The following is a 230686-nucleotide window of genomic DNA, read 5'->3' as shown; positions in this document are numbered from 1 at the left end:
GTCCGCTTTATTTGCTTCCGCTTTAATTCCATATTCCTTTAGCATAAAAGGATTGCCGAATATGTGATCCAAATGCAAATGAGTATTCAAAAGATGCTTTATTGTGAGTCCATTACTATCAATATATTTTTTCAAAGCCATCTTTTCTTCTTCGTAGAAGCATCCCGGGTCAATCACAACTGCTTCGTTGTTGTCATCACTCAGAACGTAACAGTTCACGGGAAACATATTGAATTCAAATTTCTTTATCTTCATAAAAATATATTCTTAAACTAATGGAACATAAACAACCTTCTTTGTTTCGAAAAATTCTTCCTCAAAGTAGTCGCTGATGCTATTAATAACTGTTTTATTTTTAAATGGCAATGTTTCGTGTTGAAGCTCACCACCTTTTAAACAAATAAGGCCGTTTGGCAACGCATTGATTTGTTTCTTTGAAATATTCTTCTTAATAATATCAATTAAATCGGAAAGAGGCATTACGGCTCGGCTTACTACAAAGTCGAACAGTTGCTTTTCTTCCTGTGCACGGGCATGGCGGAAGGTCACATTCTTCAGTCCTATGGCATTTGCTACCTCTGTTGCCACTCTCACTTTCTTTCCGATACTGTCCACAAGGTGAAACTTTGTATCCGGAAAAAGAATAGCCAGCGGAATACCAGGAAAACCTCCTCCGGTACCGAGATCCATTATTGAAGTTCCGGGCTTGAAATCGAGAACCTTTGCAATAGCAAGAGAGTGGAGCACGTGATGCTCGTACAGGTTTTCTATATCTTTTCTGGAAATAACATTTATTTTGGCATTCCAGTCTATATATAAATCATAAAGAGCTGCAAACTGACGGTGCTGCTCTTCGGTTAGGTTGGGGAAATATTTAAGAATAATCTCCATTGTCTTTAGTTCGTATTTATTATTCGTAATTTATAATGCTAATATAATCCGCTTGCAGGGTTTTCATCCTTCATCAGAGATTCTACGTCCGAAAACGAAATCTCTATTTTTGTAGGCCCCATTACATAAGGAGCAATCTCATAAACATTGTAATAGAAGGTGAATCCATCATCATTCAGATAGAAATTTTCTGTCGGTGAAAGCGGTTCAGTGATGAAATAACCAATCTCTTCCAGTTCGGCTTCCGAGGTTACTTTATTCTGTTTTTCGAGTTTAGTAAGCAGCAATCTGGTTAACTCTTTTTCGTATCCATCTTTGAAAAGATCGGCAAGACGAATTTGTTTGCCGGTTAGCAGGTCAAAGTTGATAAAGGTAGATGCATAGCTTCCGTGAGCACCTCCGGTATAATCGTAAGTATCAATCTTACAAACCAATACCCCATCTTCGTTAAATGTAAACTTGCTCTTCAGGTCTTTGCTGTAATTATACCATCCGGCATTAAGATCTTCCTCAGAATTCTTCTTTTGGTCTTCCAGATAGAACTGTTGCACATCATTCTTATATCCTTTTATATAAGCAATTTTATATGCTGCAACGGCAACCTTTGGATCCTGACCAACGTATTCGTTCCCAAAACAAACAGAAAGAAGCTTGTTATTAATACTATCCTGCAAAGTTTTGTTTGATGCGTTTTTAATATAAGCAAAACTAATATCGAGTGAACAACCGGGTTTTTTAGGATCATCGAATAGATTAGAAGTTTCTTTTAACAAAACACTGTCGGTTGTGAGTTTATCAGATTCTTTTTGCTTCTTTCCTCCACAGGAAGGAAATAATATTCCTGTCAATAAAAGTGCAGAAAGAATTATCTTTAAGTTTATTTTCATCTTACTATTATAGTTTATAGGGTTGTAAAACTATCCTTTTGTCACCGACAAATATAAAACTTATTAAGGAATAGAGCTAATAAATAAGGAAATTTAATTGCCAAAATCTCTATAATATTTATATATTTGCAGCCAGAATGAAAGGATTGAAGTTCATAATAGCTTGTATTCTCTCTCTTACAATTATTTATGTAGGAGCAGGGGCTAGCATGTCATTTTGCAGATGTGGCCATAACATGGCGACAACATCCGAATCTTTGTGCAAATGTAATTGCAATGAACTTAAAGGTAAAGCAGGGCACAGGGGTTGCTGCATGAATAATGAGCATAAGCTGCCTGGTAAATGTACATCTCAGAACAAAGGGAAATGCTGCAAAACTGTAATTTATAAAGTAGATTTGCAGAAAGATGCGCCTTGTTTGGTGTTTCACATGCCTGCTTATGCTATATTGTCCCAGCACTCTTTTTTATGTTACAATGATTTGCCTACAGCAATTCATGAAACAAACTTGAAAGCCGATCCACCTGATGCTTTCTCTTCAAGGTTTTATCTAAACCTTTATTCTACTCTTCTTATTTAGTATTAGGTTTCTTCAGGTTATCTTAGGGATTACGTCCTTAAGAGTTCTAATTATGCAGTACATCTTTCTAGTGTATGGTGTAGAGTAAATTATAAAAAGGCGTACACCTTTTCTTTGAATACTGTACATTGAAATTAGCAGATAACCTGATAAATTTATTAATGTTACGTTATATTTGTAGTTAATCGAATAGGCAAATCAGGTTATTCTCTGTTTCAATATACTGAATAACCAAATAATGCTTATCGAACAAAGTTGAATAATGACAATTTACTTATGAAGAAGATAGAAAATAAAACATATCCTGTACTAAATATGCATTGTGCAGGTTGTGCCAGCAACGTTGAAAAAACTGTAAATGGCCTTCCCGGAGTTGAGAAAGGAGCAGTTAATCTGGCAGCAAACACCCTTTCCATAGAGTTCGACCGCCTAGTCTTATCGCCAGAGTCTTTACAGAAAGCTATACAAGAGGCGGGGTACGACCTGATTATTGAGGAAGATAATGCACTGGAACTGCAGGAAGAGGAGCAAAGAAAAAGGTACAATAAATTAAAGATAAAGACAATTGGGGCATGGATATTTGCAATTCCAATGATGCTAATCTCAATGGTGTTTATGCACATGCTGTATGCGCATGAAATAATGCTGATTCTGGCCCTGCCGGTTCTTCTATTGTTTGGTAACTCCTTTTATATAAATGCCTGGAAACAGCTGAAGATTGGCCGAAGCAATATGGATACGCTGGTAGCACTGAGTACTTCCATTGCTTTTTCATTCAGTGTGTTTAATACTTTTTATCCGGAGTTCTGGACTTCGAGAGGGTTGGATGCTCATGTATATTACGAAGCTGCAACAGTTATCATTGCATTTGTGCTTCTGGGTAAGCTTCTGGAAGAAAGAGCAAAAGGAAATACCTCATCGGCTATCAGGAAACTGATGGGATTACAGCCGAAAACTGCTTCGGTAATAAGGGATGGCAAAGAAGAGACACTGCTTATTTCTCAATTGCAGGTAAACGACTTGGTAAGTGTTCACCCGGGAGAGAAAATTCCAGTTGATGGAACTGTTAGTGAAGGTAGTTCTTTTGTGGACGAAAGCATGATTACCGGAGAACCTGTTGCTGCAGAGAAGAATGTTGGCGATATGGTTCTGGCAGGAACAATTAATCAGAAGGGTGCATTTGTGATGAAAACCTCTAAAGTGGGAAAAGAAACTCTGCTGGCTAATATAATCAGAATGGTACAGGAAGCTCAGGGAAGTAAGGCTCCGGTGCAAAAGATAGTCGATCGCATTACCGGAATATTTGTACCTGTAGTGCTTGGCTTGTCTGTTATAACATTCATTGTGTGGATGCTTTTCGGAGGAATAAATATGTTCTCTTACGCATTGTTATCGGCAGTATCGGTACTTGTAATTGCATGCCCATGCGCGCTTGGACTTGCTACTCCAACTGCACTAATGGTGGGCATAGGTAAGGGAGCCTCCAACCATATTCTTATTAAAGATGCTTTGGCATTAGAACAGATGAGAAAGGTAAACACGGTAGTATTGGATAAAACCGGAACATTAACCGAGGGACATCCTACGGTTTCTCAGTGGTTCTGGGAAAATGGAGAAGAACCTCAGGCTAAGGAAATTCTTTTGGCTGCCGAGTTAAAGTCGGAACATCCATTAGCAGATGCTATTGTGAACGAACTTCAGTCACAAGGCATTACACCAACAGCTTTATCTTCTTTCGAAAGCATTACCGGTAAAGGAATAAAAGTGGTTTACCAGGGCGAAACATACTGGGCAGGGAACCAGAGATTATTAAATGACTTTGGAGCTGTAATATCTGTCTATTTGAAAGGTATGATAGAGAAATCACAGAGCGAAGGGAAAAGTATAGTTTTCTTTGGGCAAAATAAGAGCCTTTTATCAGTCATTTCAATCAGCGATAAAGTAAAACCTTCATCGAAGGAAGCCGTTAAGATGCTGCAAAATATGGGAATAAGAGTCTGCATGCTTACCGGCGATGGAGAAGCAACAGCCTCTTCTGTAGCATCGGAATTAGGTATCGGACATTACAAAGCCGAAGCATTGCCAAGTGATAAAGAAGACTTTGTGAAAGAACTCCAGAACGAGGGTAGTGTAGTAGCAATGGTTGGCGACGGAATCAATGATTCTCAGGCACTGGCACGTGCAGATGTAAGTATTGCCATGGGAAAGGGTACAGATATTGCTATGGATGTAGCAATGATAACGTTAATGACCTCTGACCTGCAGCTATTGTCGAAAGCATTTAAGCTGTCAAGACAAACAGTGAAACTTATTCATCAAAACCTTTTCTGGGCATTTATCTATAACCTGATAGGCATACCTATTGCAGCAGGATTGCTCTTTCCGCTTAATGGTTTGCTTCTAAATCCGATGATTGCAAGCGCAGCCATGGCATTTAGTTCCGTATCGGTTATGCTCTATACTATATTTTATGGTAAATTTGTGATGAGATTCTGATCTACGTAAGTTCAATAGATGCACTTAAATAAATAAAGCCGGTTTTAGATAAAATCGGCTTTTGTTTATTTAGTAACCAATGCAATTCTGCATTATGGAGTAGTTCCTCCGGTTTCCATATTAATGCTAACAGTATTATCAGCAATACCCAGATCTGTCCAAAGAGAATACAGAACATTAGCTAAATCAGGACTTACGGCGCTTACCTCAAGATACTGATTCATGAAGTCTGAAGGCATAATTTCATCGCCTGCAAAGTGAGCTTTTGCTGCATCTCTGAAATAAGGTGAAAAGGCAGAAGCAAAATCATAAGGCGGAGTACCCGGAACTCCTTTAAGGATTAACAGATTACGGAAATATGCCTGTATATAACTTGAAAAGAATGCATTTGCATAATCAGTGAATCCTGGCTCCATATAGTCGGTAATAGTTTGCGGAGCAAAGCTATAATTATTACCCGCAATGGTAAGCATACGGTAAGTAAACGGATAAGAAACAGTTGAACCGGTTTCTACATCAAAGATGAAATTTGTGCCATTGCTCTTCTTTGTAATATCATTGGCATGGTAGTGCCCGGTAAAGATAATCTTCAGTCCGGCATTCATTAGTTCATTAACATCAGTTGTCCAGTTGTCAATTACATAACCAGGATCAATATCTTGCTGACCTTGATAATGTTCTACTAAACCATGATGCATCATTCCAATAACAGACTTTCCTTTGTCTATGGCATCGGTCAGCTGTTCCTTTATCCAGGTCATTGTTGCTGGCTTAATAACACCGCTACCAATGGTTGTGGTAGTGTTTTCGTAATACTTATTTGCATCAATTGCTATTATCCGGAGTCCTTCAATAGGTTCACTAACGTAACTTAATGAGTTCGGATCTCTGGCAATTGCATCTTTATAGCCAAAATGAGCGTAAATAGATTGAATCTTATCAGCCTGAATAGTTGGTACGCTGAATGATCTATCTTTATTATACCGCGCGGCTTCCGGATTGTTCACATCGTGGTTTCCCGGAGTTATTACAACTTTAATTCCATTTAAAGTTAATTGCCTTAGAACTCTGGCTACTTCTTCATGACTTATCCTTTCGCCATCTTTAGTCAAATCACCGCAAATTAATACTAAATCAGGTTTTTGTGAAATAATCTTTTTAATAGCTGCCTGTAGTATTTCTGAACTGAATTCCAAGAGTTTCGGATCTTTAGCCAAGTAAGCTTGAAAAGCTGTTCCATCTTTTATTAGGAGTGACGGATCCATTACATGGGTGTCTGACAGAATAGCAATCTTAACCCCATTATTCAAGCCTTTGGTTGTTACCCCGAGCGAATTATCTGTAGCTGTATTTAAATCTAAATCATCGTTCTGACAGGAATAAACCAAGGCCATGAAAAGCAAGAATATAATAAGACGTAATGATTTCATATAAAATAGTTTTAAGTTTGATGATTTATAACTCAGAAACAATAAAACACAGAGGCTTAAATCATATAAAAAACTAATAATATTTTTTTGGATAGGATGTATGTGCATATTGCTTTTGCAATATTGCAGAAGTAATGGTATAAACAAAACGGATTACATGCCATATTAATGGATGCTACCGTTTAAAAACATCTGGCGGCATCATTTTCAGCAGCTTTTGTTATATGAATGATTGAAAAATATATTCTTTAAATAAAAACAAATATCTAGATTAAATGTTTTTGACCGGTTATTATTATGAATTCTGACAAATGCTTTTTAACTTTGTGAAGTTGCAAACAAAAACACAAATATGAAAAGCACTTATTACCTTATCTCTGGATTATTATTTTTGTCGGCGGCTATTCATGCCCAAAGCTCCTGCTTTCCTGAACAGAATGCGGTAAATGTAAATCCCGATACTCATCTTGTTCTTAAATTTGATAGCGCACCAACTGTCGGAAATAAAGGTCTTATACGTGTTTTCGAGGAAGGGACCAACCGGCAAGTGGATTGTTTGGATTTAAGCATCCCTGCCGGACCAACAACAAGCCAGGGTAATACAGGTGTTTATACTCCGGTGCCTTATGAATATAAAGCGACCAATTACACAAATGCAAATACAGTTCCGGGCACTCCTTCGGGCATAAACAAACGAGATACTTCCAACTATCAGCTGAATATCATCGGACATTTTACGGATGCTTTTCATTTTTATCCGATTATAGTTCATGGAAACACAGCTACTATATATTTGCACAATAATCTCTTGGAATACGGAAAGAAATATTATGTTACCATTGATAAAGGTGTTATCAATGCCCCTAAATTTAATGGTTTCTCAAAGAAGAATGCATGGAGGTTTTCTACCAAAGAATCCGGTCCGAAAGTCGATGTACATAAGTTTGTGGTAAGTGCCGATGGTTCCGGCGACTTCAATACCGTTCAAGGAGCTCTGGATTATATTCCTGACTTTACTCCTGCAATGATAAATCCGTTAGAGCCTGAAGACGGTAGTTGGAAAATCTTCGTTATGAATGGCGATTATGAGGAGATAGTCTATTTCCGCAACAAACGATATGTAACGATTGAAGGTGAAAGCCGTGACGGAGTTCATATTCATTATGCTAACAATGAAGTCTTTAATCCGCATCCTGCAGATATTAAAACCAATGAACTTAAGGGTACATTTCCTTCACGTAGGGCAGCATTTATGTCCGACAATGGTTTTTGTATCAGTCTGGTAAACCTTACAGTTCAGACCGATCTTCAAGGACAAGCCGAAGGTTTGTTAATGATGGGAGAGGGAAACATGCTTAAGAATGTACATATAATCGGTTCCGGAGATGCTTTGCAGATAAATGGAAGTACATACCTTGAGAATTGCACTATTGATGGCGGGGGAGACACAGTTCTTGGTCGCGGACCAGCATTCTTTAAAGACTGTACTCTATCCAGCTATGGAGCTTTTATGTGGATTCGTAATACAAATAAAAATCATGGAAATGTATTTGTAAACTGTACCTTTGTGGGTAAAGGAAAAGATGCTCTCATTGCTCGTTCTCCTATAAATAAAGGCAAAGGTTATCCTTATGCGGAATCTGTTCTCATTAACTGCAAACTGGATACTATTCCGGCTGTAGGCTGGGCTGTGGAAGGAGATACTACAAATGTTCATTTCTGGGAATACAATAGTCAAAATATGAACGGTAAGCCAATTGACAATAGTTTGCGTCATCCGGCCTCCCGACAACTTGATAAAGAGAAAAACACCAAAATAATTGAACTATATAGTAATCCGACCTATGTTCTAGGTTTTGGGTTTTAAGCTTACAAGAGTATGAATAAACTTGAATATACCGATTGGCAATTAATATCGTATGCCGAAGCATGGCAAAGGCAGACGGATCTTTTTAATGAAATAGTCCATGAAAAACTGGAAGGTAAGCAACATACTAATTATTTAATTACCTGCGAACACCCGCATGTCTACACGCTTGGTAGAAGTGGTAAAGACCAAAATATGCTTATAGGAGAAGAACAGCTCAAAAGGATAGGAGCTACTCTCTATCATATTGATCGTGGCGGAGATATTACTTATCATGGTCCGGGACAGATTGTCTGTTACCCGATTCTTAATCTTGAAGACTACAGTCTGGGATTAAAGGAATATGTTCATGTATTGGAACAAGCTGTTATAAATGTTTGCTCTCATTACGGAATAACTGCCGGCAGATTGGCTGGTGCTACCGGAGTGTGGCTGGATATAGATTCACCTCGTACTCGAAAGATATGCGCTATTGGAGTTCGTAGTAGTCATTTTGTAACAATGCACGGACTAGCTTTCAATGTAAACACAGATCTGAATTACTTCCATTATATCAATCCTTGTGGATTTATAGATAAAGGTGTGACTTCTATTGAAAAAGAACTCAATCAAAAGATTGATATAGAGGAAACAAAATCTTTACTTCGTTTTGAATTAGAGCATCTTCTTACAAGAAAGAATAAATAAAAGAACAAGCATAAGGTGAGCTTTTGCCAATCTTATGCTTGTATTATTAATATTACTTGTTCATTCTCAATGGGATAAATTAGATATCTTCCCTCTCTACTTTTTTATAAATTTACTAATTGTAACCCCTTTCTCTGTTTCAATTCGAAGGGTATACATTCCGGAACTTAGCCTTTCTACTGAAATTTCTATCTCTCCACGAATCATCGGCTTAAGCAATAATAGTTGCTTCCCTGATATATCTATAACCTGAATGCTTTCTACAACATTGTCCGACTGAAGAAACAGCGCGTCAGTGGCCGGGTTCGGATACAGATTAATCTTGTCGGTCTTAATCTGCTCAGCTCCAACAATATTGTCAATCAGTGTAAAAGTGAGCCATCCAAAATCACGCGGTGTAATTTCTTTCCATTCATAATTTTCAGAATCCCAAAAATAAGGAACAGTTAAGTATTCTCCGGGATCTAAATCTAGAGATCCTTGGAAGGTAACTTCCTTTTCCTCATTTTTATCGAGAATAATAGATTGAAAACCATAATTGCTCAGAGAAATGCCACCTAATTTAGGGAACACTACAGCAGCAATATAACTATTCAGGAAGCCACCTATATTTTTTATTGAAGCTTTAAGAATAACGTTATCTTTGCTAACCTTTGTTGAATCCTGAAAATTAATTTTAGAGGTAAGTGCAATAACAGGCAATTCTGTAGGTTCGGGTAAAAGACTTACAACCATGCTATTTCCCAAAAGACTGTAATTTTCACTATTCAAACGGTCATTAGAAAGATCATACAATGCAGATAAGTAATATGTGCCAGGATTCAACAATACGTCTCCTACTAATTCTACATTCTTACTTTTCCCCGCCGGAATATTAACCGGTTCGGAACAGACCTTTTGAATAACAGTATCATTAGAGGTCTGTTGCAATCGGATAATTATGTTCGAGTTATATTCTTCTCCATTATTTGTAATGCTCAGATTAAATCGTCCTGTTTTGTTCTGATAAAGATTTCCGGTAACATTAAATGAATTGAGTATTAGTTTCGGCTGTAAATCCGGAATGGTTACGCTGATATTTGAATTTGTTACAGATATATTCAGATAATTAGGCGTACCAACTTTTCCTCTCATTATTTGCCAGTTAGAATCTCCTGCTGGTTCAAATACATAATACATTTTATAATTTCCATTTGAAATAGAAACCGGGATTTGAGTATTAAAAGAAAAACCTGCATATCCGTAATTTGTTTCAAGGAATGATACTGTTTGGCTTTGTAGTAAATAAACTATTCCTTTATCATTGTATAGTGCTATTCCAACAGATCCATTGAATGTATTTATTCCCATGTTATAAAAATCTGTCGTTACAATAAAAGAGCCATTACGACTAACTGAATTAGACAAAGTTGCTATTGGTGAATATAAATGCAGCTGATAAGGGGCAATTGCAGACGAACTGCTCGCTTTTTTGATACCAATAACAATTTTCTGATTATAATTAAATCCGCCGCTGGTTCCTCCACTTAAACCTAATGAATTAGGATTAAGAACTGATAATTCAAAATAACCATTGGAATCACCACTCCATCCCCAATTAAAATGGAATAGCCCATTTTTATCGTATCCGTCACATACAAATTCATGTCCGTAACCATCGGACCTGCCAAAGTATAATACCGGTCGACCTTCATTTAACTCACTTTTTAATAAACCAACCCATTCTGGCTGTGAATAATAATCTCTGCTATACATTTGTATCCTTGAATCGTAGCCAAAATTTTTAATTAAAGCTCTTGCCATGTCTGTTGGATATGCAGAACTTGATAAAATGCCATAATTCATATTAACTGCAACTCCGGCATCGTACATAAGTTTAGCAACTGCATCGATCTGGGCTTTCGTACTAAACTTATTATAAACATCAGCCATATTCTCCCAATCATACGTTGCCTGTGAGAAATCAACAGTAATTGAATCTGTAAACCCAGAGGGAATGTATGTGTTAGACCCCGTTCCTTTTAATGGCCATCTATGATATTTCATCACCTGTGACATTGAAGTAGCCACGCATCCGGTTACAGCCCTTATTGAATCAGTCATAACAGGACAAAACTTATTGTAAGGATAGCCTTGGTCCCATCTATTTTCTCCTAAAAGAGGAGTCACAAAAGCTGCATAAGTTGCTAGCGCATTATCAGATGTATAATAAGATTTCAGGAGTGATGTGTTATTCTGTTCTGGCTGCTTAATGATATATTGTAGCTCATTTTTATAGAATCTCAGCCAGTCTGAGAAATTAGGTGGCAAAGAGTCAATATTGAAACTGCCAACATCTGAATAACCCAAAATATCTTTTGCCCGATCATCACCTGAAATAATAATAAATCCATTATATTTCCGATATTGAATACATAATAATATCCATTATTATCCGATGAGCGGGTTGCAACATCTGAACATGTATAAGCCAGCTGTAAAGTTGAAGTTCCTTGAAGTATACTTTTTGTAGAAACTGGATTCTTTTGATAAAAAGACATGGCAATTCTTAATGCCTCACGGCTATTTCTCGGTGTTGCAATTATATTTGAAACAAATATAAACAAAAGAGGAACTAACTGTATTATCCTTTTTAATTGAATGTTCATAGAAATTAAGTTTTAAACTATTTCGGTACAAACAATTAAAATAAGTACAACCTGACTATCTTTTCCCTACAAACTATTCTGGCTAAAGAATTATTTATGGGCGAAAAGTCCGTTGATAATAAAGAGAATGAATTAGCTCTGAATTAAAGAAGTGTTTTATATGTTCTATTTTTTAGATAATAATAACACGTCATTTAGCTGATAGCTAATACTTTGCGATCTGGCATGCTTACAGATGTTTTTTTAGTTTTACTAATCTATTTATGTATTTATTATTTAAACAATATATATTGAATATAAGTTTCTGACATTCTTTATATTTAGTAGTTCTTAATTTTTAAAAATAAAAAAGGACATAAGTGATGATTTACTTATGTCCTTAGTTGCCTTTATACATTCTATATTATTCCAGATAGATTGAATGCGTTTTTATGATAACCTTTTTACACCCTGGAAAGTTTGCGTCAATAAGTGCATTTAGCTCTTTTATTTCATCTTTATATTGATAACGAAGACCACAATCAATGATTTCTACCATTGGGTTCTTTTCAGCAACTCGCAAAATCATTTCTTGTAATGATGGAGCCTCAGTTAAACGGCTGTATTCTTCATAAGTGTAATTAAGAAAAACAGTATTTTCATTAATTCCACGATTGTCTAATAAATAACCATTCTTTAATGGAGTAGGCTTAGCCAGTTTCCCTTTATAGAATACATCTGTTGGAGCAGGATAGGAGATTATTTTTGTTTTCTCGCTATTCATTGTAACCGGAACAAGATTTGAATAATCTCTGTTTGTTCTATAAACTATAGCCTTAGCTCCACGAGTAACCTGATTGATATTGTCCGTTGAGGGAACAGATTCCGCTGCAGATGTTGTTGTATTCTTGCTACAATGGCATGAAAACAAAATTAGTGAACCAATAAATGTCAAGCAACGACATATTTTCATTATTCTTTCTATTTTATGGTTAAAGACTTATTTCTTAAAGAATTTCTCAGTATAACTTCCTTCTTCTGTCTCTATTTTAATTAAATAAACGCCTTTGCTTAAATCGCTTACTGAAATTGGAATATTACCTGTAGTCATAGGTTTCTTCAATAAAGTCGATTTTCCCGATATGTCAAAAATCATAATAGATTTAACTATAGAAGGCGATTGAATATAAATAATATCATTCTCCGTATTAGAATAAACACTCAATTTATCAATTGATGCTTCTTCAATACCGGTTGCATAGTTTTCAATAAGAACACTTCTTGAATTATTTTCGTTCGGGGTTAGAAGAACCATTGATGGGCTATCCTGATTATTATTAGCATCATAATTAAGAGTAAGAACATAAGTACCCGGAGTAAGAGTTATGTCTTCTGAAATCTCTATTGTTTTAGTAGCTCCTGAAGGAATATTTATCGGATCATAATTAATTTGTTTGCTTGTACTATTTGTTTCTGTTGAAGTCAGATAAAAAGATAGATAAGAATTAAATTCTCCACCAGTGTTTTGAATAGTAGCACTAAATGTTCCTGCTTTTCCGTAATAAAGATTTCCGATAGTACTCAAAGCTCCAGTTAGAGCAAGCTTAGGATAAACATCCGGGGTAGCAAAAGTAACATTGGTTGAGGTCACTGTAACATCTAAAGAATTAGGTGTACCAACTCTACCTCTTAATATAGACCAATTATTTTGATCAGAAGCTTTGTAAATACAATATAACTGATAGGTACCATTAGCTACTGTAGTAGGAATTTCTAATCTTGATACTGTTAGATTATCATTTCCCTCAAATGTGTCTGTAGTAACGCTGTATTGTTTAATTACAGAGACTAAAGTTGAACCCTGATAAAGTCCAAATGCAATGTTCCCACTAAATAGATTACCCCCATAATTGGCATATCCAAAATTAAGACTGAATGCCTGACTCCTTGTTATGCTTTCGGACCCAACCTTTATTTTTTTTATTAAATAGATTTCGTATGATTTGCTTGAAGTAGTAGTTGGCTTTTGAATTCCGGTTACCATATCTTGCCAGACAGTAAATCCGTCCGTAACAGATCCTCCAATTCCGGGAGTCTCGTAATTTAATGAAGATAGTTCAAAATATCCGTTATAGTAACCACCCCATCCCCAGTTAAAGTGAAAAAGATTATTCGTGTCATAACCGTCACAGATGAATTGGTGTCCACCTTCGCTAGTGGAGGAACCACCATATAATATAGGACGACCAGCATTTAATTCAGTCTTTATCATCTGAAGCCACTCAGCTTCAGTATAAAAATCACGCGAAAATATCTGTATATTCGAATCATAACCAAAATATTTGCTTAACGCTGCTGGAATATAATTACTATAAGCAGCTGATGAATAAGCTGTATAGTCCATACTTACTGATACTCCGCAGTGATACATTAGAATTGCAACAGCTGTATCTTGAATAGCAGTACTATTACCACTATATGTATTTTTCATGTTGGACCAATTATAGGCTGTTTTCGAGAAATCCACATAAAGAGAATCGCTCATACTATCTGGCTTGTATTTTTTTGATCCGGCACCTTGTATAGGCCACTGATAATATTTCATGATTTGAGCCATGGCTGTAGCAACACAACCCGTAGGAGCACGTGATGTTCCTACTTTTGGACAAAGAATATTGTATGGAGAAAGCTGATTCCAGGCTATTGTTCCAAGCAACGGACTAATTGAAGTTGAAAAGGAAGTTGCCTTTGTGGTAGCTGATAATACGGACGATGATTGCACTATTGAAGTTGCATCATCTGTTGCAGCTAGTGCCTTGAGTTCTTTCTGGTATAAACTCATCCAGTTCTTGAAATTCTCGGGCATTACTTTTGCAGAGAAACTGCCACAATCTGAATATCCTAAAACTGATTTCGCCCGATCATCACCCGAAATTATAATAAAGCCGTTATTCTCTCCTCTATTAAATATATAATAATACGCATTTTCGTTAGAAGAACGAGTTGCTATACCGTCAGTACAGCTATAAGCCAAAGTTAAACCTACATTTTCCGTGGAGGATTTTGTACTTATACTTTTTGTCGTGATAGAATTTTGATAAAATGAATTTGCAATAGAAAGCGCTTCAGCACTAGATCTTGATTTTGCATAGATACTAATATTTGATATTAGCAGAAGAGAAAAGAAGATGCGTGTTTTCAGTGTTTGTTTGTTCATTTCTTATAAAATTTTAGCTGTACAAATAGAATATAGCAATATGTTTAAACATATACATTGATTCTACCTTTTAATAAATTTGCAAACCTCAATACCTGTTTCAGATTCACATTGAAGAACATAAGTTCCAGAACTTAGTCCGTTTACAGAAACTGAAATCAATCCACTCTTCTCTGGTCTCAAAAATAATATTTGTTTTCCGGAAATATCCATAATCCTGATTATTTTTATAATCTTTTCAGATTGCAGAAATAAGTTATCTACTACAGGATTTGGATAGATAAGCAATTTAGAAGATGAATTTCTTTCAATATCAGTACTACTATCCACAAGAGTAAACGCTAAGACAGAATTATCTCTCGGAGTAATAAGATTCCAATCATTTATTGTTGTATCCCAATATGTTACAGCTGTTAAATATGAACCAAGGTCTAAATCTATATTGCCACTGAATGTTACTTCCTTTTCTTCATCTGTATCTAAAACTAAGGTCTGATATCCGTAATAAGTAAGCGAGTTTCCAGCTGTTGAAGGATATACAAATGCTATTACATGGTTATTAAAGTATCCTCCGATGTTCTTTATTTTGGCCGTAAGTACTGCATTGTTTTTATTAACTTTGTTAGAGTCCGGGAAAGATACTTTAGATGTTAGTGTAAGAATTGGGTTTCCAGGTTCCGGTAAAACCGTAACAGCTATAGAATCGCCAAGAGTTACATAACTCTGTGATGCGCGATTATTATAATAATCATACATCACATATAAATAGTATTTTCCGGGAACTAATTTAATATTTCCAGTAATATCAAAACTCTTAGTACTGCCTGATGCAATATTTATTGGATCATTAGAAACATATTGTTCTGTTGCATTATCCTCTGCCGATTTTAAATAAAGAATTAATGATGAATTATATTCTCCTCCATTATTTGCTATACTTACATTGAATTTGCCTGTTTTGTTTTGATATAAGTTTCCATTAACCGTTAATGAATTTAAGGCTAGTTTAGGTCGAATATCTGGAACTGAAAATAAAATATTAGTTGACGCTACATTTACATTTATATAATTGGGTGTTCCTACTTTTCCTCTCATAATCTGCCAGTCAGAATCATCGGTTGGCTGAAATACACTGTAGAGCATGTAATTACCATTAACAACATCAGAAGGGACAGTAATATTGGTTGCATAAGAAGGATTATAATATCCAGAATAGGTGTCGAGCGATGAAGAACGACTGCTGAGTAACTTTACAAATCCGTTATCATTATATAAAGCTAATCCAACCTTACCATTAAATGTATTTATGCCCAAATTTGTTATTCTAATTGGTAAAGTAAAAGCGCTTGTACGGTCTATTGAAGCCGGAATATTATTAAATGGCGAATATAAGTATAACTGGTAAGGATGTACTGTGGATGATGCATTTGGCTTTTGAACTCCAATAACAATAAGTTGATCATAATTAAATCCTCCACTTGTTCCTCCGCCAATTCCTAAGGAAGATGGATTTAGAACAGACAATTCAAAATAACCATCTGAACTTCCACTCCATCCCCAATTAAAATGGAATAACCCATTATTATCGTATCCGTCACACACAAACTGATGTCCTGTATCTTTTGAATATCCGGCATAAAAAACCGGACGACCAGCATTTAATTCTGCCTTAATCAGACCTTCCCATTCTGGTTTAGAATAATAATCTCTATAATAACTTTGGATATTTGAATCATAATTAAAATATCCGATTAGAGCTTTAGCCATATTTAAAGAGGATGCAGAACTATATTCTCCATACATCATGTTTACTGAAACTCCCGCATGATACATTAGTGTAGCTACAGCATCCTTTTGAATAGCGGTGCTTGAACTATTATATATATCAGTCATATTTGCCCAGTCGTATGTAGCTTTAGAAAAATCAACGCTTAAAGATGTAGTAAACCCATTAGGAGTATAAGTGTTTGACCCAGTTCCACTAACAGGCCAGCTATAATATTTCATAACCTGAGCCATTGCTGTGGCAACACATCCGGTTGCTGCTCTTTCGGATGTTGAATCATTAATTATAGGACAAAGATTATTGTATGGTGATCCTTGATCCCATTTAATTCCACCTAATAATGGAGCTACAGAAGTTGAATAAGTAGACTGGCGAACATCAGTACCGATTGACTCACTTAGCTGAACTGAAGAAGTATTTGTTGATTCTGGCTGCTCTATCAAATACTTCAATTCATCTTTGTAAAAGTTAAGCCAGGCCGAAAAATTAGGTGGTAAAGAGTTTATATCAAACTTTCCGCTATCGGAATATCCTAAAATATCTTTTGCTCTATCATCTCCGGATACAATAATAAAACCATTATTCTCACCTCTGTTAAATACATAATAATATGCTTTATCAGAAGTTGATCTGGTAGATATGCCATCGATACAAGTATAGGCTAATTTCAAAGTCGATAAATCTGCAGACATCATTTTTATTGAAACCTGCTTTTTATGATAGAAAGAGTTTGCTATTATTAATGCTTCACTGCTAGTCCGCGATATTGCCAGAATCTTTGTTGCAAAGAATAATAGGAATCCTATAAGTAGTAGTGCCTTTTTCATTTGTTATTTGTGTTAAATAATCCACAGCAGTTATATAAAAATAGATCTGCTTAAACTTTCTTGAGATTTAGATTTTGAAATTTTGTATTAGAAATAGATTACAATCAACTTCTTTTTGTTATAAAAGTTTATAATCATGTTATAACAGTGGTAAATATAAGAAAAAAGAGCATAGGCAAATAAATACATATACTCTTTTTTATTTAACAAATATTGTAAAAATCATTTTTTTATAAATTTGCACACCTTTTCTTCTGTTTCGGTTATCGATTGAAGAATGTATGCACCTGCTTTGAGGGTATTTATAGGTATAGGAATTTCTCCATTTCTTAAAGGATTAATTTTTAAAACCAACTTTCCGGAAAGATCCGTTATATTGATTGCTTTTACAACATCATCAGATTTTAGATAAAGAATATCTGTTGCTGGGATAGGGTAAAGATGTGGTTTTGCTTCTTCCGTTTTTTCTATATCTGTAGCTTTAGTAGCATTATCGGTTATAGTAAAAACAATTTTACTATAATCATTAGGATCCATAAATGAATAACTATTTCCTAATGTAGTACTATAAGCCAGTGCTGTTAAATACGATCCAGGTTCAAGACCAATATTCCCGCTGAGGGTTATTGTCTTTTCTTCATCTTTATCTAAAATAATTTTCTGAAATCCAAAAAATGAAAGTGCAATATAACTGTTAACAGGATATACGAATGCTACTACATAATCCTCAAAATATCCTCCGTTATTTTTAATGCGAGCAGTTAGAATTGCATCATTTCCATTTACTTGAGATGGATCAGGAAATGAAATCTTAGAAGTCAGTGTTAGAGCCGGCGTCTCTATTGAAGTATTCAAGATCTCTACAATTAAAGAAGAACCTATATTATTAAATGTATCTGCATTTGATCTGTCATTTTGTGGATCATACATTACATATAAATAATATTTTCCTGCTGTTAATGTAACATTTCCCATAAAGTCGAGACTTTTTGTCTCACCAGTACCAATATTTACAGGATCCATACAAACTACTTGAGAGATAGAGTCGTTAACAGCAGACTTTAATAAAATAACTAAGTTTGAATTATATTCACCTCCAGTATTTGTAAGGTTTACGTTAAATCGACCAGTGCTGTTTTGATAAAGATTGCCTATAGTAGATAAGGTGTTCAGAGTTAAGTTTGGAAGTACGTTTGGAACACTGAACGTTATATTTGAAGAAGTAACTGCTACATTTAAGTAATTGGCTGTACCTACTTTTCCTCTCATTATTTGCCATTCTGTTTTTCCGGAAGGTAGAAATACGCTATAAAGCTTATAGTTGCCATTTATTACATCAGTTGGTATGCTTGAAGAATATGCTAAATTAGACCATCCACTATATGTATCAAGAGACGATACAGAATAACTTTTAATCAGTTTTACAAAACCATTTTCATTGAATAATGCCAGCCCAATAGAACCACTGAAATTTGTTATTCCCATATTATAGATATCTGCATTAATTGAAAAAGTATTTGTACGACTTATTGAGTTTGCAGAGATTTTTAGTGGTGAATATAAATGTAATTGATAAGGTGCTGCAATCGATGCTTCATTAGGTTTTTGTACTCCGATAACAAAAAGCTGATCAGAATTAAACCCTCCACTGGTTCCGCCACCAATACCAAGAACAGACGGATTTAGTGCTGATAATTCAAAATAACCATCAGATTCACCACTCCATCCCCAGTTAAAATGAAAGAGATCATTGCTATCATATCCATCACAAACAAATTGATGTCCTATATCAGTAGAATTTCCAGCATAAAGGACAGGGCGTTTAGCATTTAATTCTGTTTTAAGCATATTCATCCACTCTGATCTGTTATAATAATCTCTGTGATAAGTCTGAATATTGGGATCGTAGTTAAAATACTTTATTAAAGCTTTGGCCATATTAGTCGGACTAGCAGAGCTGGAAAAACCATAATCCATATTCACAGCTACTCCACAATGATACATTAACGTGGCTACAGCATTTTTTTTAGTAGCAGTACTTAAGCTACTATATGTTTCTGTCATATTTTTCCAGTCGTATGTTGTTTTTGAAAAGTCAACTGTAAGAGCTTGAAAATATCCATCCGGAGTATATGTATTAGATCCTTTACCTGTAACGGGCCATTGATGATATCTCATTACTTGAGCCATAGCAGTGGCTACGCAGCCAGTAACAGTTCTTTCAGTAGATTTTGTACTTATTGTAGGACAGAGTTCATTGTATGGAGTTCCCTGATCCCATTTTATTCCTCCAAGAAGTGGAGTAACAGATGTTGCATATATTGTTTTATTAGCAGTGGTATTATCAGTTGTACTGAGTAAAACATTTGAGGTACAACTTAATTCTTCAGGTTGATTCAATAATGCTTTTATTTCCTTTTGATAGAAATTTAGCCATGCAGAAAAGTTTGTAGGCAAAGAATCTGAATTGAATTTACCATTATGAGAATATCCAAGAATGTCTTTAGCTCTATCATCTCCAGAAACGATTATAAAACCATTATTATCGCCAATATTAAATACGTAATAGTATGCTTTTTCGGTTGAAGAACGTGTAACAATGCTATCTTTACAAGTGTAAGCTAATGTTAGTGTGGAATTTGGCAAACCAATAGTTTTAGTTAGGACTTGTGATTTCTGAGAAAAGTTACTAGCAATAATTAGAGCTTCATTACTGGTACGTGATTTAGCAAAACCTGGCAAAATTGAACAAGAAAAAATAAATATCAATATCAGTTTTTTTAGTAAAAAAACATTCACGTAAAGTTTAGTCATTTGTGTTTTATATAAAGTGTATGTGCAAAATATTATGTAGACACATGAATTTTAGGCATACTAGTTGTGTCTGATCGTGTAAATAATAAAATTAAGCTATAGATGGAACCCTGATTTTGTTATATATTCATAGCTAACAATGATATGTATAGAAAGATATTTAATAAAATAAGAGGAGTGCAGTGCTCTTCTCATAACAATTTGAAGATTTAATTAAACTTATTATTTAAAACTATACAAAATTAAATAATATATAGACGGAAATGTTTCAATATATAAATCAGGAATGATTATTAGTATGATTTAAGGAAGAGAGAATCACCTAAATATAGACAATTATTAAGGTTAATATTTAAAATTTAATTCTCAAGATGTATTGCTGAAACTTACTAGATATTAGCAAAATATAAATTTAGGGTTATCATAATTATATATTTACTGTAAACAATAATATTCAATATCTCTAATTTGGAATTAGGTTTTATTAGCAAATACAGATAAAAAGAAAGTCGGAGATGCAGTACCAATTTATACTACATCTCCGACCTAAAAAACTTTATTGATATCTTATAAAGTTACACCAGTTTTGAATATTGCAATTTCACGATAGTTTTTCTTTTCGTTATTTACAGGCTCACCACTTGCAACTTTGATTATATAATCAGTAAATCTTTCACAAGTTTTTTCCATTGGTTCATTTTCCAAAATAACCCCTGCATTAAAATCAATCCATCCTGGTTTGTTATTTGCCAGATTTGAATTTGTTGAAATCTTCATGGTTGGTACAAATGTTCCAAATGGAGTTCCGCGTCCGGTTGTGAAAAGAACCATATGACAACCTGATGCCGCAAGAGTTGTTGCTGCAACAAGATCATTACCTGGCGCGCTCAATAAGTTCAAACCTTTAGTTTGAATTCTTTCTCCGTATTTCATAACACCTTTAACTACACTTTTTCCACATTTTTGAGTGCAGCCTAATGACTTTTCTTCCAATGTTGAAATACCACCAGCTTTATTTCCCGGAGATGGGTTTTCATAAATTGGTTGTTCATTACGGATAAAGTAATCCTTAAAATCGTTAATCAAATGAACTGTCTGCTCAAATAATTCTTTGTTCTCACAACGGTTCATCAAGATTGTCTCAGCACCAAACATTTCAGGAACTTCGGTAAGAACCGATGTACCACCTTGAGCAATCAAAAAGTCAGAGAACATACCAAGTAATGGATTAGCTGTAATTCCTGAGAATCCGTCTGATCCACCACATTTTAATCCTACACGTAATTCAGAAAGAGGAACATCAACACGTACATCTTTGCTTGCTTTTGAATAAAGATCGCGAAGAATAGCCATACCTTCTTCAAATTCATCACCGACTTTCTGAGTTTCCATGAATGCTACACGGTCTGCATCATATTCGCCAAGGAATTCGCGGAAAGCAGGAAGCTGATTGTTTTCACAACCCAAACCTACTACAAATACTGCACCGGCATTTGGATGAAGAACCATGTCGCGTAATATTTTACGAGTATTTTCGTGGTCATCGCCTAATTGAGAACAACCATAGTTATGTGGGAATGATACAATAGCATCAACTCCTTTTCCTTCAGTTTCACGACGTAGTTGATCTGCCAATTGATTAACGATACCATTTACACAACCAACTGTTGGGATAATCCATATTTCATTTCTTACACCAACATCACCGTTTTTACGCTTGTAACCTTTGAAAGTCAGGTTTTTATTTGCAATCTCGAGAGTTTCATGAGCTGGATTGTATGTATATTCAAGTAAACCAGACAAGTTTGTCTTGATCTTCTTCTCGTTTACCCAGTCACCTTGTTTGATAGGAGTTATAGCATGACCAATAGCATAACCATATTTGACTATATGATCGTCAACAGCGAAGTCTTTCAAAGCAAATTTGTGACCAGCTGGAACATCTTCATTTAGTTTAATATCCAATCCATTTACGGAAATGGTTTCACCTGCAGACAAATTTAAGATAGCTACAGCTACGTTATCTGCTGGATTAATTTTTAAATACTTAGTTTCCATATATTTTCTATTATGATAAGTTTATTTTTGAAAATCAAGATAAAAGTCTACCGTTTCTACAGTTAATAGATCTATTGGCATATAGTTTATGCAATTTATCTCTTTCTTAAATATCAATTGATCGCATAATGCTTTTATACCATTATATCCCTGAATTTCAGGTTGCTGAGCTATTAACATAGAAACAGAACCATTTTTAAGACAGGTAACGTTTCTTTTCAGTAAATCATAACCTACCAGATTAAACTCCTTGATTCCTCTTTTCTCAAGATATTCGCCTATAATGTGAACTTTTGAATTGAATGTTATTCCACATGTAACCTCTGGATGTTCAGCAAAATAAGCATCTAGTAATTGTTCATCTTCAATAGGATACTTTGGATGAAGGTTAAGCTCAGTAATACGACAAGAAGGGAAATGCTCTTTCATATAAATTCTAAAGCCTTTATCTCTGTTTTCCTGTTGATTTGATCCTATAATACCTTCTTTAATTTGGCGGAAAATAACTATTTCATCAGCTTTATCAGACATTAGCATTAACATCTTTGCTGCAAAATATCCACTTCTTTCTGAGTTTTGTCCATAAAAAGCCAATGGATGCAGGTCAGGAATATTTGAGTCTATAAATATATAAGGTATAGAAAACTCATTTAGATGATCTGTAAAATTGCGAGTAATCTGAGGTATAGTAGGAGAGACTATTACGCCATCAGGATGCTCAGCTATTATAGCATTTCCTGCAGATGTGAATGATGTATAATCATATGCATCATAGTAGCACATCTTTATAGAAATATTAAAATCCGAAAAAGCAGCTACCGCATCAGTTATACCTTTTTCTACTGCAGTCCAATATTCCCCTTCTACATGCTGAGGAAGCAAACTAACAAACAGGTATTTTTTATTTGAGGCCAGAGCACTAGCATACATGTTAGGTTGATAGTTTAATTGCTCTAGAATCTCTTCAACCCGCTTTTTGCTTTTTTCAGATACACCGCTTCTCCCATGGATTACTCTATCAACAGTTCCAACTGACACATCGGCTAAGCGTGCTATGTCTTTTATTCGTATTCTTTCCGGCAGTTCATCCATAGCTTGTTTTGTTCTTAACAATTGATTATTCGTGTTCGAACACAATAATAATTTATTTTTTTTCATCGCAAATATATAACAATTTTTGTAATTACAAAAATATTCGTATCTTTGTGCACGTACACGAGTTGACTGTTTTGGTTGATTATTTATTATTAATATACTCATTTATAGTCAATTGGTTTAACAAACGTAGATTATTATAAATTGAAACATAGAAATACTAATCATTTATTTTAAATAGAAAATAGAATTATGGGAAAGAAAGTTGTTACTTTTGGGGAAATTATGTTGCGTTTGGCAACTCCTGGTTATTTAAGATTTTCACAAGCAAAGGAATTTAATGCTACATTTGGTGGTGGTGAAGCTAATGTTGCAGTCTCTTTGGCAAACTATGGCTTGGAAACTGAATTTGTGACTCGCCTACCTAAAAATGACATCGCAGAATCTTGCATTATGGACTTACGTTCTCACAACGTTGGAACTAAAGAAATTATCTTCGGTGGTGATCGTGTAGGTATTTATTTCCTTGAAACAGGTGCTGTAGCTCGTGCTTCAAAAGTAGTTTATGACCGCGCAAACTCCTCAATATCAACTATTCAGCCAGGCATGATTAACTGGAAAGAAGTATTCAAAGATGCTCAATGGTTCCACTGGACTGGTATTACTCCAGCTTTATCACAAGGTGCTGCTGATGCTTGTCTTGAAGCTATCAAAGTTGCTAATGAAATGGGTGTAACTGTTTCTACCGACCTTAACTACCGTAAAAACCTTTGGAAGTATGGTAAAACTGCTGCAGAAGTTATGCCTGCATTAGTTGAAGGTTGTGATGTAATTCTTGGTAATGAAGAAGATTGCGAAAAAGTATTTGGTGTTAAACCTGAAGGATTTGATGTTGCTGCGACTCACGGTGAAGTTAATGCTGCTGAATTTGAATCAGTATGTACTCAGATGATGGCTAAATTCCCACGTGCTAAGAAAGTAATTATCACTCTTCGTGGTTCTATCAACGCTAACCACAATACTTGGGGTGGTGTTCTTTACTCTGATGGATCATTGAAACAATCTAAAAGATATGACATTACTCACATTGTTGACCGTGTAGGTGGTGGTGACTCATTCATGGGTGGTCTTGTCTACGGTTTGATTTCTTATCCAAACGATGATCAGAAAGCTTTGGAATTTGCAGTTGCTGCATCTTGTCTTAAACATACAATTTATGGTGACTTTAACCTTGTAACTGTTTCTGAAGTAGAAAACTTAATGAAAGGTGACGGTTCAGGTCGTGTTTCTCGTTAATAACATTATAATATAAAAGTAAGATGGCAAGATTTTCAAAAATACAAGTGCTTAATGCAATGGCAAGCACAGGGATGGTTCCCGTTTTCTATAATAAGGATGTTGAATTAGCAAAGAATGTTGTAAAAGCATGCTATGAAGGTGGTGTTCGTGCGTTCGAATTCACTAACCGTGGCGATTTTGCACAGGAAGTATTTGCAGAATTAGTAAAATGGGCTGCAAAAGAATGTCCTGATATGATTCTGGGAATTGGTTCTATCGTTGATCCTGCTACTGCAGCAATGTATATTCAATTAGGTGCTAACTTTATTGTTGGTCCATTGTTCAACCCAGAAATTGCTAAAGTTTGTAACCGTCGTTTAATTCCATACACTCCAGGTTGTGGCTCTGTATCAGAAATCGGTTTCGCCCAAGAAGTAGGATGCGATCTTTGCAAAGTATTCCCTGCAGGTAACGTTGGTGGTCCTTCATTCGTTAAGAATGTAAAAGCTCCAATGCCTTGGTCTATGTTAATGGTTACTGGTGGTGTTGAACCAACAAAAGACAACCTTACTGCATGGATTAAAGCTGGCGTAACATGTGTAGGTATGGGTTCGAACCTTTTCCCAAAAGATGTAGTTGCAGCTAATGATTGGGCATGGGTAACAGCTAAGTGTAAAGAAGCTTTCGGATATATTGAAGAAGCTCGCAAATAAAAAAACAGATTGTAAATCAATCTGTTTGATTTATAAAAGAATGCCCTTATAAAGGTTGGTTAGAAGGGCATCTTTATTTTGTTTAAATTGTTTAAAGGGGGGCTTGGCCATCGGGAATATTCATTTAATGAATCCCGATGGCTTGCTTTTTTTATCTATCTTTCTTAACTAACTTCAAAATACGTGTTACAGCAAATGATTGTTTGTGGAAGATAAACATAGGTACTGCAACACCAACCACCAAAGCAAACATAACAAAAGTAGCAGTTAAACCATTTCTGAATATTGCTACTATTATATCCACTGATGCCGAATCATCTTTGCATTGAATAAATTTCACTAAGGCAAGAATTGTTTTATATGCAAACATTCCTGGGATCATAGGTAATAAAGAAGGGAAAGAGAATACTTCTGCCGGACAATGAATTTTCTTTGCAAAGAAAATGCTTAGCATACCAATAGAAAATGCTGCAAGAAATGATGCCGAAGCAATATCCAAGGAAGTACTATGCAACAAACAATAACGAAGTCCGTGCCCAACAGCTGCTAAAAATGCAGAAACAAGAATAGCTTTGCGTGGAGGATTAGAGATTACTGCAAATCCAATAGATGCAATTGCTGCAAAAAAACCATCAAATATAATGGCTTCAATAAAATCATAATTTATCATAATGCATTTACTCCTAACAATAATAAAGTTAATGACAAACCTATAGAAAGGCAAATAATAAGTAATGCTGCGTTAATTAATCGTGAAACGCCAGCTAAAACATGGCCTTCAATAACATCAATAACACCATTAATGAGAGGTACACCTGGAACGAGATAAAGAACACTTGTTCCAAGAGCAATATCAGGAGTATTTCCTATATTGTATAGCACGGCTGTACAACCTATCATGGAAGCGGTAAACGCAGAAACAATGAATACAAATAAATGGTTGAGATGCATTTCTGTTAATTTCTGACGAATAAAGAAACCTGCCAGTGTTGCAACGAAAACTATACCCATCGCTTGTATATCACCTGTAAAGAGACGGCAAAAAGATGCATTTGCACATGCAACCAGGAAAAGAACCATCCATTTACTCATTCGAGGGTTACTGATAATTTCCTTATATCTTGCTTTCAATTCATCCATAGACAAATGCTCATCATAAGCTTCCCAGCTTAATGTGCTGAGTCGGGCATTTAATTCAAAGTTCAAGGCCATTGGCTTGATTTTATTCACAGTGCTGTAAGAATGTGAATTGTCTTTGTCTCTCAAAGTCATAATAATGGTTTTCTGAAAGATCGTCATGTCAACGAAATAGCCAAAAGACTCAGCTATTCGAGAGGTGTTACGTACAATACGCGATGTGTGTACGCCTACAGCCATTAGACTGGTAGAGTAGTCGGATAAAAACTTCGATAACTCTTTAAGTTCTGCATGAATGTCCATGAGGTAAAATTATTGTTTATTTAGTAAATTAGCGCCTCATATTAAGCACTTTAATTTATATGTAATCAACTATAAAAGACGAATAAATGTTCAATCTATCAAATGCGCGGCATTTCGCACAATTCATGTATCAAGGTAATCGTGAAAGATAACCCGATAATGCAGCATAGCAGTATCAATAGTAAATTTAGAATTTTAGCTTTTGGCTTTCTTGATATATGCAGATTTGAATTGATGTATTCTTTATAGAAAAGATATAAAGCCGGAACAGCTGAGCTGGCCAAAAGAAAATCTTCAGGTATCTGAAAGAAATAGACCTTTGTAAAACCAATTAAAGCCCAGTGAGTTAAAAACATAACTAAAAAGATATTTATTTTTTTAGAATGAGCAAGTAATAATCCAATTGTGAAAATAGCAACCGAACAAGGCATAACAGGCGAAGTCATCATTGGAAATCGAAGGCCGCGTACCAAAGAAATTATCGGATAAATAAACGGCAATATACAAAGTATTATAGCTAACTTATCATATTTGTATGATCGTTCAAAAGATGTATGGCCAAAAAACAAATCATACAGCCAGAACAACGCCATTATTGTCCAATATACAACAAACATGTTATTATAACTTCTTGGCTCACAATAAATAGAATAGTAGACAATTGCAATCCAGGCATTTAGAAACGCCAGGAATAGTTTCATTGCCGATTTTACAATTTGAGTAGGATGTTTAAATAAGAAGTAAGTTAGTATAATTGCAATAACTGATATAAATATCTGATATATCCAGGTTCCTGCATTATACTGAGCAATTGTATTCCAAAAAATATCCATTTCCTTAATTTGTTTTATAATTTCGTGACAATAAAATTTAAGGTGCTTTTTTAGTAATAGATATGAATCGTGAAATTTCATATCTTTCCAGGGAATGAATGCTCACGAAATATTAGTTTTAGAGCATAATCAGGATAAAATAGACTCTAAATGCGGGGTTACCAAATCGGCCGCGAAATTACTAAAAAAAACTTAGCGATACTATTAATAGATGTTTTTTATGCTGTAATTAAGTTACATTTCTTTGTATTAGTAAGAAACCTATAATGAATTAATTATTGTACAAATATAATCCTGAAAGAAATAAAAAACTCTCTCAACGAATCACTTCGGCGAGAGAGAACCCACTATTCTTAAAATTATGGCTACGATAAAATAATGACTTATTCAAGAAAATTCTTTTGCAAATATAGATGGATTGTCGATGGTTCACAATCCCTTTCAAGTGGTATTTTTATGTCTTATCATATACCTAAATATTGGTATGTATAGACTTTTTAAAGATGTAAAAGTCATAAGACTGAAATTTGTTTCATAAGATTTAACTAGCATTAAATAAGATATCGGATAAATATTACTTTAAATCTATTTATATTTGTAATAAATATGGGATATGAATGAATAAACTCCGTAATATACTTTACTTCCTAACGGTAATACTGGCGCTTTCAGTATTCTTTTCTTGCACGGGAACACCTTCTGCACAGGAAGTCCGTTTACTGGATTCTCTTAACCAACGTTCCTACGATTTGCGTTATAAGCAACTTGATTCATCTTATAAAGAGGCTCTTCTGGCAATAAATTATGCAGACGAATACGATCAGGGTAAAGCTGAAGCTTACAATAATCTGGGATTTTGTGCTTTCATGCGGATGGATTTTGATGCGGCAGAGAACTATTATAAGAAGGTATATAGATTAACCCAGAATGAGCTGGAATTAGTTATTGCCGATATAGGACTAATGAAAATATACCAACGGACATCCATGAATAAGGAATATTATGACTGTCGAAACAGTGCGGTTAGGAGAATGAAACGTATTGATGAAGATCAGTCTGTATTTGTTGATGTACACGATAAGAAACGTTTGAATTATGCCCGTTCTGAATTTTTCATTGTATCGTCAATCTACTATTTTTATTTGCAGCAGCAAAGCGAAGCTATTCAATCTATTAATCAGGTTCAGGATTCAGACCTGGCCTCTGATACGGCACAAATTCTTTACTATGATTATATAAAAGGTTCTGCAGAATTGTTTGAAAAGAAGGATGCTGAGCAGAATAATATTACAGAATTTGATGAACTCTTCAAGTGCTGGAATATGAGTCGCAATCAATATATTTATTTTGAAGCGAACAGCCTGCAGGGAATCTCGTCTTTATTTGAAAACAAAGATATCTTTAATCTTATTTATCATGAACGCCCTAAGGCTATTCAAACCTTAAATTCGTATTATCACTTTACGAAAAATGAAGTTGCAGAAAGCGATACCATTTTGCCGTTAAACCTGGCACGAGTTGCTCTCGAAAAGTTTAAGAAGTATAAGGATATTTACCAGATTGCCGGAGCATACGTAACCATCGGACGTTATTATAATATGCATGGTCGTTATAGTGTGGCGCTGGATACTTTAAGTAAAGCGCTGGATTGTGTAAATAAACACCATAAGCTTTACTATAAAAACGGAAAAAGCACAGTCGACCAGCTAAAACCTTTCTCCGAACAAGATACAATTTATACAGAACTTAGCTGGATTTCGAAGAATAACGTTAAGACTGTGCCCGAATGGATTGCCCGTATCCGGGAACAGTTAAGCGTAACTTATGCCGGATTGGGAATGAAAGTTCCTTCAAACTATAACCGAAATATTTATCTTGATATTCTTGATTATACTCGTCAGGATAAAGAGCTGGAAAGCCGTTCGCAGGAACTGGAAAAAGAAGACAGACAATTGAATATCCTTTCTCTATTTGTCTTTAGTGGTTTCGTTTTATTGATTTTCCTTTTCTGGGTACTGAATTCACGTTCAAAAACACGTAATAGAAAGCATTCTGAGAGATTAAGAAACACACTCGAGGTATGCCAGCGCATAACTGCTTCTATTCCTATAGATATAGGAAGTACAGACGAAATAGTTTCAGCCGTTGGTACAGCTATTCAGGCCGATTTAAAAAAGCTTTTTCATGCTTATTCATTACGTATTGGCATATTCGATCCAGAGTCTGAAGAATTTATTTATCCGTCTATTGATGAAGATATTATTGAGGATGAACTAATTGAAAATGATTTGATAAAATCTTCATTCAACCTCTTTTTGCCAAAAGAAGAGACTCCGATTGGAGTTATTGAGCTTTATACCCGTCACAAAATTACCAAGGACGAAAAAGCTCTGATGAATGTTATCACACCTTATATTGCCTGGACTCTTGGCAACGGACTTACATTTATTTCGCTGGGTGATGAGAGAATTAAACTTGAGAAACAACGCTATGTATATGAACAGCATATTGCCGATAATAAACGTCAGAATCTGATTAAGAAGTCATGTATGGCTATTGTTTATGGTATTACTCCGTTTATGGACCGCATCATTAACGAAGTGCATAAGCTTACTTCCAAAGGTTATATACAGGACGAAGCTATTAAGCTCGAGAAATATCAGTATATTGACGAGTTAGTTTCCAAGATTAATGAGTACAATGATATTCTGGCGCTTTGGATCAAGATGAAGCAAGGTTCATTAAACCTGAATATCGAGAACTTTGAATTGAATGAACTTTTCGATGTATTGGCTAAAGGTAGAAAAACCTTTGAAATGAAGCATCAAGCTTTCAAAGTAGAACCTACAAAGGCTATTGTTAAAGCAGATAAGGCCCTGACAATGTTCATGATTAATACTCTTACTGAAAACGCAAGGAAATATACTCCTGAAGGTGGAACTATTCAGGTTAGCGCTAAAACGGAAGATGATTACGTGGAAATCTCGGTTTCAGATACCGGTCGGGGAATATCTCAGGAAGATGTTGCGCGAATATTGGGTGAAAAGGTCTACGACTCAAGTCAGATAGGAATGGAATCGACCGACAAGGAGGAACTTCTGAAGAATAAAGGCCACGGATTTGGATTGATGAATTGCAAAGGTATTATTGAAAAATATCGTAAGACAAACGATCTTTTCAAAGTCTGTATGTTTAGTATTGAGAGTACTCCGGGTAAGGGTAGCAAGTTTTATTTCCGCTTGCCTACAGGTATTCGCAAAACACTGGATATATTACTCTGCTTATTTATAACTACCGGACTTTTCTCTTGCAGCAAACTGGAAAGACCTGTAACTAAAGAATATCATCCGGCAGATTCTACTTCAGTAACGTCTGATAAAACCTATGACAAATTGCTGAATGAAGCTTCGCTTTTCGCAGACACCGTTTATTATTGCAATGTAATAGAGAACTATCCACTTGCATTGCAGTATGCCGACTCTGCTATTGACCGATTAAACAAGCATTATTTAAAAAATTATCGAAACAAACGCAATGTAATGACCTTAAAGGGGAATGGTATTTCTACCGAAATTAATTGGTGGAACGGACTGGTCGATACTGATTATTATGTCATTCTGGATATTAGAAACGAAGCCGCAGTAGCTTTTCTGGCATTAAAGCAATGGGATAATTATCAATATAACAATACTGCTTACTCACGGCTTTATAAATTGGTAAGTGAGGATTATTCTCTTGAGGAATATTGCCGTAATCTGGAGCATTCCACCAACAATAAAGTGGTGGCAGTTATTTTGTTTATATTGATTCTGATTGTCTTTTTTATAGGATATTATCTGCTCTTTATCCGTAAACGATTAATAAACAGATGGAACCTTGAACAAGTGCTCGAGATTAACAAACAAGTACTGAATTCAACCTTAACGTCCAACGATATTCCCCGTAGCATTGTAGATAATTGCTTTGACGGAATAAACGAATTGCTTACCATTGATATGCTGAGTATCGGGGTTTATAATGAAGATAGTCATAGACTAGAATTTGCTTATTATCCGCATCAAATGGAGTGGAATGATACTTCTGTTGAAATTCAGGGAGAGCATGAAACACTGACCGAAGTAATGCAACGTTGCTTCGATTCGCAGCAATATGCTGCCGGGAAATTACAGTCAATACCGTTTTATGATAATAATCTGTATGATATATATGTGCAAGCACTTCCGTTGATGGTTGAAGTAGGAGAGACGTCTCGTTGTGTTGGCGTCCTTGCCTTTTCCAGACAAAACGATGAAGAGCGCGAAAGCAACCGTTTGCTTATTGAATTGATAACCAATTATGTGGCAATTGTAGTGTTTAATGCAGTTGTGAAACTTGCTACAAAGTACAGAGATATTGAATCGGCCGAAGAAGATACTTACAGGGCTTCGTGGGAAGATAGCTTATTGCACGTGCAGAATATGGTGCTCGACAATTGCCTCTCTACAATAAAACACGAAACTATTTATTACCCAAGCAAAATAAAGAATATAATAGATAAGCTAGCTAAGAAATCATTTACTCCTGAGGAGGAAAAAGAAAATATTCAAACCATCAGTGAACTGATCGATTATTATAAAGGTATATTTAATATTCTAAGTTCCTGTGCTGCAAAGCAGTTGGAGGAAGTAACATTCCGCCGTGGAAATGTAGAAGTGGATGAATTGGTAATACATGCGCAGAAATATTTCCGGAAAATGAGTAAACGACTGCAAAGTTCCGTAACTTTCCACGCAGAAAGCTGTAGTGAAAAGGTTATCGGGGATGTAATTCAATTAAAATTCCTGTTAGAGAACTTAATTGAGGAGTGCCTTACTGTTCCTGAAGATGGAGAAGTAATCCTTGAAGCCAAGGCAGATGGTGAGTATATTCGTTTCTTGTTTACAGACAGGAGAAGAGAGAAAACTGTAGAAGAACTTAATCAGCTTTTTTATCCCGATTTGGCCCGCATGACAGCTTCTGAGGATGGTACGCTAAAAGGAACCGAATATTTGATATGCAAACAGATTATCCGCGACCATGACGAGTTTGCAGGTTTACGTGGTTGTAGAATAAATGCGGAGCCATCACCGGAGGGAGGGTTTACCGTCTACTTTACTATACCAAAACGTAAAGTAAGCTTAGTTAAAACAAAAGGAATAAACAAAGAAAAGCAGTAGAGCTTTTTGTAAAATAGTGTAGAGTAAAATAAAATAAGGTGTACACCTTTTACACATGAAGTGTAGGCCATTTTAAAAATAAATAAAGAATAAACGTATTAAATATAGTATAAAGAAACAATGGAAGATAAGAAATTTAAAGTTATCATTGTAGAAGATGTAAAGCTGGAGCTTAAAGGAACTGAAGAGATATTTCGTCACGAAATACCCAATGCCGAAGTAATTGGTACAGCGATGACCGAAAAAGAATTCTGGCCGCTGATAGAGGTTCAGGTGCCCGACATGGTTTTGCTCGATCTTGGGTTAGGAGGTTCAACAACCATTGGTGTAGATATCTGCAAAAACCTACGTAAAAAGTACAAAGATGTAAGGGTCTTGATTTTTACAGGCGAAGTGCTCAACGAAAAACTGTGGGTGGATGTACTTAATGCGGGAGCGGACGGAATAATTCTGAAGACAGGAGAACTGCTTACCAAGACAGATGTTCAGGCTGTAATGGATGGAAAAAAACTGGTCTTCAATTATCCTATTCTGGAAAAGATTGTAGATCGTTTCAAGAAGTCAGTAACCAACGATGCTTTGCGTCAGGAAGCTGTAATAGACTATGATATTGACGAATATGATGAGCGTTTCCTTCGCCACCTTGCCTTAGGATATACCAAAGATATGATTGCCAATCTGAAAGGTATGCCTTTCGGAGTAAAATCTTTGGAGAAACGACAAAATGACTTGGTTGCACGTCTGTTTGGCCCCGGTGAACGGGTAGGAGTGAATGCCACTCGTTTGGTGGTTCGTGCACTTGAACTTCGTATCATAGATCTTGATAATCTTGAAGCAGATGAAGAATAAATTGCGAATGCCTCACCCGGCTACCATGTTTTTACTGCTCACCGTAGCAGTTGTCATGCTTTCGTGGATATTTGATATCTACGGACTTCGCGTGATTAATCCTCAGACGGGTGAAGTTATCCGCGCACAAAGTCTTTTAGGTCCCGAAGGAATCCGCTGGTTACTGCGTCATGTGGTGACAAACTTTACCGGATTTGCTCCTTTGGGTATGGTAATGGTGGCCATGTTTGGTGTAGGTGTGGCAGAGCATTCAGGTTTTATAGGAGCTTGTATAAGAAGAAGTTTGAGAAAACACCCCAGTCAAGAGGGGGTAATCCTAGTCGTAATCCTGCTTGGAGTTATTTCAAATATTGTGGGAGATGCAGGATATATAATTCTTATACCAATTGCTGCTACACTGTTCCAGTCGGTCAAACTACATCCCGTAGCAGGAATAGTAACCGCATACGTATCCGTAGCATGCGGATTTAGTGCAAATCTGTTTGTTAGTACACTCGATCCTATTCTGGCTCGAATAACCCAAGAAGCAGCTGCAAACATGACTACTTATCAAGGAAACATAGGTGCACTGTCGAACTACTATTTCATGTTTGTCTCTACGTTTGTTGTTACAGCAGTAATTTACTTTATTACAAAAAAGAGTCTTTTACCAAAGTTAGGCGAATACACTGGGCATGCACCTTATGATAATTATAAATCGCTCACAAAAAAAGAGCAACGTGCATTAATAATATCTCTCGGAGCCGGATTTATTTATACGCTGATCATTGTTTTGGCAACCTTTTCTCCGTGGGGAATTTTGAGAGGGATAACTGGTAGTTTAACTCGCTCTCCATTTATTTTTGGAGTATTATTCCTTATATCCTTTGGCATTGGCTTAATGGGAACCATCTATGGTTTTGCATCCGGACGCTACCGCAGAGATTCTGACGTAATAACCGGACTATCGCACCCTATGCAGTTGCTGGGGGTGTATTTTGTTATTGCCTTTTTTGCGGCACAGATGTTTGCTTGTTTCGAATACTCCCGTCTGGACAAATGTCTGGCTATTATGGGAGCAAACCTTCTGACATCAATTCACACAAATAGCTTTGTTACTTTGCTGTTATTTATTCTATTTACAACGGTAATAAACCTCATCATGGTTTCTGCAACGGCAAAGTGGACCTTTATGGCCTTCATCTTTGTTCCGATGTTCGCCGCAATGGGAATAAACCCCGACTTAACCCAGTGTGCTTTCCGTATTGGAGACAGTGCCACTAATGCAATTACGCCGTTCTTGTTCTATATGCCTTTAATTCTGGCTTATATGCAGCAATACGATAAACAGGCTAATTACAGTTCCTTACTGAAATATACCTGGCGCTATTCGCTTGCTATATTAGTATTCTGGACAGCCTTTTTCGTCGTTTGGTATTTACTCAATATTCCGTTGGGAATATAATAATATGGAAGAGAATAGTATTAATATAATCGTCGGCATTATAAATATAATTCCAATAATAGTATTCGTGATCTTTCCTCTTTTGAGAAAAGATCAATGTGAAAATTCAATATTTAGCCGCAATCCGTTAATATTATTTATAGAAGGATTAATTTTTTCTTTCTTCTTTTTTGTTCTGTGTTTATATATGGAACAATTTTTTCCTAGCAATGTTAGAGATCGGTGGCTATTAATGATATTTTCTGAAATAATATTATTTCCAATAGCAGCTATAGTTCTGTTTTTGGTATGCCTTGGTTGTAATATTGCCTGGACAAAGCATTACTGGTATTGGGCAACGATTATATTATTATTTATGTTGTTTTTTCTTTTCTATTTATTCATTGTTGCTTCAACAGGAATCTGATAGAACTTTCTTCCTTTCTGGAAATCAAGCATAAGCTGATCAACAATAACTTCCGGGTCGAGTGCACTGATACGAATGGTGTGCTTTCCCGGAATGTTTATTTTATGAAGAGTAGTATTCAGCGATTGATTTCTCAGTACATTTATTTTCCAAGGCTCTGTGCGGAATCCGGTTTTGTAAGAAACAACCTGCGGCTTTTCATCGTCTATGGAAACAGCATAACGAATATCACCACCATTTACCGGATGGCCGGGTATTAATGCAACTTTTAAAGACACTTCTCCGGTAGAAGTTGTGTAAACATCATAAGTAATTTCACCATTCTGTGGAAGAGAAACAGCTTTAGCACTGTGACCTAATCCCTGAATAATCTGAGTTCCCTTTGATGCCGATTTATAATCTGCTGCATTACAGGCAATCATTCCGTTTGCTTCGGTCAGTATGCCAGGATTTATATTCTGCGTGCATACGTTTAACTGGTACATTTTATCGTCTACAGTCAACAAGCAAATACCTAGGAAATCATCAGTAATTTGTTTCCAGTCGGCACTGACTACTAATTTTTTCTCAAACTTTAGCGTTGTATCTACCTCCTTAATCTTTAACCATTTCGGAGCCTTTTCCACCTTCCATTTAGTTGGTTTATTATTTCTGTTGAATAACGATATAAACGTTTGATTATTCGCACCACGTACCAAAGTAATAAGATTAACCGGACATTCCATTTCCAATGGGATACTGTCGCCCTCTATCCAAACCAAAGCCGGAGCAGATGACTGGGAAAGTATTTTATCAGGTAATACAGAAGGTTGGAAAACCGGTAGATTACGAGGCTTCATATCTATCATTCTGTTCCACTTAGCGTCCTGAATATCCGTATTGTAAGTCTGCGCCATTTGAGCAATCTCATTAAACGCTTTGGTGCTTAAGTTAGCATATTCATTAGCTGCAAGCAATTTATAGCGGGCAAAAAGGCGGGCTTTTTGTGCATACAAAAGTTTATGATTCATAGCAGCAGCACTACAAACGGGATATTGAACAAGTTCGAAATATGCTTCGCGTTGTTCAACCGGGATCTTCTCACCAATTTCTTTCACTCTATTTGCCAGAACAGAGTATTCATTTGCACGTTTCTGTAACTCATCACCAAAAACAAACGGATTGAATTCCGTATCAATTACCGGAGTTTTATTTCCTGGAACGGATGGTTCTTCCACTCTGCTCCAGCCCATGTGTTCCGGTTTACGAATATCAGCCAACTGATAATATTTATCCATCAATGGAGTCAGTTCACTTCCAGCTTCAGAACCGAATTCTCTTGTAAGCCAGTTCTCTAAATGCTGGGAAATATTGTTTGGATGAACATTATTAATGTTCCATGCCAAATCCATAAAGAATTCAATATCATATTCTCCCGGTTTAATATCGCCTACATTTAGAATCCATAGTTTTTGTGCGCCATAATCCCAGGCACGTTTCATTTCTGTATAAATCTGAGCCGTTGAAGTAGTACAAAGCCACAAATAATCGTGCGGACGTCCCCAATAAGAAATATGATAATAAACACCAGATCCGCCTTTTCTCTTTCTTTCCTGCTCATTACTAAGTCGGGTTATGTAACCATAGTTATCGTCGCACCATATCAATGTTACATCATCCGGCACTTGTAATCCATTATCGTATACACTTAATACCTCTTTGTATGGCACAAATACTTGAGGCACTTTAGTTACATCGGCATTAACGTAGCGAGATAATAAATTTCTCTGATCCTGAATTACCTGATTTAAAGCTTTGGTATGTTCATCCAGCGTTTTTACTCCCTGCATCTGACCGTCGTGAACCCCTCTCATTCCAATCGTATAGATGTTCTCTGACTGGCCAACCTTTTTTAGTCGTTCTGTCCAGTAAGAAATAATAGAATCTTTATTAGTGAGGTAATTATACTCACCGTATCTTTTAGAATCCCATTCTCCGGCACTATTTCTCATTAACGGTTCGCAATGAGAAGTTGCCATAACAATTCCATATTTATCGGCCATTTCTTTTGTGCCATTCACAAAATAAAACGGAACAGTACATTCGTGCATAGCAGGCCAGATGGTATTTGCACGAAGGCGCAACAATAATTCAAATATTTTAGCGTAGGTTTTTGGGCCAATCTGACCTTTGACAGGGGTTGCTTCAAAGTTCTTGCTACTCCACGGCATTAATCCCCAATCTTCATCATTCAGGAAAATTCCCCTGAATTGTACAGATGGTTGCTGTACATTCACATAACCTTCGGGAAGACTAAGGCTTTTTTTCTTAGCAGGTGCAGAATCAGCCCACCAGCACCATGGAGAAACACCTATAATGCGAGAGAGTTCCAATATTCCGTATGCAGTTCCACGTTCATCACTGCCCAATACTACAAGACAAGAACGATTATTCTTCTGAAGAACTTCTATTTTGAAAGCTTCCCACTTGTTCTTAATATCTGCAGTAGAAATATTTTGTTTCTTCAGCCATTCATCTATTTCAATTGATTTTCCTATTGTTGCAACAATTATTGAAGCATTATCAAGTGAATTTCCAGTTACGGGTTTCTTATCTGATACCTCTTGCATATCCGATAAAAACATATCCATAGCTGTTTGTACTACCGGCTTTTCACTTTTATTTAAATAGACTGTGTTTGTTTTGCCTTGCATTATTAAAGGAAAATCTTCGGCAAAGACAGGAGAAAAGGTAGCTTCACAACAAATAAATAGGAAGAATGGGCGAAATATGTGTTTCATAGCGTATTAATGCTTTATTTTAACAAAGGGATATAGTAGTTTTCAAGAAACAAATATAGTTGTTTCTTTGATTGAAATGTGACTTTTATCCTATGCAATTTGATGTAAAATCACCTTTTAATAAACTAATTACGAAAAGAGATTCTTTCAAACTAGTTCTCTGTTCCAGCAGAACCAGATCTATAAAAACAGAAATCTAACCATAGGCGAATGTATTTCGGATTATTTACTGTACTTTTGTTCTTTATATATCAAATAAAATGTATCAGCTATGGAACCTATGCATAAAATAAGCAAAGTAAAAATACGTTCTCTGCAGCTGGACGATTATGCCCAACTCTCACAATCATTTACCAGAACATATTCAGATGGAAGCGACGTCTTTTGGTCGCGTGAACAAATAGAAAAGTTAATCACAATTTTTCCGGAAGGACAGATTGTGGTGGTTGCAGACAACAAAATAGTGGGATGTGCGCTTTCCATTATCGTTGATTACGATATGGTAAAAAACGATCATACTTATGCTTCTGTTACGGGACAGGAAACGTTTAACACACATAATCCGGAGGGAAACATTCTCTATGGTATAGAGGTCTTTATTCATCCTGAATTCCGTGGCCTCAGACTGGCCAGAAGAATGTATGATTACCGCAAAGAGCTTTGTGAAACGCTGAACCTGAAGGCTATCATGTTCGGTGGTAGAATTCCGAATTATCACAAATATGCTCAGGATTTGCGTCCTAAGGAGTATATACATAAAGTCAGTAAGAAAGAGATCTTCGATCCGGTACTTACCTTTCAGCTATCAAACGATTTTCACGTGCGTAAGGTGATGACTAACTATCTGCCTAATGACGAAGAATCTTGCCACTATGCCTGCCTTTTGCAATGGGATAATATTTATTATCAGCCACCAACACAAGAGTTTGTTCCTCAGAAAACCACTATCAGACTGGGATTGGTGCAATGGCAGATGCGCTCTTACAAAACTATTGACGATGTATTCGAACAAGTAGAATTCTTTGTGGATGCAGTTTCCGATTATAAAAGTGATTTTATTCTTTTCCCGGAATATTTCAATGCACCACTGATGGCAAAATTCAATCATCTGGGTGAATCTCAGGCCATTCGTGAGCTTGCTAAATATACCAATGAAATGAGGAAGCGCTTTATAAACCTGGCAATCAGCTACAACATAAATATTATTACCGGAAGTATGCCGCAGCTTCGTGGAAATGACCTCTACAATGTGGGATTTCTTTGCCGCAGAGACGGTACTTATGAGACTTACGAGAAAATTCATGTAACTCCCGATGAAACTAAAAGCTGGGGACTCTCGGGCGGAAAGGTAATTAAAACTTTTGATACCGATTGTGCGAAGATAGGAATATTGATTTGCTATGACGTGGAATATCCCGAACTGACCCGCATCATGGCCGATCAGGGAATGCAGGTACTCTTTGTTCCTTTTCTTACCGATACACAAAACGGTTATTCCCGCGTAAGAATATGCGCTCAAGCCCGTGCAATTGAAAATGAATGCTTTGTAGTTATAGCAGGAAGTGTGGGTAATCTGCCACGCGTGCACAATATGGATATACAATACGCGCAATCCGGGGTATTCACTCCTTGCGATTTTGCATTCCCTACTGATGGGAAATGTGCCGAAGCCACACCAAACACCGAAATGATCCTGGTGTCTGATGTGGATTTGAACTTGCTTAACGAGCTCCATACCTACGGCAGTGTAAGAAACCTGAAGGATAGAAGGAATGACCTTTACGAGCTCAGATTAAAGAAGTGATATAAATGAAGTTAAACATAAGAGTCTCTATTTAATGAACCGGGAAGTATCAACAGCTTTGCGTGATTTTTCCTTGTAATTGCCAAACTTATAACTGAATGAAAGGGTTAAAGCGCGATTATTCATAAGAGTCTTCATTGTGCTGAACTGATCGGCATAATCTATACTGGTTTTGATAAGATTCGTATTGAATAAATCGTCTCCTTTCAAGGTTATTTGTGCATGTTTATTTGCGAATGTCCACCTCAACGCCGTATTTACATTGTATGAACGACTCAAATCGTATATTCCCTGAATAGTTCCGTTCTGATAGAATCCGGTAAGCATAAATTTGATATCTGGTTTTGAGGAAACTGTAAATGTATTGTTCATATTTACCATAAATGAATACCTGCTGCGGTCAAAAGGAATATTGTAGAAATCATTATCCTTTTCACGTTTGTAATAACCTACAACCGTAAGTCGTGAATTAAGAAACTCTTTCACCTTAAACGGAATAACAGTCTGTAATCCGGCTTGCTGCTGATAATTAAAGTTATGATATTTATAAACCAGCGTCAATCTGTCGGGTGACTGATAGGGGAGTTGTATAAAGTAATCGGGTACATGATTGAAGAATGCAGAAAATATATACTTGCTTTTCAGAATGTATGTAAGGTTTGTCTCGTATTCACGAGAAGGCCTTAAATAAGGGTTTCCCTGTACTTCTACATAGCTACTTACATAGCTGATTGTATTATTGGTGCTCCAGTAAGAGGGATATTGCTTGTTGCCGGAGAAAGATAATTGTAAAATCTGTCCCGGTTTAAGGGTATAAGTAGCATTGAGAGTTGGATAAAGTGTCCACTCATTCCAGACTGCAGTTTTATAATGCTCAGCAGCAAGAGATGCATCAATGGATAGTTTTTCTCCAAAATTCTTATTGAATCCGGCAAAGCCATTGAACGTATGCTCTTTATGTCTGCTGTCCATGGAATTTGTAGGTATATAGTCTCCTGTTACGTCATCAAAGTAATACTGGAAACTATTATCGGTAGATGTAGTGTATTGCACACCATAATTTATCCCCCAGCCGGCAGGTAATTTGTGGTTTTGATTAATATAGAGCATCCATTTATTGATCCTTTGTTGATCTTCAGATAAGAAATGAGTGCTTGTGTTATTCATTATACCTGAAAATAGCTGTGAACATGGATTTTTATAGTAAGTGAACTCCGAACCCATCTTCATTCCAAATGATGACTGGTAATCTAGTTTCAGATTATGAAGTTGACTGTCATCGTATTTATTTGCTTTACTTACCTCTGACCCCGTAGTAGCATTATGATAAGATCCGTTTGAGAACTGCCCGGAATAGACAAAGCTTAAAATATTATCCTTAGTAAATGAATAGTCCATACCTAATCGCACATTATTATCCTCACTACTTGAATTTCCATTGGTAATCTGTCTCAGATTATATTCAGTACCATTGAACAGATGCTTATTAAATCTGTCGTTACCAGAGTATTCACGTTCGTTTTTATAATTGTAAAGAATATCTGCCGAAAGCTTTTCAGAGGAGAAAAGTGCACTACCTCTTTCTTCAAAATTCTCATAATGCCTCTGAGTCCATGCAGAATAAAGTTCTCCCACAAGCGAAGTAGCCTGTCCCATACCCGATTTCAAGATCAGATTAATCACAGCTCCACGCACGTTATACCTTGCCGGTGCAGCATACATCACTTCAGCTTTTTCTATCCTCGACACAGGAATGCTTTTTAGTAATGCTGTAAGCTGTTCAGCACTCATGGTACTAACCTTGCCATTTATTATTATATTAACAGATAATCCGGCCAAGGTTAATGAGCCTTGCTGATCCATCACTCCGGGAAGTTCTTTAATAGCATCATAAGCATTCTCAACTGCTAGATTACTTACTATACGTGGCAAGTCATAAATGAGTTTACCTTCGGAAGCCTTAACCATTGGACGTTCTCCTTTAACCATAACCTCGGGCAAATTATGCAGAACACTGTCAATAGCAACGGATGTTGTATCACTAACCTGAGCTTTCATCCCCAAGCAAAAATAAAATAAAAATGTTATCACAAATAATCTTTTCATATTGTGTTTATTTTGTTTACGCAGCAAAAGTCAGCAAAAAATGAAGACATCTATGTTATCAATTGATTATATAGTGTTATTTAGTCTTATCAAAATGAAGATTGTATATAAGTAATATCTATTTTTGTGAACATGAAATTACCTTTTAAAATAATAGCGTTGTTAATTATCCTGTCACTTACAGGAGTTTTCATTTATCAGGCATATTGGCTGGTAAGCTTTTATCATACCACAAGCAGGCAAACTGATACAAATATTGAAAATGCAATAAAGAATGCTGATCACATTGAACTATTCATGCGTGCCGATCGGTTAAGTACAAAAGAGAATAAACAACGGGTAACGGGTGTAAAAGCCGATGTACATGGTGAAGTATCTTATTCCACATCATTTAAGAAAGGGGAAGTCAATAAAACTAGCCATATTGTTATAAAAAAAACAATGAGGAGAGACAACGCTATATATGAAAACGAAAGAATTCTTCAAGGTAATAATCTTGTAAATGACAGCATTAATATTGGAAAAGATCAGAATTCCATGGAAGCCATGTTAAGACAAATGCAGCAAGGTTTACATTCGGCTATTGATATTAATGTTGAAGGAATAAATCTTCACGACTTTGATAGTATAATGAATGTTGAACTGAAGAAATATAATCTTAATATTCATCACTATACTCAGATTGTAAATACAAAAACTCATAAAGTACAAGCTTCATCTTTGCCGGCCTATATGGATAAAAAAAAGCTAAAGATGTACGAGCTAAAGTATGATGTTATGGGAGCGCACGCTTATCAGGTTTACACCGAACCTACGGATGGTATGATTCTTAAGCAGATGACGGGTATACTTCTTACTTCATTTATAATCCTTGTTATTCTTTCTTTTTCATTCTGGTATCTCATCAAAACAATTCTGATGCAGAAAACAGTAGATGAAATGAAATCGGATTTCACTAATAACATTACGCATGAACTTAAAACTCCCATAGCCATAACTTATGCGGCAACAGACGCATTGCTTAATTTCAATATTATAGACAATAAGAATAAACGCGAAAAGTATCTCCGAATATGTATGGAACAGTTACAAAGACTCAGCGGACTGGTTGAACAGATTCTTTCCATGAGCATGGAGCAGCGGAAAACATTCCGTCTGAATCCAGAAACTATACAGATGAAAGAGCTTGCCGACAATCTGATAGAACAACATAAAATAAAAGCAGATAAACCGGTTAGTTTTACTTTGTCGGTAGAACCGGAAGAGCTCACTATCAATGCCGACCGTGCACATACCTATAATATTCTTAGCAATCTGCTGGATAATGCTGTGAAATATTCTCCAGATAAAGCTGATGTTTCTATTTTTATAGAAGATGAAGGAAATGAACTTTCTGTGAAAGTAACCGATAAAGGAATTGGTATTGCTCCAGAAAAACAGACACATATATTTGATAAATTCTACAGAGTGCCAACTGGCAATCTTCATAATGTGAAAGGCTTTGGTCTTGGCCTTTTCTATGTAAGAACGCTTACCGAAAAAATGGGAGGGAGCATTGAGGTGAAGAGTGCTTTGGGAAAAGGATCTACTTTTATATTAAAACTGCCGCAACATGAAAACAACTGAGAAAATAAAGGTCTTACTGGTTGAAGATGAGCAAACGCTTTCAATGATTATTAAAGATACGCTCGAGGAAAAGGAGTTTCTTATCACCACAGCCAAGGACGGAGAGGAGGGATTGCGTCTATTTATGCAGATTAATCCAGATGTATTGGTGGCAGATGTTATGATGCCAAAAATGGATGGATTTGAGATGGTACGTCGTATCCGCCAAACAGACAAGACTACACCAGTACTATTTCTCACAGCTCGTTCAGCCATTAATGATGTTGTTGAAGGGTTTGAATTAGGTGCCAATGATTATCTGAAAAAGCCTTTTGGAATGCAGGAACTCATTGTCAGAATAAAGGCTTTAGTGCGCAGGTCTTTCGTTGAAGAGAAGAAAAATACAATCTTTTCTATTGGTAATTATTCGTTCAATTCTGTCACTCAACAACTTTCATTCTCAGGATCTTCTATTGAATTATCTCATCGGGAATCAGAAATATTAAAACGCTTTTGTGATAATATAGATGAAGTAGTAAGCACACAGAGCTTGCTTATTGAACTTTGGGGCGATGATAGCTTCTTTAATTCTCGTAGCTTACAAGTTTTTATTACCAAACTGCGCCATAAACTATCCAAAGACGAAAGAATTCGTATAATAAATATTCGAGGAATTGGATATAAGTTTATTGTAAACTAATAAAAAAGGATGAACTGATTTTTTAAGATCTATCATCCTTTAATATTATATACTTGATATGAATAGTTTATCCATTCACTTTCTTGTAATCAGCCAGAAATTGGGCCAGTCCGCTATCTGTCAACGGATGCTTTAGCAAGCCTTTTATAGCACTAAGCGGACATGTTGCAACGTCTGCTCCAACTTCAATACATTGAATAATATGTTGAGTGTGTCTTATTGAGGCAGCAAGTACTTGAGTTTTGAATCCGTATAGCGAATACATTTCAACTATTTTGCGAACAACATCAATTCCATCGCTACAGATGTCGTCCAATCGGCCAACAAAAGGAGATACGTATGTGGCGCCGGCCTTTGCAGCCAACAGAGCTTGTCCGGGAGAGAAAACAAGCGTGCAATTTGTACGGATTCCCTTACCTGAAAAGTGCTTAATAGCTTTTATTCCATCTGCAATGCATGGAACTTTCACTACAATATGTGGATGAAGAGCTGCTAATTCTTCACCTTCCCTAATCATACCTTCGTAATCTGTAGCAATAACTTCTGCACTAACATCACCATCTACTATATTGCAAATCTCAATATAGTGTTTTTGCTGATTCTCTTTTCCTTTAATACCTTCTTTTTCCATCAGTGAAGGGTTAGTCGTCACTCCATCGAGTACTCCAAGATCATTGGCTTCTCTGATTTGATCCAAATTTGCTGTGTCAATAAAAAACTTCATAGTACAATGCTTTTTTATGGTTTAAGTAACTAATAAGCAAAGCTACAAAACAATACTAAACAGACAAGTGTTTTAATATAATATTTTGGTTATGAATAATATAATTGAGCATTAATTCGTGTAATAGGTTTTGTCTATAATCCCATAGAAAGTATCAATTGGATTTATTTGGATGTAAATAATTTATATAATAGATTTGCTCACAGAAAAATAAAACGTTAAATATTAAAATAAAAATTATGAGATCACTAATTGGAAAAAAGGCACCTAAGTTTACTGCTTCAGCAGTTGTAGACGGAAATAAGATAGTAAATGATTTTTCATTGGCACAATATGAAGGAAATAAATACGTAGTATTCTTCTTCTACCCAATGGACTTTACATTTGTTTGTCCTACTGAATTACATGCATTCCAAGAGAAACTGGAAGAATTTGAAAAAAGAGGTGTAGCGGTAGTAGGTTGTTCGGTAGACTCTGAGTACTCACACCTTGCATGGTTAAATACACCTAAAAAGAATGGTGGAATACAGGGCGTAAAATACCCTATTGTTTCTGACTTCTCAAAATCAATATCAGAAAAGTTCGGAGTACTGGCCGGAGGATATTCTCCTGACGAGGATGGTAATTGGGTATGTAATGGACTACCTGTAGCATATAGAGGATTATTCCTAATTGATAAAAATGGAGTGGTAAGACATTGTGTAATAAATGATCTTCCATTAGGAAGAAGTGTTGACGAAGCATTAAGAGTAGTAGATGCTCTACAACATTTTGAAGAATTTGGTGAAGTTTGTCCTGCAAATTGGTGCAAAGGAAAAGATGCACTAAAAGCCACAGATGAAGGCGTTTCAGATTATTTGAGTAATCATTAATTAAAACAATAAATTGCTATAATGATAATGACATGAATGATTAGGTGAGGGGAAGGCTTGTGAAAGTCTTCCCTTTTTGATCAGCAATCACAATCTGCCTTTAAGTGACTTTTATAGCAAAAAAATAAATTGTATTATAGATCAGATGGAACATAAGGTTAAGGCTGTAAAAGGAGAATAATTTCCATTGCGGGAATTTATGAAAAGCAAACCAGAGTTTAGCAAAACTCTGGTTTGCTTTTTTAAAAAGTACTAGACTAGTTTATGTATCCTTGTACAAAAGATTGCATTCTTCTGTACAAAACAATTAATTCTTTTGTACAGAAGAATTAATTGTCTTGTACAACATCGCATTAATATCCCGCCTGAAGAATAAAAAACTACTCGGGAGATTAAATAAACTCCCGTCGCCTCTTTCCAGAGAGCCGGAGCGGCATTTAATAAACAGCAAAATCACTACATAAATTTTAATTTTGCGAATTTGATCTAGCAATCTAGCAGTAGACTTTAAGTTGTTGTATATAAGCGTTGTATAAGTGCTAGATCAAATTAATTTGATCTAGCGTTGATCTGGCAATCTAGCACCTTGTTCCGTTCAGATTTTAATTCTGATATTGGTTGCTTAAAGTGTTGGTTACCGGTTGTGATTCTGTTATTACTCGCAAAAGCGCTTGATCGCTAGATCACTGCTAGATCAAATAGAATTGATCTAGCAGTGGTAACTTGTTTATAATTAGTTTGTTATATGTGTAGCGCTAGATTGCTAGATATAATACGATTTTTTTATTTTCTCCCGCTTTTCTTGAAAACAGATATCGTAATTGGAAGAATCTCTATGATTGCATTTTATTTAGATCAAGCATCTAAGAAAAACTAATCACAATTATAATATTCTGTTTAGTTAATAATTGTTCGCCTAAAAATGTTATATAAAAGTTTCTATATAGCCTTTTTTTTGTAAATTTGCACCTTAATTTTTAGGACGAATAGAAATAACATAAAATATGAGTAAGAGATTTACTGAATATTCTCAGTTTGACCTCTCGCAGGTAAACAAAGATGTACTAAAGAAATGGGATGAAAACGGTGTTTTCGCCAAAAGTATGACAGAACGTGAAGGCTGTCCTTCGTTTGTGTTTTTCGAAGGACCTCCATCGGCTAATGGTATGCCGGGTATTCACCACGTAATGGCTCGCTCCATTAAGGATATTTTCTGTCGCTATAAAACAATGAAAGGTTTTCAGGTTAAGCGTAAAGCCGGATGGGATACTCACGGACTTCCTGTAGAACTTGGTGTTGAAAAGGCTTTAGGTATTACAAAGGAGGATATTGGAAAATCTATTTCTGTAGCAGAATATAATGCTGCTTGTCGTAAGGACGTGATGAAGTTTACCAAAGAATGGGAAGACTTGACTCACAAAATGGGATATTGGGTGGATATGAAAGACCCATACATCACTTATGATAACCGCTATATTGAAACTCTTTGGTGGCTATTGAAGCAACTATACAAAAAAGACTTATTATATAAAGGATATACTATTCAGCCATATTCACCGGCTGCAGGTACTGGTTTAAGTTCTCACGAATTGAACCAACCGGGTTGTTATCGCGATGTAAAAGATACAACTGTGGTTGCTCAGTTTAAGATGAAGAATCCTAAAGCAGAAATGGCCGCATGGGGAACTCCTTATTTTATGGCATGGACTACAACTCCATGGACTTTGCCTTCAAATACTGCACTTTGCGTAGGACCAAATATCTCTTACGTGGCTGTTCAGTCATATAATTCTTATACAGGCGAACCTATCACTGTAGTTTTAGCTAAAGACTTGATTAGTGCACACTTTAATTCTAAAGCTGCCGATCTGAATCTTGAAGATTACAAAGCAGGAGATAAGCTGATACCATTTAAGGTTATTGCTGAATACAAAGGTGCTGATCTTGTTGGCATGGAGTACGAACAGCTTATGCCTTGGGTAAATCCGGGTGAAGGTGCTTTCCGTGTAATCCCTGGAGATTATGTTACTACAGAAGATGGTACAGGTATCGTTCACATTGCTCCAACATTTGGTGCCGACGATGCTCGCGTTGCGAAAGCAGCAGGTATTCCTCCATTGCAACTGATTAACAAGAAAGGTGAGCTTCGCCCAATGGTTGATCTTACCGGTAAATTTTATACTTTAGATGAACTTGACGAAACTTTTGTAAAAGAGAAAGTTAACGTTGAACTATATAGCGAATATGCAGGCCGTTTCGTTAAGAATGACTATGATCCTAATCTTACAGAAAAAGATGAAACACTGGATGTGAGTCTCTGTATGATGATGAAGGCTGCCAATCTTGCATTCAAGATTGAAAAGCATGTTCACAACTATCCTCACTGCTGGCGTACAGACAAACCTGTACTTTATTATCCTCTTGACAGCTGGTTTATCAAGTCTACAGCATGCAAAGAACGCATGATGGAGCTTAACAAAACTATTAACTGGAAACCGGAATCAACAGGAACAGGACGTTTTGGAAAATGGTTGGAAAACCTTAATGACTGGAACCTTAGCCGTTCTCGTTACTGGGGAACTCCGCTTCCAATCTGGCGTTCAGAAGATAACTCGGCAGAGATCTGTATTGAATCTGTAGAGCAATTATATAACGAGATAGAGAAATCTATCAAGGCTGGCTTTATGAAGGAAAATCCTTATAAGGGATTCGAAGCAGGCGTTTATACAAAGGAAAATTACGAAAAGATTGATTTGCACCGTCCGTACGTAGATGATATTATCCTCGTATCAGAAGATGGCAAACCAATGAAACGTGAAAGCGACCTTATCGACGTTTGGTTCGATTCTGGTGCAATGCCTTACGCACAGATTCACTATCCATTCGAAAATAAAGAACTACTTGATAACCGTGAAGTATATCCGGCAGATTTCATTGCAGAAGGTGTTGACCAGACTCGTGGATGGTTCTTTACTCTGCATGCAATTGCATCTATGATATTTGATAATGTAGCTTATAAAGCTGTAATATCAAACGGATTGGTACTCGATAAGAATGGTAATAAGATGTCTAAACGTTTAGGTAATGCTGTAGATCCATTCTCAACTATTGAGAAATATGGTTCGGATCCTTTGCGCTGGTACATGATTACAAACTCGTCTCCATGGGACAACCTGAAATTTGACGTAGAAGGAGTTGAAGAAGTACGCCGTAAGTTCTTCGGCACACTATACAACACTTATTCATTCTTCTCATTATATGCAAATGTAGATAACTTTGCTTATCAGGAAGCCGATATTCCGGTAAATGAACGTCCGGAAATTGACCGTTGGATATTGTCTGTACTTAACTCTCTGATCAAGGAAGTTGATACTTGCTACAATGAATACGAACCAACAAAGGCAGGACGTCTGATTTCTGACTTTGTAAACGATAACTTGTCTAACTGGTACGTTCGCCTTAACCGTAAACGTTTCTGGGGAGGTGAATATACTCAGGATAAACTTTCTGCATATCAAACTCTTTATACTTGTCTTGAAGCAGTAGCTAAATTAATGGCGCCAATCGCTCCATTCTACGCTGACAGATTATACACTGACTTGATCAATGCTACTGGTCGTGATAATGTTGTTTCTGTTCACCTTGCTAAGTTCCCCGAATTTAATGCAAATCTTATAGATAAAGATTTGGAAGCAAGAATGCAGATGGCTCAGGATGTAACTTCTATGGTTTTAGCTTTACGTCGTAAGGTAAGCATCAAAGTACGTCAGCCACTTCAATGTATCATGATTCCTGTTATAGACGAAAAGCAGAAAGCACACATTGAAGCTGTAAAGTCGCTTATCATGAGCGAAGTTAACGTGAAAGAGCTTAATTTTGTTGATGGAACAGCCGGTATTCTTGTGAAGAAAGTGAAATGCGACTTCAAGAAACTTGGACCAAAATTCGGTAAACAAATGAAAGCCGTTGCCGCTCTTGTTGCAGAAATGTCTCAGGATGCAATTGCCGAGCTGGAAAGAAATGGTAAATATACTTTGATGATTGACGGAAATGAAGCTATTCTTGATGCAACAGACGTAGAAATCTTCAGTGAAGACATCCCAGGATGGTTGGTTGCTAATGAAGGAAAACTAACTGTAGCACTTGAAGTTACTATAACCGAAGATCTACGTAAAGAGGGTATTGCTCGTGAATTAGTAAACCGTATTCAGAATATTCGTAAATCTAGCGGGTTTGAAATTACTGATAAAATAAAAATTACATTATCTAAAAATGAACAGACAGATGATGCGGTAAATGAATATAATTCTTATATTTGTAACCAAGTATTGTCTAATTCTCTCATTTTAGCTGATAATGTAACAGACGCGACAGAATTGAATTTTGACGATTTCTCTCTATTTGTAAATGTAGTAAAAGAATAAATAAAACTTTAAAGCAATATAACTATGGCAGAAAAGACGAGATACTCTGATGCGGAATTGGATGAATTCCGCACTATAATCAAGGAAAAACTTGAAAAAGCTCAACTTGATTACGATCAGCTTAAATTAAGTATAATGAATCAGGATGGTAATGATATAATTGATACATCACCAACATACAAAGTTCTGGAAGAAGGAGCAAATACTTTGTCTAAAGAAGAAGTAGGCCGTTTGGCTTTAAGACAGCAAAAATTTATTCAAAGTCTTCAGGCTGCTTTGGTGCGTATTGAAAATAAAACATATGGTATCTGTCGTGAAACAGGAAAATTGATTCCTGCAGAACGATTACGCGCTGTGCCTCATGCAACATTGAGCATTGAAGCTAAAAATGACGGAAAAAAATAAATGAAAATAAAAATTACGAAAGGACAGATATCTGTTCTGATTATAATTTCTGTACTTGTAATTGACCAAATAATAAAGATCCTCGTAAAAACAGGAATGTATTTACATGAAAATATTCGTGTTTGCGGGGATTGGTTTTACATTTATTTTACTGAAAATAATGGAATGGCTTTCGGAATGGAAATATTCGGGAAGCTATTTCTTACATCATTCAGAATCATTGCTGTATCATTAATTGGTTATTATATAGTTAAGGTTGTTAAGAAGAATTATAAAACTGGCTATATAGTATGTCTTTCAATGATACTTGCTGGAGCATTAGGTAATATCATTGACAGCATATTTTATGGAGTAATTTTTAGCGCAAGTGTTCCTGAAAATTATATTAATGCTTCGTTGGCTACATTTATGCCTGACGGCGGAGGTTATTCTTCCTTGCTTTACGGTAAGGTAGTAGACATGTTTTATTTCCCAATAATTGATACAACATGGCCTAGCTGGATTCCGTTTGTTGGTGGCGAACATTTCATATTTTTCAGTCCTATATTCAATTTTGCCGATGCTTCAATTAGTTGCGGTATAGTAGCTCTTCTTCTCTTTTATAGTAAATATCTGAATGAAGGTCATTCTACTAAAAAAGAAGTAATTAATAATGATGAACCACAAACTAAATAATTTTTTTGTAGGGTTTGTTCTTCTTTCTTGCATTGGATTATCCTCTTGTAAAAAGAAAATGCCTGCTGATGTGCTTTCAAAAGGTGAAATGGAAGATGTTTTGGTAGATTATCATTTAGCCAAATCAATGGCTGCAAATTTGCCACCTGAAGAACATTATAAGCAAGCGCTGTATATGAATTATGTTTTTGAAAAATATGGCATAACAGAAGAAGCTTTTGACCATTCACTTGAATGGTATTCTCGAAACACAGAGGACTTTGTAAAAATTTACGATGAAGTTACTAAAAGACTGACTTCCCAAAAAGAGGATATCACTAATTTAATTGCTTCAAGCGGTGAAAGTGAACAACAACAGTCGCAGACCGGAGATACCGTAAACGTATGGCGCAAACAAAAACTTTATAAGTTAACTCAATCTAAAGCTACAAATAAGTTCTTCTTTACTATCTATCCAGATAGTAATTACAAAGAGAAAGATATTATTTTGTGGAGCATCAGGTGTTCATTTGTTTCGGCAAAACAACATCCTCAGGATGCTGTTATGTCATTGAATATTAAATATAGCACAGATTCAATTATTTCTGAAACAAGAAATATCAGATATTCTGGTATGTATGACATACGAATTCAAAATGATTCAGCTTGCAAAATAAAGGAGATTAAAGGATTTGTTTATTACGATCAGCTTAGCCATTTCTCTAAAGATGCTTTAATAGTAGATAAGATAGCATTAACAAGGTACCATGTAAAGAAGGATACCAAACAGATGACTAAGATGTCTCCTGTTAATAAAGTTGATTCATTGAAGAAGGATACAGCTAACAAGCATGAAGTAATACAGAATACGCAACCTGTGGTTATTGATACTGTTAACAAAACAGATTTCAGGACATCAGGACCTCGTCGTAAAAGCAAGAAAAATGCAAGTAACGATATGCGTAATATTAATAATCAACCTACTCAGCAACCGAGAATTAGATAATGAAACAAATAGCTTCTCATTATCTAATTCTTTCTCCTGATAACTTGTATAAGAAACAAGTAATAGAAATAGACCAACAACGCTTGGTCCGTTTCTTTACTTTGGAAGAAGAAATTGAATCCGTAATTTGGTTATCAGGAGTACTATTTTTATCAAAAAAAGAAATAAATCTCAGCGAGATTAGAAAGGAGCTTAAAAACTCAATAGGAGAGAAGCTGCTAGATTTCATATCTGAATATTCTACGAATACTAAGTTAGGAGACCCTGTTTTTGTATACTTAATTGGCTCTGTAGATTTATTTAATCTCGCAATTGTGAATGAAACTTATATCGAAAAGATATAATCTTCTTCTAAAAAAAAAGTGACAATACCTTTATATATTGCCACTTAATATTGTTTTATACTGAAATAAAGCTGATTATTTTTCTTTTCTCTTTCCTGAAAACTTTTTCTTGCCTTTGAAATTACTTTTTCTATTATGTGAACGTGGGTTGTATTCAGGAGCCTCACCTAAGTTTTCAGGAACAGGAATTTTATAAATTGTCTTTTCTAAGAAATCTTCAATTGATTTAAACGCTGTTTGTTCCTTCTCATTGACAAAAGTAATAGCAACTCCATCATTATTAGCACGGGCAGTACGACCAATACGATGTACATAATCTTCTGAATCGTTAGGCACATCATAGTTTATGACCAATCTTATATCGTCAATATCAATACCTCGGGATACAATATCAGTAGCTACTAAAATATTTATTCGACCATTTTTAAACTCACGCATAATAAATTCGCGTTGAGATTGGTCTAAGTCTGAATGCATTTCGCCTACATTCAGCTTTAATCTTTTCAACGATTTTGTAACTTCTTTAACTTTAAGCTTTGAGGATGCGAAAATAATAGCCTTTTCAGGCACTTCATCTATAAACAGACTTTGTATAATATCTAATTTCTGATTTTCATAGCATACATAAGCCGCCTGAATAATTTTCTCAGCTGGTTTTGAAACAGCAAGTTTAATTTCAACAGGATCTCTTAAGATATTGTTTGCCAATTTTTGAATATTAGCTGGCATAGTAGCAGAAAACATAATTGTTTGTCGCTCTTTTGGCATTAACTTTACCACTTGCATAATGTCATCGTAAAATCCCATATCGAGCATACGATCTGCTTCATCAAGAACAAAATAAGAAACACGTGATAAATCTACATAACCTAAACTTAAATGACTCAGAAGACGTCCGGGAGTTGCAATTACAACATCAGCACCTAATGTTAGTCCTTTTTTTTGCTGCTCAAACTGAATACCATCACTTCCTCCATATACAGCAACACTGGAAACCGGCATAAAATAAGAAAAGCCTTCCATTTGCTGATCTATTTGCTGAGCTAACTCTCGCGTTGGAGACATTATGATACAATTTATAGAATCATCAGGATGTTTTTCACGTGAAAGTTTATCTAATATAGGAAGTAAAAATGCAGCAGTTTTACCTGTACCAGTCTGCGCAACAGCAATTAGGTCTTTACCTTCAAGAATAACGGGGATAGCGTTTTCTTGCACAGGTGTGCACTCATCAAAGTTCATGGCATCAAGCGCCTGAAGCACTGTGTCATTTAAATTAAGTTCCGAAAATTTCATTCATCAAATTATTAATATACAAAGATAGAAAAAAGAATGCACGATTTGTATTCTGCACTAAGAATTGTTAGTAACTACAATCATAAGCATTACAATTTTCCTTGTTCATCCAGATAGGAATCTTTAAAACCTAAGAAATACAAAACTCCATCCAGCCCAATCGTGTTAATTGACTGTTTAGCATTCTGTTTCACTTTTGGTTTTGCATGATAAGCAATTCCTAACCCGGCAATTCCAAGCATTGGAAGGTCATTTGCACCATCACCAACAGCTATAGTTTGTGCTATATCTACATTTTCTACCTGAGCTATCAATCTTAATAATTCTGCTTTTCGTTTACCATCAACAACATCTCCTAAATATTTTCCTGTAAGTTTTCCATCGATTATCTCTAATTCGTTAGCATAAACATAATCAATACCATATTTTTGTTTCAGGTAATTTCCAAAATAGGTAAATCCTCCTGAAAGGATTGCTATTTTATATCCGTAGCGTTTTAAAACAAACATGAGACGATCAACACCTTCGGTAATAGGTAATTTCTCAGCAATTTCTTTCATTACCGATTCATCAAGGCCTTTCAGTAAAGCAACTCTTCTACGAAAACTTTCAGTAAAGTCAATTTCACCACGCATTGCACTTTCCGTAATAGCTTTAACTTCATCGCCAACACCAGCTCTCACCGCTAGTTCGTCAATAACTTCTGTTTCTATCAATGTTGAATCCATATCAAAGCATATTAAGCGGCGCATTCTACGATACATGTTATCTAACTGAAGCGAATAGTCCATATCAAGTTCACCTGATAACTTCAAGAGCTTAGCTTGCATCTCTTCGTGATTTTTTGGATTTCCACGAACAGACAACTCAATACATGATCGTATATTTGCCTTTTGCTCGTCAAGAGGAATACGGCCAGTCAATCTCTTTATTGCATCAATATTCATTCCTTGATCCGCTACAATCCTTGTAACTGCAGATATTTGAGTCGCCGAAAGCTTCCTCCCTAAAAGAGTCAATATATATCTGTTTTTTCCTTGCATACCTACCCAGTTCTCATACTCCTCAACTGAAATAGGATAGAAACGAATTGTTATGCCTAAAGAAGAGGCTTTAAATAAAAGCTCTTTCATAATAAAGCCGGAATGATGTTCCTCTGTTTTAAAAAGAATTCCTAAAGATAGTGTATTGTGGATATCGGCTTGACCAATATCTAGAATGGTTACGTCGTATTTAGCTAATATTTCTGTAACAGAAGCTGTAAGTCCAGGGCGGTCTTCGCCAGTAATACGTATTAATATCAATTCTGTTGCTGATTCATTCATATTTTACTCGTTAATTTGGCTGCAAAAGTAGTCAATTTTTGTATGTTTTATCATAAAAAATATGAAAAGTAGCCGCTTAATAGATACAATATTTGGATTTATAAATTATATATGCTTATATTTGCCTTAGGCTTCTAAAAAATAATGTTTTGATTTTCAGACAATTCGCTTCTGAAAGCACACAAAACCAGATAATGTTCCGGGTAGAAGCTGCTGTTTAGGGCAGTCCTGGATAGTATTAACTAAAACCTAATTACATGAAGTATGTAAAATGGCTTTTTGTTGTATTATTAATCACTTCCTTGACTTCTTTTGTTGGAAAAGACAAACCCACTGGCGGTTTGAACATTGGAGATGTAGCTCCCGATTTTAGTTTCAGAACTACTCTCAAAAATCATCAACTTAATTTGAAAGACCTGAAAGGTCAGTATGTGCTAATTAACTTTTGGGCTAGTTATGATGCGCAATCCAGAATGCAAAATGTTAGTTTAAACAATGCAATCAGGGATTCTTTCAAGAAAGTTAAATTTGTTTCCATCTCGTTTGATGAATATCAGTCGGTTTTTAAGGAAACAGTACGTAAAGATCAAATAGCATCACTTGTTTGTTTCGTTGATACAAAAGGTGAAACCTCTGAAATCTTTAAAGAATATAGCTTAGATAGAGGTTTTAGTAGCTATTTATTAGATGAAAATGGTGTAATTATAGCCAAAAACATCTCTGCATCTGAACTCTCTTCTTTTATAAATTAAGAGAGGACAATTACTTAAGGGAAAAGAATACAACAAAAACAAAGTTCCGCAACTATTGTCATATAACAATGTTGCGGAACTTTCATTTTTATCAAATTTTAAATCCTACTCCCCCTTTTATTTAGGAGCATTATGATAAAGAGCTATCGCTATAATAGTAAATACCATATTGGGGATCCATACTGCTATCATCGGCGGAACATTTCCATTAATTGCAAATGTAGAAGATACTGTTTGAAACATGATATAAGTAAAACTTAAGCCGATACCGAGTCCTAAATGCAATCCCATTCCCCCTTTAATTTTACGGGAGGAAAGAGCCAGCCCTATAGTTGTTAAAATGAACGAGGCAAATGACATTGCAATTCGTCTTTCATACTCAATCTCAAACTCTTTTATATTTGCAAATCCACGTTGCTTTTGCTTAATAATGTATTCGCGTAAAGCCGGACTGGTCATTGTTTCTTGCTGATTCTTCATAATAAGGAAATCAGATGGTTCCATTACTATCGTCGTATCTTTTTTGTCTCCACGATAAAGCTTCTCTTTTAGTCCATTTAACTCTCGCACCATATAATCATGAAGAGTCCATTTATACAAAGAGGTAGAATCGTATGAAATTGATTGCGCAGTAAGGTGTGAAACTAATTTCTTATCCTTGAATTTATCTAAGGAAAAATGATATCCTGTTTTATCGTAATCTTGATACCTTTCAATATAGGCTATAACACCAGTATCTACTTCCAATTGGACATTCCGAACAAAATCTTGCTTTTTCTTCTTAACGTATTTATCTTCAAAATTTAGCTTAGTAACATTACCTTTAGGAATTACGTAAGAACCTAAACCATAAGTAAAAATAGAAATAATAGCGGCAGAAATCATATATGGACGCATCAGTCGTTTAAAACTAATTCCCCCAGCAAACATTGCAATAATCTCTGAATTCTCAGCTAGTTTTGATGTGAAAAATATAACAGAAACAAAAACAAAAAGAGAACTGAATAAGTTAGCAAAATATGGAATGAAATTTATATAATATTGGAAAATGATAGCTTTTAGAGGTGCCTCATTTTCCATGAACTTATCCATCTTTTCATTGATGTCAAATACTACGGCTATAGAAATAATCAAAGCAATTGAGAACACATATGTTCCCAAAAATTTCTTGATTATATACCAATCCAGCCGTTTAAGAATTCTTCTGCTCATCCTTTTATTTGTTATAATCTTGTCGAAATCCGATTAACCATCATAGGCTTCCATGTAGAAAAATCACCCGCAATAATATGTTTACGAGCTTCACCAACCAACCATAAATAAAATGCCAGGTTATGAATCGATGCAATCTGCATAGCTAACAATTCTTGTGCATGAAATAAGTGACGTAGATATGCCCTTGAATATAGCGTATCTACATATGAAGCTCCATCGGCTTCAATAGGAGAGAAGTCTGTTTCCCATTTCTTATTACGCATATTCATAATACCGTTTTTAGTAAATAACATACCATTACGGCCATTACGGGTAGGCATAACGCAGTCGAACATATCAACACCTCTTTCTATTCCTTCCAGAATATTCACAGGAGTTCCTACACCCATGAGATATCGAGGTTTTTCTTTTGGCAAAATTTCATTTACCAATTCAATCATCTCGTACATTTTCTCTACTGGTTCTCCAACTGCCAGACCACCAATAGCATTTCCATCGCATTCTTTCGAAGCAATAAACTCTGCAGACTGTTTACGCAGATCAGGATAAACACATCCCTGAACGATAGGAAATAATGATTGATTATATCCGTATTTAGGTTCCGTCTCATTGAATCGCTTCAAACAACGATCTAACCACCGATGTGTCAAGCCAAGAGATTTTTTAGCATAGGCATAATCAGAATCTCCAGGAGGACACTCATCAAAAGCCATCATTATATCCGCCCCAATTATACGTTCTATATCCATAACCTTTTCGGGGGTAAATATATGCTTGCTGCCATCAATATGTGAACGGAATTCAGCACCTTCTTCTCTTAACTTTCTAATGCCAGATAACGAGAAAACCTGAAATCCGCCACTATCTGTAAGCATAGGACGATCAAAACTATTAAATTTGTGCAACCCACCTGCTTTTTCCAGAACATCCAATCCCGGACGCAAATACAGATGATAAGTATTACCAAGAATTATCTGCGCTTTAATATCCTGGATTAATTCTGTTTGATGCACAGCCTTTACAGAACCTATTGTTCCAACAGGCATAAAAATCGGAGTCTCAATCTGCCCGTGATCAGTAGTTATTAATCCGGCACGAGCATTTGATTTAGAATCCGTGTATTGTAGGTCAAATGTCATTTACTTTTTGGTTTCATGGAGAAATCAATCGCATCAGCAACTTTTTCATTAGTTAGTGCCAGTGCAAATACTTCTTTAATATCACTTACATAGTGGAACGTCAATCCTTTAAGATAAACTTCCTGAATTTCGTCTATGTTCTTTTTGTTCTCAGTACTTAAAATAATCTCTTTTATTCCGGCACGCTTAGCTGCTAAAATCTTTTCTTTTATACCACCAACAGGAAGTACCTTTCCACGTAGGGTAATCTCACCTGTCATAGCCAAATTGCTTTTTACTTTTCTCTGGGTTAAAGCAGAAGCTAATGAAGTTGCCATAGTGATACCAGCAGATGGACCATCTTTTGGAATTGCACCTTCCGGAACGTGGATGTGAATATTCCAGTTTTCGAATATTTCATCATCAATAGCCAAAATAGAAGAGTGGGCTTTAATATACTCTAAAGCTAACATAGCAGATTCTTTCATTACATCTCCCAAGTTTCCAGTTAAAGTAAGTTTTCCACCTTTACCTTTGCTTAAGCTTGTTTCAACAAAAAGAATTTCGCCACCAACTGCAGTCCAGGCAAGTCCGGTTACAACTCCTGCATATTCATTTCCCTGATATTTGTCCTTCGAATATTCTTCAGCTCCAAGTAAATCATATAAATCTTCAGATTTTATATCCTTTTTGTTGAAAAAGCCATCAGTCGCATATTGGCGAGCTAATTTTCTCAGAATCTTACCAATCTTCTTTTCAAGTTCACGAACACCACTTTCACGAGTATATGATTCTATAATTGTTTCTAATGTATCTTTCGGTATTTTAATATCATTCTTGGAAATACCTGTGGCATCCATTTCTTTAGGTACAAGATGTCGACGAGCAATTTCAATTTTTTCTTCTGTGATATATCCACTTACCTCAATCAATTCCATGCGATCCAATAATGGTTGAGGAATTGTATTAAGATTATTTGCTGTTGCAATAAACATTACTTTTGATAAGTCATAATCAACATCCAGATAATTATCGTGAAATGTTCCATTCTGTTCAGGATCAAGCACTTCTAGTAATGCCGATGATGGATCTCCCTGGCGGTCAGCTCCAACTTTATCTATTTCATCCAGAATGAAAACCGGATTAGATGAACCTGCTTTAATTAAGCCTTTGATTATACGTCCGGGCATTGCACCAATATATGTCTTTCTGTGACCTCTGATTTCTGCTTCATCATGAATTCCACCTAAAGACATTCTGATATATTTTCTTTTCAGTGCAGCAGCAATTGATTTACCTAAAGAAGTTTTACCTACTCCCGGAGGGCCATAAAGACATATAATAGGGGATTTTAAATCTCCTTTTAATTTTAATACAGCCAAATGTTCAAGAATTCTTTCTTTTACCTTTTCAAGTCCATAATGGTCTTTATTCAGAGTTTTTTCAGCATTCTTTAAATTGAAATTATCTGTAGAATAGACATTCCAAGGCAAACTTAGCATTGTTTGCAAGTAGTTTAGCTGAACACTATAATCTGGTGATTGCGAATGAGTACGTTCCAGTTTAGCCAATTCTTTATTGAAAATTTCATTGACTTCTTTGCTCCACTGCATTTTAGTTGCTTTCAGGCGCAACTCTTCAACCTCCTGATCTTGTCCGCCACCAAGTTCATCTTGAATCGTTTTTATCTGTTGCTGTAGAAAATATTCTCTTTGTTGCTGATCAATATCTTCTCTGGCGCGCATTTGAATAGATGCCTTTATTTCAGCTAGCTGTACTTCTCTATTTAGAATTTCCAAAAGATGATAAGCTCTTTCCTGCAAAGAATTAATCTGCAGTAATTCCACCTTTTCATCTTTCTTTAAAGGCATATTTGTGCATATAAAGTTAATCAGGAACATTTTGTTACTGATATTTTTTATTGCAAAAGCTGAATCCTGATGTAAAGTTCCTGAAACTTTTATGTATCTAATAGTCAAATCTTTGCAAGCATCAACCAGGGCATCAAATTCTTTATTTTCTTTTGCTGGTAATGCTTCTTCCAGTAACTTAACTTTGCCTAACAAATAAGGGAATGTTTCTGATAGACTTTCTAGCTCAAAACGTTTCATTCCCTGAAGAATTACAGTTGTGGACTGATCGGGCATTTCAAGAACACGAACTATTTTTGCAATAGTTCCGATTGTATGCAAATCTTCAAAATCAGGGTTTTCAGTTTCAGCTGCTTTCTGACAAACAACTGCTATATATGCATTATTTTTATATGCATCATTTACAAGTTTCAGTGATGATTTTCTTCCTACAGATATTGGTAATACAACGCCTGGGAATAAAACCATATTCCGCAGAGGTAAGACAGGAAGGCTGTCATCCACTTTAATATCAAACATCTGTTCCTCATTACCTTCAAAATCTGCTATAAATGAGAAACCATTATCATTTGAGTCTTCCATTTCACTTAAATATCCTTTTTTTATCATTTTATTTGTTATTCGAGGTTATATCTTTCGATAGTTAAAACCGACTGCAAAGGTAATCTATTCTTTATTAAAAATAAAACTCCAATGAAAGAAAAGAACAGTATAAATGCTAAATATTATTTCAAAAATGCACAAAAACTATTTAAAATATTTATTTTTGGCGAAAATTCAATAATCTGTAATGCCTAATCCATATTTTAGTTTTAAACAATTCACCGTATGGCACGATAAATGCGCCATGAAAGTTGGAACAGACGGAGTTCTTTTAGGTGCCTGGACAGATGTATCTAATGCAAATTCAGTTTTAGATATTGGCACAGGAACCGGATTAGTGGCTTTAATGATTGCGCAACGTTGTAATGCTGATATTTTTGCTATTGAGATTGATAATAATGCTGTAATTCAGGCTACTGACAATAAAAACAGATCACCTTGGAGCGAGCGAATTTCAATTATCCAAGGAGATTTTAAAACCTTTGAAAGCAATACTAAATTTGATGTTATTGTTTCAAATCCTCCTTACTTCTCAAATTCCTTATTACCTCCAGATATTAAGCGAAGCACAGCCCGGCATACAAATGAACTTTCATATTATGAACTTATTGAAGGTGCTGCAGAGCTATTATCTCCCAGAGGAAAGTTTTCATTAATTATTCCGGCGGATGTTATCGATAAAATTATAGAAATTGCAGCTAATTTTGATTTATACCCAATTAGACAGACGAATATTCTGCCCAAACAAGATAGTTCGCCTAAAAGAGTATTAATATCCTTTTCAAACAAAAAAGATACAATTTTTGCTAAACCAAATGATTTAATAATTGAATTAGCAAGGCATCAATATACTCCGGAATATATTGACCTAACCAAAGAATATTATCTGAATATGTAGTAAATTAATTTACCACACAGCTCACTGTTTCTTTGTTAATCTCTTAAAGAATTCAATATTCCTATCAATAATTTGCTTATTTCTTTGCGTTAAATCTTCCACAAGATTTTCTCCCTTAGGCTTCAATCCTACGAAATAGTCAGATGCTTTTTTTAATACATTCTGCTCTCTATCACTTTTTTCAGGAGTTATTACTAATAAACCTTTAGCGATAATCTCTACATCTATTTCTTCATTCATCATAACAGGGTCACCATCATAATGAACTACTCCCGGACGAGTTCTATGAATATGTATTTTTTTGCTTTTAAATGTTCTGATTCTACTATTCTGGTCTAATGTCTTATTAAACAACTGAAAAGCAAGAGATGGAATATCTATTACCGTAAAAGGCTCTAATATAGTAACATTCATCAATCCATCCTGAAGTGAAGCTTTAGGAGCAATATAAGCATTGTTACCATATTGAGAAGCATTACCACATGCAATTAAGAAAGCTTTATACTTAGTTTTAGTCTCCTCACTTTCAACTTCATAAGTTTCCGGTTTATAATTCAAACATTCCAACAGAGTTTTTTCCAAATACGTAAGAATACCTCGTCTTCCGGCAGCAGAAAACTTGAGACTTACAAAAGCATCGAAACCGACGCCACAAGTACAAAAGAATGGTTTATTGTTTATTTTTCCATAATCAATTGCAGAGATGTTCCCTTTATTGATTATATTAATAGCCTTACGACTATCCATCGGTATTCGCAGGTGACGAGCCAATCCATTCCCTGATCCACAAGGAATAATTCCTAAAACTGTATTGGTATGAATAAGAGAACGCGCAATTTCATTAATTGTTCCATCACCTCCAATAGCAGTTACACAATAAACGCCATCCGCGGCAGCCTTTGCAGCAATCTCTTCAGCATGGCCAGCTCTTTCTGTATATCTTATTTCAATCTCATATTTATTTTGATCTATTCTTTCATTTAACTGATTCAAAATTAATTTTTTACTCTGAGTGCCTGAGATCGGATTAACGATAAATAGTATTTTTTTCTTCTCATCCATGCGTTATATGATAAAATATTCAAACGACAAAAGTAATATATTAATCTTAATACAGTAGCTTTTTACACATTCTTTTATAATGAAAGTTACTTTTTTTATATAAAACAGACTAATAAATCACATAAATTGCTATCTTTGCGACCGTCTTTGCAAAAATGGCCGAAAAACAAGCAAAATTAAATAACTGATAATATAATATTAATGTAGGGGAGACCTACGAAGCATTATTATGGGATTATTACAAGATAAATTAGAGAAATATGATATACCACAGCAAGTTAAAGCTAAAGGTGTATATCCTTATTTCCGTTGCATTGAAAGTGAACAGAACACTGAAGTGATAATGAGTGGCAAGAAAGTGCTAATGTTTGGTTCTAACTCATATTTAGGACTTACTAACCACCCAAAAGTAATTGAAGCAGCAGTTGAAGCTACTCGTAAATATGGTACAGGATGTGCTGGTTCACGTTTCCTAAACGGAACTCTAGACATTCACCTGGAACTAGAAAAAGAACTAGCCGAATTCGTAGGAAAAGAAGATGCAATTATCTATTCTACCGGATTCCAGGTTAACTTAGGAGTTGTTTCATGTGTTACAGGTCGTGAAGATTATATTATCTGTGATGAACGAGATCATGCCTCAATTGTTGATGGAAGACGTTTATCTTTCTCTCAGACATTAAAGTTCAAACACAATGATATGGCTTCTTTGGAGAAAGAACTTCAAAAATGCAAGCCAGATAAAATTAAGTTGATTGTTGTTGACGGTGTTTTCAGTATGGAAGGTGATGTTGCAAACTTACCTGAGATTGTACGTTTAGCAAAACAATATGATGCAAACATCATGGTTGATGAAGCTCATGGACTTGGAGTACTTGGAAATCATGGACGTGGTACTTGTGATCACTTTGGTTTGACTAAAGATGTTGATTTAATAATGGGAACTTTCAGTAAGTCTCTTGCTGCAATTGGCGGTTTTATTGCTGCTGATGAATCTATAATCAATTATCTGAGACACAACTCACGTTCTTATATGTTTAGTGCAAGTAACACACCAGCTGCAACTGCAGCTGCACGCGCTGCTTTGCAGATTATGAAAGCTGAACCAGAACGTATTGATTATTTATGGGATATTACAAATTACTCTCTTAAATGTTTCCGTGATTTAGGTTTCGAGATAGGAAATACGTCTACTCCAATTATACCTTTATATGTACGTGATATGGAGAAAACATTTATGGTTACCAAAATGTTGTTTGATGAAGGTGTATTTGTTAATCCTGTAATTCCACCTGCATGTGCTCCTGAAGACACGCTAATTCGCTTCTCTTTAATGGCAACACATACGAAAGAACAAATTGATATTGCTGTTGAAAAATTAGCAAAATGCTTTAGAGCGTTAGATATTATTAAATAATATACTCAAATTCCATAATAAAAAGTCTTCTTCATAATAATTGAAGAAGACTTTTTTTGTATTTATAGTTTTCTTATAATCAACTAGATAGAAGTGATTAATTAAAATAACAAAAAAATAAGCAAAATAAACTTGCATATTTGATATAAAGAGCCTATCTTTGCATCGCTTTTGAAAGGAAATACTTACAGAAGTCATCGGGGTGTAGCGCAGTCCGGTTAGCGCACCTGCTTTGGGAGCAGGGGGTCGTGGGTTCGAATCCCGCTACCCCGACAAAGAGTCTGAATAATCATTCAGACTCTTTTTTTGATATATATTAATTAAAACTGTATTTTATAGAGACTATTATAATTATTGGTCAATAATTATAATAGCAAAGCCCAATAAATAATATCCATTCACCAATAATAAATAATCAAACTTGAATAATTTTGAAAGAAGGATTATACAATTAAAACGCTAAGTTACTTTGAGTAAAGCATAATCCAAACTTTTTAAATTATTGAAGCCACCCACATTTCACTAACAATTTGCATAAATATAGATTTACCTATTTACAGCAGAATCTAAACAAAGAATATTAATATTTATTTTAAAGGTTAACTACTAGATAATCAGCAAAGAAGAAGATCAATGGAGTTTTTATTTAAAAATTAAAGCCTTAAAAGCTTGGATAATTCACACAGAACACCTATCTTTGCATCGCTTTTGAAAAGAAACACTTATCAGAAGTTATCGGGGTGTAGCGCAGTCCGGTTAGCGCACCTGCTTTGGGAGCAGGGGGTCGTGGGTTCGAATCCCGCTACCCCGACAATTAAGAGTCTGAATAATTATTCAGACTCTTTTTTTATATCTATAATTCAAGTCTCCATTCAAAGAGAATAAGAAATTGTGGCTCATTAGCTATAATAACAAACTCCAATAAACAACACCCATTTTTCAATTATAAAAAATCAAACTTGAATAATTCTGAAAGAAAGATTATATTTTCGATATGCAAAATCATATTAAACAGAACGTATATCGAACTTATAAAATTTATCGGCCAACCTATAACTGCTTAAATAAGCACAAAGAATAGAATGAACAGTAATAACAGAATTAAAACTAAAAATATTGAAATTTATTTTTTATGTTAACTACTAGATAATCAACAGAAAAGAAGATTAATAGCGTTTTTGCTTAAAAATAAAAGCCTTAAAAGCTTGGATAATTCATACAGAACACCTATCTTTGCATCGCTTTTGAAAAGAAACACTTATCAGAAGTTATCGGGGTGTAGCGCAGTCCGGTTAGCGCACCTGCTTTGGGAGCAGGGGGTCGTGGGTTCGAATCCCGCTACCCCGACAATCAAGAGAGCTAGTTACAATTTATTTGTAATTAGCTCTCTTTTTTTATTGAATATAATTCTCCCTAAACATCGATAAATTAAGATTTTTATATAATTTTGCATCCAATATACAAAACAGAAAATCTAAGAATAAAAGAATATGTATAGAACGCATACTTGTGGGGAACTTCGGATCTCCGACGTAAATAAAGTAGTAACACTTTCAGGATGGGTGCAACGCTCCAGAAAAATGGGGGGAATGACATTTGTTGACCTCCGTGACCGCTATGGTATTACCCAGCTTGTTTTTAACGATGCTGTTAATGCTGAGTTATGTGATGCAGCAAACAAACTTGGACGTGAATTTGTAATACAAGTTAAAGGTGAAGTTAATGAACGTTCAAATAAGAATGCAAACCTTTCTACAGGAGATATTGAGATTATTGTTTCAGAACTAGATGTTCTTAACACTGCAGCAACGCCTCCTTTCACTATAGAAGATAATTCAGATGGTGGCGATGATATTCGTATGAAGTATCGCTACCTTGATCTTCGCCGCAACGCTGTTAGATCTAATCTAGAACTTCGTCATAAAATGACTATCGAGGTACGTAGCTATCTTGATAAACTTGGATTCTTAGAAGTAGAAACTCCAATTCTTATCGGTTCTACACCTGAAGGTGCACGCGACTTCGTGGTTCCTTCACGCATGAATCCGGGACAATTTTATGCATTACCTCAGTCACCGCAACTTTTCAAACAGTTGTTGATGGTATCAGGTTTCGACCGTTATTTCCAGATTGCTAAATGTTTCCGCGACGAGGACCTTCGTGCCGACCGCCAACCTGAGTTTACTCAGATAGACTGCGAGATGAGTTTTGTTGAGCAAGAAGATGTAATCAGCACGTTTGAAGGAATGGCAAAGCACTTATTCAAAACAATTCGTGGTATAGAGATTACTGAATCATTTCCACGCATGACATGGCATAATGCTATGAAGCTTTACGGAAGTGATAAACCAGATATTCGCTTTGGAATGGAATTTGTTGAATTGATGGACGTTCTTCAAGGCAAAGGTTTCTCTGTATTCGATAGCGCAGCTTACGTTGGTGGTATTTGCGCAGAAGGAGCAGCATCATATACTCGTAAACAATTAGATGGCCTGACAGAATTCGTTAAGCGTCCTCAGATTGGAGCGAAAGGTATGGTTTATGCTCGCGTAGAAGCTGACGGAAACGTAAAATCAAGCGTTGATAAATTCTATACTCAGGAAACTCTTCAGGAACTTAAAGCTGCCTTTGGTGCAAAACCTGGCGATTTAATCCTGATCCTTTCAGGCGATGATGCTAACAAAACCCGCAAACAACTTTGCGAACTTCGTCTTGAAATGGGTAATCAATTAGGCCTAAGAGATAAAGATACGTTTGCTTGCCTTTGGGTTATCGATTTCCCTCTGTTTGAATGGGATGAAGAAAGTGGTCGTTACATGGCAATGCACCACCCATTTACCTCTCCAAAACTAGAAGACGTCCCATTACTTGATACTAATCCTGGTGACGTTCGTGCTAATGCTTACGATATGGTAATTAATGGCGTAGAAGTAGGAGGTGGTTCTATTCGTATTCACGATAGTGCTTTACAGAAAAAAATGTTCGAACTTCTTGGTTTTACAGAAGAAAGAGCTCAGGAACAATTTGGTTTCTTAATGAATGCCTTCAAGTTTGGTGCTCCTCCTCACGGTGGATTGGCCTATGGCCTTGATCGTTGGGTATCTCTGTTTGCCGGACTTGATTCTATCCGCGACTGTATTGCATTCCCAAAAAATAATTCTGGCCGTGATGTTATGACTGATGCACCGGGATATTTGGAACAATCTCAATTAGATGAATTGAATCTTGTAATAGATATCAAAGAAGAGAAGTAATTTAATTACACTATAAAATAAAGGAAGTAATGGGAATGCTAAAATTTACCCGTTACTTCCTTTTTTATTTGTGCATATTGCAAATTAGAATTAGGAGATAATAGCCTGCTCAGAAATAAATCTGAGCAGGCTATTATTTTAGAGCTGAAAGATATTATTCAGCAATATGTGAATTGATCAAAGCTTTATCTTTGAAAAAAGATTAATCAATAAACCGTTTAGTTATTTCTCCATATTCGTCGATTCTGCGATCGCGAAGGAATGGCCACCAGCGGCGCACATTTTCGGAACGGGTTAAGCTAACTTCAACGACAATGTTCGTCGCTTCGGTATTTCCTGCTTGAGCAAAAAATTCCCCTTGCGGACCGGCAACAAAACTATTTCCCCAGAACTGAATACCATTGGTGTTTCCGGAAGGATCTTCCTCGTGCCCAACACGGTTTACGGAAACAACCGGAAGTCCGTTGGCAACGGCATGCGCTCTTTGAGAGATAATCCAGGCATTCAGCTGACGGCTCTTTTCATCTTCAGTATCGGAGCTTTCCCATCCAATTGCTGTAGGGTAGATTAATATTTCGGCTCCACGAAGCGCCATTAAGCGGGCAGCTTCAGGATACCACTGATCCCAACAAACCAATACTCCAAGTTTTCCAAGAGATGTTTGAATGGGTTGAAACCCTATATCGCCAGGGGTAAAATAAAACTTTTCATAATATGCAGGATCATCCGGAATATGCATTTTCCGATACTTTCCGGCAATAGATCCATCGGTATCAAATACTACTGCTGTGTTATGATACAGCCCCGGAGCGCGTTTCTCGAATAAAGAAGTGACCAGCACAATTCCATGTGCGGCAGCCAATTCTCCATAAAATCCGGTAGACGGACCAGGTATAGGTTCGGCAAGATCGAAGTTATTTGTATCTTCTACCTGACAAAAGTAAAGAGAGTTGTGTAACTCCTGAAGCACAACCAGTTGAGCACCTTGAGATACACAAGCTTCAATGTTATCCGCCAGTTTTTTAAGATTCTCTTTTAAATCAGCCGTATTTGATTGCTGCACTAAACCTATCTTTATAGTTCTGTTATCCATTGTTCTTCGTTTTTAATTTATTTTTCCTGCATTCTATTTAATAACACCCTCAGGATATTGCATAGTAACACAATGAAGAGAGCCATGCTGCTTAATTAATGCACGACAATCAATTCCGATAATCTCTTTATCCGGGAAAGCTTCTGCAAGTATTTCAGCCGCTTCAGCATCATTCTTTGGTTGATTATAAGTAGGATAAAGAATTGATTCATTGAGAATTAAAAAGTTTGCATAAGTAGCCGGCAAACGTTCAGTATCTTCTATAATAGAGTCCGCCATTGGCAAAGAAAGTAAACGATAAGGTTCTCCTGCAAGAGTACGGAACGTACGAAGTTGATCCTCCATTTTCGTCAACTCCTCGTAGTGCTCATCCTCCGGATCTGTACACTTTACATACACAATCGTATTATTAGGGCAAAGACGAGCCAAGGTATCTACATGACTATCAGTATCATCGCCAGCCAGATAACCATAATCAAGCCACAACACCTGTTGCAGATGAAATACTGAACGCAAATATTCTTCAATTTCCACCTTATTCATTGTATCGTTCCGGTTAGGAGCAAGTAGGCAAGTAGATGTAGTAAGCAGAGTTCCTAATCCATCAATTTCTATAGAGCCGCCTTCGAGCACAAAATTTAAGCGATTTTCGTATTCACCATTGAAACATTTTGCACTATAAGCCTTATGCGTAATTTGATTATCAAGACCGGCACCAAATTTTTGTCCCCAACCGTTAAAGCAAAAGTCGAGCAGGCGAGGGGCAGAGCCGTCTATCATCGTAATAGCACCATGATCACGAGCCCACGTATCATTTGTTTCGCATTCAAAGAAACGAACATTTTCCATGTTTACCCTATTAGAAAGCTGTGCCTTAACTGCATTTACATCAGGAGCCACGATTAGGAGCAATTCTTTCTTTGCAATTTCCCGAGCAATGGCAACAAAACATTCCTGCACTTCGGTAAGCATATGAGCCCAGTCGGTACCGGCATGTGGCCATGTAAGCTGTACACCGCTTTGTTTGTACCATTCGGCAGGAAGAAAAGGTTCACGCATTTCAACTTGAATACCAAAAGGATCTCCCCAATTTATCTGATAATCTTTTTCTTCGTCTCCATTTTTTGGAAGACCAACTAATATACCCATCTTGGTTTATTTCTTTTCTTTAGGTTTACGATCAAAGAACGGATTTTTACTTGAACAGCTAATTGGAATAGCCATCACAGTTTTACAACCAGGAAGCCAGTAGAGTGACTGAGCAGCAAGTCCGGCAGAAAACATAACGCGCGAATCCACGCGTAAGTCCGATGCCGTAGCACATGCCGAACCAATAGCGATACCCACATCAATAGTATTCAGAGCGCATGGAGTTTCACTCGGTTTGGAAGCACAAGTGGGAAATCCACAATGACCACAATTTAGCCCTTGCAATTTCTCATGTGTACCAATTAAAACAATTGCATCAGCCGAAAGAATATTTTCTGCATCACGAAGAAAGAACATCATTCCATTTTCTCCGTTCAGTCTGATCATCTCATCGGAAAGTAATTTTATATCATTTTCAGTAACAACAGCTGTTTCAATCACATCAACACCCTTTCCTTTAGGAGCTGTACGCGCAGCAGTCATCATCTGTTTAGCCACATTAAGCATATGCTCATGTCTGGCATCACGTTCATTTAATATCATCCTGGTTTCTTTTTATACTTATTAAGGGTACAAATATAAATCATTGAAGTCATTTGTCAAAACATAACCGAACGTTATTATTTCCCTGTACAAAAGAATTAATTCCTTTGTACAGAACAATATATTCTTTTGTACAAAAGAAAACAATCTTTTGTACAATAAATATTTGTTTTAACGAGTATAATTTTTATCTTTACGGCATATTAATTTAAATAACAACGATATGGCTATAGATTTTAAGGCTACGAAAGTTAACAATAACATGAAGCCCGAAGAAAAACCTCGTTATTACGCAAAAGCAGTAACTAAAGGAACCGTAACACTAAACCGCATTATTGAAGATATGTGCGAAGAAAGCACACTGTCGAAAGCAGATGTAGTTGCCGTTGTTGCCGGACTTAGCAAGCATTTATTAAAGAATCTGCAGGAAGGTTATACTGTGAAAATTGATTCGTTAGGAACATTTTCCACTTCAGTAAAGAGCCCAACAGTAGATAATGCAGAAGCTGTTCACTCAAAAGATGTTTCATTCAGCAAGATTAATTATCTTCCAGAAGTACGAATGCTGGAAAGCTTCCGTGCTGTATCGTTCCAGAAAGTGGATACAAAAGAAGAAGCAAAAGTTTCAAAGCCTAGAGGACGCAAGCCTATTCGCAGAAAATAACTAAAGAATGCTCAAAATAGAAGATGCCTGTATTGCGTATGGAGAGCAAGAACTCTTTACGGGACTTTGCGTGCATATAAAAAGAGGTGAGATGGTCTGCATTTCCGGTGAATCCGGAAGTGGAAAGACTTCACTTCTTAATGCAATCCTGGGGTTTGTTCCCTTAACAAGCGGTAGCATAACAATAGATGATCTTTTATTTTGCGAAGAAAACATTGACCAGATTAGAAGAAAAATTGCATGGATACCCCAAGAACTTGCTTTGCCATGCGAATGGGTAAGCGAAATGGTAAAGCTTCCTTTTGAGCTAAAGGCAAATAAAGGAAATCATTTTTCTAAGAAAAAGCTTTTCGAGGTATTTAAAGAACTGAATCTGGAAGAAGAACTCTTTACAAAGCGCGTCAGTGAAATTTCAGGTGGGCAGCGACAAAGAATTATGATTGCTGTAGCATCTCTTTTAGAGAAACCTTTGCTAATTATTGACGAACCAACTTCGGCGCTTGATGCTGGATCTGTAGAAAGAGTATTGAACTTTTTCAACACGCTATCTCAAAAAGGAATGACTATTCTTGCTGTCTCTCACGACCGTGCATTTAAACTAGGCTGCGATAATGTAATATACTTATAGCCACATGGGAACAATAGATATTAGTTATGAAAACTTACTTATTGGTTTGCTCATGATGGGCATTCCAATGTTTTACCTGTGGAAATTTAAGACAGGACTGGTAAAATCCACGTTGATAGCTGTACTGAGAATGTTAATCCAACTCTTCCTTATTGGAGTCTATTTAAAGTATCTTTTTTTCTTAAATCATCCGCTGGTAAATTTTCTTTGGGTATTCGTAATGATAATCGTTGCATCAGAAACAGCAATAGTCAGAACCAGGCTGCAACGAAAGATTCTTTTGATACCAATTTCCATTGGTTTTTTTATTTCTGTAGTCCTTATAGGTACCTATTTTTTAGGTTTGGTCCTTCAACTAAATAATATTTTTAATGCACAATATTTCATTCCAATATTTGGCATTTTGATGGGTAATATGCTGTCTGTTAATGTAATAGGATTGAATACATTTTATAGTGGGCTTCAGCGGGAACAACAAGAATATTACTACTTATTAGGAAATGGAGCAACCCGACAGGAAGCTCAAACACCTTTTATTAGGCAAGCTTTAATAAAAGCATTTAGTCCTTGTATCGCAAATATGGCAGTAATGGGACTCGTTGCTCTTCCAGGAACCATGATAGGGCAGATACTTGGAGGAAGTAGTCCTAATGTAGCAATAAAGTACCAAATGATGATAGTTGTCATCACCTTTACAGCATCAATGCTCTCTATCATGATCACAATCTCAATTGCATCCAGGCGTTCCTTTGATAAATTCGGCAGATTAATTCGCGTCTTTAAGGAAAGTAAGAAAAATGGATGAAGATATATTGAAACTAGTTAGCCAAATATCTACTCCCGGATTCTTTGTTACTACAGAAATTATTCAATCTTCGACAGAAAGTCCTAAGGGTATAGAAGCATTTATATTACAAAAAATTAGCAACATAAAAGCTGGAGCTACCGGAAGGAAATATGCTTTTAGAGAAAATGGCTGGCAGATAAATTTTACATTCTTTCCCACAAACCAGGTTGTGGACAAGCGCTATGGGTTAATGAATAAAATGATAAAAGAGAAAAAAAAGGTGCATTAAGTTTTTGCGAATTAGAAAGAAAGTATTACTTTTGTTGTATCGAATAATAGACATGGCGGTTTAGTGTAGTGGCCTAGCACGCAACTCTCTCACGGTTGAGACTCGGGTTCGATTCCCGGATCCGCTACAAAATAAGGTGTAAGAAATTGAAGTTCAATTTCTTGCACCTTTTATTTTTTATTACAAGTCAAACCTCGGATTCATTTTTTCACAAATTTAAGTGCTTATGATAAATATAAATGCTTAAAAAACACCTAAAACTTCGACTAAAATAAAAACTCGCGCGCAAAGCACAATTTGTTTATATCACCAAGCTTATTGAATTTGCTTCCGATGGAGAAATTCATCACAAAATGTATTAACTAATAATTCTCAATAAATTTATTGAGAAGATCAATCAAACATCGAAAATAATAAAATCATCCAATCAACATTTTAAGGTTGATTTGTTTCAGTCAGCAAAATTAAAAATGATGTCTTTTCTGAGTATACTTATTCTTATTCGTCAATTGAACTCAATTGCGAATTTACAAAACAACGATAGAGTTATACACTCAGTAAGGAAGACATTCGTAAATCACTTTATTGCGAATTTAGCCAAACCATAAAGTAAGCAATTCATTCACTTCGAGAAGAAATAAAATGAATTTTGCTTTTACCAAGCTTTACTAAACAAATTCTTCAATAGATTTAATTTCGGTTGGGGTTGGTAATAGCAATGGGTCAGGAAAATTGAAGAGAATCAAATTTTCATTTTTATCATTGAGATTCTCACACCCTTGGAAGAGAAAATATAGAGAAAAACCCCAAAAAGTAATATTAACTACTTATTATTGTCAAAATTTCTCAGATGAATAACAATTCCTAAAACTAAAATTTAAATATAACTAACTAAATTACAGCAAGTTTAATGGATTTTGACCCATTTCTAATGCAATTTCCTTGCGATATTTATTTTTTCATTGGTATTTGGTCGGAATTTATAATTCTCAGCATTCTAGACAGACTAGATTTCGCAAAGCAAATTTACTCTTCAGTGCAACGGAGTATAAATGTGGTTGCGCCAATTGTAATAATCGCACCATCTTTTAAAACGACCCGATCTTTGTCTCCTAAAATTTCATTCATATGAAAAGTGCCAGTCACACTTGGGAAATCTCTCAAAGTATAAATCAATTCATCTTTCTTATTTCGTCTGACATTTATTACACAATGTTGACGATCCATACTCATGTCGCCGGTTTCGATAGGAGTGTTGATTTTAGTTCCAACGCATCTACGCCCAATAACATTATCTCCAAGAGAAAGTGGGAGAATTTGTTTAAAGCCAAAAACATTTTCAATAACAACAATACTTCCAAAAGTACTTTTGTCGCTTTCTTGATCTAAAGCTTCCTCATTTCTATTCTTTGATTTAAGTTTAGTTTTACCAATACGGATGCTAAACTGCTTACCGCAATGTTCACAAACAAATACCAAAGATTGTCCTTCGGTGTACTTTGTTTCGTCAAATGTAAGATAATTCTCACACTTTGGACACAATATTCTTTTCATATAATGGGGAATCTTTTACTTGTCAGTCAGCAACCAAGCATCCTTAAAGTTCTTATTTTTCTTTAACTGAAGTAGTTTGTTGTTAGCTTCATCATTATTTGATAATGACATAATGCTTACTCTAATCCATTTGTTACCTTCAATAATGCTCGCTTTAGAATAACCTTTTGAAATTAATCTATCTACAATCTCTTGAGCATCAGCACGATTATTTACGCTAGCAATAATTATGTGGCAAGAATTCTTATTTATAGATTCTGCTGAAGGTTTAGCAGTATTACTTTTATTTTCTGTGTTACTTTTAGGAATAACAACTTCCTTTATTGCTTTTGGCTTTATCTGTTCCTGCACTTTCTGATTGTTCACTTGTCTTTTTGCAGGAATACTTTCTTTCATGCTGTTATCAAATGGTTCCAACAACTCAGATGGAATTAATTGAGCATAATTACCTTTTTCAACATAAGTATTTTCAACCGGAGTAGACATAAAAAAGAAAATTATAATTGCCGCAGCAACAGCAACAGCTGTACGAATAAATGAACGATTAACTCTAATCTCGTAAACTTTTGGATTGGAAGTTTCTGGTACTACCTCTTCATCTATTGTTTTTGCAACCTCATCAATCTTATTTATTCCAAAAGAACTTAATCCATATAAATAAGGTGTAAGTAATCCATCTTCATAAGGTTGGAATTGAAGCCTACCATGAATTGTAAAAAACATATCTCCAATTCCATGCATTTCAACTTTTCCTTCCACATGTAAAGTATTAATAAGCTCATCAACAGCTTTATTAATAAGTTTTGAAGCATCAGAGAAGTCTGTACAATATGATGTCATATAAGATTGAACCAATAATCCATCATTCATTTTAAGCTGAGGATTAAATCCTATAGAACGAGTAGGAGGAAGGAATATACCTTCTTCTTCTATCCATCTTGCTGGAGTATAGTGAGATACGAATCCGCCAAACGACGGGATAATAACACAATCGTTCTCTAATAGTAACGTTTCTATATGTTTTAGCAATTCAATCATGATGCAAATGTACGTTTTTTTATTGATTTTGCCTATAAAATCGGGATTTTATTATCAATAAAAACACAATAAAGAAAGTGTATTGGCGTTTTTAATTTTGATATAACATGTAAAAAATGAAAGATCCATTAAACTATTTTTATATATTTAAGACCAAAACAAATAATTTTGTAATTCTGTATAAATAATCTAAGAACTAATAATATTATCGATATGAAAAATATTTCTTTTTTTCTTTTTTTCTTTTTTTCTTTTTCAATTTTCACTTCGAATGCTCAATCCTTGAGTATTCCATCTTTGGATATATTAAAAGGAACAGATATTGATAACATCTCAGATACCCAGTTAGGTGATCTTATCTCGCAAATGGATAAGAAAGGTATTTCTATGAATCAAATTGATCAGTATGCTAGCAGTAAAGGATTGTCTAAAACAGAAACTGAAAAGCTAAAAAACAGAATTGTACGCTATAACGATAAAAATAAAGGAGTAAAAAAACGTACTATTGAAACAAATGAAGATTTGAATAATCCAGAAAAACTGAATCCGGAGTTGCTTAAATATTATGAGGTATACAAGCAAAAACAGGATTCAATTAAAGCAAATAAATTAGAAATTTTCGGGCTTTCTATATTTAAGGACGTAAATCTGACGTTTGAGCCAAACCTTCGATTAGCAACCCCAAGTAATTATGTCCTTGGTCCAGATGACGAATTATTAATTGATGTATATGGTAATTCCGAAGCAAATTATACTCTATATGTAAGTCCAGAAGGAAAAATAAAGATACCTTTGGCCGGAGTTATATCTGTTGGTGGACTTACCATACAAGAAGCTAGTTCTGTTATAAAAAAAAGATTATCTTCTATATATGGTGGAATTAAAAGTAATGCAACTAAAGTTAGTATTGCCTTAGGAGATATAAGGAGTATTACTGTTAGTGTCATTGGGGAAGTTGCCTATCCTGGCTCATATACTATTCCTTCATTGGCATCCGTATATAACGCTCTATATGTTTCTGGTGGACCTACTGAAAAAGGTTCTTTTCGTAAAATTCAAGTAAGCAGAGGACATTCTGTTATTGCAGTTATAGATTTATATGATTTTTTGGTTTATGGAAAACAATCCGACTTAAGATTACAAGATCAGGATGTTATCAAGATTCTTCCTTATAGTAATCGCGTTTCTATCGTTGGAGAAGTGAAAGTTCCGGCAATCTTTGAAATGAAGGAATTTGAAACAATATCTAACCTAATTGAATTTGCAGGTGGATTTACTGAAAATGCTTATCGTGAACGCATTACTGCATATAGAAATACAACTAAAGAAAAGAGTGTAATTGATGTAACATTACCTCAATTCAGAACGTATTTAACTGAATCCGGAGATGAATATAAGGTCGGAAAGTTACTAAAACGATTCGCAAATAGAGTTCAGATTACAGGCTCAGTTTATCGCCCTGGAGAATATTCACTTTCAGAAGGCATGAAAGTGAGTGATTTAATAACAAAAGCAGATGGATTAAAAGAAGATGCATTTGCAACCAGAGCAATGGTTTACAGAAAAAATGCTAGAAACCTTCCGGAATTAACATCTTTTTCTCCAATAGATGCATTAGAAGGACGAAATGATTTGATACTACAAAGAGAAGATAGTGTATATATTTCATCAATTCTTGAAATGAAAGAAGATGAATACATATACATATCTGGCGAAGTTGTATCTCCAGACAAATATTTTTTTGGAGAAGGTATGACTCTAAAAGATGCTATATTAATGGCAAAAGGGATGACTAAAAAAGCTGACCGAGGTGAAATTGAAGTATATAGACAAATTACAGATCAAGGAATTTTAAATAAAAATCTCCAAAAAGCTATAGCATATAAATTTAAAATTGATAATGATTTGGCATATAATGATAGTGCAGCAAACTTCAAATTGAAAAAAGAAGATCGGATAATGATTCGTCCTATCTTTGGATATGAAGAGATGAAACAAGTGAATATAGAAGGTGAAGTTAAGATACCAGGAAATTACATTATTACTTCTAAAAATCAAAAAATTTCAGATTTGGTACAAATGAGTGGAGGTTTATCGGCTTATGCCTATCCTGAAGGTGCATATCTTATTAGAAAAGTAAAGAAAACGGATTCTGAAAAAAAACTATTAAAACAAGTTGCACAAAGTTTAGGCTCTAAAGTTACAAAAAACACAGAAACTTCAGATTCATTAGAACTTAAAAAACAACTCTTTAAAGAAACAGATATCGTAGGAATATCTTTGAAAGAAATTATTAATAATCCAGGATCTCAATATGATTTAATATTAGAAGAGGGAGATATATTAACAATACCTAAGGTCTTAGAAACAGTAACCGTCAATGGAGAAGTTTTAATGCCAAATACAGTTCGCTACCAGAAAGAGCTATCTTTTAAAGATTATGTTAACGCTGCGGGTGGATTTAGCAGTAATGCACTTTCAAAAAAAGCATATATTATTCATGCAAATGGAAAAGTAGAAGTTACGAGATCATTCTGTGGCATTCACAGTTACCCAAATGTTTACCCAGGTTCTCGTATTATTATCCCTGAAAAACCAATCAAGAAAGGAATGAGCACAGCCGAAGTTATAAGTATTACTACAAGTATTGTTTCTGTTGCTGCTATTATTGTATCGTTATTTAAATAGTAATATTAAAAATGGAAAAAACTGAATACATATCTTTGAATAAATTAATTGATTCATATAGTAGTTGGAAGCATTATTTACTTTCTGTTAAATATATAATTCTAGGATTTATTGCAGTTGGAGCAGCCATTGGGACTAGTGCTTCTTTCTTAATCCCTCCCCAATATACAGCTAACTTAAGTTTTGCAATACAAGAGAATGATAAATCTAGTGGATTATCGAGTCTTGCTAGTCAGTTTGGTTTTTCATTAGGAGGTTCAGATAATGGTGCTTTTGGAGGTGATAATTTATATGAATTATTAATGTCAAGAGCTTTAGTTGAAAAAGCATTGCTTTCACCTGTAGATATTGATGGCAAAAAGGAAAATCTTTTAAATATATATCTGACTACATATAAATATAACAACGAATGGAAAACGAGTTCAAACCCAAAACTCAGAGAATTAGATTATCCAATTGACCAAGATAGAAAAACATTTACAAGATCACAAGATAGCGTTTTCAAAATTGTATGTGAAGAAATTCTTTTAAAGAGACTTACTGTAAAAAAAAGAAGTAAAAAGCTAAGTATTGGAGATGTATCTTTTACCTCACAAAACGAATTGCTATCCAAATTATTTGTAGAAAACTTAATGCAAGAAACATCTTCCTTCTATGTTGATACAAAGACTAAACTTGCTCGTTCTAATTATTTAAAATTAATTAATCAGACTGACTCTATTAAACATGAATATGAAAATGCTTTAGCAGCAAGAGCTGGATTAGCAGATCAAACTATGAATTCTGTAAGACAGTCAAGCACTGTTGGACTAATAAAAAAGCAAACTGATATTCAGATTTTAGCAGGAACTTATATTGAGATGAAAAAAAATTTAGAAATAATGAAGCTAAGTTTGGATAAAGAAACTCCACTAATTGAAATTATTGATAATCCAGTATTACCTTTAGAGAAACATAAATTTGGGAAAATAAAGGGATTTATTTTAGGGAGTATGGTTAGTGCTTTTCTAGCCATACTGGTTTTTACTTCATTATATGGCTATAAAAAAATTAAAGAATATAATGGTGCAGGAGAATAAGAATTTAACGATTACAAAAAGAAATTTAATTGCCAATTCTTTAAGTGGAGTAATTCAGCTTGTCATCACGGCGATATTAACTTTTATTTGCATTCCAATTTTTATTCAGAATCTAGGTACAGAATTATATGGAGTTTTTGCAATTGTATCAATCATAGGTAACTTAAATATATTCGCAAACTTAGGATTAAATTCAGCTTTAATTAAGTATCTATCTGAGCAGGGAAAATGTAATGAATCCAATAATGATATTTTCGTTTCTTTAGTAATAATGTGCACAATTATAATACCAATAACTGTTTTCGCTTTCATATATAGAGAATTTATTCTTATTAATATATTAGGAATTCCCCTTAAGCACTTAGTACAATCCAATATTCTTTATTCCAACTTGCTAGTTTCTAATATGTTACTACTAATTGGCCAGATTTTTACAGCCGCCCTTGATTCTATGCAGAAAATCTATTTAACAAATATAACCCAACTTATATACAGTATCATTTATTGGGGTGGAATTATTATAGTTGTTCTTATCGGTCATCATTTAGATTGGGTAGGTTATGCAATATTTATAGCTACAATGTGTTGGTTTTTTCTTATATTAATTTTGTTCCTAAAAAACTGGGGTACCATTAAAAGTACAAATCTAAATGAAACATTTATAGCAACGGCAAAAAAGCAACTTTCTTTTGGAGTAAAAGTATACCTTTCTGGTTTTATAGGTTTTTTTAATGAACCATTATTTAAGATATTGATATCAAATTCGCTAGGACTTAATGTTGTTGCATATTTTGAGATTGGTTTAAAGATACGGGGACAACTCACCGGCTTATTTAGCAAAGTCCTTCAACCTCTTTATCCTTATTTGTCTTCTTTAAGAGACAAGCAGCGCATTGCTTTTTTAGTTAAAGATCTCACATCAAAGATGTTTTTGTTTGTACTACCTGTATGTGCCATGCTCATTATTACTTGCAAAGATATAGTTACTTTATGGTTAAGAGTTGATATTTTTAATTATTCGATATTTATTGTGGGCTTAGTTGTTCCATATTTAATATTAAGTCCTCTAACATTACCAATATATACATATCTTTTAGCAAAAGACCATCCTGAAAGAACAATTATAATTCAATCTCTTTCGGTTATTGTAAATATCCTAATATTTTATTTACTATTCTCTTATATTGGGATGATTGCTGTTATTATTTCAAATATCCTATCATACTTAGCAAGTTATATATTAGGTCTTTATTATCAAAGTAAATATCTTAATATTAAATATAAATTTAAAACCAGTTATGCTTTACGCATATTATGTCTACTAATCTTATTTATTGTAACTGGTTTTACAAGTATATTTTTTAATAACGAATTTACAAGAATATTATATACAATAATTGTTTTATCAGTATTAGTCGTATTAATCTATAAACGATTGAAATTAATTACTCTAGACGATATTAAGCGCTATTTTGGAGATAATATTTTGATAATTAACATATTTAATAAAATATAGTGTTTTATAATTAAATTAAACCAATGCTATTTATACCATTACTTATATTAAGTATAATATTATATATTGTAGGTAATAGAATATCTTCAGTCCTGATATTCTTCTTTTTCCTATTTGATGGATTTCAAATAGTTCCTGAAGTACTATTTAATACACATTTTGGAATTTCTAAATCTATTGATTTTGCTTTTATATATCTGATAAGTGTATTTATATATGGGTTTGTTAAGTACGAAGATTATATTCCAGTTAATCACATTACAAAGTTGATTATGATATATCTTTCATTTATAATTATTAGCATAGGAGTTAGCTTACTCTATTATCATATAGATTTATTTGATATTATTAGAACATCTAGAAGTTATTTTTTTTTATTATCATATTTTATAATAAGAAGACTTACAAAGGAAGAAATGACAAAACTATTAAAAATACTTTTTATTGTAGTTCTCTTTCAATGTTGCCTATTTATTATTCAAGCTTTTACAGGTATTGCATTACTAACTGGTGCAGAAAGCGGGCGTTCAGGGGTTATAACTCGTTTTTATAATGTTCCTTTGATGCTATATTTCATTGTTTTTTATGCAATTTTTCACAATCCATATAAAGGTTGGCAAAAAATTATTACAACAATAATTCCTTCAGTTACAATGTTTTTACCTTTACATCGTTCATTAATGATTGCCTTTATATTATGTTTGTTAATTGGAATATATATTAAAATTGGCGGAATAAAAAAGATTGTGAAGTATTTTCCATTCCTTCTAATTTTAATACTTCCGATTTTGCTTATTGTAGTAAAAGCCACTGGCGAGAGAACACTTACAGATATTGAAAGTGTATTGGATGGAGAGTTTATAGAAGTTGGTGATGATTTTGAATTAGATCAAGAATCTACATTCATGTTTAGAATGGCTCATTTCTTTGAAAGATTTATTGATGTTACAGAATCAAACGTGGGAATTATTTTTGGTACAGGATTTATGACAGAAGATTCAGAATATACCTATAGACATTTTAATTATCAAATAGGACTCACAAGTGATGATACTGGAGATACAGTGCAATTAGATACATCTGACATTTGTTGGTCTAATTTTATTGTACGATATGGGGTAATTGGTACGCTCTTGTATATATATATATTCTTTTCTATTACATATATTTACAATAAGGATATAAAAGTAATAGGGCTACCTATTATTTTATATATGATACTTTTATTTATTGTTTCTTTTACAAGTGATTTAATGTATCAAAATAGAATGTTGATATTTCCATTACTGTTATATAACTTATTACCAATAGAATATGAGAATGAAGAAATAAAATATTCAGAACAAATAGCTCAAATAAAATGAATTCAGATATTAAAATAACGGTTTTAACTTCATTATTTAATTGTAGTAAATATTTAGAAGGGTATTTTAATTGTCTATCAAAACTAAATAATACACAAAACATAGAAGTCTTGCTTCTTCATAATGCGCCATCAAATGAGGAAATGGCTATAATAAGTAAATACCTTCCATCTTTATCGTTTGTAAAACACATTATCATTTCAGAAAGAGAAGGGCTTTACAGAACATGGAATAGAGGTATAGACCTTGCAAATGGAGAGTATATATGTGTTTGGAATGTAGATGATATCCGTACTCCCAATTCTATCATTGATCAAGCTGAAACATTAGATAAAAATCCTAATACAGATTTAACTTATGGAGATTTCTATTATATGTTTAAATATCCTGAACCTAGTGATATCTTAGTTGTTAATAAAGATTTTAGTATCAATAAAAACTCTTTTTTTAGAACGCATCAGATTGGTTGTTTTCCAATGTGGAGGAAACGAATACATGATAAGCTTGGCTTTTTTGATGAACAATTTAAATTAGTTTCTGATTTTGACTTTCAGATTCGGGTTGCACGTACTAGTCAGATTGTTAAAACAAATAATATTGTTGGTTACTATTTAGAAAATGTACCTGAAAAATTAAGCAGTAATTTATGGATACAGATTATTGAACGTAATGCATTATATTTACGTTATGGCATGTTTGATTTAATAAATTGGTTAACTATTTTTCCAATTTTAAAAAAATATGAAATTACTCATCTTTCATATTATGGTAAAAAAGAGAGTCTTTTTAAAAAAAAATATTTATATAATATATTTATTATAACAAGAATACCATTATTTATATTATCTATATTTAGGCAACCTCGATTTATTTTTGCATATATAAAACACAATATTCTAAATAAATGAACATTAATATAAATTTTAGCATTGTAACTCCTGTTTATAATAGAGCTGATTGCATATTAAGATGTCTAAATAGTGTTACAAATCAAAATTTTTCAGATGTTGAACATATAATAGTTAATGATGGATCAACAGATGAAACTTTAGAGATATTAAAAATATATTCCAAAAATCATTCACACGTCAGAGTATTAAATTTTGAAAATAATAAAGGTGTTAATGCTGCTAGAAATTTAGCAATTAGACAATGCAGAAATAATTATGTAATTTTTTTAGACAGCGATGATTTTATGAATTATCAAGCATTATATATTATTGCTGAAAAAATTAAATTATATCCTGGTTACTTACATTATTTATTTGGAATGAATGATATGGAAATTTATTATAACACCAATTCGTTATTAAATTGTAAATCTAGAGAAATAGAATTTTCGAACTGGATTAAAAATGAGATTACAGGTGACTTTCTTCATGTAATGGCTCGAGAAATGGTTCAATTGTTTCCTTTTAATGAAGATTTAAGGATTTATGAAGCTTTAACTTTTATGCAAATGTATAAATACTCAAATAGGCAACAGTTTATAAAAGCAACTGTTGTACAAAGGGAAAGGGATCGATTTGATTCTGTAACAAAACAAGCTACATTAATAAATTCAAATGCGATTAAATTCCAGTCAGAATATTTAAAAAAAATGGTTGATCTATTTGAGACTGATTTCAAAAAGCACAATATTGTTGGATTAAATTCTATGATTAATAAATGTCTAATTTTTAGTTTAGCTTTATCTAATTACAATTTGTATCAATATTTATCAAAAAAAATAGATAAAAAAAATATTCTTTATAAAATTATCTATAAACTTAAATTAGGATATTTTTTAAAGTTAGCAATTATCGTATATTCAAAAATAAAAAATTTCCAATAATTAATGGACAGCTGTACTAACTAAATTTACAATATGAAAATATTACATCTCATTTTTTCTTTAGAAATAGGAGGAGCTGAATCAATGATGGTTGACATAGCTAATAGACAAGTTGTTAACAATGATGTATATGTATATATAATAAACTCCACATATAATAAATCTCTACTAAATAGTCTTGATAAGAATATAAAAATTCACTTATTCAATAGAAAAGAAGGTAGCAAAAATCTATTTAAAATAACAGAAATTAATTATAAAATATTAAAATTAAAACCAGATATTACTCACTGTCATAATTCTGATATAAATAAAATATTGTTTATACATTCATTTACTAGGACATTGCTAACTATTCATGCAATTGGACTTCCTTTAGTTAGAGTTTTTAAATTTAATAAAGTTGTAGCTATTTCCTTAGCTGTGAAAGAACATTTATTAAAAAACGGACTTAAAGACATTCTTGTAAATTACAATGGTATAAATATTAATACCATTCAGCGCAAAGTGAAACTAGAAAATAGTAACGTTTATAAAATTATCCAAGTTAGTCGTTTAGATCATTTAATAAAAGGACAAGACATTTTATTAAAAGCCTTGAACTTATTGAATAAAGAACATAAAATAGAAAACGTCCATATTGACTTTATTGGAGAAGGAGATTCACTTACTTATTTAAAAAAAATAGTTTCAAAATACGAACTAGAAGATAAAGTAACTTTCCTTGGAATAAAAGATCGCTCATATATATATTCGAATATTAAAAACTACGACTTATTAGTCCAACCTTCAATAATTGAGGGCTTTGGTCTTACTGTTGCTGAAGGAATGGCAGCTAAAATACCAGTTTTAGTTTCTGCTAATGATGGCCCAATGGAGATTATTAGAAATGGGGAATATGGCTTTTATTTTAAAAAAGGAGATGCTGTAGACTGTGCTAACCAAATAAAAAATATAATAGAATCTAATAAAGAAATAAATAGAATTGTAGAAAATGCATATCAACATTGTATTGATAATTTTGACATAAATAAAACTGTAGATAACTATATTAAAGAGTATCAAAACATTATTGATATAAATACAAAAAAAAATGAATAGCAATATAAAGTCTATAGTTATAGTTTGCCCAACTCTTGATCCTAATAACATAAGTGGAGTTTCTTCTGTCGCTCGGTTTATTATCAAAAATAATCGATCTGTAACTTATACTCATTTTGAAATAGGAAAAAAGAATCACGAAAAAGGAGGATTATTCCGAATTTTGAGAACTGCTAACAATTTTAAAAATTGGATCTTATTTTTAAGGGAAAAGAAAGGATGTATAATTCATTATAACTTTCCAATAACACGAAAATCTGCTTTAAGAGATCCTCTATTTATGACTATTTCAAAATATTATTCATGTAAATTAATAATTCACATACATGGAGGTAATTATTTACAAAATAACGAAACTCCCTTTTGGGTTAGCTGGATATTAAAAGGCATCTTTTCTATGCAAACACCTATAATAGTTCAGAGCCAAACTGAAAAACACATTTTTGAAAATAAATTTGGAGCTCAAAATGTCTATTCATTACCCAACTGTATAGATCTAAATGGAACAATCTGTTTTGAAAGAAAGATAAATATAGATAGACCATTAACTGTTTTATTTATAGGACGAATTGTGGAAGCCAAAGGCATAAATTATATATATGAAGCATTTAAAATATTAAAAGAAAGGGGTATTCCATTTTATCTTATTTTTGCAGGACAGGAGGAGAAAAACAATCAATTCATCAATAAATTTGTTAATACCTTTAAAGAAGAATTTTGCTATAAGGGCATAGTATTAAATAGAGAAAAGGATGAATTATTAAAAAAGTCGGACATTTTTTTATTGCCTTCATTTTACGAAGGATTGCCTTTATCTTTATTGGAATGTATGAGTTTTGGCTTAACGCCAATTGTTACTAATGTAGGGTCAATAAGTCTTTGTGTTGAAAATAATGAAAATGGTATAATTATTAAGGATCATAATAGTGATAATATCATAGAAGCTATTGAGCAATTGCATAATGATAGAAATAAATTATATCAATTAGGAAATAAATCCATGGAGAAAATAAAAAACTTATTTGATCCCGACAAATATATACTTAAATTAAATGAAATATATGATTTTTGGAATTAAGATATGATTATTAATAAGTATAAACAAAGATATAAAAATTATTACTAATTTTCATTTTCATATAACAGTATTAAATTAAACACTAATATGAAGAAATATTTCAATGTAAATTTAGAATTTAACAAAGACGTAGCTGATCAAATTATTGAAAGGACTATAGAACACAATCGAAAAGGATATGTTTGCGCCATTGAAGCTAATAATCTTGCTATTGCAAATCAGAATAAAAAATTTAATGAAACTTTAAATTCTTCATTAGTAAATGTTTGCGATGGAAGCAATATTGCATGGTTATTAGGAAAGATTTATAAAAAACATTTTTGTTCTTACATTGGAAATGATCTTTTCATTAATTTTGTTAATAAAGGCAAATACAGACAGTACTTTTTAGGAAATACAGATGAAGTTTTGACTAGTCTTAAAATCAATCTTTGTCAAATTGATCCAACTATTTCAGAAATGTGTTTTAGCTCATTACCATTTAGCACTGTAGAAGATTTTGATTATAGTTCCATCGCTGAGCATATTAATTCTGATAGTCCAGACATTATTTGGGTTTCTTTAGGTGCTCCCAAACAAGAATTATTTATGAAAAACCTACTTCCATATCTTAACAAAGGAGTAATGTTTGGCATTGGAGCTGTTTTTAATTTTAATTCCAGTGTTGGGAAAGTAAGGCGTGCTCCTAAATGGATATTAAAACTTCGTATGGAATGGTTCTATAGGGCACTTGAAGAACCAAAAAAAAATATCCCAAGATACTGGAATTTTATTAAATTACTTCCAAAACTAATTTACATAGAATTCAAACATATATCCAAATCAGTATATTAATGTTTATATTTCATTTATCTTCTTTCTAAATCCATCAAAATAGTTTAAATTTGCTTCTCAAAACAACTCAATATCTATGAAACAGCAAACTAGATTTTCACATCTATTGAAATCACTAATAGTATTGGGAGATTATTTTGTTCTCAATGCAACTTTTCTATTAGTCTTTTTTCTTTTTAAATCTTATTTAAGAGGAGATGTGATTTCTGAATTTCGTTCATTGTTTTTAGCTTTGAATATTTGTTATATTCCTGGCTTATTGATATTTAAAATAGCAATTCATTCTAGAGTAATATATGCTGATAAGATTGTGCAAAATATATTTTATGTAATTTTACTTCATTTTGTACTCTTTACTACCGCTTTAACTATATTTAAAATTCAAGAGGTCTCAAGACTATTTACAATTTCTCTATATTCTTTGTTATTTCTTTCTCTTGTTAGTTGGAGATTAAGTATAAGATTTTGTATTAAACTTTATCGAAAAAAAGGATTTAATTTTAACCTGATTGTCATTATAGGAGCTGGACAAAATGGGAATGCATTGTATCAGGAAATGATGGATGATCCAGGTTATGGTTTTCGAATCTTAGGATTTTTTGAAGATAATCCGGTAAACATTCCATCTGAATCTAAATTACTAGGAAGTACTGATGATATTGAAGACTTTATTAGAGATAACGAAGTCGATGAAGTTTATTGTACTCTTCCAGAATCAGCTGAAAAAGTAATCGTTCGAGCACTAAATTTTTGTGAGAATAATATGATCCGTTTTCACATTGTTCCCGAATTCAGGAGATATGTAAAAAAGCAAATGGAATTAAATGTATTAGGGAATATGCCGGTTTTATCATTAAGGAACGAGCCGCTGCAAAATCCTTTGAACAGATTTTCAAAACGGACTTTTGATGTAATATCCTCATTATTATTTATTTCTACGATATTCCCAATAATCTATATAATTGTGGCAACAGGTATAAAAATTACTTCTCGTGGTCCAGTTTTTTTTAAGCAGCGTCGCACAGGTAAACGAGGACATGAGTTTTATTGTTACAAATTTCGAACTATGAGAATTAATGAAGAAGCGGATTTAAAACAAGCCATAGAAAATGATCCAAGAATAACACGTTTTGGAGAATTTTTACGTAAAAGTAGTATTGATGAACTACCTCAGCTATTTAATGTCTTAAAAGGAGATATGTCAATTGTTGGCCCTCGTCCACACATGCTTAAGCACACAAAACAATACAATGAACTAATAGACAAATATATGTTACGCCATTTAGTTAAACCTGGAATTACCGGATGGGCTCAAGTAACTGGATTTAGGGGTGAAACGAAAGATGTCTCACAAATGGAGGAACGTGTAATAAGAGATGTTTGGTATCTTGAAAACTGGTCTTTTTTCCTCGATATAAAAATAATTTATATAACTATAATTAATATATTTCGTGGTGAAAAAAACGCTTATTAAATTAATTCCCAAAGGCTTTCTATTATTCTGTTTTTTACCAGGAATAGTTATTGGTCAATCAAAATATAAATCATTTGCTGAATTTGGAACTACCATTCATTCTGGCGATAATACACCATTATGGCAAGTAAGTAATCAACACGGACTATCATCTATTGATAACAATGCATACTTACGTGGTGGAACATTTTATTCTGATTCTTGTTCAAACCTGATGTTTAAGACAGGATTGGATCTTGCAGTTGCTAAAGGATTCACATCCACTTTTGTTGTTCAACAAGCTTATGTAGATATAAACTATAGATGCTTTGGATTATCTATTGGAAGTAAAGAACTTAATTCTGAATTATTAAACGAGCAGTTGAGTAGTGGAGGATTAACCTGGAGTGGAAATGCCCGACCTATTCCTCAAATAAAAGTAGGTATTCTTGATTATGTAAGAATAGCTCCATGGGCGCAAGTAAAAGCTGAAATGTCCTATGGAAAATGGACAGATAATAATTACCAGAAGGAACATGTCGGTACAAATTACTGGTATACAAAGAATATTCTATACCATCATAAAAGTTTCTTTTTTAGACTAGGGAAAACAACTTCACCTTGGCAAATTGATTTAGGGATGAGCCTTGATGCTCAGTTTGGCGGGAATACAGTAAACCACCCATATATTCATGAACAAGACTTGGGAAACAAGATTAAAGATTACTTTAAAATATTATTTCCGATAAAACAGTCTGAAACTAAGTATTACGAAGGTAATCTGATGGGTAGCGAACACTTAAAATTAACCTTCAAACAATCTGATTTTCACTTAAGTGCTTATTTAGAAAATTACTACGATGATTTTTCCGGAATGGGGAAAAAGAATGGCTTTGACGGATTATGGGGTATTGAATATAAATCAAAAAACAAACAAGCTATAAATGGATTAGTTTTAGAGTATTATCAAACAACTAATCAAAGTGGACCATTGCATGGAGTGGACGAATCAATCGTAAAAAAAACAGGAGGCGCCGATGATTATTATAACCATGATGTCTATCCAGGATGGGTACATTGGGGAATGACAATGGCAAATCCTCTGATTGCGTCACCTATTTACAATAAAGATGGCAATATGACTTTTAAATATAATAGAGTAAAGGCTGTACATATTGGATGGAATGGAGATATTCTTAATGATTTATCTTACAGAGCAAAGCTAACTTTTAATAGAACCTGGGGAACTCCTTTTAAACCAATACCCGAAATATTGGAGAATTTTTCTACATTTGCAGAATGTACTTATTGCCCGCAAAAATTAAAAGGGTGGAACTTTACAATATCAGGTGCTTTTGACACAGGAAACATTTATGGAGATAATCTTGGTATGCAGCTGAAAATAAGGAAATTTTTTAAATAATAATATGAATTATATACAAACAGAAATTGATGGAGTTTGGGTGATAGAGCCCAAAGTATTCAATGATGATAGAGGGTATTTTATGGAAGCCTTTAAAAAGGAGGAGTTTGAAAAGAATATTGGACAGATAAACTTTATTCAGGACAATGAATCAAAATCTACCTTTGGAGTTCTTAGAGGTCTACATTACCAAAAAGGGGAATTTAGTCAGGCAAAACTAGTAAGAGTTATTAAAGGTAAAGTTCTTGATGTAGCAGTAGATTTACGTCAGTCTTCCCCAACATTCGGGAAATATATAAGTGTAGAACTTAGTGAGGATAATAAGCGACAGTTCTTTATTCCAAGAGGCTTTGCTCACGGTTTTTTAGTATTGAGCGAAGAAGCCATTTTTACATATAAAGTAGACAATGGATATGCACCTCAATCTGAAGCATCAATTGTATATAATGACAAAGATATTAATATCAATTGGCCAATTGCCGAAGAGCAAATAATAATGTCGGCCAAAGATAAAGAAGCTGTTAATTTTAAAGATGCAATAGCTTACAAATAATAACACAAATATGAAAATAGCGATTGTAGGAACCGGTTATGTTGGTTTGGTTTCCGGAACATGTTTTGCAGAAACAGGAGTTGATGTTACTTGTGTAGACGTTAACCAAAAGAAAATTGAAGGTCTAAAAAATGGTATAATACCTATTTACGAACCAGGATTAGAAGAAATGGTTATTCGTAACATAAAAGAAAATCGCTTAAACTTTACTACATCTCTGGAAAGTTGCCTAGACGATGTTGAAGTAGTGTTCAGCGCCGTAGGAACTCCACCAGATGAAGACGGAAGTGCCGATCTTAAGTATGTACTTGAAGTTGCCAGAACCATCGGAAAACACATGAACAAATATGTTTTAGTGGTTACTAAAAGTACAGTTCCCGTAGGTACTGCTAAAAAAGTAAGAGCTACTATTCAGGAAGAATTGGATAAAAGAGGTGTGAATATAGAATTCGATGTAGCTTCTAATCCTGAATTCCTAAAAGAAGGTAATGCAATCAATGACTTTATGAGCCCCGACAGAGTAGTTGTTGGTGTGGAGTCTGAACGTGCCAAGGAAGTTATGACAAAGTTATACAAACCATTCTTACTGAATAATTTCCGTGTGATATTTATGGATATCCCGTCTGCTGAGATGACAAAGTATGCTGCAAACTCAATGCTGGCTACACGAATCAGCTTTATGAATGATATTGCAAATCTTTGCGAATTAGTAGGAGCAGATGTAAATATGGTACGTAGCGGTATAGGTTCGGATACTCGCATCGGACGTAAATTTCTGTATGCAGGCTGTGGTTACGGCGGTTCATGCTTTCCTAAAGATGTAAAAGCCTTAATCAAAACTGCAGAAAAAAACGGATATCCTATGCGTGTGCTAAAAGCTGTAGAAGAAGTTAATCAAGCTCAAAAAAGTATTCTTTTTAATAAATTAAATAAGCATTTTAATGGGAATTTAGAAGGAAAAATTATAGCTTTGTGGGGATTAGCTTTCAAACCCGAAACAGACGATATGCGTGAGGCTCCAGCACTGATCTTAATAGATCTTCTGCTTAAAGCCGGATGTACTGTTCGTGTATACGATCCAGCGGCAATGAATGAAGCGAAGAGAAGGATAGGAGATTGTGTTTATTATGCACAAGATATGTATGATGCTTTACTCGACGCAGACGCATTGTTAATGGTTACAGAATGGAAACAGTTCCGTTTGCCAGCCTGGGGAGTAATAAAGAAAACTATGCGAACTCCTGTCATAATTGACGGAAGAAATATATACGATATAGATGAACTGAAAGCAATGGATGTTACATACTATTGTATCGGTAAATAATTTGATAAATTAACTTTTATGAAAAACTGTGTCATGCTTTTACTCTTTCTTTTGTCTCTTGCTTCATGTAGCGGGAATAAGAAAGAGAATTCAGATAATGTCACTGAAGACTTGAAGGCAAAAAAAATGCTTCAGGGGATTTGGCTGGATGATGAAAGCGATGAGATCCTTTTCAAGATTCAGGGTGATACAATTTATTATCCTGATGCTGAAAACGCTCCTGTCTACTTTAAAATCAAGAAAGATACGTTTTATACCTATGGAAAAGAAGTTTCCCGTTATAAGATTGACAAGCAAGCAGATCATGTATTCTGTTTTCACTCTTTGTCAGATAATGTAGTGAAACTACATAAATCTGAAGACGATAATGACTCCTTGTTGATGATGGGCCATAGAACAACAGAGGTTATACCAACATATTCAGAGGTTACTAAACGAGATTCTGTAGTAATGTATAATGGAAAACGTTACAGAGCCTATGTGTATGTTAACCCGTCTAAGAAAAAGGTTATAAAAACATCTTATTCAGACGAAGGTATTAGCGTAGACAATGTATACTATGACAATGTTATGCACATTTGTGTATACGAAGGGCGAAAAATGATCTATGGACACGATATAACTAAAGATACATTTTTAGGTGTTATCCCGAATGAATTTTTAAAAAATGCAATTCTTTCTGACATGGAATTCTATGGAGTAGGAAAGATTGGATTTCGTTATCAGGCAACAGTATGTATACCTGAAAGTTCTGTCTGCAATTTAGTGAATCTGATTATTGGTTTCGACGGAAAACTATCAATTAAGATTGCGCAATAATTCCTGAAATAATTATATTTCCTTGTACAAAACAATTAATTCTTCTGTACAGAAGAATTAATTGTTTTGTACAGAAGATTACATTATTTTGTACAAGCAACAAATATTTATTCTAGAATACTTTAAAGTATCCGGCGTCTGAATTCAGCACATACTATTGAAGTGGCAATAGCAACATTTAAAGATTCCGAAGTAGCCCTGTTTTGAGGGTAGTTTGGTATATAAAGTCTTTGATTTATTAATCGCTCAACTTCCGGACTAATTCCATTCCCTTCATTTCCCATAACAATCAATCCAACAGGAGACAGATCCTTTGAATAAAGATTATCCCCATTAAGAAATGTTCCATAAACAGGATAATTATCTAGCTGAGTAATTAATTCAAGTAATGATCCATAGTGTAACTTAACGCGGGCAATACCTCCCATAGTTGCCTGAATTGCTTTTGGATTATAAACATCTACAGTATTAGGAGAACAGAAGATGTGTTCAATTCCAAACCAATCGGCCAGTCTGATTATTGTACCAAGATTTCCAGGATCCTGAATATCGTCGAGTGCCAGGCAAAGGGAATTACGAATTATAGACAAATCCACAGGAGAATTATCTTGTTCAAAAATGGCCAAAACGCTTTGTGGAGTTTTAAGAAAGCTCGCTTTTGATAACTCCTCATTAGTTACAATTGCCATCTCATCGGCTTTTGCAGATGGATTTTCATTCCACCATTCTTGCGTAGCAGCTAAATACTTGCATGAAAAATTACCTAATAAATCGCCTACCAGCTTATGTCCTTCAGCAACAAAGACATTATCTTCCTTACGATTTTTCTTAAGTTCTAATGAATGAATGTATTTAATTTTATTCTTGCTAATCATTAATAATGTAGTTAATTTATAAATATTTTGAAGCAAAGCTAAAAAGATATTTTTAATAAAGCTATATTTGTAAGTCCAATAATTGTAGTTAGACAACTTTATATGAAAAGAAACTCCCAAATTTATATATTTTCTCTTGCATTATTAGCTTTAGGTTCATGTTCACTTACTAAGTTCGTACCCGACGGATCTTATTTGCTAAACGAAGTAAATATTGTTTCTGAACAAAGTGAAGTGAAGCCAGCGCCATTTAAAAGCTATGTTCGCCAGAATCCTAATTCCAAATGGTTTAGTTTAATCAAAGTGCCTCTTTATACCTATAACTTATCAGGAAGAGATTCTTCCAAATGGATAAACAGAATGTGGCGCAGGTTAGGAGATGGGCCCGTTTTGTATGATGAAGGATTGGATATAAGATCTCAGCAAGAAATTAAAAAAGCACTTAATAATCAAGGATATATGAGTGCCTCAGTAAAATCGAGCAAGAAAATTTCGAAAAAGAAACTTAATCTTACTTACACAATTGTTCCGGGAAAACCTTATATCGTAAAAAGCTTAAAATATGATATAAGAGACAAAGGCATCGAAGCTATTCTGAAAAAAGACTCTGCCGAGACAAAACTAAGTAAGGGGATGTTGTTTGATATCAATGTACTTGATGCCGAACGCCAACGAATCGCTAATAACCTGATTAATCAAGGATATTATAAGTTCAACAAAGATTACATTACTTTTACAGCCGACACTGTTCGTAATACATATCAGGTAAACTTAACCATGCATTTGCTTCTTTATAAAGCAAGTGCTTCAGACGAACTCAGAAATCATAATCAATACCGGATAAATAAAGTTAACTTTATTACGGATTATGACGTGCTTCAATCATCTGCTTTAAGCAGCATTGAGATAAACGACTCAATTCATTATAAAGGTTATCCAATTTATTATAAAGATAAATTGTACTTACGTCCTAAAGTTCTTACAGAGAATACATATATTCATTCAGGCAGATTGTTTAGTGAACGTGCTGTTCAGAATACTTATTCATCCTTAGGGAGATTATCTGCCATAAAGTATTCCAATATTCGTTTTTTCGAAACTCAAATAGCAGATAGTTCAAAACTTGATTGTTATGTACTGCTGACTAAAAGCAAGCATAAGTCTGTTGCATTTGAATTGGAAGGAACTAATTCCGCAGGAGATTTAGGAGCTGCAGCTTCTATTTCATTCAACCACAGAAACTTATTTAAAGGATCGGAGTCGTTTATGTTTAAGGTTCGTGGCGCCTATGAAGCTATTTCCGGACTCCAGGGAGCTTACGGTAATAATGATAACTATACTGAATACGGTGCAGAAAGCAGCATTAATTTTCCAAGTTTCTTATTTCCATTTCTTTCGGAGAACTTTACCCGAAGCATTCGTGCCACGACAGAATTTGGTATGCAATATAGTTACCAGTTACGACCGGAGTTTTCACGTACCATTGCTTCGGCTTCTTGGAGTTATAAATGGGCTCAACGCAGACAAAAGGTTCAGCATCGTATTGATTTGTTGGATATTAGTTATATTTACCTTCCATGGATATCGCCTAAGTTTAGAGCAGATTATCTGGATAAAGCCAATTCAATTTTTCAATATAATTATGATAATCACTTAATTGTACGTAGCGGATATAGCTATTATTACAATAGTATTGGGGGGACAATGCAGAATAACACTACAGCGTCTAATTCATATTCAGTACGTATCAATCTGGAATCTGCAGGCAATCTGTTATATGGCATATCTAAGCTTGTTAATCAGCAAAAAACAGAGAATGGAGATTACTCTATTCTGAATATAGCCTATGCTCAATATGTAAAAGGTGATTTTGATTTCGCCAAAAATGTTGAAATAGATAAAAGAAATTCATTAGCCTTCCATGCAGCATTTGGAGTTGCTTATCCTTATGGAAATACTGCAGTGCTCCCTCTCGAAAAAAGATACTTCTCGGGTGGAGCCAATAGCGTACGTGGATGGTCAGTAAGAACTCTTGGTCCCGGTAGCTATAAAGGAGCGGATAATAACATTAATTATCTAACCCAGTCCGGAGATTTGAAATTAGATTTAAGCATGGAGTATCGCAGTAAATTGTTCTGGAAAGTTCAAGGAGCAGCATTCATTGATGCAGGGAATATATGGACAATCAGGGATTATGAAAATCAGCCGGGAGGTGCTTTTAAGATCAACAAATTTTATAAAGAGATTGCATTTGCTTATGGCTTGGGATTACGTTTAGACTTTGACTATTTTGTACTTCGTTTCGACGGAGGTATGAAGGCTGTCAACCCGGCATATTCTTCCGGAAAGGAAAGATATCCAATATTTAGTCCGGATTTTAGCCGTGATTTTGCCTTCCACTTTGCTGTGGGTTATCCATTCTAATGAACGTTCTGAACGATCTTGAAATAAACAGAATCCGTAAATATCGAGAAAAGAATAAATTGATCTTTCATTTCAAAGGTTATTTTACAACGATTTTTTTAATATGAAGAGGAAAAAGTCCGGTGCAAAAAAAATGCCGAACTATCGGCTATATTAAATTTAATCTCAAAAGGAGATTTCATTTTGAGATTAAATTTGGCAGCATCAACAATAAGAAAACCGGCATTATCTATTTTACATCGCACCTCATTGCTAGTTGTGTAAATCTACCAGCCATTTATCATTAATTCTCACTAAATCTACCTCTTCTTGTTTTTCCTTTTCAATAGCAGGTTTTCCACCCATCATGTTTAGCTGAACGTAATTTGAAATTTTGAGTTTAACAGTAGCCGTTGAATCTCCTGGATAAACAGTACTTTCAATAACCGAAACCTTCACATCTCCTGCTTTTTTCAATGTATTCAGATCTTCATCATTCGTATTAGAGGCTATAAAAACAAGGATTTTTTCTGCATCTGGAGTACAAAACTCTTTAGCTTCATCAAAATTTAAACCATACATAGCCTTTGAGAATCTTACGGCTGCATCCTCAGCCTTATCTTGAGGTGTCTGACTACATGCTGAAACAAAAGAAACTAGAATTAAAAGAATAAGTTGTTTTACCTTTTTCATGAAAGAATAATTATGGTTTATTGAATCGCTAAATTGCGAATTTAAGAATATTCAGAGAATAAATAGAAAGATCTAAAATGTTATTAAACAGAAAGATGGAGCTGACTTTAAGCCAACTCCATCTTTTAATTTATCATATCTATAAATATATTTATCTTGCTGCAAAATATGCATTACTCATTGTAGCCTGACGAGCAGCAGTTAATCCTTGAGCATCAAGAGTTACATTCATTGAACCGCCATTTGGCAAATATAGTTGAACTGTTCCATCCTTTTTCATTTTCATCAATTCAGTGCTAACACCTTCAGAAACCACATTCCAAGTCTGAGATTCTTCGTTAAACAATAAATCCATGCTTTTTCCATCTTTAGTGATAGAATAACCATTCTTTAATGTTTCAACAGTGTAGTCACCATTTTCGCCTTTTACTTTCTTTATATCACCAACTTTTGCCATTGGGTTTGAACCAGACCAAAATTCTATAGAATTAATTACCAAAGCATCTGCTAAATAACAAACACCATATACCGGCACAATATTTAATGCAAGAAATACTACTTCGTTAACGAACTTATCGCTTACATTCTGATTCCATGAAACTAATCTATTAAATAGAGTAAAAGAACCAACACATGAACTAAACATAAAGCTACCGCTAAGAATTATAGCTAAAGCCAAAGTCATTTTACTTTTTCTCATCGTTCTATTTTTTTTAGTTAATACTATAATAAGAAAACGCAAATATATATATTTTTTAATTTAAAATTGATTAGTAAAAACAAAATTTTACTTACTATTTTTTCTTTAAAAATAGAAAACGATCAATAGTATATTTACCAGGGCCGGTAATATACATTATTAAATACACCACTAAATAATTAAAAGAAAGTTCTTTAATAACAAAAGGGTCTTGTCTGTGAAAAACAAAAAAAGCTATTCCCATAGTAAAAATCATGGGAATCATTGTTAACCTGTATAACAGTCCAAAAATAAATCCCAAAGAACAAACTAACTCCCCAAAAATAACTAAACTAAGAGATAATTGGTTTCCTATACCTAATGGATCAGGAAATGAAGATGAAAGTTCTGAGAACGAGCCCAATTTTTGAATTCCATGATATAGGAGCAATGAACCAAAAATAATTCTGGCAATCAACAATAAAACTGAGTTCTTTGTATCTCGAGGCTCCGATGAAAATAAAAAATTATATATCATAGTTGCTCCATTTAATTATCTTATGCAATTTTTATTAAAAACAACTTTAAACCAATTTAGTTCATTCCTCAAATAAATGCTATTACTATTCGGACTCTTTTACTTAATAAACTATATTCAACTTCTCTTCAAACATGTGTCTTGACATAAAAATACCCCAAAAAGTAAAATTAAAACTTTTTGGGGCACTTTATTTTTTACAAGCTCAGCCTATCGATCCATCTTGTCTTATTTTATAATTTATAGCCCTTTAAAGCATAAAAAAGTATATAAATAAAACTAATTAGAGGAACAACAAATCCAATAGCCATATTTGCTTCACCAATATACCCCATTAAAATAGGACTAAATGCACCACCAGCAACACCCATAACTATAAAAGAGGATGCTTTTTTTGTTAAAGTACCCATTCCTCTTAATCCTAGTGCAAATATTGTAGGAAACATGATTGACATAAAAAAGAAAGAGCAATAAAGTGATATAAGTGACAACTGTCCTAATGACATCATTACTAAAGTCATACATACAGTATTTACCAAAGCATATAAAGCTAACAACTTATTTGGCGCCGCCCATTTCATAATAAAACTGCCCGATAAACGTCCAATCATTAAGGATGCCATTCCTCCAAGCGATAACATTTGCGATGCTGTTTGCTTAGTTAGGTTTGAATCAAGTTCCATCACATAATTAATGAAGAAAGCAAAAATACCAGTTTGAGCAGCACAGTATAAAAATTGTGCTATAACTGCTAAAACAAAATGACGATGACTCCATATAGAACGGGATTCAACTGAAGTTGTCTCTGTTTCTTTCTTTACTTCTTCTTCACTTTTCTCTTGAATATTTGGTAGCTTAACGATCAAAAATAATATAGCAACCACTACCACAATAGATCCAACTAATATATAAGGTAAAGTAGGAGCAAACTTATCTTTTTCATCAGCTCCAAAAATTAATGCACCTCCAACAAGTGGTCCTAATACCCAACCTAAACCATTAAAAGATTGAGATAGATTAAGTCTTTGAGCACTCGACTCCTGTGGGCCAAGCACTGTAGAGTAGGGGTTAGCTGCAGTTTCCAAAAAACAAAGTCCACAAGCTATTACAAAAAGAGCTATCAAAAATGGAACAGCAGAATCAACAAATGCTGCAGGAATAAATGCAAAGGCACCTAAAGCAAATAGAAATAAACCAAGAATGATTCCCCATTTATAACCAAACTTTTTCATAAATAAACCGGCAGGAAGTGCCATAACAAAATAAGCAATATAAGTTGAGAACTGAACCAGTCCTGATTCAGCTTTTGTCATATTAAAAGTTCCTTGAAAATGCTTATTTAGTACGTCTAATAACCCATGAGCAAATCCCCATAATAAAAACAAACTAGTGACAAGAATAAAAGGTATTAAATATGATTTCCCGTTTGGTGCGCTAAAAATAGAATCTTTTGTCTTCATTTCATTTTGTATTTTTCAATTTAGTTTAAAACAGGCCCAAAAATCGTGACTATTTCTTTATAAAACAAGAAAAAAAACAATATTATCTACGAAACATTCAATGTTATTCTCACTTTTTTATAGATAATAGATGAAGTATGTTATATAACATGCAAAAAATAAGTGTACTGTTTACACTAATTATTATTTTTGTCTCATGAACTAATATTAATGATGAACCGATATTTTGAAGCGTTAAAATCAGTATGTCTTTATCGATAACTACAAGTTTATTTTTTAACTCGTCGTTTATGTATTATTAATATTAAGAAAATTATTTGAAGAATTTAAATAAAACAAATTTTATATAATATAATATTTACTTTAAACACGTAATAACATTATGGCATTTTTAGATTGGACTATTATTGCCTTATTTATCGTGGCCCTTATTGGTATTTGTATTTGGGTTATGAAAAATAAAACAGGCAACACAAGTGACTTTTTTCTTTCAGGACGTAGTGAAACTTGGCTAACGGTTGGTGCCGCGATATTTGCAGCAAACATCGGATCTGAGCACTTAGTTGGTTTAGCAGGTGCAGGTGCACAAAACGGCATGGCAATGGCACACTGGGAAATGCAAGGTTGGATGATTCTTATCTTAGGATGGGTATTTGTTCCATTTTATGCTCACAGTAAAGTATTTACAATGCCGGAATTCTTATCAAGACGTTTTAATCAAAACACAAGTTCAACCTTGTCTATTATTACTCTTATCAGTTATGTGCTGACTAAAGTATCTGTAACAGCTTTCACTGGAGGTATTTTCCTTGAAACTATTATGGGTATCGACTTCTGGTACGGCGCTATTGGGTTAGTACTTCTTACTGGTATTTTCAGTGTTCTTGGAGGTATGAAAGGTATTATGATGATATCTGTTATTCAAACACCTATCTTGATTATTGGTGCTTTCTCTATTTTGTTCTTAGGAATGTATAAACTAGGTGATGGTGGAATTATTGACGGATGGAACGCCATCTGGACTTTCATGGGAGAAAAAAGACACTTAATTCACTCAGATCCAGCAGATCCTTTCTATAGCCAATTCCCTGGTGTTGGAGTTATCGTTGGTGCAGCTATCATTGGATTCTGGTACTGGTGTACTGACCAACATATTGTACAACGTGTTCTTGCTGCAAAAGACTTGAAAAATGCACGTAGAGGTACAATATTTGCAGGATACTTAAAAGTGCTTCCTGTTTTCATGTTCCTTATTCCAGGTATGATTGCAGCAGCTTTAAAAGCTAAAGGTGTAGATGGATTTAATTTTGATTCTAATGATAAAGCATTTGGTAGCATGGTAGTTAACTTATTACCAATTGGTGCTAAAGGACTTGTTACTGTAGGATTCATCGCAGCGCTAGTAACATCATTAGCTGCACACTTTAATTCATCAGCAACGCTATTTACTATTGACTTCTACAAGATTAAACATCCTAATGCAAGTGAAAAACGTCTTGTTTGGGTAGGTCGTATTGCAACTATTACTGTAGTACTTTTAGGATTAGTTTGGATTCCAATCATGAGAGGTTTAGGAAATGTTCTTTATGAATATCTTCAGAATGTACAATCGCTTATTGCTCCTGCAATTGCAGCTGTATTTACCTTGGGTGTATTCACTAAGAGAGTAACTCCTAAGGCCGGAGAATGGGGATTACTTATTGGTTTCTTAATCGGTTTATCTCGTCTAACTCTTATGGTATTCTCTAGCAGCATACCAGCAGACAGTATCTTCGGACAGATCCTTGCAATTAACTGGTTACACTTTAGTATTTTCTTGTTCTTATTCACTATGGTTCTTATGTACGTAATTAGCTACTTTACACCTAGTGCTACTGAAGAACAACTTAAAGGAATTACTTTCTTAACTCAGAGTCCTGAACAGATTGCTGAAACACGTTCAAGCTGGAGTACTGCAGATGTTCTGACTTCACTCGGCGTAGTTGCAATTTGTGTATTGTTCTACATTTACTTCTGGTAATTTACTAGTTCTAAACCATATAGGTTTAGATGAAAAAATATAAATAATAGCAGATCGTTACAAGTTTTCTTGTAACGATTTGTTTTTTTATAGAATTCTGTTTGATGATTACATAAAAAATGGATAGGAGTATCCTTAACAAATAGTTATGAGACCTTTTATTTGATTACTCGTATTGGGCAAAACTGATTATTCATGCTTAAAAGATTTATTGAGCTACCATCAAACAAATATTTTTCAAAAAACATCTTCCACCTGCTACTAAAAATCATGAAACCGTTTATCAAAAGGCTTTTGGGGCAGTAGTAGATAAAAAATATAGTCAATTAATCTGCTACTAATTATGCTTATCTGCTACTTGTATACGAAATAATTCGTTTATTTTCTGATAAAGAACTACAAATGCATCTACTGAATCGTTCAATGTAAAGTCAAAGCTTTCAGATCGTAGTTTAAAGGAGTTAGAGATATATTCTATTCTCTATTTATTGGCTCGATAAAATAGGTTTTAGAATTGATCAATTAAAACATCAGCACCTCAGAATTTCTGTATGATCCTATCTTATCCTTGCAATATGGTGGGTATAATAAATAAAAAAAAGGAAAGTCCTAAAACCTTCCTTCGTACACCCTCAGGGACTCGAACCCTGGACCCATTGATTAAGAGTCAATTGCTCTACCAGCTGAGCTAAGAGTGCAAATGCAAATTATAAGAAGAAAAAAGTACACCCTCAGGGACTCGAACCCTGGACCCATTGATTAAGAGTCAATTGCTCTACCAGCTGAGCTAAGAGTGCTTATTTTATTTCTTTTTTGCGGTTGCAAAGGTAGACGTTTTTTTTCATTTTCCCAAATAAATCGGGCTTTTTTCTCGCATAAAGTTTTACGTCTTACTCAAATTCATAGAAGTCAGATGGGCTACTTCGCTTTAAAGCAATGAGTTGCACATCTTTTCCAACAATAACTCCTTTGCTTTTTAATTTCCATTCAACCGTTTTATATGCTAATTCCGGATGATTATTATCTTTACTTAGGTGACAAAGCCAGATATATTTTAAGTTTTCATTGATATTCTCTGCAAGAAATTCGGCTGTATCAGTATTACTCATGTGACCATTAGGACCAGAAATACGTTCTTTCAGATATTTTGGATAAGGTCCCATACGAAGCATTTCCAAATCATAGTTAGCTTCCAATATCAGATAATTAGCCTTACAGATATAATGAGCTGCCGTTTCAGTAATATGACCAAGGTCCGTTAGAAACGAGAAAATCTTATCTCCAATTTCTATACAATAGCCTACATTATCAGTGCCATCATGAGGAACTTCGAATGCTGAAATCTTAAACTCATCTATTTTCATAGGCTCATCTTTGTTAATATAGTGCACAGAAGTAGAGAGCTTTTCTGTCATGCAATAGCTCTTATTTATACCTTCATGAATTTCTTTGGTAGAATAGACTGGTATATTATATTTTTCGCCTAAATGCCCAACGGCCTTAATGTGGTCGGCATGATCATGCGTAATGAAAACAGCACAAACATTACTCAATGAAACATTTATTTCCTTGAGTTCCTTTTTTATAGTGCGAATTCCAATACCTGCGTCAATTAAAATGCCGTGTTTATCTGTACCTAAATAATAGCAATTACCACTGCTACCACTGGCTAAACTTATAAATTTTATTTTCATTTTATATCAATCAAGACGTATATTTTACCAAAAATAGTAGTAAAATGTCTGCAAATGTACAAAAAAGGATGAAGAATTATTCTTTGTTTGCTCTCTTTTTGTCTATTTGACCGGTATATTTAATAAATAAGAAATTCAAAGAATAACTTAATGCCAATTACACAGAAATAAATACAAGATTATAAAACCATATCTTTTAAAAACAAAAAAGGCTGCAGATGTTTTATCTGCAGCCTCCTGAAAACCTCAAAACGAATCTATTCTATCCTTTTACCTACTGTATCCCAATCTATAATATTCCAAAGAGCAGCAATATGATCCGCACGTCTGTTCTGGAAATCCAAATAGTAAGAATGTTCCCATACATCAAACGTAAGAATTGGCTTTAATCCATGTCTTAGTGGATTACTACCATTTGCTTCTTTGGTAATGTGCAATTTACCATCTTTATCAACTGATAACCAAGCCCAACCTGAACCAAAAAGTCCTACAGCAGCTGCAGTAAATTCTTTCTTAAAGTTCTCAAAAGATCCCCATTCTTTATTTATTGCTTCTGCAAGTTTGCCGCATGGCTCACTTTTTTGAGGTTTTCCTGTAAATTGCAAGAAGTAATAAGTATGATTAAGAACCTGTCCGGCATTATTAAAGATAGGACCGTCTGGAGCTGTAGCAACAATTTCTTCTACACTTTTTCCTTCAAATTCAGTTCCGGGAACTAAATTATTAAGATTAGTAACATAAGTCTGAAGATGTTTACCATAGTGAAACTCAATTGTTTGTTTACTGATAACAGGCTCCAATCCATCATTTGCATATGGAAGCTTCGGCATTTCGTATGTCATAGTAGTAAGTATTAATGATAATAATAATGTTTTCATTCTCTTGGCATTTTACCAGTTACAAAAATAAAAAAATAAATTATATTTCCAACAAAAATTGCATATTTTTGACTATTATATAGTTAGAATTTATTATATGCCGTAATGTATGAAGCCTAAAAAATAAACTTCATGTTTAAATAACACATGCATATGCTATTTTGTTCTATATCATTCAAACTTTATTTATCTTTGCACGCTAAGTTTTGAACGAGAAATCAAGAAATGACAAATTATATAGATGAACTAAATGAGAGTCAGCGTGCTGCAGTGCTTTATAATGAAGGGCCATCCCTAGTCATAGCCGGTGCCGGATCTGGTAAAACACGTGTGCTGACGTATAAAATAGCCTATTTGCTTGAAAAGGGATATGAGCCTTGGTCTATTCTGGCCTTAACATTTACCAATAAGGCAGCAAGAGAAATGAAAGCGCGTATTGCCAAACAAGTAGGAGAACAAAGTGCCCGCTATCTTTGGATGGGGACTTTCCACTCTGTTTTTTCACGTATTCTTAGAGTAGAAGCAGAGTTTATAGGATTCACATCCAACTTTACCATTTATGATACCAGCGACTCGAAAAGTCTTATCCGATCAATCATCAAAGAGATGCAGCTGGACGAAAAGACTTATAAACCGGGCTCGGTACAAGGACAGATATCCAATGCTAAGAATCATTTGGTTTCACCTGATGCTTACGCAGTTAATCGTGAACTGACAGAACATGATAATGCTTGTAAGATGCCTGCTATCAGAGATATCTATCGCAGATACTGGGACAGATGCCGCCAGGCCGGAGCTATGGATTTTGATGATTTACTCTTCTATACATTTTTGTTGTTCAGAGACCATCCGGAGATATTGAATAAATATCAGAATCAATTTAAATATATTCTGGTCGACGAGTATCAGGATACTAACTTTGCCCAGCACAGCATTGTTTTGCAGCTATCAAAATTGCATCAAAAGGTTTGTGTGGTAGGAGATGATGCACAAAGTATCTATTCTTTTCGTGGAGCAAATATAGATAACATCCTGAAGTTCACAAAATTATATCAGAATACTCAAGTATTTAAGTTAGAGCAAAACTATCGTTCAACCCAAACCATTGTACGTGCGGCTAATAGTTTAATTGAGAAAAACCGCGAACAGATCCGAAAAGAAGTGTTTTCAGAGAAATCTCAGGGAGAACCCATCGGGGTTTACCAGGCATATTCAGATACAGAAGAAGGAGATATTGTTTCTAACAAAATTATGGAATTGCGAATGTCTAAGAGTTATAGTTATGACGATTTTGCCATTCTATACCGCACCAATGCACAATCAAGAATATTTGAAGAAGCTTTGCGTAAACGTAATCTTCCGTATAAAATTTATGGAGGATTATCCTTCTATCAACGAAAAGAGATAAAAGATGTGATTGCCTATTTCCGTTTAGTAACTAATCCTAATGACGAAGAAGCATTTAAGCGAATTATTAATTACCCGGCCCGAGGAATTGGAGACACGACCGTAGGTAAGATAATTGAAGCAGCAAATAATCATTCTGTCAGTCTGTGGGATGTAATATGCAATCCGTTACAGTTTGCGTTAAATATAAACAAGGGTACACATACTAAATTACAAGGATTCCGAGAACTAATTGAGAACTTTTCGCGTGCTGTTTCAGAAAAGAATGCCTATGAAATGGCAACATCCATTGTAAAAGAAGCAGGTATAGTGAATGAAATTTATCAGGATAGAACGCCGGAAAACCTTAGCAGACAAGAAAATATTGAAGAATTGGTCAACGGTATCCACGATTTCTGCGCTATGCGCGAGGAAGAAGGTAATGCAAACATCGCTCTTCCCGATTTTCTATCGGAAGTATCTTTGTTATCTGATCAGGATACAGATAAATCCGGCGACGAGGCAAAGATTACGCTTATGACGATTCACTCTGCAAAAGGGCTGGAATTCCGCAACGTATTTGTTGTTGGACTAGAAGAAAACCTCTTTCCAAGTAGCATGGCCGGAGATTCTCCAAGGGCCATGGAAGAGGAGAGAAGACTTTTCTACGTTGCCATAACCCGGGCAGAAGACCATTGCTTTCTATCTTTTGCCAAAAGTCGCTTTCGTTACGGCAAAATGGAATTTGCCAATCCAAGCCGCTTTTTGAGAGATATTGATCCGTCATTCCTGAAACTGCCAAACGACTCTGTTTCGAGCAGACATATAGATGAATCTCCGTCGAGATTCAGAAGGGAACAAAACGATAGGCCGACACGTTCATTGTTTAATACTGAGCGCGAAGCACCAAAAACTACATTTACCAAGGTTACCATTCCACGGAATCTTACTAAAATGGAGAATGCTCAACCAAAGCCGGCATCTAGCGAGCCAATAACCGATTTACAATCCGGGCAACATATTGAGCACGAACGTTTTGGTATAGGAGAAGTGCTAAAAGTAGAAGGAAGCGGAGAAAACTTAAAAGCTACAGTGAAATTCCGAAATGCCGGAGAAAAGCAATTGCTATTGAAATTTGCCCGATTCAAAGTAATTTCCTGAAGCTTTGAATGAATAAAAATAGATAATTATTAGAACCATATTATAGATGATAGACTTTAATAAAGTGCCATCACCATGTTATGTGATGGAAGAGGATTTGCTGAGAAAGAACCTTAGTACAATAAAAAGCGTTAGCGAAAGAGCAGGAGTGGAGATTATTCTAGCCTTTAAATCTTTTGCTATGTGGAAGTCTTTTCCAATATTCCGCGAATACATAAACTGCTCTACCGCAAGTTCACTTTACGAAGCCCGACTGGCATACGAAGAGATGGGGAGCAAAGCTCATACATATTCTCCTGCATATACAGAAGAGGATTTTCCTACTATAATGAAATGCAGCAGCCATATTACGTTCAACTCATTCAGTCAGTTTGAACGGTTTTATCCTATGGTTGAGAAAGACGGAGAAAATATTTCTTGCGGCATCCGTATCAATCCTGAATACTCGGAAGTAGAGACCGAATTATATAATCCATGCGCACCTGGCACCAGATTTGGTATTACTTCAGATTTACTCCCTGAAGCACTACCCGAGGGTATTGAAGGCTTTCACTGCCATACTCATTGCGAATCCGATTCCTTTGATTTAGAAAAAACATTAGTGCACATTGAAGCCCGCTTCAGCAAGTGGTTTCCACAGATTAAATGGATTAATTTTGGCGGTGGACACCTTATGACCCGTAAAGATTACGACACAGAGCACTTGATTAAGTTATTGAAAGACTTTAAGGCTCGCTATCCACATCTGCATGTAATTCTTGAACCGGGATCAGCTTTTACGTGGCAAACAGGTGTATTGGTCTCTTCTGTTGTAGATATCGTAGAAAACAAAGGCATTAAAACAGCTATTCTTAATGTAAGCTTCACCTGTCACATGCCCGATTGTCTTGAGATGCCTTATCAGCCGGCAGTTCGCGGAGCAATATCAGAAGCTGTTCCTGGCAAGTTTGTATATCGTTTGGGAGGTAATAGCTGCCTGAGCGGAGATTACATGGGCGACTGGAGCTTTGATCACGAATTAAAGATTGGGGAGAAAATTATCTTTGAAGATATGATTCATTACACTATGGTGAAAACAAATATGTTCAATGGAATTCAACATCCAGACATTGCTCTCTGGACTTCAAAAAACGAGTTAAATCTTTATAAGTCTTTCTGTTACGAAGATTATCGCGACAAGATGTGCTAAATACCCAAATACAAATGCATATTTTTCCGTTAAAAAAGTGAGCAAAATATTTGGAGTTTTAGAAAAAAGAGCTACTTTTGCAACCGCAATCGCGAAAGTAGCTCAGTTGGTAGAGCATAACCTTGCCAAGGTTAGGGTCGCGGGTTCGAGTCCCGTCTTTCGCTCTAAAATTTGAGTGCGTCGGCGGCTAATTGTCGTTAATAATGCCCAGGTGGCGGAATGGTAGACGCGCTAGTTTCAGGTACTAGTGTTAGCAATGACGTGCAAGTTCGAGTCTTGTTCTGGGCACTGCGAGACGCATCAGATTTTATTATGTTGGAGAGGTGGCGGAATTGGTAGACGCGCTACTTTGAGGGGGTAGTGACAATTATGTCGTGGGAGTTCGAGTCTCCTTCTCTTCACATAAAGCGGACATTAAAATATTTGCGAAAGTAGCTCAGTTGGTAGAGCATAACCTTGCCAAGGTTAGGGTCGCGGGTTCGAGTCCCGTCTTTCGCTCCAAAATACTAATCTAGACCTTTCCTTTATCAGGCTAAGGTCTTTATTGTTTTGAATAAAGTTATAATCGCGAAAGTAGCTCAGTTGGTAGAGCACAACCTTCCCAAGGTTGGGGTCGCGGGTTCGAGCCCCGTTTTTCGCTCATAGATTAACAAAGCCTGCAGGTCAATCCGCAGGCTTTTTCTCTTAATACACATTTTAAAAAGGAGGTTCTATGTTTATCTTACTATTGACTTACCAAAAACCGCTCGAAGAAGTGGATAACCACTTAGCTGCTCACAGAGTTTATCTCGACAAAAACTACGCAAATGGCACATTTATAGCTTCCGGCAGAAGAAATCCCAGAATAGGTGGCGTTATTTTATGCAAAGCTTCCCGAAAAGAAGAAGTAGAGGAATTAATTAAAGAAGATCCATTCTACGCTTACGAAGTAGCAAAATACGAGATTCTGGAATTCGAACCGACCAAATTTGCTGAAGGTTTCGAGAAATTTCTCTGATTTAAGCGGAAATGTGTTATTGGATACCCCAGGAGACTACAAGCTCATTCCAGTGAAAATTAAAACCAAGCGAGCTATTTGCAAAGAATAACCGGATGTTTTTAAAAAGCAGGCGGGACTTTATTGTATCCTTGTACAAAAGAATGTTTTCTTTTGTACAAAACAATGCAATCTTCTGTACAAAAGAATTAATTGTTTTGTACAGGAGAATATAAAAACATAACCGGAGTTTCAGCAACATCCCGCGGCTAATTATTTTTTCCTCACCGGAAGTGCCGCTTTCTCACAGCAATTTTATTAGACGAAAATTTAACTTCTTCATCTAAAATGATTACTTTTGCGTCTCAAAATAGAGAAAAATAAAATTTAAAAATATATTATAATGGCAAAGGAACTAAAAGGACTTACCAAACGCAGCGAGAATTATTCGCAATGGTACAATGAATTAGTAGTAAAAGCTGATTTGGCAGAAGCATCTGCAGTACGTGGATGTATGGTAATTAAGCCTTATGGATACGCTATCTGGGAAAAGATTCAACGTCAGTTGGATGACATGTTTAAGGAAACAGGACACGTTAATGCTTATTTCCCTTTGCTGATTCCTAAATCATTTTTAAGCCGCGAAGCAGAGCACGTTGAAGGTTTTGCTAAGGAATGTGCTGTGGTAACTCACTACCGTCTGAAAAATGCAGAAGATGGTTCGGGTGTAGTTGTTGACCCGGCAGCTAAACTTGAAGAGGAACTCATTATTCGTCCAACTTCAGAAACTATTATCTGGAACACATATAAAAATTGGATTCAGTCATACCGCGACCTTCCAATCTTGTGTAATCAATGGGCAAACGTTTTCCGTTGGGAAATGCGTACCCGTTTATTCCTTCGTACTGCAGAGTTCTTGTGGCAGGAAGGACACACAGCTCACGCTACACGCGAAGAAGCTGAAGAAGAAGCACTAAAGATGTTGAACGTATATGGTGATTTTGCAGAAAACTTTATGGCTGTTCCTGTTGTAAAGGGAGTTAAATCTGCCAACGAACGTTTTGCCGGTGCGCTTGATACATATACTATTGAAGCAATGATGCAGGATGGAAAGGCTCTTCAATCGGGTACTTCTCACTTCCTTGGTCAGAACTTTGCTAAAGCATTCGATGTTCAGTTCGTAAACAAGAACAACGAAATGGAATATGTATGGGCTACTTCATGGGGTGTTTCCACTCGTTTGATGGGTGCTCTTATTATGACTCACTCTGACGACAATGGTTTGGTACTTCCTCCTAAATTGGCTCCATTCCAAGTAGTTATCGTTCCAATTTATAAGAATGAAGAACAACTAAACGCCATCAATGAAAAAGTTGCAGGCATCACTGCTAAACTGAAAGCATTAGGAATTTCATTCAAATATGATAATTCAGACAACAAGCGTCCTGGATTCAAATTTGCTGATTACGAACTAAGAGGTGTTCCTGTTCGTTTGGTTATGGGTGGCCGCGACCTTGAAAACAATACAGTAGAGGTTATGCGTCGTGATACTCTGGAAAAGGAAACTGTAACATGCGATAACATTGAAACTTACGTGAAGAATCTGCTTGATGATATTCAGGCTAATATCTTTAAGAAAGCATACGATTATCGTGAAGCTCATACTATCACTGTTGATTCTTACGAAGAATTCAAGGAAAAGATCGAAGAAGGCGGATTTATTCTTGCTCACTGGGACGGAACTACTGAAACAGAAGAGAAGATTAAAGAAGAAACTAAGGCAACTATCCGCTGTATTCCATTAAACGGCGATAAAACTCCAGGAAAGTGTATGGTTACAGGTAAGCCATCTGCTTGCAGAGTTGTATTTGCACGTTCTTACTAATAAAAAAAATGAAGAAGGTCCGCTTTGCAGTTATCGGGATGGGGCACATCGGCAAACGACATGCCGAAATGATCCGCCGGAATGAACAAGCGGAATTAGTAGCAGTATGCGATATTATTTCTCCGAAAGAGCTGGGTATTTCAGCTCTTTCGGAGATTTTTTATAATTCTCTGAGCGAACTACTCGCAAATGAGAAGGATATTGATGTAGTAAACATCTGCGTTCCCAACGGACTTCATGCTGAGTTAGCCTTAAAAGCGCTTGATTCAGGTAAACATGTTGTTATTGAAAAGCCGATGGCGCTCTCAAGACTGGATGCAGAAAAGATATTAGCAAAGAGCAAGGAAAGGGGTTGTGATGTGTTTTGTGTAATGCAAAACCGCTACTCGCCACCGTCTGTGTGGTTGAAAGAAATTGTTGAGAGTGGGATATTAGGAAAACTCTATTCCGTTCAGCTAAACTGCCTCTGGAACCGTGACGAACGATATTATAAATCGGGAAACTGGCACGGATCCACTGAAATGGATGGTGGAACTTTATTTACTCAATTCTCTCATTTTGTGGATATTATGTATTGGTTATTCGGTGACATAACCAATATAAAAGGCTCATTCTACGACTTTAACCACCAATCGCTGACAGACTTTGAAGACAGCGGAAATGTTCTTTTTGATTTCGTAAAAGGAGGGTCGGGGAGCCTGAATTATTCCACAGCTGTATGGGATAAGAATCTGGAAAGCAGTATGACTATCATTGCCGAAAATGGTTCTATAAAAGTAGCCGGACAATATATGAATGAGGTTAAATACTGCCACATCAAAGATTATACGATGCCCACTCTAGCTCCATCTAATCCACCAAATGATTATGGTCCGTATAAAGGCTCGGCACAAAACCACCATTACGTAATACAAAACGTGATAGACAAGCTCAATGGTAATGCATCGATTACCACAAATGCCATGGATGGCTTAAAAGTAGTAGATATTATCGAAAGAATATATAAAGAAAGGGATGCCCGATAGAGCATCCCTTTTCATTTGGTTGTCCAAAAGAGGACTGTATTAATGGTTTTATTTCTTAAAATTGGAAGAAGTTCTTAGCGTTGTTATAGCTGATATCTTCAATCATCTGACCGATGAATTTCATTTCAGAAGCAGGAAGTTCGCCATTTTCTACATCACGACCTACAAGGTTACACAATGTACGACGGAAGTATTCGTGACGAGGGTATGACATAAAGCTACGAGAATCTGTCAACATACCAACGAAACGGCTTAATAAACCAAGAACAGAAAGAGCATTCATTTGTTTTTCCATACCATCTTTCTGATCAAGGAACCACCATCCTGAACCAAACTGAATCTTACCAGCAATCTTACCATCCTGGAAGTTTCCAAGCATAGTAGCAATTACTTCATTTGCACATGGATTCAAGTTGTAAAGGATTGTTTTAGTAAGCTTATCATTGTAATCAAGACGATTCAGGAACTTAGACATTGCTTTAGCAGTGTTGAATTCGCCGATAGAATCGAAACCTGTATCAGGACCTAGCTTCTCGAACATACGAGTGTTATTGTTACGGATAGCTCCGTAGTGGAATTGTTGAGTCCATCCTTTTTCGTGATCCATTTCAGCAAATACAACTAGCATTGCAGATTTGAATTTCAGGATTTCTTCTTTTGTAAGTTCAGCACCACCGTATACTTTATTGAAGATAGCTTTGATCTCAGCATCAGTATAATCTTCTGCATAGAACTCTTCAATACCGTGGTCAGACAGTTTACAGCCAAGGCTTGCGAAGAAGTCATGACGAACTTTCAATGCAGCAACTACATCATCGAAAGTATTGATAGTAACACCACTAACTTCAGCTAATTTTTCAATGTAAGCGCGGAAATCAGCAGGAACTTCTACTGCCATAGCTTTATCAGGACGCCATGTAGGCAACATCTTAGTTGCGAATCCACTATTTCTTGTCGCAATATGATACTCCAAAGAATCGATAGGATCGTCTGTAGTACAAACAGCTTCTACATTATAACGAGTCATCATTCCACGTGCCGAATATTCAGGCATAGCTAATTTCTCGTTACATTCGTCGAATATTTCGCGTGCAGTATCTTTATTAAGAATCTTATTGATGCCAAACGCAGTCTTAAGTTCCAGATGAGTCCAGTGGTAAAGAGGATTTCTCATTGTATAAGGAACTGTTTCAGCCCATTTTTCAAACTTTTCCCAGTCAGAAGTATCAGTACCGGTACAAAAACGTTCGTCTACGCCATTTGTACGCATTGCACGCCATTTGTAGTGGTCTCCACCTAACCATATTTCAGTTAATGAACGAAACTTGTGGTCGTCAGCAACCATTTTAGGAACTAAATGACAGTGATAGTCAATAATAGGCATTTTAGCCGCATGTTCGTGATACAATTCTTGTGCAGTTTTAGTTTGCAACAAGAAATTTTCATCCATAAAATTCTTCATTTTAATATAACGTTTTAAGTATTTAAAATTGTTACTACTATATTAAAGATAGATATAACGCTAATTATTAGCCTTATATCGTTATTTTCTATTTTAGATTTATTAACCGTTATCGCACACGAAAGTAGAAATTTAATTTGGAATAACAAAATTATTCGTATATTTGCGCATATTATTTATGATATTTAAACTGTTATCGAACACGAATGAGATTTTGTAACCAAACAACAACAAAATTCGAAAATAGTGGGTACAGTTTCCTTGATAATTAGTCATTGAAATCATAGTATTAAGAACTTTATAAAATAAAAGAAATGAAACCATTAAACAGACAAAATGTTCAGGCAAACAAATATCCTGAACGTATTATTCAGTTTGGAGAAGGAAACTTTTTACGTGCATTTGTAGACTGGATCGTTTATAACATGAATCAGAAAGCTGATTTCAATAGCAGCGTTGTTGTTGTTCAACCTATTGAAAAAGGTATGATCGATATGCTAAATGAACAAGATTGCCTTTATCACCTTAATCTTCAGGGATTAGACAAAGGTAAAGAGGTGAACAGCATTGAAATGATCGACGTAATTAGCCGCGCTTTGAATCCATATACTCAGAATGACGAATTCATGAAGCTTGCTGAAAACCCTGAAATGCGTTTCGTTATTTCTAACACAACTGAAGCTGGTATCGCATTCGATCCTTCATGCAAATTAACTGATGCTCCTGCATCTTCTTATCCAGGAAAATTAACTCAGTTATTATATCACCGTTTCAAAACATTCAACGGAGCTGCAGACAAAGGTTTGATTATCTTCCCATGCGAATTGATCTTCTTGAATGGTAAAGAATTAAAGAAATGTATTGAACAATATATTGAACTTTGGAACCTTGGTGAAGAATTCAAGACTTGGTTCGAAACTGCTTGCGGTGTTTACTGTACATTGGTAGACCGTATTGTTCCTGGATATCCTCGTGCTACTATCAACGAAATTCTTGATAGAATTCAGATTGAAGACAAAATGGTTGTTCAAGCTGAAATCTTCCACTTGTGGGTTATCGAAGCTCCTCAATCTATCGCTAAAGAATTCCCTGCTGACAAAGCTGGTTTGAACGTATTATTCGTTCCTTCTGAAGCTCCTTACCACGAAAGAAAAGTTACTTTATTGAATGGCCCTCACACAGTACTTTCTCCAGTAGGTTATCTTTCTGGTTTGAATACAGTAAGAGAATGCTGCGAAGATGCAGTTATCGGTAAATTCGTTAAGAAAGTAATGTTCGAAGAATTACTTGAAACTCTTAACTTACCAAAAGCAGAACTTGAGAAATTTGGTAACGACGTAATGGAACGTTTCTGTAACCCATTCGTTAAGCACTTTGTTACTTCAATCATGCTTAATTCATTCCCTAAATTCAAAACTCGCGACCTTCCTGGTTTGAAAACTTACTTAGAACGTAAAGGTGAACTTCCTGCAGGTATCGTTCTTGGTTTAGCAGCTATCATCACTTACTACAAAGGCGGTAAACGTGGCGAAGACACTATCGTTCCTAATGATGACCAAGCTATTATCGATCTTCTTGCTAATCTTTGGGCAACAGGTTGCACTAAGACAGTTGCAGAAGGTGTTTTAGCTTCTGAAATGATCTGGGGTGAAGATTTGAACAAAGTTTCAGGATTAACTGAAAAAGTAATCGCTTACTTGAATTCTATTCAGGAAAAAGGTATGCTTGAAACAGTTAAAGCTATTATCTAAAACGGTTAATAATAAATAAGTAGGAGCGACTTACACTGTTTTTTTAAGCAGTTGTAAGTCGCTTTTCTATTTTTAGTTCTTATCCAATAAGATGTCTAAAGAAATAATCAGTGTGTAAGATTGAATATTTCTTTTAAAGCACTAATTTATATTCTCCTTATTATATTTATAATTATCAATAAATAAAATATCTGAACGTATTAATATTATTCTTTAGCTAATAAATCATCTACAATTCTACAATTCATTACTATATAACATTGTAAATCAATGCCATACATTAAGAATAAGAAAATAACAAAAACAGTCCCGAAAAATGTAAATCTTTCAGGAAGTTTTTGAGGGGGTAACAGAGGATATAGCTCTGAAATCCTTTGGTAGTGGGAGTGCTAAATTTTAAACCAAGACATATAAAAGATCTTTTCTACAAAGTTTGTCACACACCGTAAAATTAGTAAACATTATTCGTCACATTTGTTGGAAACAAACAATCTCAATTGCTTATCCAATCAAGATTCTACATATTTTCGATAAACTATTTATTGACTCTGATAAAAAGCCTGCATAACGCCATAAATAAAGATTCAATATAATATCTTCCACCAAAAAAGTGACGAAGCGCCTTAATACACATCATTCAGTGCAAGATGTTTGCTCAACTTTATCAAGAAAATGTACTTTATGCTACACAAGTCCGAATTAAGCTGGATAATTCGGTAGACACCTAATTAAGAAAATAGACTTTATGTCTTTTAAGGTGAAAATAACTTTCCTGCAATTCTGCATCTCTATCAAAATAAGCTCGTTATTTTCGTCAACAACCACACTTAACTGATTAATTAGCTTAAAAAAGAGAATAAGAATTTATAAAAAAACAAGAAAGATGGTTGTATAATCGCAATTTTAGCATATCTTTGTAGCCAGATTTTCTCACACTTAATGAAAATAAAGGAAATAGTAAGCGCCCTTGAAAGGTTCGCGCCTCTGCCATTGCAAGACGGTTTTGATAATGCCGGCTTACAAATCGGGCTGACAGAAGCGGAAGCAACAGGGGCTTTGTTGTGTCTTGACGTTACTGAATCTGTTATAGATGAAGCTATTGCGTTGGGATACAATCTTGTTATATCACATCATCCGCTCATATTTAAGGGATATAAATCTATCACAGGCAAAGATTATGTAGAGCGTTGTATCCTGAAAGCTATTAAAAATGATATAGTAGTTTATTCTGCGCATACCAACCTGGATAACGCTTCCGGAGGAGTTAATTTTAAAATAGCAGAAAAAATAGGTCTGAAGAATGTGAAAATCCTTTCTTGTAAAGAGGAATCTTTACTTAAATTGGTAACTTTTGTACCAGCTGAGCAAGCAGAAAAAGTGCGCCGTGCTCTGTTTGATGCTGGTTGTGGCAACATAGGCAACTATGATTCATGCAGTTACAATTTAGAGGGAGAGGGGACATTCCGAGCTCAGGAGGGTACACATCCATTTTGCGGTAAAGTAGGAGAATTACATAAAGAAAAAGAGATTCGTATAGAAACGATTCTTCCTTCTTTTAAAAAAAATGCGGTAATAAGAGCATTAATTGCTTCTCATCCTTATGAGGAACCAGCTTTTGATCTTTATTCGTTAAAAAACTCATGGTCTCAAACGGGATCTGGAGTGATAGGAGAATTAGAATTTCCGGAAACGGAACTGGATTTCCTGAAACGCATAAAAAAAACATTTGAAGTTGGATGTCTTAAGCATAACAAGCTTACAGGCAGACTTATCAGCAAAATAGCATTATGTGGAGGGGCAGGGGCTTTCCTTCTCTCAAATGCCATAAACCAGAAAGCTGATGCATTTATTACAGGAGAAATTCGTTATCACGATTATTTTGGTCACGAAAACGATATTCTAATGGCCGAAATTGGTCATTATGAAAGTGAACAGTATACAAAAGAGATTTTTTATTCCTTATTAAAGGATATATTTCCAAATATTGAGATTCAAATTAGTAAAATAAATACCAATCCCATAAAATATTTATAAAAATATGGCTAAAGAAGCAAAAAATGAACCGAAGGAATTAACGGTAGAACAGAAACTAAAGGCATTGTATCAGTTACAGACAATGCTTTCAGAAATTGATAAGATCAAAACTCTAAGAGGTGAACTTCCTCTTGAAGTACAAGATCTTGAAGATGAAGTTGCCGGTCTGAATACTCGTATTGAAAAGATTAAACTTGAAATTAGCGAACTTAAATCTTCTATTGCTGCAAAGAAAATTGAGATCGAAGCAGCTAAGGCTTCTGTAGAAAAATACAAAGCTCAGCAAGAAAACGTACGCAATAACCGTGAGTTTGACTTCTTATCTAAAGAAATAGAGTTCCAGACTTTGGAAATCGAACTTTGCGAAAAGAGAATAAAAGAATTCACTGCCGACGAAAAAGCAAAAAGCGAAGAAGTAGCAAACAGCATTGAAGTTTTGGAAGAAAGAGAAAAAGATTTATCAGTTAAGAAAAATGAGTTGGATGAGATTATCTCTGAAACAAAACAAGAAGAAGAAAAGCTGAGAGAGAAAGCTAAAGTTCTTGAAACTACTATCGAACCTCGTTTACTTCAGGCGTTTAAACGTATTCGTAAGAACTCACGCAACGGTTTAGGTATTGTATATGTACAGCGTGATGCTTGTGGTGGTTGTTTTAACAAGATTCCACCTCAGAGACAAATGGATATCCGTATGCGCAAGAAAATCATTGTTTGCGAGTACTGTGGTAGAGTAATGATCGACCCAGAATTAGCAGGAGTTGAATTATAACATTCCTCAAAATAGAAAAAGAGTAGTTTCTAAATTGAAAATCTTTTAGTTTGAAACCTCTTTTTTAAAAGAATTCCCCTTATCTTAGCCAAATTAATTGAGTAGCTAATAATAAGGGGAATTCTTATATTCCCTCTATAAATAAATGACTTATTTATAGAGGGCACGCTTATAAATCAATATTTTACATAAGTTTGAAGTTGAAATAGAGAATAAGAAGGATTATCTAATTTATAGACAAGCAACATTTGTTTAAAGAAGATTATAATCTGGTATATCCTCTAAAAATGTGTATGTATGATTTGCATAATCCATTTTGCAGCAGTAATGATTAATCCCGTTACTAACAATTAAATAATCTACTTTCAGCACAAAATTATAATTTGTTATCTGATTAAATACTGCCTGCGTAATTTCTATTTGCGGAGCTTTATATTCAATAATCATACGTGCCATAAGATCACGTTTGTAAAGCACGGTATCACAGCGTTTTTTTGTTCCGTTTAGATTTAGTAAGACCTCATTAGCCATTAATGATACAGGATAGCCTTTTTGATCAATAAGAAAGTGAACAAAGTGCTGACGTACCCATTCTTCGGGGGTAAGCGCAACATATCGTCGCCTAATTACATCAAAAATTACTTTTTTTCCATCTCGTATGGCTATTTTAGTCTCATACTTTGGTAGGTTTAACAATAACATTTATTAAATTTGTAAATTAAAAAATATATTCTTAAGTCAGAAACACAAAATTAGCAGATAAATATGAAAACGAAGCAAGAAATTGTTGCAAATTGGCTTCCCCGTTACACAAAACGTTCATTGGAAGACTTTGGAGAATACATTCTATTGACAAATTTCAATAAATATGTAGAGATATTTGCAGAACAATGTAACGTTCCAGTTCTTGGAAGAGATGCAAATATGACTTCTGCAACCGCAGATGGAATTACGATTATTAACTTTGGAATGGGAAGTCCAAACGCTGCAATTATTATGGATTTACTCGGTGCCATACATCCTAAAGCATGTCTTTTCCTGGGTAAATGTGGCGGTATAGGTAAGAAAAATCAGTTAGGCGACCTAATACTTCCTATAGCTGCAATTAGAGGAGAAGGAACTTCTAATGATTATTTCCCTCCAGAAGTTCCAGCTTTACCGGCATTTATGCTGCAGCGTGCTGTTTCTTCAGCAATCCGCGATTATGCCCGAGATTATTGGACAGGAACTGTATATACAACCAATAGAAGAATTTGGGAGCATGATGAAGAATTCAAAGAATATCTTCTTAAGACTCGCGCTATGGCTGTTGATATGGAAACTGCAACCCTTTTTACTACAGGATTTGCCAATCATATTCCAACAGGCGCACTACTGCTGGTTTCCGATCAACCAATGACTCCCGAAGGAATTAAAACTGATAAAAGCGATACTATGGTAACCCAGAACTTCGTTCACGAACATGTAGAAATTGGGATCGCATCGCTTAAAATGATTATAGATGAGAAAAAGACTGTTAAGCATCTAAAATTCGATAAATAAGGTAATTAAAGCATATAAATGGCAAAAAAGGAATATACATACGAAGATATTATTAGCGATATTAAGGCTAAGCAATACAAACCCATATATTATTTAATGGGAGAAGAGCCTTATTATATTGATCTGATATCCGACTATCTTACTCAAAATGTTCTTACTGATACAGAGAAAGAGTTTAATTTAACCGTAGTGTATGGTGCTGATACTGATATAGCTACTATAATAAATGCAGCAAAAAGATATCCAATGATGTCTGAATATCAGGTTGTTGTAGTTAAAGAGGCACAAAGTGTAAGAAACATTGAAGAACTTTCATACTACCTTCAAAAACCATTAAGCTCTACAATCCTTGTTATTTGTCATAAACATGGTGTGCTTGACAGGCGAAAAAAGCTTGCAGCTGAAATAGAAAAAGTAGGTTTCCTCTTTGAATCTAAAAAGCTAAAGGATACTATGCTTCCAGGCTTTATAACCTCGTATTTAAAACGCAAAGGGCTAGATATAGAGCAAAAGTCTTCCGAGATGATTGCTGATTTTGTCGGATCTGATTTGAGCCGTCTTACTGGTGAACTTGAGAAGTTAATAATCACCTTACCATTAGGACAGAAGCGTATTACACCTGAGCTAATTGAAAAAAATATAGGGATAAGTAAAGACTATAATAACTTCGAATTAAAGAATGCATTGATAGAAAAGGATATTTTTAAAGCTAATCAGATAATAAAATATTTTGCAGAAAATCCGAAAACAAATCCTATACAAGCTACTCTATCTCTTCTTTTCAATTTCTACTCTAATTTAATGTTAGCCTATTATGCTCCTGAAAAATCGGAACAAGGAATAGCTCAGCAATTAGGATTAAAAACTCCATGGCAAGCAAAGGATTATATTAAAGCTATGCACAAATATAATGGTGTTAAGGTTATGCAGATTATAGGAGAGATAAGAAATTATGACGCAAAATCAAAAGGAGTGGGTAATACTAATATGAATGACGGAGAGCTACTTCGAGAATTAGTGTATAAAATTCTGCATTAATCTACAACTTGTTTTTCTAATTCCCATATAGCCTTCAATATTTTGAAGGCTTTTTTTATGCCTAAAAATTAATATTGAGTAAAACTACAAAATAATTTTTCTTTTAGGCAGCAAAACAAAGTTCAACTCCCACAAAATGATAATAATTCAACTTAAAATCTAGAATCAGCAAAATTATGAACTGAAATAATAGGATTAAATCACTGTTTTACAATAATTTATATAAAAATTAATCATCTGAGAATCTTTTATTTCAATCATAATGACCATAAGATCAGAAATTCATTAAACATTCCTCATTTAATAGGTACAATTGTTTATTTACTACAATCTAAGTATTGAGGAAATTTATACCTATACATATTCAATTTACAAGAGTGAAATATTATAAGAAATTGTATGTTTTACACAAATGTTTCTAGTTTACAAAACTATATATTTAGGGATATATATTACAAATAGTACTTACTAAACATTTGTAAAGCAATATTTTACGGATATAAATTATTAGCGACAAAACCATTATAAATTGTGTTTATAACCTTAATTATAGGTCTTAAATATCAATATATCAGTCTAATAACTAAATTATATAAACTAAAAATAGAATATATAGAAAAAATATTGATATACATTTGTATTACGTATAAATATCATTTTTTATGCCTTAAATAACTCATTAATAATAAGTAATTTATATCTAAAACACTAAGTTTTACTTATGTTTACATTTTATACAATTTATAGGACATACATTTGTATATAAACAAATGTATCTACATAAAGTATTTTTGTAAACTTGAAAAATAAACATTTGTAATTTGCTTATGTGAATTGTTATGTTTACATTTGTCGAACCAAAGTTTACAATTAGATATTCACATTTATAATTAATAAAGGCTCAAAGATGAAAGATAGAATTGAAGCTATAATGAAAAGAGAGCATATGACCCCTTCTTCATTTGCTGAAAGTATAGAAATTCAGCGATCTACATTAACTCATATTTTACGAGGTAGGAATAATCCGAGTTTAGATGTAGTTATGAAAATTCATCAACGTTTTAAATACGTGAATTTGGATTGGCTTCTTTATGGAAATGGAAATATGATAAACCAAGAGAAAACATCTGATGATTTACAACGCTCTTTATTTGACGAGAATGAAGAAATCAAGCCCATTCCTCAGGTTGATTTAGAATATCGCAAGGAAATGCCATTAAAAACATCTGAAAATACATATAAAGAGCCTGTAAAAGAAGAGATTAGGTATATAGAAAGGCCACCAAGAAAAATCACTGAAATAAGAATTTTCTTTGATGATAATACATTTGAGATCTTTAAAGGTGAAAAAATGCCCTTCTAATAATTTAATGAAGACAGGTAAAGGATAATTTGGACAAAATGGCGTATCTTTGTCGCTTGAACGAGAATTATCCTATTCATGAAAAAAAAGATTTTAGATTTAACGGTCACAGCTAACATACAGTTGCACGCTAACTATGTGTTGATCAAAATGACCTCTCAGGAAATTTTGCCAGAAATGCTTCCTGGACAATTTGCCGAAATAAGAGTAGATGGTTCACCTACTACTTTTCTTCGCCGACCTATTTCAATTAACTATGTAGACAAAGTCAACAATGAGGTATGGTTTCTTGTACAGATAGTTGGTGATGGAACAAAAACCTTAGCTAAAGTTTCTGCTGGAGATGTAGTAAATGTAGTTTTACCTCTAGGCAATGGCTTCACTATCCCAGAAAAACCTTCGGATAAACTTCTTCTTATAGGAGGAGGTGTTGGAACAGCACCATTGCTCTATTTAGGCGAAGTTTTATTGGCTAATAACTGCAAACCTACCTTCCTGTTAGGTGCACGTTCTGAAGGCGATTTGCTTCAGTTAGAGGACTTTAAAAAGTTTGGAGAAGTATATACCACTACAGAAGACGGAAGTGCTGGTGAGAAAGGCTATGTAACTCAACACTCTATACTTAACGACAAGCAATTCGACATGATTTATACTTGCGGGCCAAAACCAATGATGGTTTCTGTAGCTAAATATGCCAAAGCTAATAATATAGAATGTGAAGTGTCTCTTGAGAATAAAATGGCTTGTGGTGTAGGCGCTTGCTTATGCTGCGTAGAAAATACTGTAGATGAAGGACATATCTGTGTTTGCACAGAAGGACCTGTTTTAAATATAAAGAAGTTGCTATGGCAGATTTAAGTGTAAACATTGGTGAACTAAAAATGAAGAATCCGGTGATGACAGCATCGGGTACATTTGGATACGGAGAAGAGTTTGAAGATTTTATAGATATTGCACGAATAGGTGGTATAATTGTAAAAGGCACCACTCTTCACAGACGTGAAGGGAACCCTTACCCTCGTATGGCAGAGACTCCTTCTGGCATGTTAAACGCTGTGGGACTGCAAAATAAGGGTGTTAATTACTTCGTAGAACACATTTATCCCAAGATAAAAGACACAGATACAAACATTATAGTCAATGTTTCCGGATCTGCTATTGAAGATTACGTAAAAACAGCAGAAATCATCAACGAACTTGTAAACATTCCTGCTATAGAACTAAATATATCTTGCCCAAATGTAAAGCAAGGTGGAATGGCTTTCGGAGTATCAGCTGCCGGAGCTTGCGATGTGATCAGTGCTGTTCGTTCTGTTTACAAGAAAACACTCATTGTAAAATTGTCGCCAAATGTTACAGACATTACAGAAATTGCACGTGCAGCAGAAGCTTCTGGTGCCGATAGTGTTTCTTTAATTAATACAATATTAGGTATGGCAATTGATGCAGAAAAACGTAGTCCACTATTGTCAACTGTTACAGGTGGATTGAGCGGACCCGCAGTAAAACCTATCGCTCTTCGCATGGTATGGCAAGTAGCCAAAGCTGTGAAAATTCCAATAATCGGCCTTGGTGGTATTATGGACTGGAAAGATGCTGTAGAATTTATGCTTGCCGGTGCCACTGCTGTACAAATTGGAACAGCTAATTTTATTGATCCTGCTGTAACTGTTAAAGTTATAGATGGTATAAATAATTACTTAGACAGACACGGATACTCTTCTGTAAAGGATATCATCGGAGCTTTGGAAGTTTAATCTGATTATTAAACAAATTTAAAGCGAAATCTAAGATTTTTATTCAGCTTACATTCTTCAAATGATGTAGGTCTAAAACTAAAAAGGTGTACACCAAATTATATTGTAGTGTACACCTTTTTATATTTAACCCTATTCGTATTTCTAAATCAAATCTCAATAAAAACCTTAGTCTACTATATATTGTTGTTTGATCAATGAAATATTTTGATTTGCTATCTACTTAAGCAAATCAGGTCTCAGGCGTTTTGTTCTTTCGAGTGATTGATTAAGTTCCCATTCTGCAATCTTAGCTTCATGACCAGAAAGTAAAATATCAGGAACTTTCCACCCATTATAATCTGCAGGTCTTGTATAAACCGGAGCTGCCAGAAGATTGTCCTGAAAAGAATCTGAAAGAGCAGATTGTTCATCAGAAATAACTCCCGGAATAATACGAATGATAGCATCTGCCATTACAGCCGCTGCCAATTCGCCACCAGTCAAAACATAATCTCCTATGCTAATTTCCTTTGTAATCAGGTGTTCCCGAATTCTATAATCAATGCCTTTGAAGTGTCCGCAAAGAATTATCAGATTATTATATAGTGAAAGAGAATTTGCCATTTTCTGATTGAACTGCTCACCGTCAGGAGTCGTAAAAATCACCTCATCATACTCTCTTTCAGCCTTTAAGGAATTTATACATCGTTCAATGGGTTCTATTTTCATTACCATGCCGGCACAACCGCCAAATGGGTAATCGTCTACTTTGCGATGCTTGTCCGTTGTATAATCACGAAGATTATGAATATGAATCTCAGCAAGTCCTTTATTCTGAGCTCTTTTAAGAATAGAACAATTGAAGAAACCTTCAATCATTTCGGGTAAAACTGTAATTATATCAATGCGCATAGCTCTAATTTTTTTGCAAAAATACAAATAAATATGCTTGCTCATGGCAGATATTCATGAAGAAAATACGTATTTTTGTCTAAAACAATCTGAAATTATGACCGCAAAGGAAAGAATAGAGCAATTACGTGCTGAATTACACCGCCATAACCACAATTATTATGTATCTAACTCTCCGGAAGTATCCGATTTGGAATTTGATAAAATGTTGAAGGAGCTTCAGGAACTGGAAGATCAGTACCCTGAATATTATGATGAAAATTCGCCTACAATGCGCGTGGGTAGTGATATTAATAAGAACTTTACGCAGGTTGCACACAAATATCCGATGCTTTCTTTAGGAAATACCTACTCAGAATCTGAGGTTACCGACTTTTATGAACGTGTTAGGAAATCTTTAAATGAGGATTTTGAAATATGTTGCGAGATTAAGTATGACGGAACCTCCATTTCACTAACTTATATTGACGGAAAACTTGTAAGAGCTGTAACCAGAGGTGACGGTGAAAAGGGCGATGATGTAACAGATAACGTTAAAACTATCAAAACCATACCTTTAGTGCTTCATGGAAACGACTATCCTCAGGAATTCGAAATACGCGGAGAAATTCTGATGCCATGGTCTGTTTTCGAAGAACTTAATCAGGAAAAAGAAGCCCGTGAAGAGCCACTATTCGCCAACCCTAGAAATGCAGCATCGGGAACGCTGAAACTCCAAAATTCTTCAGTAGTAGCTTCCCGAAAACTGGATGCATATCTTTATTATTTATTGGGCGATAAGTTACCCTGCGATGGGCATTTTGAGAACCTTCAGGTTGCCCAAAAATGGGGATTTAAGATTTCGGATGCAGTACGGAAATGTAAAACGCTTCAGGAAGTGTTCGATTTCATAAATTATTGGGATGTTGAACGAAAAAATTTGCCCGTTGCTTGCGATGGTATTGTATTGAAAGTAAACTCTTTACGCCATCAAAACACATTAGGTTACACAGCAAAATCTCCTCGATGGGCTATTGCTTATAAATTTCAGGCAGAACAGGCATTAACCCGCCTTAATCAGGTTACCTATCAAGTAGGCCGAACCGGAGCTGTTACCCCGGTTGCAAATTTAGACCCAGTTCAACTTTCAGGAACCATTGTAAAACGTGCCTCACTACATAATGCCGATATTATTGAAGGCCTCGACCTTCATATTGGCGATATGGTTTACGTGGAAAAAGGCGGAGAAATTATTCCTAAAATAACCGGGGTCGACATTAAATCTCGCTTTATGATTGGCGATAAAGTAGAATTTATCTCAAACTGTCCGGAATGTGGTTCAAATTTAGTACGTTACGAGGGTGAAGCTGCCCACTATTGTCCCAACGAAAATGCTTGTCCGCCACAAATAAAAGGAAAAATAGAGCATTTTATAAGTCGCAAGGCCATGAACATTGACGGATTAGGACCCGAAACTGTTGATTTATTCTATAATCAAGGACTAATAAGCAATCCGGCAGACTTATACGATCTTACCGCTGATCAGATAAAAGGTCTGGAAAGAATGGGCGAAAAATCTGCTGAAAATATTATTGCAAGTCTGCAAGCATCCAAAGAAGTACCATTCGAACGAGTTATTTTTGCTTTGGGAATCCGTTTTGTCGGAGCAACCGTTGCAAAAAAAATAGCAAAAGCATTCGCTTCAATAGAAGAACTAGAGCAAGCCACGCTAGAAACACTTGTTCAGGTTGATGAAATTGGAGAAAAAATAGGCCAAAGCATCGTGAATTACTTTGCTGACGAAAAAAACATCCTTCTAGTTAATAGACTAAAAGAGGTTGGATTGCAATTTACACGTTCGGAGGAGCACGAACAGGTTAGTGACAAGCTAAACGGACTCTCTATTGTGATAAGCGGCGTATTTGTTCATCATTCACGAGACGAATACAAAAGCATGATTGAACAAAACGGAGGAAAGAATGTTGGTTCTATATCATCTAAAACAAGTTTTATTCTTGCCGGCGATAATATTGGGCCTAGCAAACTGGAAAAAGCCACCAAACTAGGAATACGCATTATAAGCGAAGAGGAGTTTTTAAAGCTAATATTGTAACCATTTAACACGAAATAAATTATTTTCATCACCTACGTATAGTAAAAATAGAAAATATTAGTACTTTTGCAGCATAAATACCTTTAGATTACAATTACACTTATGATACAGTCAAAATTAAGAGGTATGGGCGTAGCATTCATTACCCCATTCAAAGAAGACGAAAGCGTTGATTACGAAGCAATCATTAGATTAGTTGACTATCAACTTCAGAACGGAACAGACTTTCTTGTTATTCTGGCAACTACTGCCGAGACACCAACCCTGTCTTCTGAAGAAAAGATAAAAATCCAGAAACTAATTGTAGAACGAGTTAATGGCCAGATTCCAATTGTATTGGGATGTGGAGGTAATAATACCAGAGCAGTTATCGAAACTCTTAAAAATGACGATTTTACAGGTATAGATGCTATTCTGTCTGTTGTGCCTTACTATAACAAGCCATCACAGGAAGGTATTTATCAGCATTATAAAGCAATTGCAAATTCAACCGATCTTCCAATTATTTTATATAATGTTCCGGGACGTACAGGGGTTAACATGACAGCAGAAACAACTCTTCGTTTAGCACGCGACTTTAAAAACATTGTCGGCGTTAAGGAAGCATCCGGAAATATCACTCAAATGGATGATATTATCAAAAATAAGCCAGCCGATTTCAACGTTCTTTCTGGCGACGACGGAATCACATTCCCATTAATTACTCTCGGAGCTGTAGGTGTTATTTCAGTAATTGGTAATGCTTTCCCACGAGAGTTCAGCAGAATGACTCGTTTGGCTTTGGCTGGAGATTATGCAAATGCTCTTTCTATTCACCATAAATTCACCGAACTATTCGATTTATTATTTGTGGATGGTAATCCTGCAGGAGTTAAATCCATGCTAAATGCAATGGGTATGATTGAAAATAAACTTCGCTTGCCTCTTGTTCCTACCCGAATTACAACATTTGAAAAAATTCGCGCTGTACTGAACGAGTTAAATATAAAATGCTAAAAGATATGTCCAAATAGTGACCGATCTACATAAAAGTGAGGGATAAAGTGATAGATAAGTGAGGGATGATTTCTACCTTCATTTATCTATCACTTTTATTATGAGGAGATTAAAATTCAAAAGTGAGGGAGTGAGGGATAATTTTAAAAATGAAATTATTGTCCATTTCATCGAATAAAAAAAGAATCTCCTGCAAACTAATTATTTGCAGGAGATTCTTTTTTAGTGACCCCGACAGGATTCAAACCTGTAACCTTCTGATCCGTAGTCAGATGCTCTATTCAGTTGAGCCACGGGGCCAGCGAAATATTATTGAACTTAAAACTTGTGACCCCGACAGGATTCAAACCTGTAACCTTCTGATCCGTAGTCAGATGCTCTATTCAGTTGAGCCACGGGGCCAGCAATAATATTATTAAACTTAAACTTTGTGACCCCGACAGGATTCAAACCTGTAACCTTCTGATCCGTAGTCAGATGCTCTATTCAGTTGAGCCACGGGGCCATTTGTTTAACGGGTGCAAAGATACCGCTTTTTCCCGAAAACACAAGGAATTTCTACACTTTTTTTATAAAAATTATTCGATGAATCGGGAATTAAACAATAACCACCCCAAACTTACACCCACATTCCAGTTCTTAGACGGTGAGCTATAATGATTTACATACGCACTAATAGCTCCAAAGGGCAATCGGCAAACCAAAGAAATTTCTCCAAGATATTGAAAGTTTGAAAACGATTTCCCATATAAAGCTTTATTTATTGAGCTTCTTTCAATAGGTTTTATAGGTAGAAAGCCATAAACTTCTCCTCGCAAATGAAACATAGAACTGATATTATATATCGGTTTTACTCCCAAAGCCAAATATTGATTAGCACGGAAAGCTTCATTATAAGAAATCTGACTGTGCGGTGTAGGTGCAAATTCTCCGGCTTCCAAAATCGTTGCCGTATAGTTTTCAGAGAAGTTCTTTGATGAATAAAGAGCTTCAATATACGATCCTAAAGTAAATTTTGGATTTATTTTATAATAAGTTTCATTTTTATATGATATTTGCATCCAGGAATTATCGTTTTTATAATCAGTTGTTTCAGAAGTTGTGGTTCCAGGAGTATATGTTTCATTACCCGAAAAGACCTGAGCAAGAAGCAAATCCTTACTTCCTTCTGTTGCAAACTGTTTTGCATTCAATGTACTACCTCCAAATCCAATCGAGCCTCCTACAAGCTTATAATTGCTTCTATCGTGCTTTGAAGACCCAAAATCAATAATATTTGTTTGAAAATACTGATCGTTTATATGTGCAAAACCAAGACCAAATTCTGCTTTCTTTTTCGACAAGAACGGCACAGCTGCTTTTATTTTCACAAATCGCTCATCTTTTTTATTAAAAGCTGGATTATCATTGCCCGAAAACAGTTTATCGTTCTTGTAATAATCGAAAGTAGATATAGAGGCTATCAGTCTATACGAAGTAGGAATCTGAGTTGGAAAATCAACTTTTGCCGTAAATTGAAAGTTATTATAAACCTTACCCAATTGACCATCTAAAATAAATTCTTTAGAATAATAGTTTAAGTCTTTATACGAAAGTCCAAAATAGACTTGATTGGAATTTGTTGAAGAAATATTTCCTCCCATCCGGATAGAAAAGTTATCTTCCATTTTCACCTTCAGATTTAAATTATAGGTATCATCAAGCAGATTGAAAATAGCATGAGGAATAATTTCAGAAATAGTATTGTCCGACAATAAACGGAAATATCCTCGCTTTAAATCTTCATAAGTAAAAACTTTATTATCTGAATAATGAAATTCTTTCTTTATATAACTCTTTTGCAAAGCATTAGCTCCTTGAATTTCAATATTCTTAAAGATCAACTCCGGAAGATTACTCTTGAATACCAATCTACGCAAACGAATATTATCCGCATTCACTCGTCTATGAATACGACTTTTGATAGAATCCATCATGCTCATTGTCCGATTATAGCCAATATCCTGAATTTCCTTAATTCTATCAAAATCCAGCAGTCCCACATTGTCATACTTAAATTTCATAAGAATACCGACTGAGTCAGGAATAGAATAATCAGTCTTCTGCATAACCATATTATCAATCTGACTCATAAGATCGTTTTCATCGGGCTTAGTAGGATTGGAAGCAACAACGCTGCCTATTATTATATCCGGATGAAAATCATCACGCATCACATCAGTAGGAAAATTATTATAAATTCCTCCATCATAAGCTAATACACCATCTATTTGAATAGGTTTAAAGACAAAAGGAAAACTCATTGATGCACGAACAGCATCACCTAAATCTCCTTTTTTCATTACTAATTGCTTTTTATTATACACATCGGAGGCAACACAGCGGAAAGGAATAAAAAGATTATCAAAGTTTCCTCCACAAAGAGCTGTTGCACGAGCAAACAAATCTACAAAGACAAGATTCATTTGAATAGGATTCACCATGCTTGATGGCAAGAACTGAGGTTTCACAGCACTCAAAGAGTCTTTCAAAGACATTTTAATATTAAAAAATTCAGGAGTCGGTGCATTCTTTTTAAAATAATACACATAATCCTCTTCAACAGCCCCCGTATACCACCTTTTAAAATCTTCCGAAGAGATTAATCGTTCCATATCATCAGGAGAATATCCCATGGCATAAAGTGCTCCGATTATGGCCCCCATAGAGGTACCCGTAATATAATCTATTGGAATATTATTTTCTTCCAGCGCCCGGATAATACCTATATGCGTCAATCCCTTTGCTCCACCGCCACTAAGCACCAATCCAACTTTCTGCGCGTTTGAATTTGGAACAATTAAAACTGCTAATATTAAGATTATTAGAATCTTTCTCATATTTATTGAATGAAGTATCCTGTATCAAGTAATAAAAATTCAAATATAAAGAATTGTTTGCATATTATTTGTTTGCTTACCGCTCTTTTTATAAGCAAAAAGAGCATTACAGCAAAAAAGGCTGTAATGCTCTTTAAATATATAATCCTTAAAGAGATTATATTAAATTAAATCAATTCGATACTTCTTTTTACAAAATTATTCAAGGCTTCACCCTTTAGCATATTATTCTGAAGAAGAGCTAAGTCGATTAATTGGCGAATAATCTTATTTTTTCCTGCATAATCACTTAATAATGAATCCTTTTTAGCTTTCAAATCGGTTGTTTTCTTATCAATATCAGCTAACTCATCTTTTTCTGCTACAGGAATTTCTTCATCTTTTTTGCCTTCGTGCAGTTTCTTTAACTCAGCGTGACGAGCATTTAATGCATCTATTTCACTCTGAACAGGTTGAATTGCAGAAGAACATTCTTTATCTTCTTCATCCATAACCTGTTTTACAAGTTTATGATCAACATTTACAACCAAATTAAACATATTAGGCATTTCACCGTAGAAACTCATACCTGGTTGCAAATTTGCCATCTCTTTCATACGACGCATATATTCGCTTTGAGTAACCATAATAGGAGAGCCGTTTTCACCTAAAGATTGAGATTCGATATTAAATTCTACCTTTTCCATTGATGGAAGCTGACTTTTGAATAGGGTTGAAAGAATTTCATGCTTGCCTTCTTCTAATGCTGATTCTTTCTTATCTTCTTTAACAATCAGGTGATCAACTATATCACTATCTACACGAGTAAAGCGGCTTTTCTCGAACTTCTGCTCAAACATATTAATTACAGCAGTATCTAATTGTCCATCCAATAGTAATACATTGTATCCTTTGTTTATAGCAGCTTCAATATAGCTGAATTGCTCATCTTTATTATTTGCATACAAATAAACAAGATTGCCATCTTTGTCAGTCTGATTTTCTTTAATCAATGTTTTATACTCTTCGAAGGTATAAAATTTAGAATCAGTATCCTTCAACAATGCAAATTTGGCAGCTTTGTCATAGAAATCTTCCTGAGTAAGCATTCCGTAATTAATAAAGAGCTTTAAATCATCCCATTTTTCTTCGAACTCTTTACGATCATTTTTGAAGATAGATTGCAGACGATCAGATACTTTCTTAGTAATGTGAGAAGAGATCTTTTTTACATTTGAATCGCTCTGTAAGTAAGAACGGGATACATTCAACGGAATATCTGGAGAATCGATTACGCCATGAAGCAATGTCAGAAAGTCAGGTACAATTCCCTCTACAGAATCAGTTACATAAACCTGATTGCAATACAGCTGAATTTTATTTTTGTTAAGATCTAAATTGCTCTTAATTTTTGGGAAATAAAGCACACCTGTCAAATGAAACGGATAATCCACATTCAAATGAATCCAGAACAGAGGCTCATCAGACATTGGATAAAGATCTCTATAGAACTTTTTGTAATCCTCTTCTTTTAATTCAGCAGGTTTAATTGTCCATAAAGGATTTGAGTCGTTAATAACATTATCTTCATCTGTTTCAACCTGTTTGCTGTCTTTCCATTCTTTTTTCTTTCCGAAAGCAACAGGAATAGGCAAGAAACTACAATATTTTTTCAATAGAGAAGATACACGAGCTTCTTCGAGGAATTCTTTGCAATCATCGTCTATATAAAGAACGATATCCGTTCCGCGATCTTCTTTTTCTATTTCTTCTAAAGTAAACTCTGGGCTTCCGTCACAACTCCATTTTACAGCTTTTGCTCCTTCTCTAAAGGACTTTGTGATAATTTCCACCTTCTTTGAAACCATAAAAGAAGAATAAAAACCAAGACCAAAGTGTCCGATAATGGCATTTGCATCGTTCTTATATTTTTCCAAGAAATCATTAGCACCAGAAAAAGCTATCTGATTTATATATTTTTCTATTTCTTCGGCTGTAAGTCCGATACCACGGTCGGAAATAGTAATTGTATCTTTTTCTAATGATACTTTGACTGTAAGATCTCCCAGTTCGCCTTTAAATTCTCCAACAGAAGCAAAGGTTTTAAGTTTTTGTGTGGCATCTACAGCATTAGAAACGATTTCACGAAGAAAAATCTCATGATCACTATACAAGAACTTTTTAATGACGGGGAAAATATTCTCGGTAGTTACCCCAATGTTTCCTTTTTGCATAATCTCAAATATATTTTAAGTTGTTATTTAAAAATTTATTTCTTTTTCATCAATAGGACAAAAAAAATGCCAGATTAAGCACAATCTGACATTTTGACTTATTTTTTATTATTTGACTATTCTTTATTGTCTGCAGACTTAATTACTGTCATGCTTAAATCAGTGTTTCCTTCGGTGAAATCAACAGAAATTGTATCTCCTTCCTTTATACCTGAAGTGATAATAATTTCGGATAGCCCATCTTCCAGATAGTTTTGTATTGCACGCTTCAAAGGACGAGCTCCAAATTGAACATCGTAGCCTTTTGTTGCCAGGAATGTTTTTGCACTATCAGTTATAACTAACTTATAGCCAATATTTTCTATACGATTATAAAGTCCAGACAATTCTATATCTACAATATTCTTAATAGCATCCAAAGAGAGCTGATCGAAAGTAATAATCTCATCAATACGGTTAATAAATTCAGGAGCGAAGGATTTATTCAATGCCTTTTTTATTACATCTCGAGCAAATTCTTTATCATCCATTCGGCTTTGAGTAGCAAACCCAACACCATGACCAAATTCTTTTAACTGACGTGTGCCAATATTTGATGTCATAATCAACACAGTATTTTTAAAATCGACTGTTTTGCCATAACTGTCAGTAAGTCGGCCTTCGTCCATAATTTGCAGTAACAAATTAAATACATCTGGATGCGCTTTTTCTATTTCATCTAAAAGCACGATAGAATAAGGTTTTCTTCTAACTTTCTCGGTTAGCTGACCACCTTCTTCGTATCCAACGTATCCCGGAGGAGCTCCAACAAGTCGAGATACTGTGAATTTTTCCATATATTCACTCATATCAATTCTTATCAGGGCATCTGAAGAACCAAACATATATTTTGCTAATTCTTTAGCTAATAATGTTTTACCAACACCGGTAGGGCCTAAGAACATAATTGTACCAATTGGTTTATTAGGATCTTTAAGTCCCACACGACTTCTGCGAATAGCCTTAACAAGTTTATCTACTGCAGAATCCTGAGCAACCACTTTTGTAAGAAGATCGTCCTTCATCTTCGCTAATTTCATGCCTTCAGCCTGAGCCATTCGTTGAACAGGTATGCCTGAAATCATTGAAACAACTTCTGCAATTTCCTCTTCATCAACGGTTTGCCTATTTTGCTTAATATTAGCTTCCCAGTCGCGCTTTAAATCTTCTAACTGATTGGTATATTCTTTTTCTTTATCTCTAAAACTAGCTGCTAGTTCGTAATTCTGTAGCTTAACAGCTTCATTCTTTTTACTTTTAGTCTCATCAATCAGCTTTTCTTGATCTTCAATCTCCTTTGGAACATTAATATTAGCAAGGTGTACACGAGAACCCGCTTCATCGAGTGCATCGATTGCTTTATCCGGGAAATTTCGATCAGTAACATAGCGTTCTGTCAGTTTTACGCAAGCCAGCAAAGCTTCGTCCGTATATGTTACATTATGGTGATCTTCATATTTTTCTTTAATGTTTTGAAGTATCTGAAGGGTTTCAGCAGGAGTGGTAGGTTCCACCATAACTTTCTGAAAACGACGCTCTAACGCACCATCTTTCTCGATATTTTTTCTGTATTCATCGGTTGTTGTAGCTCCGATACATTGTATCTCGCCGCGAGCCAAAGCAGGTTTAAGCATATTTGCCGCATCCATCGATCCTGTAGCAGAACCCGCACCAACAATAGTATGAATCTCGTCGATGAAAAGGATTATATTAGGATTCTTCTGTAACTCGTTGAGAATGGAGCGAATACGTTCTTCAAACTGTCCACGGTATTTGGTTCCGGCCACAACAGAAGTCATGTCGAGCGAAATAACTCGTTTATCAAACAATATACGAGAAACCTTTTTTTGCGTAATTCTTAACGCCAAACCTTCTACAATAGCCGATTTTCCAACGCCAGGTTCGCCTATAAGTATAGGATTATTTTTCTTCCTGCGACTAAGAATCTGTGCTACACGTTCTATTTCCTTTTCACGTCCAACAATAGGATCCAGCTTTCCTTCCTCGGCAGCACGTGTCATATCTGTCCCAAAATTATCGAGAACAGGAGTATCGTTTGCAGTTTTACGAGGAGGGGCCTGAGTTTGCTGTTTCTTAGAAGAATTATCTTCCGAGCCTTGTTGCATATCATCTTCCTCATCCTCATCATCTTCGCTAAAACCTAGTCCGGAATTAATATCGGGCTGAAGTGAAAGTTGTTCATATACATTCTTATATTGAACATTATTTTCACCAAGAACTTCGGCTACTAAATTATTATTTTCCTTCAAAATAGCTAAAAGCATATGCTCTGTATCTGCTACCGGGCTTTTTAGAAGTCTGGCTTCTAAAATACACAATTTCAAAATCTTAGAAGCTTCAGCAGTTAATACTATATCATCAATCATAACCCCCTTAGGCTCGGCCATTTCACGAAGCTTGTTTTCAATTTTAGCCTTAATCTCCGAAAAGTTTATATTGAATTTTGATAATATATCAATAGCTTTCCCTTCACCATTACGAAGCAGTCCCAGAAACAAATGTTCGGGACCAATAAAGCCACTATTTAGTCTGTTAGCTTCTTCCTTACTATAAATAATGACTTCTGATACTTTCTGTGAGAATTGATTATCCATATATTTATTTCTCCTTATTCTAATATTATACAATGCAAAGATACGCATTTACAAATTAAACATATCTTTTTGTTCTCTTAATATTATAATAACAAAAGTTATGCCATTATATCTTTAATAACGAAAAAAAATCATTTTAGTTGCAACCTTAAACAACTTATTGGCAACAAGTAAAACAAAAATTGGTATCAATTTTCCAAAAAGGCCTACACCTTTATAAAATAATGTCTAGGTATAATTTTATAAAGGTGTACACCAATTTAATAATTTATGTAATCCTTTTAAAAAAGAGAATATCAAAAGTAATAAAACCCTTCACCATTAATGTTGCTATACTATATGAACGTTAAATTAACATAGAAAGTTTTTACCTGAAAGCTTTTATATCTCGGGGAAAAGCATTACTTTAGCGTGGTTTTTTGTAAGCCATAAATGTATAATTAATAATATTTTTAAATGCTTGAACAAGACAGAATTATAAAAATCAACATCGAAGATGAGATGAAATCATCCTATATTGATTATTCAATGTCGGTAATTGTATCTCGTGCTCTTCCAGATGTTAGAGATGGTTTTAAACCCGTTCATCGAAGAATACTCTTTGGAATGAACGAATTAGGTAATACTTCTGATAAACCTTATAAGAAATCAGCCAGAATTGTCGGTGAAGTTTTGGGTAAATATCACCCACATGGTGACTCCTCGGTTTATGGTGCAATGGTAAGACTGGCTCAGGAATGGGCGATGCGTTACACATTGATCGATGGACAAGGAAACTTTGGTTCTGTGGATGGTGATAGCCCTGCTGCTATGCGTTATACAGAAGCTCGTCTAAATAAAGTTGGCGAGGAAATGATGAGGGATATCGAAAAAGAAACAGTAGATTTCCAAAACAACTTTGACGATACATTACAAGAGCCAAAAGTATTGCCAACACGCATACCAAACCTTTTAGTAAACGGTGCTTCCGGTATTGCTGTAGGTATGGCAACTAATATGCCACCTCATAATCTTTCTGAAGTTATTGATGCATGTGATGCATACCTGGATAATAAAGAAATTACAATCGAAGAGCTGATGCAGTTTGTTAAAGCTCCCGATTTCCCTACCGGTGGTTATATTTATGGTATGAGTGGTGTTCGCGAAGCTTTCCTCACAGGTAGAGGTAGAGTTGTAATGCGTGCTAAAGCAAATATTGAAGCAGAAACTACTCACGATAAAATTATTGTTTCAGAAATTCCATATAACGTTAACAAGGCTGACCTTATTAAGTCAATAGCCGACTTGGTTTCTGAAAAGAGAATTGAAGGTATTTCTAATATAAATGACGAATCCGACCGCGAAGGTATGCGTATCGTTATTGATATTAAGAGAGATGCTAACTCAAGTGTTGTTCTGAATAAACTATTCAAAATGACATCTTTACAGTCATCTTTTAGTGTCAACAACATCGCTTTAGTAAACGGACGTCCTAAAACGCTCAATTTAAAAGATTTAGTATCTAATTTTGTTGAGCATAGACATGATGTAGTCGTTCGTCGTACACAATATGAACTAAGAAAAGCTAAAGAACGTGCTCATATTTTAGAAGGTTTAATAATTGCATCCGATAATATTGACGAAGTAATCAAGATTATCCGTGCTGCTAAAAACCCTAATGAAGCTATAGCAGGACTTATTGAGCGTTTTAACCTTACAGAAATACAGTCGCGTGCAATCGTAGAAATGCGTCTGCGCCAGTTAACTGGACTAATGCAAGATCAACTTCATGCAGAATATGAAGAACTGATGAAGCAAATTGCTTATTTCGAAGAAATCCTTGCTAATGACGAAGTTTGCCGTAAAGTTATCAAAGATGAACTTCTTGAAGTTAAAGCTAAATTTGGTGATGAACGTCGCTCTGAGATAGTTTATTCGTCAGAAGAATTCAACCCAGAAGACTTCTATGCTGATGATCAGATGGTTATCACTATTTCACACTTAGGATACATCAAACGTACACCATTGGCAGAATTCCATTCTCAGAATAGAGGAGGAGTGGGATCTAAAGGAACAGAAACCCGTGATGCAGATTTCGTTGAGAACATCTATCCTGCAACAATGCATAATACAATGATGTTCTTTACTCAGAAAGGAAAATGTTACTGGTTAAAAGTTTATGAAATTCCAGAAGGAACAAAGAATTCAAAAGGTAGAGCAATTCAAAACCTATTGAATATCGATTCTGACGATAAGGTAAATGCATTTGTTCGCGTACCAAGTCTTACAGATCAAGATTTTATCAATAGTCATTACCTTTTGTTCTGTACAAAACAAGGTGTTATTAAGAAAACAAGCCTGGAACAATATTCTCGTCCACGTCAAAATGGCGTAATTGCAATCAATCTCCGTGAAGATGATCAAGTAATAGAGGTTCGTATGACTAAAGGCGATAATGAAATAATTATTGCTAATCGTAACGGACGCGCTATTCGTTTCAACGAAGTAGCTGTTCGCGAAATGGGTAGAACTGCAACCGGAGTTCGTGGTATGACACTTGACAATGACAATGACGAAGTAATCGGAATGATCTGTATCAAGGATAAAGAAACAGAATCAGTAATGGTGGTTTCTGAACAAGGTTATGGAAAACGTTCTGATATAGACGATTACCGTATCACTAATAGAGGCGGTAAGGGTGTTAAGACTTTGAACATAACAGATAAAACAGGAAAATTAGTTGCTATAAAATCTGTAACAGATGAGAACGACTTGATGATTATTAATAAATCAGGTATCACTATTCGTCTAAAAGTTGCAGATGTTCGAATTATGGGACGTGCTACACAAGGTGTAAGGCTAATTAATCTGGAGAAACGTAATGATGAAATAGGTTCAGTTTGTAAAGTTGTATCTGAAAGTCCTGAAGAAGCAGATCCATCTGAAGAAGATGAAACTATTATTAATTCAGAAAATATTAGTTCAGAAGAACAAACTAATGATGAAGAATAAAAGTTTAATATTTAATCCACAAAAAGTATGAAAAGAGTATTATTATCAATTGTCTTGCTGTTAGCTGCTGGATTCTCTTTCGCTCAAGAAAAGAATGTGAAAGAAGCAAAAAGCTTGGCAGACGCAGTAAAACCTAATTTTACTGAAGCTGAAAAACTAATCGGTGAAGCTTTAGAAAATCCAGAAACAAAGAATCAGGCAAATACATGGAATGTTGCCGGTCTTATTCAAAAAAGCATTAATGCTAACGAGATGAAGAATGCATATTTAAGACAACCATATGACACTTTAAAGGCATATAATAGCCTATATAAGATGTTTGGTTATTTTCTTAAATGTGATGAATTAGAACAAGTTCCTAACGAAAAAGGAAAAGTTAAGTTTAAATTCAGAAAAGGTAATGCTTCAACTATTAAGACAGAGAGAGTGAACTTAATTAACGGAGGTAGCCAATACTATAACATGGGTAAAAACAAGGAAGCTCTTAACTTCTTTGGTATGTATGTAGATCTTGCAAATGCTCCAATTTTACAAGAAGAACAAATTGCTGCTAAAGATACATTGTTATCAACCATTGCGTTCTATGCTTCTCTATCTGCTACAAGAATGAATGACTATCCAAATGCAATTAAATATGGTCTTCTAGCTAAAAAAGACAAAGAAAATGGCAGCAGTGCTTTGCAATTAGTTGCAGAAGGTTATAAAGCTTTAAAAGACACTGCAAATTGGGTTAATACTTTAAAAGAAGGTATTCAATCTTACACTGATAACAATTATTTCTTTGGACACCTTATCGATTTCTATAGTAATACAAATAAATTTGATGATGCAAATACTTTTGCTGATCAGATGATTGCTAAAGATCCTAAAAATCCATTTTTCCTTTATGTAAAAGGTTATATTAGCCAAAGTATGAAGAACTATGAAAAAGCAATTGAATACTATAAAAAGACAATTGACGTTGATCCTAAGTACACAGAAGCATACTCTAACATGGGGCTAGCATATTTATCTCAAGCAATTGACTATGAATCAAATCTTAAAATTGAATTTAATGATCCTAAGTATAAATCAGAACAAGCTAAGATCAAGAAATTCTATGAAGATGCTAAGCCATACTATGAAAAAACTAGAGAACTTAAACCTGATAGCAAAGACTTATGGTTAAGTGGACTTTATACTATTTACTACAAGTTAGGAATTGGTGGTCCAGAATTTGAAGCTCTAGCAAAAGAAGTTGAAGCTCAAGGCAAGTAAAAAACTTATTTCCTGATAAAAAAATCACTTAAGAAAAATATTCTTAAGTGATTTTTTTATTTTATATAATTATGTTCTTATTTATCTATATTTTATTATTGATTATTTTGTGGTTAATCTTCAATTTGAATGAAGTAGAGGCTTTAATTTATAAAACAAATAAACCATATTAAACATAATATTAATTATTGAACTAATTAGAACTTGCTAAATTTTATCACTTATAACTAATAATGGCGTATCTGTATGGAATATCATTTTCATTGCGATACTAGGATTAAATAAGCGAGCAAACATATTTCTTTTATATGATGTAATTGTAATAACATCAATATTATTGGCCTGAATAAATGAATCCAAATTCTGGCCTAAATTATCGTCCATAACAATATCATAATAAATCTGCAAATCAGGATATTGCTTATGGAAATATTCTTTAATACCAGCTAACTTGATTTCATTCCAAGTATCTTTTAATGTTGCTAAGTGTATAAGTGTAACTGAAAACTTAAATGCACTCATTTTCTTAATTAATGCATCAAAAGCAATTAAATCTTTTTGATCGAAATTTGTTATAAAAGCAAGCTTTGTAACATCATTAAAAATTTTAAAAGGCGTATTTTCAGGAACAACAAAAACAATAGCTCTACTTCTATCAATTACTTCAGCAGTAACACTTCCAATAATATCTGCATCTTTCTTATTTTTACCACGAGTTCCCATGACAATTATACCAGGAGAAGTATTTTTAGCATATCTTAAAATTTCTTCTTCTGGTATTCCTTCCTTTAGTACACAATTAAATTTAACATTAGGAAATTCACCAGAATCAATTTTGCTCTTAATTTTATCAGAAAGATTATTTAAGTCTTCATTGACCTTTTTGATGATATTTTTTATTGACTCTTCATCAGGTCCTTGATAACTAAAAACATCGTTATATGGAATTGACGGCATGTATCTAGGAGTAAAATAAACATGAAGCAAGACAACTTCTGTATCAAATGTCTTTGCAAATCCAAAACCAAATTCACATGCACGCATAGAATAATCAGAGAAATCCACAGGAATTAAAACTTTATTACTTTTTTCCTTTTCTATTGGCTTCTCTCCTATTATCTCCTCAGAAAGCCAAAGGTTACTTTCTGTTATTTTCAAAGCATGAGGTAGATCGCTTTCTTTTATCCTTAAACGAACACCAGAAGAAACCACAGGTTTTATAAGATCTACATTTTGAATGTAAGATTTTATCCCTTCTTTTTCTAATACGCTCTTTAAAATTTGAGCCTTTGCATACGTTAGTATGGCTAGTGTGACTAATTTTTCCTCCATATATGTTTCATTTAATTGTAAATAATAACAACTTAATATATAGAAAAAAGTCCTAATTGAAGAAGGATCAATCAGGACTTTTATTTTTATTGACTAAACTTGCATTAGTTCCTCACTTACTTCTTCCCGATGGTTAATATTATGTTCATCTAATATTTTTAAAGCGAGATCAAGAACAGTTGTATCATCAAGCATAACCAAACCACCATCAGGACCTGGTTCTGTATGAAGTCCAACACTTTTGCCTTCCTTGAAGTTACTGCCACCGAAGAAATTACGGACTGTGTCTACCTCTAAATTGAGTTCATCAGCAATTCTGTGCATGCTTCCGCTGGGCAATGAATCTTTTATTTTCCTAAGTTCATTGAAAGTTATTGTTCTGTTCATAATATAGAAATTGGGGTTAATACTATATCAATTATTTATCGCTATAAACTTAACAAAAAAAATATAGAAATCAAATCTTTAACCCATAATTTTATATAAAAAACAAATCAGGAGAGTATTAAGTTCTGAGAATTTACAAATAATAATAGTTATAAATAATCATGCCAGCTATCATTACAACAAATATTGTAGAAAATAAAGCTATTAATAAGATATTTATGTCAGAGATTAAATAACCACTTGGAGTATATTTCACCGAGTATTTAAGCCTTTTATCATAAAAATACTTTGAGCGAATATATTTATATATATAATAGACTAATAAACCTGAAATAAAGCCTAGAATTGCCCCACAAATGATATCACCTAAATAATGTACTCCGAGATATATCCGAGAATAACATGTGATAATGGCCCAAAAAAGAAAAGCAAAAGTATATTCTTTTCTTCTGAATAAAAATGAGGTGAAAGTTACAAGACCAAAAGTGTTTGCAGCATGACTGGAAATAAAACCATATCGCCCTCCCCTATATCCATGTATAATATCAACTAAATACATAAATTCAGGATCCTGAGCTGGTCGAAAACGTTTAAATATAGGCTTAAAAACACCCGATGAAACCCGATCACATATTGTAATAGTTATTGCAATTAAAAGAATTATTAATAATGCTTCTTTTAGTTTATTATTTCGAATGATGACATACAGCAATACAAGCGCTAGTGGAATCCATACAGTTGTACTTGTATATACCCACATAAATCCATCCCAAAAGGTAGAATCACTACCGTTTAAAGCTAAAAAAGCGCTTTTATCATATTGTATTAATTGCTGTATGTCAGTCATTGTATTTAGATTATCATTAAAAATTTAGATCACTTCAAGATCAGCAGCTTTGATCCAACCCACATTGCCATCTTCTAATTTTATTTCTTTCCATTCTTTCATGGAATTATCTTTAATGCTTACTTTACGCCCTTCGTGGATAATAAATAAGTCCGTACCACTCTCATTTGGGGTACTCTTTACTGTTACACTAGGTGTCATAATAATTGCATCAGAACGATTTATAAGACGATCTTTCTGATGAGCAGCAAATACATTAGAGAGAACAAGAATTACCAACAAAGATATTGAAGCTATAAATCCAATCTTTTTCAGCACAATCTTCTTAGAGAAAATAAAGAAATAGAGTGCTACAATTAAAAGAATAAAAGAAGCAACTCCGCATTTAGCCCATGCATCGGCTCCCATACAATTAATAAGCGAATTTGTCCATGTCACAAAAAATAGTTCAGGAGCGGCATCTACCTTATCAACCGTTTTGCTGCGAGCTATTTCCAAGTTTGAACGTATGTCACTGTCTCCTGGATTAAGTAATAATGCACGTTCATAATTTAAAATAGCTCTAGACATATTACCTATTTTATAATAGCTATTGCCTAAGTTATAATAAACTTCTGCTGCTACTCCTTTAGTTTCAAGTAATGATTCGTATATCTGGATAGCTGAAGCAAAGTCGTTACGAATATATGCACTGTCACCCTGTGCTTTAGTAGCATTTTCAATCTTAGCTGCAGAAAACTCTCTTCGGGCAGTTCTGGATGATTGTACAGAATCTGTAGCCAAAGAATCCTGGGCAGAAAGATTAAAAGAACACAGAATGCTTAATACTAAAAATATAATTTTCTTCATATCACTATTTCTTAATAAGTTAGTGTTTGATTATGTTTTCCATTTTACTCACTACCTCGATGGCAGAAGAATAAACTTTATCCATAGCTTCATTAGGATCACCCGGAGCATAACGAGCAAACTCACATTGATCAAGGACTGACAAGAACTCCTTAGTAAGTTCTGCGTTCACTCCATAATTTGTCAATTCAGTATCAACATTATCTTTTGTCAGCTTAGAAACCGGAATATTGAGTTTATCACTAATATATCCCCACAAAGCTTTTAATACTTCGTCGTAGAACTGTTCCTTTTTGTTCTCACTCAAAAGCTTACCAGCATTCTTCATACGTTTTGTAGCAACCTTATTTGCTTTTTTAGTACGTACCTTAGCAACATTTGCATTCTCTACAGCTTGTTTTCTGTAAATGATTACAAAGGCTATAAATAAGGAGGCAGGAATAATATAAAGTAAATAATATAACAATGAACCAAACAAGAAATCATCCTTATCAGAAAGTGTAACATCATTAGTCTTTATATATCGAATGTCAGAACCTAATACCTTAAGATCCTCTTTATTAGTAAAGTTTGCAATTACCTGATCTGCATTACCAGCACCTTTCACTACATTCAGGCTATATTCCTGAGATCTGAGAGTTTTATAAGTATTTGAATTCGTATCAAAATAAGTAAGATTTGCAGCTGGAATCTTATAATTTCCTGCATAGCGAGGAATTACAAGATATTCAATCACTTTACTTCCAGACAAACCACTTTTAGTAAGAGTAAACTTATTAGTAACTTTCGGATCATAAACCTCAAAATCTTTAGGGAATTCAATTTTAGGAGTCTCAATTAGTTTAAGATTACCTACACCCGAGATTGTTAATTTAATAGTTACAGCATCGTTAGTTTTCACACTTTTTGAGTTGATTGAAGATGAAAGAGTAAATCCTCCTACTCCACCGCAGAAATTAGCAGGCTTACCACCAGGTAAAGCTGATACATTTACAGTAATCTGAGGAGTTACAACTGTTTTCTTCACTTCCATAACATTAGATCCTCCATTAAAGAAAGCATCAAGCGGATCATCTGTTCGCATAACTTTTGCAATTGACGCATCAAATCTTGCAGGATTAATAGTCAATTTACCCGTTTGCTGTGGGAAAAGAACAAACTGTCTGTACACTACAGAGTTATAATTTCTTCCCTTATAGCGCTCCATAGTAAACTGTTTTGTTTGAGGTAGTTCAACTTCTTGTGATTGGAAACCTTTAAAGTCAGGTAACTTAACATTATCAAAACCTCTTAAATCGACCAAAGTATAGACTTTATAAGTAAGTACAAGTGCTTCCTGTTCGTAAACATTTGTTTTATTTACAGAACCTACAATAATCAAATCGTTTGCAGAAATCTTAGCTCCTGAAGAGGAACGAGAAGCCCTGCCAGAAGAAGAACCAGCGTTAGCATTACTTTGGTCTGCTGGGAGCACCCTGATTCTTAAAGCATTTGAAGTTATAGGCTTGCCAGCAGCAACAATACTTGCTGGAGTTATAGAAAAAGTTCCTTTTGTACTAGCCATTACCGTAAAAGTATAGGTTATAGAGCTAACAGTAGAGCCTTTTCCGTTAACATATTGCGAACTAGTCATTCTCGACTCATACGGACCGGCTAATACCTCGAATCCTTTCATTGCAGAAGCTCTAAAGCTCTTTACATCTTGTGTATTTACCGTGTAAGTAATTCTAAATTGATCACCAACAGCTACTGCCTCCGGAGCTTCTGCCACCAACCTTACGTTATCAGCAAAACTATTAATTCCGGGAACCAGTAAAATAACGAATAAGAAAATCAGTTTCCTCATTGCTTATATTTTATTATTATCCTTTATTTATTATACTACCAATCTTTATCCAGGTTTCTGCCTTGATTTCTTAATTGTTTCTTAGCTTTTTCCTGAAGTTGTTTCTCATCTTGCATCGCAGCATTCAGCAATTGTTCAGCATTCTCTTTTGACATCTGATTCTTATTCTGCTGAGGTTTAGGCTGCTGCTTTTGTTTATCGTCTTTATTCTTCTGATCTTGTTTATTCTTGTTGTCTTGCTTCTTCTGTTTGTCTTTATCCTTATTTTTATCTTTATTTTTGTCTTTATTCTTATCCTGATTCTGTTGATCCTTCAGCATTTTCATAGCCAAAGCCAGGTTATATCTGGTTTCATCATCCTTAGGATTATTTCTCAAAGATTGCTTATAAGCCTGCACTGCTTCTTTATAATGCTTAGCAGATTGATACAACACACCGGCATTATGATAGATTTTAGCAAGCATAGTCTTGTTTTTTTCAGATTTAGAAGCTGCGGTATATTGTTCCATTGCATTTTTCAATTTACCTTGCTGAGAGAGTGTATTTCCCAGGTTATATAAAGCTTCTGTAGAATTAGGATTAAGCTCTAAAGCTTTCCGATAATTAACCTCAGCCTGCAGAAAGAGACTATCATTAAACAATCGGTTTCCTTTCCGGATATAATCCCTCTCGGTCTTTTGGGCAAAAGATGCACAATTGGCCAAAAGAATGAAAGCTATAAAAATAATATATTTAATCTGTGACATCTCTCTACTATATCTTAAACAGTTTAATATTCTTGAATAATGGATTCTTACGTTCCAGCAACAACAAATCAGCTATCAACAGAAGTAAAATGATCCATGCAACTCCCTGAAATTGTTCGTCAAAATCAGAATATGCATTACTTTCAATATCTGATTTAGCCATTTTATCAATTTCACTGATTAATGCCTTCTGAGCAGTATTTGAATTATCAACCCGTGCATATATACCTTTGCCTGCAATAGCCAACTCCTTACACATAGATTCATTCAAACGAGTTACAATAACATTTCCCTGTCTGTCTTTACGGAAATTATTTGTTCCCGGAACAGGAATAGGTGCTCCATCAGGAGAACCAACTCCAAGCACATGCACAATAATTCCCGCTTTTTTTGCAGCTTTTACAGCTTCTAAAGCTCCATCTTCGTGATTTTCACCATCGGTAATAAGTACAATAGCTCTACCCACTCCTTCCTGAGGAGTAAAGCTATGTGTAGCCAAATCAACGGCAGTACCAATTGCAGTTCCTTGTCTGGAAATTAAATCGGGAGTAATTGTCTCCAGAAACATTTTAGCTGAAATGTAATCGCTTGTAATAGGCAATTGTGTATAGGCATCTCCTGCAAATACAATCATACCCACTTTATCCTGATCGAATCCATCAACCAGCTTAGACACCAACATTTTTGATTTCTCTAAACGGCTTGGAGTAACATCTTCAGCAAGCATTGAATTAGAAATATCTAATGCAATAATCACCTCAACTCCACTCCTTTTTACTTTATTTAGTTTTGTGCCAAACTGAGGACGAGCGATAAGAACAATAGTCAGCGCCAAAGCACTTAATACTAACCAGAATTTTACGTCAGGACGATATTTTGAGACATCAGGCATAAGCTGAGCCATCAATTCCGGATCACCAAACTTTTTAATTGCTTTCCTCCTCTTAAAGTTGGAATACAAATAAAAAGCCACAATAAACGGCAATATTATAAGTAGATATAAATATGTCGGGTCTGCAAATCGAAACATAGTTTATCTTGTTTTTATTATGGTATTTTCTTTAATACAGAGTTACGCAAAAGTATTTCACTAAGAATACACAGGAGTAATATCAATGCAAATGGCTGATAATTTTCCTGTCTCTTACTAAATGCCTTAACGTTTAACTTGGTTTTTTCCAGCTTATCAATTTCCTGATAAACTTCTTTCAACTTAGAAGTACTTGTAGCACGGAAATATTTACCATCGGTAGTTGATGCTATCTGTGACAATGTTGATTCATCAAACTCAACAGGCATATTAATATACTGTACACCAGCAGCTGTTGGATAAGGATATGGAGCCATTCCATTTGTTCCTACACCAATAGTATAGACTCTGATACCAAAGCTTTTGGCTATTTCGGCAGCTGTTAATGGAGATATTTCACCTTTATTATTCGAGCCATCAGTCAATAAAATAATTACTTTGGATTTTGCTTTACTGTCCTTCAAACGAGTAACAGCATTAGCAATACCCATACCAATAGCGGTACCATCTTCAATCAATCCACATTTAATGTTCTGGAAAAGATTAAGTAAAACGGCATGATCTACTGTCAACGGACACTGAGTAAAGCTTTCGGCTGCAAAGAGTGTCAGACCGATATTATCATTAGGGCGACCGTTGATAAATTCTGTAGCAACTTCTTTCGCCGCTTCCAAACGGTTTGGCTTAAGATCTTCTGCCAGCATGGTAGATGAAATATCAATATCAAGCATGATATCAATACCTTCTGTCTCCGTATTTTTCCAGCTATTTGTGGTTTGCGGACGTGCAAGAATCAGCACCAACATTACAAAAGCAATAACCCTAAGAATAAAAGGCGCGTGAAGCAGATAAATCTTATAACTTTTAGGCGCATGAGCATATACCCTTGTATCGGAAACCTGAAGAGAAGCTTCATTTTTCCGTTGCTTTAGTATATACCACATGATATATGGTATAAGAAGTATCAGCAGAAATAAATAATGTATATTAGCAAATATCATTTTTCTATTGTTTTATATCACATTTATAAGAACATATCGGTAAGCCTCATAACAATATGTGCCAAAATGGCTAGTACAGAAGCGCTCAATATGACAATTCCAAAGATCAATAGAGTCTTTGCTCTGCGTGAACGTTTTTCTTCAACAGTAATTTCAGTTGGAACAGGCTTCTTATCAAGAGATTCTTCATCCTTTGTATCATTAATAAAAGCTATTGCATTCAACAAGTTAGAATCATTTTCATTCATCATTGGGTCGTGCTTAGCAAACTTAACAAGGTCTGCCGTTAAAAACAGCTCTTTTAAATCTCTGATGTCCTTAGCTTCAACTTCCATCAGCTTATCAATAATCTCTGAAGAGGTCATTTCCATCGCATTGAAACCGAAACGATCCTGAATGTATGTACGTAAAGTATCGGTCAATTCGGTATAATACTCTTTAGAGCGACCTTTCTGCCAAACTTTTTCTGTCTTTATACGCTCTATTTCCTTCATCGCCAACTGGTGAGGAGGAAGTTTTGGTTCAATCTTAATATGCTTGATAATAGGTTTATTATCTCTGTAACGGACAATAAAGTATATAATCAGGAACATTAATGGAATTGCCAATATTGAAAGGAATATCACTCCGGCCCAATCACTCCACATAAACGGCGGATTCATCACACCTTTTTGAGGAAAGAACTGATCAGGATGAGCCAAATCAACTTTTGGAGAGTATACTTTTAATGCAAGAGATTTTGATTTATAGACTTGCTTTCCTACCATAATACTGAAAGGCGGAATATAATAAAGCGCAGAGTCGAAAGAAGTTATAATGTATTTCTGAGTAATCAGTAAACGCTGATTATTGTTCAAAAACTGAGTATCGGGCTTTGCAACTTCAAGAACTTCTATTCCTTTTATCAGACTATCGGTGAAATGGGGGAAAACAGCTTTCTGTTTAGCATCAAGACTTACCTGCAGCTGAATTGTGGCTTGTTCTCCAATCATTATCTGCAATGAGTCAATTGTTGCATCGACAGTAACAGATTGAGCTGCAATCTTCTGCGGTGCAAAAGAGAACAACATTGAACAGCCCAGCGCAATTAAGAATTTTCTGCTTTTCAATAATGTGTAATTGCTCATTTCGTATTAATTTCTTTTAGCAAACAAGTTCAACAACGCTTTCACATAATCCTCGTCTGTACGAACAGAAACCGAGTCTACATTACTCTTTGTAAATGTTTCACTAAGAATATTCTGTTTCTTCATCCACCACTCCCTATGTGCTTTACGTAATGCAGCAGATGAAGTATCAATCCACTGTTCATGACCAGTTTCGGCGTCCTTCACTTTCATCAGACCAACCGATGGAAGTTCTGCCACTCGCCTGTCAAAAACCTGAATAGCTACCAAATCGTGTTTACGATTAGCAATCGTTAGAGCATTTTTAAAATCAGAGTTATCGATAAAATCGGATATAACGAATGCTGTACATCTTTTCTTGATTGCATTCGTAAGGTATTCCAGCCCCTTTTTAATGTTTGTTCTACGACTGGTTGCCTGAAAATCTATCAGCTCGCGAATTATAAACAGAATATGTTTCCTACCCTTCTTTGGAGGGATAAACTTTTCTATCTTGTCCGAGAAAAAGATTACACCAATTTTATCATTATTCTGAATGGCAGAAAAAGCAAGGGTGGCAGCTATTTCAGTTACCATATCTTTCTTCATCTGCTTCACAGTTCCAAATTCAAGACTACCCGACACATCAATAAGGAGCATAACAGTAAGCTCACGTTCTTCCTCAAACACTTTCACGTAAGGTTTGTGGAAACGTGCTGTTACATTCCAGTCAATATCACGGATATCATCGCCATACTGGTATTCACGTACCTCAGAGAATGCCATTCCTCGGCCTTTAAAAGCAGAATGATACTGCCCGGCAAAGATATTATTCGACAATCCCCGAGTTTTTATTTCAATATGACGAACTTTTTTTATAAGTTCATTAGCTTCCATACGACTAAGGCACCTCTACCTTATTAAGAATCTTGCTTACTATTTCGTCTGATGTAATATTACTTGCTTCGGCTTCATAAGTCAGTCCGATACGGTGACGAAGTACATCGTGAGCAATGGCACGAACGTCTTCAGGAATTACGTATCCACGTCTCTTAATGAAAGCATAAGTACGAGCTGCAAGTGCCAGATTTATTGAAGCACGTGGAGATCCACCGAAGCTGATCATTTCTTTAAGTTCGTTCAAACCGTACTTTTCTGGATAACGTGTAGCAAAAACTATATCAACAATATATCTTTCAATCTTTTCATCCAGATAAACATCGCGAACAACCTTTCTTGCCTCCATAATTTCGTCTGCACTAAGTATTGGCTTAACATCAAACTTAGTTCCGCTGATATTCTGACGGATAATTAGTTTTTCTTCTTCCTGCTTTGGATAGTCAATAACAACCTTCAGCATAAAACGGTCGACCTGTGCTTCGGGAAGCATATAAGTACCTTCCTGTTCTATTGGGTTCTGAGTTGCAAGTACCAGGAATGGTTCCGGAAGTTTAAAAGTAGTTTTGCCCAGGGTAACTTGTCTTTCCTGCATAGCTTCAAGCAGCGCACTCTGAACCTTTGCCGGAGCACGGTTAATTTCATCCGCTAATATGAAATTTGCAAAGATAGGACCTTTCTTTACAACGAAAGTTTCGTCTTTCTGACTATAAATCATGGTACCAACTACGTCGGCCGGCAATAAGTCGGGCGTAAATTGAACACGGCTATATTTTGCATCAATCAAGGAAGCCAGCGTTTTAATTGCCAATGTTTTTGCAAGTCCCGGTACACCTTCAAGAAGAACGTGTCCATCAGACAATAATCCAATCAACAAAGACTCTACTAAATGTTTTTGTCCTACAATTACCTGATCCATCCCCATCATGAGGTTGGTCACAAATGCGCTTTGTTTTTCAATCCGTGCATTCAACTCACGAATATCAATTGATTCGGCCATAATTTTTATAATACTTATTGTTTTTACTTTTATAAATAAAGAAAAAGACTTTTAGAAAAGGACTTTTCTTTTCGAGTTCCAAAAATACTCTTTATAATTTAGTACAGCAACTAAATTTTATTAAAAAAAGATGCATAATGTTTAGATTTTGGATGAAAGGGCAACAAAGTGATAAAACATAAGGTTTAAAAGAGATTCCCTTGTACAAAAGAATGAAATCTTTTGTACAAGGGAATAATTATTTTGTACAGAACATTGCATTCTTTTGTACAAGCATGCAATAACTTAATCTGTAGAAATTATTTCTTAGAACGTAAGTTCGGAATTTTCAGAACAGTTCCGGCAGGAACATTATCCTCATCCTTTATCACTTTCTGATTATGCTTCAAAATTAGTATCCATAAATCTTTGGAATTATAGAATTGTTGTGATATTCTCACTAACGATTCACCCTTTTTCACGGTATATGTACTCTTAGTTCCAGCAATTGTATAGTCATTCGGATTAAGTTTCTCGAGTACTTTCTTTTCTTTCGAATCTGTAGCTACAGCTTTTTCATTAGCTTTAACAGACTCTTTTACTGGAACAGGTTCTTTATCTTTCTTTTTAGATTCTGCCAGAACTTTTTCTGCTTCGGCAACAGCTCTTTTAGCTTCAGCTTCCGCATTCTTTGTCTCCGTATCAGTTAATCGGGCCATATCCTTTTTGTCTGCAGAAGGAATAGTATCAGGCATTTGCACAGCAACCTCCTTTTTCACCGGAACAGAATCAACTTTAGTTGAATCTATCGATGCTTTTTCAGTAGAAGCCGGAACCATACTCATTACAAAATCAGGATTGTATATATAAGTAAATACAGCTACCGCAAAAACTGAAAGAAAAGCAATCATAGCAACAAAATAGTAAATGGTCATTTTAGAATTCTGACTACTAGCTATAGCTTCTTGTTGCACTTTCTCAGCTTTGGCTTTTAGAATCAATTCTTCGATCAATGCGCCACTTTGTTTAGGAGCACTTTCTTCCTCAGCTTTCTCTGCAAGCGTTTCTTTGGGAGCAGACACCTCTTTAGGAACAAACGTCTCTGTTGAAGTAGGCACTTCTCTCGGTGCAATCACTTCTTTTTGAGCAGATTCCTCTTTTGAAACAAACGTCTCTTTTGGAGTCGGTTCTTCTTTTGGTATAACAGCCAACGATTCTTTTGATTTTACTATCAAATCCTCTTTAGCTGCTTCTGTATCATGAGATACAATTGCTTTCTTCTCCTTAGATTTTATCTCCAGAGCCTGAGAAATAAACTCCGCCAAAGTAGCAGGAGCCTGAGGTTTCTCTACAACTTCAGCATTTTCAGCCTTCGCAGGAACCTCTTCGTGCTTTCCTTTTAAAGGCACGATTTTCTCTAATACTGCAGCTATTACAGGTTCATCCTCTATATTTTCTTCTATTGCATCTGAGATTGCTTCTACTGATTGAATAGAAGATACTTCTTCATACACTTCTTTACTCAGGCCAGAAATATCTTTTGATTTAATCGGTTCTTTCTGCTGTATTTCAGTAGCTATCGTCTCTACACTCTCAGGAGATGTGGCAATTTCTTTATCTATTTCAGCAGACGATTTTGAAATTTCATCTTCTGTTACAATAGCTTCTTTTTCATTATCAGCATTTACAGATGAGATATTCTCTGAAGATGAACTATTCTCCTCTATTTCGTTAGTCGTTGTAGGTTGAACTTTTTCCGGTTCTTCTGATTGCATAGAAGAAGTAAGATCTTTACTTTCTCCATTATTAGAAGAAATCTCGTTTTCTTCATCAAAAGAAACACCGGTTTCATCTTCATTATCAGAGATTTCATCGGTAACACTCATACCTTCAAAATCGACACCTTCATTTAAAATAACCGTTTCAAAATGAGAAAAAGGCTTATTTATCTGATCGCGAAGGCTGGCTTCTGGCGTAAACGAAATCTTTGTATGTCCTTGTATTTGAAATCTCTCTCCAGTGTTTACATTTACACTTTCGCGACTATCAACATCTATCAGCTTGAAAGTACCAAAACCTTTAATCTTTACATACTTATCGGTTTCAAGTGCTTTTTCAATAAGAGCAAAAAATTCCTTTAGAAAGTTCTCAGCATCCTTCTTGCTTAGCCCTTTCTTTTCGGCAAATAAATCTATCAAATTCTGTATGTTTATTCTTTCACCCATAATCTCAAGATTTATTTAAACTTATCTTTAATTACATTGCTCGGTTTAAAGTTTATCACGAGCTTTGGTGGTACAAGCATTCGTTGTTTGGTAGCAGGATTTACTGATATTCGTTCTAATTTCTTTTTTACGTCGAACGTTCCAAATCCTTGAACAACAACAGTATTTCCTTCCTGCAATTGTTCTGACACAACAGAAACGGCAGAAGAAACCATGTCTGATATCTCTTTTGCCGAATAACCCAATCTACCGGATAATTCTGTGATAAATTCTTTATTGTTCAATGTTTTTCAGTTTTTTTAAAGCGACTGCTATATTAGTAAATATCTATTAATTAAGCAATTAAAATCCAATAAAAATACAATTATTTAATTACTTCTGCATAAAGATCAAAATCATCGGCATCGTTTATCTTAACTTGATAAAAATCTCCAATTTCAAGCTTTTCATCGCCTGCCAATATCAGAACTTCAGGATCTACTTCGGGAGAATCAAATTCTGTACGTCCGATATAATATTCACCTTCTTTTCGATCAATAATTACTTTAAAGCACTTTCCAATCTTAGAAGCACTCAGTTCGGCAGAAATTCCTTGTTGAATTTCCATCAATTCATCGAGTCTTTGCTGCTTAACTTCCTGAGGAATAGAATCTTCGTAATTATTAGCAGAATAGGTTCCCTCCTCTTCTGAGTATGTAAAAGCTCCCATTCTATCGAATCTTACATGCTTAACAAACTCTTTCAGTTCTTCAAAGTCTGCTTCAGTTTCTCCCGGATGCCCAACCATTAAAGTTGTGCGCAGGTGTATTCCTGGTACCTCTTTGCGGAATTGCTCCATTAAAGTATAGGTCTCAGCTTTAGTAACATGCCTTTTCATCATAGATAACACATTATCGCTAATGTGCTGTAAAGCAATATCCATATACTTACATACATTATCGCGTTCACGCATTACGCGGAATAAATCTGTAGGGAAATGAGCCGGATAAGCATAGTGAAGACGAATCCATTCTACACCCGGAATATCAGAAATCTTCTCGATTAATTCAGGAAGCATTTGTTTCTTGTAAAGATCAACACCATAGTATGTAAGCTCCTGAGCTATCACCTGGAATTCTTTAACTCCATTCCCAACAAGGTATCTAACCTCGTCAAGTATATCTTCCATGGTTCTTGATACATGGCATCCTGTAATAATAGGAATTGCACAATAAGAACATTTTCTGTCACAACCTTCGGATATCTTTAAATAGGCATAATGCTGAGGAGTAGTAAGCGAACGTTCTATATGAATGCGCTCATCATATACTTTCCCAAGATCCTGAAGCAGGTTCTTCCAGTCGAACTTACCATAAAACTTATCTACAGCAGGAATTTCAACTGCTAATTCTTTTAAATATCGTTCAGAAAGACATCCCATAACATACAGTTTCTTCAATCGTCCTTCTTCTTTCGCCTGAGCGAATTCCAATATCATGTTTATGGATTCCTCCTTGGCATCGCCAATAAACCCACATGTATTGATTACAGCAATCTCTCCTTCCGGCGATTCTGAATCATGTGTTACGCTATAACCATTCTTTTCCAGCTGGCGAATCAGCTGTTCAGAATCTACTAAATTTTTAGAACATCCAAGTGTAACTAAATCAATCGTATTTTTTCTCATTAATTATCTCCAAATAATGAATCAACAAATTCTTTTTTGCGGAAAACCTGCAAATCCTCCATTCCTTCACCTAACCCAATGTACTTAACCGGAATCTTAAACTGATCTGAAATACCAATTACAACACCACCTTTAGCAGTGCCATCAAGCTTAGTAATAGCCAGAGATGAAACTTCAGTAGCCAAAGTAAACTGTTTAGCTTGTTCAAAAGCATTTTGTCCGGTAGAGCCATCTAACACCAATAATACTTCATGAGGAGCATCTGGAACGACTTTCTTCATTACGTTCTTTATCTTGGTTAACTCATTCATTAAGTTTACTTTATTGTGTAAACGTCCGGCAGTATCAATAATAACCACATCAGCATTGTTAGCCACGGCAGAGTTTAAAGTGTCATAAGCAACAGAAGCAGGATCTGCTCCCATTTTTTGTTTAATTACCGGTACGCCAACTCTATCTCCCCAAATAACTAGCTGTTCTACCGCTGCTGCGCGGAAAGTATCTGCAGCTCCAAGATAAACAGACTTGCCAGCTTTTTTAAATTGATAAGCCATTTTACCAATCGTAGTTGTCTTACCAACTCCATTAACACCAACCACCATGATAACGTATGGCTTTTTATCTGTTGGTGTGGTAAAGTCCTCAAGATCCTCGGAATTATTTTCCATCAATAATGCGGCAATCTCTTCCTTAAGAATCTTATTTAATTCCTGTGCATTTACATATTTATCGGAAGCAGCTCTTGCTTCAATTCTTTTGATAATATTCAAGGTTGTTTCTACCCCAACATCCGAGGTTATTAAAACTTCTTCCAAATTATCCAGAACTTCATCATCTACTTTTGATTTTCCAGCTACAGCTCTAGCAATCTTACTAAAGACATTTTCTTTGGTTTTAGACAATCCCTTATCTAGAGTCTCTTTCTTTTCTTTGGAGAAAAAACTTAAAAATCCCATGTTGATTATAATTAGTAATATATTATGCTACAAAGATATAATAAATACACATGGCAGCAAAAAAAAACTTCCCCTCATTTTTGTGAATGAGAGGAAGTTTTTGTCTGTGCCACAAAGACAAAGACTATTATTTTTTGAAAAAGTCCTGAACTTTTTCATTAGGTACCATTTGTTCATCAAATACGTATGCTCCAGTTTTAGGAGATTTTACCATTTTGATAACCTTAGTATAAGAACGACCTTCTTTGGTTCCTTCGTGCAAACTTGCTACTGTTTTCTTTGCCATGGTTTATCTCTTATTTAATTTCTTTGTGAACTGTTACTTTCTTTAAAATTGGATTGTATTTCTTCAATTCAATTCTTTCTGTAGTATTTTTTCTATTCTTTGTAGTAATATAACGTGAAGTACCCGGCATACCACTGTCCTTGTGTTCTGTACACTCAAGAATAACCTGTACTCTATTACCTTTTGCTTTCTTTGCCATAAGTCAATTTCTCCTAAAATTAAGCAATTATTTTAATGCTTTTCCAATCACAAAACCCTTTAGAAACTGCATCGTTCAACGCTGCATCTAAACCTTTCTTATTAATAGTGCGTAAACCAGCAGCACTAATGCTTAAGCTAATCCAGCAATCTTGTTCTACATAGTAGAACTTCTTAGTAAACAAGTTCACATCAAATGTTCTTTTAGTTCTTCTTTTTGAGTGTGAAACATTGTTGCCAATCATGGCTTTCTTTCCGGTAATTTGACAAATCTTCGACATTTCTATCTTATTTTTATAGTTTTCTTACTAGTACTTTCCAAACAGGGCACAAAGTAAGTGAATTTATCAATATAAAACAAGTATTTTACGATTTAATTCACAATTAAACTGCAAATATTCTTCATTTTAGAAGTTTTTGGAGTAATAAAAGAGCATTGTTTGTTGCACGTTCCACATTCAGATCTCTCCCAAAATCAACAACTTGCTTCGAAGTCAGAATTGTTTTACCATGAGCAGCAGCAATCCAAACAGTTCCAACCGGCTTTTCCTCTGTTCCTCCATCAGGCCCGGCAACCCCTGATACAGCAACCGCACAGTCAGTTTTTAGCGCATTCATCGCACCTATTACCATTTCTTTTACAACTTCTTCGCTAACTGCTCCAAACTTTTCTAAAGTTTCATTGGAAACCTTAAGCAGTTCATGCTTAACTTCGTTGGCATATGCTACAATACTTCCTTTAAAATAAGCAGAGCATCCCGGAACTGATGTAATTTTTGCAGCAATATTCCCTCCGGTACAGCTTTCTGCTGTAGCGAAAGTCAGATTCTTATCCTTAAGCATCTCTCCAATAATCTCTTCTAACGGAGAATCATTTTCATCGAGTATATTCTCTCCCAGAATATCATAGAGCTTTGTCCCCTCTGCAAGTACTACAGCTCTTATTTCTTCTTCATTATCCCCTCTTCCGGTCAGCCGCAAACGAACAATACCCGATTTTGGTAAATAAGCAAGCTTAATAGACTCCGGCAAATTATTCTCCCAATCAGTCAAAGCAATGGCTAGAGCCGATTCGGGATAGTTTTTCACTGAATAGGTTTTATGAACGATAGCCTTCATTTCAAAGCGAGCGCAAAGTCTTGGAATAACTTCCTCAGTCATATTAAATTTCATTTCCTGAGGTACACCAGGCATAGAAACCAGAATCTTTCCGTCCTTTTCAAACCAACTAACAGAAGCCGTTCCTACTTTATTGTTTATTACCGTACAATCTTTAGGAACCAATGCCTGAGCCTGATTCAAAGGATTCAGTGTTATTCTGTTTGCCAGAATTCTTTTTATATTTTCAAAAACTTCTTCACTAAAAACAAGTTCCGTACCAAAGTATTTACATAGAGTATGTTTGGTTATATCATCTTTAGTTGGCCCCAATCCACCTGTCATTAAAACAACATCAGCCCTTTTCATCGCAGAATCTACAGCACCCGTAATTTCATCCTCTCTGTCTCTTACCGAAGTAACACGAATTACTTCAAATCCAACATTATTGAGTGCTTTTCCCATCCAGGCAGAGTTCGTATCAACAACCTGTCCAATAAGCAACTCGTCACCTACTGTAATAATTTCTACAAACATAGTTTTCGTCTTTTACATTGTTACCCTTGAAAAGGCTGGTAAATCCATCGGGCAAAAGTCTTTATCTAAATATTTATAATACCCTGTTATAGCAATCATTGCCGCATTATCAGTAGTGTAGCTAAATTTAGGAATATAAATCTTCCAGCCATATTTTTCAGCATGTTCGCGAAAAGAATTACGGAGTCCATTATTCGCAGATACTCCACCAGCGATTGCTACTTCTTTAATTTTATAATCCTTTGCAACCTTGCGAAGTTTACTCATCAGAATGTCAACAACTGTTGCTTCCAGAGAAGCTGCCAAATCATTTTTATGATGCTCTATAAAATCCGGATCTTCTTTCAGATAGTCACGTAAAGAGTACAAGAAAGAAGTCTTTAATCCACTAAAACTATAATCATAGCCCGGAATCTGAGGTTTATTAAATGCAAAAGCCTTTGGATTTCCCTGACGTGCCAATCTATCAATAATTGGTCCACCCGGATAACCTAATCCCATCACTTTAGAACATTTATCAATAGCTTCACCCGCAGCATCGTCAATTGTCTGACCAAGAACCGTCATATCATTGTATGCTTTTACCAGGATAATTTGAGAATTACCTCCGGAAACAAGTAAGCAAAGAAATGGAAAATTAGGATGTTCTGTAGCTTCATCTTTTTCTTTAATAAAATGAGCTAAAACATGCCCATTCAGGTGATTAACATCTACCATTGGAATATTTAAAGAACGGGCAAATCCTTTTGCAAAAGAAACTCCAACCAACAATGACCCCATCAAGCCTGGGCCACGCGTAAAGGCAACAGCACTCAGTTCTTCTTTGGTTATATTTGCTCTTTTCAAAGCTTCGTTAACTACAGGGACAATATTTTGTTGATGTGCTCTTGAAGCCAATTCGGGTACTACCCCGCCATACGATTCATGCACAGCCTGACTGGCTACAACATTCGACAACAATACTCCATCTTTGATAACTGCAGCAGAAGTATCATCACAAGATGATTCTATTCCTAATATAATTGTGCTCATATTTTCATAATCTTTTTGCAGTGCAAAAGTACAGTTTTAATTGCTATATTCAATACACCATTTATAAAAAAATTCAATACCCTTGAGAATTCCAAATTTACGCAAATAAAACCTGTCTATTTTACATAAACGATATTTTTACATTACTATGATTAATGAAAGATATAGTAAGAGTAGCTTATATCCTTTATTTATACATTCGGGTGAGTATCTTCGTTAGAACAGAAAACAGCCCAAAATAGTGAGGGTAGCCCCCAAAAGTGAGAGTGCAGTTAGGGATAAAAACACTACCATCACCTGCTTATGTATCAGATAATCAAATTATTGATTTAAAAAAGTGAGGGAGTGAAGGTAGCTTTTTATTTTTCTGTAGAACTGCAGAAATCTGAGCTCAGTAAACTCCGGCCGGAGTTCTGTTAAAGTCCGGTCGGAGTTTGTACAATGTCCGGCAGGAGTTTGTTTAACTTCAGGCGGGAGATTTTCAGCCATTCAGGAATAATTTTTATTTATTGACCAATGGATCGTTATCCAATGCTCTTTCATATTCTCAAAGTAGGCATTCCTTAGTGAGACAATTAACCCCACAAGTTTATTAATTGATTCTATATACTCTTATTCAGACAAGTTTATGCAAAAGAACTAATAAGTCAGGATTTCAGATCCCGTTTCAGTTATAACCAATGTATGTTCCCATTGTGCTGAAGGAAGTCCGTCTTCCGTACAAACAGTCCATCCATCTGCTTCATCAATAAAGATATCATAAGTTCCCATATTGATCATGGGCTCAATAGTGAATACCATTCCTGGCACCAACAGCATACCTTTTCCTTTTTTACCATAATGTTCCACATCCGGTTCTTCATGAAATTTCAGTCCTACACCATGTCCACAGAAATCTCTGACAACTGAATAACCATTCTTTTCCGCATGTCGTTGTATTGCAGCCCCTATATCACCCAAAAAGCTCCATGGTTTTGCTTTTTCTACTCCTATTTCCAGGCATTCTTTGGTAACTTGTACCAGCTTATTTACTTCCGGCTTCACTTCACCAATCATAAACATTCTGGAAGCATCCGAGAAATAACCATTATAAATGGTAGAAACATCCACATTAACAATATCTCCATCCTTAAGGATTTCCTCTTCACTAGGAATTCCATGACACACAACATCGTTAATTGATGTACAAACACTCTTTGGATATCCTTCATAATTTAAATCGGCAGGTATTGCTCCATGTGCGATAGTATAATCATACACCAGCTTGTCAATTTCAGCTGTTGACATTCCCACATGAATCTTTTCTGCTACTAAATCAAGAACGCCAGTATTGATTATACCACTTTTACGTATTCCTTCAATCTGTTCGGGAGTTTTAATTAATTTGCGTTTTGGCACCAGGTTACCTCTACTTTGATGATATAGAACCTTTTTATCCAATTCTGTAAGTGGTTCACCTGCTATGAGGTGCCAATTATTTTTTATCCTTTTTAATGACATGTTTGCCTTAGTTTATTATCCGTTCCATAATTAATCAGAAATGCATGATTTCTCTAAATCATATTCGCATAATGATTATAACAGGCAAAAATAATAAAAAAGATAAGAATATTCATTCATTAAGTTATTTAGTCATAAGAAATTATTAATAATTATCATACCCTAAAATACTGGTATGATATTACATCAGGAATTATAATTGGTTGGTTTACCATTAATTTATACCCTTCTCTATGCAGTGTAACAATCTGAACAGAAGGATCATTCTTCAATATTTGTCTTAGTTTAAATATATAAATCGAAAGAATGCGGGAATTTGGAGTAATCATATCTCCATCACTCCACACAGTATTCAAAGCATCATCCTTTGATACGGTTTTATTCATTCTTCTACATAAAAGAAGCAACAAATCGGCTTCACGAGAAGTTAGATGAATTTTGGAATCATTAAAGCATAACACACCTTTTTGAGCATCGAAGATATATTTTCCTAAAGTGAATTGCATCAATGATTTATGGCTCTTTTCAATCTGCCTTCTGACCATAGCCTTAAGCCTAAGTTTCAGCTCGTCGATATCATACGGTATCATTAAACAATCATCGGCACCTAACTGATATCCAAGTCTGAAATTAATCATTCTATCTTGTTTGAAAATAAAAATAAGATAAGTTTTTCTGGATAAATCCAACATTCTTTTCGCCAAAGGAAAACAGCTTTCCTGAGAAGAAAACTCATGTAAAATACAAATAATAGGATTCTCATCGTGATAATAACTATATGCATGTTCTATATCAGAACAAAGTTTTACTTCAACAGCTTCTTGTTCTAAAGACTTTTTCAACAATTGCGTTGAGTCACAATCAGGACCATAAATAAGTATGGCAGGTTTCGTTTTCATAAATTAATAATTTGTACCGCAAAGATAAGCAGAGCAAAAAAAATCTTATTGTTCTATTTCACATGCAAGTTGTCCAAAAAGAAACTAAATTTCAGAAATAATCTGAATAGATAGTTTTAGAATGAACAATAATCCTTATTTTTGCTCATTATATAAAGATTTGCAATATCAGAACAATTAGAAAAATAGTATTAATATTCCTAACGGTGGTAATTGGAATCTACCTTGGGATTATTGTATTGTTGAATATTCCTTATATTCAACACAAAATGGCAATTATTGCCACAGAAGAATTAGAAAATATACTCCATACTGAGCTGTCGATAGGACGAATAGATATCGGACTAATGAACAGAATTATCATTGATGATGTATTGCTGAAAGATCAATCGAAAAAAGAGATGCTAAAAGTAGCACGTCTTTCTGCAAAGTTCGAAATCATGCCGTTATTTAAAGGAAAAATCACTATTCGAAGTGTGCAGCTTTTCGGATTCAACATTCATCTCAACAAAAAGACTCCTAAGGACAATCTTAACTGCAAATTTGTTTTTGATGCATTTGCAAGTAAAGACACAACGAAAAAAGAGAGTAAGCTTGATCTACGCATTAATTCAATACTTGTACGTCGCGGTACGTTCTATTACGATATATTCTCCGAACCTCAAAATCCGGGAAAGTTTAATGCGAAACATATCAAATTGACCAATATATTAGCCAATATATCTCTAAAAGCTCTGAGCAAAGACTCTGTTAATGCTTCCATAAAACGATTGAGTTTAAACGAACAATCGGGATTTGAATTAAAGAAACTATCACTTAAGATAGCTGGAAATAGCAAAGCTGCTAAAATAGAAAACTTTGCTATTGTATTACCTCAGTCAAATATAAAGCTGGCTCCTATCAATATCTCATTTGAAGATCCTAAAGCATTTAAGAACTTTACAGATGAAGTTTCTATATTTACAAGAATTCTTCCTTCGTCAATTACGCTTCATGATATTTCCCCATTTGTTCCGGCGCTAAAAAACTTCAGGGATAAAATAAACCTTGAAATGAAAATTGACGGAACGGTGAATCAGTTTGCTGTGTCTGATTTAAAAATCAGAGCAAATGATGACCTGCAGATCTTAGCCGGAGCTACATTTCAGGATCTTACACATCCAAGCGATGCATACTTCCTGGGAGATATTAAAAAGCTAGTTATTAATCGTGCCGGAATGGACTTTTTGGTACGTAACCTGGTTAAGAACTTTTCGGGAACTCCTGATGTATTAAAACGACTTGGTAACATGTCGTTCAGAGGTGAAGTATCCGGGTATTTTAACGATCTGGTTACTTACGGTACTTTTAACACAGGATTAGGAATTGTAAAAACCGACATAAAATTCAGTTCGGATAAATCTAAAGGAAGTTATAATTACTCGGGAGTTATAAAGACTAATGAGTTTAATCTTGGCAGACTTCTAGACAATGAAGATAAATTTGGGAAGACATCTTTAAATTTAGATATTAAAGGAAACTATATCAAAGGTTTAAAGCCAACCGTTTCAATGAAAGGATTAATTGCTTTATTGGAATATAACGGCTATGAATATAAAAACATTAAGCTCGACGGTTTATATAAAAACGGAGGATTTGACGGTAAAGCAGCGATGAACGATGACAATGGAAACGTCTTTATAAATGGTCGTTTTAATCTATCTCAGAAGGTTCCTACATTTAATCTTCACGCAGACATCCAGAATGTACGTCCAAACAATCTTCACCTGACAAACAAATACAAGGATGCAGAATTCTCATTGAGTGTTGATGCAAACTTTACCGGACACTCAATCGATGATATGATAGGAGAAATCAACGTGGATAGTTTTGCCTTTGTCAGCCCTGAAAAAAATTACTTTATGAGCAATCTAAATATTGCTGCCAAAAGAATTAACGGAAAGAAAAGTCTGGAACTGAATTCAGAATTCATAAAAGCAAAGGTTGAAGGTAACTATTCATACCAAACTATTCCTGTGAGCATAATGAAGACTGTAGAAAGATACATTCCATCCCTGCTTACCGTAAACAAGAAATACAAAGAACCTCATAACGATTTTAATTTTGATATTCAGATTTACAATACAGATATTCTGCAAACTGTTTTTGATATTCCTTTAAATGTGTACAAACACAGTTCTATTAAAGGTTATTTTAATGACAATGACAGAAAATTGAAAATAGATGGATATTTCCCGGGAATACAATATAAGAACAACTACATTGAATCCGGAATTATCCTTTGTGAAAATGCAGAAGATCAGTTTAAGTGTCAGGTTAGAGCTAGCAAAAGGATGAAGAACTCTACTGTCAACTTTGCACTGGTAGCTTTGGCTCAGAACGATAAAGTTCATACAGCCATTAACTGGGGAAATAATGCAGCTCAAACCTATAGCGGTAATTTCTCAGCTATTACCAACTTCTTTAAAACTGCCGGAGAAAAGCCTATTCTACAAGCTAAGATTGATATACAGCCAACAGAAGTTATCCTGAACGATACAGTATGGAACATACATCCTTCACACATAGAACTAGATTCTGGACGAGTGTATGTAGATAATTTCCTATTCAAGCATAAAGATCAGTACCTGCGTATCAATGGTAAAGCTACCAGGAATGCCAATGACACAGTAAAAGTAGAACTGAAAGATATCGGCATTGGCTATATTTTTCAGCTTGTAAATTTAAAATCGGTTGATCTCAACGGAAAAGCTACTGGTATGGCATATGCCAGTGGAGTAATGAAAAACCCGGAGCTGAATACAGATCTTTTCGTAAAGGACTTCTCTTTCAATAAGGGGGTAATTGGTGATATGAATATCCACGGTGAATGGGATAATAAATCTAATAACGGAGTTCTTGTTGAAGCAAAAATTCAAGAGCCAAACCTATCCGAGACTAATGTGAAAGGATATATTTCACCTCAAAAGAAAGGACTTGATTTACATTTCGATGCTCACAACACCAATGTGGCATTCCTGCAAGAATACCTGAAAAGCATTGCCTCTAATATCAAAGGCCGTGCTTCGGGAAATGTGAGATTATTCGGACTGTTTAATGCACTGAATCTGGAAGGTAATGTCTTTGCCGATGCATCTTTCAAGGTTAATATTCTCAATGCCAACTATGCATTTAAAGATTCAGTTAAGATTACTCCTACCGAGTTTTCTGGTAAAAATATCAAGATTCACGACCTGGAAGGGCATAACGGAACTGCTACTGTATCTGTACACCATGAGCATTTTAAAAATATGAATTACAGCCTACAGGTAGATGTAAATAATATGTTGGCATACAACACCAAAGAAACGCCCGATTTACCGTTCTATGGCACAGTATACGGCACAGGCAGCGCCTCATTAGTTGGAGATAGCAATGGAATTAATATTGATGTTGCTATGAAGACAAACAGAAATACGAACTTCGTTTATATGTTGGCTACAACAACTTCGGCGGTTAATAATCAGTTTGTTACATTCGTTGATAAGACTCCAAAACGTAAAATTGAAGAAGATTCCACAGTAGTTGCTGATTATTTCCTTCAAAACATGGTGAAAGAAGCAGCAACCTCTTCATCTGATGTTCACTTGAATATGTCAATAGATGCTACACCAGATGCAACTATGAAGATTATTGTTGACCCTATTGCAAACGACTATATCATTGGTAAAGGATCGGGAAATATACGAATGGAGTACTACAACAAGGGTGATATAAAAATGTTTGGCAACTACACGATAGATCACGGAACATACAAATTCAGTCTGCAGGAGATTATTCGTAAAGACTTTACTATTAACTCGGGTAGTACCATTACCTTTAACGGAGATCCGTTGAATGCAAATCTTGATTTAAAGGCCAAATACACTGTAAATTCAGTATCTTTAAGTGATCTAGGTTCAGAGGTTCCCGAAGATCTTAAAAAATCAAATGTGAAGGTGAACTGTTTAATGGATATCAGTGGCAATATGCTGCATCCTACAGTGAAACTTGGCATTGAATTACCAAATGAGAGTGAAGAGAAGCAACGTATTGTGCAGAACGTTATCAGTACTGAAGACCAGATAAACATGCAAACGCTCTACTTATTGGGTATTGGTAAATTCTATACTCCGGATTATGCAACAGTTTCTCAGAATTCAAATGCAATGACTTCGGTATTATCTTCTACCCTTTCCGGACAGCTTAATAATATGTTGTCTCAGGTAATCAATAGTAGCAACTGGAACATTGGTGTTAATGGTAGCACAGGAACCAATGGGTGGACTGATATGGAATTTGAAGGAATGCTTTCCGGACAACTTCTGAATAACCGTCTGCTGATTAACGGTAACTTCGGGTATCGTGATAATCCTACTGTTACAACCAATTTTGTAGGGAACTTCGATCTGGAATATCTGCTTACTAACGAGATTCGTATGAAAGCTTACAACCAGTCGAACGACCGTTATTATACACGTACCACATTAAATACTCAGGGGCTTGGTATCATGTATAAAAAGGATTTTGATACATGGAACGATTTATTGCCATGGAACCGTAAAAAGAAAAAAAGTACTGTTCTGCCTAATGACTCCATTCCTCCTGAACCACAACCAAAGGCTGTTCCTAAGTCGAAAGAAAAACGGGAACGAGAATAGATAGAAACAAAAAACAGAATCCAGGTAAAACGTTAAGTTTGCCTGGATTCTGTTTTTTGTAATTTTCTGTATATAGCGCCAACAGAGAAAATGGCTTTAAGCCGATAAAAGAGATAAACCAATTGAAATTGATCTAATATTGAAAATATAGATTATTGAAAGAGATAGATTATTGAAAAAACTTTTCCTGGTTTAACAACTATAGAGGTATCTACTAAAACGATGAACTTGCATTTACTGACATTCATATTTTTAAAGCATTTACAAGGAAGGCTCTGCCAAAACAATGACCTTGCATCCTTTTCAGCAGAGGAAATGGTTAAACTCACAAACATCTTCCCCTTCTCTGAAAAAACATTCAATCTAAAATTCAATCAGTTGCATTTAACACTTGAATTTAGGATTAAAGAACCGTTTTAATCATTAAAAGCATTCAATGCAACCGTAGGTTTACCACTGTTATCAAAAGCTCCCAGACTATAGCTTTTCCAACCTCCATAAGCTTCAGGTTCCCAATAGAAAACTCCTATTCCTTTATTATTGCTTACCGATTTCGTTTTAGCTATAATATCCTTAAGAAAAGAATTACATGCAGTAGAAGAATCCCAGCTCATACCAACTTCGCAAACCATAACCTCCGAGCCATATCTGGCAACCATATCATTCATATTAATAAGGCACTGATCATTCATCGCAGACCAGTTTGTTGCCGAAGGATAAAGAGACATTCCAATCACATCCCATTTTCCTCCGTTGTTCTTCAAGCCATCAAACAGCCAACGAAACAATGAATTATCATAGCCATTCTGAAGATGAATAATAACCTTGGCATTCGGGAAAACAGATTTCACAGCATCGTATCCAGCGTTTGACAACTCTGCATAATTCTTCATATTTACTGAAGCTTTACCATCTTCCCACAACATACCATTCCCTGTTTCATTACCAACTTGCACCCATTCAGGAGTAATGCTGTTGGACTTCAGTTCGTTGAGTACATCTTTTGTATGATTGGCCACAGCAGTTTTCAGTTCACTAAGGTTATAACTTGTCCAGGCAGCCGGCTTGGTTTGTTTTCCCGGATCTGCCCAGGAATCGCTGTAATGAAAATCAATCATTATACGCATATTCAGACTCTTTGCTCTCTTAGCCTTAACCAGTAAATCTGCCTTATTACACCATCCGTCAGAAGGATTTACCCACACGCGTAATCTCACAGCATTCATACCAAGACTCTTAAGCAAGGCCATACCTTCCATAGCAGTGCCCGAAGCATTATAAAATTTCTTCCCAGAAGCCTCCATTTCGGTAATCCAGCTCACATCAGCTCCTTTGGCAAAAGTACCAGTTTCGGGAGTAACAATGACTTCCTCATTATCTTCCTTTGAGCCGCAAGAACTGGCGCTAAAGAATAAAAGAAATAATACAATGATTGATTTAATGTTTTTCATAAGTAATATATAGTTTTATAGATAGAACATAGGTACAAAAATAGAGTATTATATCAAACTTGTTTCAATATAGAAACAGAACTTATAATACAAAAAGTAACTATTTGAATAGAAAAAGGACAAGTATATTGTTTAAAAGTAGCTGTACATATTCCACGTATAATTATCAAGAAATGAATATTTCATTTCTTTAAGATTTAAAATTGCAAATAATAAATATTCTTATTCTAATTTCCCTTTCTCATATTTATATTAAAAGTCGGCGTTTTGTAGTCTTCTGGTAAATGTTCTGCAGGAATAGAAGATTGATTTCCATCTCTCAAAGCTCTATAATGAGGTGACATTATTTCGATACCTCTCTCATTGAAAACATCCTGTATATTTTGACGAAGATCTGAATATATAACGGCTTGCTTATTTGGCTCATTAATATACGCGTTTATTTCATAAGAGACATAAAAATCATCTAAACTTGTTTGCAATACAAATGGCTTAGGATCATGTAAAACAAATTCCGTTCTTAGAGATGCATCAATCAACGCCTGATGAACATCTTTCCATGGGACATCATACCCAATTGTAACTGTTGTGTAAATAATAAGTCCATTATTAACAGCATCGCGATTATAATTAATGGTGTGGCTTGCCATTACAATTGAATTGGGAATAGATATTATTTCATTTTTAATGGTTCTTATTCTTGTTACTAATAACGACTTCTCAATTACATCGCCTACTATTTCACCAATCTTCACCCTATCGCCAATAGTAAATAACCGCATATAAGTAATTACAAATCCAGCAACAATATTTGAAATAGAGCCACTTGATCCAAATGTAAAGAGAAATCCTAGAAAGACAGAAACACCCTGAAAAATATGTGAATCACTTCCCGGAAGATAAGGAAAAATAGCAACTAACATAAAAGCATAAATAAGTATCCGGATAATTTGATAAGTGGGATTTGCCCATTCCGGATAGAATGACGGCAATCGCAGATTTTCCTTTTCTATTTCTGTTTTCAGAAAATGAAAACCTTTCAGTATATAATGAAAAACAACAACAATAACAATAACTGTTATCAAATTAGGAAGATAATTCCAGAACCCTGTTGCTATTTTCTTTATGGGATTAACAATATAAAAAAAGAGAATATTAGCAAGATTTTCAGTCCATGGAAAAATGCTAAAAAGTATTGTCAAAGCAATATAAATTATCAATAAATAGATAAACCATTTAAAGATATTATTAATTGAAACAAGAATCCGGACTTGGCGGTCGGCGTCAAGCAAAGTATAATTCTTAATTTTTATTCCACTTACAATTTTACCTTTTTGCTTTATAATCTGAATAAAAGTCCACTTAAATAATTTACCGGAATAGAGAAGCCCTCCTCCCATTATTAAAAACACAAGTATTGCTAATCCTATGTTCTTTGCCAAAACGGGGAAACTTACTTCATCATTATGATGCATTACGGCGTTTCCTATTATTTCTTTATATTTATTTGCCAGTAGTTGTTTTGTAGAGTTATTCCATATAGCATCATTTTCTGTAACACTCATAATAATTTTATCACCATAAAACAAATCAACAGATGTTTCTGCATCGATTAATTTTAAAGAATCGGGCATAAAATTAAAAATATCACTTAAACCGTAGATCCTATTACTTACAGCTTTAGCTCTTTCTGCAGCAGTAAAACTACCTATTTTGCTATATATAATAAATAGAGTGTCTTTAAAAAAGCCCATCACCGGGTAGCCTTTAGCTGTGTGCTTCATTAAATCAATTTGTGCTTTTTTTTGAGCGAGTCTGTCTTTTTCTCTATTATTAAGTGCCTGAAGTTGTTTTTGGAGTTCCTCCTTTTTAAGATTATCCATTGTCTTTAAAGACTTTAGTTGCGCCTCTAAGTCTTTTCTTTGCACTGAATCGAGAATGCGTTGTTGCTCTATTTTAGCCAGTTTATTTTGATAATCATGCAATATTGCAGTATTTGAGGAGTCCTCTTTCTGCATTACAATATTATCTTGTGCCCTTAGAATTGAGGACGTACAAATAAAGAAAGAACAAACAAGTACAATTTTTATATTTTCTATAATCTTATTCATCGTCTACATCTGTTTTACTTTAACCAAATTGTTCAATACTCAAAAATATGCAAAATTAAATACAATTAGTTAACAATATAAGAAAAAATTTAATTCAGCTAAATATTCTCTTAAATGCAACAATGCCTTCCTGCAAAATACATCCATAAAAATGCAATTTGTAAGAAGGCATCGAAATAAAAACTTAGGCTTAGTACTTAAAAGGAGTTCCCTTTAAGTAGACTCTATAATCCTTAATCATTCCCGGACAACCTTTTTCTGCTCGTGGCAGATATCTGAAGCCTGTAACTACTGCATCCTTTCCAAGATCTATCACAACCTGATGAGGATAAGCTGCATTGTCTACCGCACTCCAGAATGTAGATTCCTGAAGGTCGAATATCTTGTCGGCTGTGCGGTTGCCGCTTCTGGTTTCCTCGCTGTCTGCATAAAGGATTTTCCAGTTTTCACGTGATAGTGGCTGACCATCGGCTCCCAGTACGTGTAGCTCTGCAACAGAAGCTATATTGCTGCCATCGAAAGATGATAGTCCTTCCAGACAGAAATAGCGTCCTTTTACTTCATTGAACTTCACTTCCTGCCAGCCATTACGAATTGTAAATGCGCCTTGCGCTACTGCTGTTTCGTTCTGAAGATCCAGCTTCTGACCATTCTTGCGGTGTGTTTCAGGAGCTTTCTCACGAAGCATATCAAGAATTGGCTTTTTCAAACCTTTCACTATGGCTTGCTGAGGACCTTTCAGGTCGAGAACAATAATCTCGTTTTCACCCTTCTTCAACCAGCAACCAGGCATGTAAAGAGTTTGCTGTGGACCGATCTCCCAGATTCTTCCCATGGCATGTCCGTTTACCCAAACCATACCTTTACCCCAAGTTTGCATATCCAAGAAGGTATCTCCTGTTTCTTTCAGATTGAACGTTGCACGGTAATAGGCAGGCATAGTTTGTTTACCCTTTGCAGTATATTTCTTGTTCTGAACGAATTTGTAATCAACCGGGAAGTTGTAGACTGTCCAGTTTTTCAAGTTAACGGCATTGCCATTTAAAAGTAGCTCTACCTTTTCGGTAATACCTTTACGATCGTGGATAGATTTATCGAAGTTTACACGTCCCATAGCTTCCACCAGAATATCCAGTCTGGCACCGGCTTTAAGGGCTGGAAGCGTTACGCTGTTTTCTCCGTGACGGCGATCTAAGCGACCAATCAGTTTGCCATTGACAAAGATCTGAGCCCAGTCATGCATTTCAGTAATAAGCAAGTTTGTTCCTGCTTTTACCTGAGGCAAAGTAGTGCGGTACAAAATGGTTCCCCAACCCTGATTGAACTGTTCCATTGGTTTGATATCCACACTCTTCTTTGGAGCGGGAAGGTTGGCAAACAAAGGAGCAGCAGTTTCGAACTTGATTGCCGGAATTTCAATAACCGGATAGGCTGCAGGCACATCGGCAAGCTTTTCTCCAGGAGCTACATATTTGGAAAGAAGTTCACGTAACTGCCAGAACTTAGGTGTTGTCCATCCGGCTTCACTGATCGGAGCATCGTAATCATAAGAACTACACATAGCTGAGTATGCCGGATTATTGGCACCTCCCCAATGACCGAAGGTGGTTCCTCCGTGAGTCATGTACAGACTGAAAGAGATATTCTGGTCAAGCATATCCTTTAAACCGGCTACCATTGTGGCACCATCGCGGGTTTCGTGCTTGCGTCCCCAGTGGTCGAACCATCCAGACCAGAACTCACTGCACATCAGCGGAGATTCTGGACGAAGACTCTTTAGCTTTTTGAACTGGTTTTCAATGTTGGCACCGGTACCGAAGTTTACAGTCCACAACAAATCGTCCAACGCATTATTGGTAAAGTTAGAACTCCAGTCGCACTGAAACAGAGGAACTTCGGTAAAGCCCGATTCACGAACGATATCTCTGATTGCACTTACATAAGGCTTATCTGTGCCATAAGAACCATATTCGTTTTCTACCTGAACCATAATGATATTACCACCACGGGTAATCTGAAGATCAGCCAGTTGCTTGCCAATTTCCTTCATAAACTTGCGCACACGCTCCATGTAATAAGAATCGAGTGTACGGAGCTTTACGTCCTTCTTGAGCAACCACCAAGGCAGTCCGCCCATTTCCCACTCAGCACATACATACGGACCTGGACGAACAATAACATACATACCATGTTTCTGTGCCAAGCGGCAGAAACGGGCAATATCTTTGTTGCCTGTAAAATCGAACTCATCGGGATTCTGTTCGTGCAGATTCCAGAACACATACAGACAAAGGGTATTCATTCCAAGCGATTTACACATTTCAATACGTTGCTCCCAATAAGCATCGGGAATACGCGGATAGTGTATTTCTGCTGCTTTGATAACAAAAGGCTTGTCATTCAGCAGGAATGTATTCTTGCCTGCCTTGAATGTTCCTCCCGACGACTGTGTCTGTGCGTTAGTACAGACAGCCATACTAAGAATCAACGTAAATAATAAGGATCTAAATAAATAATTCATACTATTAAATTAAATGTTCGTTTTATTATAGTGGGTATTACCCAACAACTTCTATTTTACTTCTGCCATTCACTGTTTTTTCTACCCTAACCTGCGTGGCAATATGCTCGTTCATCTCACTAACATGAGAGATTACACCAATCTTCCGACCTTGTGTCTGAAGTCGCTCAAGAGCATCCATGGCAACACCCAGTGTTTCAGCATCCAGAGAGCCAAAGCCTTCATCGATAAACAATGACTCCACTTTCATGCGGTTCGATGACAGAGACGATAGCCCCAAAGCCAATGCCAGAGAGACCAGAAACGATTCTCCTCCCGACAGTGTATGCACACTTCTTATCTCGCCAAGCATATCCAAGTCGATAACTTCCAGTCCCAAGGTTTCGGGAATTCGTTTCAGTTCGTAACGCTTGGAAAGTTCCTGCAGATGCTTATTGGCGTAAGTAAGCAACACATCTAGCGTGTAGCCCTGCGCAATCTCCTTAAATTTAGAGCCGGAAGCCGATCCAAAGAGCTGATTAAGCTTCTTCCAGTTCTCAGCCAAAGCCTCTTTCACCGGAAGTTCTTTCTCAATCTTCTTCACCTTTTCCTTGCCTTGCTTATGATTGGCAAAGATTGCATCAATCGTAGCATCCCGCTTCAGCATAGCATCCAGTTGGGTGTTTGCATCCTGTAATTGAGTCTGCAGATTTTCCATTGATTCTTCTTCACCTTGCGGACGGACTTCGGCCGACTGATGTTGTTCCAGCTTCTTCTTACGTTCATCTAACGTAGCACTGATAGTAATTTCATTCTTCTTCAGCTGATCGAGTGCCCTCTTTTCATTCGTTAGCCATGCACTATCTTTCTGCAAGAGTTCGGCTAACAGTTCCAAGGTAATTGCCCCGTTCTTTTGTGCAATCCACTCTCCTACGCTGTTTTGCAATATTTTGTTTCGTTCATCGAGGTGTTCAAGCATAACTGTAACCTCCTTGATTCCCCCTTTCAGACTCTCGCTGTTTGCATTCAGCTTATTCAGTTCTTCGCTCAATTTCCTGAATTCCTCTTCAATGCCCTTTTTTTCTTTTTGGAAAGCACCTGCCACCTCATCAGCCTTTTTACCGTCAAGCAGCTTTTTCCTTTCAGCTGCCAGATCGTTATATTCAGTACGGTAATCAGCCAGCTTCTTAGTCTTTTCTTCCTCTCCCTTAATAGCCTCTTCCAGATTCTTTTTCTCTCCTGTAAGAGCCGTCTGCAGGTTTATGCTCTTATCTTTTATCAGATTCAGTTCTACCTGATTATTAGACCATTCAGCAGCTAACTTCTGAAGTTTTACTTGAAGTGCGCCTTGTTCAAATTCAGCTTTCCATGCGGGCAGAGCGGCAAGATAAGAATCAGCATCGGCAAAGGCATCCTTGTATTGCTGAGTGTAACTCTCAACCATCGTTGCGAGGCGGGTAATCTCCTTATTTGATTCCTCGATACCTGCGTTCAGCTCTTCCAATTGCTTCTTTACACTCTCCTTGGCACGGTTCAGTTCTTCCTCTTCCAGATTAGCTTCGTTGCTTACACCTTCTACACGAAGCGGATGATGTAGACTCCCGCACACCGGACAAGGCACTCCGTCCGACAGTTTTTCGCGTAATGCAAGAATCTCCGCCGGCAACAGTTTATCCAGTCTTTCGGCCTCCTTTTGAAAGGCTTCCAGTTTCTTTTTATCACCCTCGAGCACTTCCTTACGGCTCTTGAGCGTTTTTTCGCTATTGGCCGACTGCTTCATTGACGTTTGAGCTGTATTCAATAAGTTTACAATCAGTTCCGTACGAGGTATTAGTTCCTTGTAGATACTTTGTGCTTCAAACCAGCTATCGAGTTCCTTTGCCCGTTTCAGCTCATTATCCAGCAGCTTTTGAGTAGCAGCAATATTACTCTCTGTTCTTTCTTTAAGAGCCTTGGCAGCATCAAATTCCTTCTTTGCCTGAACGCCGTTGCGTGTAACCACCTCCAACTTAGCATCCAGTTCACGAGCGCGAAGAATCTCCGGTTCAGCCTTCTCAAAGGCTTCATTTACCTTCAGTTGTTTAGCTTCACAAACTTTCAGATTCTCTTTGGCAACAGCAAGTAATTCAGCATTCTTCTTTTCCTCCTGGAGCTTTGTCTGCAAACTGTTCCGGTAGGCAACACATTGCTTCTGAGAGTTTTGCAATTCGTTATACACATCGCGAATCTCCTGCACTTCATCCACCCTTGCCACATATTCGTATCTAGGTTTAGCTGCTTCAATAGCCGTTTTAGACTCTCCAAGAAGAGTCTGTGCCTGCGATACTTCCTTTATAAGCTCCTGCTCCTGCTTAATCCAGCCAATCTTTTGGTTCAGGATTTCAGCACACTTCTTTATCACTCCGGAGCTTTCGGCAATCTGTTTTCTTTCCAGTTCCAAAGCCTCTATCTGCTCTTCCGTGAGCAATTCAATTCCTTTAATCCTATCTTTCAGCACATTGAGTTCAGCATCCGCTTCCTGCGTTTTCCGATAGATAGACTGCGAGATACGCGAATAAACATTGGTACCCGTCAACTTCTCGAGCAGCTCAGCCTTTTCTGTTGATTTCGCTTTCAGAAACGTGGCAAAATCACCTTGCGCCAGTAATACGGCGCGGGTAAACTGATCGAACGTGAGGCCGATAAGATCTACTATCTGTTTCAACAGTTCCGTCTTTGTGCCCTGTTCCTCCACAGTGGTTGTAAGATTTACAAGCTTGATAGAGACATTCCTCAGTCGCCCGGAGAACTTGCTTCCGGCCCTTCCTACCGTCCATGTAGAACGATAATGATCTCCGCCGAGTGCCACAAAATCGACTTCCGCCATTCCATCCACAGCACCTCTGCGAAGAATATTCCGACTATCTTTCAAGGTAATGGAATCGTTCTTATTGTCCTGAATATTGGCGTTGCTGGTTACACTGCTCAATCGCGGTGTGGTATCAAAAAGAGCCAGACACAAAGCATCCAGCAAGGTTGATTTCCCAGCTCCGGTGCTTCCGGTAATGGCAAAAATACCTGCCGACTTCAACGGTTCTGCCGTAAAGTCCAATTCAAAGTCTCCTTCCAGAGAAGCCAGATTCCTTCCTCTAATTGCTAATATCTTCATGCTCTATTTCCTGGATAACGCTTTGCAGCAGGTTCTTCATCGTTTCGGGCATTTCTTCGCCCCCAAATTGTTTCTCAAACTCCATCCGTGCAATCTCCATTGGAGTAATTGCCTGAAGTTCCTCGTAGGTGAAAGTCTTCGATTCTGCATCTCTCCCAACTTGTACAGCACCTAGTCTTGCCAATCGTACCGACTTGGTTTTCAAGGCTTCTTCTATCCTATTCCGAAGTGATGGTTCAGGTTCTGTAATCAGTACTTTCACCTCCAGATATGGAGAGGTTTCTGTGATTTCTCCTTCCGGTAGCTTGTCTATTTCCTCCAGAACTTCCTCCAAAGGCTTTGCTTCGTTAGGAATGCTAAGTACCTTTACAGGTGCATCATATAACAGTTTTTCAATCTTTGTAACTGCTGCCCCTTCTATCTCTACCAGAGCCACACTTTGCTTGTAATTCTTTTCAGCAAACGACATTGGCAGAGGAGCTCCGGCATAACGCACCTCCTCACGGCCGCATACTTGCTGACCACGATGTAAATGACCTAAAGCGGTATAAACTATTTCGTTTGAGAAAGCATCGGGCGACACACACTCTTCACCACCAACTATGGTACGTTCAGAGCGGTCGTTTTCAGAAACGATACCTCCGGCTGCATGTAAATGTCCCATTGCCACAATGGCCTGGTTGGGTTGCCTTACTTTCAACACTTCTTGCAACAAAGCCTCGTACATCGCCTTCACCCCCAACGGATAGCTCTCTGCCTCCGGATAATCTCCCTGCCTAAGATAAGGAACAGCCATACACCATGCCGCCACTTCACCGTCCTTGGTGAGTGGAACAATCAATCGCTGATAGTCTATCAGGCCATCAGCCGTACGCTTTACAATGCCTTTAATGGTAATATTCATCTCCTCGAGAAGAGGATTAGGAGCTTCCAGTCGTGCTGCCGAATCGTGATTACCGGCAATCACCACTACCTGCAAAGCAGAATTATCCGTAGTTATCTCCCTTAAGAACTTATAGAACATCTTCTGAGAATCGGCAGAGGGGTTCGGAGTGTCGAACACATCTCCCGCGATGAGGAGTACATCCACACCTTGTTGCCGGATCTGGTCTCTCAACCACCCCAGAAAGTGTAAATGCTCCGCTTTACGGGGATAGTCAAAAAAAGTCTGACCGATGTGCCAATCGGCTGTATGGAGTAGTTTTATCATCTTCCTGATTAAAGTATTTTCATACAAAAATAGCTTTTTTTATCAGAGTTACACTACTTCAGACAAGCATAAAATATATTTGAATATTTACAAGACAAGATTGAACTATAATTCTACTACAAAAAGAGCGAAATATCCATTTATCAACTGCTTTTACAGACTTCAATATCTGCTATTTCATAGGAGACGTTTATAAATGTAATACAGGTAACGTATACTTGCAGACTTCAACTTCTGCTATTTCATTCATATAACTACTAGTTCCGTAATATTATCCACACTCTTACAGACTTCAAAATCTACTATTTCATCTCTTTCAGAAACTTCAGTGCATTTGTGGCATGCTTGTAAGTTCTTATTTGTGAGCTATGCACATACACTACCTTGCCTGTTTTATCTACTATATAAGTAACTCTACCGGGCAAATATCCTAATAAATTAGATGGTACCCTGAACATCTTACGTACTTTATTTCCTTCATCACATAGTAGCGTATAGAGAAGGGCATTTTCTGTAGCAAACTCCTTATGACTATCAACCGACTCTCTGCCAATGCCAATAACCATTGCATCGGCCGCTTTAAATGCATCGAGGTTTTCCTGGAATGCCCAAACCTCACGTAAAGTATTAGGTCCAGCGTCTGAATTATAGAAGAAGATAACCAAATAATATTTTCCTATCACAGAGTCGATAGCCAAAGTATTGCCATTCTGATCCTTCAGCGAGAAAGAAGGAAGTCGACTTCCTACGCCTATTTTAGATTTCTCAACTTCTGTTTCTTTTGTATGAGTAAAACCACTAAAATCAAAATAGAAAACAAGCGTAATTAAAATGAGAACCAGATAAGTTCTATAGTAATTTCTGAACTTCTTATATTTAGGGTGATCAACACTATGGCTTCCTATAAGCCCTCTAAGCTCGTCAGTAAGCAGCGGTTTGATATTGATAGTCCAACTATCAGTCTGGTACACAATTTTCCTGAATTTACTCCGGTAAGTAAGTAATGGCAATCCCAGTGCTATGAAAAGAATCAGCCAGAAATTATCTAAAAGTAGCATTATCATATTATCAGAATTTATAGGTTGTCAAATTATGAAAAATTCACTCCATTGGCCTACTATTATAACAGATTAAATATTAAAATGTTGATAGCACAAAATTATTCCCCTCTGATTTTTATTTTATGGAGAATAGATTTCAATTATTGACGAATGAATTCTGCTTATTGCAGAATAATTAGATATGTAAATAAGTACAATTACATGGAATATCCTCTCAACCCATTGTATTCAGAATTATTCGTTTTACTTTTGAGTAACAAATAACATAATTACATAAGATGAAACCATTAATAAAAACAGTTCCGGCCCTTTTGGGAGGTCTGTCATTTTTCACTGCTGCACATGCACAGCAAGAGAGTAAACGTCCGAATATCATTTTTATTCTGGCAGATGATATGGGTTACGGCGACTTGGCTTGCTACGGAAACAAGGTTGTAAAGACACCAAACATAGACAAACTGGCCAGTGATGGTATCCGATTCACAAACTGCTATGCAGGATCGGCCATCAGTTCACCTTCCAGATGTTCGCTCCTTACTGGCAAGCATACAGGGCATACCACCATCAGAGATAACTTCTGCAAGGCTGGAGGGCTTCCCGGATTAAAAGGAACCACTCCTATCCGCAGAATGCATCTGCTTCCTAACGACACTACTATTGCTACTGTATTAGGTTCTGCAGGTTACAGAACTTGCCTGGTAAACAAATGGCATCAGGATGGGTTTAATCCCGGAGCCGGACCGCTGGATCGTGGTTTCGATGAATTCTATGGCTGGTTAATCAGTACAGAGAACTCTAATACGCCTTATTATTATCCTGCTCTGCGTTTCTACAACCGCGATCTGAAAGTTATCCCGGAGAACGAAAACAACAAACGAGGCATACACGACAGCGATCTGTCTGTAAATGAATCTATCGATTTTATAGATCGTAATAAAAATAATCCATTCTTCCTGTATCTGGCTTTTGACGTTCCTCATGAACCTTATTTTATCAATAGTTTGGAGCCTTATACAAATTCATCTTTATCGGATACCGGTAAATTGTATGCTAGTCTGATTACTCACACCGACGAAGCAATAGGTCGGTTAATTGATCATCTGGACAAAACAGGCTTGCGTGACAACACGATTATTATTTTTGCATCAGATAACGGAGGTGCAGTGATGGCTCCTCTTGAAGAACTGAATTGCAATGCCGGATTCCGTGGACGAAAAGGTATCTTGTACGAAGGTGGCATTAAAGTGCCATTCATCGTTAATTGTCCGAAGCACATTAAAGGTGGACAAACAATGAAGAATCTTATCTACTTCCCGGATGTAATGCCTACCCTTGCCGATTATGCACATGCAAAGCTCCCTCAGCATATCGATGGAGTAAGTATCAAAGCCTTACTTGATGGAAAGAAACAAGATACCGACAACAGAGTATTCTATTGGGAATTCCCTGGAAATCAGGTTGCTGTACGTAAAGGTGACTGGAAGATTGTATCTGTAAAAAAAGGTACTAAGCTTGAGCTGTATAACATCACAAAAGATCCTTATGAGAAAACTAATCTTGCCGAGAAGTATCCTGAGGTATTAAAAGATCTTGAAAAAGAAATTAAGAAATCGCATGTAGCTTCTCCTAACTGGCCTCTTGAAGGAGAATAAAACAAGTTACTTGAAATAAAAGCAAAAGGCTGTCTGATTAAACCAGACAGCCTTTTGTTATATATAAAACTGAATAAACTAGAAACCACTCAAATTTAATCGTCCTCCGGTAACACATTTACCTGAAAGAGATGGTGTAGGTATAGTACTGTTCAGAATAGCATTGATAGTTTCTGATACAGAAGCTCCCGGATGGGATGCCATATATAACACAACAGCACCGGTTACATGAGGTGCAGCCATGGAAGTACCACTCTCAAGAGCATAACTTGAATAAACATTACCCTTTGATTTAAGAGGTACACAAGACATGATATCAGATCCCGGAGCAGCAAGATCTACCGACTTTGGTCCGTAATTTGAGAAACTGGATAAAGCTCCGGTATTTGTAATGGATGCAACAGAGATTATATTGCTGTTACTATATGCTGCAGGATAGCTAGCCAGTAATCCGTCATCATTGAAACCATCATTACCAGCTGCTGCAACGAATATAATTCCGGCTGAGTTAGCTCTCTCTATCGCATCATATAAAGCCTGAGAATATCCACTTCCGCTCCATGAGTTATTGGTTGCTACAATATTCACACCTGCTTTTTTCAGTTCCGTAAAATAATCGATTGCTTTGATAGCATCGGCAGTAGTACCTCCTTTTCTGCCCATGAATTTACCGCTCAACAGCTTTACATTCCAGCATACACCGGCCACACCTACTCCATTATTGCCTGAAGCACCGATTATACCTGCCACATGAGTACCGTGATCATCTAATGCAGCATCAAAGACTTTATTGTTATTTCCTGCGAAATTCCAGCCATATACATCGTCTACATAACCATTTCCATCATCATCTATTCTGTTGCCTGCTATTTCTCCTGGATTTGTTCCTGCATTTGCAGCCAAATCTTCGTGCGTATACATGTATCCTTCATCGATAACGCCTACGTATATATCACCGGAACCTGTGTGACCTGCGGCCCAAGCACTTGCAGCATCACAACCAAACTCATTCGCCGGTGAGGTAGACGGCCCATACATGCCCCAAAGCGTACCATCGGCAAAATAAGCATCATTAGCAGTCTCATCAATTGTATAGATGTAATTAGGTTCTGCATATTCAACAGCATCCAGCTTCTTCAAGAGTCCAACAGCTTCCTGCACATTCTTTGAAGTTTTAACCAAAGTAACACCATCTTTATCACCATTACGTTTCATAGCACGAGTCAGAATCTTCTCGGCCACAACTCCGTTTACATTACTTAGAGCGCTATCTCTTGCTGCAGATGATGAATTACTTTTAAATTTCACAATAACCTCGTTAGCCACAAAAAGTGAATCGGACGAACTACTGGATACAGCACGTGTTTGAACTCCTGTTCCCGTTTGAGAATTGATCACAGTCAATGATTCTTCATCCGAACAACCTGTAGTAAGAACAACCGTTGATCCCAGTAAAATGATAGCTGAAAAGATAGGATTAGCAAGGCACTTTTTCATAATTCTTTTTTTAATTACTTTATGCATCAATAAATTACAAATCACAAAAAAATGGCAGAACATTCTGATTTTGAAGAACAACTGTCAATTAGATTACGAAGATAGAATTTTATTTTAATAAAATTGATTGTATTTTAATTAAAATAGTGTTCTATTTTAACTGTAAGTTCAACTAATTTTAATAAAAATTATACGATAGAAGTACAGAGAAAGAAATTGTCCTGTGAAACATTGGTTCTTCCTTACTTTTGGTGAAAGCGAACTGTTTCAAATGCCTCTCCAATCAATATCCTACATGTTTCTTGATAAGCCATTTATTGAATCTGACAAAAAAGTCTGCTAAACACAATGATTTAGAGGTTCAATATAATATCTTGCACCAAAAGTGACGAAGAACCCCAAAAGTAGATTAGGCCTCTGATAATTAAATCTCAGAGGGAAAAGACTATGCTTTGATTTTCTAATGAATACAAATTGATTCGAATTCTTAGATAAAGCTCTATCCTCAAATAAAGTTCTATTCTCAAATAAAGTACAAATAAATAAAATGGTGTTGCTCTATTTTATTAGGACAATCCCTTATATACTTATTTAAAAATTGACCTCTTACAATTATTCGGACAGGCTATCCAAAAAATTCAATAGAATAACTCTTAATTTGTAATCAACAACTTCACTAATAATTTAAGCGCTCTTTAAGTCTTTAATTATAAAGGGTAAAACAGAGCTCTACTCTACTTTTTAGGACAACCTCTTATTGCTTATTTTTGTAATGAGGCTATCCCAAAAGTCAAATAGCAATTTCAAGCTTTTAATTTGCATGTAACAACTTAATAATAAATAAACGCTCTTTGAGACCTTATTTACAAAGGGTAAAAGGAGTTTTCTATTTATTGAGGTACAAATTATAACTTTGATTGATTCTATTTTTACTTTTCGAACAGCCTCATTTCTCGAAATCTGCACATTGCTTATATATAACTAATAAATCCAGTTATGGCATTACAGATACCTTATCTAGTGCCTACACTATTGCTTATATATAGCTAACAAATACGTAATTTATATAGCAACTATTTATTTATCAATTCATTAACTATAAGCTATCACCAAAATCTTCTTTAAACTTAGCCATCAGTTTCTGTGGCCAATCAGACGTTGGTTCTAATTTACCCATGAAGAAACGTAGCACTGGTGGTTCCTCAATAAATCTAAGTCCACCAATCAGATGACGGTTCTGATAGAGCCATGCCATACGATCTTCTACATATTTTAATTGAGACAATGTAAACACACGACGTGGTACAGCCAGGCGAAGCAACTCCATATTAGCTAAAGGCTCAACACCATTTTCATCACGTTGATTGGATAACGTACCACGTTCCATACCTCTTACTCCTGATATTAAGAAAAAGGCTGCTGCCAATGCTCCCGCAGGATATTGATTTTGTGGTATATGAGAGCATATTTGCATGGCATCTACATGGGCTCCAAGAACTCCGGCAGGCTTAACCATCGGCACTCCCTTTGCATCCAGTGAATCTACAAGATACTTAATAAATATAGGACTCTGACTTACAATCGTTTCATCCCAAACCTCGTACAGACCTACTGCCATTGCTTCAACTTCACGAATAGACATACCACCGTAAGTCAGGAAGCCTTCGTACAGAGGTACAAAAACCTGAAGTTTCTTATAAACATCCGTATTATTGGTGCATATACCTCCACCTCTTGAACAGCTAAGCTTGCGTGCAGAGAAGTAACAAATATCAGACAAGCCAGTCATTAGTTTAACAACAGTTGCCATATCAGAATTCTTAAATTCTTCTTCACGTTGAATTATCAAGTAAGCATTTTCGCCCATCAAACTAGCATCAAGGACAAGCAGCAGACCATATTTATCGGCTATAGCACGTACATCACGAAGATTCTGCATAGAGAAAGGCTGTCCACCAATTAAATTAGTTGAAGCTTCCATACGGATAAAAGGAACATTTTCAGGACCATAAGACTGTATAACTTCCTCCAGCTTTTCAAGATTCATATTCCCCTTGAATGGATGATCAGAGTTTATTACGTAAGCTTCATCATAAAGCAATTCAGCTATTTGTCCTCCTCTTAGAGTTATGTGCGCCATTGCTGTTGTGAAGTGATAGTTCATTGGAATAATACTGCCTTTCTGCACATAAGCCTCTGACAGAATATTTTCGGCAGCACGTCCCTGGTGAACTGGTAAGAGATACTTTTTGTCCAGAACATCCTCGACTGCTTTTTGCAATCGTTCAAAACTTTGAGAACCGGCATAAGCATCATCAGCACGTAGCATTGCCGACACCTGATTATCACTCATAGCATTTGTTCCCGAGTCGGTCAACATATCGAGAAAAACATCTCTTGTACTAAGTTTAAAAGTGTTGAATCCTCCTTCATAAAGAGCTTCCATACGGCGTTCCACCGGAACCAGATTGAGTTTTTGAACAATGCGCACTTTGTGCAATTCCAATGGAATATTTTCCCCGCTGTAGAATTTAATTTCCTGCATAATAATAAAAAAATGTGTTTACTGTATAGATATTTATTTAAAGCCAAGCATAAAAAAATTGCGTACTCTCCGGTCAACAAAGCACGCAATTCAAAAAATAAGGAGTGTCGTTTAGATACACTTTTAAAGTACTACGTTCGCAAATATATGCATTATATACTAAAAACAAAATAAAATGCAAGTAAATTCATCAAAAATAAGTTTTTTATCTATTATTTGGAATAATTATAACAATAATATCCATAATCGTATCAAAATGGAGGTTATATCATGTTTTGTATATACAAGATTAAAAAGAAACTGAAAGATTACAAACAGTTCCAAAGGTTATATCATATTTCGTATACAAATGAATCCCAATCATTTCGAGAATGATAGAGTTCACTCCTTCAACTATTTATAGAATGCAAAAAGCACTTAGGAAACTAGTCTTGAAATTTATCTTTCACTAATTCCTGTTATTTATACCAGGAGACTAACTTTTAACTAAAATGATTGATATAAAACCAAATTAATATTGTTTATTTACAGTAGACTAAACTATAGAAATCCAAAGTAATAGATTTGCTATTTTATAAATTAGATACACTTTGGTCATAAAATTACATCTTATTATAAGAGATTCAGTAGTAATAGAAGATTCACAAAGAATTGAATCATAAACTAGACATAACTGTATTTTTAAACAGAGATATTTGTTTTAAGCGCAAAACAAAAGGATCGCCAAGGTAATACTTTCAGAGGATTGAAGTTGCTCTGAAAAGGTATTACTTTAATCAGAAAATGGGTTGTTCAGAGAATTGAACAACCCATTTTTATGTTTATGTTATAGAAAACTGTAATGCTTATTCTGGATTAGTTAAGATATGACTCCCTACGTAGTACCACTTATAACAATATCTGTCAGGATTGTTATTGTAGCAAAATGTCCTGCATATACATATTCACTAAAAAAATAAGAAATCAGATTAAGAGAAGAGATAACATCAATTATACCTTCCTACTCTTTAAGTAATTAAACAACCTTTGCGTCATCTCATCATTTTCATGCAAAGAAATGCCGGTATAGTCACAAACCTGATTCATTGAAGGTAACCATCTTGTAAGAAAGCAGTCTCTTAGCTTTGGCTGATTGAGCTCTTTATCAGCTTCCGGAGAGAGAAAAGGAATCAACTGACTTTTAAATATGAGCAACAAGCCATCTCCAGTCGTTGATAAAAAATAAAACCAGAAAGGGAATTGCTCATCAAGTTTGCAAATATAATTTCTAACTTCGGGTACCTCCCACAATTTATTCTCATTAACATTGAATCCTTCAAAAGAAATATCAACTTTTTCCTTAAAATAAAGTGCAGTTTTCTTATCATCCAACAGCTTAGAAAGCGTATTTAAAGCATTAGTAATGTCCAACTGCAATACTTCATTCTTTGTAATAACGATATTCAGAGATTCAGCCCCGACATTCATCATTTCAGGTAAGTTGATTGTCTTTTGTTCCATAGAGATTAATTGATAAGGATATAATAAATTTGAAATACGAATATAAATATATTATTTAAACTTAACACCTTCTGTTATGATATTTTTTACTTTCTATACAATTATAAAACTAATCCTGTTTTAAATAAAAAATGGCAAGATAGGATCGTCCATCTTGCCATTTCCTGTACTTTCGGAAGTACTATTTATCATCAAATAAATATTTACCGCCTTTTTTCATCCAATTTCTTCCTTTGGTAAACATCTCACTTTCATGATGCGGAGTGTTATCCTTATGAGTATTTGTATTCTCGAATTTGTCCTTCTCAATCTTCTTCATTTCACGAATAACCCAGAGCAGGTCAGTCCACGACTCCTTATTATAATGCAGATAAACCTTCAGAGCTTCACATTTCACTATGGACGTTACTCTGCATCCAAAGTGTTTGTAGAACTGGTCCATATCTACTATTTCCTTTCTAACCATAGTACTTGCCGATTCCATAACACCTAAATAATGGAAAAGTTCCAGCTGTTTTGTTTCTTCCTCTTTCGTAGAAGGATTCTCTACAAAATCATATTCCCCGAAGTGTAAATCGCGATAAATCTCAAAGTACTTATCTTCATCCAGCATATTTCTAAGCTCAAGAATAGCCTTCATACCATCAATGTCATTCTTTTTGCGATGCTCTCCCAGGAATTTAGACAGACTATAGCTTACTATAAACAAAGCAGATGTAGAAAATAGCATAACAGACAATTTGCTATACACAGCTCCTGCTCCAAACCAAAAATAGATCGTTTTTAGCAAGGCATGATTGGCACCGCTACTTCCTAATAACTTGAATGCCACAATTGCGCCTAGCAGAAATATGATAAAGACAAACAATACCAGATTAATGAACCATATTAAATCCTTAAACAGATCCGTGTTTTTCATTTTTTCCCGAAGGCTCTTTGGAAAAACATAATAGTTTCTGATAAAGAAATCGTGCTGTTTCTTATAGATATGTTTTGAAAAACTTATTATAGCAATAATAACTATCGTCCCCAATAATACACTAAACATAATAAAAAATTCTGTTTTTCTCTGCTGTCCTCACCGCAGAGAGTTATCAATAAAAACGTAAGGACAATCAATTGAGCGTTTATTTAGCTGATATACAGTAAAATAATCACAAATTTACGTTTTCAGTTCTTATATCAAATTCATTAATAAAATTTAGACTACAAACTTACATAATAATCTCGATTTATAAGCGTGCCATATAAAAATATGGCTTTTATTTATAGACTACAAATATAAAGAATTTAGTTTGTTTTAGGCAATTCCAATTGAGAAAGAAACACCACACACATTAGTCAGAAGCCATTTGGGTTTCAGCAGGCTTGCCAGGAACACTATGCCTATCCTTCATAATGAATCCTCTTATTTATTTGGAGTTCACTAGGCTGACCGGAGATACTGTATCCAACTCTATTCAATGGGACCTCTTATATATTTCGTGTTCACCAGGCTTGTCGGATATACTTCTCTGCTTACTCAGCGTTCTTCGTATTCTTACTGTTCTTTTTTCGCCTTCTATAAGATTTAAAGCCCATAACAAGGAATACAGATACAAGAATAATTACCCACAGATTAGCAATGAATGTAATAACCTGAAGAAATACCTGCCATCCATTCTTTAGCGCATCCCAAAAGTCTCCGAAGAAAGTATTCGATTTAACCGCATTTTTATAGAAAGAAACTTTGAGCGTGCTATAATTGACCCTATCATTCAGATATTTCATATGCCCTTCAATAGACTCAATATCAGCTTGTAAGTCGGTGAGTTGTGCTTGTACAGCAAGAAGATCTTTCAAGTCTTTGGCTTTATTTAGCAAGATCATCAGCTTAGCTTCAGAAGCCTTTTTAATTTTCAGGCGAGTCTGAGTATCAATATAATCTTCAGTAACATCTCTAATTTCTGTTGATTTTCTATCCAGCCTTTTAACGTCTGCATTATCAATGATATAAGTCATCAAGCTATCGTATTTATCTGCCGGTACACGGATTGTTAAGTCGCTCCCTTTATTTGACTCGTTACTATATTTTTCGTCATTCGAGATATACGCATCAAACTTCTTAACTGCACTTTTAATAAACGCATCAGTCTTATCTATATCATTCGTCTGGAAATTAAGATTCCCGTCCTTAATCAATTTCTTATCAACAGTATTTATGGAATTATCCGACTCTTCTTCAGCAAGTTTACTAAGAGTAGTAACTTCGGTCATTTTTTCACTTTCTTTAGCACCACATCCAGTTAAGAGAAACATAGATAAGAATATAAAACAGAGTGTTTTTTTCATAGTTAGAAATTTAAATGGTCTATTATTTAATCAACAAAGCAAATTCAATTATGTAAATATAATGACAAAATATTTATTAACAAAACATTTACCGATATAAATTCCACCTCAGATAAACGCAGTATAAAGAATACACATCACACTTTGATTAGGAGTATAAAAAAAGCTGTGTTGGCAAATTAATGAATAACTTCGCCAACACAGCCTAATTTTAAATTACAAGGCCCTACTTATCCGAATACAAGCCGATGGTATTTCCTTCACTATCTATAAAAGTTGAGAAGAAACCCCTTCCCTCCGCCTCTATTTTAGTTTTAGGAATAACAATCTTTCCTCCATTTGCCAGAATAAGAGCGTGAGTAGCCTCCATATCATCACAATTAAGGCTTACCAGTACGCCATTTTCAGAAGGAAGGAAACCAGGTGCATAAGAAATAGCACCGGGACATACCCCCTCTTCCTCAGGAAAACAAGCCATCTTCTCATTCTCACAATCGTAAACAGAAGTCTTCACATCAAGGATTGTTTCATAAAATTTCACGGCTCTGCCAAAGTCTGCTGCAGGAATCTCGAAAAACACAAGTAACTTTTTCATAATCTCTAATTTTGTTTGTTATTAATTGACTCTGCAAAAATAGAGCGGATAATCATCGTAGAATTGTAAATAAAAGACATTATAAAGGATCAGAGAAATAATCTGAATAAGGATCACAAACAAGCAGATATTCCTTTGGCGTATATCCCGAGAAAGCTTTAAACTCCTTAATAAGATGCGCCTGGTCATAGAATCCACATTCATACGCCAATTGGGTAAAATTCTCAGTAGCAGAGTTTTGAAGCAGGTACAACGCCCGTTGCAGACGAACAATGCGAATAAACTCTTTCGGCATCGAACCAACATATTCAGCAAAGACCCTGTTTAATTGTTTGTCGCTCAAACAAGCAATTTGCGACAAATCCGTAACACTTATCATTGGTTGCTCGTTGATACCTTTTACAACAGCATCAATCCTCTTCATGTTATATTCATCAAAAGAATGCAGACGATTCAGAAGATAGCTCTCAATCATGTAGATGCACTGATTATCATCCACCGTGCCTGCACCCGCTTTTTTAAATCATTCAGTGCGGGGTCTCCAATGTCTTCTAAAGCAATATTCTTTTCATGAAACTCGTACATAGACATTGGGAAAAAGGCTTTTAAAGCATAAGGTTGGAAAACAACCACTATCATGTTTATCTTTCCGGTAGAAGTAACATCGGTATAAAATTTAGTCTGTCCGCTGATAAAAGACCGAGGTTGCAGATCATTTTCGAACGATGAAAACAGCCTACTCCCCCTGTGAAACACAAGACTCATGCACCCGGTAGAGATAGTACGCTCCGTCACCACCGAATCGCCCTCCGTTTCCAGCACCCAATAGTACTTCACAAAGGGAGCCAGTAGAAGAGAAGGATTTATAACATTGAATTTTTCCATGTTTTGCAGAAATACATTTCAGTGCAAAGATACAGCTGAGTCTGCTACCAAAATAGTAAAAAAGAGACATCCTGACAGATGCATCAAAAAGAACCGGCACAATTATTCTTTCCCAAGAGCCAATAAGCCATCGGGTTGATGATACTTCCCTGAAAGAAACAAAGAGAATTATTCTTTTCCAAAAGCCAAAAAGCTATCGAGTTGATCATAATTCCCTGTAAGAAACAAAGTGAATTATTCTCTCCCAAGCATCCTTTTGATAAGAGCAATTTTATCTTTCCTCTCTACAGAGTAAGTATCACTCTGCTCGTCGAGATAACTTAAAAAGAACAACGCTTTCTCAAGCAGATTATTTTTCAGTGCATCATCCGTTTTCAGCAGAGCATCCTGATAGAACAGTTCCGAAATCATTTCTATCATCATAGGCAAGTCCTGCTCTTCACATCTTTCCCTCAGAAAGCCTAATATCGTCATCACATCATATCCATAGAAGAAAGCAGAATCTGCCTGAAAATAAGAACCATACAAATCGCTGACACAGTTCTCCTGGTCAGATGGATTATCCAGGCTTTTCTTTCCATGAATGGCTTTATCCAATGCCTGAAAAAACTCCTGAATCAATTTCATAAAGTAATCTTCTTCGTACATAATTTACATGTTAAATATTAGTATGATAGTCAGAGCCAAAATAACAGAGCCTATTACCGATGGAATCAGAACAGATTCAGTTCTATACTTCGTAGCTTTACCCACATATTTACCCCAAAAGATACTATAAAAAGGTATCGATCCCAGAATATTGACAATATTCAGCAAAGATATTCTCATATCAAACTGCATTAAAACTGGGTATGCTATTGCTCCATAAAGAATGGTGTAAATAGCAACAACAGCTTGCCCATGCTTGTTATTCAGCTTTCTGAGATTGAGAAACATCAGCACCCCTCCAAAGAAGACAGAGCAAAAAACCGTAAAAGCATATATTGCGAACCTTGAATAAAGTAAAGGAGCCTCTTGATCGGTCGTTATATTATAATTCCACTCACCAAAAAAGCCTAATGGATTTCTAGTACCAGTTTTTGCCTTTCTTGGCTGCAGATTATCTCCTTCTCTCAATTCTTGTGATTCCATTTTTATTCTTTTTGAGGCCTTTTCTAATGGTTATGGTTAATGGTTATAATGCTAGTAATATTGTAATTTCATTAGATAATGGCATTCTTATAGAGATTCATTTTGTAAATATAATGACATTATTTTTATTGACAAAACAATACCCAATTAAATATATCTTCTTACCACTTTAACTAACATTTCACTATGTATAGTTTTAAATGCTACATATCTAATTAATGAGCGCAAAGCAATAAAAATAGGCGAAAATGGTGCACTTCTGAGATTTCTAGGCGCAAATTCATTCGAGTTAATCAACAGCTTTCTTCTTAGCAAGAAAGTTTGCGATAGCAGTTGAATAAACAACAGCAATCAGTCCAACAAGAATTCTTATTCCTGAGGATATCAAAGTACTTTTATTTTGTGTACTCATCTGCAAACTTTGAACATAGTTCCATATTTTATAGATAAAATCCGGGAAAGCCCATACAATGATAATCAATCCCATCAGCACCAGAGCAATTTCATAAACCGACTTCCTGCTTACCGTAAAAGGAACGTCTTGTTCAAAGTCAGACGATTTGCATATCATTCTTACAATCATATCCGTTTTGAAAATAAAACAGAGATCGAGTAGAATCATAACGATAAACACAAAGAAAGAAACTCCTGCATAAAGCATATTATCCGAGGATAGGTTCTCACTAAAAATCATAGCAGAAAGGTAAGCAAAGCTTCCTACCATGAGCTGGATAATAGTAACAAGAAAGTATATTCCTAGAATCTTAATGGCAATTTCATAGATATCAGACTTTTTCATAATATGGTTATGTTTTTAGTTATTTGATTTTAATTGAAGTGCTAAACTCCTTTTATTACTCATAATTAGCCAACAGCTTGTTGGCCAATTGGAATATCTAAACATATTTCACTAACATCTTTAATACGATTACTAGCATCCTTAACACTTTCACTAACACTCTCGACTCTTATCTAACTACCTTGTACTTTATCAGAACCTAAGCCAAACACTTTTCTCTTTTATTCTCTATGGTCGCAAATTGTGACCTTAGAGAATGATACTTTCTATCAATTCGTGATCAAAGCACCCTTTGGTTATGAACTTTGTATTTAGAAATCGTTTCAGCTATATCGTTAGCTATATCGGTTTTGGACGTAATATCCTTATTATTAATATTATCTATATCGTAAACCACATTAAAGCGCTAATAGTTAGCATAATTTATTCAAAACCTCATCCATTTCTGATGCTTGAAGATTACAACTTCAGGATGTATAAACTATATCAACACTTAAGTTATCCCAATAATTGGTATTCTATATACTAGACAAGCGGTATCCCTCTTCACTAACATTAGCGGAGAGGGATTTGCTTTTTTATTTAAAATTCAGTTTATCGATTATTCTTCATAAAGATTTAATAAGCGAAAAACAAGTTTAGATATACTTAAGAATCTCCTCAACCAGAAGAAACACTCTTGTAGACGACTCTTCTTTTGCCGGATTAACTGATAAGGATTTCTCTACCGCAGGATGATCATCAGTATATCTCTCATATATTTTACGAGCTCTTTTTATTGCTAAATCAACTCTCCTTTCAGCATATCTTTTATCTATTCCACATAAAATTGCAAAAAAGTTTTTATCAATCAATTTAGAATTATCAGAATCATAGTACGCTCCTAGCGGAGTAATATACTTATTTATCTTATCCCCATAATCATTCCTATGCAGTGGCCCACCTTGGTGATCTTCAAAGTGCAAAAGCAACCAATACTCAAAAGCCTGATTGGAATAAGCAACCTTTAAGTTACTCTTTCGAGCATTCTCTATTGCCGCATTAAAACTTTGATTCGGGAAATCATCTTTATCAAAAACACACCACACCTCATCATACTTATCTTTCCTGCTTAACAATATAGCACGTTCCACCAAGCTTTCCGTGTTATATCCCTCTCCCACAGGATGCACCGTTGCAGTAGCAAGTCTGAATTGCCTGAAGTAAGAAGGTTCTGTGTTTTCGCCTTCACACACAATCAATATCTTCTTCTTTTTCGGAATAGATGGCATGCTGCGATTCAAAGAAGGAGTCTTTCTCATTCTTTCTTTATGAGCCATCCTCTCCTTCTCCTGCTCAGCAGTTTTATTTTTCATTCTCATGATTCAGTGTTTTGTCGATCCTCACATTTATAAAATCATCCAGATAGGGCACACCACCGTAAATACCATTAATATAATTTTGCTCAAACTGCTCATCCTTCCTGATTCCTTTAATGTCAGACAACGAATAAAGCTTACTCTCGCCATACATATTTTTATCCACAAACCAAATTTGATCTCTACGTAATAGTTTGCTATCCAATAAGTTCGAATTATGCGTATTAAATATCAATTGAGCATTATTTGGATTTGCTTCTTTCGAATTAAACAGAGAGATTAGCCGAGTCACCAAGTTAGGATGCAAGCGCGAATCAAGCTCATCAACGACAAGCGTATATCCGTTCATTAATGATTCTAAAATAGGACCGGTCAGGTAAAAGAACTTCTGAGTTCCATGAGATTCATCCTTTCTCATTAAAAAATCCCGGGAATCCGCTGGAGCATGCTCAGCATCATAAACCTGATGTTTAGTGAATAAATTCTGCGACTGAATATCATTGATAATCATTTCCTTAATATCCTGAGGAACTTTATCTGAATCGTCAAAATCAGTTTTTATTTCTCTTCTGCTAACATCCATTATTCCCAGATCGGCAAAGTTCAGGAATTCCATCACCCTCTTTTTATAGTCAGAATCCACCAACTTTGATAATATCATACCCTTGTAGCCAGCCTCATTAAGCCCTGAAATAATTTTCAAGTTCTCCTTAAAGTAAGTCACCACCTCAATACCCAGTTCATCATTAAACTGAGCAAGAGTAGTAATAAACAGCGCATTATTTCTTACCAGATTTGCATTAATAATCAATTGCCATGCAGCAAATTTCTTTTTATCAAAAGAGACTACGCCATCCTCACCCCTATAGAAAAGTTCATATTCCCTTTTCTTCTCTTGCACGTACAACCATTCAGTAACCACTTTTTTCCTGGTAACCTCAAAGCCATAGCGATAAAGCTTTTCGCCAATTAAGAACATCAGTTCAAAGCTACTGGGCGCAAGTTCACTTTCAGTATTCAGTCTAAACGGATCAGTATCTATCTCCTCCGAAGAAGCAGCATCTTTCGATGAGTTTACCACAAAATAGCGCATAAAGGCAAATGCATCAATCAGCTTTGTCTTTCCGCTGGCATTTGCTCCATATACTACAGCATTCTTTAATAAGCGCAATGAAGGACTTTCAATATGAGCCACGTTTTCATCTTCGCGCGTCTTCTTATCGTAATTAGTGGCAACAAAACTAAAAATAGTTTCGTCTTTAAACACCTTGTAATTACAAACCGAGAACCTGATAATCATAATCGTTTTTGTTAGTTTCTCACAAATATATAAACAATAAACAAATTAGGCGCCTAAAAATATTAATTATTTGTGGATTTTTCACAAAAACAGCAAAAAAACAAACTTTTAAAACAAGTTCAAAGTTACGGTTCATCAAATCAACGCTAAAGACTTATTCCCCTCCAAACCCACTAATAAACGTATCAAAGAAACCCTTTATCTTATTCAGAATACGTTCGCTTACCTTTTTCCGTTCTAGCAGAGTTGGTTTATCACCATCAATCAGATTTAGGATTTCGTCTCGTAATGGTTCCCTTTGCGAGAACAGATACTCAGATATCACCTTCTCTACCTTTTCGTTCGACAAGTTCTCTTCACTGCACAACCTGCCGAAAGCTTCCAGTTGTTCAGCACTCCAGAATCGTTCAAATTCGTCGGGAATATCGTCCACGTCTTCAATAGCAGGTAAATTCTCCTGAATAAACTTTTCTATCAGTTCACGCTTGCTTCTCAGTTGCGTTTCGCCGGCAATCAAGTCGATAATCTCCTTCTTCCTCTTCTCTCTATCCTTCTCCGGACCATCATTCAGTTTAGCCAGCAGTTTAAGGATATAAGCCACATTTATTTCGTCACGGTGAATCAGTTCCAGTTCAAAGTCCACATCATCAAGGATAGAGACCTTTTCCTTCTGATGGTCGGTCTTCACCTTATCGTAGAGGTCAAGATACTTGCTCTTGTAATCATCGAAAAGCTGTTCGTTCATTGACAGATCATCAAAACTAAAATCGGTAAAGGTGGAGAGAACATTTTTCAGTCGCATCAGCTCCCGGAATGCTTTAATAAAGTCCAACTCCTCGTTCTCATCCTTCAGTTGAGTAACACTGTTTACGGTAGGTGCAATCTGTAGCAAGCCGATAAAAGCCTCACTGAATTTCTTTACATAATCCTCGTAAGGCTGCATCAGGATCACATCCTTTGCATCCTTATTGCTGAACAATGCAATAGCTTCATCCGTGGCTTCTTTCAAGTTGCGGAACACCACAATGTTTCCCTGCGATTTCTGTTCATTGAGAATACGGTTAGTGCGCGAGTAAGCCTGTATCAACCCATGATACTTCAGGTTCTTATCTACATACAGCGTATTTAGAGTCTTACTATCAAAACCGGTAAGGAACATATTGACTACAAGTAATATATCAATCTGTCGTTCCTTAACCCTTTTAGAAATATCGTTGTAGTAATTATAAAAGGATACACTATCTTTGGTAGAAAAGTTCGTAGCAAACATTCTGTTATAATCACCAATATACTCATCCAGTTTTTCCCTGGTGTGCACATGCAAACCATACAAAGCCCTGGGCTCTTCTACAACCGAAAGCTCCTCAGGGAAGAATCCGTTGGCATCCTTATCATCCTCATTGGCAGCATAACTAAAAATCGTTGCTATGCGTAAGTTATGCTCACCCGCCTCCTTCCTTTTTTGGAATATATCGTAATACCTTATCAGCGTCTCCACACTGTTTACACAAAACATAGCCGTAAACTCCCTGCTATATGTTTTGCGGTTATGATTAGCCAGAATGTAATCAGCAATCTTTTCCAACCTCTTTGGCGATTCCATCAGCTCCTTAGTGTCAATATCCTCCACCTCAATATCAATATTGGTGTTGCTACCCTCTTTTGCTTTGTAACGCCCCACGTACTCAACCGAGAACTTCAGTACATTCTCATCTTTAATAGCATCCGTAATAACATACCTATGCAAACATTCGTCGAACAGCTCGTCAGTAGTTCGCTTACCCAGCTCGTTACTTATCGCATTCTTTGCGAATATTGGCGTACCGGTAAACCCAAACAGCTGAATGTTATTGAAATAGTTTTTAATCCGTATATGCGTATCGCCAAACTGACTGCGATGACATTCGTCGAAAATAAACACAATACGTTCATCCTTCAGCAACTCCATTTTCTTCTGGTGATATTGCTTGCTGATGGCAGTGTTCAGCTTCTGAATAGTGGTAACAATAAGTTTCGTATCATCCGTAAACTGCTGCACCAACTTATTGGTATTGTCCGTTCCGTCAATACTTCCCTTGCTGAAACTGTTGAACTCCTTTGTAGTCTGATAATCGAGATCTTTTCTATCCACCACAAAAACCACCTTCCTCACCTGAGGCATATTCATCAAAATCTGACTAGCCTTGAAGGAAGTAAGCGTTTTTCCGCTACCGGTAGTGTGCCATATATACCCATTCTTCACAGAGTTCTGTACCCTGTCAATCAACGCTTCCACGGCAAAATACTGATACGGCCTAAGCACCATCAGTACTTTGGCAGCCTCACTCAGCACAATGTATTTGCAAATCATTTTAGATATGTGGCAAGTGTCGAGGAATGCGAAAGCAAACTTATCCAGCTGTGTAATCAGCTTGTTATTCTTATCACTCCAGTAAAACGTCTGCTTAAACGACTGATTTTTGTTATTAGCGTAATACTTCGTGTTTACCCCGTTGCTGATAACAAATATCTGCACATACTGAAACAGTCCGACAGACGAACCAAACGAGTGTCGCTGATAACGGTTTATCTGATTAAACGCCTCTTTCAGCTCAATCCCCCTGCGCTTCAGTTCAATCTGCACCAAAGGCAATCCGTTAATGAGCAGCGTTACATCATACCGGTTCTTATACTTCCCCTCCATGGCAACCTGCCGAGTAACCTGAAACAAGTTCTGGCACCAGTTATCCTGATTGATAAATTCAAAATAAAGACTTTCGCCATTCTCCCTGAAGATATGCTGTTTCTCTCGCAGCGTCTTCGCTTTGTCGAACACCGAGCCTTTGCTCAGGATGTTCAGTACGCGGTCGAATTCCTTATCTGTAAGTTCAATATCATTGTGTTTCTCCAACTGAGTCTTTAAATTGGCCAGCAGTTCTTTCTCGTTGCTCACCGGCACATACGTATAGCCCAGCAGTTGAAGCTGAGCCACCAGATTGTTTTCTAACAGTTGTTCGGGTTGTGTATTCATTGTAAACTAAGGCAGTTTTTATACTGATAGCATTTCAAGACTTTTTATAGTAGCTTCATTTGCTATTTTCAGAATAATATTCTCATTTCTTTTTAAATTCGTCAATAAGGCAGGTGTTAGCGTTGAGTTTCTAAAAGGAATATTTATCAATTTAGGGAAACCAGCAATTAAGTACGATATGTTCTTTTTAGTTATAATCCCTTTGCTTTTATAATAAGAATAAGTTGCCAGAAGCTGATCTTTCGCTTTAGGCAAATTGTTTACTGCATTTTTACGCTCACAATATTTCAGTTCCAGAAAAAGTATCCAGGAAGAATTAGTTGCAACAGATGGAAAAGTAACGCATTCACATTGAGTTTGCGTTTTGCCGCCTTCATCTACAAAACTGTAATTATCAAATATTACAGAATCTATTTTAATCGGCGAAGGATTGTGCAAACAAAAAAACTCTATATCAGCTGGTAACTCAGTATTAACTTCAACCGATCTTTTAATCTCCTCGTCTTTTGTCTGATCTGTATAATCAGCTATATAAATATCTTGTGAATATGTGCTTATTTTGTGTCTAGGAAAAACCTTTTTAATCTCTGTCTTTATCATCCCCGTAATAATTTAGCATTTTATAGAAGTCGTCCATTACCTCCTTCATATTCTCATCAAAATAATTATCACTTATCAAACCATCTTCTCCCTGAATAGTATTATTTCTGCTCTCAGCTGTAGTTCTAAGTTCACCATCCTTTATTTCCCAAACGGATACAAGTTCAGGATTAATCCAAGAGTTTCGGCACGAAACCTCATTCTTTTCAGCTTCCGGCATTTTATCCTTTACCAGATATCCCATCATGCAATTATTTAGTGCATACAGGATATATGGGCTGTGGGTGGTTATAAATAATTTATGATCATCATTGCTATTTATAGCTTTAACCATATAGTACAACAAATCTCGCTGAGCTGAAGGGAAAAGGTTTTGTTCCGGTTCTTCAATATAAAAACGGCAAGACTTAGTATTGGTGAGATTATCTATAATAGTATTAAATTCTTTTTCAGATTCATCATTTTCAAATTTTTTCCATTCACTAATAAAACCATTCTTAAATTCTATTTGTCCAACTACTCGTCTCCTCCTACTACTAGAGAAATTCTTAAGTATATATATTAGCTCCATCAATTCAGTTTTCTGCTGTAATCTCTTAAAATTAGATATATCATCTATTTTATCAAAAGCATAAATCATATTATCAAGCAAAACATTCATTGGGATAATGGATTGCAAACCACTTGATGTATCGGTAAACTCAAGAGTTGTATCTGAATTTACAATTACATAATCTTTATTACTACTTTTATCAAAATAATATTTTACATCGCCAATTATTGTGCTCAAAGGTAATTCTTTAGAATAGAGCTGACGAGCAGTTCCCCAGTCAGACATAAAACTCAAGATATTGTTATCCACAAATTTCACATCAAACCAGTTAGGTATAGCTGCTACCATATTTCTTTCAGCAGAAACATAGGAAATCTTAACTCGCTTATAAGCAAATCGGTCTGTCCATTCAAACTGAGGCTTTCCATGTTGATGAGAATATTTAAACTTTACAATTGTCGATTCAAACTCAATATAAGTTTCAGGTTGTATATATCCTTTCAACTTGTGAAACCGTACTAGCTCATTAATAAAGACATTTTCTTCCTCAAAGAATCCAAAAGACTGATCCAATGAAACTTTCTTTTCAACCCACGAACAGTAACAAGCAATCTTATTAATCGTACTCTTCCCGCTACTTTGTGGTCCCATAATGATATTAACTTTGTTAAGTTCAATATCAACGTGTTTAATCGGACCTACATTCTTTATTATTAAGTGTGCCATAATTTTCTTTTTGAATTCTATTACTTTTTCACTTCTGCAACCAATATCTCCACCCATTCCCTAAACCGGGGACATCTGTCAAGCATACTGTTAATCCCCACTTCCAAAGCAATTAAGTTACCTTCCAGCACTTTATCGTAATCGGGGTTTATTTTCAATAATCTTTTCGATGGAGCCGTCTCAGGCGAAGAGTTTATATCTTCCGGATTTTCATAGTCATCAACTATCAACTTTGTTTGCTTATGAACGTGCTCTTCACAATACCCTTCAAAACCTTTGTTGGAAGAGAATAATAAAGCTTCAAACTCATGGAGCTGGATGTATGGGATAAATCTTGTATCACTAATTGATTCGAACATAGCTTGTTCTAAAGATTCCACTTTATCGTTGTCGCAATTTAAGCGCATACTATCTTCATATTTAGGAACAGAAGTCGGGATTCTGAAAAAATCAACAAATGTACTGACTATAATATCTTTCTCTGAACTCAGTAAACGTGTTACATCATTTTTCAAATGTTCGTAATTTACAAATCCACCTTTACCCGTTTTACTAGTATGGATAAGGATGGGAGTTATATTATAAATATCCTGACTTTGAAAATAGGGTGCTAATGTTTGAGAAACAAATTCCTGTTCCGTTTGTCCTTCAACAATAATATAGAGCCTTCTCATTACGGCTGTCCTCCAATAAGATTTTTCTCCCAGAGGTCGCCAATGGAATAATCATTCAGCCACGCAGTCAAGTCGTCATAAGCTAAACGCGTAAAAGTAGAAGTTCGGTCTTTTCTGTCAACCACCACAACATCTTCCGCATCAAAGTTGTTTACTAATCCCTGAGACTGTGTAGACACAATAACCTGATGACTTTTGGATACACTCTTTAGCATTGCAGCCAGTTTATTAATGGCAAAAGGATGCAAACCAAGTTCAGGTTCATCAATAATGATAGTAACCGGTGGTTCAGGCTGTAAAAGCAATGTAGCCAAAGCTATGAAACGTAGCGTACCGTCAGAGAAGCTATACCCATTGAGGTACATATCACTCCCCTTCTCTTTCCATTCCAACTGAATCTGATTCTTATTAATCCTGTCAGGAGTTAAATCGAAACGATCAAAGAATGGAGCTATAGAGCGAATCACTCCTTCTATCTTTTTAAAAGACAAAGGATGTTCCTGAGACAGATAATATAAATAAGCAGCAAGATTAGAACCATCCTCCCGCAGATATTGATTGTCAGATACATTACAAAATTTCTTCATGGGAGAAGTCTTACTTGTATCATGGAAATGATATATAATAAAGCTCTGAAGATAGTTCTTTAAGTATTTCGCTCTAAATTCATAATGGTTCTTTATTTCGGATTCATCTACTGCGCTATCCCACTTTTTTTTATGCCAGATACTATAATTCTTATCTTTATGAGTTCCGTTATTAAAGAGATCGCCCGCTATTTCAATAAATCCTTTGTTTGCCTGGGTTGGCTTTATGGTAAAGAAAAAAGCATTTGTATTATCAAAATCAATTAATCCATTAATTGCATCTGAGTTTTTCCGTCCGAAGTATAATAGGTTATCTATACCTCCCTTTTCAATAGTATAGCTACCCAATCTCTGATTATACATAGCATTTACCATTTCAAAGAATGATATAAAATTACTCTTCCCCACACCATTTGAACCAATAAGAACATTCAGTCCTCTCAGTTCCAACTCCAAGTGTTGAATGGATTTATAATTGTGAATTTCAATTTTCTCTATCATACTTATAACTTAATTTCTTCTAACTAGATTCATATATATGCAAAGATAATATAATCTAACTAAATCACTCATCCTATTCACTTCAATTTCATCATGAATTACAAGTTGCCGCAAATATTCTATTGATCAAATCAGCCAACAAGTTGTTGGCCAATTGGAGTATTATCTTTCAACCCCAGAACTTGTAATATTACCTGTCTACCAGAAGAGCACTTAATAGCCTTTCAACTACGGGGGTAACTACAGGGGTGACTTAGGGGGTTGATTGCAATTAATCTATATATTCATTGTATCTCAAAAAACATTCTGTAATTACTTTCAATATCCTGAATTTCTTTGTCAGACAAACTGGAGAATTCTTTTTCTTTTGCTCTTTTTGAAAACTTTCCGTCGTTCCTTTCCAGGAAACCAATCAGCAAAGCTACCATTTTATCAGGCATTTCAAATTCATCATCCAAATACCTTTTAAATCCATCATATTTGGTAAGATAACTAATTTCTTCAGGAATAATATTTTCAATGGTATCCTTTACACAGTCATATAAAAATTCCGCTTGTTTAGTCCCATCAAAGTAGCGATAAAAATCAATTGTTTCATTCAGAACTTCCACATTATGATCCTTTGTTTCTTTCCAATCTATGAAATCCAGCAGAGGTAAAGAAAACATTTCTAGCACCATCCGATAATCTTCAATGCGATTTAATATAGAAGCCGAGACAGGAAATATAATACCCTGTTGAATAAATTGTTTTTTTGCTAATATATGATGAATTAAATATCTGTGAATTCGTCCATTCCCATCAATGAACGGATGTATAAAAACAAAGCCAAATGCAATATTGGCTGCTGAAATAACGGCATCCATATTACTATTCATCAGCAATTCATAAGTATCCAGCAAACCATCAATCAGCGGTTCCACATCCTGCCATTTGGCTGATATATGGTCTGGAATCGGCTCACCAGTATGGCGATCATGCTCACCAACAAAGCCACCTTTCTTACGAAATCCCATTTCAACGAAACGTTCATTTTCTATTACTACCTGTTGTAACCTTATTAGTTCTTCCTTCCCCAAATCTTTATTTCCAGCTTGCCCTATAGCCTTAGCCCAACGAGCTGTGCGTTTACTCTTTGGGCTCTCACCTTCTATTGTAAAAGATGCTTTCGAATCTTTAAGCATTAAGAAAGCTGAAGTTCTAAGCAAAATATCTTTATGTATACCTTTCAGGAAATTATTATTTTTTGCAGAGAGGTTAGATGCAATATATTGCTCTAGCTTAGGAGTTTTCCTTATTAAAGGACAAAAGCCCCGTGTTCCCGGCAAATTATTAATTATCAAATGACGAGGAGATTTTTCACCCTCAATAGCATATTGCAATTTATCATCCAACAAAGGTATATAGCTCTTTTTGGTCAAATCTTGTATTTCTGGTAAAGAATATCCAAGAAACCATTCAATCAAGAACCATATTTTCCGCGAATACTGTCCTGTTGGTTCAATACTAACCAATTCTGTCAATTTATCTATTGAATAACATTTCACCAAACTGCTAAACACTAACAGGTTAACACCTTCATACTTAAGTGCAAAGACCAAATGTTTATATAGTGCTTCAATCTCAGATATATGTTCATCCTCTTCAAACATATAACTCTTGGGAAATACATTCCAGTCTTCGGTTTGATACTTTTTATTCTGGTTGCAAACCAAAGCAATAGTCTCTACCATGGGAACATTCAAGTCCAAGCCATGAATAATAGCAGCATACCCCATGATAGCTCCTTGTTCTATCACCTTTCTTCCATGAAAAATAGGCGCATTGCAAAAAAAACGGGTGCAAATTGGCATATTCAATAATTTTTGAGCGCAATATATATAATTAATGAGCGCAAATCAAGAAAAATAGGCGCAAATAATGCTTTCTTGTAATTTTTAGGTGCAAGTTCATTCTAGTTAATCAACAGCTTTCTCTTTATCAAGAAAGTTTGCGATGGCAGTTGAATAAACTACAGCAATCAGTCCAACAACAATTCTTATTCCCGAGGATATCAAAGTACTTTTATTTTGTGTACTCATCTGCAAACTTTGAACATAGTTCCATATTTTATAGATAAAATCCGGGAAAGCCCATACAATGATAATCAGCCCCATCAACACCAGAGCAATTTCATAAACCGACTTCCTGCTTACCGAAAATGGAACATCTTGTTCAAAGTCGGACGATTTGCATATCATTCTTACAATCATATCCGTTTTGAAAATAAAGCAGAGATCAAGTAGAATCATAACGATAAATACAAAAAAAGAAACTCCTGCATACAACATATTATCCGAGGATAGGTTCTCACTAAAAATCATAGCAGAAAGGTAAGCAAAGCTTCCTACCATGAGCTGGATAATAGTTACAAGAAAGTATATTCCTAGAATCTTAATGGCAACTTCATAGATATCAGACTTTTTCATAATGAGGTTTTGTTTTATATTCTCTAATTAATCATTTGTCAGTTCAGATTTCAACTAATAAATCTGTCCATCATTGTATTCAAACACCTTCAGAACTTTTTGAAGCTTCTCTTTTTCACAGAAATCTTTTATAGCTTTCCAAGAAAGGAAATACAATTTATCGTTATATTCTTTCTTTAAAGAGACTTTGTTACTATTCAAAAAATCTTTTATATCATCGTTCATAGTAGGGATAATACCTATATAATAATAAGATGTTCCTTTACAAATATTTTCTACGGCCTTCTCTACTATTTTATTTTCCCCAATACTTCTTCTTTTATCAAGCCTATCATATATTTCTTTACATTTTAATATGCAGTTATATTTATCGACAAGAAACTTCTTTAAATAAAGCTGGTAAAATAAGTTAGAAGAATATCCTTTGTAATAACCTTTTTTTTCGTTATTAACATTGTATTTAGCAAACTGATCACCAATTATCCAATTTCCTTGAGATGTTTTCACTTTTGCTTCGAAGAACAGTACTTTCTTTTTATTGTTATTGCAATGAGCAATGATTATAAGATCAGCATCTCCAAACTGAGACAACGATTGTTCAATAATTATTTCAAAATCGTTCGCATCTTCAATGTTTATAGATTCAGGTAGTGATATCAAATTAATAAAAGCCTTTAATAGTTCTTTATCTTCACCAATATTATACATTAGCGAATTAATCATACCTCGTTCAGAATAACCAAAGATTTCCATAGCTTAAATTTAACTTTGTATTTGTGCAACAGCTTGTTGCACAAATACAAACTGTTCATTATAAAACAGATACCACTACACTATTTTATTTTTATTTATAAAATCAACTAGAAGAGGTGTTTGTTCTTTTAAATACTGTTCTACTTGTTTCATCATATAATCAACTAGTCCTTCACGATTTTTTTCATTCATAATATAAGTAATCGTTTCAGGGTTACTCATATTTAATATGTAATTTTCATTATTCTCAAATTGTCTCACATTTATCCACCAGTTTGAAAAACTTTCGTTGCCTTCAACATCAGCATAACTACTTTTATCTGGTGCTTTTTTATTAAAAGTTCCGATAAATAGTTGACCGTTAAAATGACCTTCCCCACTAAAACCCTCAATTCCAAAATATAAATATGATTCTAGTGTTTGTGTGGGTTTAATCCAAATCTGAGAATTAGGTTTACTAGTATTAAATCCTTTTACAATCACATATTTATCTTTCAATTTCTTAGTTAATTCATTATAGACATCAATTCTAAACTTTTCCGTGATTGCTTGTTTTGCCTTATTAAAATTTGATGATATATATGATGACTCTTCGTAATGTTTTAACATTATGTCAATTAGTTCTTTTTCTTCCTCGTTATTCATAGTATAAGTTATTTTCTTTATTAAAATTGCGTATTGTTTAATAGACTCTCGTAATATTGGATCATCTACTGATTTTTCCAAACATAACTCCAACCATTTTAATATGTGATTCTTATAAGAAAGTAAGTAATAATTAGTACCAGCTTCCAACTTCCCACAACTTGTCTTATCAGGAGATTTACCATCAAGAGTCAGATAATAAACCTTATTCTCTCCTTTTTTATAATTGCAATATCTTTCTATTTGAACATTCTGATCTTGAGCATCAATTTTGTTTTCAATAGAAACGTAATTCCCTTTTGCGTCAGATATAAATATATCTATTCTTCCACCTGTTTTATTTTTATCATCCCTAGTTCCTATGTGCTTTTCTAATTCAACTTTTGCAGTTGTTACATCTAAATCAGAGTTCTCAATGCATTCTAAAAAAAGTTTTAGAAAAATTCCATCCTTAAGGTGAGTGCCCTTGGGGTCTAAAAGTTCTTTAATAAATGCAGAATGAGTATTATTTTCCATTCTTTCCATTTTTAGAATGGAAAAAACATTAAATGTTTCTCCTTTTAGTTTCTCAATCTTCTTCTTATGATCAAATAGCTTCTTTACATTGTTTAAAAGCCGATCTACTTCCTTTGTGTTTACCATAATACTTTTTTAAGATTGTTATATATTTAAAATTAGATATTTAGCAAAACATTTGCTGCAACAATCCCTTTTTCCACTCTTCCATTCGCTCTATCTGCTTACTGCAATGGTTTATCTTTTCATCTATTGCTGACAAGAAATTGGCGATTTTTGTTTGTTCGGGGAGAGAAGGAATAGAAACACATATTCTTAACAATTGAGTTTTAGACATATTATACCTAGTACTTCCTTGAGCTAATTTTACAATCTCATTTCGAAATAATTCATTTCGGAATAAATATCGTGAGAAGTAGGGATTTAATATTTCAAGTGAGCTTGCTCTATACCCAAAACAAAAACTATTCAAATACAAATCATCCACTTTATCTAATAAAACAGAGGCTGTACCTATTTCATTAGGTGTCTCAGATGAAATAGTAAAGAATACATCACCAAATTGAACTCTATTCTGATTTTCATTATCGCCAATATCCACGAAACCAAATCTTGAAATATCTATTTTAGAATCATCAAAAATTTGTTTATACTGAATATATGGTTTACCAAGACCAAAATCTTCTTTTGTTTTACCTGACAAGCCATTAAATGTTTCACCAATTCCCCCCAAACTCTTCTCTTCCCATTCCGGAAAGTCCTCTCCATTATCATCTTTAAACCGTAATTCCTGAGAAAAGATTTTCTGCATTACTCCTTTTTTGTATTCCTCCAAAAGGCTTTTCTTCTTTTTCAGTTGGGTGAGTTTGTCATCTGCTGCGGTGAGGAATGAGGCTATTTTTGTTTGTTCGGGAAGAATTGGGATTGCAATTCTTATATTTGATAAGTCAGTTGAATTAATAGCTGGATAGCTCGTTCCAGTACATCTTTCTATTACCTTATCGGTAAATTGCTGAAAATGTATATATTGATATATATACTGAGGATTATTATTTGTTCTTATCTGAGCATAACCTGTAGAGGCAACATATTCGCCATTATAATCAAAATATAAATTATTTTTTTGATAAGGCCTAACCATTTGAAATAGTATATCACCTTCACTTAATAGTCTTTGTGCTCTACTTGGGGCATTGACTAATTCGATTCTTTCTTCTTTCAATAATTGTCCATCTACGACACTTTCAAGATCAATATAAATGAAAGAATTCGGCAGACTACCCGATTTTGGATTTATTTCCGCTATCTCCCCCAACTTCTTCTCAACCCATTCCCCCTCAAATTCAGGAAACCTCAACTTCGGTACATTCGTTTTCTTTTCCATGATTAGAACGGTGTTGAGATATTTAGCTCCTTGCAAAAGGAGGCGATGGTATTATCTGTGTCGGTCATTTGCTTGTCCAGCTCTACCAGGTCTCGGGAGATTTGTTCAAGGTCTATGCTCTCTTCGGCTTCGAAGGTGTCTACGTAGCGGGGAATGTTGAGGTTGTAATCGTTCTCGGCTATCTCCTTCAGCGATGCACGCTTGCTGTATTTATCTTCTTCGGTGCGGTTGCGGTAGGTGGAGACTATCTTTTCAATGTCCTCGTCACGCAGCATGTTTTGCGTTTTTACCTTTTCGAAGTGCTGACTGGCGTCTATAAAGAGGATATCGCCCGGATTCTCACGGCATTTTTTGAATACCAGGATGCAGGTGGGGATGCTTGTGCCGTAGAATATATTTGCCGGCAGACCAATTACGGCATCCAGGTAGTTACGCTCTTCAATGAGGTATTGGCGAATCTGCAGTTCGGCTCCACCGCGAAACAGTGCTCCGTGAGGCAATACCACAGCCATGGTACCGTTTTCGGCCAATTGATAAACCATGTGACACACAAAGGCAAAATCGGCTTTGCTTGATGGAGCCAGTTTGCCGTAATGACTAAAGCGGTCGTCGGTCATAAACAGTGGATTTGCGCTCCACTTTGCCGAGAAAGGCGGATTTGCCACCACCGCTTCAAAGCGTTTATCGAGGTGTTGCGGATGTTCCAGCGTATCTTCCTGACGGATATCGAACTTACGGTAATGCACATCGTGCAGAATCATATTCATGCGACAAAGGTTGTAGGTGGTGCGGTTCATCTCCTGTCCGCAGAACTCATTCACCTCGTCCACTTCCTTGGCTACCCTTAGCAGCAAAGAACCACTGCCGCAAGTAGGGTCGTACACAGATTTCAGTCGGCTTTTGCCCGTGGTAACAATCTTTGCCAGCACCTTACTTACTTCCTGCGGGGTGTAGAACTCTCCGGCCTTCTTCCCTGCTCCGCTGGCAAACTGACCGATAAGGTATTCGTAGGCATCGCCCAGCACATCTAGTTCGGTATCTTCAATGCAGAAATCAATATTATCGAGGTGAACAAGCACTTTGGCTATCAGAGTGTTCTTTTCAGACTCGGTGCGCCCCAGCTTGGTACTGGTGAGGTCCATATCCTCGAACAGATTATCGAAATCGTCCTCACTGCCCGTACCCATTGTGCTTTGCTCAATGTTGGTAAGAATCTTCCTGAGGTCTTCCAGAATAAAGTTATCTTCGCCCTCTTTGTCGCTATTTCCGCGCTTTGCAATTTCACTAAACAATTCACTCGGTTTAAGGAAATATCCCAGCTTTTCGAGCGATTCTTCCTTAATGGCTTCAAGATATTCACGGCCTGTTTCACTGTTTTCCAGAATATCGAGATACTTTATGCCGTCCTGGTCCAGTATTGAATTGGCATAACTACACATCTTTTCTGACAGATATTTATAAAAAATAAACCCCAGTATGTAATCACGGAATTCATCGGCATTCATTTTACCACGCAGCGTATTAGCAATGTTCCAGAGTTGTTGCTCCAGTTGTTTTTTATGATCTTCGGACATATTTTATTTTCTGATTTTATCGTGTTTATTTGTTACAAATATACACAATATTACTTCAGCAGCCGTCTGTTTTAGATAAAAAATAGGATTCCGATATAGATTTTTATTTAATCAGTTTATACTCCCCAACCAAACCCCAATAAAAAAAATTCTTTCGCCAATGAAAAAAAATTATTGGCGAATAAAAGTATTGGAAAATAGAATAAATTTCAATACGCAAAAACTTGTAATTGCATTAAAACCACAAAATTACGTCCGAATCATTTTATGGAATATAGAAGTTTCTTCTACATAATATTAAAATTTATTTTTATATTTAAGTTTATTTTTTAATTAAATAACATGATATTTTATGTACATAATTTTTATATTTAGTTTATTTATTTATCTTTGCACTCCTCTTGAAAAATTTAAGTTTCAGGAGAACTCAATTAATTTATTAACCTTTAAAATCACATTAACAGGATGATTGAAAAAGACCTATCCTTCTCGCCAGATAACAATACTTGTATAAGAGTCTCGGAAATTGCGAAAGCCTATTTTCCTGATTACCAAAAAACTCAAAGTGCCATGCAGATGCTGCGCAAAAGAATCAGAGAATCTAAAATGCTTTATGAAAAATTACTGGAAGCCGATTACAACGAAAAGAGCCTATACTTTACGCCCATACAGGCTAAACTTATATTTTACTACTGGGGCACACCCGAAGCTTACAAAGCAAAACACGCCAAAGATTAGCATGAATGTTTTTTTGTCCGTTTTTTAAATTTCTGCATAACCGGTTTTTACATTAAATCGAAGCAAATTGCACGGTTTATAATTTATTATAAACAATATATTTAATCTTTTATTTATTCGGGGCCCTTTACCGGGCCCTCTCTTTTTAAATCACGTTCATATTAACTTATAAATCAGCAACATACAAGAGCAAAAAGTGGGCCCATTTGTGGGCCCGCTTTTTGTTCATCATTTTCGCTTTAAAAGTTAAATCCAATATCATTAAATCACTAAATATCTGCTTTTTCCATTTTTTATCTTAAACCAACGCTTTTTACTACTTTTACCCTTTTTGCCCCGATTTAACCCATTTATTTGGAGGGTGTTTTATCTTTCCATACTTTTGACCACACAAACAAATAAACCGTTTTGAGCCCAACTAAAAATTAAATTTAAATCGATGGAAAAGAATGAAATTTTGCCTTACAATGCGCTAACAAGTGGATATATATTAATCCCTAAAAAGTTATTATTCGAGTCACTAAAACAGAAAGACAATGAACTGAGTTACCTGGAAGCTTTCTTAATGGTTTTAACCAAAGTAAACTTTAAGGATACGGTAGCTACTATTTACAACGAGAAAATTATTTGTCACAGAGGCGAATCGATGATTTCCATCTATAAATGGGCCGAATTATTTCACTGGAAGCGGCATAAAACCAGACGCTTCTTTGCCAGAATGGAGAAGAACAAACTGATTCAGACTATCCCGATGGAGAATGGGCTAAATATTATACGTGTGGTAAACTACGATCTGTGGACTAGCAAGTGCAAAGAGGTTAATGAGGAAAAGCGCAAAACCAAAACAGACGAGAGTTTCGATGTATTCTGGAATACGTACCACGAGGTTACCCAAACACCTAAAAGGGAGGTTGAAGCAGCCCGTAGGGAGTGGTCAAAACTAACACTGAGGGAACGCAGAATTGCCCTGGAGCAGATTAACTATTACTACCACAGTCTTGAGGATACGAAGTACATTAAGCGGGGTTTTAGGTACTTAAGAGACAAATCTTTTCTTAACGAGTAATTTTATAAATAATTATATAGATAAAATATTACTATGAACAAAAATATAAACATGCCTTTTGCGCTGGATTATGAGGAAGCCATTCTGGGTGCTTTACTGCTGGAAACCAAGGCGATGCCTATTGCCAGTCAGTACCTTCGCCCGGAAATGTTTTACGATGATAAGCATCAACAGATTTACAGCGCTATTGAGGGCATGTTTAACGAGGGGCGCAGCATTGATATTATCACTGTGACCGAGGAACTGAAGCGGCGAGGCAAACTGGAGGAGGTGGGCGGACCGTTTGCCATTGTGCAGCTGAGCAGCAGGGTGGCTAGTTCGGCTCACCTGGAAACGCACTCGCAGACGCTGAAGGATTACTTTATTCGCAGGGAACTGATAAAGGGACTGAGCGATTCGCTGAGCAAGGCTGTGGACTTGACTTTCTATACCGAGGATGTGATTTGCAACACGCAGCAGATGCTGGACGAGATTGGGAAGGATTCCAGCTGGACAAGGTCTCTCCGCGAAATGGATGTGCTGATGAAGGATACCGTTAATCTGGCTGCCATCCGCAGGGATCAGTCGAAAGACGGGGTTACGGGCATTCCTACGGGTATAAAGGCGCTGGACGAGCTCACGGCGGGTTGGCAGAATGGCGATCTCAACATCATAGCGGCTCGCCCGTCGGTGGGTAAAACCATGGTGGCGCTGTTTCTAGCTAAAGTGGCAGCTCAGGCGGGATTCAATGCGCTGTTTTGCAGCATCGAGATGCAGGGCGAAAAACTGGGCGACCGACTTATTTTGCTGGAGAGTGACATCAATCCGCAGGACTGGCGCACGGGGCAAACCGGCACGGAGGAGTGGATAGCGGCACAAGAAACGGCCAGAGAACTGGCTCGTCTGCCAATGCGGATTGATGATAATCCGTCGATGAGCATGGATTATATCCGGGCGGAGGCTCGTTTGCTAAAGAGCAAGGGCAAGTGCGACATTGTGTTTATCGACTACCTGCAGCTTAGTGATATGAGAACGGGCGACAAGGGGTTTCGCAACCGCGAGCAGGACGTGGCCATTGCTACCCGGAAGGCAAAGATGATTGCCAAGGAACTCGACTGTCCCGTGATTCTGCTCAGTCAGCTGAATCGTGATGCGGAAACAAGACCGGGCAAGCGTCCGCAGTTGGCAGATCTGCGCGAGAGTGGTGCCATAGAACAGGATGCCGATCTGGTATTGCTACTCTACCGCCCTGCCATGGGTGGCATGGCAACCGACAAGGACAGCGGATATCCTACGGATGGCCTGGGGATACTGATTGCCGCCAAGCATCGTAACGGGCAGACGGGCAATGTGTACTTCTCGCACAACAAGAGTATGACGAAGATTGAGGATTATGTTCCGGTAATGGAGCAGCTTGTGCGCAACAGTAACAAGAAGAACGTAGCGCAAACGCAAGAGCCGGAAAAACAACCTCTGCCGGAGATTGGAAATTTGTTTACTAAGTAAACAGGCAGTGAGTTTAATAATAGTAAATCAAAAGTTATACAACTTCAAAATAAATGCAATATCAATCAGATGGGGGAAAATACAACACCTACCTTTCGACCAACAATACTATTCAACTAAAATAAATATGCCTGAATAGTCTTTCAAACCAACTGTTAAAGAGGTTTCCAATAAAGGACTGAGGCGTGCATTCAGGCATCTGACATAGTAATTACCTAACCAGTACAAAGCCGTTAGATCAAACAGTATCTAACGCAGAAAAGCAGGGAAAGATCCCTGCTTTTCTATTACTATCAAACTATATTATATTGGAGAATATTACTTCGCTGAAATGTATCCTACTTGATCTACCATCTTCTGACCTTTAGGAGATAGTCCAAAATTAAGGAATGGAGTTACTTTGGCTTCGTCTTTCTTGATGTAGTACATGAATAGCGGACGAACCACCGGATATGATTTGTTCTTTGCATTTGCTACAGTTGGTGCAACAAACTTCTTTCCGTCATAAGATACCTTTAGAGCTTTTACGTTTTTGGAAACATAAGCCAGGCCTACATAACCAATGGCACCTTTTGTCTGACTTACCGACTGAATAATTGCTCCGGTTGCAGGCATTGACAGGACATCTTTCTTGTAGTTTTTGTTATTTAAGATGTGTTCCTTGAAGAACTCGTAAGTACCCGAGCTGGTTTCTCTTGAGTATGCAATAATAGGCATATTGGCACCTCCTACTTGTTTCCAGTTGGTTATTTTACCGGTAAAGATACCTTCTAACTGCTCGCGGGTAAGCTGACTTACTTTATTGCTAGGATTTACAACTACAGCCAGGGCATCATAAGCAATAACTTTCTCTACAAGCACCTTACCGGCGCTTTTAAATTTAAGTTTCTCGTCGAATTTTACCTTACGTGAAGCAGAAGCAAGATCTGTACTTCCTGCAAGCAATGCCGAAATACCTACACCACTACCACCTCCGGTTACTGTTACTTTTGCGCCTTTGGTAGCGTTATAGTTCTCTGCCCATTTCTGAGCTACCGGTAACACTGTATCACTTCCCTTAACTCGTTGTGCAAATGCTCCCTGAGCCATTACACTGATTAATGCTATTGCTAAAAAAATCTTTTTCATCTTCAATTGTTTTGTTATTTTTTTGATATTGCAAATTAACCTCAAACAGATTTCATAGTTATTTCGTATCAATTACACTTTAAATACATTTATGTTACTATTGTGTTACAAAATGCTCTTTTAAGAGGCCGCAGCCGCCTACCGTAGCCAAAAGGGGGAAGCAAAGAACCGCCGTGCTCTCCTTCCCCCTTCATAGTCTAAAAATGAAAAAAAGTATTTACTAAACGCACATCATCTTTTTACGAACTTACGGGTTACAGTAGCCTTCTCTGTAACAATCTTAGCCATATAAATGCCTTCCGACAAGAAGCTTACATCAACAGGATCGCTGCCGGATATCTGTTTTGAAAGAAGCAGACTGCCGCTTAAATCGAAAATAGATATCTGCACGTTACTTTCAGTGGTATTCAGGTTGAATGCGTTGGCAACAGGATTTGGGTAGATTGTTATGGCTGATGCATCATCGGCTTTCTGCTCAACTACTCCCGTACCGGGTCCTGCTGAATAATAGTAAATGGTTTTGGATTTATTGTCCCAGTTAGTTGTTCCGGTATTCCAGGCATATTCTATATCCTGAAGAGGCTTATTCATACCTCCCGATACCGTTGCTAAAGTATAAGGACTAAAAAATACGGAATATCCGGAAGGTAATATTAAATCGGCGTAGGTATAATTCAAATCAAAAGTAGTGAGTTCTTTTGTCTGCTTCGCCCACTGGCCATTTTCCCATTTATAAGTATAGTATTCTGTGTTATTTCCATTGGCATCATATTTATACTCGTACATTTCAGCATAAGTCCACTGAGTTACTATGTTCCAGTCAGAGCGCGTTTCGGTTGCAATACGGTTATTGGTATCATAAGTATATTCGTACTTCGTCATAGCCATCCAGCTGGTACCGGTAGAAACTGAATATGTAGTTCTTGTAATTTTGCCACCAGAGTCATATTCGTATTCATATTTCATGGCAGTGGTCCAGTCACTAGTATCGGTATCCCACATGGAGGCAAGCACTAGCGTAAGTTTATCATTAGTATAAGTATAATCATATTTCATACTATTTTCCCAATCATTGGCAGTAGTACTCCAACTGGAAACAAGAAACTGTTTAACTGTATTGTCGGTGTTATAAGTCAGATCGAATTTTGTGTCGTTAACCCACTCTTTAATATCGTTATTCCAGTCATAAAAAAGTATTTGGGTAGCATATCCGCCGGCATTATAAGTAAATGCTTGTTTTGCATCATTCTCCCAATTACTAGTTGCAGAAATCCATTTATAACTGATAGCTACATCCCATTTACCATTGGCCTTATACTTGTATTCGTCTTTCGACTCATTTACCCACACCTTGGTGGCATTATTCCAGTTGTAATAAATACCTGTTATCCATTTTCCTTCAGAATCGTAAATGTATTCATCTTTAGACGTTTTTTCCCATCCTGAAGGGTCACTGCTCACCCCAAACAATACAACACTGTCGAGCTTTTGTTTGGTCGTTGCATCTCTCAGAGTCTGACTTTGTGGAGATACGCTTTTTTCCAGAAGTTTAAGATCTTGTTTCAGCTGAAGTTCTTGTTTATCGAGCCCTTTTAACTGCTGCCGGGCTTTTAGTAAACTTAATATTCCACTGTCGTTAATTTGTCCGTAAACAAACAAGGCGGCAAGGGTGAAAAGTAATGCGAGTAGAATTCTTTTCATAGTCAAATTATTTAAAAGTGTTTATAGTATATAGTTATATAAAAACACTTTATCTGCCCGTTTAGTTCTCCACAGCCTGCAATCTTTGTTTGCTTAATTCAGCATAAGCACCTGTTTTTCTATTTATCTATTGAAAATATTCATAATTTGTATATAAATAATTTGTATTTGGAATTATATGAATAAATTTGCACCCGGAAAAAAATATGCAAATATTATAATTTAAAACGCGATAAAAATATGGCTTTAATTAAATGTCCAGAATGCGGCGAGTCGGTATCTGACAAAGCCCCAAATTGTCCTCATTGCGGATTGGCAATAGCCGGCAACATTATCCCTTGTCCGGAGTGTGGCGCAGTAGTTCCTAAAGGAACCGAGACATGCCCTAAATGTGCTTTCCCATTGCAAGAAGTTAAAGAGCAAGTTAAGAACGTTGAAGCAAGCCCTGCTCCTCAGAAACCGGCCATAAAAGCCAGCGAAGAGGTATTGGAGAAAATTGGTCCGGTATTTCTTGAAGCAAAAGAACTATACGAGAAAAAGAAGTATGTTTCTGCTTACGACAAGATTAACATTGCACTCTCTGCTGCTCCAAACAATACAGAATGTTTAAAGCTTGAAGCTGCGATTGTATCGGGCATCTGCGATCATTCACAAAAAGTGGCTGAAGAGCTGTTCCAGGCTAAGGAATATGCAAAAGCATTGGCTGAGATTGATGGAGCGCTGAAGTTTGCTCCAAACAGTCAGGCTCTGCTCAACCTAAGCAACGAGATTAAGCGGGCAAAAGCACGCCGTAAGACTCGTATCACAGTTATTTCCGTTTTGGTAGTTATCGCTATTGCTGTTGTTGCTGCAATGAGTATTCGCAAATCGTTTACTGCAGAAGAAGAAAACCAGGCATGGGAAATTGCTAAAGATTCAAATACCGTATCTTGCTACAATCAGTTCCTGGAAGATTATCCTGATGGTGCTCACTCTATGGATGCTCAGGAAATGCTTATGAAGCTTCAAAAAGATGAAACAGATTTCTGGGGCAGAATTCAGTCGTCTAGCGATGTTTACAGCTACGAACAATACCTGAAGAAGTTCCCTCAGGGTATGTATGTAGATCAGGCTAAAAACAGCATCGACTCTCTGGATTGGGTAAAAGCTACCAAAAAGAACACTCCCGAAGCATTTGCCGAATACCTTGCTGCTCACCCGGAAGGTGCACACGTTGGCGAAGCTCAGTCGGCTAACGAAAAGATTGCCGCTTCGGTTCCTACAGCTGAAGAGATCTCGGGCATGAAGAGTTTCTTCTCTAATTACTACGCTGCCGTAGAAAATAAAGACGAAAGTTCTGTTCTTGATTTCTTTGAATCTGTTACTCCTAAATATTATGGTATTTCGAATGCCAGCAAGAGTGATATTCAGGCAAACATTAAGAAGATGTATGCTAAGGATATTAAACAGGTGCACATTAAGATTAATGATGCAAGCTTTAAAGTAACTAAGGATGAGAGTGGTAATTTCCACGTAACATTCCCTATTGATGTAACTTATGATCGCGAAGATGCTGCTAAAACAAACACTTCGAGCATGAATGTTACTGCTGTGGTAAATAGTAATCAGAAGATTACATCTATTATATCGAATAAGAGTAACAGTACTCTATAAGATCTTTTTTTCTTTTTATGTATTTATAAAATTGATAAATTTTATAAATTTTGTTTAATTGAATTAGAGAGAGAAGGGCTGTGAAGTTCTTCTCTCTCATTTTTTATTGACTTTTGCAAAGGGGAGTTAGCTGGGGCATCCCCAAAAAGGACTCTCTAAAAGGAATATACTCTAAAAGGGGAAGCTAGCGATAGCACATTAAAGTATAATGCTTTTTTAAGGCGGAACTCTTTCCAAAAAGGAACTACACTAAAAGCGAAGCCTACCCAAAGCTATAGCACCGGCCTATCTTTTTTCTTTAAATCTATCCGAAATCTTTTTTATAATTGAACTCTCAGAGAACTAATCTTACTCTACCCCTTTCCTTCTAATCCTAAAATAAATTCCGAGAATTCTCTTTCTAAGGTTCTCCCAAATAGTCTACTATCGCCTTTACCTGGCGTGGCGTATAAATGCGGTTACGATGATTGTATTCCAAAGCGCAAAGCTCGGCTGTTAGCTGAGTGTTGCCGGCTATCCAGCGGGCAAGTATGCGCAAGGCTCCGGGAATAGTCATGTGCGGATTGTAAAGGCAAGCCAGTTCTACCTTGGTATAAGCCCGGATTTTAAATTCTTCTTCTGTTTTTATCATACTATTTCTTGATTTTCTTACCGTAAATTTACCAATTTTTGCCCGTTTAAACAAGTTTTCAAGGCAATAAAACGCCTGATAATTGTAATTAATTCAAACCAATTACACCTAATACACTCTACTGTTTCCGTTCACCCGCCATGCCCTATCTTTGTAGTGTTAACAAGAAAGGATAAGAGCTCTTTACCGCAGTATTAATCAACTAAAATGTAAAGAAAATGAGTGTAAAGTATTCAGTAGTTATGAGAAAGAATCCGTCTAAATCTTCGGAACCGGGAAAGTATTACGCACACGCACAGGCGTATGGTGAAATGGATTTTGATTCGCTTTGCGAAGAGGTAAACGGACGATGCACCGTAACCCGTGCCGATGTGGCAGCAGCAGTGGAAGCAATTTTGGAATCGATGAAAAAGGCTTTGGCCGAGGGTAGAATTGTTCGTCTGGGTAACTTCGGTAGTTTCCAGATTGGGGTGAGAAGCAACGGTGCCACTACCGAAGATGAGTTCGTATCTTCCATGATTCGCGGAACCAGAATCAGTTTCCGCCCAGGTAAGTTGCTCACCAATATGCAAAAAACGCTTGCATATACGCAAGTGGCCAAGCTTCCGGTAAAGGTTACCAATGGTGGTAACGAGGTGGGATAGCAGTAGACTGTAGCTTTGGAAAAGAGTACTCTGTGTTACCAACAGCGATAAGCAAATAAGGCTGTTGGTACACAAGTACTTTTCTAAGTCCGCATTGATAAAGAACATCCGGTAAATTCCGGGACTCTTCCTAAAAGCGTGACTTACAGCAAGTGTAGTGAATGGGTAAACCGGAGAGGCATTCATTGAGGGAACAGCCTCTCCTATTTCAAATCAGTTATTAATCAACAAAAACAGAAATATGAAAATTTTAGATGGCATAATAAACATTCTGCAAATGGTACTTCCTTTTCTGAAAAAGAAGGATGCCAAGCAGGTACAGGATTTCACCGAACTGGTAAAGAGTCAGTTCGACTACCTGATGGAGCAGGTAACCCGCTTTGAAAAGGATTACTTCGAACTTTCCGAGAAAGTGAAGCTGATGTATCAGGAGATGATTACGTTGAACGCTCAGTTAAATACTGCTCTTAAAGAGCAATGTATAGTAGTTGGTTGCAAGGACAGGCAATAGTTACGGCACCAAAAACAGAATTACGGCATTTATAGATTTAGAAAACCCTGTTAATAGGGATTCCAGAATCAAGATTACGGCAGTCGTAAATAAATTACGGGAACAAAATACAAATTACGGCATTTAGAGATTCAGAAACCCCTGTTAATAGGGATTCCAGAATCAAGATTACGGCAGTCGTAAATAAATTACGGGAACGATATATAAATAACGGCATTTAGGGATTCAGAATGCCTTTGTTTATAGGATTCCCGGAATGGAATTACGGCACTAGTATTTTAATAACGGAAACGGAATACAAATTACGGCAATTAGAGATTCAGAAAGCCCTGTTAATGGGGAATTAAAACGAAGATTACGGCATTTTAAATTAAATTACGGCAAAACAAAATGAGAGAAATAAATTTAATAGTAATTCATTGCTCGGCAACGAGAGTGGATAGAGATATAACCGCACAAGACATTAATTCGGCTCACAAGGTAAGAGGGTTCAGCTCGTGGGGCTATCACTATTACATCCGAAAGAACGGCAAAGTAGAACCAATGCGGAGCCACGATGAAGTTGGAGCGCACGCTCGAGGATACAATGCAAAGTCCCTCGGCATCTGCTACGAAGGCGGACTGGACACCAATGGCAAACCGGCAGATACCCGCACACTGTCTCAGCAAATAGCACTACACTCCCTGGTCAGCAAGTTACTCAAAGAGTTTCCCGGCTGCAAGGTAGTAGGCCATCGGGATTTGAGTCCGGATAAAAACTATAACGGCATTATCGAGCCATCTGAGCGTGTGAAGGAATGCCCCTGTTTTAACACAGCCGATGAAACGTGGGAGTAATGAAAGATAGATAGAAATAAGCTTGCAAGATTACAACATAGTTATATACAAGTATATAAGAGAGGGATTCTCAATCAGGGAATCTCGCTCTTAATATTTTATCTTTTCAAAGAAATCTACTTTTGAGATTCAAGATATTCAGCCCAGATTCTGGCAGATCCTTCCACCATCTTTATACATGGGCGCTTTGCAAAATAAGTAGTTGTACGTTCTTCGGGGACAGATGAGATGGCATGATCTTTCTTTAGCCCCAACAGCTCTCCACAAATCAATGAGCCGTTACGTTCCTTGAACACAGCCGCCAGGTCCTGAACGAGCTTGTAATTTTCTCCTTTTCCCTTTTGGTCTTTTGCAATGGTTGTACCATTCTCCAGTCCCGCAAGGATAAACATTCCACAAGCAGCTCCGCAGGTCTCTCTCATACGACCAATTCCTCCACCAAACGAAGCTGATACACGCAAAGCCTGATCGTCTGTAAGATCATATAGATCGGCAAAAGCTGCAACTACTGATTGTGAGCAATTATACCCACTCTTAAATAACTCTACAGCTTTATTTATTCTTTCTTCCATTGTTCTAACTTTAAACTTTTTACAATTTCAAAGTCCGGAAAATAAAGGCGCTATTTCCCGGACTTAATAATTACAAGAAACATCGCTTCCAGTTCATTTATACACAAGAAATGGCTAACAAACTGAACCAGAAGCTATAGTATACAGAATCTCAACGACCCCTCTACTAACAAATAAATGATAATATAACTTATTACAAAAAACTTCTGCTTTTATTTCTTATAAGTCTTTACTGATAGGACTTTCATTTATTGCTTTTAATAGCAATAATGATGGATGACATGGTTTACGAGTCTCTGCATTGACAAATGCAAGAGTAGTTTCGCCCTTATTAATCAATTCGTTCTCCTCATTAAATATGGAATAAACAAATTTAATTAAAGGACCCTTTATCTCTTTCAACTCTGTTTCTATTAAAAGCAATTCATCATATACTGCAGGCTTTAAATACTTAAAGCTCATGCCTACTACCGGTAACATTATACCCGAATCTTCTATTTCTTTATATGTTATTCCCAGCTCTCTAAGAAGTTCCCAGCGAGCTTTCTCACAATAACGGGCATAATTTGAATGGTGTACATACCCCATTTTATCTGTATCAGGATACAATACTCTTATTTTACATTGATGACTAATCATATACTCTTTTACTTAACAAAAATACTTTCTGTATTACACTCTTGGTAACTTTTCAGAAGGCATAAATTGTGTTGTAAGCATTCTCTATTAAACGAGATACCTCACAATCTTTATTGTACTCAATTATTGTTTTACCGGCTATCATAGCTTCTACTATTTGTACATCGAAAGGTAAATGAGCTACTACCGGAATTTCCATCTCATCGCACCACTTATCTATTTGTTCACAAATATCGGGATTCAAATCATACTTGTTTACAATGACTGATATTTGAACAGAAAAACGGCAAACAACTTCAATTACTCGTTTCATATCAAGAAAACCTGATAATGTTGGTTCTGTTACTACTACAACCTTGTCTACTCCTGTAATGGTTGATATTACAGGACAACCAATTCCAGGAGGACCGTCGAGTATAATTGTATCATAGCCATAATCCTCTACATATCTTTTTGCTTTCTCTCTCAATAGGTTTACCATCTTTCCGGAATTTTCTTCTCCGGGAGCCAATCGGCCATAAACCATATCACCATAACGAAAGGTTCCGGCATACATACGGCTTTTATCTGCAGGAATCATTTTAATTGCCTGAACAGGGCACACACGAGAGCACAGGTAACATCCATCACAAGCGGATTCTGAGATTCTTATTTTACCATCTATTTTGGATATAGCATCAAAACGGCAAAGATCAATGCATGTGTTACAGTTTGTACATTTATCGTTGTTTACTACAGCATGACTACCGGACACAAATACTTCCTCTTCTTTACACAATGGCGAAAACAATAAATAGAGGTTTGAAGCATCTACATCACAATCAACAACTACTGCCGATTTTGCAACTGAAACAAAAGCGGAACTTATGCTCGACTTGCCTGTACCTCCTTTACCACTAATTACTGCTATTTCCATAACTAACTATATTTTTTACTATATCTTCAAATATCACCTGTAACGAGCTTAATTCTTTCACTGCAATTTTACCCTCTGAATAAAGTAAAGCTACTTTTTTATTGAAAGGTATTTCGCCCAACAATGGAATTGATTCTTTTTCCAGATACTGATAAACATCTCTATTTCCCAGTCCTGCTCTATTCACTACAACTCCCATTTCTTTACCCATTGTTTTAAGCGTGTCAACAGATTGCTTCAAATCGCTCAGTCCAAATGGAGTAGGCTCTGTTACCAGGACCACAAAATCAGCATGTGAAGCTGTTTGTATAAACGGACAAGCTGTTCCCGGAGGAGAATCCAGTATCACATAATCTGCATTTTGCTGGTTGGCTTGTTTCACAGCCATCTTTACAGCCGATTTGATGATGGGAACCGGAGAAGAAACTCCCGGAGTCATCTTAGCTTCGAACATGCATGCACCATCTTCATCTGTTTTATAAGATGTAACCTTTCCTATAAACTTATAGGAGTCTCTTATTGCTGAGTAATTACAAGCAACTGAACAGGCAGCACATCCATGACAAAGATCATCGAGCAACTGAATTTTGTTCATTGCCGGCAAAAAGAAGATAGCATGATAATTACAGTATTCGGCACACTTTCCACATAAAACACAATTAGAACGGTCGAGAACCGGTCTATATTCTGTTACAACGTCCTCACTTAGCTTTTTAACGGGAAAGAATATAAATGAATTGGGAGCCTCTGCATCACAATCAACCAATAAAGAAGAATAGCCCATTTGACGAAGCGAGTAAAACAAGTTCGTTGAAAAAAATGTTTTACCCGTACCGCCTTTACCACTAGCTACAGCTATGTTCATGCTCATCGTGATTACATGTATTGGCTCCAGTAATTAAGTTCCCTTTGATAAAATCGAGTACTAATTCTTTAGGCTCCTTTTTCTCTGCACCAACATGTAAATCAATGTTCTGCTGACGGAATAGTTGTTTTGCTTTCTCTCCCATACCACCGGCTATAACAATTGATACGCCCTTACCTGCTACCCAGGCAGGATAAAGACCCGGTTGATGTTCGGGAGGAGTAATCTGCTCTTCCTTAACTATTTCATTGTTTTCCAAATCGGCTACATAAAAATATTCACAATGACCAAAATGTTCACATAACATACCATCCTCTACAGGTATTGCAATTCTTTTATTCATATTCTATCTTATTATTTTAATTTGTCACTACTTTTTAAACGTTTCTTATCTCCTTCTCCGCCACCGGAACGTTTTCTTTTTCCTTCACCTTTTCCAAGCTTTTCTAAAAGCTCTTCTTTTGTATGCTCAGCACAATTACCCAATTGGCGTCCGGTTCCCTGGCCTCTTCCTTCGGGGCCTGTTCCATCTAAACGTGGCATAGTTTTATGAATTTAATGTTTTAATAGCTCAATAATATCTTCTATTGTTTTATCAGCGTCTTTAACTACAATCATCTGAATTCTCAGTTCTACCAACAGTGATTTGATTTTAAAGCCAAACTCTCCTGACACAATCTTCTCTACAGGAACAGAAGCTACTAACTGCACAGAGGCTGGTCCGGCTCCTTCTTCAGCATCTTTATTAGGGTTAGGAATAAATTCCACTTCGTCAGTCAGTGTGTCGTAGATTGCAAAAAACGAACAACGACCAAAACGTTTGTCCAGAGTACTTTTTAATGTATTTCCGGAGCTTGTTATTGCTACTTTCATATTCTATTTCTAATTACGTTTATTCTTGATTTTTCTGGCACATACGTCCTCTTTTTCGCTTATTGGAACAATGTCCTCTACCGCAACCACTTTTACCTAAATAGGTAAATTCACTCTTTTCTTCCTCGGAAAGGCTCTCAAAATTTTGAATATCACGACTTCCACACAAAGGACATACCTCTATTAGCGCTTCTTCAAACGGATTATTGAAAAAGCAATTGCATGAACCACAGGTATACCATTCACTGTCAAAACAAACCTTACCTCCTTCAATAATGATATTTCGACCTTCAACAAATGCCTGAGCTATTTTTTCACGTGCCGACATATAGATACGTGTCAAAGTGGGACGAGATACATTCATAAAAGATGAAGCTTCTGCCTGAGTGTATTTTTCGTAATCGCAAAGGCGCAAGGCTTCATACTCTTCATACAAAAGAAACAAAGATTCTTTCTTCTTTGCATTCTGCGCCATACCATACGGCCTGAAGCCTGAAGCAACAGGCGCAACAGATATTTTTCTTATTATTTTTGGTCTTCCTGGCATACTTTTAATTTATTATCCGGTGCAAATATAATGAACATTTGTTCATAATGAATTGTTTTGATGTTTATTTTTCATAAAAAATAAATGGTAGGTATATTGCAAATTAGTAAAGCGAGACTCCCCAATCTGGAAATCTCGCTTTATAACAGTTAATTGTATTATGGATATAATCAAGTCTACTTTTTAATCTTCTTCATAATTTCATCTTTTGGAATAGGCTTAGTGCAGAAAAACCAATCATGGCAGGTAACGCCACTCTCCTTTCCTTCCATCCTATCTTTAGCTACACCACAAGAACCCGCCGTTGGTACTATTACATCATCGCCCGGACGCCAGTCGGCTGGTGTTGCAATGCTGAACGCATCGGCTGTTTGAAGTGCCATCAATACACGCAATAGTTCATCGAAATTTCGGCCCAATGAAAGTGGATAATAAATAATGGCACGAATCTTTCCTACAGGATCAATAAAAAAGACTGCACGTACTGCTTTAGTATTACTCTCTCCTGGTTGAATCATTCCATATCTTTTAGCTACTGTCATGGTAATGTCCTCGATAAGTGGGAATGTAACCTCTACATTCTTCATTCCTCTATACTCAATCTTCTCTTTAATAGTCCGCAACCAGGCGATATGGCTATAAAGACCGTCAACAGAAAGTCCCACCAACTGGCAATTCAATTCTTTAAACTGACTTTCCAATGTGGCAAAAGTCATAAACTCAGAAGTACAAACCGGTGTAAAATCGGCCGGATGACTAAATAATATAATCCATTTTCCCTGATAATCATCGGGGAATTTAATTGTTCCCTGCGTAGTCACGGCTTCAAAATGAGGAGCCAAATCTCCAATACGAGGCATTGAATAAACTTCTTGTTCCATGGTTCTAAATTTTAATATTACAACTGTATATAAAACAAATGAAATGAGCTTATGTTTATTAACGCCGAGTCCATTAATTATAAAATATTTTTCATCTACTAAAATTCTTCTTTTTAAACAAAAGCTCTTATATTTATATATTCGTAAATATATACAAAAGAACACAACTGAAAGAAGCGATAATCTAGAGTTCTAAAATAGGTAATCCTATCCCCTTTCGCGAGCAAATGTACTTTCGGTTCTTTAGATAGTTTTTCTAAATATCATTCTGCAATGGGGATAACAACAAATTCAAAAAAATAGGTTAAGTTTGCAGTAAGGATAAAGCAAAGCTGATTTGCTAAAGGCGAACTCCTCTTCTTATATAAAGGTTAGTTTGCAATAACGATAAAACAACAAGAGCATGGATCTTTTTGATGAAATTACGGAATTCAAGACTTCAATGGCTATTCGTAAGAAGCTGGTGGAATATAGCATAGTTAAGACTTTCAAGGAGGGTGAAAACATTCTTCGCGAAGGAGCATATATAAAAGGTGTTCCTATTGTGGCTACAGGTAGCGTGAGGGTGATGCGTACCAATGACGATGGCAGGGAGATTTTGCTGTACTACATTAAAACTGGCGAGAGCTGTGTAATGTCTATTCTTGGCGGATTGCATAACGACACCAGCAAAGTAAAAGCGGTAGCGGAAGAAGATACGGAGGTTTTCTTTATCCCTAACGATAAGCTGGCTATGCTGATAAAGGAGTTCCCTCAGTTCCTGGATTATATTTTCAGACTCTATCACAAGCGTTTTGAGGAGTCTCTGGATATTATAAACGAGATTGCTTTCAAGAAGATGGATGAGCGCTTACTAGCTCTGCTGGAAAAGAAAGCGGAACTCTATCACGACCGGACAATCAATATTACGCATGAGCAACTGGCTAATGAACTGGGCACGGCACGGGTAGTAATATCTCGCTTACTGAAACAGCTGGAAGAGTATGGCGCAGTGAGTCTGGGGCGTAACAAGCTGACTCTACTAAAATCTTTGGAAGGGTTTACTCCGGAAAAATAGCTGAACTATTCTCTTTTTTCATTGTTTTTCTCATAAAAACATCCTTATGTAACAAAAGTAGCTGACCAGGGTTTTGGGATGCTCTACATTTGTTCCATAATTAAAAATGAGGGACAATGAAAGAAAAAAAGAGAACTATCAGATTACTAACAGCCGCCATCGTTTGTTTAGCGGCTCTGGTACCTGTAAAAGCACAAAACGGCACACGTTTTCTTAGTCTGAATGAGGCTATGGAGAGTGCTTTCAAGGGAAACAAGCAACTACTTACCACTTCACTGGATGAAAAGATTGCCACGTCCGATTACCGGAAAAGCGATGCGATCTTTATGCCTCAGGTAAATGTTTCCTACTCGGTAATGGCTACCAATGATCCGCTTAATGTGTTTGGATTCAAACTACAGCAACAGTCTGTAAAAGCGGAAGACTTTAATCCTACCTTACTTAATAGCCCCGATGCATTGACTGATTTCAATGCAAACATCGAGGTACAAATGCCTTTATTTAATCTGGATCAGATTTATATGCGAAAGGCTGCGTCGGCTCAGAAGGCTGCTGCCCGCTATGGTACCATTCGCATGAAGGAATATATATCTTTTGAGGTGAAGAAAGCTTATCTGCAACTTCAGCTTGCTTACCGCGAAAAGGGTGTGCTGGAAGAAGCTTTGGGAACTTCAAAGGAGGTTTATGCTTCTGTAGAGCGTTTCTTTGCTCAGGGATTGATTCGTAAATCGGACGTACTGAATGCTAAAGTGCACGTAAGCGGTGTGGAAACGAATCTGGAAAAAGCAAAGAGTGCCATAGCCAATGCTTCTGATTACCTGAGCTTGTTGATGGGGCAACCTACTGGCGTAGTTTATCAGGTGGAGGAACCAGCCTCAGCAATGATAGGTTCCAATGGTTCGGTATCTGATCTTCGTTCTGACTTTCAGGCAATGGAGAAGGCTATGACGGCTACGGAGATGATGAGGAAATCTTCTGGGTTCTCTATGGTACCCCGGCTGAATGCTTTCGGTACTTACCAGTGGAACGATAATAAGTTTGCTTCCTTTGGTTCTGACAGCTATCTGGTTGGTGTACGTCTATCGTGGACATTGTTCAATGGTAACCAGAGCAAGTACAACGCTCGCTCGAGCAAGCTGATGGGCATGAAATTGCAGGAACAGCTGAGTAATGAGAAAATGAAGGCGCAACTGGAATACAACAAGACCAGCAGGGATTTGGACGATATTGCTTTTGAACTCCGCAAACAGAATGATATGGTGGAACAGGCTACGGAAGCGCTCCGCATCACAAAAGATCGCTTCGATCAGGGATTGGAAAAGACAGCGGATGTGTTGATAGCTCAGACACAATTATCGGGTCAGCAACTCAATTATGCACGTACTGTTTACAAGCAAAATCTCACGGCTGCTTATATGGAGTTCATCACAGCCAACGAATCAAACAATAAATAATCAATATATAAAAGATAAATTCTATGAAATCAGTAAGATATGTATCCGTAATGTTTTTCTCTCTGGTAATGGCCGGAGGTATGTTTCAGGCTTGTTCTTCTTCGGATAAGGAAGCTAAAGTGAAGGAAGAGGCTGTGGCTGTAGTAACTGCTTTACCATCGTCTACCGAGGAATCGGGTGTATTGGCAAGCGGACAGATTGAAGCCGGACAAACAGCTGTAATCAGCACCCGGGTAATGGGAAGCATCAGTCGCATTTATGTAAAAGCGGGCGACAAGGTTGCTAAAGGACAGTTGTTAGTAAGCATCTCAAACGCAGACATCATGGCTCAAAGGGCTCAGGCAGATGCAGCTATCTCGGAAGCAAAAGCAGCAGCAGCGGTTTCGGCAAAGGATTTGGAACGTTTCAAACAGCTTTATCAGAACCAGAGTGCTTCGGCAAAGGAACTGGAGAATGTTACTCTGCAGCACCAGTCTATCAGCTCTAAACTGGAGACTGCCCTACAGATGAGGAATCAGGTAAATGCTATGCTGGCTTATACGCGCATCACCGCTCCTTTCTCGGGAGTAATCACTAAGAAATTTATGGATGAAGGCAGTATGGCCAATCCGGGTATGCCGCTGCTGGCTCTGGAACAAAGCGGAAACTTCCAGGCTGTAGTCTCTGTACCGGAATCAGACATAGCCAGAATTAAGCAGGGAGCAACGGTTAATCTTACAGTAAAATCATTGGGTATTACGTTCCCGGGAACCATTTCGGAGATTAGTCCCTCCTCTCAGTTCACCGGTGGACAATATGGAGTAAAGGTTGCAATAAGTGATAGTAAGTCGTTAGGAATCAAGGCAGGTATGTATGTAAATGTTTTAATTCCTGGCGAACAGGTAAAGAGCGCTCAACCTGCAAGAATGACAATTCCGGTGAAAGCCGTTGTTAATAATGAGCAGCTTACCGGAGTGTATGTGGTAAGCAAGGAAAACAAGGCTTTGCTTCGCTGGGTAAGATTGGGCAAGCAAATGGGCGACCGTGTAGAAGTACTGTCGGGCCTGGCTCCTGACGAACGTTTTGTGGTAAGCACAGATGGACGTGTATACAACGGCAGTAAGGTGATTGAATCAAAATGAAATAACGACCGATAAAGAACTAAAGATATGAAAGAAGGTTTTGCAGGAAGATTGGCGAATGTATTTATTCGCTCTAAGCTATCCGTACTATTGATGATTGCTTTCTTGCTTCTGGGAGCATTCAGTATAACCCTTATTCCAAGGGAAGAGGATCCGCAGATTGAAGCACCAATGGCTGATATAATGGTGGCTTATCCGGGAGCTAACCCTACGGAAGTGGAAAGCAGGGTGTCTATCCCTCTGGAGAAAGTGGTATCTAACGTAAAGGGTGTGGAGTATGTATACTCTACTTCCATGAACGGAATGACAATGGTTTCAGTACAGTTCTTCGTGGGACAGGATATGGAACGTTCCCTGGTAAAGCTCTACACTGAAATTATGAAGCACATGGATGAAATGCCGCAGGGTGTTTCCATGCCGCTGATTAAGACTCGTGCCATTGATGATGTGCCTGTGTTAGCGCTTACTTTGTGGAGCAATAAATATGGTGATTACTCTCTTCGCCAGTTGGCCGAGGTAATGACTACCGAACTGAAGAAGGTACCCGACGTAGCTGCAGTGAATATTCTGGGCGGACGTAGCAAGGAAATAAAGGTGGTACTGGATAAAGATAAGATGACGGGAAATCATCTGGATATGGCAGGTATATCTAAATATATTCAGGGAAGCAATATGCAGTTGTCTTCTGGTAATATCCTGAGTGGTGACTCTGCATTCTCTGTACAAACAGGCAGTTTCCTGAAAACGGCTGATGATGTGGCTAATCTGGTGGTTGGTGTAAACGAAGGTATGCCTGTGTATCTGCGTCAGGTAGCTCAGGTGGAAGAAGGTCCGGGCACTCCTAGTCAGTATGTATCTTACGGAGAAAAGGGTAACTATCCGGCTGTGACTATTGCCATAGCAAAGAAAAGTGGTGTGGATGCCAAGAAGCTTGCCGGAGAAATTCTGAATAAAGTAGATCATTTGAAGAAGGAGCTAATTCCTTCGGACGTAAACGTTACTACAACGAGGGATTACGGTCAGACTGCTTCCGATAAGGTTTCGGAACTTTTGCTTCACCTATTTGTGGCTATCATCGCGGTAACTCTGTTTGTAATGCTGGCTATGGGATGGAGAGGCGGACTGGTTATATTCCTATCGGTACCTGTTACGTTTGCCCTTACGCTCTTCTCCTACTACTTCCTTGACTATACGCTTAACCGAATCACGCTGTTTGCACTGGTATTCGTTACAGGTATTGTGGTAGACGACTCCATTATCATAGCAGAGAATATGCACCGTCATTTCCGGATGAAGAATTTACCATTCATTCAGGCAGCTATCTACGCTATCAATGAGGTAGGTAATCCTACTATTCTGGCTACCTTTACAGTAATAGCAGCGGTATTGCCAATGGCTTTCGTATCAGGAATGATGGGACCTTATATGAGTCCGATGCCTATTGGAGCATCCATCGCTATGATCTTCTCATTACTGGTAGCTTTGACACTGACTCCTTATCTGGGATACATCTTCCTTCGCTCTAAAGAGGATAAAGATAACAGTGAGCTTGCTGAAGAGGGTGAAACAAATCTGGAAGATAGCAAGGTGTACAGAATGTATAAGAAGATCGTCTCTCCTATGCTGGAATCACGCAAGATGAGATGGACGTTTATGCTCTCCACAGTAGCTCTGCTATTGGTATCTGTTTCTTTGTTCTATACCAAATCGGTACCGGTAAAGATGCTTCCATTCGATAACAAGAACGAGTTTCAGGTGGTAATTGATATGCCCGAAGGAACTACACTGGAACGCACAGACGCCGTGGCTAAGGAAATTGCTGCCTATGTAGCAACCAACAAGGATGTAGTGAACTATCAGACGTATGTGGGTACTTCCGGTCCTATAAACTTTAACGGTTTGGCTCGTCATTACGATTTGCGTAGAGGTGAAAACGTGGCAGATATTCAGGTGAATCTTAAAGATAAAGGAGACCGTAAGTTACAAAGTCATGATATAGCAAAGGCTGTTCGTCCGGGTATTCAGCAAATTGCAAAGAAGTATAATGCCAATGCCAAAGTGGTTGAGGTCCCTCCCGGTCCGCCGGTACTCTCCACTTTGGTGGCAGAAATCTATGGTCCCAATTATCAGGATCAGATTAATGTAGCCAATCAGGTAAAAGACCGGCTGAACAAGACTTCGGGAGTTGTAGATGTAGACTGGATGGTAGAAGCCGATCAGAAGGAACTTGTTTTTGATGTGGATAAAGAGAAAGCAATGTTACGCGGAGTAGCTCCGGCACAAGTAGTTGGAGCAATACAATCGGCTATTGGAGGTGAAATGGCAGGCGTGGTTCATCAGGAGTCCTCTTCTGTATCGGTACCGGTGAAACTTCAGTTGGCAGATGCAGATAAGAACGATATCAATAACCTGAAGAACCTGACTGTAGTGAACCAACGCGGTGAGAGTGTTCCTGTGGGAGACCTGGTTCAGATTACTGAGAAAGTAAAGGATAAGAGTATTTACCGGAAGAATCAGAAGAGAGTGGTATATGTAGTTGGTGATATGGCCGGTAAACTGGAAAGTCCGGTGTATGCCATGAATGATATGTCCGACCATCTAAAGGAAATCAAACTTCCTAAGGGATACGAATTGCAGGAGAACTACACCAGTCAGCCTAAGTTTGAAGACGAATTTACCTTGAAATGGGATGGTGAATGGCAAATAACCTACGAGGTATTCCGTGATTTGGGAATTGCATTCCTGATAGCAATCATCATTATCTATATGCTGATTATCGGATTGTTCCAGAACTTTACAGTACCAATCATTATGCTATCAGTAATACCGTTATCGCTAATAGGCATTATACTTGGTCACTGGATGATGGGAGCCTTCTTTAGTGCCACTTCCATGATTGGATTCATAGCTCTGGCAGGTGTGATGGTACGTAACTCCATCCTCTTGATAGACTTCATTGACATCCGCCTGAAAGAAGGAATACCTTTGAAGCAGGCTATACTGGAATCGGGAGCAGTGAGAAGCATCCCTATCCTACTCACAGCAGGAACGGTGGTATTAGGAGCAATTGTAATCCTTTTCGACCCGTTGTTCCAGGGATTGGCAATCTCCCTTATGGGAGGAACCGTTACAGCTACGTTACTTACCCTGGTGGTAGTTCCATTGCTATATTTCAAATTAATGCGTAACAAATATAAATAAAGATATTATGAAACTATTAGTTGTAACCAGTCTGGTAGAATGTGCCGAGAGTGTAGCCGAGATGCTGACTCATGCAGGCGTGAAAGTTTTTAGCAGAACAGAAACCACCGGCTTTAAAGAGGGCCATAGACCAAACATGCTCGATAATTGGTATGGTAGTTCCAATGGGAAATTTAATGCAATGTTCTTCTTCGCCTTTACATCCGAAGAGAGTGCCAATAAGATGCTTCAGGCAATCAGGGATTGTAATATAGAGAAAAAGAACCGCTTCCCGGTAAGAGGGTTTATTCTCCCGGTAGAAAGTTCTACCTATATGGATGGTGAAGCTCTGCCGTATTAAGCACTAGTATGTCCCTCTTACAGCATGGATAAGCACCGCTTCCCGGTAAGAGTGTTTATTCTCCCGGTAGAAAGTTCTACTTATATGGAAGGTGAAGCTTTACCGTATTAAATACTAGTATGTTCCTCTTTTAGCGGGGATAAGCTGTGAAATATAAAGATAGTTCCTGGCAAAGATAGCAGAAACTTAATATATCTTTAGTATTATTTTCTTGGGCAGGATGGGTAGTAATTACTCAATCCTGCCCTATTTTATGCAGAGTTATCAAAAAATTAAAATCTTTATTTATTCTTTAGAGAATTCAGGTTTTTGTATTAAAGCTTTCTAAATATAAAGTCTTTTTAAAACTAATATTATATATTCTTTGTTTTTGATATGAATTGCTAGAGAAACCTTTTCATCCGTGCCCCTTTCCCTCCCACTATAGTAATTCTGGGTCTCTTTGGACATGAATAGTCTTACTTTAAAACTGAATTATTATAAAACTAAATTATTATCAATTAAAGTTCTTTGTTAGCTTTATTGTCAATTTAACCTCTGGAATAGTTTGTACCTTTTCCTAAATTAACCATGAATTTAAGTGGAATTAGAAAAGAAGGCACAATTACGTTAATTTTATTGTATTTACCAGATTACATTAATATTTTAAATCAGAAGAAAATGAATACACATATTAAACTGAAATCTTTCCTAGCAACATTTTTCTTGTTGCTAAGTTTTGGAATAAATGCTCAAACTATGCTATCTGAAAAAGAGGGAACATCACCAACTGCATCTGATTATTATCTTCCTTTTCGTGTAGGAAATTATATTAAATTATATGGATGGAACCGTAACACAAAATATTCGTACGTTAAAACTGACAAAATAAATGGTGTTACCTATTTTCTTGAACAGGGAGAAGAATGGAATGATCAATTTTCTGGCATTTTTCGAAATATGTGGTTACGTGAAGATGAAGAAGGAAACATTGTGATAGGTGCTTATGGTACTAAAAATGATGGAGATATAAACTCTGCAGTTATATTACCAACTCCTTCAAAGTATTTTCCTAATTCATATTTGACAGTAAATTCCTATGCAACTTATTCTAATCAAGATGAAGTAGGTACAGATTCAGTAATCAGTACTACTGCAACAGCCGGAGCATACACCAATTGCATTCAGGTTAGATCTACTAATAAATATATAAGTAGTGGCGCTATCAGGCTTATTGAAGATAACTATTATGCATATAATATTGGATTAGTAATGCAGAAAAGAATATTTCCAGCATCACAAGTTCATACTAATTATATAGTAGAATATGTTGCCAATAGTCCCACTGGTATAAACAATTTAAGATTAGTCGACAACGCTTTCAATTTTAAAGTTTATACAGAACAGGATGCTATAGTAGTAGCAAATGCAAATTATGGAGATAAAATATCTGTTTACACGCCTTTGGGTACTTTATTGCAGACCATGATAGCCACAAATAATGAAACAAGAATAATAGTTCCTGGTAATCAAATTTATCTAATTAAAATAGCTGATAAAGTCTTTAAAGTTGCCTTATAAGGAGCAATAATTAATAAACAAAAAAATAAGTGACAGCAAATGAAAAACCATCAATTAAGTGGAATTAGAAAAAAAGGCACAATT

General features: G+C 35.8%; 177 protein-coding genes, 14 tRNA genes and 2 pseudogenes (1 of these 193 running past the window's edge). 83 read left to right on the top strand and 110 right to left on the bottom strand.

Translation table 11 applies throughout. The features are described from left to right. The 3 genes in view from BUC21_RS01235 to BUC21_RS01225 are tightly spaced (at most 38 nt apart) and all read right to left on the bottom strand, a layout consistent with a single transcriptional unit that may run on beyond the window. Nucleotides 1-255, bottom strand: the 5' end (the start) of a protein-coding gene (locus tag BUC21_RS01235; protein WP_073398694.1) for an MBL fold metallo-hydrolase. The gene continues 384 nt to the left of window position 1, outside the view; only the first 255 of its 639 coding nucleotides appear in the window; its start codon is at nt 253-255; the stop codon falls past the left edge of the window. A 12-nt stretch (nt 256-267) separates the two neighbouring features. Beyond that, a complete protein-coding gene (gene rsmG, locus BUC21_RS01230) occupies nt 268-891 on the bottom strand; it encodes a 16S rRNA (guanine(527)-N(7))-methyltransferase RsmG (RefSeq protein WP_073398693.1) in 624 nt (207 codons plus the stop codon). A gap of 38 nt (nt 892-929) precedes the next feature. Further along, nucleotides 930-1778, bottom strand: coding sequence for a DUF3298 and DUF4163 domain-containing protein (locus tag BUC21_RS01225; RefSeq protein WP_073398692.1), 849 nt, complete (start codon nt 1776-1778; stop codon nt 930-932). A 137-nt stretch (nt 1779-1915) separates the two neighbouring features. Here BUC21_RS01225 and BUC21_RS01220 point away from each other — a divergent pair, with 137 nt between their 5' ends. Beyond that, nucleotides 1916-2359, top strand: coding sequence for a hypothetical protein (locus BUC21_RS01220; protein WP_073398691.1), 444 nt, complete (start codon nt 1916-1918; stop codon nt 2357-2359). 276 nt (nt 2360-2635) lie between these two features. After that, nucleotides 2636-4855 (top strand): heavy metal translocating P-type ATPase, encoded by a 2220-nt coding sequence (locus tag BUC21_RS01215; protein ID WP_073398690.1) that lies wholly within the window; start codon nt 2636-2638, stop codon nt 4853-4855. A gap of 92 nt (nt 4856-4947) precedes the next feature. Here the strand turns inward: BUC21_RS01215 and BUC21_RS01210 are convergent, their stop codons facing one another. Further along, nucleotides 4948-6285 carry a metallophosphoesterase family protein gene (locus BUC21_RS01210; RefSeq protein ID WP_175550457.1) on the bottom strand — a complete coding sequence of 446 codons (1338 nt, stop codon included), beginning with the start codon at nt 6283-6285 and terminating at the stop codon, nt 4948-4950. Between the two features lie 352 nt (nt 6286-6637). Here BUC21_RS01210 and BUC21_RS01205 point away from each other — a divergent pair, with 352 nt between their 5' ends. Together BUC21_RS01205 and lipB are read left to right on the top strand one after the other, a co-directional pair. Next, nucleotides 6638-8152: a pectinesterase family protein gene (locus BUC21_RS01205; protein ID WP_083547526.1), complete on the top strand. Its 1515-nt coding sequence runs from the start codon at nt 6638-6640 to the stop codon at nt 8150-8152. Nucleotides 8153-8164: 12 nt separating this feature from the next. Then, nucleotides 8165-8839: a lipoyl(octanoyl) transferase LipB gene (gene lipB / locus BUC21_RS01200; protein ID WP_073398688.1), complete on the top strand. Its 675-nt coding sequence runs from the start codon at nt 8165-8167 to the stop codon at nt 8837-8839. Between the two features lie 96 nt (nt 8840-8935). On the opposite strand, the gene BUC21_RS01195 is transcribed toward lipB, so the two are convergent. The 8 genes from BUC21_RS01195 to BUC21_RS01160 form a co-directional block, all read right to left on the bottom strand. Further along, nucleotides 8936-11188, bottom strand: a complete 2253-nt coding sequence (locus tag BUC21_RS01195) for a C10 family peptidase (protein ID WP_073398687.1) — start codon at nt 11186-11188, stop codon at nt 8936-8938. Continuing rightward, a complete protein-coding gene (locus BUC21_RS01190) occupies nt 11122-11487 on the bottom strand; it encodes a hypothetical protein (RefSeq protein ID WP_073398686.1) in 366 nt (121 codons plus the stop codon). The genes BUC21_RS01195 and BUC21_RS01190 overlap by 67 nt, the downstream gene beginning before the upstream one ends. Nucleotides 11488-11890: 403 nt before the next feature. Further along, entirely contained in the window at nt 11891-12439 is a 549-nt protein-coding gene (locus tag BUC21_RS01185; protein WP_073398685.1) for a hypothetical protein, read from the bottom strand. A 27-nt stretch (nt 12440-12466) separates the two neighbouring features. After that, the gene (locus BUC21_RS01180) at nt 12467-14683 is read right to left on the bottom strand and encodes a C10 family peptidase (protein WP_073398684.1); all 2217 of its coding nucleotides are present in this window, start codon (nt 14681-14683) and stop codon (nt 12467-12469) included. A 63-nt stretch (nt 14684-14746) separates the two neighbouring features. Then, complete coding sequence (locus tag BUC21_RS01175) at nt 14747-17296, bottom strand: C10 family peptidase (protein WP_073398683.1); 2550 nt, start codon at nt 17294-17296, stop codon at nt 14747-14749. A gap of 222 nt (nt 17297-17518) precedes the next feature. After that, entirely contained in the window at nt 17519-20065 is a 2547-nt protein-coding gene (locus BUC21_RS01170; protein WP_175550456.1) for a thiol protease/hemagglutinin PrtT, read from the bottom strand. A gap of 612 nt (nt 20066-20677) precedes the next feature. Then, on the bottom strand, nt 20678-22168 hold the full coding sequence (locus BUC21_RS01165; RefSeq protein ID WP_073398681.1) for a UxaA family hydrolase: 1491 nt from the start codon (nt 22166-22168) through the stop codon (nt 20678-20680). A gap of 21 nt (nt 22169-22189) precedes the next feature. Beyond that, nucleotides 22190-23260: a LacI family DNA-binding transcriptional regulator gene (locus BUC21_RS01160; protein ID WP_073398812.1), complete on the bottom strand. Its 1071-nt coding sequence runs from the start codon at nt 23258-23260 to the stop codon at nt 22190-22192. Nucleotides 23261-23515: 255 nt separating this feature from the next. Between BUC21_RS01160 and BUC21_RS01155 the strand changes: the two genes are divergently transcribed. Continuing rightward, complete coding sequence (locus tag BUC21_RS01155; protein ID WP_073398680.1) at nt 23516-24559, top strand: sugar kinase; 1044 nt, start codon at nt 23516-23518, stop codon at nt 24557-24559. Between the two features lie 23 nt (nt 24560-24582). Then, nucleotides 24583-25254 (top strand): bifunctional 4-hydroxy-2-oxoglutarate aldolase/2-dehydro-3-deoxy-phosphogluconate aldolase, encoded by a 672-nt coding sequence (locus tag BUC21_RS01150; protein ID WP_073398679.1) that lies wholly within the window; start codon nt 24583-24585, stop codon nt 25252-25254. Between the two features lie 151 nt (nt 25255-25405). Here BUC21_RS01150 and BUC21_RS01145 read toward each other — a convergent pair whose 3' ends face one another. From BUC21_RS01145 to BUC21_RS01135, 3 genes are all read right to left on the bottom strand, one after another. Beyond that, nucleotides 25406-25924 (bottom strand): threonine/serine exporter family protein, encoded by a 519-nt coding sequence (locus BUC21_RS01145; protein WP_073398678.1) that lies wholly within the window; start codon nt 25922-25924, stop codon nt 25406-25408. Beyond that, complete coding sequence (locus tag BUC21_RS01140; RefSeq protein ID WP_073398677.1) at nt 25921-26694, bottom strand: threonine/serine exporter family protein; 774 nt, start codon at nt 26692-26694, stop codon at nt 25921-25923. Before BUC21_RS01140 ends, BUC21_RS01145 begins: the two co-directional genes overlap by 4 nt. A gap of 98 nt (nt 26695-26792) precedes the next feature. Next, complete coding sequence (locus tag BUC21_RS01135) at nt 26793-27527, bottom strand: DUF6064 family protein (protein WP_073398676.1); 735 nt, start codon at nt 27525-27527, stop codon at nt 26793-26795. A gap of 617 nt (nt 27528-28144) precedes the next feature. On the opposite strand from BUC21_RS01135, the gene BUC21_RS01130 reads away from it, so the two are divergent. The 3 genes from BUC21_RS01130 to BUC21_RS01120 all read left to right on the top strand — a co-directional run bounded on the left by BUC21_RS01130 (nt 28145) and on the right by BUC21_RS01120 (nt 35015). Further along, on the top strand, nt 28145-32722 hold the full coding sequence (locus BUC21_RS01130) for a DUF5113 domain-containing protein (RefSeq protein ID WP_073398675.1): 4578 nt from the start codon (nt 28145-28147) through the stop codon (nt 32720-32722). Between the two features lie 120 nt (nt 32723-32842). Then, on the top strand, nt 32843-33571 hold the full coding sequence (locus BUC21_RS01125) for a DUF5932 domain-containing protein (RefSeq protein WP_073398674.1): 729 nt from the start codon (nt 32843-32845) through the stop codon (nt 33569-33571). Next, on the top strand, nt 33561-35015 hold the full coding sequence (locus BUC21_RS01120) for an AbgT family transporter (RefSeq protein ID WP_139261173.1): 1455 nt from the start codon (nt 33561-33563) through the stop codon (nt 35013-35015). The genes BUC21_RS01125 and BUC21_RS01120 overlap by 11 nt, the downstream gene beginning before the upstream one ends. 372 nt (nt 35016-35387) lie before the next feature. Here the strand turns inward: BUC21_RS01120 and BUC21_RS01110 are convergent, their stop codons facing one another. Next, nucleotides 35388-38201, bottom strand: a complete 2814-nt coding sequence (locus BUC21_RS01110) for a glycosyl hydrolase 115 family protein (protein ID WP_073398672.1) — start codon at nt 38199-38201, stop codon at nt 35388-35390. A gap of 271 nt (nt 38202-38472) precedes the next feature. Between BUC21_RS01110 and BUC21_RS01105 the strand changes: the two genes are divergently transcribed. Next, nucleotides 38473-40005 (top strand): carbon-nitrogen hydrolase family protein, encoded by a 1533-nt coding sequence (locus tag BUC21_RS01105; RefSeq protein WP_073398671.1) that lies wholly within the window; start codon nt 38473-38475, stop codon nt 40003-40005. Nucleotides 40006-40032: 27 nt separating this feature from the next. Here BUC21_RS01105 and BUC21_RS01100 read toward each other — a convergent pair whose 3' ends face one another. After that, on the bottom strand, nt 40033-42111 hold the full coding sequence (locus BUC21_RS01100; protein ID WP_073398670.1) for an outer membrane beta-barrel family protein: 2079 nt from the start codon (nt 42109-42111) through the stop codon (nt 40033-40035). 132 nt (nt 42112-42243) lie between these two features. Between BUC21_RS01100 and BUC21_RS01095 the strand changes: the two genes are divergently transcribed. Together BUC21_RS01095 and BUC21_RS01090 are read left to right on the top strand one after the other, a co-directional pair. Further along, nucleotides 42244-43737 carry a sensor histidine kinase gene (locus BUC21_RS01095; protein ID WP_073398669.1) on the top strand — a complete coding sequence of 498 codons (1494 nt, stop codon included), beginning with the start codon at nt 42244-42246 and terminating at the stop codon, nt 43735-43737. Then, a complete protein-coding gene (locus BUC21_RS01090) occupies nt 43724-44416 on the top strand; it encodes a response regulator transcription factor (RefSeq protein WP_073398668.1) in 693 nt (230 codons plus the stop codon). Before BUC21_RS01095 ends, BUC21_RS01090 begins: the two co-directional genes overlap by 14 nt. 67 nt (nt 44417-44483) lie before the next feature. Here BUC21_RS01090 and fsa read toward each other — a convergent pair whose 3' ends face one another. Then, nucleotides 44484-45140, bottom strand: coding sequence for a fructose-6-phosphate aldolase (gene fsa / locus BUC21_RS01085; RefSeq protein WP_073398667.1), 657 nt, complete (start codon nt 45138-45140; stop codon nt 44484-44486). A 239-nt stretch (nt 45141-45379) separates the two neighbouring features. Between fsa and BUC21_RS01080 the strand changes: the two genes are divergently transcribed. The 6 genes from BUC21_RS01080 to BUC21_RS01055 all read left to right on the top strand — a co-directional run bounded on the left by BUC21_RS01080 (nt 45380) and on the right by BUC21_RS01055 (nt 52845). Then, complete coding sequence (locus BUC21_RS01080) at nt 45380-46012, top strand: peroxiredoxin (protein ID WP_073398666.1); 633 nt, start codon at nt 45380-45382, stop codon at nt 46010-46012. Between the two features lie 1004 nt (nt 46013-47016). Next, nucleotides 47017-50436 carry an isoleucine--tRNA ligase gene (ileS, locus tag BUC21_RS01075; protein ID WP_073398665.1) on the top strand — a complete coding sequence of 1140 codons (3420 nt, stop codon included), beginning with the start codon at nt 47017-47019 and terminating at the stop codon, nt 50434-50436. Nucleotides 50437-50460: 24 nt separating this feature from the next. Further along, entirely contained in the window at nt 50461-50841 is a 381-nt protein-coding gene (locus BUC21_RS01070) for a TraR/DksA family transcriptional regulator (RefSeq protein WP_073398664.1), read from the top strand. Continuing rightward, the gene (locus BUC21_RS01065) at nt 50842-51516 is read left to right on the top strand and encodes a lipoprotein signal peptidase (RefSeq protein WP_073398663.1); all 675 of its coding nucleotides are present in this window, start codon (nt 50842-50844) and stop codon (nt 51514-51516) included. After that, nucleotides 51494-52501 (top strand): DUF4296 domain-containing protein, encoded by a 1008-nt coding sequence (locus BUC21_RS01060; protein WP_073398662.1) that lies wholly within the window; start codon nt 51494-51496, stop codon nt 52499-52501. Before BUC21_RS01065 ends, BUC21_RS01060 begins: the two co-directional genes overlap by 23 nt. Continuing rightward, complete coding sequence (locus tag BUC21_RS01055; RefSeq protein WP_073398661.1) at nt 52501-52845, top strand: hypothetical protein; 345 nt, start codon at nt 52501-52503, stop codon at nt 52843-52845. Before BUC21_RS01060 ends, BUC21_RS01055 begins: the two co-directional genes overlap by 1 nt. A 75-nt stretch (nt 52846-52920) precedes the next feature. Here BUC21_RS01055 and BUC21_RS01050 read toward each other — a convergent pair whose 3' ends face one another. After that, a complete protein-coding gene (locus tag BUC21_RS01050; RefSeq protein ID WP_073398660.1) occupies nt 52921-54141 on the bottom strand; it encodes a DEAD/DEAH box helicase in 1221 nt (406 codons plus the stop codon). A gap of 89 nt (nt 54142-54230) precedes the next feature. After that, nucleotides 54231-55466 carry a phosphoserine phosphatase SerB gene (serB, locus tag BUC21_RS01045; RefSeq protein ID WP_073398659.1) on the bottom strand — a complete coding sequence of 412 codons (1236 nt, stop codon included), beginning with the start codon at nt 55464-55466 and terminating at the stop codon, nt 54231-54233. A gap of 257 nt (nt 55467-55723) precedes the next feature. On the opposite strand from serB, the gene BUC21_RS01040 reads away from it, so the two are divergent. Further along, entirely contained in the window at nt 55724-56218 is a 495-nt protein-coding gene (locus tag BUC21_RS01040; protein ID WP_073398658.1) for a TlpA family protein disulfide reductase, read from the top strand. A 117-nt stretch (nt 56219-56335) separates the two neighbouring features. On the opposite strand, the gene BUC21_RS01035 is transcribed toward BUC21_RS01040, so the two are convergent. Genes BUC21_RS01035 through lon form a run of 3 tightly spaced genes read right to left on the bottom strand, consistent with a single transcriptional unit; the run spans nt 56336 to nt 61031 of the window. Continuing rightward, nucleotides 56336-57430 (bottom strand): LptF/LptG family permease, encoded by a 1095-nt coding sequence (locus BUC21_RS01035; protein WP_073398657.1) that lies wholly within the window; start codon nt 57428-57430, stop codon nt 56336-56338. Nucleotides 57431-57441: 11 nt separating this feature from the next. Continuing rightward, a complete protein-coding gene (gene tgt, locus BUC21_RS01030) occupies nt 57442-58572 on the bottom strand; it encodes a tRNA guanosine(34) transglycosylase Tgt (protein ID WP_073398656.1) in 1131 nt (376 codons plus the stop codon). After that, nucleotides 58569-61031: an endopeptidase La gene (gene lon, locus BUC21_RS01025; RefSeq protein WP_073398655.1), complete on the bottom strand. Its 2463-nt coding sequence runs from the start codon at nt 61029-61031 to the stop codon at nt 58569-58571. Before lon ends, tgt begins: the two co-directional genes overlap by 4 nt. 181 nt (nt 61032-61212) lie before the next feature. Between lon and BUC21_RS01020 the strand changes: the two genes are divergently transcribed. Continuing rightward, nucleotides 61213-61923: a tRNA1(Val) (adenine(37)-N6)-methyltransferase gene (locus BUC21_RS01020; RefSeq protein WP_073398654.1), complete on the top strand. Its 711-nt coding sequence runs from the start codon at nt 61213-61215 to the stop codon at nt 61921-61923. A gap of 21 nt (nt 61924-61944) precedes the next feature. Here BUC21_RS01020 and BUC21_RS01015 read toward each other — a convergent pair whose 3' ends face one another. Beyond that, nucleotides 61945-62985, bottom strand: coding sequence for a diacylglycerol/lipid kinase family protein (locus BUC21_RS01015; RefSeq protein ID WP_073398653.1), 1041 nt, complete (start codon nt 62983-62985; stop codon nt 61945-61947). A 229-nt stretch (nt 62986-63214) separates the two neighbouring features. Between BUC21_RS01015 and spt the strand changes: the two genes are divergently transcribed. The 5 genes from spt (at nt 63215) to aspS (ending at nt 67656) form a co-directional block, all read left to right on the top strand. Further along, complete coding sequence (gene spt / locus BUC21_RS01010; RefSeq protein WP_073398652.1) at nt 63215-64402, top strand: serine palmitoyltransferase; 1188 nt, start codon at nt 63215-63217, stop codon at nt 64400-64402. A gap of 198 nt (nt 64403-64600) precedes the next feature. Continuing rightward, nucleotides 64601-64675, top strand: a tRNA-Pro gene (locus tag BUC21_RS01005). A gap of 463 nt (nt 64676-65138) precedes the next feature. After that, nucleotides 65139-65213 (top strand) — tRNA-Pro (locus BUC21_RS01000). Between the two features lie 461 nt (nt 65214-65674). After that, nucleotides 65675-65749 (top strand) — tRNA-Pro (locus BUC21_RS00995). A gap of 143 nt (nt 65750-65892) precedes the next feature. Continuing rightward, complete coding sequence (gene aspS, locus BUC21_RS00990) at nt 65893-67656, top strand: aspartate--tRNA ligase (RefSeq protein ID WP_073398651.1); 1764 nt, start codon at nt 65893-65895, stop codon at nt 67654-67656. A gap of 202 nt (nt 67657-67858) precedes the next feature. Here the strand turns inward: aspS and BUC21_RS00985 are convergent, their stop codons facing one another. From BUC21_RS00985 to BUC21_RS00975, 3 genes are read right to left on the bottom strand one after another with little or no spacing between them, the layout of a single operon-like run. Then, nucleotides 67859-68749, bottom strand: a complete 891-nt coding sequence (locus tag BUC21_RS00985; RefSeq protein ID WP_073398650.1) for a carbon-nitrogen hydrolase — start codon at nt 68747-68749, stop codon at nt 67859-67861. A gap of 33 nt (nt 68750-68782) precedes the next feature. Beyond that, nucleotides 68783-69898, bottom strand: a complete 1116-nt coding sequence (locus tag BUC21_RS00980) for an agmatine deiminase family protein (protein ID WP_073398649.1) — start codon at nt 69896-69898, stop codon at nt 68783-68785. A 6-nt stretch (nt 69899-69904) separates the two neighbouring features. Next, the gene (locus BUC21_RS00975; protein WP_073398648.1) at nt 69905-70441 is read right to left on the bottom strand and encodes a ferredoxin domain-containing protein; all 537 of its coding nucleotides are present in this window, start codon (nt 70439-70441) and stop codon (nt 69905-69907) included. A 223-nt stretch (nt 70442-70664) separates the two neighbouring features. On the opposite strand from BUC21_RS00975, the gene BUC21_RS00970 reads away from it, so the two are divergent. The 5 genes from BUC21_RS00970 to BUC21_RS00950 all read left to right on the top strand — a co-directional run bounded on the left by BUC21_RS00970 (nt 70665) and on the right by BUC21_RS00950 (nt 72936). Next, entirely contained in the window at nt 70665-71105 is a 441-nt protein-coding gene (locus BUC21_RS00970; protein ID WP_073398647.1) for an HU family DNA-binding protein, read from the top strand. 7 nt (nt 71106-71112) lie between these two features. Further along, nucleotides 71113-71733 (top strand): ABC transporter ATP-binding protein, encoded by a 621-nt coding sequence (locus BUC21_RS00965; protein WP_073398646.1) that lies wholly within the window; start codon nt 71113-71115, stop codon nt 71731-71733. A 4-nt stretch (nt 71734-71737) separates the two neighbouring features. Next, nucleotides 71738-72538, top strand: coding sequence for an ABC transporter permease (locus BUC21_RS00960; RefSeq protein WP_073398645.1), 801 nt, complete (start codon nt 71738-71740; stop codon nt 72536-72538). Further along, a complete protein-coding gene (locus BUC21_RS00955; RefSeq protein WP_073398644.1) occupies nt 72531-72809 on the top strand; it encodes a hypothetical protein in 279 nt (92 codons plus the stop codon). Before BUC21_RS00960 ends, BUC21_RS00955 begins: the two co-directional genes overlap by 8 nt. 54 nt (nt 72810-72863) lie before the next feature. Further along, nucleotides 72864-72936: transfer RNA gene (locus BUC21_RS00950), tRNA-Glu, on the top strand. An 899-nt stretch (nt 72937-73835) separates the two neighbouring features. Here BUC21_RS00950 and BUC21_RS00945 read toward each other — a convergent pair. Both BUC21_RS00945 and BUC21_RS00940 read right to left on the bottom strand, forming a co-directional pair. Continuing rightward, complete coding sequence (locus tag BUC21_RS00945; protein ID WP_073398643.1) at nt 73836-74363, bottom strand: FHA domain-containing protein; 528 nt, start codon at nt 74361-74363, stop codon at nt 73836-73838. Between the two features lie 15 nt (nt 74364-74378). Further along, entirely contained in the window at nt 74379-75401 is a 1023-nt protein-coding gene (locus tag BUC21_RS00940) for an HU domain-containing protein (RefSeq protein WP_073398642.1), read from the bottom strand. Nucleotides 75402-75614: 213 nt separating this feature from the next. Between BUC21_RS00940 and BUC21_RS00935 the strand changes: the two genes are divergently transcribed. The 14 genes from BUC21_RS00935 (at nt 75615) to BUC21_RS00870 (ending at nt 92467) form a co-directional block, all read left to right on the top strand. Further along, nucleotides 75615-78089, top strand: coding sequence for an SLBB domain-containing protein (locus BUC21_RS00935; protein WP_073398641.1), 2475 nt, complete (start codon nt 75615-75617; stop codon nt 78087-78089). Between the two features lie 11 nt (nt 78090-78100). Continuing rightward, entirely contained in the window at nt 78101-79168 is a 1068-nt protein-coding gene (locus BUC21_RS00930) for a GumC domain-containing protein (RefSeq protein ID WP_073398640.1), read from the top strand. After that, nucleotides 79125-80684, top strand: a complete 1560-nt coding sequence (locus BUC21_RS00925) for a lipopolysaccharide biosynthesis protein (RefSeq protein WP_245797037.1) — start codon at nt 79125-79127, stop codon at nt 80682-80684. The genes BUC21_RS00930 and BUC21_RS00925 overlap by 44 nt, the downstream gene beginning before the upstream one ends. A gap of 416 nt (nt 80685-81100) precedes the next feature. Then, on the top strand, nt 81101-82048 hold the full coding sequence (locus BUC21_RS00920) for a hypothetical protein (protein WP_139261171.1): 948 nt from the start codon (nt 81101-81103) through the stop codon (nt 82046-82048). Further along, complete coding sequence (locus tag BUC21_RS00915) at nt 82045-82956, top strand: glycosyltransferase (protein ID WP_073398638.1); 912 nt, start codon at nt 82045-82047, stop codon at nt 82954-82956. Before BUC21_RS00920 ends, BUC21_RS00915 begins: the two co-directional genes overlap by 4 nt. Beyond that, complete coding sequence (locus BUC21_RS00910) at nt 82953-83882, top strand: glycosyltransferase family 2 protein (RefSeq protein ID WP_073398637.1); 930 nt, start codon at nt 82953-82955, stop codon at nt 83880-83882. The genes BUC21_RS00915 and BUC21_RS00910 overlap by 4 nt, the downstream gene beginning before the upstream one ends. 33 nt (nt 83883-83915) lie before the next feature. Next, the gene (locus tag BUC21_RS00905; RefSeq protein ID WP_073398636.1) at nt 83916-84983 is read left to right on the top strand and encodes a glycosyltransferase family 4 protein; all 1068 of its coding nucleotides are present in this window, start codon (nt 83916-83918) and stop codon (nt 84981-84983) included. Continuing rightward, nucleotides 84976-86061: a glycosyltransferase family 4 protein gene (locus BUC21_RS00900; RefSeq protein WP_073398635.1), complete on the top strand. Its 1086-nt coding sequence runs from the start codon at nt 84976-84978 to the stop codon at nt 86059-86061. Before BUC21_RS00905 ends, BUC21_RS00900 begins: the two co-directional genes overlap by 8 nt. 87 nt (nt 86062-86148) lie before the next feature. Further along, nucleotides 86149-86895: a WecB/TagA/CpsF family glycosyltransferase gene (locus tag BUC21_RS00895; RefSeq protein ID WP_073398634.1), complete on the top strand. Its 747-nt coding sequence runs from the start codon at nt 86149-86151 to the stop codon at nt 86893-86895. Between the two features lie 76 nt (nt 86896-86971). Continuing rightward, complete coding sequence (locus BUC21_RS00890) at nt 86972-88369, top strand: undecaprenyl-phosphate glucose phosphotransferase (protein WP_073398633.1); 1398 nt, start codon at nt 86972-86974, stop codon at nt 88367-88369. Next, a complete protein-coding gene (locus BUC21_RS00885) occupies nt 88350-89771 on the top strand; it encodes a capsule assembly Wzi family protein (RefSeq protein ID WP_394332739.1) in 1422 nt (473 codons plus the stop codon). Before BUC21_RS00890 ends, BUC21_RS00885 begins: the two co-directional genes overlap by 20 nt. A gap of 4 nt (nt 89772-89775) precedes the next feature. Further along, nucleotides 89776-90324 carry a dTDP-4-dehydrorhamnose 3,5-epimerase gene (gene rfbC, locus BUC21_RS00880; protein ID WP_073398632.1) on the top strand — a complete coding sequence of 183 codons (549 nt, stop codon included), beginning with the start codon at nt 89776-89778 and terminating at the stop codon, nt 90322-90324. Nucleotides 90325-90334: 10 nt separating this feature from the next. Then, complete coding sequence (locus tag BUC21_RS00875) at nt 90335-91648, top strand: UDP-glucose dehydrogenase family protein (RefSeq protein ID WP_073398631.1); 1314 nt, start codon at nt 90335-90337, stop codon at nt 91646-91648. An 18-nt stretch (nt 91649-91666) separates the two neighbouring features. Continuing rightward, nucleotides 91667-92467 carry a DUF4738 domain-containing protein gene (locus tag BUC21_RS00870; RefSeq protein ID WP_073398630.1) on the top strand — a complete coding sequence of 267 codons (801 nt, stop codon included), beginning with the start codon at nt 91667-91669 and terminating at the stop codon, nt 92465-92467. Between the two features lie 122 nt (nt 92468-92589). Here BUC21_RS00870 and BUC21_RS00865 read toward each other — a convergent pair whose 3' ends face one another. Then, nucleotides 92590-93342, bottom strand: coding sequence for an RNA methyltransferase (locus tag BUC21_RS00865; protein ID WP_073398629.1), 753 nt, complete (start codon nt 93340-93342; stop codon nt 92590-92592). Between the two features lie 102 nt (nt 93343-93444). Here BUC21_RS00865 and tamL point away from each other — a divergent pair, with 102 nt between their 5' ends. After that, a complete protein-coding gene (gene tamL, locus BUC21_RS00860; protein ID WP_073398628.1) occupies nt 93445-95766 on the top strand; it encodes a translocation and assembly module lipoprotein TamL in 2322 nt (773 codons plus the stop codon). A 252-nt stretch (nt 95767-96018) separates the two neighbouring features. Here tamL and BUC21_RS00855 read toward each other — a convergent pair whose 3' ends face one another. The 4 genes from BUC21_RS00855 to BUC21_RS00840 all read right to left on the bottom strand — a co-directional run bounded on the left by BUC21_RS00855 (nt 96019) and on the right by BUC21_RS00840 (nt 99115). Continuing rightward, on the bottom strand, nt 96019-96438 hold the full coding sequence (locus BUC21_RS00855) for a nuclear transport factor 2 family protein (RefSeq protein WP_073398627.1): 420 nt from the start codon (nt 96436-96438) through the stop codon (nt 96019-96021). Nucleotides 96439-96589: 151 nt separating this feature from the next. Further along, complete coding sequence (locus BUC21_RS00850; protein WP_073398626.1) at nt 96590-97138, bottom strand: DUF3332 domain-containing protein; 549 nt, start codon at nt 97136-97138, stop codon at nt 96590-96592. A 94-nt stretch (nt 97139-97232) separates the two neighbouring features. Then, entirely contained in the window at nt 97233-97655 is a 423-nt protein-coding gene (locus BUC21_RS00845; protein WP_073398625.1) for a DoxX family protein, read from the bottom strand. Between the two features lie 233 nt (nt 97656-97888). Further along, nucleotides 97889-99115, bottom strand: a complete 1227-nt coding sequence (locus BUC21_RS00840) for a sugar MFS transporter (protein WP_073398624.1) — start codon at nt 99113-99115, stop codon at nt 97889-97891. Nucleotides 99116-99497: 382 nt separating this feature from the next. On the opposite strand from BUC21_RS00840, the gene BUC21_RS00835 reads away from it, so the two are divergent. After that, nucleotides 99498-101135 carry a sodium:solute symporter gene (locus tag BUC21_RS00835; protein ID WP_073398623.1) on the top strand — a complete coding sequence of 546 codons (1638 nt, stop codon included), beginning with the start codon at nt 99498-99500 and terminating at the stop codon, nt 101133-101135. 625 nt (nt 101136-101760) lie between these two features. On the opposite strand, the gene BUC21_RS00830 is transcribed toward BUC21_RS00835, so the two are convergent. The 4 genes from BUC21_RS00830 to BUC21_RS00815 form a co-directional block, all read right to left on the bottom strand. Further along, nucleotides 101761-101833: transfer RNA gene (locus BUC21_RS00830), tRNA-Lys, on the bottom strand. Between the two features lie 26 nt (nt 101834-101859). Then, nucleotides 101860-101932 (bottom strand) — tRNA-Lys (locus BUC21_RS00825). Between the two features lie 93 nt (nt 101933-102025). Next, nucleotides 102026-102829, bottom strand: a complete 804-nt coding sequence (locus BUC21_RS00820) for an MBL fold metallo-hydrolase (protein WP_073398622.1) — start codon at nt 102827-102829, stop codon at nt 102026-102028. 257 nt (nt 102830-103086) lie between these two features. Then, the gene (locus BUC21_RS00815) at nt 103087-103707 is read right to left on the bottom strand and encodes a superoxide dismutase (protein ID WP_073398621.1); all 621 of its coding nucleotides are present in this window, start codon (nt 103705-103707) and stop codon (nt 103087-103089) included. Between the two features lie 225 nt (nt 103708-103932). Between BUC21_RS00815 and BUC21_RS00810 the strand changes: the two genes are divergently transcribed. The 10 genes from BUC21_RS00810 to BUC21_RS00765 all read left to right on the top strand — a co-directional run bounded on the left by BUC21_RS00810 (nt 103933) and on the right by BUC21_RS00765 (nt 111329). Next, on the top strand, nt 103933-106254 hold the full coding sequence (locus BUC21_RS00810) for an ATP-dependent helicase (protein WP_073398620.1): 2322 nt from the start codon (nt 103933-103935) through the stop codon (nt 106252-106254). 46 nt (nt 106255-106300) lie between these two features. Then, entirely contained in the window at nt 106301-107443 is a 1143-nt protein-coding gene (gene nspC / locus BUC21_RS00805; protein ID WP_073398619.1) for a carboxynorspermidine decarboxylase, read from the top strand. Nucleotides 107444-107534: 91 nt separating this feature from the next. Beyond that, nucleotides 107535-107607 (top strand) — tRNA-Gly (locus BUC21_RS00800). 41 nt (nt 107608-107648) lie between these two features. Continuing rightward, nucleotides 107649-107731: transfer RNA gene (locus tag BUC21_RS00795), tRNA-Leu, on the top strand. 29 nt (nt 107732-107760) lie between these two features. Beyond that, a tRNA-Leu gene (locus tag BUC21_RS00790) sits at nt 107761-107844 on the top strand. Between the two features lie 24 nt (nt 107845-107868). Further along, nucleotides 107869-107944 (top strand) — tRNA-Gly (locus BUC21_RS00785). A 66-nt stretch (nt 107945-108010) separates the two neighbouring features. Further along, nucleotides 108011-108083: transfer RNA gene (locus BUC21_RS00780), tRNA-Gly, on the top strand. 72 nt (nt 108084-108155) lie between these two features. Continuing rightward, entirely contained in the window at nt 108156-108440 is a 285-nt protein-coding gene (locus BUC21_RS00775; RefSeq protein ID WP_073398618.1) for a YciI family protein, read from the top strand. A gap of 382 nt (nt 108441-108822) precedes the next feature. Next, on the top strand, nt 108823-110304 hold the full coding sequence (gene proS, locus BUC21_RS00770) for a proline--tRNA ligase (RefSeq protein ID WP_073398617.1): 1482 nt from the start codon (nt 108823-108825) through the stop codon (nt 110302-110304). 8 nt (nt 110305-110312) lie between these two features. Continuing rightward, the gene (locus tag BUC21_RS00765; protein ID WP_073398616.1) at nt 110313-111329 is read left to right on the top strand and encodes a Gfo/Idh/MocA family protein; all 1017 of its coding nucleotides are present in this window, start codon (nt 110313-110315) and stop codon (nt 111327-111329) included. 55 nt (nt 111330-111384) lie between these two features. On the opposite strand, the gene uxaC is transcribed toward BUC21_RS00765, so the two are convergent. Then, nucleotides 111385-112791 (bottom strand): glucuronate isomerase, encoded by a 1407-nt coding sequence (gene uxaC / locus BUC21_RS00760; protein WP_073398615.1) that lies wholly within the window; start codon nt 112789-112791, stop codon nt 111385-111387. Nucleotides 112792-113105: 314 nt separating this feature from the next. Between uxaC and BUC21_RS00755 the strand changes: the two genes are divergently transcribed. The 3 genes from BUC21_RS00755 (at nt 113106) to BUC21_RS00745 (ending at nt 117345) form a co-directional block, all read left to right on the top strand. Then, the gene (locus BUC21_RS00755) at nt 113106-114542 is read left to right on the top strand and encodes a tagaturonate reductase (protein ID WP_073398614.1); all 1437 of its coding nucleotides are present in this window, start codon (nt 113106-113108) and stop codon (nt 114540-114542) included. A 939-nt stretch (nt 114543-115481) separates the two neighbouring features. After that, the gene (locus BUC21_RS00750) at nt 115482-116576 is read left to right on the top strand and encodes a Nif3-like dinuclear metal center hexameric protein (protein WP_073398613.1); all 1095 of its coding nucleotides are present in this window, start codon (nt 115482-115484) and stop codon (nt 116574-116576) included. Between the two features lie 4 nt (nt 116577-116580). Next, a complete protein-coding gene (locus BUC21_RS00745) occupies nt 116581-117345 on the top strand; it encodes a zinc ribbon domain-containing protein (RefSeq protein WP_073398612.1) in 765 nt (254 codons plus the stop codon). 252 nt (nt 117346-117597) lie between these two features. Here BUC21_RS00745 and BUC21_RS00740 read toward each other — a convergent pair whose 3' ends face one another. Then, nucleotides 117598-118047, bottom strand: a complete 450-nt coding sequence (locus BUC21_RS00740) for a type I restriction enzyme HsdR N-terminal domain-containing protein (RefSeq protein ID WP_073398611.1) — start codon at nt 118045-118047, stop codon at nt 117598-117600. A 63-nt stretch (nt 118048-118110) separates the two neighbouring features. Between BUC21_RS00740 and BUC21_RS00735 the strand changes: the two genes are divergently transcribed. From BUC21_RS00735 to BUC21_RS00715, 5 genes are all read left to right on the top strand, one after another. After that, nucleotides 118111-118887, top strand: coding sequence for an AMP nucleosidase (locus BUC21_RS00735; protein ID WP_073398610.1), 777 nt, complete (start codon nt 118111-118113; stop codon nt 118885-118887). 18 nt (nt 118888-118905) lie between these two features. After that, nucleotides 118906-119925, top strand: coding sequence for a DNA polymerase III subunit delta (gene holA, locus BUC21_RS00730; protein WP_073398609.1), 1020 nt, complete (start codon nt 118906-118908; stop codon nt 119923-119925). Between the two features lie 907 nt (nt 119926-120832). Continuing rightward, nucleotides 120833-121288, top strand: coding sequence for a helix-turn-helix domain-containing protein (locus BUC21_RS00725; RefSeq protein WP_073398608.1), 456 nt, complete (start codon nt 120833-120835; stop codon nt 121286-121288). Nucleotides 121289-121366: 78 nt separating this feature from the next. Further along, nucleotides 121367-122146 (top strand): dihydroorotate dehydrogenase electron transfer subunit, encoded by a 780-nt coding sequence (locus BUC21_RS00720; protein ID WP_073398607.1) that lies wholly within the window; start codon nt 121367-121369, stop codon nt 122144-122146. After that, nucleotides 122134-123045, top strand: a complete 912-nt coding sequence (locus tag BUC21_RS00715; protein ID WP_073398606.1) for a dihydroorotate dehydrogenase — start codon at nt 122134-122136, stop codon at nt 123043-123045. The genes BUC21_RS00720 and BUC21_RS00715 overlap by 13 nt, the downstream gene beginning before the upstream one ends. Before the next feature lie 219 nt (nt 123046-123264). Here the strand turns inward: BUC21_RS00715 and trmD are convergent, their stop codons facing one another. Beyond that, complete coding sequence (gene trmD, locus BUC21_RS00710) at nt 123265-123939, bottom strand: tRNA (guanosine(37)-N1)-methyltransferase TrmD (RefSeq protein WP_073398605.1); 675 nt, start codon at nt 123937-123939, stop codon at nt 123265-123267. Between the two features lie 97 nt (nt 123940-124036). On the opposite strand from trmD, the gene ligA reads away from it, so the two are divergent. Both ligA and dapA read left to right on the top strand, forming a co-directional pair. Next, nucleotides 124037-126031, top strand: a complete 1995-nt coding sequence (gene ligA / locus BUC21_RS00705) for an NAD-dependent DNA ligase LigA (protein WP_073398808.1) — start codon at nt 124037-124039, stop codon at nt 126029-126031. A gap of 102 nt (nt 126032-126133) precedes the next feature. Next, nucleotides 126134-127027 (top strand): 4-hydroxy-tetrahydrodipicolinate synthase, encoded by an 894-nt coding sequence (gene dapA, locus BUC21_RS00700; RefSeq protein ID WP_073398604.1) that lies wholly within the window; start codon nt 126134-126136, stop codon nt 127025-127027. A gap of 226 nt (nt 127028-127253) precedes the next feature. Here dapA and BUC21_RS00695 read toward each other — a convergent pair. The 6 genes from BUC21_RS00695 to BUC21_RS00670 form a co-directional block, all read right to left on the bottom strand. Further along, a tRNA-Arg gene (locus BUC21_RS00695) sits at nt 127254-127327 on the bottom strand. Between the two features lie 28 nt (nt 127328-127355). After that, nucleotides 127356-127429, bottom strand: a tRNA-Arg gene (locus tag BUC21_RS00690). A 29-nt stretch (nt 127430-127458) separates the two neighbouring features. Continuing rightward, nucleotides 127459-127532 (bottom strand) — tRNA-Arg (locus BUC21_RS00685). Between the two features lie 73 nt (nt 127533-127605). Then, nucleotides 127606-129906 (bottom strand): patatin-like phospholipase family protein, encoded by a 2301-nt coding sequence (locus BUC21_RS00680; protein WP_073398603.1) that lies wholly within the window; start codon nt 129904-129906, stop codon nt 127606-127608. Between the two features lie 167 nt (nt 129907-130073). Beyond that, a complete protein-coding gene (htpG, locus tag BUC21_RS00675; RefSeq protein WP_073398602.1) occupies nt 130074-132119 on the bottom strand; it encodes a molecular chaperone HtpG in 2046 nt (681 codons plus the stop codon). Nucleotides 132120-132235: 116 nt separating this feature from the next. After that, complete coding sequence (locus BUC21_RS00670; RefSeq protein ID WP_073398601.1) at nt 132236-134773, bottom strand: ATP-dependent Clp protease ATP-binding subunit; 2538 nt, start codon at nt 134771-134773, stop codon at nt 132236-132238. Nucleotides 134774-135229: 456 nt separating this feature from the next. Between BUC21_RS00670 and gyrA the strand changes: the two genes are divergently transcribed. Both gyrA and BUC21_RS00660 read left to right on the top strand, forming a co-directional pair. Continuing rightward, a complete protein-coding gene (gyrA, locus tag BUC21_RS00665) occupies nt 135230-137764 on the top strand; it encodes a DNA gyrase subunit A (RefSeq protein ID WP_073398600.1) in 2535 nt (844 codons plus the stop codon). 27 nt (nt 137765-137791) lie between these two features. After that, the gene (locus BUC21_RS00660; protein ID WP_073398599.1) at nt 137792-139021 is read left to right on the top strand and encodes a tetratricopeptide repeat protein; all 1230 of its coding nucleotides are present in this window, start codon (nt 137792-137794) and stop codon (nt 139019-139021) included. 207 nt (nt 139022-139228) lie between these two features. Here the strand turns inward: BUC21_RS00660 and BUC21_RS00655 are convergent, their stop codons facing one another. From BUC21_RS00655 to BUC21_RS00550, 22 genes and pseudogenes are all read right to left on the bottom strand, one after another. Continuing rightward, nucleotides 139229-140353: a universal stress protein gene (locus tag BUC21_RS00655; RefSeq protein ID WP_073398598.1), complete on the bottom strand. Its 1125-nt coding sequence runs from the start codon at nt 140351-140353 to the stop codon at nt 139229-139231. Nucleotides 140354-140446: 93 nt separating this feature from the next. Beyond that, nucleotides 140447-140740, bottom strand: coding sequence for a DNA-binding protein (locus BUC21_RS00650; protein WP_073398597.1), 294 nt, complete (start codon nt 140738-140740; stop codon nt 140447-140449). 133 nt (nt 140741-140873) lie between these two features. Continuing rightward, nucleotides 140874-141587, bottom strand: coding sequence for a phosphatase PAP2 family protein (locus BUC21_RS00645; protein ID WP_073398596.1), 714 nt, complete (start codon nt 141585-141587; stop codon nt 140874-140876). A gap of 24 nt (nt 141588-141611) precedes the next feature. Continuing rightward, nucleotides 141612-142436, bottom strand: a complete 825-nt coding sequence (locus tag BUC21_RS00640; RefSeq protein WP_073398595.1) for a tetratricopeptide repeat protein — start codon at nt 142434-142436, stop codon at nt 141612-141614. Nucleotides 142437-142455: 19 nt separating this feature from the next. Then, nucleotides 142456-144282, bottom strand: a complete 1827-nt coding sequence (locus BUC21_RS00635) for a BatD family protein (protein ID WP_073398594.1) — start codon at nt 144280-144282, stop codon at nt 142456-142458. 35 nt (nt 144283-144317) lie between these two features. Continuing rightward, nucleotides 144318-145028, bottom strand: a complete 711-nt coding sequence (locus BUC21_RS00630) for a tetratricopeptide repeat protein (protein WP_073398593.1) — start codon at nt 145026-145028, stop codon at nt 144318-144320. A gap of 7 nt (nt 145029-145035) precedes the next feature. Further along, complete coding sequence (locus BUC21_RS00625; RefSeq protein ID WP_073398592.1) at nt 145036-146058, bottom strand: vWA domain-containing protein; 1023 nt, start codon at nt 146056-146058, stop codon at nt 145036-145038. A 17-nt stretch (nt 146059-146075) separates the two neighbouring features. Beyond that, nucleotides 146076-147059, bottom strand: coding sequence for a vWA domain-containing protein (locus BUC21_RS00620; RefSeq protein WP_073398591.1), 984 nt, complete (start codon nt 147057-147059; stop codon nt 146076-146078). 23 nt (nt 147060-147082) lie between these two features. Beyond that, nucleotides 147083-148129 carry a BatD family protein gene (locus tag BUC21_RS00615; protein ID WP_073398807.1) on the bottom strand — a complete coding sequence of 349 codons (1047 nt, stop codon included), beginning with the start codon at nt 148127-148129 and terminating at the stop codon, nt 147083-147085. 63 nt (nt 148130-148192) lie between these two features. Further along, nucleotides 148193-149062, bottom strand: a complete 870-nt coding sequence (locus tag BUC21_RS00610; RefSeq protein ID WP_073398590.1) for a DUF58 domain-containing protein — start codon at nt 149060-149062, stop codon at nt 148193-148195. A 4-nt stretch (nt 149063-149066) separates the two neighbouring features. Continuing rightward, nucleotides 149067-150062 (bottom strand): AAA family ATPase, encoded by a 996-nt coding sequence (locus tag BUC21_RS00605; RefSeq protein WP_073398589.1) that lies wholly within the window; start codon nt 150060-150062, stop codon nt 149067-149069. A 1876-nt stretch (nt 150063-151938) separates the two neighbouring features. Further along, nucleotides 151939-152266, bottom strand: a pseudogene (locus BUC21_RS16735) (HU family DNA-binding protein); the annotation flags it as partial. An 11-nt stretch (nt 152267-152277) separates the two neighbouring features. Continuing rightward, nucleotides 152278-152550 carry an HU family DNA-binding protein gene (locus tag BUC21_RS00595; protein WP_073398587.1) on the bottom strand — a complete coding sequence of 91 codons (273 nt, stop codon included), beginning with the start codon at nt 152548-152550 and terminating at the stop codon, nt 152278-152280. Between the two features lie 80 nt (nt 152551-152630). After that, complete coding sequence (rimO, locus tag BUC21_RS00590) at nt 152631-153932, bottom strand: 30S ribosomal protein S12 methylthiotransferase RimO (protein WP_073398586.1); 1302 nt, start codon at nt 153930-153932, stop codon at nt 152631-152633. Then, nucleotides 153932-154888 (bottom strand): signal recognition particle-docking protein FtsY, encoded by a 957-nt coding sequence (gene ftsY / locus BUC21_RS00585; RefSeq protein ID WP_073398585.1) that lies wholly within the window; start codon nt 154886-154888, stop codon nt 153932-153934. The genes rimO and ftsY overlap by 1 nt, the downstream gene beginning before the upstream one ends. 127 nt (nt 154889-155015) lie before the next feature. Then, complete coding sequence (locus BUC21_RS00580) at nt 155016-155174, bottom strand: DUF4295 domain-containing protein (RefSeq protein ID WP_073398584.1); 159 nt, start codon at nt 155172-155174, stop codon at nt 155016-155018. A 10-nt stretch (nt 155175-155184) separates the two neighbouring features. Further along, the gene (gene rpmG, locus BUC21_RS00575) at nt 155185-155373 is read right to left on the bottom strand and encodes a 50S ribosomal protein L33 (protein ID WP_073398583.1); all 189 of its coding nucleotides are present in this window, start codon (nt 155371-155373) and stop codon (nt 155185-155187) included. 19 nt (nt 155374-155392) lie between these two features. Then, nucleotides 155393-155653: a 50S ribosomal protein L28 gene (rpmB, locus tag BUC21_RS00570; RefSeq protein WP_073398582.1), complete on the bottom strand. Its 261-nt coding sequence runs from the start codon at nt 155651-155653 to the stop codon at nt 155393-155395. Nucleotides 155654-155774: 121 nt separating this feature from the next. Further along, complete coding sequence (locus BUC21_RS00565; RefSeq protein ID WP_073398581.1) at nt 155775-157007, bottom strand: CinA family nicotinamide mononucleotide deamidase-related protein; 1233 nt, start codon at nt 157005-157007, stop codon at nt 155775-155777. Nucleotides 157008-157019: 12 nt separating this feature from the next. Next, nucleotides 157020-158039: a tRNA (adenosine(37)-N6)-threonylcarbamoyltransferase complex transferase subunit TsaD gene (gene tsaD, locus BUC21_RS00560; RefSeq protein WP_073398580.1), complete on the bottom strand. Its 1020-nt coding sequence runs from the start codon at nt 158037-158039 to the stop codon at nt 157020-157022. 639 nt (nt 158040-158678) lie between these two features. Beyond that, a complete protein-coding gene (gene map, locus BUC21_RS00555) occupies nt 158679-159539 on the bottom strand; it encodes a type I methionyl aminopeptidase (RefSeq protein ID WP_073398579.1) in 861 nt (286 codons plus the stop codon). Nucleotides 159540-159694: 155 nt separating this feature from the next. Continuing rightward, the gene (locus tag BUC21_RS00550; protein WP_073398578.1) at nt 159695-160438 is read right to left on the bottom strand and encodes a response regulator transcription factor; all 744 of its coding nucleotides are present in this window, start codon (nt 160436-160438) and stop codon (nt 159695-159697) included. A 269-nt stretch (nt 160439-160707) separates the two neighbouring features. Here BUC21_RS00550 and BUC21_RS00545 point away from each other — a divergent pair, with 269 nt between their 5' ends. Further along, complete coding sequence (locus BUC21_RS00545) at nt 160708-165117, top strand: translocation/assembly module TamB domain-containing protein (protein WP_083547524.1); 4410 nt, start codon at nt 160708-160710, stop codon at nt 165115-165117. A gap of 416 nt (nt 165118-165533) precedes the next feature. Here the strand turns inward: BUC21_RS00545 and BUC21_RS00535 are convergent, their stop codons facing one another. The 6 genes from BUC21_RS00535 to BUC21_RS16205 form a co-directional block, all read right to left on the bottom strand. Then, nucleotides 165534-166568: a glycoside hydrolase family 53 protein gene (locus BUC21_RS00535; protein WP_073398575.1), complete on the bottom strand. Its 1035-nt coding sequence runs from the start codon at nt 166566-166568 to the stop codon at nt 165534-165536. Between the two features lie 227 nt (nt 166569-166795). Then, nucleotides 166796-168679, bottom strand: a complete 1884-nt coding sequence (locus BUC21_RS00530; RefSeq protein ID WP_073398574.1) for a mechanosensitive ion channel family protein — start codon at nt 168677-168679, stop codon at nt 166796-166798. A gap of 190 nt (nt 168680-168869) precedes the next feature. After that, entirely contained in the window at nt 168870-171200 is a 2331-nt protein-coding gene (locus BUC21_RS00525) for a beta-galactosidase (protein ID WP_083547519.1), read from the bottom strand. Nucleotides 171201-171237: 37 nt separating this feature from the next. Next, entirely contained in the window at nt 171238-174327 is a 3090-nt protein-coding gene (locus BUC21_RS00520) for an AAA family ATPase (RefSeq protein WP_073398572.1), read from the bottom strand. After that, nucleotides 174308-175537 (bottom strand): exonuclease SbcCD subunit D, encoded by a 1230-nt coding sequence (locus BUC21_RS00515; protein WP_073398571.1) that lies wholly within the window; start codon nt 175535-175537, stop codon nt 174308-174310. Before BUC21_RS00515 ends, BUC21_RS00520 begins: the two co-directional genes overlap by 20 nt. Nucleotides 175538-175839: 302 nt before the next feature. Further along, on the bottom strand, nt 175840-176601 hold the full coding sequence (locus tag BUC21_RS16205; RefSeq protein WP_083547517.1) for a peroxiredoxin: 762 nt from the start codon (nt 176599-176601) through the stop codon (nt 175840-175842). A gap of 275 nt (nt 176602-176876) precedes the next feature. Here BUC21_RS16205 and BUC21_RS00505 point away from each other — a divergent pair, with 275 nt between their 5' ends. Continuing rightward, a complete protein-coding gene (locus BUC21_RS00505; RefSeq protein ID WP_073398570.1) occupies nt 176877-178250 on the top strand; it encodes a sulfatase-like hydrolase/transferase in 1374 nt (457 codons plus the stop codon). A gap of 78 nt (nt 178251-178328) precedes the next feature. On the opposite strand, the gene BUC21_RS00500 is transcribed toward BUC21_RS00505, so the two are convergent. The 23 genes and pseudogenes from BUC21_RS00500 to BUC21_RS00390 all read right to left on the bottom strand — a co-directional run bounded on the left by BUC21_RS00500 (nt 178329) and on the right by BUC21_RS00390 (nt 206182). Continuing rightward, a complete protein-coding gene (locus tag BUC21_RS00500) occupies nt 178329-179747 on the bottom strand; it encodes a S8 family peptidase (protein ID WP_073398805.1) in 1419 nt (472 codons plus the stop codon). 1096 nt (nt 179748-180843) lie between these two features. Then, nucleotides 180844-182292, bottom strand: coding sequence for a tryptophanase (locus BUC21_RS00495; RefSeq protein ID WP_073398569.1), 1449 nt, complete (start codon nt 182290-182292; stop codon nt 180844-180846). A gap of 990 nt (nt 182293-183282) precedes the next feature. Next, entirely contained in the window at nt 183283-183792 is a 510-nt protein-coding gene (locus BUC21_RS00490; RefSeq protein ID WP_073398568.1) for a chlororespiratory reduction 6 domain-containing protein, read from the bottom strand. A gap of 181 nt (nt 183793-183973) precedes the next feature. Further along, nucleotides 183974-184711 carry a hypothetical protein gene (locus BUC21_RS00485; protein ID WP_139261169.1) on the bottom strand — a complete coding sequence of 246 codons (738 nt, stop codon included), beginning with the start codon at nt 184709-184711 and terminating at the stop codon, nt 183974-183976. 599 nt (nt 184712-185310) lie between these two features. Then, on the bottom strand, nt 185311-186123 hold the full coding sequence (locus BUC21_RS00480; RefSeq protein WP_073398566.1) for a DUF4349 domain-containing protein: 813 nt from the start codon (nt 186121-186123) through the stop codon (nt 185311-185313). A 226-nt stretch (nt 186124-186349) separates the two neighbouring features. Then, the gene (locus BUC21_RS00475; protein WP_073398565.1) at nt 186350-186718 is read right to left on the bottom strand and encodes a VOC family protein; all 369 of its coding nucleotides are present in this window, start codon (nt 186716-186718) and stop codon (nt 186350-186352) included. A 79-nt stretch (nt 186719-186797) separates the two neighbouring features. Then, nucleotides 186798-187603 (bottom strand): annotated as a pseudogene (locus BUC21_RS00470) (AraC family transcriptional regulator). A gap of 234 nt (nt 187604-187837) precedes the next feature. Next, entirely contained in the window at nt 187838-188251 is a 414-nt protein-coding gene (locus BUC21_RS00465) for a hypothetical protein (RefSeq protein ID WP_073398564.1), read from the bottom strand. Nucleotides 188252-188254: 3 nt separating this feature from the next. After that, nucleotides 188255-188734, bottom strand: a complete 480-nt coding sequence (locus tag BUC21_RS00460; protein WP_073398563.1) for a hypothetical protein — start codon at nt 188732-188734, stop codon at nt 188255-188257. A gap of 289 nt (nt 188735-189023) precedes the next feature. After that, nucleotides 189024-189533 carry a hypothetical protein gene (locus BUC21_RS00455; RefSeq protein ID WP_073398562.1) on the bottom strand — a complete coding sequence of 170 codons (510 nt, stop codon included), beginning with the start codon at nt 189531-189533 and terminating at the stop codon, nt 189024-189026. 638 nt (nt 189534-190171) lie between these two features. Next, entirely contained in the window at nt 190172-190888 is a 717-nt protein-coding gene (locus BUC21_RS00450; protein WP_217653495.1) for an RloB family protein, read from the bottom strand. Further along, the gene (locus BUC21_RS00445) at nt 190878-192191 is read right to left on the bottom strand and encodes an AAA family ATPase (RefSeq protein ID WP_073398560.1); all 1314 of its coding nucleotides are present in this window, start codon (nt 192189-192191) and stop codon (nt 190878-190880) included. The genes BUC21_RS00450 and BUC21_RS00445 overlap by 11 nt, the downstream gene beginning before the upstream one ends. Before the next feature lie 154 nt (nt 192192-192345). Next, the gene (locus BUC21_RS00440) at nt 192346-195201 is read right to left on the bottom strand and encodes a type I restriction endonuclease subunit R (RefSeq protein ID WP_073398559.1); all 2856 of its coding nucleotides are present in this window, start codon (nt 195199-195201) and stop codon (nt 192346-192348) included. Between the two features lie 18 nt (nt 195202-195219). After that, nucleotides 195220-195801 carry a hypothetical protein gene (locus BUC21_RS00435; RefSeq protein ID WP_073398558.1) on the bottom strand — a complete coding sequence of 194 codons (582 nt, stop codon included), beginning with the start codon at nt 195799-195801 and terminating at the stop codon, nt 195220-195222. Further along, the gene (locus BUC21_RS00430; protein WP_073398557.1) at nt 195782-197080 is read right to left on the bottom strand and encodes an AAA family ATPase; all 1299 of its coding nucleotides are present in this window, start codon (nt 197078-197080) and stop codon (nt 195782-195784) included. Before BUC21_RS00430 ends, BUC21_RS00435 begins: the two co-directional genes overlap by 20 nt. Before the next feature lie 20 nt (nt 197081-197100). Continuing rightward, nucleotides 197101-197754: a DUF4276 family protein gene (locus BUC21_RS00425; RefSeq protein ID WP_073398556.1), complete on the bottom strand. Its 654-nt coding sequence runs from the start codon at nt 197752-197754 to the stop codon at nt 197101-197103. Next, nucleotides 197754-198842, bottom strand: coding sequence for an AAA family ATPase (locus tag BUC21_RS00420; protein WP_073398555.1), 1089 nt, complete (start codon nt 198840-198842; stop codon nt 197754-197756). Before BUC21_RS00420 ends, BUC21_RS00425 begins: the two co-directional genes overlap by 1 nt. A 284-nt stretch (nt 198843-199126) precedes the next feature. Next, nucleotides 199127-200695, bottom strand: coding sequence for a Fic family protein (locus BUC21_RS00415; RefSeq protein WP_073398554.1), 1569 nt, complete (start codon nt 200693-200695; stop codon nt 199127-199129). A gap of 105 nt (nt 200696-200800) precedes the next feature. Then, nucleotides 200801-201310 carry a hypothetical protein gene (locus BUC21_RS00410; RefSeq protein WP_073398553.1) on the bottom strand — a complete coding sequence of 170 codons (510 nt, stop codon included), beginning with the start codon at nt 201308-201310 and terminating at the stop codon, nt 200801-200803. A gap of 54 nt (nt 201311-201364) precedes the next feature. Next, entirely contained in the window at nt 201365-202063 is a 699-nt protein-coding gene (locus BUC21_RS00405; RefSeq protein WP_073398552.1) for a hypothetical protein, read from the bottom strand. Between the two features lie 75 nt (nt 202064-202138). Beyond that, a complete protein-coding gene (locus BUC21_RS00400; protein ID WP_073398551.1) occupies nt 202139-203350 on the bottom strand; it encodes a PDDEXK-like family protein in 1212 nt (403 codons plus the stop codon). 40 nt (nt 203351-203390) lie between these two features. Then, nucleotides 203391-204608, bottom strand: a complete 1218-nt coding sequence (locus tag BUC21_RS16365; protein ID WP_073398550.1) for a restriction endonuclease subunit S — start codon at nt 204606-204608, stop codon at nt 203391-203393. Between the two features lie 2 nt (nt 204609-204610). After that, a complete protein-coding gene (locus tag BUC21_RS00390) occupies nt 204611-206182 on the bottom strand; it encodes a type I restriction-modification system subunit M (RefSeq protein ID WP_073398549.1) in 1572 nt (523 codons plus the stop codon). A gap of 465 nt (nt 206183-206647) precedes the next feature. On the opposite strand from BUC21_RS00390, the gene BUC21_RS00385 reads away from it, so the two are divergent. The 3 genes from BUC21_RS00385 to BUC21_RS00375 all read left to right on the top strand — a co-directional run bounded on the left by BUC21_RS00385 (nt 206648) and on the right by BUC21_RS00375 (nt 209471). Then, nucleotides 206648-206920, top strand: coding sequence for a DUF4248 domain-containing protein (locus tag BUC21_RS00385; protein WP_073398548.1), 273 nt, complete (start codon nt 206648-206650; stop codon nt 206918-206920). A gap of 439 nt (nt 206921-207359) precedes the next feature. Further along, complete coding sequence (locus tag BUC21_RS00380; RefSeq protein WP_073398547.1) at nt 207360-207986, top strand: hypothetical protein; 627 nt, start codon at nt 207360-207362, stop codon at nt 207984-207986. Nucleotides 207987-208019: 33 nt separating this feature from the next. Then, a complete protein-coding gene (locus tag BUC21_RS00375) occupies nt 208020-209471 on the top strand; it encodes a replicative DNA helicase (protein ID WP_073398546.1) in 1452 nt (483 codons plus the stop codon). Nucleotides 209472-209789: 318 nt separating this feature from the next. Here the strand turns inward: BUC21_RS00375 and BUC21_RS00370 are convergent, their stop codons facing one another. Further along, nucleotides 209790-210599: a PstS family phosphate ABC transporter substrate-binding protein gene (locus tag BUC21_RS00370; protein ID WP_073398545.1), complete on the bottom strand. Its 810-nt coding sequence runs from the start codon at nt 210597-210599 to the stop codon at nt 209790-209792. A gap of 231 nt (nt 210600-210830) precedes the next feature. Then, nucleotides 210831-212300: a T9SS type A sorting domain-containing protein gene (locus tag BUC21_RS00365; protein ID WP_073398544.1), complete on the bottom strand. Its 1470-nt coding sequence runs from the start codon at nt 212298-212300 to the stop codon at nt 210831-210833. Nucleotides 212301-212540: 240 nt separating this feature from the next. Here BUC21_RS00365 and BUC21_RS00360 point away from each other — a divergent pair, with 240 nt between their 5' ends. Further along, nucleotides 212541-213953: a zinc ribbon domain-containing protein gene (locus BUC21_RS00360; protein WP_073398543.1), complete on the top strand. Its 1413-nt coding sequence runs from the start codon at nt 212541-212543 to the stop codon at nt 213951-213953. A gap of 400 nt (nt 213954-214353) precedes the next feature. On the opposite strand, the gene BUC21_RS00355 is transcribed toward BUC21_RS00360, so the two are convergent. Beyond that, entirely contained in the window at nt 214354-214584 is a 231-nt protein-coding gene (locus BUC21_RS00355) for a DUF4248 domain-containing protein (protein WP_073398542.1), read from the bottom strand. Nucleotides 214585-214802: 218 nt separating this feature from the next. Here BUC21_RS00355 and BUC21_RS00350 point away from each other — a divergent pair, with 218 nt between their 5' ends. The 3 genes from BUC21_RS00350 (at nt 214803) to BUC21_RS00340 (ending at nt 216576) form a co-directional block, all read left to right on the top strand. Further along, the gene (locus BUC21_RS00350) at nt 214803-215228 is read left to right on the top strand and encodes an HU family DNA-binding protein (RefSeq protein ID WP_073398541.1); all 426 of its coding nucleotides are present in this window, start codon (nt 214803-214805) and stop codon (nt 215226-215228) included. A 241-nt stretch (nt 215229-215469) separates the two neighbouring features. Continuing rightward, nucleotides 215470-215739 (top strand): hypothetical protein, encoded by a 270-nt coding sequence (locus BUC21_RS00345; RefSeq protein WP_245797036.1) that lies wholly within the window; start codon nt 215470-215472, stop codon nt 215737-215739. Nucleotides 215740-216129: 390 nt separating this feature from the next. Then, nucleotides 216130-216576 (top strand): N-acetylmuramoyl-L-alanine amidase, encoded by a 447-nt coding sequence (locus BUC21_RS00340; RefSeq protein WP_073398540.1) that lies wholly within the window; start codon nt 216130-216132, stop codon nt 216574-216576. A 116-nt stretch (nt 216577-216692) separates the two neighbouring features. Here BUC21_RS00340 and BUC21_RS00335 read toward each other — a convergent pair whose 3' ends face one another. The 9 genes from BUC21_RS00335 to BUC21_RS00295 all read right to left on the bottom strand — a co-directional run bounded on the left by BUC21_RS00335 (nt 216693) and on the right by BUC21_RS00295 (nt 221869). After that, nucleotides 216693-217148: a C-GCAxxG-C-C family protein gene (locus tag BUC21_RS00335; protein ID WP_073398539.1), complete on the bottom strand. Its 456-nt coding sequence runs from the start codon at nt 217146-217148 to the stop codon at nt 216693-216695. Nucleotides 217149-217367: 219 nt separating this feature from the next. After that, nucleotides 217368-217787, bottom strand: coding sequence for an acyl-CoA thioesterase (locus BUC21_RS00330; RefSeq protein WP_073398538.1), 420 nt, complete (start codon nt 217785-217787; stop codon nt 217368-217370). Between the two features lie 52 nt (nt 217788-217839). Next, nucleotides 217840-218703, bottom strand: coding sequence for an ATP-binding protein (locus BUC21_RS00325; RefSeq protein WP_073398537.1), 864 nt, complete (start codon nt 218701-218703; stop codon nt 217840-217842). After that, nucleotides 218684-219574: a nucleotide-binding protein gene (locus BUC21_RS00320; RefSeq protein WP_083547516.1), complete on the bottom strand. Its 891-nt coding sequence runs from the start codon at nt 219572-219574 to the stop codon at nt 218684-218686. Before BUC21_RS00320 ends, BUC21_RS00325 begins: the two co-directional genes overlap by 20 nt. Continuing rightward, the gene (locus tag BUC21_RS00315; protein ID WP_073398535.1) at nt 219549-219911 is read right to left on the bottom strand and encodes a NifB/NifX family molybdenum-iron cluster-binding protein; all 363 of its coding nucleotides are present in this window, start codon (nt 219909-219911) and stop codon (nt 219549-219551) included. Before BUC21_RS00315 ends, BUC21_RS00320 begins: the two co-directional genes overlap by 26 nt. An 11-nt stretch (nt 219912-219922) precedes the next feature. After that, the gene (locus BUC21_RS00310) at nt 219923-220111 is read right to left on the bottom strand and encodes a DUF5320 domain-containing protein (protein ID WP_073398534.1); all 189 of its coding nucleotides are present in this window, start codon (nt 220109-220111) and stop codon (nt 219923-219925) included. A gap of 12 nt (nt 220112-220123) precedes the next feature. After that, nucleotides 220124-220441: a NifB/NifX family molybdenum-iron cluster-binding protein gene (locus BUC21_RS00305; protein WP_073398533.1), complete on the bottom strand. Its 318-nt coding sequence runs from the start codon at nt 220439-220441 to the stop codon at nt 220124-220126. Nucleotides 220442-220460: 19 nt separating this feature from the next. Then, the gene (locus tag BUC21_RS00300; RefSeq protein WP_073398531.1) at nt 220461-220988 is read right to left on the bottom strand and encodes a DUF134 domain-containing protein; all 528 of its coding nucleotides are present in this window, start codon (nt 220986-220988) and stop codon (nt 220461-220463) included. 176 nt (nt 220989-221164) lie between these two features. Further along, complete coding sequence (locus BUC21_RS00295) at nt 221165-221869, bottom strand: peroxiredoxin (protein ID WP_073398529.1); 705 nt, start codon at nt 221867-221869, stop codon at nt 221165-221167. 403 nt (nt 221870-222272) lie between these two features. Between BUC21_RS00295 and BUC21_RS00290 the strand changes: the two genes are divergently transcribed. The 6 genes from BUC21_RS00290 to BUC21_RS00265 all read left to right on the top strand — a co-directional run bounded on the left by BUC21_RS00290 (nt 222273) and on the right by BUC21_RS00265 (nt 230602). After that, entirely contained in the window at nt 222273-222926 is a 654-nt protein-coding gene (locus BUC21_RS00290) for a Crp/Fnr family transcriptional regulator (RefSeq protein ID WP_073398527.1), read from the top strand. Between the two features lie 116 nt (nt 222927-223042). Beyond that, complete coding sequence (locus BUC21_RS00285; protein WP_073398525.1) at nt 223043-224380, top strand: TolC family protein; 1338 nt, start codon at nt 223043-223045, stop codon at nt 224378-224380. A 23-nt stretch (nt 224381-224403) separates the two neighbouring features. Next, nucleotides 224404-225501 carry an efflux RND transporter periplasmic adaptor subunit gene (locus BUC21_RS00280; protein ID WP_073398522.1) on the top strand — a complete coding sequence of 366 codons (1098 nt, stop codon included), beginning with the start codon at nt 224404-224406 and terminating at the stop codon, nt 225499-225501. Nucleotides 225502-225528: 27 nt separating this feature from the next. Continuing rightward, nucleotides 225529-228702 carry an efflux RND transporter permease subunit gene (locus BUC21_RS00275; protein WP_073398520.1) on the top strand — a complete coding sequence of 1058 codons (3174 nt, stop codon included), beginning with the start codon at nt 225529-225531 and terminating at the stop codon, nt 228700-228702. A gap of 7 nt (nt 228703-228709) precedes the next feature. Beyond that, the gene (locus BUC21_RS00270) at nt 228710-229042 is read left to right on the top strand and encodes a hypothetical protein (RefSeq protein WP_073398518.1); all 333 of its coding nucleotides are present in this window, start codon (nt 228710-228712) and stop codon (nt 229040-229042) included. A gap of 660 nt (nt 229043-229702) precedes the next feature. Continuing rightward, a complete protein-coding gene (locus BUC21_RS00265; protein WP_139261167.1) occupies nt 229703-230602 on the top strand; it encodes a hypothetical protein in 900 nt (299 codons plus the stop codon). Nucleotides 230603-230686 lie beyond the last annotated feature (84 nt).

Origin of the sequence: Bacteroides luti, from assembly GCF_900128905.1 — a bacterium.
GTDB classification, from domain to species: Bacteria; Bacteroidota; Bacteroidia; order Bacteroidales; family Bacteroidaceae; genus Bacteroides; species Bacteroides luti.
This window is presented reverse-complemented; position numbering and strand designations above follow the sequence as displayed.

Bases quoted from the DNA above. Each gene is read 5' to 3' on its own strand.
- BUC21_RS00605 (WP_073398589.1), bottom strand. From the start codon at position 150,062: ATGGCCGAATCAATTGATATTCGTGAGTTGAATGCACGGATTGAAAAA.
- BUC21_RS00505 (WP_073398570.1), top strand. From the start codon at position 176,877: ATGAAACCATTAATAAAAACAGTTCCGGCCCTTTTGGGAGGTCTGTCA.
- gyrA (WP_073398600.1), top strand. From the start codon at position 135,230: ATGCTTGAACAAGACAGAATTATAAAAATCAACATCGAAGATGAGATG.
- BUC21_RS00620 (WP_073398591.1), bottom strand. From the start codon at position 147,059: ATGATATTTGCTAATATACATTATTTATTTCTGCTGATACTTCTTATA.
- BUC21_RS00545 (WP_083547524.1), top strand. From the start codon at position 160,708: ATGGCAATTATTGCCACAGAAGAATTAGAAAATATACTCCATACTGAG.
- BUC21_RS01155 (WP_073398680.1), top strand. From the start codon at position 23,516: ATGGGAAAGAAAGTTGTTACTTTTGGGGAAATTATGTTGCGTTTGGCA.
- dapA (WP_073398604.1), top strand. From the start codon at position 126,134: ATGATACAGTCAAAATTAAGAGGTATGGGCGTAGCATTCATTACCCCA.
- BUC21_RS00965 (WP_073398646.1), top strand. From the start codon at position 71,113: ATGCTCAAAATAGAAGATGCCTGTATTGCGTATGGAGAGCAAGAACTC.
- nspC (WP_073398619.1), top strand. From the start codon at position 106,301: ATGATAGACTTTAATAAAGTGCCATCACCATGTTATGTGATGGAAGAG.
- rsmG (WP_073398693.1), bottom strand. From the start codon at position 891: ATGGAGATTATTCTTAAATATTTCCCCAACCTAACCGAAGAGCAGCAC.
- BUC21_RS00810 (WP_073398620.1), top strand. From the start codon at position 103,933: ATGACAAATTATATAGATGAACTAAATGAGAGTCAGCGTGCTGCAGTG.
- BUC21_RS00650 (WP_073398597.1), bottom strand. From the start codon at position 140,740: ATGAACAGAACAATAACTTTCAATGAACTTAGGAAAATAAAAGATTCA.
- BUC21_RS00975 (WP_073398648.1), bottom strand. From the start codon at position 70,441: ATGATATTAAATGAACGTGATGCCAGACATGAGCATATGCTTAATGTG.
- BUC21_RS00745 (WP_073398612.1), top strand. From the start codon at position 116,581: ATGGCTAAAGAAGCAAAAAATGAACCGAAGGAATTAACGGTAGAACAG.
- BUC21_RS00480 (WP_073398566.1), bottom strand. From the start codon at position 186,123: ATGAAAAAAACACTCTGTTTTATATTCTTATCTATGTTTCTCTTAACT.
- BUC21_RS00285 (WP_073398525.1), top strand. From the start codon at position 223,043: ATGAAAGAAAAAAAGAGAACTATCAGATTACTAACAGCCGCCATCGTT.
- BUC21_RS01220 (WP_073398691.1), top strand. From the start codon at position 1,916: ATGAAAGGATTGAAGTTCATAATAGCTTGTATTCTCTCTCTTACAATT.
- BUC21_RS00900 (WP_073398635.1), top strand. From the start codon at position 84,976: ATGAATAGCAATATAAAGTCTATAGTTATAGTTTGCCCAACTCTTGAT.
- BUC21_RS00615 (WP_073398807.1), bottom strand. From the start codon at position 148,129: ATGTTGTTCTCTTTTGCACCGCAGAAGATTGCAGCTCAATCTGTTACT.
- BUC21_RS00775 (WP_073398618.1), top strand. From the start codon at position 108,156: ATGTTTATCTTACTATTGACTTACCAAAAACCGCTCGAAGAAGTGGAT.
- BUC21_RS00720 (WP_073398607.1), top strand. From the start codon at position 121,367: ATGAAAAAAAAGATTTTAGATTTAACGGTCACAGCTAACATACAGTTG.
- BUC21_RS01050 (WP_073398660.1), bottom strand. From the start codon at position 54,141: ATGAAATTTTCGGAACTTAATTTAAATGACACAGTGCTTCAGGCGCTT.
- BUC21_RS00360 (WP_073398543.1), top strand. From the start codon at position 212,541: ATGGCTTTAATTAAATGTCCAGAATGCGGCGAGTCGGTATCTGACAAA.
- BUC21_RS00725 (WP_073398608.1), top strand. From the start codon at position 120,833: ATGAAAGATAGAATTGAAGCTATAATGAAAAGAGAGCATATGACCCCT.
- BUC21_RS00550 (WP_073398578.1), bottom strand. From the start codon at position 160,438: ATGAAAACGAAACCTGCCATACTTATTTATGGTCCTGATTGTGACTCA.
- BUC21_RS00755 (WP_073398614.1), top strand. From the start codon at position 113,106: ATGAAACCATTAAACAGACAAAATGTTCAGGCAAACAAATATCCTGAA.
- aspS (WP_073398651.1), top strand. From the start codon at position 65,893: ATGTATAGAACGCATACTTGTGGGGAACTTCGGATCTCCGACGTAAAT.
- BUC21_RS00520 (WP_073398572.1), bottom strand. From the start codon at position 174,327: ATGAAGATATTAGCAATTAGAGGAAGGAATCTGGCTTCTCTGGAAGGA.
- BUC21_RS16205 (WP_083547517.1), bottom strand. From the start codon at position 176,601: ATGATAATGCTACTTTTAGATAATTTCTGGCTGATTCTTTTCATAGCA.
- ileS (WP_073398665.1), top strand. From the start codon at position 47,017: ATGAGTAAGAGATTTACTGAATATTCTCAGTTTGACCTCTCGCAGGTA.
- BUC21_RS00660 (WP_073398599.1), top strand. From the start codon at position 137,792: ATGAAAAGAGTATTATTATCAATTGTCTTGCTGTTAGCTGCTGGATTC.
- BUC21_RS00980 (WP_073398649.1), bottom strand. From the start codon at position 69,898: ATGGGTATATTAGTTGGTCTTCCAAAAAATGGAGACGAAGAAAAAGAT.
- BUC21_RS00455 (WP_073398562.1), bottom strand. From the start codon at position 189,533: ATGAAAAAGTCTGATATCTATGAAATTGCCATTAAGATTCTAGGAATA.
- BUC21_RS01205 (WP_083547526.1), top strand. From the start codon at position 6,638: ATGAAAAGCACTTATTACCTTATCTCTGGATTATTATTTTTGTCGGCG.
- BUC21_RS00640 (WP_073398595.1), bottom strand. From the start codon at position 142,436: ATGAAGAAAATTATATTTTTAGTATTAAGCATTCTGTGTTCTTTTAAT.
- BUC21_RS01165 (WP_073398681.1), bottom strand. From the start codon at position 22,168: ATGGAAACTAAGTATTTAAAAATTAATCCAGCAGATAACGTAGCTGTA.
- BUC21_RS00385 (WP_073398548.1), top strand. From the start codon at position 206,648: ATGATTGAAAAAGACCTATCCTTCTCGCCAGATAACAATACTTGTATA.
- BUC21_RS00460 (WP_073398563.1), bottom strand. From the start codon at position 188,734: ATGGAATCACAAGAATTGAGAGAAGGAGATAATCTGCAGCCAAGAAAG.
- BUC21_RS00495 (WP_073398569.1), bottom strand. From the start codon at position 182,292: ATGCAGGAAATTAAATTCTACAGCGGGGAAAATATTCCATTGGAATTG.
- BUC21_RS01065 (WP_073398663.1), top strand. From the start codon at position 50,842: ATGAAAATAAAAATTACGAAAGGACAGATATCTGTTCTGATTATAATT.
- BUC21_RS00945 (WP_073398643.1), bottom strand. From the start codon at position 74,363: ATGAAAAGAATATTGTGTCCAAAGTGTGAGAATTATCTTACATTTGAC.
- holA (WP_073398609.1), top strand. From the start codon at position 118,906: ATGGCAAAAAAGGAATATACATACGAAGATATTATTAGCGATATTAAG.
- BUC21_RS01110 (WP_073398672.1), bottom strand. From the start codon at position 38,201: ATGAAACACATATTTCGCCCATTCTTCCTATTTATTTGTTGTGAAGCT.
- BUC21_RS00270 (WP_073398518.1), top strand. From the start codon at position 228,710: ATGAAACTATTAGTTGTAACCAGTCTGGTAGAATGTGCCGAGAGTGTA.
- map (WP_073398579.1), bottom strand. From the start codon at position 159,539: ATGTCATTAAAAAGGATAAAAAATAATTGGCACCTCATAGCAGGTGAA.
- BUC21_RS00300 (WP_073398531.1), bottom strand. From the start codon at position 220,988: ATGCCAGGAAGACCAAAAATAATAAGAAAAATATCTGTTGCGCCTGTT.
- BUC21_RS00390 (WP_073398549.1), bottom strand. From the start codon at position 206,182: ATGTCCGAAGATCATAAAAAACAACTGGAGCAACAACTCTGGAACATT.
- BUC21_RS00635 (WP_073398594.1), bottom strand. From the start codon at position 144,282: ATGAGGAAACTGATTTTCTTATTCGTTATTTTACTGGTTCCCGGAATT.
- lipB (WP_073398688.1), top strand. From the start codon at position 8,165: ATGAATAAACTTGAATATACCGATTGGCAATTAATATCGTATGCCGAA.
- BUC21_RS01150 (WP_073398679.1), top strand. From the start codon at position 24,583: ATGGCAAGATTTTCAAAAATACAAGTGCTTAATGCAATGGCAAGCACA.
- BUC21_RS01185 (WP_073398685.1), bottom strand. From the start codon at position 12,439: ATGAAAATATGTCGTTGCTTGACATTTATTGGTTCACTAATTTTGTTT.
- BUC21_RS01130 (WP_073398675.1), top strand. From the start codon at position 28,145: ATGAATAAACTCCGTAATATACTTTACTTCCTAACGGTAATACTGGCG.
- serB (WP_073398659.1), bottom strand. From the start codon at position 55,466: ATGAATGAATCAGCAACAGAATTGATATTAATACGTATTACTGGCGAA.
- BUC21_RS00910 (WP_073398637.1), top strand. From the start codon at position 82,953: ATGAACATTAATATAAATTTTAGCATTGTAACTCCTGTTTATAATAGA.
- BUC21_RS00935 (WP_073398641.1), top strand. From the start codon at position 75,615: ATGAAAAATATTTCTTTTTTTCTTTTTTTCTTTTTTTCTTTTTCAATT.
- BUC21_RS16365 (WP_073398550.1), bottom strand. From the start codon at position 204,608: ATGGAAAAGAAAACGAATGTACCGAAGTTGAGGTTTCCTGAATTTGAG.
- proS (WP_073398617.1), top strand. From the start codon at position 108,823: ATGGCAAAGGAACTAAAAGGACTTACCAAACGCAGCGAGAATTATTCG.
- BUC21_RS00410 (WP_073398553.1), bottom strand. From the start codon at position 201,310: ATGAAAAAGTCTGATATCTATGAAGTTGCCATTAAGATTCTAGGAATA.
- BUC21_RS00525 (WP_083547519.1), bottom strand. From the start codon at position 171,200: ATGAATTATTTATTTAGATCCTTATTATTTACGTTGATTCTTAGTATG.
- BUC21_RS00350 (WP_073398541.1), top strand. From the start codon at position 214,803: ATGAGTGTAAAGTATTCAGTAGTTATGAGAAAGAATCCGTCTAAATCT.
- BUC21_RS01140 (WP_073398677.1), bottom strand. From the start codon at position 26,694: ATGGACATTCATGCAGAACTTAAAGAGTTATCGAAGTTTTTATCCGAC.
- BUC21_RS00365 (WP_073398544.1), bottom strand. From the start codon at position 212,300: ATGAAAAGAATTCTACTCGCATTACTTTTCACCCTTGCCGCCTTGTTT.
- BUC21_RS00475 (WP_073398565.1), bottom strand. From the start codon at position 186,718: ATGAAAAAGTTACTTGTGTTTTTCGAGATTCCTGCAGCAGACTTTGGC.
- BUC21_RS00310 (WP_073398534.1), bottom strand. From the start codon at position 220,111: ATGCCACGTTTAGATGGAACAGGCCCCGAAGGAAGAGGCCAGGGAACC.
- BUC21_RS00370 (WP_073398545.1), bottom strand. From the start codon at position 210,599: ATGAAAAAGATTTTTTTAGCAATAGCATTAATCAGTGTAATGGCTCAG.
- htpG (WP_073398602.1), bottom strand. From the start codon at position 132,119: ATGCAAAAAGGAAACATTGGGGTAACTACCGAGAATATTTTCCCCGTC.
- BUC21_RS00655 (WP_073398598.1), bottom strand. From the start codon at position 140,353: ATGGAGGAAAAATTAGTCACACTAGCCATACTAACGTATGCAAAGGCT.
- BUC21_RS00835 (WP_073398623.1), top strand. From the start codon at position 99,498: ATGGCATTTTTAGATTGGACTATTATTGCCTTATTTATCGTGGCCCTT.
- rpmG (WP_073398583.1), bottom strand. From the start codon at position 155,373: ATGGCAAAGAAAGCAAAAGGTAATAGAGTACAGGTTATTCTTGAGTGT.
- BUC21_RS00565 (WP_073398581.1), bottom strand. From the start codon at position 157,007: ATGTTTGTAGAAATTATTACAGTAGGTGACGAGTTGCTTATTGGACAG.
- BUC21_RS00940 (WP_073398642.1), bottom strand. From the start codon at position 75,401: ATGATTGAATTGCTAAAACATATAGAAACGTTACTATTAGAGAACGAT.
- ftsY (WP_073398585.1), bottom strand. From the start codon at position 154,888: ATGGGATTTTTAAGTTTTTTCTCCAAAGAAAAGAAAGAGACTCTAGAT.
- BUC21_RS00645 (WP_073398596.1), bottom strand. From the start codon at position 141,587: ATGACTGACATACAGCAATTAATACAATATGATAAAAGCGCTTTTTTA.
- BUC21_RS00855 (WP_073398627.1), bottom strand. From the start codon at position 96,438: ATGAAAAAGGTAAAACAACTTATTCTTTTAATTCTAGTTTCTTTTGTT.
- BUC21_RS00290 (WP_073398527.1), top strand. From the start codon at position 222,273: ATGGATCTTTTTGATGAAATTACGGAATTCAAGACTTCAATGGCTATT.
- BUC21_RS01055 (WP_073398661.1), top strand. From the start codon at position 52,501: ATGAAACAAATAGCTTCTCATTATCTAATTCTTTCTCCTGATAACTTG.
- BUC21_RS00680 (WP_073398603.1), bottom strand. From the start codon at position 129,906: ATGAGAAAGATTCTAATAATCTTAATATTAGCAGTTTTAATTGTTCCA.
- BUC21_RS01160 (WP_073398812.1), bottom strand. From the start codon at position 23,260: ATGGATGAACTGCCGGAAAGAATACGAATAAAAGACATAGCACGCTTA.
- lon (WP_073398655.1), bottom strand. From the start codon at position 61,031: ATGATAAAAAAAGGATATTTAAGTGAAATGGAAGACTCAAATGATAAT.
- BUC21_RS00925 (WP_245797037.1), top strand. From the start codon at position 79,125: ATGGCTATAAAAAAATTAAAGAATATAATGGTGCAGGAGAATAAGAAT.
- rpmB (WP_073398582.1), bottom strand. From the start codon at position 155,653: ATGTCGAAGATTTGTCAAATTACCGGAAAGAAAGCCATGATTGGCAAC.
- BUC21_RS00405 (WP_073398552.1), bottom strand. From the start codon at position 202,063: ATGGAAATCTTTGGTTATTCTGAACGAGGTATGATTAATTCGCTAATG.
- uxaC (WP_073398615.1), bottom strand. From the start codon at position 112,791: ATGAAGAATTTTATGGATGAAAATTTCTTGTTGCAAACTAAAACTGCA.
- BUC21_RS00905 (WP_073398636.1), top strand. From the start codon at position 83,916: ATGAAAATATTACATCTCATTTTTTCTTTAGAAATAGGAGGAGCTGAA.
- rfbC (WP_073398632.1), top strand. From the start codon at position 89,776: ATGAATTATATACAAACAGAAATTGATGGAGTTTGGGTGATAGAGCCC.
- BUC21_RS00820 (WP_073398622.1), bottom strand. From the start codon at position 102,829: ATGAAAATAAAATTTATAAGTTTAGCCAGTGGTAGCAGTGGTAATTGC.
- BUC21_RS01060 (WP_073398662.1), top strand. From the start codon at position 51,494: ATGATGAACCACAAACTAAATAATTTTTTTGTAGGGTTTGTTCTTCTT.
- tamL (WP_073398628.1), top strand. From the start codon at position 93,445: ATGAAAAGAAACTCCCAAATTTATATATTTTCTCTTGCATTATTAGCT.
- BUC21_RS00930 (WP_073398640.1), top strand. From the start codon at position 78,101: ATGGAAAAAACTGAATACATATCTTTGAATAAATTAATTGATTCATAT.
- BUC21_RS00450 (WP_217653495.1), bottom strand. From the start codon at position 190,888: ATGAAAAATAAAACTGCTGAGCAGGAGAAGGAGAGGATGGCTCATAAA.
- BUC21_RS00420 (WP_073398555.1), bottom strand. From the start codon at position 198,842: ATGATAGAGAAAATTGAAATTCACAATTATAAATCCATTCAACACTTG.
- BUC21_RS00840 (WP_073398624.1), bottom strand. From the start codon at position 99,115: ATGAAGACAAAAGATTCTATTTTTAGCGCACCAAACGGGAAATCATAT.
- BUC21_RS01180 (WP_073398684.1), bottom strand. From the start codon at position 14,683: ATGAACAAACAAACACTGAAAACACGCATCTTCTTTTCTCTTCTGCTA.
- BUC21_RS00865 (WP_073398629.1), bottom strand. From the start codon at position 93,342: ATGATTAGCAAGAATAAAATTAAATACATTCATTCATTAGAACTTAAG.
- BUC21_RS00815 (WP_073398621.1), bottom strand. From the start codon at position 103,707: ATGAAAACATTATTATTATCATTAATACTTACTACTATGACATACGAA.
- BUC21_RS00355 (WP_073398542.1), bottom strand. From the start codon at position 214,584: ATGATAAAAACAGAAGAAGAATTTAAAATCCGGGCTTATACCAAGGTA.
- BUC21_RS00515 (WP_073398571.1), bottom strand. From the start codon at position 175,537: ATGATAAAACTACTCCATACAGCCGATTGGCACATCGGTCAGACTTTT.
- trmD (WP_073398605.1), bottom strand. From the start codon at position 123,939: ATGCGCATTGATATAATTACAGTTTTACCCGAAATGATTGAAGGTTTC.
- BUC21_RS00320 (WP_083547516.1), bottom strand. From the start codon at position 219,574: ATGAGCATGAACATAGCTGTAGCTAGTGGTAAAGGCGGTACGGGTAAA.
- BUC21_RS00445 (WP_073398560.1), bottom strand. From the start codon at position 192,191: ATGATTATCAGGTTCTCGGTTTGTAATTACAAGGTGTTTAAAGACGAA.
- BUC21_RS00845 (WP_073398625.1), bottom strand. From the start codon at position 97,655: ATGATATATAATTTTTTATTTTCATCGGAGCCTCGAGATACAAAGAAC.
- BUC21_RS00400 (WP_073398551.1), bottom strand. From the start codon at position 203,350: ATGGTAAACACAAAGGAAGTAGATCGGCTTTTAAACAATGTAAAGAAG.
- BUC21_RS01175 (WP_073398683.1), bottom strand. From the start codon at position 17,296: ATGAAAAAGGCACTACTACTTATAGGATTCCTATTATTCTTTGCAACA.
- BUC21_RS00325 (WP_073398537.1), bottom strand. From the start codon at position 218,703: ATGGAAATAGCAGTAATTAGTGGTAAAGGAGGTACAGGCAAGTCGAGC.
- BUC21_RS01080 (WP_073398666.1), top strand. From the start codon at position 45,380: ATGAGATCACTAATTGGAAAAAAGGCACCTAAGTTTACTGCTTCAGCA.
- BUC21_RS01215 (WP_073398690.1), top strand. From the start codon at position 2,636: ATGAAGAAGATAGAAAATAAAACATATCCTGTACTAAATATGCATTGT.
- BUC21_RS00765 (WP_073398616.1), top strand. From the start codon at position 110,313: ATGAAGAAGGTCCGCTTTGCAGTTATCGGGATGGGGCACATCGGCAAA.
- BUC21_RS00955 (WP_073398644.1), top strand. From the start codon at position 72,531: ATGGATGAAGATATATTGAAACTAGTTAGCCAAATATCTACTCCCGGA.
- BUC21_RS00500 (WP_073398805.1), bottom strand. From the start codon at position 179,747: ATGAAAAAGTGCCTTGCTAATCCTATCTTTTCAGCTATCATTTTACTG.
- BUC21_RS00740 (WP_073398611.1), bottom strand. From the start codon at position 118,047: ATGTTATTGTTAAACCTACCAAAGTATGAGACTAAAATAGCCATACGA.
- spt (WP_073398652.1), top strand. From the start codon at position 63,215: ATGGGATTATTACAAGATAAATTAGAGAAATATGATATACCACAGCAA.
- BUC21_RS01190 (WP_073398686.1), bottom strand. From the start codon at position 11,487: ATGAACATTCAATTAAAAAGGATAATACAGTTAGTTCCTCTTTTGTTT.
- BUC21_RS00335 (WP_073398539.1), bottom strand. From the start codon at position 217,148: ATGGAAGAAAGAATAAATAAAGCTGTAGAGTTATTTAAGAGTGGGTAT.
- BUC21_RS01125 (WP_073398674.1), top strand. From the start codon at position 32,843: ATGGAAGATAAGAAATTTAAAGTTATCATTGTAGAAGATGTAAAGCTG.
- BUC21_RS00485 (WP_139261169.1), bottom strand. From the start codon at position 184,711: ATGAAAAACACGGATCTGTTTAAGGATTTAATATGGTTCATTAATCTG.
- BUC21_RS00895 (WP_073398634.1), top strand. From the start codon at position 86,149: ATGAAGAAATATTTCAATGTAAATTTAGAATTTAACAAAGACGTAGCT.
- BUC21_RS00435 (WP_073398558.1), bottom strand. From the start codon at position 195,801: ATGATAAAGACAGAGATTAAAAAGGTTTTTCCTAGACACAAAATAAGC.
- BUC21_RS00670 (WP_073398601.1), bottom strand. From the start codon at position 134,773: ATGGATAATCAATTCTCACAGAAAGTATCAGAAGTCATTATTTATAGT.
- BUC21_RS00490 (WP_073398568.1), bottom strand. From the start codon at position 183,792: ATGGAACAAAAGACAATCAACTTACCTGAAATGATGAATGTCGGGGCT.
- BUC21_RS01020 (WP_073398654.1), top strand. From the start codon at position 61,213: ATGCCTAATCCATATTTTAGTTTTAAACAATTCACCGTATGGCACGAT.
- BUC21_RS00960 (WP_073398645.1), top strand. From the start codon at position 71,738: ATGGGAACAATAGATATTAGTTATGAAAACTTACTTATTGGTTTGCTC.
- tsaD (WP_073398580.1), bottom strand. From the start codon at position 158,039: ATGAGCACAATTATATTAGGAATAGAATCATCTTGTGATGATACTTCT.
- BUC21_RS00415 (WP_073398554.1), bottom strand. From the start codon at position 200,695: ATGCCAATTTGCACCCGTTTTTTTTGCAATGCGCCTATTTTTCATGGA.
- BUC21_RS01070 (WP_073398664.1), top strand. From the start codon at position 50,461: ATGGCAGAAAAGACGAGATACTCTGATGCGGAATTGGATGAATTCCGC.
- BUC21_RS00890 (WP_073398633.1), top strand. From the start codon at position 86,972: ATGAAACAGCAAACTAGATTTTCACATCTATTGAAATCACTAATAGTA.
- BUC21_RS00275 (WP_073398520.1), top strand. From the start codon at position 225,529: ATGAAAGAAGGTTTTGCAGGAAGATTGGCGAATGTATTTATTCGCTCT.
- fsa (WP_073398667.1), bottom strand. From the start codon at position 45,140: ATGAAGTTTTTTATTGACACAGCAAATTTGGATCAAATCAGAGAAGCC.
- BUC21_RS00580 (WP_073398584.1), bottom strand. From the start codon at position 155,174: ATGGCAAAGAAAACAGTAGCAAGTTTGCACGAAGGAACCAAAGAAGGT.
- BUC21_RS01090 (WP_073398668.1), top strand. From the start codon at position 43,724: ATGAAAACAACTGAGAAAATAAAGGTCTTACTGGTTGAAGATGAGCAA.
- BUC21_RS00970 (WP_073398647.1), top strand. From the start codon at position 70,665: ATGGCTATAGATTTTAAGGCTACGAAAGTTAACAATAACATGAAGCCC.
- BUC21_RS00875 (WP_073398631.1), top strand. From the start codon at position 90,335: ATGAAAATAGCGATTGTAGGAACCGGTTATGTTGGTTTGGTTTCCGGA.
- BUC21_RS00850 (WP_073398626.1), bottom strand. From the start codon at position 97,138: ATGAGAAAAAGTAAAATGACTTTGGCTTTAGCTATAATTCTTAGCGGT.
- BUC21_RS01095 (WP_073398669.1), top strand. From the start codon at position 42,244: ATGAAATTACCTTTTAAAATAATAGCGTTGTTAATTATCCTGTCACTT.
- BUC21_RS00715 (WP_073398606.1), top strand. From the start codon at position 122,134: ATGGCAGATTTAAGTGTAAACATTGGTGAACTAAAAATGAAGAATCCG.
- BUC21_RS00915 (WP_073398638.1), top strand. From the start codon at position 82,045: ATGAATTCAGATATTAAAATAACGGTTTTAACTTCATTATTTAATTGT.
- BUC21_RS00750 (WP_073398613.1), top strand. From the start codon at position 115,482: ATGAAAATAAAGGAAATAGTAAGCGCCCTTGAAAGGTTCGCGCCTCTG.
- BUC21_RS01210 (WP_175550457.1), bottom strand. From the start codon at position 6,285: ATGAAATCATTACGTCTTATTATATTCTTGCTTTTCATGGCCTTGGTT.
- BUC21_RS00735 (WP_073398610.1), top strand. From the start codon at position 118,111: ATGAAAACGAAGCAAGAAATTGTTGCAAATTGGCTTCCCCGTTACACA.
- BUC21_RS00440 (WP_073398559.1), bottom strand. From the start codon at position 195,201: ATGAATACACAACCCGAACAACTGTTAGAAAACAATCTGGTGGCTCAG.
- BUC21_RS00305 (WP_073398533.1), bottom strand. From the start codon at position 220,441: ATGAAAGTAGCAATAACAAGCTCCGGAAATACATTAAAAAGTACTCTG.
- BUC21_RS00530 (WP_073398574.1), bottom strand. From the start codon at position 168,679: ATGAATAAGATTATAGAAAATATAAAAATTGTACTTGTTTGTTCTTTC.
- BUC21_RS00985 (WP_073398650.1), bottom strand. From the start codon at position 68,749: ATGGATAACAGAACTATAAAGATAGGTTTAGTGCAGCAATCAAATACG.
- BUC21_RS00425 (WP_073398556.1), bottom strand. From the start codon at position 197,754: ATGAGAAGGCTCTATATTATTGTTGAAGGACAAACGGAACAGGAATTT.
- BUC21_RS01015 (WP_073398653.1), bottom strand. From the start codon at position 62,985: ATGGATGAGAAGAAAAAAATACTATTTATCGTTAATCCGATCTCAGGC.
- BUC21_RS00870 (WP_073398630.1), top strand. From the start codon at position 91,667: ATGAAAAACTGTGTCATGCTTTTACTCTTTCTTTTGTCTCTTGCTTCA.
- rimO (WP_073398586.1), bottom strand. From the start codon at position 153,932: ATGAGAAAAAATACGATTGATTTAGTTACACTTGGATGTTCTAAAAAT.
- BUC21_RS00340 (WP_073398540.1), top strand. From the start codon at position 216,130: ATGAGAGAAATAAATTTAATAGTAATTCATTGCTCGGCAACGAGAGTG.
- BUC21_RS00465 (WP_073398564.1), bottom strand. From the start codon at position 188,251: ATGTACGAAGAAGATTACTTTATGAAATTGATTCAGGAGTTTTTTCAG.
- BUC21_RS00345 (WP_245797036.1), top strand. From the start codon at position 215,470: ATGAAAATTTTAGATGGCATAATAAACATTCTGCAAATGGTACTTCCT.
- BUC21_RS00610 (WP_073398590.1), bottom strand. From the start codon at position 149,062: ATGGAAGCTAATGAACTTATAAAAAAAGTTCGTCATATTGAAATAAAA.
- BUC21_RS00430 (WP_073398557.1), bottom strand. From the start codon at position 197,080: ATGGCACACTTAATAATAAAGAATGTAGGTCCGATTAAACACGTTGAT.
- BUC21_RS00375 (WP_073398546.1), top strand. From the start codon at position 208,020: ATGAACAAAAATATAAACATGCCTTTTGCGCTGGATTATGAGGAAGCC.
- BUC21_RS00920 (WP_139261171.1), top strand. From the start codon at position 81,101: ATGACAAAACTATTAAAAATACTTTTTATTGTAGTTCTCTTTCAATGT.
- ligA (WP_073398808.1), top strand. From the start codon at position 124,037: ATGACCGCAAAGGAAAGAATAGAGCAATTACGTGCTGAATTACACCGC.
- BUC21_RS00315 (WP_073398535.1), bottom strand. From the start codon at position 219,911: ATGAATAAAAGAATTGCAATACCTGTAGAGGATGGTATGTTATGTGAA.
- BUC21_RS01135 (WP_073398676.1), bottom strand. From the start codon at position 27,527: ATGGATATTTTTTGGAATACAATTGCTCAGTATAATGCAGGAACCTGG.
- BUC21_RS00625 (WP_073398592.1), bottom strand. From the start codon at position 146,058: ATGTTTCGATTTGCAGACCCGACATATTTATATCTACTTATAATATTG.
- BUC21_RS01145 (WP_073398678.1), bottom strand. From the start codon at position 25,924: ATGATAAATTATGATTTTATTGAAGCCATTATATTTGATGGTTTTTTT.
- BUC21_RS00280 (WP_073398522.1), top strand. From the start codon at position 224,404: ATGAAATCAGTAAGATATGTATCCGTAATGTTTTTCTCTCTGGTAATG.
- BUC21_RS01035 (WP_073398657.1), bottom strand. From the start codon at position 57,430: ATGAGCAGAAGAATTCTTAAACGGCTGGATTGGTATATAATCAAGAAA.
- BUC21_RS01225 (WP_073398692.1), bottom strand. From the start codon at position 1,778: ATGAAAATAAACTTAAAGATAATTCTTTCTGCACTTTTATTGACAGGA.
- BUC21_RS01105 (WP_073398671.1), top strand. From the start codon at position 38,473: ATGGAACCTATGCATAAAATAAGCAAAGTAAAAATACGTTCTCTGCAG.
- BUC21_RS00295 (WP_073398529.1), bottom strand. From the start codon at position 221,869: ATGGAACAAGAAGTTTATTCAATGCCTCGTATTGGAGATTTGGCTCCT.
- BUC21_RS00380 (WP_073398547.1), top strand. From the start codon at position 207,360: ATGGAAAAGAATGAAATTTTGCCTTACAATGCGCTAACAAGTGGATAT.
- BUC21_RS01120 (WP_139261173.1), top strand. From the start codon at position 33,561: ATGAAGAATAAATTGCGAATGCCTCACCCGGCTACCATGTTTTTACTG.
- BUC21_RS00630 (WP_073398593.1), bottom strand. From the start codon at position 145,028: ATGTCACAGATTAAATATATTATTTTTATAGCTTTCATTCTTTTGGCC.
- BUC21_RS00535 (WP_073398575.1), bottom strand. From the start codon at position 166,568: ATGAAAAACATTAAATCAATCATTGTATTATTTCTTTTATTCTTTAGC.
- BUC21_RS00330 (WP_073398538.1), bottom strand. From the start codon at position 217,787: ATGATTAGTCATCAATGTAAAATAAGAGTATTGTATCCTGATACAGAT.
- BUC21_RS01100 (WP_073398670.1), bottom strand. From the start codon at position 42,111: ATGAAAAGATTATTTGTGATAACATTTTTATTTTATTTTTGCTTGGGG.
- BUC21_RS01040 (WP_073398658.1), top strand. From the start codon at position 55,724: ATGAAGTATGTAAAATGGCTTTTTGTTGTATTATTAATCACTTCCTTG.
- BUC21_RS00265 (WP_139261167.1), top strand. From the start codon at position 229,703: ATGAATACACATATTAAACTGAAATCTTTCCTAGCAACATTTTTCTTG.
- tgt (WP_073398656.1), bottom strand. From the start codon at position 58,572: ATGACATTTGACCTACAATACACGGATTCTAAATCAAATGCTCGTGCC.